Consider the following 222154-nt stretch of genomic DNA (forward strand, 5'->3'; position numbering starts at 1 on the left):
AGTGGACATCCGTAAACTGGAAAACCACGCGCAAAACGATCCAGACGCCTACGGTTACTCCGGCGCACTGTGCCGCGCAAACCAGGGGATCATGGAATTCGTCGAAATGTTTAAAGCACCTATCAAGGTGCTCCACCCCCTGCTGACCGCCACGCAGGAAGGCAACTACAACGGTACAGAAGGCATCTCCGCCCTGCCGTTTAACGGCATCATCCTCGCCCACTCGAACGAATCCGAATGGGTACAGTTTCGTAACAACAAAAACAATGAGGCGTTCCTTGACCGTGTTTACATCGTCAAAGTGCCTTATTGCTTGCGCATCTCGGAAGAGATGAAAATTTACGAAAAACTGCTCAACCACAGTGAGCTGTCTCATGCGCCATGCGCACCGGGAACGCTCGAAACGCTGGCCCGCTTCTCGATTCTTTCGCGTCTGAAAGAGCCGGAAAACTCCAGTGTCTACTCGAAAATGCGTGTCTACGACGGTGAAAGCCTGAAAGATACCGATCCGAAAGCGAAGTCCTACCAGGAATACCGCGATTACGCCGGTGTTGATGAAGGGATGAACGGCCTGTCGACACGTTTTGCCTTTAAGATCCTCTCGCGCGTGTTCAACTTCGACCACGTCGAAGTGGCAGCCAACCCGGTGCATCTGTTCTACGTACTGGAACAACAAATTGAACGTGAGCAGTTCCCGCAAGAGCTGGCTGAACGTTACCTGGAGTTCCTGAAAGGCTATCTGATCCCGAAATACGCCGAGTTTATCGGCAAAGAGATCCAGACCGCTTACCTCGAATCCTATTCCGAATATGGGCAGAACATCTTCGATCGTTATGTCACCTATGCGGATTTCTGGATCCAGGATCAGGAGTACCGCGACCCGGATACCGGCCAGTTGTTTGACCGTGAATCCCTGAACGCGGAACTGGAAAAAATTGAAAAACCGGCCGGCATCAGCAACCCGAAAGATTTCCGTAATGAGATCGTCAACTTCGTGCTGCGCGCCCGCGCTAACAACAACGGACGCAACCCGAACTGGACCAGCTACGAAAAACTGCGCACGGTTATCGAGAAGAAAATGTTCTCGAATACTGAAGAGCTGTTGCCGGTGATTTCGTTCAACGCCAAAACCTCTACCGACGAGCAGAAAAAGCACGACGACTTTGTCGACCGTATGATGGAGAAAGGCTACACCCGCAAACAGGTTCGCCTGTTGTGCGAATGGTATCTGCGTGTACGTAAATCATCATAACAACGCACAGGCCGCGCTCTGTGCGCGGCCTGTTGCAACGTTGGCATACGCAGCGGGAGGGAACTATGACCTGGTTCATTGACCGGCGTTTGAACGGTAAAAATAAAAGCACGGTTAACCGCCAGCGATTTTTACGCCGTTATAAAGCGCAAATAAAGCAGTCGATCTCCGAAGCCATCAACAAGCGCTCGGTGACCGATGTGGAGAATGGCGAATCCGTCTCCATCCCGACGGAGGATATCAGCGAACCGATGTTCCATCAGGGGCGTGGCGGCTTACGCCATCGCGTACATCCGGGAAACGATCATTTTGTACAGAATGACCGCATCGAGCGCCCGCAAGGCGGTGGCGGCGGTGGCGGCAGCGGCCAGGGCGAAGCCAGCCCTGACGGTGAAGGCCAGGATGAGTTTGTTTTCCAGATCTCCAAAGATGAGTACCTCGATTTGCTGTTCGAGGATCTGGCGCTGCCGAACCTGAAAAAGAACCAGCAACGGCAGCTTAATGAGTTTAAAACGCACCGCGCGGGTTACACCGCCAACGGCGTACCGGCGAATATCAGCGTCGTGCGTTCGTTGCAAAACTCGCTGGCACGTCGCACCGCTATGACGGCAGGAAAACGCCGTGAGCTGCGCGAACTGGAAAGTAGCCTTGAAACGGTCGCCAAAAGCGAACCTGCCCAATTACTGGAAGAGGAGCGTCTGCGTAAAGAGATTGCCGAACTGCGGGCAAAAATCGAGCGCGTGCCGTTTATCGACACCTTCGATTTACGTTACAAGAACTACGAAAAACGGCCGGAACCCTCCAGCCAGGCGGTGATGTTCTGCCTGATGGACGTTTCGGGTTCCATGGATCAAGCCACCAAAGATATGGCCAAACGTTTTTACATTCTGCTCTATCTGTTCCTGAGCCGAACCTATAAAAACGTCGAAGTGGTCTATATCCGCCATCATACGCAGGCGAAAGAGGTGGACGAGCATGAGTTCTTCTACTCGCAGGAAACGGGCGGCACCATCGTTTCCAGTGCCCTGAAACTGATGGATGAAGTGGTGAAAGATCGCTACGACCCGGCGCAGTGGAATATTTACGCCGCGCAGGCGTCGGACGGTGATAACTGGGCGGATGATTCACCGCTGTGTCACGAAATCCTGGCGAAGAAAATCCTGCCGGTGGTGCGTTACTACAGCTATATCGAGATCACCCGTCGGGCGCACCAGACGTTATGGCGCGAGTACGAACACCTGCAAACGATGTTCGATAATTTCGCCATTCAGCATATCCGCGATCAGGAGGATATCTACCCGGTATTCCGCGAACTGTTCCATAAGCAAACCGCCAATTCTGGCAGTTAATCTCTCTCAATCAGCCAGTTAAATTTATTTTCCTGGCTGATTTTTTTCATCCTGGGCGTTGACCAACAATAATCAGCTCATTGTCTGATTCTTTCGTCATTAATCTGTTCCTTCCATTTCAGGTAATTCATAAGCCGCCCCCTATAAAAGTTATTAATGGCGAGTTTTTACTGGAGAAATTACAGGCTGGTAGCGTTGTGGCAAGACCCTCACCCAATTAATTAAGCTACATGAGCATCGATATAAAGAGGGCGTTATCGGGTTGAAAATAGATTTCCTGAATGGCTCACTCTATTTACACTCTTTTTCCTGTTCCTTCTGACCGTCGACGATATTGTTTGTGATAAAGACATTACGAACATACTATTTGATATATTATATTTAACGCTAACCTTTTCACCCTCTTTTAAGGCCCTGCCGTAGCTTCTGGTCTATCCCGGCCAATTAATACTGTCCATGCTGAGTAATATCGCCTTGAGAGCACAGTAGCTATCCCTTTGAAAATTAGCCTGTAAAAAATCAAGAATGAATATATTCTCTTCGTCTCATATTTTCATCGGTTTTAGTTAAAGCCAGAAAAATCCTTGCCGATATCTTATATGTTTTACGTCTCTTCAGGCTGCTCTCTTAAATTATGTGGAACGAGGTTAAAATGTTCAGGAACTTACCTATCAAGAAAAAATTCTTTTTTGCCTTTGGGGTCGTTTTAGTATTACTACTGTCACTGTGTGCAAGCTTCTACAATAACTTTTCCAATATTGTTAACACTAACGAATGGAATATTCATAGCTGGCGTGTCATCGATAAAAGCCGAGCCCTGACCCAAAGCCTGGTGAATATGGAAACCGGCCTGCGTGGATATGCGATTAATGGTAAAGAGGAAATGCTGGCTCCGTGGAATTCAGGCAAAGAGGATTTTGTTAAATTTTGGCAGGACACTAAAGACTTAACTGCGGATAACCCTGCACAGCAGAAGCGCCTTGATAATTTGCTTAATCAGCAGAAAGAGTGGCAGGAGAAGTTTGTCGCAGAGTTACTTGATCACCGTCGCGCACTAAATGACGGGTCAATGACACAAGTGGATTTCACCAACGCCTTCGAAGCTAATACAGGCAAGCCGCAAATGGATCAGATGCGTAAAACGATTGATGAAATCGTCAATGACGAAACACATCTGCTCAGCGAACGCCAGAATTCTGTCGATTCCGTTCAAACTCAGACCAGGCTTACCTTGTTTATCGGCGCACTGTTGGGTGTTTTCATCGCTTCTGCTTTAGGTTATGTCCTTGCCCACACCATTACTCTTCCGCTCGAGGAAGCGGTAAAAGCGGCTAAAGCAATTGCCGCAGGCGATCTCTCTTCCCGTCTGGAAGCGCGTTCAAAAGATGAAACCGGCATTCTTATCACAACCCTTACCGCCATGCAGGAGCAGCTCAAAAAAGTGGTGTCTGATATTCAGACCGCTGCGTCCTCTATCGACAGCGCCTCGAAAGAAGTCGCGATGGGCAATACGGATCTCTCTGTACGGACAGAGCAGCAAGCCGCCTCGCTGGAAGAAACCTCAGCCAGCATGGAGCAACTAACGGCGACCGTAAGGCAAAACGCCTCTAACGCGCAAAACGCCAGCAGCCTGGCGTCTGACGCTTCCGAGGTTGCGCAGCAGGGCGGAAAAGTGGTGGACAAAGTCGTCTCGACCATGGCTGCCATTTATGACAGCTCACAAAGCGTGGTCGATATTATCGGCACCATAGAAAGCATCGCTTTCCAGACCAATATCCTGGCGCTCAACGCGGCAGTGGAAGCCGCTCGCGCTGGCGAGCAGGGGCGCGGTTTCGCCGTCGTGGCAAGCGAAGTACGCGCGCTGGCGCAGCGTAGCGCGACAGCGGCAAAAGATATTAAATCACTGATTGAAGCCTCGAATAATCGCATATCGGAAGGCACAGACCTGGTCGCTCAGGCGGGCAACACCATGGCTGAGATAGTCACGGCGATCAGCAACGTCTCAGCAATCATGTCAGAAATCTATACGGCCACCGGCGAGCAGGTTAACGGTATTGAGCACGTCGGCATCGCTATCACCCAGATGGATGAAGTGACCCAACAAAACGCCGCACTGGTTCAACAGGCCGCCGCCGCTGCCGCTTCTCTGGAAGATCAGGCTGCGCAGTTAAACCGCTCGGCGGCAATTTTTAAACTTGCCTGACAAAGGGATTTATTTTTAAAAAACCTCGCAACTATTTTGGCGTCTGTATTTGGTACAAATCGGATGGGCAGGAAGGTTGCAAATCGGCGATGAGCGAACAGCGGAAGTTAATAGTTACTTGCGTAAAGCATGAGTGATGCTGACCTGCTCCTCGTTGGTTAATACGTCTGATGTTAATAATGTCTTCCTAAGTCACATGAAGGCATCACCATGAAGACGCGTTTTAGCGACGCTATCTTGTACACCTGGCTGATGATGATTTCATAAAACTTAGCAGTAACTAAAGCGGGCCATCGGGGAGCGCCCGCTTTAATACAATTGCGATTGATCGACGCTACTTCAGCAGTCTGTTTGAAGCCTCAACGATTTCCTGTGACGTAACCTCTCTGTCAGAGGCGACACAAAACTCAGTATGATCGCCGGTTAGAGAATGAACTCCCGCATACATAATTTTAAGGTGAGCTTCCTCACCATTCGGGTATTCACGGAGTATGGTGGTAGTACCCTCTACAACGCTGACAGCAACCACCGGCTGTCGGTTGAAGAACACCAGAACATTTTTCATAAACACCCCTAACGTTGAGAAAAGGCCACAATAAGTGGCCTTTGATTAGTATCAGCTTGAAGTCAGAATGGTGATTCGCAGGAGCCACCCGCGCGATTCATGTTTTCTGTTCCACCAATAACCGCTGCCTTTCAGGTGTGGGCAAGACGACGGTGGATTGAGTCTACAGAGTTTTACGGTTTTCACAGCGCAAAGAGAAAGATGATGGCAGTTATGCTGTACACCTTGATTTTCATCTCCGATAAAACTGCTTGAGTAGTTTTAATCACTGCTCGCTGCGCATGTTAGCCCGCTCATAGCGGCAACTTTTCAGTGGTGGTTATCCGCCCGGTTTACTTTTCGGCATTAGCTCCCGCGGTGTTTTAACGCTGCTGCGCTCTTTTAGATACCTGCAACGTGGTTATTGCCCTGCAGGATGGTTGCACACCTCCCTCACACGGCTTAAGCCTCTATGACTGATTTGCATCAGTCCACGCCTGCTCTTCGGGCGGCAACGCGTTTGATAAACCCACCAATGAAATCTGGCCTCGGTAGCCAATAACCACGCTGGCTATATCGCGCCGCGTTCACGTTTCAAAGCTTTTTTACCTATGGAGCCTGAGCCCCGACGTAAATAGATGCTGCCAGAAGGTTTAAGGGCTCGTCAGAATGGCGTCAGAAAGCCATCGCGCCACTTTAAAGCGCACTCGACGCCTTTCCACTGATTGTCCCGGCCATGAGTCCTAACGCTGAAGTAAGGTGGAGCAGTCACCATCAGGTCAAATGAGTTATCAGGAAGGGTTGCGATGTCATGCAGGCGTTCAGCATTGATTAAATCAACCCTGTTTACATTAATGGATGAATTGCCGTACAAAATAGCGGCTATTTACCCTGTTGACCGCGCGTAAATGTGGCACATTAATCCCATCGAAGCATTTGTGGCACGGCGGGCGTGGAGAACGTTTGCGTCGGTGCTGTTGCGCTCCGTTCATCCTGACGAACATATTGAGCCTGGTAGCGTCTGGCTACCTTTTGAAAAGAAACTAACAGTACACACAAAAAAGCGTTGTTTGTAGTGCTTGTATTTCTTCGCCGCCTCTTTAAGGCGGCTTTTTTATTTTCATCTCCCTGTACGTGAATTATTCTTTCTCTTCAACGTTTTCATCGGGAGTGAACATGTCTGAAATTGCCAGCCGTAACATCCATCAGCATTTGATAACCCTGCTTGAACAGCAAGAGGCGCGTTTTCGCGTCGTTGAACACGAAGCCGTCGGCAAATGCGAGGCCGTCAGTGAAATTCGCGGTACCGCGCTGGGCCAGGGGGCGAAAGCGCTGCTGTGTAAGATCAAAGGTAACGGGGTGAAAAAGCATGTGCTGGCGATCCTGGCCGCCGACTTACAGGCCGACCTTTCCCGCCTGGCGCAGCACTTTGGTGGCAGTAAAGCCTCGCTGGCAAGCCCGGCAGAAGTGGATGCGTTAACGGCATGCGTATTTGGCGCGATCCCCCCGTTCAGCTTTCACCCGGATTTGCATCTGGTTGCCGACCCGGTACTGTTTCAGCGCTTTGATGACATCGCGTTTAACGCCGGGTTACTGGAGAAATCGGTGATCATGAATACCAGCGACTACCTGCGCATCGCCCGGCCAGAGCTGGTGGATTTTCGCCGCGAATAAGGCGCTTTTCCCGCTTACCAGCCGCTTCTTTCCAGGATCAATACGGAAATCACCAGCCCGGCGGCCAGCGTGAAGAACAGTGCGGTAATAATCAATACATCTGAAGGCATGATGGTCACTCGCAAAGGCCTGGTCTTTCACCGGGCGATGCCTCATTCATATCTCTGAATTATGAATTACCAATGACAATTTAGCTGACTTTTGATTAAAAACCGCCCTTCGCTTCTGGCAACTGCCTGAAATTATCTGCCTGCATGAAAAAAGCCTGTTTCATCACTGGTTTATGCGTAGAGTAAACAGGTTTCTTTGTTGGCAAGGAATTTCTGATGTTTGATACCACGCTGTTTATTCTGCTGGCGCTCGCGGCGCTGGGTTTTGTCAGCCATAACACCACCGTTGCTGTCTCCATTCTGGTGCTGATCATGGTACGCATCACCCCGCTCAACACCTTCTTCCCGTGGATTGAAAAACAGGGGCTGACCGTTGGCATTATTATCCTCACCATTGGCGTGATGGCGCCGATCGCCAGCGGCTCATTGCCGCCTTCCACACTGCTGCATTCGTTTATGAACTGGAAATCGCTGATTGCGATTGCGGTCGGCGTTTTTGTCTCGTGGCTGGGTGGGCGCGGCGTAACGTTGATGAGTTCGCAACCCTCGCTGGTGGCGGGATTACTGGTCGGCACCGTGTTGGGTGTGGCCCTGTTCCGGGGCGTTCCGGTCGGGCCACTGATTGCTGCCGGGTTGGTTTCGCTACTCATTGGCCGGCAGTGAGTGACGCCGCTGCCACTGTTTGACCGTCAGTTCCAGTGCGCTGCACAGCAGGTAATAGACCAGGCCGGTAAAGACAAACAGCGCGGCAGGATAGACCTGCACCCGGTTATTCACCTGGCCTGCGACTGTCGTCAGTTCCGGTACGTTGACTATAAAAGCCAGCGACGTGTCTTTCAGCAGTGCGATAAGCAAACCGATATACGACGGCAACGCGTTGCGTAACGCCTGCGGCAACAGCACCAGCCGCAAGATTTGCGCACTGCCAAAGCCGCTACTGAGCGCGGCTTCATACTGCCCGTCCGGCAGCGCCCCGAGCGCGGCAAGGGTCGAATACATCACTGCCGCCGAGGTAAACCATGCCAGCGCCAGCGTCACGGTCACCGCACCGGGAAGATCGGCACCGGTTAACCAGGGCAGTAAAAACCACAGCCAGAAGATGACGAAAATCAGTGGAATGCCGCGAATCAACTCCGCCCAGAGAAAGAGCACTTTGCGGGGCCAGCCGCGAAACCGCCATGCGCAGCACGCCAGCAGTACACCTCCGGGAAACGCCAGAATCGCCGCGCCGATGGTCATCAACAGCGATAGCAGTACCCCGCCAGGCTCGCCCTGCGCCGCTCGCCCCCACAGTAAATAGTCGAGGTTATCGGTGATCACGGTGATATTAGCGATCATGTTGCACCTCCGCAGCACGGCGCAGCGCCCGCCAGTGGCGTGGCAGGTTAAACAACACGCTCATCACCAGCCCCAGCAGCAAATAGAGCGCGCTGCCGATAGCAAACGCTTCCAGCGCGTGGGCGTTAAAACTCTCGATTTGCCGGGTCTGGTAAGTTAATTCCCCCAGCCCAATGCCGGTCGCCAGTGAAGAGAGCTTCATCAGATTCAGATACTGCCCCACTACCGGCTGCCAGGCATTCTGTAACCCCTGCGGCAGCAGCACCCAACGGAATAACGCCAGCGGACCAAAGCCCTGCGACTGCGCGGCTTCAACCTGTCCGCGCGGCACCGCATGCAGACCCGCCTGGATCTCTTCGACCAGAAAAGCAGCGGTAAACAGCCCCAGCGCCCAGGCCGATGAGAGAAACTCTGGCGTAAACCACCAAACATCGCCCGGCAGGATGCTGAACGTGTGGTCGTCGTTAACGTACTGGCGGAAACTCAGCGGCAGCACATTCCAGGCGGCGAAATACCAGAACAACAGTTGCACCAGAAGCGGCGTATTGCGAAACAGCGACACCCACACCGCCACCACGCTCCGCCCCGCCTTGCCACCAGCGAGACGCAGTGCCAGCAGCAGTACCGTCAATACCGTCGCCAGCACGGTTCCCGCCACGGTCACCCAGATGGTGGTAAGAAATCCGGAAGTGATCCATTGTGCGGGCTGCCCGGAAAGCACGCCCGCCCAGTCGAGATGCAGCGCCATCACAACTCCTTGCTATCGGCATGCAGCGGGTTGAGCACTTTCTGTAAAAAGCGCTGCGCGCGCGGGTGCTGCGGGGCAGAGAAGAATTGCGCCGGTGCCGCCTGCTCAAGGATTTCGCCCCCGTCGATAAAGATCACGCGATCGGCAATTTCCCGGGCAAACTGCATCTCATGGGTCACCACAATCAGCGTAATGCCGCTGTGCGCCAGCGATTTCATCACCTGCAACACTTCGCCGATCATCTCCGGATCAAGCGCCGAGGTAGGCTCATCAAACAGAATGATATGCGGATCGGCGGCCAGCGTGCGGGCGATTGCCACACGTTGCTGTTGCCCGCCGGAAAGCTGCGCCGGATAGTGATGCGCTTTATCCTGCAAGCCAACGCGAGCCAGCAGCGCCAGCGCGATGGCCTGCGCCTCGGCGGCGCTTTTGCCGTGAATACGACGTAAGGCCAGCGTAATGTTATCCAGCGCGTTGAGGTGGGCATAAAGATTAAACTGCTGAAAGACGAAACCGACATGGCGGCGCAACTCGCGAAGCTGGCGCCCTTTCAGCTGGCTGGTCGGCTGACCGTCAACATAGATTTCCCCGCCGCTCAGGGTTTCGAGCTGGTTAATCAAACGGATCAGGGTGGATTTACCGGAACCCGATGGCCCGCACACCGCCAGCACTTCTCCGGCGGCAACCTGTAAATCAATCGACTTTAATACCACGTTGTCGCCATAGCGTTTGCTCGCCTGGCGGAACGCTACCGTGCCTTTCGCCACGGGCAAGACCTCTGTGGCATCCGCCACAGAGGTAGAAAACAGACCTGCCAGCATAGTTACTTCGCTTCTATGGTAAAGCTGCGTGGAGCGGGTGTTTTGGTTTGCGGACCAAACCAGGTGTCGTAGATTTTTGCCGCGTCGCCGTTTTTCTCAAGATTAACCAGTTCAGTATTCACCGCGTTAAGCAGTGCGGTTTCGCCTTTGCTGACGCCGACGCCAATCTCCTCTTTGGACAGCAGATCCGGCAGGATTTTGTATTTCGCTTTATCCGGCGCTTCCGCCAGCAGCCCGGCCAGAATGGTGCTGTCCTGGGTGATCGCCTGCACGTTGCCGTTACGTAACGCGGTTAATGCCAGTGGGATATCATCATAGGCCAGCACGCGAGCTTGCGGGAAACGCTGGTGCAGCGTTTGCTCGCCGGTGGTGCCTTTTACCGCGCCAATGCGCGCTTTGCTGTAGGCATCCAGCTTGTCGGCCGCAGACGCCGGTACGAGGAATTGCTGGCCGGTCACAAAATATGGCGTGGAGAAGTCGATGACCTGCGCGCGTTCCGGGGTGATGGTGATATCCGCAACGATCAAATCCACTTTGCCCGATTGCAACAGCGGAATGCGGTTGGCCGGGTTCGTCGCCACCAGTTGCAGTTTTACGCCGAGGCTTTTTGCCAGTGCTTTGGCAAAATCGACGTCATAACCCACGATATCATGCGATTTCGCATCGATAGCGCCGAACGGCGGGTTGGCGTCAAAAGTCGCGACTTTGACGACACCAGCGGCTTTGATATCCGCCAGTTTGTCCGCGTGAGCGGTAAAAGAGAGCGCTGAAAGCAGCGCCAGTGCGCTGATTGCGCTTATTTTTTTCGTATATGATGAGGTTGCCATGCTAATCCTTGTGCCCTGTTATTGTGTTAATTGAGCGCTAAAGTCACACAACCTTATTCATCAGACAAATATCAAAAAGTGCATTGATTATCCGGAAAAGTTATAAAAAACAATCCTCCCATACTTACTGCTTATCTTTCCCGCTCTGCCAGTACAAACACGCCAAATCCACACAAAAACAACGGAATAGAAAGCAGAAAATGTCACGCTTCACCGAGCGCCGCCAGATAACGCCCCGGCGTCTGCCCAAGCCCTTTTTTAAACATGGTGATAAAGGCGGTCGTCGAGTCATATCCGAGCGCCTGCGCAATGTGCTGCACCGGATGGCCGTCAATTAATAACCGTAGCGCGAGGATCAGTTGCATCTGGTGCCGCCAGCGACGAAAGCTCAGCCCCGTCTCCCTGACGACCAGCCGCGCCAGATTGCGCTCGCTCATGGCAAATACCTGCGCCCACTGCGCCAGGGTTTGCCTGTCTGCCGGATTGCTTTCCATACTGTCGACCATCTGGCGGATTTTCGGATGCGCGGAAACCGGTAGCTGCAAGTGCATTTGCGGCTGCGCCGGCAGTTCATCAAACAGCACCGCTACCAGTCGCCGGGTGGCGGGTTGGCAGCGCTGGGCAGGCGTGCGTGTGGCTAATGCGAGGATTAACTCGCGTACCAGTGCCGACACTTTGAGCGTACAGCAGTGCTCCGGCATCACCACCGCCCAAGGTTCAATAAACAGGAAACAGAGTTGCGCATTCGCCGTCGCGCGATTGCTGTGCGGAACCTGTCCCGGAAGCCACATCGCATGGTGCGGCGGCACCATCCAGCGAGCATGTTCGACCTCGCAGGTAATCGCGCCTTTCAACGCCAGAATGAGTTGCCCTTTGCGGTGGTGATGCGCCGGGATCAATTGTTCACTCTCTTCAACGGTAATGCTGAACGCCACCGCCGCTTCCTGCTGGCTATCCGGATCGTAGCCACCGAGCCCAAGTCCGTGCATTATTTTGTCCGAATTTAGCGATAAAGTGTCATTCTAGCTTGATTCAAACAGCGGCAAAAAACGTTATCGTAGCGGCCTGTTATTTTTTCAGAGAAGACAATGACTAACCGCCTTTCTTCCCGCGGTAAGCAAAGCGTGTTGCTGATTGCCGGGATCCTGATGATTGCCACCACGCTGCGTGTCACCTTTACTGGCGCAGCGCCGTTGCTGGACGCCATTCGCGCGGAATATGGTTTAACCACGGCGCAAACCGGCATGCTCACCACCCTGCCACTGCTGGCTTTCGCATTGATATCGCCGCTGGCGGCCGGTGTGGCGCGCCGTTTCGGCATGGAACGCAGCCTGTTCGCGGCGATGGTGCTGATTTGCCTTGGCATCGCCCTTCGTTCCCTGCCCTCCGCACTGCTGCTGTTTACGGGGACAGCGATCATCGGCTGCGGGATCGCACTCGGCAACGTGCTGCTGCCGGGGATAATAAAACGCGACTTCGCCCAACATGTGGCGAAACTGACGGGCGCTTACTCACTCACCATGGGTGCTGCGGCGGCGCTCGGTTCGTCGGTCGTTGTGCCGCTGGCGCAATACGGTGCAGGCTGGCATGGCGCATTATTGATGCTGATGATCTTTCCGTTACTGGCGCTGTTGCTATGGCTACCCAGGCTGCGCCACGGCGCACCTGCGGCACTCAGTAACACCGGCGCGCTGCATAGCCGCAGGATCTGGCGCTCATGGCTTGCCTGGCAGGTCACGCTGTTTTTAGGCATCAACTCATTAATCTATTACATCGTCATTGGCTGGCTGCCGTCGATTCTGATCGCGCACGGCTTCAGTGAAGCGCAGGCGGGTTCTGTACATGGCATTCTGCAACTGGCGACGGCAGTACCGGGCCTGCTGGTGCCGCTGGTTCTGCACCGGCTGAAAGATCAGCACGGTATCGCTGTCGTGGTCGCGCTGCTGTGTGCCGTTGGTTCGCTGGGATTGTGGCTGATGCCGGAACATGCCACGCTCTGGACCCTTGTTTTTGGCTTTGGCTCCGGCGCGACCATGATCCTCGGGTTAACATTTATCGGGCTGCGGGCCAGCACCGCTCACCAGGCCGCCGCGCTTTCCGGTATGGCGCAATCGGTCGGCTACCTGCTGGCGGCTTGCGGGCCGCCGCTGATGGGGAAAATTCATGATGCCAGCGGCGACTGGCATCTTCCGCTGCTGGCATGTGCCGTATTATCGGTTGTTATGGCGGTGTGCGGGGCGTTCGCCGGGCGCGATCGCGAAATGGTGTAATGCCTGCAAACCACTCGCCACCTCTTCAGAAGGTGGTTCAGGGGTGACAACAAAAAACAGGCCCGCAGGCCTGTTTTTTTATTCACATGCCGCACGCAGCATCGCCTGAACCAGCGGTACCGGACGCCCGGCGAGCGCCGCGCGTTCATGCTGGAACAAGGTGGCGACAAAAAACGGGTGCGTCACCAGCTCGACGGCACGGATTTCGCCGTCTTCATCCCAGCCGGTAACCCGCAGATCACCGCTTTCCAGCTCGCGGGCAAACTCATCTGCTACGCCAAAGCTGCACCGGTAGGCTTCTTCAATCAGTTCACGACCGTAAGCGCGGGCAATGAGCGTGTTAGGACGCAGCTCAATAGCACAGTTTTGATCCACCAGCGCACAGGTCAGCGGCGTGATCACCATCCGCCCGATATTGTCCGTCTCGGCGTGCGCCGCATCTGCCCAGCCCAGCACATTGCGGGCATATTCAATGACCGCATGCTGGAAGCCGCCGCACGTCCCGAGAAACGGCACCGCGTTTTCACGTGCGTATTTAATGGCGATAAACGCGCCATTGGCGTTTTTGTAGGGGCTTCCCGGCACAACCCAGATGGCGTCATAGCCAACCAGATCCTCATCGCTGTTGATTTCGCTGGTCGGTAACCAGTCGTAATCGGCGGTGATTTCCAGCACGGCGGCAGCATCGTCAATCGCCAGCGGGATCGCCTGATGCGCCACGACGTCGTGGCTGTAATCGCCGACCAACGCGATGCGTAATGTTTTTTTCGGAGGAATGTGATGCATGAAAGTGTCCTTATGCCGGAGCGGATAACGAATAACATAAGGAATATCACATTAGCTGTCTTTTAATGTAATCACAACACCTTAAAATCAGCAGGCATATATCATGCAAAATTATGAAAAAATGGATTTCCGGCAAGGCATTAGGGCGAATGAGATGCACCAAACCAAAATTCTTGTCAGCGCGTGCCTGATGGGTTTCAACGTGCGTTACAACGGCAGTGCCAAAGCGGATCTGCATGAGGCGCTGCGACGCTGGCAGCAGGAAGATCGGCTGGTGATCCACTGCCCGGAACTGGCCGCCGGTTTACCCGTACCACGAAGACCGGCGGAGATTGTCGCGGGTTACGGCGCAGACGTGATGCGCGAACAGGCGCGAATTATCGAAAACGACGGGCGGGACGTTACCGCGCACTATCAATTAGCCGCCTGGCTGGCGCTGCAGGCTGCGCAAAACGCGGGATGTCGCGCCGCCCTGCTCACCGATGGCAGCCCCACCTGCGGTAGCCAGTTTATCTATAATGGAACCTTCAGCGGTACGCGGCAGCAAGGTATGGGCGTCGCGGCTGCGCTGCTTGAAGAACACGGCATTCGCGTCTTTTCCGATCGGCAATTGCCGGCGCTGGTGGCGTGGATGGAAGAAATGGAGAGGGAACAATGATCCAGTGCAAACGGGTGTATGACCCCGCCGCCGGTGACGACGGCTACCGGGTGTTAGTCGACAGGCTCTGGCCGCGCGGCATCAGGAAAACGGATTTGGCCTGTGATGAGTGGAACAAAACGCTGGCACCGTCAACGGAACTGCGCAAAGCGTTTCACGGCGAAACCATTGATTTCGCCGCGTTCAGTGAAAGCTATCGTCAGGAGCTTGCCGCGCAGCAAGAGGAAGGGAAAACGCTGGCAGCACGCGGGAAAAAAGGTACTGTCACGCTGCTATACGCGGCAAAAAACAGTGAGCAGAACCACGCGCTGGTGCTGGCGCAATGGCTGCGCTCGCTGGCTTAGCCGATGACGCGCTCGCGCACATCCTGTGGTTCGCTGTCCGGTTGCAGCGGCATCAGATGTTCGGCGCGTACAAATGCGAACCCATGCTGACCATCAAAGGCGGTCACATCGCCGGTCACCAGCCACAGCGCACGCGCGGCATTACGCGGCATTTCCGTCACTACGCCGTTCACCGGATTAAGAAAACGCTCGCCGGGCTGACACAGCCCGAAAAGCTCAACGGATTTGCCAATATTGCTGCGGCCATTGGCGGTTTGGGCGCCGATAATTAAAGCCGGGCTGCCCGGACGTAACTGGAACATACTTCTCTCATGCGCTCCCGCGCCAGCTGAAAATAGGATAATTCTGAGTGAGAAGTGTACCCTGGCAACCCGCCGATTGTCACGCGGTGCTATTACGGATGGTCGCGCCGCCACAGCGACCATTCATCAATCACTTCGCCGCCCGGCAATTTGCACTCCGTGCGTACGCCCTGCGGGCTTTGCACCGGCACGCGCTCGCCGCCCCGCTGCTGGCAATAAACCGCCGCCGGATTAGCCATACCGATTTGTGGGTGACGGGGAGATTCAGGCTGTGTGGAAGAACACGCCGCGAGAACAACAGGTAACGCCAGTAACCAATAACGCATCTTTTATTCCTTAAATCGCCTGTAAACCGTTTTCCAGCATAGCCACGCAACAGAGATATCTCCATGATTTCTCCATTCTTACTGCACTTTCAGCCGATATAGTTAGCCTCGTTCTCACCCATGACCAGAGAACATCATTCCGTAATCAATGAGTTTTTGCCCCGCTTCATCAACGGGGCTTTTTTTTCGTTCTCACCTGCTACTCTTTAATGCCATCCCGCTACGATGTGTCAATCACGCTTTTTTCATGATTTAATGACGCGCCATAAAATCTTCAGCTTGAATGTCCATATTGCCTGGGCACAGGAGTAAAAAAGTCATGTCCGATTTCATTCTCGCCCGTGTCTCTGAAACGCTGTCAAAAGAGCACTCGCTTGAAGGTTTAGTTCGCCAGTTTCTGGAAACGCTGGAAATGGTGACGGAGATGGAATCGACGTACTTAACAAAAATTAGTGACAATCCCCGTCTGCAGCATATTGTCTATTCCCGCAACAGCAGACAGCTTGCTATCCCGGAGGGTTTCTCCCTGCCGTGGGGCGATAGCCTGTGCAAGCGCGCACTGGATGATGGCTGTCTGTTCAGCAATGACGTTGCCAACCGCTGGAGTGATTGCGAAGCGGCACAGGCGCTGGGCATCACCACCTATCTAAGTACCCCGGTTCATCTGGCCGACGGCTCGCTTTATGGCACGCTGTGCGCCGCCAGCCAGGCAAAAAAATCGCTGAGCGTACGTGGCAAACAGGTCCTGCGGCTGTTTGCCGGGTTGATTGCGCAATTCATTGAAAAAGAGAGCCTCGTTGAGCAGTTACGCGAAGCTAACGCGGCGCTGATCGCCTACTCCTACACCGATGCGCTGACGGGTTTACCCAACCGACGCGCTATCTTCGAAAATCTCGCCACCCTGTTTTCCCTCGCCCGCCATCTGGAATTGCACGTGGTTATCGCTTTTATCGATCTCGATAATTTCAAAGGCATCAATGATCAACTGGGACATGAGGCTGGCGATCAGTTTCTCATTGACGTGGGTCAACGGCTGGCGGCGGATCGCGGTAAAGACGATATTGTCGGGCGCCTTGGCGGCGATGAGTTTTTACTCGCCTGCCTGGGCAGACCGCTGAAGCAGGCGGAAGGTATTCATCTGACCTCGTTGAAAACGAGTCTCGACAAACGCATTACTGGCGAATATCAGCTCGGGGAAACACGGATTTACTACCCAGGCGCCAGCGTGGGCGTCATCGAAATCAACCCGACATTGACCGATGCCGGGGGTGCGTTACAAGCGGCAGATGAAGCGATGTATCACGTGAAGAAGAATAAAGAAAAAAACCCTTTATTCGTCTCGATTAAGCGTATCTCTGTGACGTGAAGGCTTGAGAAAAATCTCATTTTCTTCTATTTCTTATACAATTGATTTCTGGCGATTATCGCCAGCAAAGGAGTTTTCGTGAGAAAGACAACCATCATTATGCTCGTCGTGGCGGTTATTGCTGTGGCCGGAACCCAGTTCGGTTGGTGGTAATTGCGCGTCAGGATTTTTATTAAGCCGTAAGCCTAAGCGCATGATGGAGTCATCTGAACAGAACACCACCGTCTCATTGATTTGGGCAGGAGCTCGCTATGTTCACTGGTCTCAAAAAAAGCGAAAGCAAACGGCTTGCCGCTCTGGAGCTGCTGAGTAAGGAAGACAAATCCCGCGATGCAGCACTGGCCGAATTTGCGCGTCTGGCATGTGAAGTGATGGGCGTCGAAGGATGTTTTATCACAACATTCGACGACGAATATCAATATATTAAATATGTTAAGAATATCCCGATTGAGCACGTCAAAATTCGTATCGAACAGACCATGTGCCAATATTCGCTACACGGTTGCCAGACCGTAATTAGTTCTGATACCCGACTCGATGAACGCTTTAATCATCAACCGTTGGTAAAAAGCGGAAATATTCTTTTTTACGCTTCAGCACCGATGATAAATAAAGAAGGCACGGTGCTGGGCACATTATGTGTCAGTCATCCTGAAATCTATACGCCGTCATCACGCCAGATAACGAATTTCCATCGCGTTGCCGCGCTCGCCACCGTTTATCTTGAATCCTGCTACACCATTGGCTTAATCGATGCCCTCACCGGTTTACCGAATCGTCAGTTTCTGATGAAAGAGATGGAGCGGCTGACGCTGGACAAAGCGAGTGGTAACTACGCGCTGATGATTTTTGACTGCATTGATATGCCGCGCGCGTATGAATTATCCCGCTATCTGGGGGTGGAGGCGCTGGAGAAGATGCTGCGCAGTTTTGGGCCACTGCTGCGCTTGCGCTTAAAGCTGAAAGAAGAGACCACGCTGTATGCGTTCACCACCGGGCGCTACGCGGTGTTGGTGGATATGGACTATGCGCTGACGCTGGCGAAACGGGCAGAAAAATTGCCCGGGATAAAGGCGAAAATCACCGGTGATATCGATATCAACCTGACGATTCACGCAGGCTATGTGAAATTTTCGCCGCAGGACGATAACGTGCAGGAGATTGTGCGTCAGGGCATCAGCGCGCTGCATGAATCGATTCGCGAAAAGATTCGGGTGTTGCAGTTCAATCCAATCCTCGATCACAAACGGAATAAAGATTTTAAACTGCTCTACGATCTCAGCGAAGCAATCAAAGCCACCGATCAGCTCTACCTTGTCTTTCAACCCAAAATTTCACTGCGTTCTGGCAAAACCGAAGGCGTGGAAGCGCTGTTACGCTGGAAGCACCCGGAACTGGGCCAGATCTCACCGGCGGTAATTGTGGCGCTGGCGGAAAAAACCACGTTGATGACAGATTTGACGCAGTGGGTGATTAAGTCCGTGATTTCCCAGCTTCAACAATGGAAACAGCAAGGGATCCTGCTGCCGGTGTCAATTAACGTTACGGTCAGTGATTTTTCGCGCCCCGGATTTGCCGATGAGCTGGAACATAACGTTCTGGCCGCCGGGCTGTTCACCTCGGATGTGCGTATTGAGTGCCTGGAGACCGAGAAAGTGCTGGAAAGCGATCCGGCACTGGAAGAACTTGACCGTTTAAAATTGCTCGGTTTTACCATTTTGCTGGATGACTTTGGCGCAGGATACAGCAATATCAGTTATTTACGCCGCATCCCCATCGATGTGATTAAGCTCGACCGTTCGCTGGTAAGCCAGGTCACCACCGACACCGGCAGCCGGATTATCGCCCGCAACGTCATTATGATGCTCAAAGAGTTGCATTATGTGGTGCTGGCGGAAGGGATAGAAGATCTGGAAACCGCGCGAATGCTTGCCGAGTATGGCTGCGATGAAGCGCAGGGCTATCTTTTCTCACGCCCGTTGTCGCCCGAGGAGATCCCGGCATGGCTCGCGGATAACAAGCCGTTCCGCTTATTATCGAAAATGGCGACTGAGCCGCAGCAGCAACATTTGTACGGTTCGTAATGCCGACCAATTAGCCTGACTGTTCTCTTTCGCAACGGTCAGGCGCTGTCACGAAAATGTCATAAAACACCGATTACATTCCGCTTCAAATAGTTAAACCAAGTTCTGCTTGTTTACTGCCCTTTCCCCCATTAAAGCTGCGCTTAAACCCGTCGATATTGCTGGTGTGCGCTCTTTTTCTTCGCGCCTCACTGACTATGGGAAGTATCGATTGATGAAGCTCAACCATCTCACTATCGGGCAACGGCTCGGTTTCCTGGCGGCCATTCTTTTGCTGGCAACGCTGTTTATGGGTATTCGCGGGTTGTCGATTAACGCCAGCGGATTAGTACAAAACCAACAGATCATGGCCACGGAGAAGGTGGTTGCGGAGAGTATCGACACGGCCCGCAACGCGCAGGTGCAGTTTAAGATTCAGGTGCAGGAGTGGAAAAATACCCTGCTGCGCGGCACGCAAGGAGAGCAAGCGTTCGATAAATATAAAAACGCCTTTGTCGAACAGAGCCAGAAAACGCAGGCACTGCTGAAAACGCTCAGTGAACTGCTGCCGCAAATTGGCCTCGCCAATACCGAAGCGATCAAAACCATCAAGTTGCACGCTGAACTGGAAAGCCAGTATCTGGCCGCGTTGCAACAATACAATGTGCAGGACATTACCAGCGCCCGGCGCGTCGATCATCTGGTGACAGGAATTGATCGTGAACCGACACGAATGATTGACGAGATGGTCGCCAGCACGCTGAAACAAGCGGAGCTTATCCGCTTACAAACTGACGCGAGTAATCACGAGCATTACCAACAGACACGCCTGATGCTGATGCTGGTGATGGCATTCACGTTGATGGTCGGCATGCTGATCACCTGGTGGCTGATCCGCAGTATCACTCACCCGCTGGCGCAGGCGGTATCGGTTGCCCGCAATGTCGCCGCCGGTGATTTACAGTCGGCTATCGTGGTGTCCGGGCGCGATGAAACTGCCGAGCTGATGCACGCCCTGCAGGAGATGAACAGCAATTTAACGCGCATCGTTACCGGCGTGCGTTCCGGCACCGAAACGATTGCCGGTGCGTCGCAGCAAATCGCCAGCGGCAGCCGTGAACTTTCCTCGCGTAATGAAGCGCAGGCCAGCGCGCTGGAACAAACGGCGGCGTCAATGGAAGAGCTCACCTCGGTGGTAAAAAATAATGCCGAGAATTCACGTGTTGCCAGCGATATCACCCGGGAAGCGACCCGAGTGGCAAACCAGGGAGGCGAAGTGGTGGAACACGTTGTCACCACGATGAGTGAAATTAATCAGCTCTCCGGCGAAATCAGCAACATTATTGGTGTTATCGACAGTATCGCCTTCCAGACCAATATCCTGGCGCTGAACGCCGCGGTTGAAGCGGCGCGTGCCGGAACCGAAGGCCGCGGCTTTGCGGTTGTCGCCGCTGAAGTCCGGGCGCTGGCGCAACGCTCCGCGACAGCGGCGAAAGAGATCAGTGAGTTGATCCAACGCTCAGTCAGCCGTATTGATGAAGGTAATAAGCTGGTGAAAAACGCCGGTAACGCCATGGAAGAGATCATGCAAAGCGTGGGACGCGTCAGCCAGTTAGTGGAGACGATTTCGCTGGCCAGTAATGAGCAAAGTACGGGCATCGATCAGGTACATATCGCCATTACCCAGATGGATGCCGCCACGCAGCAGAACGCTACGCTGTCGCAGGAATCGTCAGCCGCAGCGCACGCGATGCAGCAGCAGGCAGAGAATCTGTTGGAGATGGTGCAAATTTTCAAACTGCATGAGCAACGCAACCCGGCATAGCGACTGGTGACCGGCTCCAGGGGTGATCAATCAGCAACCGTGATGAATTAATACGCTGATCATAAATTTTATCAATCCAACCGCAGAAAAATTTGCGTTTGCGCACTTTATGCCCACAGGTTATAAAGTGCGCAAGTGACGGATATACGCTTTAACAATCTCAAAAAATCTTCGCTGGCAGTTTTGGTGTCGAAACTGCCATCTTTCTTTTACTTTTCCCTTCAGATACATCGCGACTTCAGCTTGCTCAGCACCTTCCTGCTCTCATTAATTGTATTTTTCTTCAAACGCCAGAACGGAAAAACAAAAGTGCGCCAGAGCAAATAATAGAAATGATCGATCCCGGTCAGCGTAACAACAGGCGATCGTAACTTGCTGTAGTGGCTGGCATTGAATTGCCTGATGACTTTTTTGCTGACATTGCGATAGACCAGTCCTACATTGCGGTGGTTTTCCTGCTGGCGAAAACGCTCGCACTTACGGACTTTTTCAATACCCAGCGTAAACGGGATCGGCCCGGTGGTATTTAATACCCCTCGCATACCGACACCATAGCGCCACGGCTTATAGCGTTTTAGTCGATCAACGACCTCATCAATAACGGCTTTAATATAAGGTGAAGACGGCGCGACAATAATATTCCATTGCTGATACTCTCCGTTTTTGAGAAAAGCGAGTTCTTCATGTTTACCCATATTATTATCGCAACCCTGGGGTTTGTTATCCCAGTTACATAATAATATTTCGCAATCTGGCGGAATAACCTCGCTAAACGGAACAGTACAGGAGCTTTTGATATCTAAATAAACGCCGCCTTCACGATACATCAATAAATAGCGGAAAAAATCCGCGCGCGCTGCACCATATTGCGGGTTTATTTTTTCATATAACGCCAGCATCTCCTGACCATAGTGGTCATGCAGATAAGCCAGCATTTTTTTCTCGTCGTAAAAATAATATTCCCAGCCGGGATTTAATTGCCTGAGTCTGTCGATAGAGGCATGCACCTCTGCCGGTAGTGCTGCCATCCCCCTGGTGTAGACCTGGTGGATTTTATGCGGGATCGTATTCATCATCTATCCTGCGCTCATTAACTTTAAATACCTGAAAGGTAAAAACATAAAAACGTCTAAAGTATGAGAAAAAAGATAATGCGTTAATCTGACATTAGCATTACGCACAGTCGGATAATTGTCTTGCAGAATCGTCTGTAACTGCCCTTGCGTATTCCTCAGTAAATGGACAGAAATTTAACTTAAAGTTCTGCATGGCCACAGAAAAACGCCTTTACTGGTAGGAAAATGTCCGGCCTGGATAACAAAGTGAAGGTTAGCGTCGGCTCGCCCACCAGTGGCGAGCTGACGCACGCTGGCGCTGTTTAATGTGTTCGCAGGATATAACTAATCGCATCCTGTTCCGATAGCCCGTAACCCTTCATAAAAACATCCATCGACTCGTCCTGCGTCTCATTGAATAACGTTCCACCGCCGCTGGTCTGCAGCTCGCCGGACACGACATCGCCCCTTTCGACATCGTAGCTCCCCAGTAGCTCCGCGACAGCGAACTCTCCATTCTCATCGCGGATAACAATAAACCCAATTCGGTGTTCGTGATGAACGACATTACCTTTCATATGAACAATCCTTTCGTTGTTGTTCATTTCAGATTAGCCGAATCCGTACGCAGCGGAAATGCTCATTGCTGTTTTTAGTGAGCCAGAGAACGATTCAGCTATTTATTTACGTACCTTATCTTAAATATTAGTCAGCACACTAACTATCTTAGATGTTCACCCACGCGCTTTCTGACCAGTCGATGACAATTCCAGATATATAATGTTTTCTCCACCTAATCATAATTAAAGCACTTTTATTTTGTATGGCTATGTTTATGGCGCAAAACCTCTTTTTGTTTTACGGTTATCAGAAATGCGTCAAAAAATATAAAGCTCTGAGTGAACCATGCCGTAAATAGATATAAGAATTTAGAAATATCCAATGCCCTTTCTTTTTCCCGAGAATACTTACTATGCGCAACAATGAGCCCGTTACACAGCAAGAGTACGTTTTCGATAATGATGCAACGTTAATGTCCACCACCGATCCCGACAGTTACATCAATTATGCCAATGATGCCTTTATTGATGTCAGCGGCTTCTCGCTGGAGGAGATAAAAGGCCAGCCGCACAATCTGGTGCGCCACCCGGATATGCCAAAGCAGGCATTTGCCGATATGTGGTCGACATTGAAACAGGGGGAGCCCTGGACAGCACTGGTAAAAAACCGTCGCAATAATGGCGATCATTACTGGGTGCGCGCGAACGCGATTCCGGTGATTCGCGAGGGCAAAGTAAAGGGCTATATGTCGGTGCGTACCCGACCAGCAGCAGAAGAAGTCACTACCGCCGAAGAGGTTTATCGCCAGTTTCGTGAAGGCCAGGCGAACGGCAGACGTTTTCATAAAGGGTTGATTATACGCACGGGCCTGATGCGCTGGCGCTCTCTGTTTGTCACTATGCCTCTGCGCTGGCGGCTACGTTCGGCGTTAATCACCGCGTTGCTCTTCAGCCTTGCCGCTGCCTGGGGGCATGATCTCACGCCAGGTCAACTGGGTAGTTTCGCCAGTTTTATGACGCTATTGCTGTTGTCTATCAATATCTGGCTGGAGCTGCAAATTGTCCGCCCGATCGAGCGCTTGTGCCGTCAGGCTTTACAGGTAGCGAGTGGCGAAGCGCATCAAGTGGATCAGCTCAATCGGGTAGACGAAGTCGGGATGACATTGCGCGCGATAAGCCAGCTCGGACTCATGTTCCGCTGGCTGGTTAACGATGTCAGCGGCCAGGCGATGACCGTCCTGAAAGCCTCGGAGTCGCTGCGACGAGGCAATGATGACCTGAGCCGTCAGACAGAACAGGCGGCAGCAAACGTTGAACAAACGGCCGCGACGATGAACGAATTAACCGCCACGGTAAAAAGTAACCGGGAAACCGCCGCTGAAGTTACCGCCTTGTCGCAAGGTACGCGCGATGCCGCGCGTCAGGGTGGCCAGGTGATGCACCAGATGATAGAAATGATGTCGGCGATTGCAGAAAGCTCACGGCAAATCGCCAGTATCACCAGTATTATCGACAGCATCGCCTTTCAGACCAACATTCTGGCGCTGAACGCGGCAGTTGAGGCGGCGCGAGCGGGTGAACAAGGTAAAGGGTTTGCCGTCGTCGCAGGAGAGGTACGCAGTCTGGCGCAGCGTAGTGCGCGTGCCGCCAGCGAAATCAAAGAGCTGATTGAAAACAGTGTTACGCATGTGAATTCAGGCAGCCAACTGGCGGACGACGCGGGAAAAACCATGAAGGAGATCGTCGAGCAAGTGCAAAATGTGACCTCGCTGATAGCCCAGATCAGCGCGGCGACTGCCGAGCAGGCAACGGCCTTGGGTGAAGCCAGCCTGGCGGTGGAAGATCTGGATAAGATCACCCACCAGAATGCACAACGAGTACAAGAAGGGGCGGAAGCGACTGGTCGCATGAACCAGCAGGCTATTCGGCTGGCGGAAGCGATATCGGTGTTTCGCTAACCCGCTGCGAAGCGCGCTCCGGGCAACAACGCCCGGAGAACAGATTGAGGTCGAAAATGATTCGGTTACGTCCCATGTCAGCGGCTGAATTCGCTGATTTTGTTGCTTATTTTATCCCTGATTATGCTCAGGAAATTGCAGCAAATTACCGTTTATCCCTCGCGGAGGCGACAGAACAAGCCAGGCGAGAAATCGAAACAAGCTTGCCTGCGGCGCAGAAAACGCCAGGCCATTCATTGACGAGTATTACGCTTGCCGACAACGGCATAACACAGATTGTGGGATCGCTGTGGTACAGAGCTGACTTTATCGATAAAACCGCTTTTATTTATGATTTTTACCTGCGACCTGCCTTTCGCGGCAAAGGCCTGGGAAGCCAGGCAATGCAATCATTAGAATCGAAGCTTAGCGCGGCGGGCATTCGACAAATTAAACTTCGCGTGGCCGCGGAAAACGAACATGCCAGGAAAGTTTATGAAGCGAATGGTTACCAGATTACTGGCTATAACATGAATAAACTGCTTTGAATCAGGCCCGCATAAACTTTCGTATTACATGGTGTAAACCTGGATATTGCGCTCATTTTTCCGCCAACGGCGGGCATAGTGTGGTCGCAACTACCACAGGAGGCATCTATGAAAAAACTATTAATATGTTGTCTTTTTGGCAATACCGCCACATCACTGGCCAAAAAGATGCAAAAAGCGGCTAATGAGCATGGTTATCCAATGCTCGTCAGTGCTGTCGGCGTGGATAACTTCGCCAGCGTCGCCCCTGCTTTTAACTGTTTTCTGGTTGCGCCACACATTCAGTACAAACTTGATGAACTCAAAAGCCATATTGCTGCAGACGCGCCCATTGCCATTATTGAAAGCTACCCTTTCGCGTCAATGGATGGGGAGAAAGTATTGAAGTTTGTGATGGCTCATATGCCTGAATTAACGCAGTGAGCGTGTTAAAACCACGTCTGCGGACGTGGTTTTTCAACAATCAGGTCATTGCTTTGGAATAATTATTTGCGACAAATATAAGCAGCCATCATTTTCAACAGGTGGATAGCCACGGGCAGCAAGACCATTACCTGGAAAAAATGGACGGCATAGAGTGAAAATTGCCTCGCGCCCGGCGCGGTTAAATAATCTACCACCGGTGTATAAATCACCACTTGCCACGCCAACAGATACAGCCCCATCAACAGCGCGAAAACCACCACACTATAAAGCAGAAATTTGGCCAGTTGTTTCCCGCTCAATGTATGTCCAGGGCGGAAAGCATTTCGGTAAGTCGTGATGTAGCAACGCATTTCTATTACCCCAGGACTCAGGATTGCAGCGTCGCAAGGCGTGCGGCGAAACCGACAAAAACCAGCCCCAGCAGGGAGTTCCCCAACCGGGTGAGTTTCTTCCTGGTTTTTACCCACTGTGTGAGATACGAACCGGAAACGATCAGGAAACTGAAATAGCAAATACTGATCAACTCCAGCGTACTGGCGAGAATAAAGAATGACATTCCAGGCCTTGCATAGGTAATGTCGATAAATTGCACAAAGAAGGAGACATAAAATAAAATCGCTTTCGGATTCGTCAGGCTTAATATCAGCGCACGCTTGAAGATATCGCCTTTATGCACGTCATGATCGCCCTCTCCTTTCATGCTGCGTTTAAGCGTGGCGTACAACATTTTAACGCCGAGGTAGAGCAGATAAAACGCCCCCAGATAGCGAACGATATTGAACAATAGCGGCGTGGTTTTAATCAGCGTGGCAACGCCTGCGTAGGCCAGAAACATCAAGACCGCATCACCAATAAACACGGCGCTCGCTGCAACGTAGCCATTTCGTAGTCCATGGGCAACACTGGTTTTCAATACAAAAAAGGTGTTCGGCCCCGGCAGTAAAATGATGAAAATGGCACCGATAAAATAGGACCAGTAACTGAGCACTCCATATTCGGCAAACACAACAACTCCTGTAAAACAATACATACCACTTATAGGTACAACGGTATCACACTGCGGCAGCGGCGCACAGAAGTACGAACAAAATGCGGCTGAAGACTGGATTAGCGCTGCCGATAATGTCTCAATGTGACTACCGTAAGCAGGTTTTAAGTGAAATTAATTAAGCTAACGCTCATCTTCATTATTAAGCTGATATATGTCTTTATCACACTCTTTATCACCGGTCTGGTGATGAGAATGACGTCAGGGGTTATCAATGATAATGTCGCCATGCTCGACATGAACCAGATCGCGAAAAATAGCGCGCTTCATGGCCTGTTTGCGGTTGCCGCTATTGGCGTAGGTTTACCCGCTTTTTATGCAATCGAGTACTGGATTTGGCCCGCGCTAAAATATATCGGTCTGAAGATAAGATATTTCTTTCACGGGTATTGAATTGGCATTCAAATTTGTTAACTCGCAAACAATATTGCGACAGAAATAAAAATCCACGTTACCTCATCTGCCAATGATGATCTGGATCATGGAGTATCCAGACGCCTGGTGAGATTACTTATTTTCGTCGCGATAACTTCCTGAGGAGTGAATTATTTCCAGCATCGGTTAACGCTGATGAAGAGTGAAAGATAAGTGAGTTATAACCATTTACGTATTGAGTTAATTCATTCCAGACTGAAATAGAAGTGACGTGCAGACAGGTATTCTTAACCTGAAATAGTTGGTTCTGTTTGAGTGACTACACACTCTAAGGTTATGGGAAAGAAATGGAAAACTTTAAATTAAGACTTAAAAATCATATCGAACATGTCAAAAACGTTGGCATCCACTGCACAACGGAAGAAACCACCAAACAAGCGTTGATCCTCCCTTTTTTAGATATTCTCGGCTTCAATGCTTACGACCCGCAAAAAGTGAGAGCGGAATATGGTGCCGACTTTCCGGGGGTTAAAGCAGGTGAACGCGTTGATTACGCGTTGTTTTGCCAGGGCGTTCCTGTCATGTTCATCGAAGCAAAACCGTATAAAGAGAAAATCGATAACCACTGCCCACAGCTTTCCCGATACTTTAACTGCACGCCGGAAGTGACGATTTCAGCGATCACGAATGGCCAGGAGTGGCGTTTTTTTACCGATCTCCAGGAAAAAAATATTATGGATCCCACGCCATTTTTGCGTATTCGCATGGACGACATTACCGACGCAGATGCCGAACAACTCTTCCGCTTTCGCCACGACAAATTCAAACCAGAGGCATTACGAACGCTTGCAGAAGAGAGCGTCTATATCTCCTCATTCTCTAAAGTTATTACCTCCAGCCTGAAAGAGGTAGATTCAGAATTTGTAAGGTACGTCGCCTCACGCGCTAATATTGGTCGACAACTCAATCAGCGATTTATTGATGCGATCACTCCGCTGGTCAGAGAGGCAGTGCAGCGTTCTGTCAGCGCCATGGTGGTTTCCGGACTTACCGCCCATCAGCCTATCCGGGAAGAGCTGACAAACCACGGCATCGACGAAGCAGTAACGATTGATGAAAAAGCGGATCATATCGATCCCGACAATCCCAACATTATCACAACGCATAATGAACGCGCGTTATATGAAAAAATTGTCTCGATTATCGGACCAGAAAAAGATCTGCAGCCAAAAGATACCGAATCGTATTACAGCGTACTTTATCAGGGAAAAACTAACCGTTGGATTGTTCGTTATTATGATAAGAAGAATCGCTCATCTATTCAGCTGCCTATTGAATTGACGCCTATTGCTTTAAATGAAGTGGCGCGAGCGGGCCTGGAGCACGATGGCACACGAATCTATCTCGACCATCCCGAAGATGTCTTGCGGATCTCAGGCTTGATACTGGATTCGTTCCAGCATGTGATAAATGATGAGAACTTTAAAAAGAAAAAAAGCGTCAATTAACCTCGCCTGACCATCCCGCCTCGTGCGGGATTTTTTGTGCAATGCCTTCCACTGCGCCCCAGAGATTACACTTTCGTTGAACGTAAAAGGATTCTTCACTTGAATACTGGCTTTTCATCCAGTATAAGTACTGTACGAAAAAACAGTAAAAAGGGCTGCTTTGTGTTTGTTGAACTGGTTTATGACAAGCGTAATGTTGCGGGTTTACCCGGCGCTAAAGAGATTATCCTTGAAGAATTAACTAAGCGTGTGCATCGCATCTTTCCTGATGCTGATGTCCGCGTTAAACCGATGCAGGCCAATGGACTGAACAGCGACGCCAGTAAAAGCGATCGTGAAAAGCTCAACCGTATGCTTGAGGAGATGTTTGAAGAGTCGGACATGTGGCTGGTGCAGGAGTAATTTCCTCCTCCTTGCACCGGCAGGCAATAGTGAAAAGCGTGTCGCTTATCAATGCGCTCCTGTATTACCCTTTACAGTTTGAATTCCAGCGTCGCGTTTTTGAAGGCCGCATAAGCAGCTGGCGAAGGTGGTTTCGGGAGCCTCGCTTGCGTGATAGCGATAATAGCCGCGCGGCAAAGTGCAGGATCGCCGCTGGTCGGCCGCGCATCTTCTAATGCGCCACTCTCAGCAAGCCTGATTTGCAGCGTACATGATTTTCCGGCATAACGACCCGCGTCAAAAAGGTGACTTTCAGTCGCTGATTTGATCTGCCCTGCATAGCGGTTGATATCACTCTCCGCCGCGGTTGCCTGTGCCCCTTTGTATCCGGCAAACATGTTATCCACTTTAGCGTTCCCCTCTGCGCGCTGCGTTGCAGAACCGGTCTTTGCACAACCCGAGAGTAATAATGACGTCACCAATAGCAACGCATGTCCTGCGTTAATCTTCATCATCTTCCTTTTGTAAGGCTTGCTTTATAAACGGGAACAATTTAACAAATAGCAACTGGCAATAATATTACAGCGACCTGGATTTATCTTAAGTCAAGAAAATATTTTACTCGTCAGTTATCTCACAAGCGTAACGCTCACAGAGCAGCAGAAGAGAGTTTCAATCGTTGCTTTTCCGTTTGGTAAATTCCAGCATCAAAACGATCTTATTAAATATTCACAGTGTCACGAGGTTCTTTTTTGGCGCATAAAAAAGCCCCGCATGTTGCGAGGCTTTGAGGATAAAACGCGCGTCGTGTTAATCAAAAACACCATTGATGATCGCGGTGACAATAGCGGTGCTCAGCGCGACCAGAACCAGATCACTTCCGACAATGCGCCACTCATAACCGGGATAATAAGGCAGTTGACCAAGCATCGATGCCGGTACTGCTTTTTTCGCAATTCCCGGAGGCAAAGGCTTGCCACGGGCAAGATTTTTCGCTATCCCCGGCGGGAGAGACTGATAGCCGGTCAGACCATAATTGACGGCCAGAGATCGGGCACGCGAGACACTGATATCTGATTCAACATGATCCGGCTTTCCATAGTTTTTGCGGTTAACCCGGTCATCGGAGGAAAAGCTATTGCCTTTATTCGCATGGTTACCGCTATTGCCATGATTGCCGTTACTATTGCCATGACCGCCGCCGTTTCCATTACCATTACCATTACCATTTCCCGGATTTGCCAACACAGGCGCGGAAAATACGACCAGGGAAATCACCGCCACAAGTGCAGTATTAAGAGTGCGACGTTTAAACATGATTTTTATACCTCTACGGTGAGCACACATTATTAGAATAAATAATATTTATTGCCTCAACCATATCGCGAATTCTTATTTTTAATTAGGCTGGTATATAACCATAAAAAACGGGAACCAACCGGTTCCCGTTTTTGTTTAACCCGCGAGGCGGATTACATGTTCGCGATAATCGCGTCGCCAAACTCTGAGCATTTCAGCAGCTTAGCGCCTTCCATCAGACGTTCGAAATCGTAGGTCACGGTTTTGGCGTTGATCGCGCCGCTCATGCCTTTGACGATCAGGTCAGCCGCTTCGACCCAGCCCATGTGGCGCAGCAGTACATAGCTAATTTAAAGTTAAAAAGCTGTTTTTATTAAATAAACACATCATTTCCACCTATTGAATCGTCAGTGAAGCACAACAACTAACCTATTGATTATCAAAACGGTGCGGATCATTTTGGGGAATACGTTTCCGAGTTAAATAAGATATTTTAAATCAGCTGCGTTATCTAACATGAGCAATAAGTTAGGTACATCTTCTTTATTTGGCTTGAAAAGTGGATTTCTGAGCAATAAAAATACTGTGTGGGTAGTATCTTTTCAGCATGTATTCAGTGACGATTCAGTCAGGAATAAACCCATTTGTCTACCTTGGGCAAATGGGTTTATTTGCACTGTTAGTCTTTTCTCATAGACATAAATAGGGTCGCCATTGCTCTAGCATCAAGACCATTGGAATATTCATTATTTTTATTGCTAAACATCAGGTCGAATACATCTTTTTTCTGACCTTGAATCACCCTGATGAACCCTTCAGGGCGGTGTATGTCAACACCAGATTTACCGTCCTTCCATTTGTATCTATATGCGTAAAGATATGGTCGCGGTTTTGACCCATTAGGAGGGAGAAAATATAGATTTAGTTGAATTGAATCAAGATTGGTTATGAGGCTTGCGGTTGCTTTATCTTTTTCTGCTGTAGATTTGTCTGGATTCTTTGCAATAATGTCAAGCATAAGGCTTTTGAGTTTTTCCGCATAATCATCAACATTATCTACATTACAAGTTACCCTGACTACGTCTCTCCCCTCATACATTCTTGTGACGTCTTCCTTCATTTTCTCCCATTTCACTGAGCCGCAAACACTCCACTTGTCAAAACCCTCCTTATAAGAGTCACCCATAAAAAATACAGGCTTTGTATCTTGTATCGCCTTTACGTCAGGATCGCTTTCGCCACAAGCGGTCAAAGAAAAAACACTTGAAATTAATAGCAGTGCAGTACGAAGTTTAGCCATGGGTTCCCTTTGATTATATTGATTTAACTGTTAATAATCGGCAACAGCGTCGAAAAGTTTAGGCCTGATTGAAAAGAACTAAAGCGACTCGAGGATGCGTTTTAACCAATGTGTTGCATCCCTCGGTTGAACTCACAGCATAAAACGGCTTTAAAGTAACGAGCACCGTCATGGGGTGTCAGGGGGTGGAGGTTCAAATCCTCTCGTGCCGACCAAAAAATCCCAAGAAAACCAACCCATTGCGGTTGGTTTTTTTATGCCTGAGATTCAGCCAAGGTAAAATGAAGGTCAAACCTCTGTCCGTTCGGTACATTATTGCAGGAAGAAAAAGTCCACTATGAGCTAGGAGTAGACATTCGGAATGCATACTTACATCGTGTTATCTTAAGCAACGGGGATCTGCCCCCCCATTAATAATGTATTGTATTCAATGCTACATTCCTTTATTTTACATCTATAAAATAGTCTTATAAAAATCTAGGTGTGTCATGGCAAAACCTGATGAACTATCTTTTTTTGAGTTTACAAGTATTTACAGCAAGCTAATACAGTTAAGCGAAACATGGTCCGATTTATGGGCAATGCTTTATTATCAACAAACAAGTGTTGGAAAAGTTATAAACCTAATGTATTCCGACGTATGTTCATATAAGGGGGTAATCACTGGAAATTTTCACAAAGCAAACCCTCCCCTATATTTGAATGCAGGTGCCCTTAAGATAGTTAAAAAACGCAGAATTTTATATCCGAACGATATATATATTTTTCAAAGCCATTCGAATAGAGTTAAAGCAATTGTCAAACCCGTTACAGTCATTGCCTTCAACCAGGCATTGCGTAAAGCTGCAGAGCACTTACCCTATAAAAATGTAAGTAGCAATAGTGCGAGACGAGTGAAACTATATGACATCGAAGTGGGATAATACAAATTATATCACTTCATTCATTAATGAATGATAGCAAGAATCATTATAAATTGTGATTGTTCCACATGAATATTTCGGTTAAATTTATAATTGCTTTGAATATATTGTGCGTGCTAATTATCTCATATCTTATCTATTGGATATTCAACTTGTTACCAGTATGACAGGCGCTATGATTTTGACATAATGTGAGGTTAAGGCGTTCTGGTACTCAATAAAAATACCAAAAGTCCTATCTATTGCTGTTGTTTTTATGCTTGAAATTTTGCAAAGGTAAAATGAAAGTCAAACCCCTGACATCTAAACCGCGAAATTATCTTCTTTAACGCGGATAACTGAATAGGTCAGCACACCGTGCACCGTTACTCCATCCAGTGCCTCACCTTCAACGGCTTCTCCGTCTTCCGTTATCAACGCCCCCCCCATCCATTTAGCGAATTGCGCGCGACCATCGAACGTTGCCAGTACCGTTTCGCCCTCTCCTGGACGTGCTGACAGATCTATCACCGCATACCCTGAGTCTGTTTCGATGATCCGGCAATTGGCATCCATCTGACACAGGTAGTCAACGGTAAGTGCTCGCTGAGCATAATCAGCGGCTGGTGACGGAAAGCCCATTATTGAATACTCCCCATATTGCGAAGCATCCAGAGGCGGTTATCGCTTACATCAGGCGTCTTGTCCACGAAGTAAGGCTGATAGCGCTCTATCCAGTCATTTGCATCTCGCTCACTGAAATGCCAGTTGCGTGCGTTAAGCTCCCGTATGAAGTCTGCGGTGCGAAGATACTGATACCCTTTTGGATTTCTCTGAATCGCTGCTACGAAAGCGGTTTTGATTTCGTAATTGCGCGGCATGATCTGAACCTCTCAAACTAAACTGTATATATATACAGTAGTGATTTTTGACGCGCAGATCAATACCGCTTCGTTTGACGGGAACCAGTAAAAGACCGGTTTTCTTTTCGTGAGAAAAGGTTATGAAGGAAAAAATTATACTGGCAGTTGTGGCCAGTCGATATCCGGTGCGGTTGCAGTATCAATTGCAGTAATTTCGTCGATATAATCAAGCACCTTATTAAGCCTTGATTTTTCCGCATCTGTCAGCGTTCTCGCGGCCTGTAATTTCAACTGGATAACGCTGATTGACTGCATCGCATTATCGATAAGTTGTTGCTGATAGCCCATGGCAACAGCCACCGCAGCAGCGTGCTGCGCTGCAATATCTGTTACCCATTCATCACCGCTCCAGTTGTCATATTGCGTGGATGGCGCAGCGGTAGTGAATCCCTCCTTAATTGCGCCGATGTAATGAACTCTGGACACGCTACGATCTGCCGTCGAATACACCGTTTCACCGCGATGGTCCTCTTTTTGTTCCCACACCACCCCGTTAAATACCGATACATACCCTTCATATGCCACGTCAGGTTCTGTATCTGTTGAATAAGCTGGTAAACCGATGCCTATTGGCAAATATTCGACATTTGAACCGGTATACTCCCCCGTTTGTGAAGAGAAGTTGTAAACCACAATGTTTCCCGCCACAGTGGCTATTTTGTTTTTATCCAGTACTGCTGAAGTCATTACGCAGCCCTCACAATGTAGTTAAATGCGATGTTAACGGGACGGGTTTCTGTTGCTGTTCGGGCAACATTTGCAGCAGAAAAGTTAAGAGTGTTAGATCGTGTGTTGGTATTCACGTTTGAAGCGCTGAAGGTGCTCTCGGTCAACGCTCCCGTTGTAAATGCCCCGGATGCACTAAATGCAATACCCTGCGTAAGGGAGGTTCCGGCAAGGTTCACTGTCCCTGTTATCGCCTGCAAGGCGTCAGTTTGAGTGCTGAGCAATGTACGTCCTGTATCAATGTTTTTCCCGTCATCCCAGCCACGAATAAACTGTCCACGCAAATCAGGTAAAACCAGACCTGGATATGCCAGGGCCAGTTTTGGATATTGCGCTGCTGTAAATGTCGATCCATTGCATTTAATCCAGCCTGCTGGCGCTGTAGATGTAGGCCACGGAATTGGCGTACCAACCGGCAGAGTTGAACCGTCTCCCAATCCAAGGTATGAGAGAAGGTTTGCAATAGAGGTCTGCGCGACTACGTTACGCCCGATATCTGTAAAATCGGACAGAGCTGCTGTATCAGCTCCGTTAAAATAGGCCAGCTTATTAGCGGAACCGGTTAGTGCTGCGATGGCTGTCAGAGTCGCGTCGCGCGACTGAAATACAGTCTGTAATGCCGTCAACAGCTGATTGTGTTTCGTCTTATCAAGAACAATACCGGCATTTTCAACGATTCCGGCCAGTTCCTCCTGCAACATATCAAAGTAATCGTCATCCAGTTCTGTAGCAGGCGTACCGGTTTGCGGGTTCCCGCGGGTAAAGCCATTTTTGCCCAGGCCAAATTTGTCCACCTGTGCGGTGGGTGTATCAATACGATGCATGATTACTCCGGATATTTAAAAACTACATAGGTATGAGAGGGGCACAGCTTTGTCAGTACGCACTCAACAACCGTGTCCCCCCACCAGCGCAATGGCGAGGCGCAGTTATCGGTACAGGTCATGGCATTAACATCGACTGACGCTGGCATATTGACCTGCCAGTAGTAGCGCCACTCCGGCGAATCAACCACTTCCGTACAGGGCGAGATGCATTTGAACGGGCTTTTGATGTACCGGGTAATTGTTGCGCCCTTCTTCCCCAGCGCCTCAAGCTGCGCCAGATAGAATGCTTCGTTAATCCCGCCGGCCAGATTGAGCTTTGCATCAAGCCGCCGCTGGCGCTGCCTGATTGTCTGGGTTCCTTCCGGGATGCACTCATCCGGTAAGCCTGCAATGCGCTCCCAGCGGTTGATAAGTTCGGTTGTGGTGCGCGGATCAATCTCATGCATCAGTGCATCTGCGCGCTGATGCACCCGAAGCAATGAGGGTGCCGCTCCTTTTACCGCCGGATCATCCGGTGACCATGCCGGACCAGGCGGCAGAAGTGCCGACAGCAGGCTGATGTAATCGTCACGGGTTACAGCCATGTAATAGCCCCCAGCACCGCCAGCTCGTTTTTCGCAATCGCAATATCCGCCGCAGGTGAAACCAGCGTGTGGCTGTGCTCACCGGTGGCGACAGATATCGCTTCGTTGATGCGGGAGAGTTCAAGCAGCCCATCCGGGTAGCCATCACGCTGCAGGAACGCCCGGAGCTCCGCTTCAACCGCGGCGCGTACTGCCCCGGTATCAGGATTAAGGTCGATAGTGAAACTGATAACCTTCGGCGCGGCAGTAAACACATACAGTGCCGAACCTGCCACCGGAGCCAGCGGCGCGATATGCTCCTGTACCGCAGCAACCGTGGTTTCATCAAGGATCGGATTGACTAAATCACTACTGGCCACCAGCACGCCTACGGTGCCAGTGCCCATCCAGTGACGATACGTCCAGGCGCGGGAGACGCCGGAAACCTCTTTCGCCCAGACAATGTAATCCCCGTCGGCACCACCGAGCGGCGTCCAGTAATAACGCTCGAGCACGCGGGCACGCCAGGTCTCAAGGTCTTCCGTATCAAATCCGCCGGTGATCGTGTCCGCGACGCCGCCGGAAGGCAGGCCGGAGACAGGCGTCACCAGTACCAGAGCTGTGCCGTCGTCTGCGTTGCCTGTGGCACCTGGTGTATTGCAGACAACAGGAAGCCGCAGCACGCCGCCCGCGCTGGTCGCATCAGCGACAGCCGTATACTGTACGAGGTCATCACGCTGAATAACGGCCCCGGCATTGACCGTGATGTTGCTGACCACACCCTCCCACCGCATATAGCCGGTGGCGGCTGTGGCGTTTTTTCGCGGACAGCGCTTCATCGCAGCATGCCGCGCAAGCCAGGCTTCATCGCAGAGATCCGGCAGCATGTTCATCGCCAGATAATCAATGTAACCATAGACCGTGTGCAGTGCCGCGGCGTAAACCTTCGCCCTAACATCCTCATCCATTCGGCGCAGCGTGTCGCTCACATCCAGCATCGAAAAAAGGTCGGTGCGGATCATGCTGATATTTTCGGCCAGCGTCGGCCGCTGAAATTCACTGTCCGGCATCTGTGATCGCGCTCCATAAATCGTTAAATGAAATTGTCACCGGCCCGTCACGGCGCCACAGCGTGATGCTGTTTGCCAGTTCACTGATACCGGTGCGCTGAATATCCAGGTCAATGCGTGACACCACCCCGTCGTCGATAAGCCACTGGAGGCTTTCACGGATATAGACCCGCACAGTCTGAACGAGCTGGTTGGTCAGTTTGCTGCGCTGCAGCAGCCAGAGGCGGGAGCCGTAGCGATCGTTCTGTACGGCGGGGAATGAGTCACCCCACCACCCCATCGGCACGTCAGCGTTATCGTCGGGTTCGGCGCGGCGCCACGTAAAAAGAGAAATCACCACGGCGCGGGTCAGCATATCCGGTTGCGCACTGGCGCTTACCCGCTGCCCGTTTACTGTCAGCCAGAGCTCCATTACGCCTCCATCGGTGTGGTCGGGGTATCTGTGTTATTGCCCTGCCCGTTTTCTTTGTGCCGGTGTCCGTTATAGGCGATGCGCATGCCGGCCATTGTCTGTCCGTTGCTGTCGCACAGATCCTTAATCTGGCCGGTGGCTTCAATATCCATTTCAAAACGTGCCTTCGGGGCGTTTTTGAAAATAATCGGGTGACCGCCGCCATCAACAACGATCCCGGCGCGGGTAAGCATCACGGACTGACCCTGGTCGTCGTAAAACGCCACTTCACCGGCGGCAAGGCCCTTAATCCGGTACCGGCGATCTGAAACCACCACTGCCACGGCATGTGAGCGGTCAGCATCGGGAAAAAGAAGTACCGCTTCCGCGCCGGATGTGGCGCGGGATGTAAAGCCGTATGGCTCTATATGCTCAATCCCGGATTTCTCTTCGCCTGCAATCATGGAAACATCGACGGTCTGACACTTCGTGGCGGCGTTCACGCTGCCAATAACCGCCCGCGCAATAAGACTCTGTACCTGCCGTTGCAGGCTCTGCAGTGCACGCATCAGAAAGGGTCCTTGTCAGAGGATTTTTTACGTTTCTTCGGATCTTTTGGTTCCGGCAGATACGCATCCGGCGGGCCAATACGCAGTTCAGCGAGTGTGCCGCCGCGGTCTTTGATGAAGGACACTTCCGAGATAAGCATTTCGCGGTTATCGAAACCGCAAACGGGATCAAACACAATGACGCGCTGGTTAGGCTGCCACAGTGTGCCGTCACCCTGCCGCCAGCCCCATACTGTGTAGGTTGTCTCATCCGTGCGCGCTGCCCGCTGACGGGCTTCAAACTCAGCGCGGGCAATGCAGCTTGCCCCCGTTGCCTGCCCGGTCTGCTGGACTGCCATCGGACGATAACGGGAGATACCCGCATCCGTCGTTTTCGCGCGCAGTGCCGACGTGGTGGCTGCGCCAAAGTCGTCATCATTACCTGACCGCTGGCCGCTGACCTGATAGGTGGAAAACCGCTCCCGGATGCTTTTCTCGGTGTCGCAACTGATGATGTTCTGCCCGAGCACCAGCGCCGTGGTGGCACGGGTGGAGCCGACGCCGCCGATAACCAGCCTGCCGCGCGGGTCGTCATACGCCAGCGCCTGCTGCTTACCCAGCATTTTGTTCAGCACTTCGATAACCGTTTCACCGTGATCAGGCTGCACGCCGGGTATCACACCGGCGGGCGCACCGGAATTCACCACCTCGATACCGAAGGGTTTCGCCAGCGCGGCAGCAACCTGAACCAGCGACTGGCCATTGAACTGCGTCGGCTCTGCGGCACAGTCGATGAGGTCCGCCGTGAGGCTGCGACCACTGATACCGGTGCTGACTGACTGGGCGTCGTAGCGCACAGGGGTTGCTTCAACCCAGCCGGTCATCACCAGATCATCACCAATCAGCACCTCAACTTTTGCACCGTTCCTGATGCGCGGCTGTAACGATTTTGAATCATCACCGCCGGGCCATTCGCGGGTGATTTCCACGCTGAAATCGCGCGCCAGACGTTCAATCCCGGCGCCGATACGCACCGACGTCCAGCCGCCCCACTCCCGCCCGTCGACACGCAGCGTTACGTTATCGTTCATTGCAAAGGCACCCTCAGTTCTTCGGCAGGGACAAAGCCGGGATGGGCAATCGCGTTTCTGCGGATAATGTCGCTGTCCCGCGTGGCGTTGTCATACCAGGCTGCAGCCAGCACCAGTGCGGGCGTCACCTCGTCTGGCGTGCGGATAACCGTTCTCTGTGTCTGCTGTAGACGGTCTTTGATATCCGCATTCAGATCGGCTTTAACCCGGCGCAGCGCAAGAAAAAGCTGATCGTCGTCAGTGCGGGCCATCTCTTTATCAATCGTCTGGTTCAGCGTGTCGCGGATATCAACCAGATCTTCCCAGGCCGGCAAGGCTTCCGGGCTGGTTGCCGGCGGGGCATTATTCAAAGCGGGATGAGACACCGCTGGCCAGCCGGCAGGCTGGCTGCTGTCAGTCACACTGGATGCTTTTGGCGCCGGGAGATTTGTCACGGCGTAAGCGGCTTCACTGATCGCCGTGGTACGGATAGCGCTGGCGACATAATTGCGCTGCCGGATCCGGTTTCGGGTTGTCGTACTGTCTGTCTTCCAGATGCCGCGTGGCGCAAGGTCACTCCCCAGCGTAATGCCGGAAAAGTTTTTAATCATCGTGTAGAGATCGCCGGCGTTTCCTGACAGGCGTTTCCCGGCGCGCCACATGGTCTGCAGCGCTTCAACGAAACCTTTACCGGAGAACGGAGGCGGCAACAGGACGGAGATATCCCCCTGCATTGCTCTGGCGGCGGCTGAAATCGCGACGTCGACCATTTTCATTTTGTCGGACACAAAACCGACCATGCTGGTCGCATCGTCAATAACACCGGCCTGAACAAAGTCAGGCATACCGTCCATGCCGAACTGCTCAAACCCCGTACTGATGCAGTCATCGAGTGCGGAACAGGATGTGGTCAGATTTTGGGCTGTCGCCGCGCCGGAGGTCGGGTAAGAGAGTTCCCCGGCCTCAACGAAACGCAGGTCGAAGCGCACCATGCGCCCTTCACTGGTGGTGGTGGCGACGCGTATTTCGCCATCAACGCAGACTTTCAGCTCACCATAAGACGGATGCACCAGTGTGCCGGGGCCGGGTTTGTTCAGCGCCTCGATAAGCCGATCGCGCTGCTCATAGCAGTCATCACCGATCACATACGCCGAAATCGACGGCCGCATGGTCACTTTACCAAGGTCTTCGGTGTACGGCTTGTCGCGGTTCGGGTATTCGTGTGTCTCAACACGGCGCCCCACACCCGCGCTTTCTTCTTCAACTTTAAATTTCACGCCGCGAAACGACGCATCAACAAGCCTGTCTTTCCACGCCATAATTTCTCCGGGTATAAAAAAACCCGCCTGAGCGGGTTTTTTGTAGGTATTCTTAACTAGGGATGACGACTTTACATTTAATCCATTTTATATCGGACTCACCATTTTTGATTACTCCTGCCTTAACATTATTCCCTTTCGTTAGATCTATAAAAAATTGACCATTAGGCATCGGCATTGTAAATGAAAAACCTATAACGGCGCCTGATGCAAAATCTCCATTTTCAAATATGGTTTCAATTAAAGAAATTTTTACAGGGTTAATTTCCTGATCTTTAAAAACAAAAACACCGTTTGTTTTCCCAGAGTCATAGGATGCTTGCTTTATTAAAAGCCGTCCACTGCCAGACTCTGCTGGGCATGAAATGCCAATAGAAGTAGATATATCTTTCTCGCTGTCTGCTGACATTTTCACTTCCTTTATGAAATTACCAGTCAGATCGTTTTTTGCAAAAACAGAGAATGGAATAAAAAAAACAATAAATGCCATACAATAACGATTCATTACGAACCTCGCGGGTAATAGACGACATTGGATAACCGCCTACAATATTTACATTTAGCGTGCGAAATTCCAACCAGACATGCTGGTATATCCTACATCTGTATTTACGTTCATCCCTGTACCTTGTACCTCAGTCACTTTAATACCGGGAGGGGCGTCTTTGAACTGAACGGTGACAGTCCCATTAGACTTCTGAGAAACGGGCTTTATGCCGTAAGGATTATATCCCTGACTGGCAACGCCAGTGCCATACGCGCCATAACCACCAGCCCCCCATTGCGCTGAATTCATTGCCTTGACCGTATCTGTAGCCTCATCGGTAAACCATGAGATAATCGGTTGCAGCTTGTCCCACATATCCTGGAACCATTTAACTATCGGCCCCCAGTTTTTTACAACAATGCCAAGCGGCGTCCATCCAAACACTTTTTTAATAATTTCCCAGCCGGTTTCGAAATAAGGACTCACGGTATCCCACAGTTTTTTGAAGTAGGGGCCGATAACATCCCAGTTCGAAATGATGAGTCCCGCCGCTACCGCTATGGCCCGTACAATTAATCCAATGGGTGACATCGTTGTAACGGCTGAGAAAATTTTCATAGCCATACTCGCCCCGGTGATCGCCAGGCGTAAAGTAACCAGACCTGCCGCCGCACCGAGTAACGAAGTAACAACCCTTGGATTCTGAGCAATAAAATCAGTTGTTTTCTGGATGAACGGCATGAAGGCTTTCACACCATCATTTATAGAGGGTAGCAATGCATTACCTAACGCTACTCCGGCATGGGTCGCCTGATTCTGTAAAAGCTGTAACTGGTTAGCCGTAGTAGCCGCCCTGGCTGTATATTCCTTCTGCATTGATCCGGAGTACTGTGTTGCATCTCCAACCATTCCGAAGTTCTTTTTAAGAAGATCCAGATTGGTGAGTAACGGGGCAATAGCGCCAATGGACTCTTTCCCGAACAGGGTGTTAAGTGCTGCTGACTGCCTTGATTTATCAAGCTTGCCGATGCTTTGCAGTACTTTGATGATCGTTCCCTGGGCATCCTTCTGCATGGATACGGCCAGTTCCTTCGAAGACAGACCTAACGCTTTAAATCCGTCCTGCTGCTGTTTAGTCGCGCTCTTGCCGGCAGTCAGGCTTAGCATAAAGTTTTTGATACCTGTTGCGGCGATTTCCTGCTCAACCCCGACGCCCGCCATCGTCGCGCCCAGCGCGGCTATCTGTCCTGATGCAACCCCGGCCACAGAACCCAGCGGACCAATACGCGTTACGATATCGGAAATCTGTTGCGCGTTTGCGGCACCATTGTTCGACAGATAGTTAATCTTGTCGGCCAGCGCCACTACTTCGCCCTGCGTCATTTTGAAAGATGTACGCCACTTCGCCATCATATCGCCGGATTGCTCAGCGCTCTGATCAAACGCTATCCCCATTTTGAGAGCATCTTCAGCAAAAGCCTGAAGCTCATTTCTGGCGATCCCTGCCTGCCCACCTGCGGCAACAAGTTTAGCGATATCGCCAGCAGCCATTGGCAGACGATCGGACATTTTCAGTATGTCCTCACCCATCTGTTTGAACTGCCCTGGAGTGTCAAAATCTACAACCTTACGAACATCGGCCATCTGCGATTCGAAATCAATGGCCGCTTTTGCACCAGCGATAAGAGGGGCGGCAAACGCGCCGCCCCCAATCAGATCCCCCAGAGAAAAACCATCCATTCCACTGGCTTTAATCCGTTTCTGGAATCCACTGATCTTTTTTTGCATAGACGATAAGGCAGGAGAAAGCTTATCGACGCCAGTGATTAGCGCTTTCAGTTCAAATTCAGCCATCAGCGTTTTCCGTGTTAATCCGGTTTGCGTGGAATGCGAGAAGTTTCAGTACACTTAACGGCTCACACAGCAAATCAAGGGGGTTTATTCGCCAGTATCTGGCGCAATTGAAGTAATCGTTCAGGATTTGTCCGGCGTCGACGTCCCGAGGAAAAAACCAGCCACCTCCCAGCTAATCGTATTCAGATCCGCAGGAGACATGGTATCGACGGAGCTTGGCGGAATATTGCCAAGGCGCGCAATATATTTCGCCACCACACCTGCATCGAGCCTGACGCCAGCATCCCCCGTGGTGACGTACGGGAAGCCAAGCTCGCGGACATCCTTGCCGGTTGGCTCGCGAAGCTCAAGAACGCTGATCGTTTCACCATGTGCCTGAATCGGCTTTGTCAGTACAAGTTCGCTCACTGGTAATCTCCTTCTTCTCCGTGGAATTCAAGATCTGCCGTACCTTCTTCGGCGTTGTGGTTTGCTTCGCCATGAAGCCAGGCGGACGACAACACGTAGACCTGCCCGTTCGCCAGTTCGGCGGTAATGGTCATCTGATCCGACGTGGTAATTTTATTGACAGGAAAATCCTTTGGGACTTTGAAGGTCCCTTTGACGTAGGGCGCGCGGTGTGTCTCCTTACGATCCACAGAGCCATCCAGGCCAATCACATCGTCATTGACCGTCCTGTTCATCGGCACTTCAATGCCGCCGGTCAGGGACAACTGAAGCCCGTCAATTTTGAAATAACAGGTGCCACCAATACGGGACATCAGGCTGTCTCCTCTGGATATTGCAGGCGGAACTGATTAACGACAGCAAAGACACGCAGCTGGTTAATGTAATCCGGCGGGAAAAGAGTATTGAGGCGATTCGGGTTGTTCGCGTCGCGCTCAACAATGAGGTACTTCTTGAATAAATCGTAATTCTCGACGATGCCCGCGCGCTCCAGACGGCGATACACCGCCAGAAGCTCACCCTTGATCACCGCCGGGGTCACAATCGCCTGGCCGGATCCGAAGCGGGTTCCGTCGTTGGCGAGTTTATGGCGACCGTACTTGCTGGTAAGGACTGACTTCAGCGCACGCAGCACATAGGCGCTGGTATGGAGCGTCTCGCTGTCGAGATAGCTGTTATCCGCCGATCCCCAGGCATTGGTTTTGTAAGTGGTCACATCGCGCTGGATGCGCAGCACGCCGCCTTCGACATATGCCGTCGCCACACCGTGCGCCAGCAGGGATTGCTGCTCGGTCATCGTGAAGCGTTTCCCTTTCGGGGCAGGCAGCATATTCACCAGCTCACCGGTCTGCGTCGGGCGCGCCGGGTCGTTGCGGATAAAGACGGCGGCGCGGGCTGTACGACTGGCGGCCAGTTCGTCTGCCGGGGTCTGCGTCTCTTTTTCGTAACCCGCCAGGGTGATATGTGGCAGGTTGAACAGGTCACCGGCCGCCACCAGTTCAGACAGGGTGCCGAGCTTCGCGGTGTACACATGCCCGTAAAGCTGGCGAACATAGCTCCAGCGACCGCTGGTATCATTCATTTCACTGGCGAGGGCGTTAATTGACGCCGTGTCGTTAAACGGATGACCGATATAGTCAAACGGTTCATCCGCCATCGCCGCGATAGCCCCGGACAGATTCGGCGCGCCTGTACCGGCAGTGCCGGAGGCGACCGCCACCGAGACACCGGCAGGCAACACTTCATTGCCGCCAAAGCCGTAATAGTTCAGCGCAACAGGAATTTCATTGCCACACAGCCCCTTATGGCGGGCGGTGAGTGTCACCACACCCAGTGCTGCCGATGCGGTGAAAGGCAGTGTGGCGTCCGCGTTGATGGCGGCGCTGATGCTGGCCGCCACTGCGGCAACATCGTCGCCATTCACCACGGCGGCCTGGATGCGGGTACGACCGATATACACATTAACGATCCCGCTTTCCGTCGCCGCGCCGGTTACGGTCAGGGTGATTTTTGCCGCTGTGCCGGCTGCCGGTTCAGGCACGGCGATCACGTAGAGCTCACCAAACGGATCTGTTGCGCGGTACGCCTCAACCATGCGCGCAAGCTGGCTGCCTGCCCCGCAAATCTGTTTCGCGTAATCCGCTGACGGCATCAGCACAAGTGCACTGGTGGCGATGGCGGCACCGCTGTTAGCGTACCCGAGCAGTAACGCCGGGGCTGACGCCTGCGTGGTGTTCGCCGCCGAATTGTCCATCTCGGCATAGAACAACGGCACCAGCGTGTTAGCCGGTACGGTATTGAAACTAATTGTCATCGGATTTCACCTTTTTCGGTTTAACGTTGTCCGCGCGCTCAATGTCGCCGGCGGCTTCCCGGCGCAGCCAGTAGCTGTTTTCTTCGACATTCCGCCCGGCCTCGGGCAAAAGATCACCGCGGGCAGGGTCAGGAACTGACCGCCCGGCTACGGGTTTTACAAGCATGAAGCCTCTCAGTTTTCGGGAAAGTGGATTTCCGTGTGGTGCTCGATAACACCATCCGGGCCATTGCCGGGGTTGATAAAGTCGACGTCAATTGTAAGCGTCCGCAGGTCATCAAGGTGGTTCAGTTCATCCTGCTGGCGCGTGTCATCGCTGGATAATTCGTTTTCAACGACAAAATCAAACTGATACGTCAGCTCGTAGCGGTTCACATCCAGCAGCGTGCCGCCGTCGTAAGTGATGGGTTCGCCGTCCGGCTCGGGGTTCCAGCCCAGCAGGGCTTTGAAAAGCATGTTGCGGATATCGTGAACCACATCATAAGAGGCCCACTGCCCGCGCTCATCGCGCCCGTTGCTGACGAAAACGATGACGGAAAAGCCCTCCCGGAGATCCTGCCAGTAGTCGGTCTGGCTTTTCTGATCGCCCGGCGAATCATCCCCCGGAACAACATAAGCCGCCGGTAGCGCAAGTTTCCCGGCCTCCGGCAGGTTCTTGAACTGCGCGGCACCCGCCACGCGGTTTTGAAACACCGGGCAGCGGGCGCGCAGCGCGGCAATAATCGGTGCCAGTTTCATTTGCGTCGTTTCTCCGGCTTCAGTGAGAGGCGCAGCTCGCGCGCGAGAAAATAACGCGTCCAGGGGGCGTTGTGATTCAGCGTTTCAACCATGAAATTGTTACGCGGCGCCAGTCGCCAGCCACTTCCGCCTGAGGCACCCCGATGATGACTGCGCCGACGACGCGCACCGCCGCGAACACCATAGAAAAGGAATGCCGGATAGAAGTCGCCGGTGATGAGCCTGTTACCCTGCCCGTTGCGCTGGTTCGGCGCGATACGCGTCATAAAGCCAGGGCGCCGTTTACTTGCCTTTGGCACCATAAAGCCGATGGACTTCGCCAGTCTGCCGGTCTGAAAGCCGGGGTTTGCACCGGGTTCCGAGCGGCCTCGTCGCATCACCAGGCGGCGGGCATCGCGCATGTGCTTCTGGCCAATGCGAATAAAGGCCCTGCGCACCCGCGCGCGGTTGAAGCGCATCTCGCTGGGCTGCTGAAAATCAACGTGAAAAAAGGGTGTCGCCATTGCTGCTCCCTCCGCTGTTCGACGGTACGCCGAGATCGGTACACTCCAGCAGCAAAAAACGCCGCCTGCTGTTGAGGTCGCGGGCGCGCTGCACACGAAACACCTCATCGCCGAGAACGACTTCAAAATCTTTCGTGATGCCGGAACGCCAGCGGATCGTGATGTAATGGGTGATGGTATTCTCCGTCTGTGCCGTTTCCTGATAGGTGGTGGCGCTGGTCTGTGTCACCTTTGCCCAGGCATTAAACTGAACCGGATAGGTCGGTTCAGTGCCCATATCGTCCGACGGCGTGTCGACACGCTGGCGGATCTGGACCCGCTTATCGAGTTCACCCGGATCAGGCAGAATATAGGTTGCGCTGGTCTGCGCATGGCGTAGCTTCATAGCGGGATAAACCTGTACGGGCCGACCAGCCAGTTATAAGCCAGCGGCATCTCGGACTTCTCTATTTCACTGACCGACGAACGGTTTTCGTAGTAATGCGTCAGCAGAAGGAGCATCCCCAGCTTCACGTCATCAGGCATCATCAGCCCTTGCGGATCGGTATCAGGAACGGTCGCGTCTTTCGCATACAACGTACGGTTCAGGAATGACTCTGTCCGTGCCTGCACCGCCCTGCCAAGCAGCCCGAGAAGGGTGTCCTCATCAGTGAAATCCTCATCAAGCCGGAGTTGCGCCTTGATCTCTGTGAGTGTCAGCAGCATGAAAATCTCCATGCCCGCCGGATGACGGGCATAAAAAAACCGCTTTCGCGGCGGTGACTGTGCTTTTTTCGCCAGTTATGCGGCTGGTTTACCCACCAGCGCCTTGATAGCGGCCACGTCTTCCAGCACGCAATCGAAACGATGGAACGCCAGGAAGGCGGTCTGATCATACTCAGCATAACGTTCAACAAGGCGTTTCAGCGTCATATAGGTAATACGGCGCACGATGAAGCGGTCAAAGTCACCGAGGAAGGCGAATTTTTTACCCGCCGCGATACTGTCAATCGCCTGGTCAATCACGTATGGGATATTCAGAATGGTGGCCGGGGTACCGCCTGCCACATCCGGCAGCCACAGCGGGCGGTTCTGCCCGTCCACCATCTCTTCAATCACCTGGAGCGTGGAATCGTTGAACGCCCAGCGGAATTTAGGACCGCCGCGGTAAGCCGGGTCGATCGCGTGTTTCAGCTTGTTCATTTCCTGCCAGGTGAACGTAGCGGCAGCGGCCGTGTTTACCGTCCCGGTCACGGAGGCCACCAGGCCTTTCGGCTGCACCGGCGTGCCTGCACCGGTCCCCTGCACCAGATATTTTGCTTCACCGCGCCCGATACGCTGACCGATGCGTGATGCCAGATAAGCTTCAATATCCACACCACTGTCCTGCAGCAGTTCATTGGATACGCGGATAATTTTCGAAGACAGTTTTTTGGCACCCAGCGTTGCCGTGCCAAACGTCGCATCTTCTTCGGAAGCTTCCGTGTTTTCACCCAGCAGTTCCCCCTCTTCTGCCGTGCCGTCAGATGTTGACCAGGTAATATCCTGCCCATTCGACGTGTTGAGGATTTGAGCCACGCTGGCGATACCGCCGTAGGCTTTCATCGCGTCGACAATTTTATTCAGCATCTGCGTCGGCACGGTGTAACCGCCTTTGGCATCCGGCGTCGTACCCTGTGCACGCAGCTCTTTCACGGCCTGGCGCTCTTCGGCGGACAGTTCACTGAACCCGTGGCGCAGGAACTTATCGAACGCAGCGGCGCGGCGTTCGGCATTCTGCTCTTCCGGCGTGTTGTTACGCTGCTCCCGGCGTTGCTCGTCCTCCTGATCTTCAACGTGGATCTGATCGAGGCGGCGCAGTTCTTCCTGACGCCCAATCTGCTCATCGAGCGCATCCAGTTCAGATTTAGCAGTGTTCCACTGAGTGCGCTGCTCATCCGTCCAGGTGGCGTCACCAATTTTTTCGTGCAGGGCACGCATGTCGGTGGCGATAGTGTTACGTTTTTGCTTCAGTTCGTGCAGTTTCATGTTTTTTCCTTACGCGTTAAGAAGGTTCAGCAGGCGCTCGCGCGCCATTCGTTGATTAATGGCTTGCGCCAGCGCGCCGCTGTCGCGCGCCTCCTGCCAGGCTTTCATGGATCGGACACCGGAATCGGCTTCCTGATAGGCCGGGTAAGTGACCGGGCTCACGTCAAACAGCCGGGAAAAACGATTAATTTCGCGGATAACGATACCTTCGTCGTCCTCGTACCAGTGCTCGCCGTCGCGCGCCACGCGGAACGCGAAAGACGACTGGCTGATATCGCCCCGGAACATCGGGGCAAGGACCAGATCGCGGATGGTCTGGGTTTCGGGAGCGGTGATGTCATAGCGCAACCCCTTTTCATCGACGGACAGTGAAAGCGTACCGGCGGCACTGCGCCCCAGAATAAAGTTCGGATCATGGTTAAACAGCCCGCGCACATCATCATTCAGCACGTCGTCAAACGCGCCGGGCTTGATGATTTCACGGAATCCCCATAACGGCTCGGAACGGCTGTTGAACACCGAGCCATAGCCGATAATGTGCGTCGGCTGCTCACTGTGTTGCTCCGCCCGAACCTCGCCGCTGTAACAGCGGACTTCGCGATCATCCATTAGGTTGCTCCTCGCTTTTTGGGTCGGTGGTAAAGTCTTTTAGAGGGTTGGCGGCATTAACGCTGACCAGCATTTCATCCAGCCCTTCAACCGGGTTCATATCTTCAAACACGCGCGCCTCGTTGCGGCTCATCCAGCCATCCGTGATGGCGAAGTGATAGAACTGTGCGCGCTCCTGAGGTGTACCGCGCAGAAGCCCGGTGAGGTTAAACCGGGTATAGAAACCTGCAGCCAGTTCGGCGCGGGTGAAAAGGCGCCGGTTAAGCTCCTGCTCCCAGTTGGTAACCCAGGGCATCATGGTATAGCGGACAAACTGAATGGCCTGCTGGGTGATATTGGAGAACGTCGCTTTTTCCAGATCGTTAATCATGTGTGCCGGCACATTGAAAATACCGGCGATCATGGAGCGGTTCAGTTTGGTCATGTCGATTATCTGGGCATCCACGGGTGAAACCGTCAGCGCTTTGTAATCGAGATCCGCGGGCAGCAGCATTGTCTTGTTTTCCTGGCTGCGCAGTGCCAGTGCGGCTTTCTGCCAGGCTTCCTTCAGCCAGCTCCAGCTCTCTTTCTGAAGCGGTGTTTTCACCGAGACAATGCCTGCCGGGCGCGCGTTTCCGCTGAAAAAGGTTTCGGTGTACTTCTGCCCGCTCATGCCCAGGCCAATGGTTTCGGCGTGCTGCATAATCGGGCTGAGCCCCATTTTCTGGTTATTGCCCAGCGCCCGGATATGGATCATGTCATCCGGACTGATGGCAAAGGTGCCCTCTTCGTTATAAAGGCCGTAGGTATAGCGCCCACCGGTTTTCAGCAGGGTTGTTTCCCAGGGCATACAACTTTCAAGGCCGACAACTTCGCCGCGCCGGTTACGCTTTACCCACGAATAACCGTTCCCCCAGCCGAGGATGTGGCGCTGTTTCAGCTCGCGCCATTTGTAGCTGGTCTGCCAGATATTGGGCTCATCGTGAATGAGATAAAACGCCGGGTGATCGCGCGCGGGCTCAACCTTGCCGTTGTTCTTGCGCATAACATGCAGCGGCATCTGCGCCAGATTTGACGACAGAACGTAAATACAGGCGTAAACCGCTGCCAGTTTCATGGCCGTCTCGGGGCTGACGTAGACATCAGATTTAAAAATCCCGTCCGTATCGACCATGTCGCCACTTATCGGCGTGGCCGGATTCTCCAGTGATTCACTTCTGAATAAGGCGTCAAGCAACACGTTTCCCCCTTCTGGCCATTGCCAGTGCAGCCACCAGCAACAGACCGCCGGAGAACATCAGGGCGGGTGCCAGCCCGAACTGCAGATAAAACCCCGCCGTGAGCAGTCCGTAACCGGTCAGCCCGATAACATCGCTAATTATTGATTTCACAGGAATAGCAGGTCCTCATCAGGATCGAGGTTAGAAAGGAAATCTTTCGGATCATTCAGCATTGCGCGGCCAACTCCCATCATCAGGCCAACTGCCCCATCAATTTTGTTGCCTGCGCCTTCTTTCACCGGACGTACAACATCGTCGCTACCCGGTAAATTCTTGCCGACCACGTTTGATATGCACCAAGTCATCAGCGGATTGCCGTCGTGATGGAATCGTTCAGCAGCAATCGCGGCCTCAATCTCACGCATGGGATCGCTCATGTTGGTGTAATTCTGGGTAATGGTGACTGGCTCCAGCCCTTCATCATGCAACATATGAGAAAGGCCGGTTGCTCCATAGGGGTCAATCGGGCTCGCCGCTATTTTTACGGTTTCACGTAATTTCAGGATCGCTTCGAATATAAGGCGGTAATCCACTTCGGCACCGTCAGAAGGAACCAGCACACCCTGATTAACAAAGGACTGGTAACGATCGGCGATCGTTTTCAACTTCTGGTCAGTCGCATAGACAGTGTCCTCCGGGACCCAGAAAAGAGGCGAAACGCAGTAATAATGGCTTACCCCGTCGATTTCGCGGCGGAAAACCGGAACGACAGCGTTCAGGTCGAGTTTTGACGCCAGGTCTATACCGAGATAACACTCCTCCCCCGCAAAATCTGACAGTTTGAGCGTCTTGTCTGCAGCGGCCATCCATTTCTGCAGGTTGTAATAAGCCGCTTTTGAACTCACCCATTTGTTGAAATGCTTGGTGAGTATTTTGTTGGTCTGGCTTGGCGTGGATATCGCCAGCTGCTGCTTGGCCCTGAGGAAATCCCCTTTAACAGAAATGTTGTAATTAGGGTTGGCTTTTTTCAGCGATTCCGGCTGCGTCCAGTCGTCCTCTTCATCCAGTGTGTAGATAATCCCGAAAATCGCTTCGTTTTCTCCCCCTTCTCTGATGCGCTCAAGTATCTCCACCACCTGGGTACGCTTCTCATAGCATGGCGAGGCAATATCGAAACCGGCCGTGGTGATGATAAGCGTGATGGGCTGTTCCCTTGCCCCCATCCCGGTTGTCATCGTCGTATAGAGTGCGTCAGTATCGTGCTCGTGATACTCGTCGATGATGGCGCAGGATGGTGAATCGCCGTCACCGGGGTCGCCGATAATAGGCGCGAACAGGGAGCCATCCGGGCGCGTCATCTTCTTCGCCCAAGGTTTGATGTTGAACTTCTGGCGCAGTGCCGGAAGCTTTTTCACCATCGCCAGCGCAGGGGCAAACACTTTCCAGGCCTGTTTTTCCGTCGTGGCGCCACAGTAGACTTCCGCTGCGTATTCACCATCGGCACAGAACATATAGTTCCCGACAGCCGCCGCGATCGCCGATTTGCCATTTTTACGGGGCACCTCGATGTAAATCTCAGTGAAGCGGCGATAGCCGGTATCCTTGCGAATCCAGCCAAACGGCACGCCCAGCGCAAATTTCTGCCAAGGTTCAAACTCTATGCGCAGCTTCCGGCGAGCCCACTCACCTGAGGTATGCGGCATTTTCTGGGAAAAGCGAAGGAACCGTTCTGCTTTATTTTTATCGAAGCGGTAAGGCCAGCGTGGATCTTTGGCGCGCTCCAAGTCGTCCAGATGTCGCTGACAGGCAAGAATAGTTAACCGGCAGGCCAGAATCTTCCCGTTCACGACGTCCCGCGCATACTGGTTCGCCGCATTGACGTGCGGATATGTAGCCATCAGTCAAACTCATCAAATTCATTCCCTTCATCGTCCGGATCATTTTTACCGCTGGTCATTCTTATACGGCTGAGCGGGTCTAACCCGAGCAGTGAACCCAGACGGGCGAGCTGCGAAACGGAGTCATTACGGACATTGACTGCAGGGTGTTTTTTCTCCCCCCCAATTTCACTTGATACTGTCAGACCGTCTTTCGCGATGACTTTTTCGGCCTCAACCATCAGGTGAAACGCATTGCAGTACGCCAGGAGTAACGGCGCGTCCTCCAGATCAAAGACGCCACGTTCGATTAAAATTTTGCTCTGCGTTTTCCAGATGCGGATCGCTATATCGCTCATTAACTCATCCGGCGGCGCGATCCTGGTCAGTTTGCTCTTCTGGTTCTGAGGCAAATTGCGCTTGCGGCCACCACCGGAAGATCGCACAGCAGTACCCATCAAAACCTCCAATTCAATAAGCAGAAGCTTCCGGAAAAAAGTTTCTTATTTTGGGCGCGTAAAAATTTGACGAGGCGGGCAGTCCTGAAGGCAGGGGGTTGCAGAGATTTACCCTCCCCCTCCCTGTGGTGCTCACTTGATGATACAGGTTCTCATTTGAGACGTTCACGCCCGGTCTTCGTGGCATGGCATGACCAGCACAATGCCTCAAGGTTGCTGTCCTCATCCGTGCCGCCGTTGGCCTTCGCGATGATGTGGTCGACGCACGCCGCAGAAACAGCCTGGCCTTTGCGCAGATGTGCCTGGCACAAATGCTTATCACGCTTCAGGATCCGCGCGCGTATCACGTCCCACTTGCTGCCATAGCCACGCTGGTGGCGTGACTGTCCCGGCTTGTACTGTCGCCAGCCTTCGCCTTTGTGTTCTTCGCAGTAACCAGATGGATCGGTTGTTGTGCAGCGGCAGCCACGCACACGGCAGGCTTTGGGTGTACGTGGAGGCATGGAAAATTTCTCGATTGTTTAGCGCATGCGAGGCGCAATAAAAAAGCCACCGGCGGATGCCAGTGGCTTGTTACACGCAATAAAAAAGCCGCCAATAGGCAGCTTTAAAATTATTAATTACCCAGCTTTATCAAGATATTGAGGTCTCGGTAAGTAGAATCTACCATCCTGTGTGTAGTGATAACACATATCAACAATATGGATATGCTTTTCACCCTGCACCCACTGAAAATGTAAGACCCAGTCTGAAGTACAATACTTGGGATGTCGTTGAATGTACTCAGGCAGACCGATATGGTAATGCCAAAGTGAATGAGACATCGCATAAGTGAAATTTTCATCCCCCTCATCAACATTAGACCATGAAGGAGAAATTTTTCCTTTAAACTGAGAGAAATCACTTAGCCCACACCGCTCAAATTGCTCAGTAAAATCAAGGACCGCGTCCTGATCTTTTTCACTGAAATTTGCAAATTCCTTGGCAAAAAGCTTACCGAATGAAACGGTGTATTGTTGAGTCATCCAACAGCGGCCTTAAGATTAAGATGCGTGGGAAAGAATGAACCGACGTTTTTCTTCGCGGGACATTCCAGGAGTCATCTCAATCTTATCAGATGCCAGCGCCAGAGACATACGATTCTTATCAAAAGCAATGACTGCTTTCTCTCTTTCTGCTGTCTGCTTAGCAAGTTCTGGTATCTTTTTCATGGTTTCTATTGTAGCGAATAAACCAGTTAAGGTTTCAGCTTTAAGTGCTTCAAGGGCAGTCCTGCAAGCAACCCTGTCAGCTGACAGGATTCTTGAAAAGGAATCTTCGGTGATTTCAACTGCAGCCTCTCCAGTGGAGATCCCTGCGATTGCTGCACTAACTAATGCTTGCGTCAAATGCACAGGTTCACCGTTGTCGAATGCAATCTGAAGTTTGGCAATCCCTTTTTCAAGCTTGTCTCTGATGACAAAAAGCTGTTTAAGATGTCCAGAAACATCACCTTTTAAACGAAGCACTGCATCAGGGGTCATCCCCCGACTACGGAACGAGGGATTATAGGTGATGTTTTGTACGCTCGTTATAGAAACGGCAACATTTGTCGCCTGCGCCTGTGTAGTAAGCAGCAAGGGCGCAAGGCTCATTCCTAATGTGGCGAAAATGTTCATACGTGTCTCCGCGATATACGCAAAGCAACTCTAATCGGTGTTACGGCGTCCCTTTCAACAATAGTTATAACCGTATTTCAATTTTTTGTGCAACAGAGTTGTATCAAATTCAGAAATGGGAGGTTACCAGAGCACATTATGCCCATGCCTCTCCAAGAGGGCGCGGCATTATAAACACGTTTTAACGGTTCGTCAAAACTGTTTAAACCTATCATGCTTCGAAGAACAACAGCAATAGGGATGAGCTCATAGATATCATCGGCAGCAAACAATCAGAACTTTAATAATCTTGCACCTTGATGTTCATGATAGCGAGCTAGGTGTATCGTTCTATCCTAATGTGTTGTGCCACCTTGCTTTAAGCGGGAAACTTCGATACTTCTAATAGCTGAAAGCTGGTTATTTATTGTCTCGATAGTTGCCAGTAACGGACGAATCCACAACACCGCCTGACAATATGTCAGCCCGCTGGTGGCAGCGGCACTACCATTGGTTGTGTCAGGCTGGCCGGAATCGGCGTGCATTGCGCTGGCACGTAAACGGTACGTGTATTCGAGCAACCCGCGAGCAATGTCAGCAGGAACAGGCAGATCACAGGTTTTCTCACGGCGAAGAATCTCCCGGTATTCAATAACGGTTTTTTCGGCATCACCGGCTACCACGGCGTTTGCACTGGCAGCAAGTTGCGCCACCTGGTTAAACCGGTTCACGTTGAATGCCTGCGTGGCAATCACCTGCCCCTGCAGCGCGTTGTCACTCTTCAGGACGCGGTTATCGCTTTCGGCTGTAGAAAGGTCAGCTTTTGCAAACGCCAGCAGCGCAGCCAAAACGGCAATAACAACCACTGCCGCAATTGATGCAATAGCAGTTATGCGGTTCATCACGCACCATCCAGGAATAACGCACGCTCTGCCTCACGGCGACGGGTTAGACCAGTCAGCACCTGCCCGCCAGCTTTGTTCCAGCGCAGGAACTCATCGGCAGCGCCACGGTAATCGCCTGCATTTAGCTTTTTCAGAAGCGTAGAGGTTGATAGAGGAAGCGGGCCGAGATTGTAGGCAAAAGACACCAGCGCATCGAACTGGCCCTGCGTCAGTTTAACTTTTACCAGTTTCGACACGTCGCTTTCATAGCCAACAAGACCGGTTCGCAACAGGCGCTCTGCCGTGTCCTCTTTAATTGTCATCCCTGCGCGGATCGGCTTTCCATCGACAGGCCGTGTCCAGCCATAGCCGATCGTCCATTTTCCGATACTGTCCTGATACGCCGTCAGCCGCAGACCTTCAAACTGTTTGATGAGCGCAATGCCCTTATCGCTGATCTGCATTATTCTGGCCTCAGTACGTGAAAAATCCGGGCTACGTTACCGCGCGCAGCGAATACAGCAGCGCAGATGATGAGATTCATCAGCACGGTCGCCCAGTGGGCATGGAAATAGAAGTTGAACATGAAACGGAATGGCACCGTGGCATAAGCCAGGATGATCAGATAAGCCAGCCATGACGCCCACCAGCTGTGTCGCCCGCCAGGCTTACGAAACATCATCAGCCGCAGAACGATAGCGGTACTGGTCACCACGTTGGTCAGTACCAGCGGATCACTTGTTACCATTTGTCCCTCCCCGCCACCTTTGCAGCAGCGACAGGGGATCCTGCTCGCTGAAGAAGGTGAGCGTCTTAATCGCCACCGCGGAAAGCAAAACCGCGCCGAGCGCATCAAGCGGTTTGTCACTGTAATGGGTGATGCTCGCCAGCATTGAACCCACCAGCCCGGAGCCGTACACGCCAGCGAAGTAAGAAACGATGAAGTAGGCAGAACGGCGGAGAATCGTCAGATCGGCAGCCGTGGCGACATAGAACACGGCACCAGCGAACGCACCGAACACGACGCCGTAATCGGTGCCGGTTAACAAGCCATACAAACTGGCACCGGTTAAAGCGCTTGCCGCCGCGGCGGAACCGGAAACAGGTTCGGACATTTAGCCCCCTCGTATTTGCTGTGAGTCCTCTCAGATTTGAGGGGAAATGAAAAGGCCGCCAGATGGCAGCCTCAAAAGATTCTTGGAATGAAGGTTTGATAGTTGAGATCGGCGATATGACAGGGGTACTGGTGCAAAGCACCCCGCGAATACCCCTGTCGTATCGCCGGAAAGAAAAAGCCCCGAATGACGGGGCTTAAATCTTGTTCAAATTGTTGCTTCTCATCGCTGCCATCGTGGCGCAGCTCTGCCAAGCATGAACGGATTATCTGATTTTTTGGCTAATTTTCAACTTAAAAACAATAATGCAGCACTAAAAGCTAAAAAATGATTCAAGAGGACAGCAGTTTTCTAGAAGACAGAAAGACCTTTGCTCTGAAAATTTCCAGGCACCAGCGCACACGCTTTCTGGCCTCACAGTCAGTTAACCATGGTGCCAGCGCCTGCAGATCTCTTGTGATATCCGAAATCTTTTTGCGTGTGGTGTAGTACTGAAGCCCGACGATATAAACCGGATCATTCAAATCAAGCGCCTGCAGTACTGATTGCTCGACAAAATCAACATCGTCATTGTGTAGAGCGTTATCGATGACGCTGCTTGTCTGCTGAGGCCATAGTATTGCCTGAGCGCGATTCATCGCCTGCTGCCCTTTAAATCCTTCTTTTCTGGCCTGTTCAAGTGCGCAGGTAAAACGCTCAAGCGCCTTATCAGACCAGTTACCGCCCTTAATTGCATTCCAGCATCCGTGACCTCTTGGCATACGAGGACCAATGTTCCCTCTTACTCCTTCCCCCCATGTGCTAAGCAATGACTTAATCCACGCCGACTGAACGCCTGTAAGGAGAATACTTTTCCCAAGCCAACTTTTTCGTGGTGCCGCGGCTGCCTTTTCCAGAGCTGAACGATGTGCACGCTTTTGACGAGGTGTCATTATTTTTATCTCCACAATTACGCCAGCACGCCGATAGACAGCGCGCGATCTAAAAAACGAAACAGCAGCACAAGCTGGCTGCCATATTTTTCTTCAAATGCCACGGTGTCAGCGTGCAACGCGTCGTGATGCGCTCTGCAAAGCGGGATCACAAACAGGTCGTGCGCCTTGGTACCCATTCCACCGTTACCGTGGCCGATCAAGTGGTGGGGATCGTCTGCGGGGTTGTTACAGCACATGCATTGCTGCGCTTTAACCCAGCGGGTGTACTTCTCGTTTTCCCAGCGACGGCGCTTAGGGCGCAGCATGAAGGATTCCGGCGTCTCCGTATCGATGCGCAGCGCCAGCACCTGCTTTGCCACTTCCTCAACAATTTCCCGTGCCTGCGGCATGCCGGGTATCAGGTCAAGTTCACGCGTTACCGACTTAATGACCGGCTTAGGCATAAGAAGAACCTGCCTGGCGGCTTCCTCCGGCAGCACGTCGGCAAGCCCGTTACGCGCCAGCCACCAGCAGAACTCCGGCAGCGTCAGCGAATGGGAGTCGTCGAAGCCAAGCTCGCGGCGTGCGGTAGTGAGGATGTATGCAGCGCAATTTGCGCGGGCAATACCCGCCAGTTGCTCGGTGCTGTGCTCGCGAAGGATGTTGTCGCAATGCCAGCACAGCCGGATCGCGCCCGGCGCGTGACGCATGGTTGTCATGTTCTCATCGTGCCAGCTTTCGTGTGGCCACTGGCAACCGGTACCGGATTCAAGCCAGCTTTCCAGACCGTTAATGCCGCCAGCGCGGCGCAACACTGCTTCATTTTCGAAGACACCCACCAGAGCCGGATCTTCCGCCAGCGGCTGCTCTGCTGGTGGCAGTTCACCGTTCGGCATGCCCGCCAGGCGCTCGGGTTCGTTCTCAAGCAGCATGCGCCCGCGGCGAAAGTGCGGCAGCAGGGAAGCACCTGGACGGAACATGACTAGGCCAAGCTCGGTAACAACCACGGGATTTAACAGTACCCTCACTGCGCATCCCCCTGCGCTTTATACGCTGTCCACAGACCGCCAATCCATTGCACGCCCTTAGCGGTAAAGCGAGCCTGGCTGAAAGCGTAATTTGAGGTATTTGTGGTCCCGGTTTTCACTTCAAAGCGTTTTGCTTCGATGTGCTGGTGATGCGGTGTCAGCACGCCGCCAAGGCGATACATGATCCCCTTTTCAATGAGGAACAGGCGAAAATCCGGCTCTTTGGCGTTTAGCAGCTTTGCCACCTGCCTGAATGACATTGAGCCATTCGCGGTGCAGTAACGGTCGACAAATTCCACTTTCGGCGCGGCGGCGGCCAGTTCCTGTTTTAGGTGTTGCTGCTGTTCAGCAAGATCAGCGGCGAGGCGCAGCGCTTCAGGCAGTGACTTCGGCACCTGCATTGCCTGCTGGCTTTCCAGTTCCTGCCAGCGATCCACCAGGCGGGCGGTAAACTCTGGCGACAACTGAGCCACCACCACATAGCTATCGCGCTTACCTACCAGATAAACCGATGCTGATTGCCCGAGGTGATTTTTAACTTCCTCCATTGGAGGAAGTTGAATAACGCCGCGCTCTGCCAGTCGCTCAATGGTGCGCTTAACATTGTCGTGGCGAGACTCAACCAGTTCAGAAATGTCATAGCTGCTCATAGTCAGTTCCTGCCCCTGCATAAATGGCGCAGGGGTAAAAGCTGGTGTTGCGTTCATCTGTTGCATGCGTATCTCCGTTAAGCGGCTGCAACCGCTGTTGGTACATATTTAGTTATCGAAATTTCAACCTTACCGCCCTTCACTACTGGCCCCCATTCCACCAGCATGCGCTTAACCTGCCTGTCGTCCTCCCACACTCCGGCATGCGTCAGCGAGTCCAGCAGCGCTTTGTTGTAGTTGTCGATGTCCCGGCGGCGGTTGTCCGGCGGGTAAAGGGTGATTTCCACTGCTGCCAGTTCAGTTGACGGTTTTGGCAGACGGCGTAACTGCTCGATGATTGCCGCGCAGGCGTCGCTTTGGTACTTGCGCCCGGCGGCGCTGATGAGGTGGCGGCCTTTCAGCGGCCCCTTATTCGGGGCGCGCCAGTAGGTGTTCACGCTGGGCGGGAAAGGTAAAATTAGCTTCATGCCGCGGACCCTCTGCGTTTCAGCCATTCATGAGCCAGATCAGCAGAGCTTTCCTCACCCGCCAGCAGCGCCCGGATCACTTGTTCAGCTTCATCGAGCGCCAGCGTGTCATTTACGCCGATTACTTTGATACCGCGCGCGGTGCCGCTGGCGATTGTGATATAGCCTTTTTTCACCAGGGCGCGCAGGTGTTCAAAAGCAGCATTACCCGACACGACGCCAATCAGCGCCGCAAGCTCGGTATAGGTCGGCGGGTAGCCGTGCATGTTGTGAAAATCCACCAGCGCATTTAGCACCTGCTGCTGTCGGTCAGTCAGCGGTTTACGTTTATCCACGGTTCCCCCTCAGAGAATGGCCACGATGTCGGTGGCGGTTTCGCGCGTGCTGCCTTTGCTCGATATGGCGCGGCGGGCGCTAACGTGGTGCAGGTCGAAGCCATGCCCCTTGTAAAGCTCGATGATGCGAGGCGCGGTGGAATTGCTGATCACCACTCTGGCGCCACGCTGATGCGCAGCAACACAGCAGCGCGCTAACTCCTGCTGGTCGTCCCACGTAAAACCCCCTGCGGCATAGTTGGTAAAACCGGCGGTACCGGGCATCGGTTCATATGGCGGATCGCAGTAAACGACATCGCCCTCACCTGCCAGCGCCAGCGTGCGGATGTAACCGGCATTCATGAACACGCAGCGGCGCGACATTGAGACGAAGGCGTTTATCTCGGCTGCGGGAAAATACGGAGCACGGTATTTGCCATAGCCGACATTGAAATCGCCGTTGCGGTTGTAGCGGATCAGGCCATTGAAGCAGTGGCGGTTGATGTACAGGAAGGCGGCGGCGCGCTCAGGGCCGGACATTTTCTGATTGTTGAACTCTTCGCGACAGGCGATATAGCTATCTTCATCGTTCAGTTTTTCAAATAATCCCTTTGCCCACTCGGTTACCAGCTCGGGAACCACTGTCAGCATCTGGTACAGGTTGATCAGGTCAGCATTAACATCCGCCAGCAGAAAGCTTTCATGCTTATCAGAATTGATAAACACCGAACCGCCGCCCACAAATGGCTCAATGAGGCGTTTACCTGCCGGGATGAGGCGATCAAGTTCTGGCAACAGTGAATACTTGCCACCAGCCCATTTGAGGAACGGGCGCTGGTAAATGCGCGGGGCTGGTTCAGCAACCGGCAAAGCTGCAGCAATGCGTTCGCCAATCCAGCGCATGACTGGTACCGCCATGCTGTTCCCTATTGCTTTATAACGTGGACCATCCGGGCAATCGGCAGCATTTTTTCCATTCCAAGGGATTTGCGTATGATTGTCCGGAAGCCCCATCTGCCTTTCATTCTCTACCGGCATCAGGTGCCTGATTCGGCGTTCTGGAGTAGCAACGTAAGTTTCTCTGTCATCGAGAGAGCCAGCCCCTCTTGCTGTGAGACAAACAGGCACGGGCGTCTGTTTTGTCGGGGGATTAACCCGGCGCAGGCTCTCGGGCTCAAATAGTATTTGTCCGGGATCGATGTCTGTTCGAGCAGTTGCGACAAGCAAAATTCGCGGGCGTCGTTGGGCCACTCCGAAGTATTGTGCATCAAAGGTTCGCCAGGCCACTCGGCGCTGTCGTCCAATAACAGCACCACGCTTTGACCAGACAGGAATGTGCTTACAGGTCTTTTTATCCCAGCGCCAGAATTTGCTGTTGGAGCCTGATGCAGGTCGTGGACCAGGTTCGAACTCCTCATTTTCTCCAGCCATTCCAGCAAGAAAGCATCCGAAGGCATTATCTTTTGAAGAGAAGGCGCCCGGGACATTTTCCCAGACGAAAATTGTTTCTGGTTTGCCATTTGCCCGGCGCTGGATGTCGATTGCATCAGCAGTTTCCACATAAGAAAGAGTTAATTGGCCACGCGGGTCACTTAAACCTTTGCGAAGGCCACCGATAGAAAAGGCCTGACACGGCGTACCGCCGACCATAATGTCGGGTGCTTCAACTGTTCCGGCGCGAACCGCAGCAGCGATTTTGGTCATATCGCCCAAGTTGGCTACTTCAGGCCACCGCGTCGCCAGCACGGCAGCCGGGAATTTTTCTATCTCAGCGAACCATGCCGCTTTCCAGCCCAATGTTTCCCACGCCACGGTGGCGGCTTCAATGCCACTGCAAACTGATCCGTATCTCACAGCGAACCTCCATTACACGTTTCGTTCCAGCGGTTCCCGGCGCCGTCAGCGACACCGCGTGTCATCCCGGAAAGGCATTTTGCCCGGCGCAGCGCGAAGCAAGCTCTGGCCTGCGGCGTTTTGGCGCAGTCAAATGCTTCCAGCCATACAGTGGCAGCGCGACGACGTAAGCCCCTTTCCTCCAGATCAAGTGCCTTGTTCGCCAGTTCAACCGGACGGCCCGTTTCGCTGGGGGCAATCGGTGCGTCTGTGTAATACAGGAAAAAGCGGCCAAGTGGCTTGCGCTTCAACTGGCCGATGCTCGCCAGTCGCTCAAGCGTGCGCTGTACGACTCTGAGATCCAGATGTTCAAGGCCACAACACACCTCGTTAGTGGTGCATTCGCCGTTTTGCTGGATGTATTCGAGGACTTCGGAAAACATGCTCATGACCTGAACCCCGCGTTCTCCGGCAGCGAATAATCAACATTCTGGAAACTGGCGCGCGCTGCTGTGCTGCTTACCCATTCGCCGTTACGGCGTTCCGGGCGCCCTGCCTCAACCCACCTGTTCGCGGCCTGAAGGTAACCAGGGAATTTTGATGGAAGGAAAAGCGTTGTCGGGCGCAGGTATTCAGCCATGCGCAGATCCTGCCCCCATTTTGCGGTTGTGTAGTCCACAACGAGATCCAGCTCAGCAACGGTGAAACCATCACCAAGGCGGGCACGGATGTTATCCAGCGAGGATTTACTGACCTGATACCGTGATCCGGTCTTCTGGTTCAGGTAGGTCAAAACCTGTTTAGCCTGATCGGTGATCACCACCGCAACGTCGGGTTGCGCAGCAACCGGACAAGAAGGTTTTTTATCTGATGGATCTGTAGTTGAATTTACTGACGGATCCCCCCCAGATTCTGACGGGTGAAAACTGCCTGTTTTGCTGGATTTCGACGCGTCAGATTTTGAGGCATCAGAATTCGACCCATCAGATTTTGATACGTCAGATTTTGACGCGTCAGAATCTGACAGGTGAGAAAAAGCAGCGGCCTGAAGTTTTGCCACATTGAGCTGGTAAACGTTCGACGCGTTACGATTACCCTTGCGGCGCTGCTGACGTGTCAGCCAGCCGTCCTGCTCCAGCTTGCCAATCGCGGTTCGTACAGTGCTTTCACCCGCACCAAGCTGGCGGGCAATCGTCTCGATGGACGGCCAGCACACGCCCTCGTCGTTGCTGAAGTCAGCCAGGCGCGCCATGATCGCCACGCTGGACAGCTTCATGCCAGAAGCGGCACAGGCGTCCCAGACGTAACCGGTTAATTTAGTGCTCATGGTCGTCCTTTATTTCTCTGAATTTACGCTGGAACTGCTCAAACGGGCTGAAGCATTCATGCTCGTAGCCTTGCGCTTCACGAAGATAGATAACGCGCTGCTTTTCTGGCTCCCAGCGGATGACCCGTACCGGGATTCCGTAGTGGTCTCTGAATTGCCGGTTAACTTCAGCCATGCTTCGCGCCCCTGCTCATTCATAGTGGCAAACGCCTCTACCATTCCGGCGGCTCGCTGGTAGTTGTGGGCGTCAGCGGTACCGCGTACTCTTTCCACATAGCCGAACGGTGCATTACGCCCCACCAGCGGTGGGCAGCGGAATTGCTTAGCTGGCCGATATCGGTTTAAACTGTTCATGCGTAGGTATCTCCACAATGATCGACACGCCACGACGCCAGAGGCTGCAACCTGCTGGCGTCACTTCTTTTTGCGGCTGAATAATTCGATGATGGCCGCGACTTCTTCTTCACGCGCAGCCATATGACGGCGGTGATATTCGTGGATAAGTTCTGCTTCATGCTGTTCAATCACCCCGTCTTCCAGTGCCTGTTGGATAATCTGATCAACCTGCCCGCGTGCTGCGGCGGTGCGCATTGCCCTGCTAAAAAGGTCGACGCGATCGAGATCTTCAAAGGTTGGGACTTCCACCAGCAGACAACCGCGGCGCTTCGCAAAGTAATCAGCCAGGAATGAGGTATTCGATAAGTCCTCCATCGCTTCCAGCTCTGTCACTTCGAAAAACCGGCAACCGTTTTTCTCGTAGAGGTTGTTGGTAAAGGTCGTTGGCGTCATGCCCAATGCACCGGCCATCGCTTCACGTCCACCTGGATAGGCTTTACACATCGCCTTAACCACTTCTTTTAAACTGTGCTCTACCATCTTGATTTTCCTTTGGTAGTTATGTTTACGCCGCAGTTTCACTAGACTGCGGAGGTGGAAAAACATCATCGATACTGACTTCTGCGCCGAAATCATTGAGGGCAGAAACGATTGCACGGCACTGATCGATGTTCATTTTCCTTTTGCTGTTTTCGTAGTGACAAACGGCCCCTTTTGTTACACCAAGTGCACTTGCTAAGTGGCCTTGTGTAATGCCCAGTTTTGTTCTTATTGCTCGAAGATTATTCATTTCACTCTCCCGTTAACAAGATAAATATACATTTTGTATTTTTAATTCACAAGTGAGATATACGTTTTGTGACTCGATTAAAAGTATACGAGTTGTATTATTTTGGTATGACTATGAAATGGTACGACTTAGCTAAATCCCTGATGAAATCACAGGGAATTACTCAAGAGCAGATGGCAGAACATCTTGGTATAACCAAAGGTGCCGTTAGCCATTGGTTAAATGCACGGCGTGAACCTAGCTTGGAGGAGATCGCACGAATACTAGAGTTTTTAGGGAAAAAAAATTTTTCCGTTGGTGCGGGCGGTTTAATAGTTGATGAGACCCTCAAAGGGGATGTTGAGTACGTTGGTCCATATAAACCAGGTAAAAAGTATCCAGTATTAAGTAGCGTCAAAGCTGGGGCCTGGGGTGAAGCTGTAGAAGCTTATACCTTGAAAGATATCGACCTATGGCTTGAGTCTGATGCACATATCCAGGGAGAGGCATTCTGGCTGGAAGTTGAAGGTGATTCTATGACAGCACCAGTTGGACTGAGTATTCCTGAGGGTACCTTTGTCTTGTTCGATACAGGAAGAGATCCAATAAACGGCAGCTTGGTGATTGCAAAACTGTCAGATACAAATGAAGCCACTTTCAAAAAATTGATCATTGATGGTGGTCAAAAATATTTGAAAGGGCTAAATCCGCAATGGCCACTTGTTCCAATCAATGGAAACTGTCGAATCATTGGCGTTGCCGTTGAAACCAAGCTACGACTTCTCTAAAAATCACTTGACGCCCAGCTTCCCGGCTGGGTTCGAAGAATCATACTGCGCTACACGTCTAAATAGCCTTATTCGCAACTATCTTAATCAATTCTTTCTTTAATAAACAAATACATAATGTTAACTTTTATTTTTTGTATACAAATCGTATTGACCCAAATGAATACGTTTTGTATATTCAATTCATCAACAGCGAACAGGCAGGACGCCCACGAAGTAGCCGCCCGGGGCGTATGAAGACCGGGATGATTCGCGGGAAATAAAAAGCGCCCCGCAGGACGCTTTGCTCTTTAACAATCTGGATATCCCAATCGCATAGCGGTGACATTTACCAGGCACCTCGATTAGTAAAGCTATTCGCGTAAGTACGTTTGTGTGAATTCTTCGCTGCCGGGGTTTTATCCATTTTAAATTCAGCATGACAGGATGGACAAAAATGTACCCAAAAAGAGGTCTTTACCGCTTTATCAATTCCCGGTTGAAGCATCGATATTCTCTTCTGCTGATAACAGTGTGGACACGCATTCACGGTTATTTGCAAATCACCCACAGCAAGCTGTTTCGAATACACCAGAGAACCAGCTTCCGTTTGATGAAGACAATAACCTTCAGACTCGGACTTAAAATCTTCGAACTCAGCAATTTTTGCTTTGAGCAGTATTACATCTTCGTCACGAGAGCGGATCGCATCGCCAAGAGCGAAACATTCGGACTGAAGCGTTAGTAGCTTGCTCTGAAGTTCAATTGTTGCGGCTTTCACCTCAGCGTCAGTTTTAGCGTCACTTATTAATTTGGCGAGACTCGCGGTCTCTTTAATAGCGGTCATTGCCGCCGAAAGTTCAGCAATCACTTGAAATACTCTTTTGTTGTTGGGGATATCCAGATTAACCGAATCCTCGTTGTTGGGGAATGACCAGGATCCACCGAGCCTGATGTGGTGAAAAGACAGGCAAAAAAAGCAGTACGGCGTATGGCACATGCGTCGTTAGCGGTCCGGGGATTCCTTTGACAGTATCCCGATCCAGCGGGTAGCCGGAATGTGCAAGCCAGCCCCGTACTTCGGCCTGAGCGATTCACCATCGTGGCGATTCGGTGTGACCACCGGGAAGAGTCCGGTAAAACGCGGCGGCTAAAAGTGCGATCTCGGATAGCTAAGGATTTCGATAACGGTGTGGCGGGCCTGCTCGACGCTCTCAGTGTAACCGGGAATTTCGACGGGAGCCTCCATGATGAAATCCACAGCATCATCGGTGCTGATGGTACCGTCAGTGATAAGAGCCGAGAGAAGCGCAATGGTGAATTCAGAACGTGCGACGAGGTTTACAACGTTTTTCTCGGCTACTGCCTGAGCCTCTTTCAGGCGGGCAATTTCGAGAGTCAGTTGGTTGATTTGTTGCTGCAGCACCGTGTCCATATTCGAACCCTTCTGGTTGGGTGAGAACACCAGGACACCACCGAACCTGATGTGGTTAAAAGCCAGGCACACAACATGAAAGCGCACTCCTTCTCTCATCAGTTATGGGTGGCAGGTGTGATTAAGCGGGAGTGCGCTTCCAGTTGTGGTGAATTGCAGCCGCTTCGACGGTAACCAGAAGATAAGCGTCTGGCACCACACAACAGTATAAATGCCAACTGGAAGTTTTTGGCGGCGTCGGATCTTTCCCGTGAGGGCGCCGCAATTTTTTACGCAACACACAAGAGCATCACCGGGCGACGGGCTCATAACCCAATCCACCCGGGCGATTGCAGTCGCAGATGCTCTTGTGTGTTGTGTGGAGATACTAACCGGCGGTGTCTGCCGCCATTCTGAGGGTAAAACCGATGGACAAAGAACGTTTGACCAATATCCCCGACTTCTTCGGGGAACTCGACGGCGGCGTGTTCGAAACCAAAGTGGCAGCAGCACTGAATGAAGTTGCCCTTGGCGTGCTGAACAACGGCAACAAAGGCAAGGTGACACTCACTTTCGACATTTCCCGCCTCAGCAATTCGATGGAAGAAAAGCGCGTGGGCATCGTCCATAAGCTGGCATACGTTAAGCCAACGCCGCGCGGTAAAACGTCCGAAGAGGACACCACCGAAACCCCAATGTACGTCAACCGCGGCGGGAAGCTCACCGTGTTGCAGGAAGACCAGGGGCAACTGTTCACCCTTCAGGGCCAGCCGAACCAGGCACAGCGCTAACCGGCCCGGTTTCATAACCATTCACGTAAGGAAAAAACATGTCTCAACAAGTCGACTCAACCGCCATTAGTCAGATCCGCGATCTGGTTTTCAGTCAGTTGGTTGAAGAAAAGCTCGCTGGCGCTGACTGCCCGGCTGTCGCGCTGCCGAAAGACGTAAGCGTGGAAAGTCTGGAAAAGCTTTATACCACCCGTTTTCGGTTTCGCGGAAAGATGGAAACCCAGAGTATCGAAGATTTCGTCCGCTACTCCAGCGACTATGCTGCTGACGGCACCCGCTGTTTTATCAATGCGGACAGCATGGCTGCAGTATCCGTATTCAATCTGGGCACGCTGGAAAATCCCGGTCATGCAGATAACAAAGCTGTTCTGTCGCTGAAATGCACCTCACCTTATACCGCGCTGCTGAAAATTAACGGCGATCGCAACAACCAGAAGCAACTGGCTGAGTGGCTGGAAGACTGGTCTGATTATGTCACCGGGTTCGATGCCGACGGACAGGTTATTGAAGCCAAGCGCGCGGCGGCGGCTGTTCGCAAAATCACAATCGATGCGATCCGCAGCGCGGAGTATGAAGATCAGGACTTCAGCGGCAAACGTTCTGTGATGGAAAGTGTTGAAGCCAAGAGCAAAGACATTATGCCGGTTGCGTTTGAATTTAAATGCATCCCTTATGAAGGGCTCAGCGAATACCGCATCAAGTTGCGCATGAGCATTCTTGCCAGCGACAGTCCGGTGCTTGTTCTGCGTATCACGCAACTGGAAAGTTACGAAGAAGAAATGGCCGCAGAATTCCGCGATCTGCTCGTAGAAAAATTCAAAAACAGTAGCGTGGAAACATTTATCGGTACCTTCAGCGCTTAATTTCTCTGCTGCAAATGCCCCCCCTCGGGGGCATTTATGGAAGCGAAATCAATTTAATTATCGCCACCCGGCGAGGGATTCGTGCATCCAAAAATCGCGCGTTGCAGCGCGCAAAGGAGATACAACGCAATGAGACAAGAACTCGCATCAATGACCATTATCGAGCTGGTGAGGGCCGCCAACAATTACGCCACCAGCATCAAGCAGACCGGAGTTTATTCGGACCTGATTAAAGAGCTGTCTTCTCGCCTTGAGGCGTTGAACCTCGCATACATCGCCCAGGTTCGTACTCAGTCAGCAACATCATCTGAATCTGAGCAGACACCAGCATCACCAGCAATCGCAGCGCTTCCAGTAGAACGCGATCAGTATGGTTACTGGACACACCCGGTATACGAGGAATTTTGCGATGGTCGCGAACATATTCCGACCACTGAATTTAACGCATAGATGAAAGCTAACGGGCTGGAATGGACAGTCGTTTATCGCGACGAGGAAGAGATGGATCCGACTGTCGATGGTTACGACATTTCGAAGTGGCAACCAGAAGCACCTGCCGGCGATGGATGGTTTGTTGGTTCCATTCACGACACGGAAGATGGTGCAGTTTGCATCTGGCTTCGCAATAAATCGGCACCATCGCCTGAAGCTGCTGCTATCGCCCGTCAGTTTGAGCAGATGAAGGAGATACATAATGGCGGCTGAAATCATCGATCAGGCCAACGAACTGGTAGAGCAGAACATCAGCCAGGCCATTCAGCGCATGCGTATCGACCGCAACGGTATATCAGCGGAGCAATGTAGTGAGTGCGGGGAGGATATCCCTGCACAACGCCGTGCTGCTGTTCCCGGCTGCCAGACGTGCGCAGAGTGTCAGGGAATTATCGAATTAAAACGCAGGCGAAGGGGGATGTGATGCCCAGCAAACTAAAACTGCGGCGACAACGTAGGCTGCGTGAAGATATCGCATGGTGGCGCGCTGAGGCAATGGACTGCAAAGCGCGGCTGCTGGAACTGGCAAAATTACTGGAGGAAGCCAGGCGCCAGCGAGTTCCAATGCCGGTGCTGGTCCCTGCCCCGATCATGAAACTGGTGGCTCCGGCCACCAGCGAACCTGAAATTTGTTTGAAATGTAACGACGGAGCCAGGCTTGGCTGCTCGTCATGTGCGTACAGACTGAAATAGCCGGTTGCAGCCGGTAGTGGAGAAACTAATGTCACGAATGATCCCCCTACTCGACTGGGCGAAGGAAGAATTTGGAGATCTGGCTCCAAGCGAGCGCGTGTTGAAAAAATATGCCAAAGGTAAAATGATGGTTCCACCAGCAATAAAGGTAGGCCGGTGCTGGATGGTAGACCGCAGCGCGCGCTTTGTGGGTGTTCTTGCTGAACCAAAACTTCCTGTTACCGCTAGTCCAAAACTAAAACGGATTATTGCAGATGGCTGCTAGACCGCGTTCTCATAAAATCTCTATTCCAAACCTGTATTGCAAACTGGATAAGCGTACCGGGAAGGTTTACTGGCAATATAAGCACCCCATATCTGGCCGGTTCCACAGCCTCGGAACTGATGAAGCAGAAGCGAAACAAGTCGCTACCGAGGCCAACACGATCATTGCCGAGCAGCGCACCAGACAGATACTCAGCGTTAACGATCGTCTGGCACGGATGAAGGGTAAGAGAACTGACATTACTGTAACTGAATGGCTCGATAAATATATCGCCGTCCAGGAGGAACGGTTCCAGCATAAAGAGTTAAGGCTGAATTCGTTAAAACAAAAAAATAAACCTGTTCGTTTATTTCGCGAGCATTGCGGGATGCAGCATTTAAAAGATATCTCAGCACTGGATATTGCAGAGATTATCGATGCCGTAAAAGCTGAAGGCCATAACCGCATGGCTCAAGTGGTTCGCATGGTACTTATCGACGTGTTCAAGGAAGCACAGCACAGCGGCCATGTGCCACCCGGATTTAACCCGGCACTTGCCACTAAACAGCCGAGAAACAGAATTCAGCGACAACGCTTATCCCTTGAAGAATGGAACACCATATTTCTGGCAGCGGAAAGGCAGGAGCCATATCTCCAGTGCGGGATGTTACTTGCTATTGTCACTGGACAACGACTTGGTGATATCAGCAATATGAAATTCACCGATATTTGGGACGATATGTTACATGTGGAGCAGGAAAAAACAGGTTCACGGCTGGCTATCCCACTGGATTTAAAATGTGAAGCTATTGGGCTTTCTCTTCGGGAAGTAATATCTAAATGCCGCGATGCCGTTGTCAGTAAATATCTGGTGCATTTCAGACATACCACCTCCCAGGCAAAAAGAGGGGATCGGGTTTCAGGTAATGCATTAACAACCACGTTTAAAAAAGCGCGAGATAAGTGCGGGCTGGAATGGAATAAAGGAGAAGCACCAACATTTCATGAACAGCGTTCTCTTTCAGAAAGACTATATAGAGAACAAGGTCTCGATACACAGAAATTATTGGGGCATAAATCAAGAAAAATGACCGATAAATATAATGACGATCGCGGTAAAGACTGGACAATTGTTGGTACGAAAACGGGTTAATTTTCGTTCAGTTTTGGGGAGGGGTTTTGGGGAAAGTTTTGGGGAAGAATTTCTCAGAGCCTAAAAAAACGGGAACCAACCGGCTCCCGTTTTTGTTTAACCCGCGTGGCGGATTACATGTTCGCGATAATCGCGTCGCCAAACTCTGAGCATTTCAGCAGCTTAGCGCCTTCCATCAGACGTTCGAAATCGTAGGTCACGGTTTTGGCGTTGATCGCGCCGCTCATGCCTTTAACGATCAGGTCAGCCGCTTCAACCCAGCCCATGTGACGCAGCATCATCTCCGCAGAGAGGATCACCGAACCCGGGTTCACTTTGTCCTGGCCTGCGTACTTCGGCGCGGTGCCGTGAGTCGCTTCGAACAGCGCGCACTCGTCACCGATGTTCGCGCCAGGGGCGATACCGATACCGCCAACCTGTGCCGCCAGGGCGTCGGAGATGTAGTCCCCGTTCAGGTTCATACAAGCGATAACGTCGTATTCTGCCGGGCGCAGCAGGATCTGTTGCAGGAACGCATCGGCAATCACATCTTTAATGATGATCTCTTTGCCGGTTTTCGGGTTCTTGATTTTCTGCCACGGGCCGCCATCGATCAGCTCGCCACCGAACTCTTCGCGTGCCAACTGGTAGCCCCAGTCTTTAAACGCGCCTTCGGTGAACTTCATGATGTTGCCTTTGTGCACCAGCGTTACAGAATCACGGTCATTAGTGATTGCGTATTCAATCGCAGCGCGCACCAGGCGCTTGGTGCCTTCTTCGGAGCACGGCTTGATACCAATCCCGCAATGTTCCGGGAAGCGAATTTTCTTCACGCCCATCTCTTCGCGCAGGAATTTGATCACTTTCTCTGCTTCCGCAGAGTCGGCTTTCCACTCAATACCCGCGTAAATATCTTCTGAGTTTTCACGGAAGATGACCATGTCGGTCAGTTCCGGGTGTTTTACCGGGCTCGGCGTACCTTCGTAGTAACGTACCGGGCGCAGACAGATGTACAGATCCAGCTCCTGGCGCAGCGCAACGTTCAGGGAACGAATGCCACCGCCGACTGGCGTGGTCAGCGGGCCTTTAATGGCAACGCGATAATCACGAATCAGATCAAGTGTTTCAGGCGGCAGCCAGACGTCCTGGCCGTAAACATGGGTAGATTTCTCACCGGTATAAATTTCCATCCAGGAAATTTTACGCTCGCCCTTATAGGCTTTCTCCACAGCGGCATCCACCACTTTCAGCATCGCCGGGGTCACGTCCACGCCGATACCGTCACCTTCAATGAACGGGATAATCGGGTTATTCGGAACGTTGAGCTTGCCATTTTGCAGGGTGATCTTTTTACCTTCCGCCGGAACAACTACTTTGCTTTCCATTCACCTCTCCTTCGAGCGCTTCTGGTTGTTTGCTCGCTGACTTCATGCCGGGGCGCTCAGACTGCGTCCGCTCACCTGTTACGTGATTCACACAGAGCAAACCGTTTTTGTTAATGAATTGTAATGAGCCCGAACATACTAACCGATAGTCAGGCTCCATGAAAGGCAATCGTGATTCAGCTATAATGCGGCAATTGATAACTACTGAAAATACCATGAACAAAACTTCTTTTAGAAATCACCGCCTTAAGCGATTCAGCTCACGACAAGCCACCAGGCCTGAACCACAAAACCAACCAAAACGCGTGATTCTGTTCAATAAACCCTACGATGTTTTGCCGCAATTCACCGACGAAGCCGGGCGCAGTACGCTAAAAGATTTTATTCCGGTGCAGGGTGTGTACGCCGCGGGTCGCCTGGATCGCGACAGCGAAGGGCTGCTGGTGCTGACAAATGACGGCGCGTTACAGGCAAGCCTGACACAACCAGGCAAACGTACCGGGAAAATCTATTACGTGCAGGTGGAAGGCGAACCAACGCTGGACGCCATTGAAGCGCTGCGCACCGGGGTGACGCTGAACGACGGCCCGACATTGCCAGCAGGCGTTGAACGCGTCGAGGAGCCGGGCTGGTTGTGGCCACGTAATCCGCCGATTCGCGAGCGCAAATCGATTCCGACAGCCTGGCTGAAAATCACCCTGTATGAGGGTCGTAACCGCCAGGTGCGGCGCATGACTGCGCATGTTGGCTTCCCTACCCTGCGTCTCATCCGCTACGCTATGGGAAACTACACGCTGGATAATCTCGCCACAGGCGAATGGCGTGACGCTTAATCAGGGAGGCAATGATGTTTAAACCCCATGTGACTGTCGCTTGCGTGGTACATGCGCAGGGTAAATTTCTGGTCGTTGAAGAAACCATTCGCGGCAAGGCGCTGTGGAATCAGCCCGCCGGCCATCTCGAAGCCGACGAAACCCTGCTGCAGGCAGCAAAGCGCGAGCTGTGGGAAGAGACCGGCATTCACGCCGAGCCGCAGCATTTTATCCGGATGCACCAGTGGCTGGCACCCGATCATACGCCGTTCCTGCGTTTTTTGTTTGCCGTAGAGCTTAACGAAATGTGCGCCACTGCGCCGCATGACAGCGACATCGATTGCTGCCACTGGGTCACCGCGGACGAGATCCTCAACGCGCCAAACCTGCGTTCGCCGCTGGTTGCGGAGAGCATTCGCTGCTACCAGACCGGTAAGCGCCTGCCGCTGGAAACCATCGCCGAATTTAACTGGCCGTTTACAGGGGATGCCTGAGCCGCCAGCCCGTGCTAGAATACGCCGCCCTGAAGTTCTTAGTCGCGAGTATTCTTATGTCTGATAGCCCAAAAAAAGTGATCGTCGGCATGTCCGGCGGTGTCGACTCTTCCGTTTCCGCTTACCTGTTGCAACAACAAGGTTACAAGGTGGAAGGCCTGTTCATGAAGAACTGGGAAGAGGATGACGGCGAGGAATACTGCACTGCGGCGGCGGATCTTGCCGACGCGCAGGCCGTTTGCGACAAGCTCGGCATTGAGCTTCACACCGTCAATTTCGCTGCAGAATACTGGGACAATGTGTTCGAGCATTTTCTGGCTGAATATAAAGCCGGACGCACGCCGAACCCGGATATTCTGTGCAACAAAGAGATCAAATTTAAAGCCTTCCTTGAGTTCGCTGCCGAAGATCTGGGCGCCGACTATATTGCCACCGGCCACTATGTGCGCCGCGCCGATGTTGACGGCAAAAGCCGCCTGTTGCGCGGTCTTGATGGCAATAAAGACCAAAGCTACTTCCTTTATACGCTCGGTCATGAGCAAATCGCCCAGAGCCTGTTCCCGGTCGGCGAACTTGAAAAGCCGCAGGTGCGTAAAATCGCCGAAGAACTGGGGTTGATTACAGCGAAGAAAAAAGACTCGACCGGGATCTGCTTTATTGGCGAGCGTAAGTTCCGCGAATTCCTTGGCCGCTATCTGCCCGCTCAGCCGGGTAAAATCCTCACCGTTGACGGCGAAGAGATCGGCGAGCATCAGGGGCTGATGTATCACACGCTCGGCCAGCGTAAAGGGCTGGGCATCGGCGGGACCAAAGATGGCAGCGAAGAGCCGTGGTACGTGGTCGATAAAGATGTTGAAAACAATATCCTGATTGTCGCCCAGGGACACGATCACCCGCGCCTGATGTCTGTCGGGCTGATCGCGCAACAGTTGCACTGGGTCGATCGCGAGCCGCTGCAAGGTACGCTGCGCTGCACGGTAAAAACGCGTTATCGCCAGGAAGATATTCCCTGCACGGTTACCGCGCTGGATGATGATCGCATTGATGTGCGCTTCGATGAACCGGTTGCCGCCGTTACACCGGGGCAATCAGCGGTGTTCTACCTGGGCGAAGTATGCCTCGGTGGCGGCATTATTGAGCAGCGCCTGCCGCTGCCCCTTTAAAAGACCTTTTGCACAACCGGACTGGCCAACGCTCGCAGCAACGATGTGGGCAGATAAAGGAGTGAGTGTGGCGAAGAACTATTACGATATAACCCTGGCGCTGGCGGGAATTTGCCAGTCGGCTCGTCTGGTGCAGCAACTGGCGCACCAGGGGCATTGTGACGCGGATGCGCTGCATGTCTCGTTAAATAGCGTAATCGACCTGAACCCGGACTCCACCTTAGGCGTCTTTGGCGGCAGCGAAACCAACTTGCGTACCGGGCTGGAAACGCTGCTCGGCGTGCTGAACGCCAGCAACCGCCAGGGCCTGAACGGTGAACTGACCCGCTACACGCTCAGTATGATGGTGCTGGAGCGTAAGCTCGCCGCCAGCAAAGGCGCAATGGAGACGCTCGGTAACCGCATTGCTGGCTTACAACGCCAGCTTGAGCATTTTGACCTGCAGTCAGAAACGCTGCTCAGCGCGATGGCCGCCATCTATGTAGACGTTATCAGCCCGCTGGGACCGCGAATTCAGGTCACCGGCTCGCCTGCCGTGCTGCAAAGCCCGCAGGTGCAGGCGAAAGTCCGCGCCACCTTGCTGGCCGGTATTCGCGCTGCGGTGCTGTGGCACCAGGTTGGCGGCGGTCGTCTACAGTTAATGTTTTCCCGAAATCGCCTGTCGACGCAGGCCAAACAAATTCTCGCTCATTGTTAACCTCCCGGAGTTGTGACTTATGGAATTATCCTCCCTGACCGCCGTTTCCCCTGTCGATGGACGCTACGGCGATAAAGTCAGCGCACTGCGCGGGATCTTCAGCGAATTCGGTTTGCTGAAATTTCGCGTTCAGGTTGAAGTACGCTGGCTGCAAAAACTGGCGACCCACGCGGCGATCAAGGAAGTTCCTGCTTTTGCTGCCGACGCAAACGGTTACCTCGATAAAATCGTTGAGGACTTCAACGAAGAAGACGCCGCACGCATCAAAACCATCGAACGCACCACTAATCACGATGTGAAAGCGGTGGAGTATTTCCTGAAAGAGAAAGTGGCGGGGATCCCGGCGCTGCACGCTGTTTCTGAATTTATCCACTTCGCTTGTACCTCAGAAGACATCAACAACCTGTCTCACGCGCTGATGCTGAAAACCGCGCGCGACGAGGTGATCCTGCCGTACTGGCGCAAGATCATTGAGGCGGTAAAAGATCTGGCCGTTCAGTATCGTGATATCCCCCTGCTCTCCCGTACTCACGGCCAGCCGGCAACGCCGTCGACGCTGGGTAAAGAGATGGCGAACGTGGCTTATCGTATGGAGCGCCAGTTCCGCCAGCTTAACCAGGTAGAAATTCTGGGCAAAATCAACGGTGCAGTCGGCAACTATAACGCCCATATCGCCGCTTACCCGGAAGTGGACTGGCATCAGTTCAGCGAAGAGTTTGTCACTTCGCTGGGTATTCAGTGGAACCCGTACACCACGCAGATTGAGCCGCATGACTATATTGCCGAGCTGTTTGACTGCATGGCGCGTTTCAATACGATCCTCATCGATTTCGACCGTGATATCTGGGGTTACATTGCGCTGAACCACTTCAAGCAGAAAACCATCGCCGGCGAAATTGGTTCTTCAACCATGCCGCACAAAGTTAACCCGATCGACTTTGAAAACTCAGAAGGCAACCTTGGGCTGTCCAACGCCGTGTTGCAGCACCTGGCCAGCAAACTGCCGGTTTCCCGCTGGCAGCGCGATCTGACCGACTCCACCGTGCTGCGTAATCTTGGCGTAGGCGTGGGTTATGCGCTGATCGCTTACCAGTCGACGCTGAAAGGCGTGAGCAAACTGGAAGTAAACCGCGACCGCCTGCTGGACGAGCTGGACCATAACTGGGAAGTGCTGGCTGAGCCGATCCAGACCGTAATGCGCCGCTACGGCATCGAAAAACCGTACGAAAAACTGAAAGAGCTGACGCGCGGTAAACGCGTTGATGCCGAAGGTATGAAGCAGTTTATCGACAGCCTGGCGCTGCCGGAAAACGAAAAAGAGCGCCTGAAGGCGATGACCCCGGCCAACTATATTGGTCGAGCCATCACTATGGTTGATGAGTTGAAATAATCCCCCGCCGTTGCTGTTAACCCTCTTTCCGCCGCGAAAGAGGGTTTCTTTCTCCCCCGGTTTAAGAAATGTTTATCCCCTGCGCACCACAATCAGCGTTAAACTATTTATATCAAAAATATATGGAGAGTTCTGACGATGCGCGTACTCGTTGTGGAAGATAATGCTCTGTTGCGTCACCATTTAAAGGTTCAGTTGCAGGAGCTAGGACATCAGGTCGACGCCGCAGAAGATGCAAAGGAAGCGGATTACTTTCTTAACGAACATCTGCCGGACATCGCCATTGTCGATCTCGGCTTGCCGGATGAAGATGGTCTGTCGCTGATCCGCCGCTGGCGCAGCCATGACGTCACGCTGCCGGTGCTGGTGCTTACCGCGCGTGAAGGCTGGCAGGATAAAGTGGAAGTGCTGAGCGCAGGTGCTGATGACTATGTCACCAAACCGTTCCACATCGAAGAAGTGGTCGCGCGTATTCAGGCGCTGATGCGCCGCAACAGCGGTCTCGCGTCTCAGTTGATCTCAATGCCGCCGTTCCAGGTCGATCTCTCCCGCCGCGAACTCTCCATTAATGACGATGTGGTAAAACTCACCGCTTTCGAATACACCATTATGGAAACGCTTATCCGCAACAGTGGCAAAGTGGTCAGCAAAGATTCGCTGATGCTGCAGCTTTACCCTGACGCGGAGTTGCGCGAAAGCCACACCATTGACGTATTAATGGGGCGGCTACGTAAGAAAATCCAGACGCTCTATCCGGACGACGTTATCACTACCGTGCGCGGCCAGGGCTACCTGTTCGAACTGCCGAAATGAGACGCCTGCTGCGGCATTTTCTGCCGCTTTCTTTGCGGGTGCGCTTTTTACTCGCCACGGCCGCCGTCGTGATGGTGCTTTCTCTGGCCTACGGTATGGTGGCGCTGGTGGGTTACAGCGTCAGCTTTGACAAAACGACCTTCCGCCTGCTGCGTGGCGAGAGCAACCTGTTTTATACCCTGGCGCACTGGGATAACAACAAACTCAGTGTGGATCTGCCTGACACCCTCAATTTGCAAAGCCCGACAGTGGCGCTGATTTACGATCAGCAGGGTAATCTTATCTGGTCGCAGAAAGACGTACCGTGGCTGCAAAATCTCATTGAGCCGGGCTGGCTTACCGCTAACGGCTTTCATGAGATAGAAGCCGATGTCGATAACAGTAGTACGCTGATTGATGACGACCACTCGGTTGCCCAGAAGCTGAAAGAGATCCGCGAAGATGACAGCAGCTCCGAAATGACGCACTCGGTCGCGGTGAATATCTACCCGGCAACGGCGCACATGCCGCAGTTAACCATTGTGGTGGTCGATACCATCCCAATTGAGCTTAAACGCTCTTATATGGTGTGGAGCTGGTTCGTTTACGTGCTCGCCGCCAACCTGCTGTTAGTCGTGCCGCTGTTGTGGCTGGCGGCGTGGTGGAGCTTGCGGCCCATTGAAGATCTGGCGCGCGAAGTGCGCGAGCTGGAAGAGCACCATCGTGAGCAGCTCAATCCGGAAACCACCCGCGAACTCACCAGCCTGGTGAGCAACCTCAACCGGTTGTTAAAAAGCGAACGCGAACGGTACGACAAATACCGCACCACCCTCACCGATTTGACGCACAGCCTGAAAACCCCGTTAGCGGTGCTGCAAAGTACCTTGCGATCGCTGCGCGGCGAGAAAATGACCGTCAGCGACGCTGAACCGGTGATGCTGGAGCAAATCAGCCGGATATCCCAGCAAATTGGTTACTACCTGCACCGGGCAACCATGCGCGGTTCCAGTGGTTTGCTCAGCCGGGAACTGCACCCGGTCGCTCCCCTGCTCGACAGCCTGACCTCAGCGCTGAATAAAGTTTATCAGCGCAAAGGCGTCAATATTACGCTCGATATTTCACCGGAAATCAGTTTCGTCGGTGAGAAAAACGACTTTATGGAAGTGATGGGCAACGTGCTGGATAACGCCTGCAAATACTGCCTGGAGTTTGTCGAAGTCTCTGCCCGGCAAAACGATGATACGCTGCATATTCTGGTGGAAGACGATGGCCCTGGCATTCCGGCGGCGAAACGCGAGATGGTGTTTGATCGCGGGCAGCGCGCCGATACGTTACGCCCCGGCCAGGGCGTTGGGCTTGCTGTGGCGCGAGAAATTGTGGATCAGTACGAAGGGCAAATCCTGACCGATGAAAGCCTGCTCGGTGGTGCAAAAATGGAGGTAATTTTTGGCCGTCAGCAGACGATAGTCGGCAACGATTAATCTTTCACCGTCACAACGCGGGCAAAAAGAACAAAAAGGAGCCATATGGCTCCTTTTTACTTTTATGTCACATCGTTACGCAGACAAAATGACATATCAGCATTACTATGATCCTTTATTCAGCCACTGATTATTTGCCGGAAACGCATATGGAATATCACGTAGAGATAAACTGGCCAGACTTTATTCAACGCTACTGGCAAAAACGCCCGGTGGTGCTGAAGCGTGGCATTAAAAATTTCGTCGACCCGATAAGCCCCGATGAGCTGGCAGGGCTGGCAATGGAAAATGAAGTAGACAGTCGGCTGGTCAGCCATCTTGATGGTAAATGGCAGGTCGGGCACGGCCCTTTTGAAAGTTACGATCACCTGGGCGAGAATAACTGGTCGCTGCTGGTGCAGGCGGTGAACCACTGGCATCAGCCGGCCGCAGCGCTGATGCGCCCGTTCCGCGTGCTGCCCGACTGGCGCACAGACGATCTAATGATCTCATTCTCAGTGCCCGGCGGCGGCGTTGGCCCGCATCTCGATCAGTATGATGTGTTTATCATTCAGGGAACCGGCCGTCGCCGCTGGCGCGTCGGCGATAAAACGCCGCTCAAGCAACACTGTCCGCACCCGGATCTGCTTCAGGTCGATCCGTTCGAAGCCATTATTGATGAAGAGATGGAGCCGGGCGATATCCTCTATATTCCGCCTGGATTCCCGCACGAAGGCTATTCGCTGGAAAATTCATTGAACTACTCGGTGGGCTTCCGTGCGCCAAGCGGTCGCGAGCTAATCAGCGGCTTCGCCGATTATGTCCTGCAACGCGAACTGGGCAGCCAGCGTTACAGCGATCCGGACGTGCTGTTGCGCGATCATCCGGCAGATATTTTGCCGCACGAACTGGATAGACTGCGCGCAATGATGCTGGAGCTGATTAATCAACCGGAGCAGTTCAGGGAGTGGATGGGGGAATTTATCTCCCAGTCACGTCACGAGCTGGATGTCGCGCCGCCAGAGCCGCCTTACCAACCGGATGAGATTTACGATGCGCTGCAACAAGGCGACAAACTGGTGCGCCTTGGCGGCTTGCGCGTATTGCGCATCGGTGAAGATGTGTTCGCCAACGGCGAGCGGATCAACTCGCCGCACCGCCCGGCGCTGGAGGCACTCGCCAGCCATATCGTGCTGACGGGAGAGCTGCTCGGCGATGCGCTGGAAGATCCCTCGTTCCTCGCCATGCTGGCGGCGCTGGTTAACAGCGGTTACTGGTTCTTTGAAGATTAATGCCTGAGGTTGCCCGGAGGCGCTTGCCACCGGGCAATATGAGAAGATTTATTCAGCTTTGGCGGTCAGTTCGGCGATACGTACAATCACCTGCACCGCTTTTTCCATGCCTTCCAGCGTCACAAACTCATGTTTGCCGTGGTAGTTATAGCCGCCGGTAAACAGGTTGGGACACGGTAACCCCATAAACGAAAGCTGCGCCCCGTCGGTACCGCCGCGAATCGGTTTCAGATCAGGCTCAATGTCGCAGTCGCGCATGGCCTGTTGCGCCACTTCCAGAATGTGCGGAAACTCGACCACTTTCTCGTGCATATTGTAGTAGCTGTCTTCAATCACCAGTTCGATATAGCAGTCCGGGTGCAGACCCTTGCCGACTTTTTTGGCGATCTCCATCATTTTACGTTTACGCGCTTCGAAGTTTTTGCGGTCAAAATCGCGAATGATGTAGTGCATGTCGGCGCGATCAACCGTGCCTTTTATGCTGGTGAGATGGTAAAACCCTTCGTAGCCCTCGGTCTGTTCCGGACTCTCCTCTTCCGGCACCAGCGCGTGAATTTTGCTGGCGAGCGTCAAGGCGTTAACCATTACCCCTTTCGCCGTACCGGGATGCACGTTATTGCCAACAATCTTTATATTCACCGAGGCAGCGTTGAAGTTCTCAAACTCCAGCTCACCTACGCCGCCGCCATCAACGGTATACGCCCATTTCGCGCCAAATTTCTCCACGTCGAAATATTTTGCCCCTTTGCCCACTTCTTCATCCGGCGTAAAAGCGACGCAAATATCACCGTGCGGAATATTTTTCTTTTTCAGCACCGCCAGCGCGGTCATGATTTCAGCGACGCCGGCTTTATCGTCCGCGCCAAGCAGCGTTTTGCCGTCGGTGGTGATCAGCGTCTGGCCCAGCATCTGGTGCAGCACCGGGAACATCACCGGCGAGAGGATCTCATCGCCAACCCCCAGCGCAATATCGCCGCCGCGATAGTTTTCAACGATTTGCGGGTTAACATTCTTGCCGCTGTAATCCGGCGAGGTGTCGACATGAGAAATAAAACCGATGGCCGGAACTGGCGTTTGCACATTCGACGGCAGTTTCGCCATCACCGTGCCTTTATCGCTTAATGTCACATTTTCCAGCCCCATCTCTTCCAGCTGGTTCTGAAGTAAACGCAGGAGCTTCCATTGGCCGTCTGTGCTCGGCACCTGGCGGACGCCGGGCTTTGATTGAGTATCCAGAGAAACGTACTGCAAAAAACGCTCTAATAATTTGTCCATGAAGCCCCCCTACAAAATGTCACAACATTATCAGTAAGCGCGAAAAGACAAATATTGCGTCAGGTCACTTTTACCCCGTAAACGGCAATATTTTCAAAATCGCGCGCAACGTAGTCAGTATTGTTGAGAACATGCGGTGCTGCGCGGCGAAAAGCGAACAACAATTGGCGATTTCATGGGTTTGCCGTAGAATGCCAGCCCTTAAATCGTGCACAACCCTGAAGGTGGCTCATCACAAACCCCGCATCGGATATCACTTTTGATGCGCAAACACGGGACAGAGTAAATAATTGAACACACAATCGCGTTCGCGTTCACCGCTGGTGCAACTGGCCGGTATTCGCAAAAGCTTTGATGGCAAAAATGTCATTTCTGATTTCAATCTCACCATCAATAACGGCGAATTTCTGACGCTGCTTGGCCCTTCGGGCTGCGGTAAGACCACGGTTCTGCGGCTGATCGCCGGGCTGGAAAGCGTTGATGCCGGCCATATCCATCTTGATGCCCAGGATATTACCCACGTTCCGGCAGAGCACCGCCATGTGAATACCGTTTTTCAAAGTTACGCCCTCTTCCCGCATATGACCGTGTTCGAAAACGTGGCATTTGGCCTGCGGATGCAAAAAACCCCGGCGCAAGAAATTACGCCGCGCGTCACCGAAGCACTGCGTATGGTGCAGCTTGATGAGTTCGCCCAGCGTAAACCGCACCAGCTTTCCGGTGGTCAGCAACAGCGTGTCGCCATTGCCCGCGCGGTAGTGAATAAACCGCGTTTACTGCTGCTGGATGAGTCCCTCTCCGCGCTCGATTATAAGCTGCGCAAGCAGATGCAGAACGAACTGAAAGCGTTGCAGCGTAAGCTCGGTATCACTTTTGTCTTTGTGACCCACGATCAGGAAGAAGCGCTGACCATGTCAGACCGCATCGTGGTAATGCGCGACGGGCGCATCGAGCAGGATGGCACGCCGCGCGAAATTTATGAAGAGCCGAAAAACCTGTTTGTCGCCAGCTTTATTGGCGAAATCAATATCTTCAGCGCCACGGTGATTGAGCGTCTGGACGACAGCCGTGTGCGGGCAAATGTCGAAGGCCGCGAGTGTAATATCTATGTCAACTTCGCGGTGGAAAAAGGTCAGCGGTTAAACGTGCTGCTGCGCCCGGAAGATCTGCGCGTCGAAGAGATCCATGATATTGCCGAAGCCGAAGGGCTGATTGGCTATGTGCGCGAGCGTAACTACAAAGGGATGACGCTGGAATCCATGGTCGAACTGGAAAACGGCAAAATGGTAATGGTCAGCGAGTTCTTTAATGAAGACGATCCGGATTTTGACCATTCGCTGGACCAGAAAATGGCCATCAACTGGGTAGAGAGCTGGGAGGTCGTACTGGCTGATGAAGAGTACAAGTAAATTCCAGAAGGGCGTGATCGCGACCATCGTCGGTTGGCTTGTACTGTTTGTTTTTCTGCCCAACCTGATGATCATCGCCACCAGCTTTTTGACTCGCGACGACGCTAACTTCGTCAAACTGCTCTTTACGCTGGATAACTACGCCAGGCTACTCGATCCGCTCTATTTCGACGTGCTGTTGCACTCGCTCAACATGGCATTTATCGCCACGCTGGCGTGTCTGGCGCTGGGCTATCCGTTTGCCTGGTTTCTGGCGAAACTGCCGGCCAGGGTGCGTCCGTTACTGCTGTTTTTGCTGATTGTCCCCTTCTGGACGAACTCGCTGATCCGCATCTATGGGCTGAAAATTTTCCTCAGCACCAAAGGGTATCTTAACGAGTTCCTGCTATGGCTGGGCATTATCGATACGCCGCTGCGCATTATGTTTACCCCCGGCGCGGTGATTATCGGGCTGGTTTACATTCTGCTGCCGTTTATGGTGATGCCGCTCTACTCCAGCATCGAAAAGCTTGATAAACCGCTGCTGGAAGCGGCAAAAGATCTCGGTGCCAGCAAGTTGCAAACCTTTATCCGCATCATTATTCCGCTGACGATGCCCGGGATCGTCGCCGGTTGTTTGCTGGTGATGCTGCCTGCGATGGGGCTGTTTTACGTCTCGGATTTGATGGGCGGCGCAAAAAACCTGCTGGTCGGTAACGTGATTAAGAGCCAGTTCCTGAACATTCGCGACTGGCCGTTTGGGTCGGCAACCAGCATCACGCTGACCATCGTGATGGGGCTGATGCTGCTGGTTTACTGGCGCGCCGCGCGATTGCTGAATAAAAAGGTGGAGCTCGAATGATGGGTCGACTGCTGCGCGGCGGTTTTATGACCGCCATTTACGCTTACCTTTATATCCCGATCATTATTTTGATCGTCAACTCCTTTAACAGCTCGCGTTTTGGCATCAACTGGCAGGGCTTTTCCACCCAGTGGTACAGCCTGTTGATAAATAACGACAGTCTGCTGCAGGCAGCGCAGCACTCCCTGACGATGGCAGTGCTGTCGGCAACGTTCGCGACGTTAATTGGCTCGCTGACCGCCGTGGCGCTTTACCGCTACCGTTTTCGCGGCAAACCCTTTGTCAGCGGCATGCTGTTTGTGGTGATGATGTCGCCGGATATCGTGATGGCAATTTCGCTGCTGGTGCTGTTTATGCTGCTCGGCGTGCAGTTGGGTTTCTGGTCGCTGCTGTTTTCGCATATCACCTTCTGCCTGCCGTTTGTGGTGGTCACGGTGTTTTCACGGCTGAAAGGGTTTGATGTACGGATGCTGGAAGCGGCCAAAGATCTGGGTGCCAGCGAGATGACTATTTTGCGCAAAATCATCCTGCCGCTGGCGATGCCCGCTGTCGCCGCTGGCTGGCTGCTGAGCTTTACTCTGTCGATGGATGACGTCGTGGTTTCCTCTTTCGTCACCGGGCCAGGGTATGAAATTCTGCCATTAAAGATTTACTCGATGGTCAAAGTCGGCGTCTCACCGGAAGTGAACGCGCTGGCGACGATCCTGCTCGTGCTATCGCTGGTGCTGGTGATTGCCAGCCAGTTGATTGCGCGTGATACGACGAAAACAAAAAGCCTGCCTCGCCAGGCGTAATGGATGCAGCCAGTTCGGGCGGACAGCGCACAGACGCCGCAGAACGTTAGGCGTTCGGGCACTGTCCAGACCCGGAATGGCAAATAAAATAGCCTGCAAGACAGGCGCAAACTCAGGGGACGTTTGAATGAAAAAATGGTCACGCCACCTGCTCGCGGCGGGCGCACTTGCCCTCGGCATGAGCGCCGCACACGCCGACGACAACAAAACACTCTACTTCTATAACTGGACCGAGTATGTGCCGCCCGGCCTGCTGGAACAGTTCGCCAAAGAGACCGGCATCAAGGTTATCTATTCAACCTATGAGTCGAATGAAACCATGTACGCCAAGCTCAAAACGTACAAAGAAGGTGCGTACGATCTGGTCGTTCCGTCGACCTACTTTGTCGACAAAATGCGCAAAGAGGGCATGATTCAGAAGATCGATAAAACGAAGCTGACTAACTTCCATAATCTCGATCCGCAAATGCTGAACAAGCCATTTGACCCCAACAATGATTACTCCATTCCGTACATTTGGGGCGCGACGGCGATTGGCGTCAACAGCGACGCCATCGATGCGAAAACCATCACCAGCTGGGCGGATCTGTGGAAACCGGAATACAAAAGCAGCCTGCTGTTAACCGACGATGCGCGCGAAGTGTTCCAGATGGCGCTGCGCAAACTCGGTTATTCCGGCAACACTACCGATGTGAAAGAGATTGAAGCAGCTTATAAAGAGCTACAAAAACTGATGCCGAACGTGGCGGCGTTTAACTCCGATAATCCGGCGAACCCGTATATGGAAGGCGAAGTGAACCTTGGTATGGTGTGGAACGGTTCCGCCTGGGTTGCGCGCCAGGCGGGAACGCCGCTGGAGGTGGTGTGGCCAAAAGAAGGCGGTATTTTCTGGATGGACAGCTTAGCGATCCCCACTAATGCGAAAAACGTCGACGGTGCGCTGAAGCTGATTAACTTCCTGTTGCGCCCGGAAATCGCGAAACAGGTCGCGGAAACCATCGGCTACCCGACGCCAAATCTGGCGGCGCGTAAGCTGCTCAAACCTGAAGTGGCAAACGATAAATCCCTCTATCCGGATGCCGTGACCATCGAGAAAGGTGAATGGCAAAACGATGTTGGCAGCGCCAGCGCCATTTATGAAGAGTATTACCAGAAGTTAAAAGCGGGTCGTTAACGCTATCGTCGACCGGGTGGCTCACCCGGTCGACACTGTCAGAAGCAACCCCGGGCAGGCATTTACCGCCTGCAACGTCCAGCCGTGTGCCAGCGCAATTTCATGGCAAATCGCCAGCCCCAGTCCCGCCCCGCTATCGCGTCGATGCGCGCCGCGCCAGAAGCGCGAAAACAGCAATGGCAAGTCGTCTTCCGCCACGCCCGGCCCCACATCGCGTACCGTAAACCCCTTTTCGCTGACGGCGATATGCACTGCCGTACCGGGCGGCGCATGCTGGATAGCGTTCTCGATCAGGTTTTTAAGCAGGGTAAATAACGCCCCACGATCGCCGCGCCAGCGCAGCGCATCGTCAGCCGTTGATAAGGTCAACGAAACCTGCGCATCTGAAGCGATACGCTGAAGAAACTGCACGCTATCGCGGACGATCGCATGGACATCAACCTGAGCAAACTGGTAGCTAAGCGGTTCGCTGGCCTCTGCCAGCAGTAATAATTGCTGAACCTGACGCGCCAGATGTTCAACCTGCAACAACAGCGGCTCGCGTGCGTCACGCTGTTGATCCATCAGTTCAACTTCCGCGCGTATCAGCGTCAGCGGCGTTTTTAACTCATGCGCCGCTTTCGCCAGAAAATCCTGCTGATTGCGATACCCCTTCTCCAGTCGCGCCAGCACCTGGTTGAAGCTGTCAATCAGCGGCAAAATCTCTGTCGGCACACCGCGCGTTTGCAGACGCGCATCCAGCGAACGCGGCGAGATAAGCGCCGCCTCCGTCGACACATTGCGCAGCGGCTTCAGGGAATATTTCAGCGTCACCCACGCACAAAGCCCGAACACCACCAGCAGCACCAGGCTGAACAACTCAATACCGAAGCGGATAAACGGTAAGGCAAAACCGCGATGCAGAAAGTCGATAATGCGCGAGCTGGCGGCCATCTGGATCCACCAGGTTTTGCCTGCAAGAACATACGGTTCGCTCGCGCCATCGTAAATCATGCCGTTAAGCGTAAATTTAAAATCTCGCGCTATTTGCGGTGTCAGCGTCGGCCAGTGCTGCGCGCCGGGCGACATCAATACGACTCGTCCTTCAGCATCCAGCACGCGATAAGCCACATCATCGGTAATGCTCTGGTAAATCCACAGTGGATACTGATCGCCATTGTTGAACCCGGTCGGCAGGCCGCGTGAGTCAAACTGCAACTCCTTCGCCAGCCTGTGGGTGTAATCAGAAAGATCCATCCCCGGCAAGCGCTCTTTCACCACCCGACCCGACAGCACCAGTAATGCAATACTCAGCAGCGCCCCGGCGATAAACGCCAGCAGTATCTTCAGCGCAAGGCTATTCAACCAACGTTTTTTCCCGGATGGCATAGCCCAGTCCCCTGAGGTTAACAATCTGCAGGCGCGAACCAATCGCCGCTAACTTGCGCCTTAACCGGTGCAGCGCGACGTCGAGCGCGTTTGGCGTCACCGCATCGCTTAAGCCCCATCCGGCGGCTTCCATCCGGCTGCGGCGCACTACACCGCCCTGCTTGCCCACCAGCGCTAACATGATTTGCAGCTCCGCAGGCGCCAGCGCAATGTGCTGTTCGCCACACTGCATAATGCTGGCTTCCGGCGAGAGAGTGACATCTCCCCACGCCGGTTGCAGGGGCTGGCTTTGCGCCGGACGGCGCAATAAAGCGCGTACGCGCGCCACCAGTTCCTCCATGGCAAACGGCTTGGCGAGATAGTCATCCGCGCCCGCCTCCAGCCCTTCGACGCGATCGTGCAGCGCATCGCGGGCAGTGAGGATCAAACAGGGGATCGCGACCTGCGCCTGACGCAAACGATGCAACAGCTGGAGACCATCGCCATCGGGCAGGCCGCGATCGAGCACCAGCGCCTGGTAGGAGACCTGTGCTATCGCCGTCCACGCTGCATCGCCGCGCCCGACGATATCTGCCGCAATCCCCGCCGCCGCCAGCCCTTTGGCAATCAGGCGCGCCAGATGGTCGTGATCTTCAATCAGTAATATTCGGCTCATCAGAAATAGTACATATAACTCATAAAGATGCGGTTCTCGTTAGTCCTGTCCACCAGCGGGCTGTCCTTAATTTCTGACGCCAGCAGCGTCATTTCCACATCAACCATCAACGCGTGATGCGAATTGAACGCGTACAGGCTGCGTACGCCCATTTCGGTGCTAAGAGAGGCATCCGCGCGGTATGCTGGCCGCCACGGACGTGCTTCGCTGCGGCGCACGCCGTAGTAGTAATCGACATAGTTGCTGTTATAACGGCTGGCGACCAGGCGCGGTGTCAATGTCAATTGCTCACTCAGATGCCAGCTTTTTTCTGCGCCCAGACGTAAACGTTGCCCGCTGCTGTTGCCGGAAAGATCGTGCGTCCAGTCGGCAAACAGATCCACCACCGGGTTTTGCCACTCAATGCCCGCTCCGCCCCAGAATCCGCCTTTGCGTTTCGCCATCCCTTTCAGGATATCGGCATCATCGGACGAATAGCCTGCGCCGTCGTAACGGGCTATTAGACCGAAATTGAGCTGTTGGGTTTCACTCAGATGCAGCGCGGGCAATTTAACTTCAGCCGTCGTGCCTGAGAAGTGGAAATAACGGTTTTCATAATGCAGAACCGGGATTGGGGTGTACTGCCGGTTACTATCCTGGTAAGGCTTTTGCGTGCTAATGACGCCGACGCCAACTCCCCAAACCGGCTGTTCTTCGGCCTGAGCGACAAAGACAACAGAGAAGAGACTTGCTGCGACAATACAACGAGGCACAACACCCATAATGATACTCCTGTTAGCGGTGGAAACGCTATCATCAGGGGGGTTGTCTTACGGGGAACTTACCGGAGATGTTCACGGGAGCCACAAGCTGGCGTGTAACGACCGGGTCAATAAGCGGTCAGCAAAAAGCGCGGTAAACCGCCATCCTCGTAGCTAAAAGGATGGCGGTGACGGTTAAAGCCCTTTTAGCAGCTTTTCGACATATTCCGGCACGACCTGGCTTGCCAGCCCGTAATGTTTCTCTTCAAACTCGCTGCCGACCTGGCTCGGTTCGAGGTTCAGCTCTACGGTATGCGCGCCCTGCAGTTTCGCTTCATGCACAAACCCGGCGGCCGGATAGACATGCCCGGAGGTGCCAATGGCGATAAACACATCCGCCATTGCCAGCGCGCTGTAAATCTCGTCCATCCCCAGCGGCATTTCGCCAAACCATACTACATGCGGGCGCAGCGGCGCCGGAAACTGGCAGCAGTGGCATTTGTCGTCATGCGTCACATCGCCCGTCCACGCCAGCACCTGCCCACTTTGCGAACAGCGCACTTTTAACAGCTCGCCATGCATATGGATAATGTTTTTATTGCCCGCGCGTTCGTGCAGGTTGTCGATGTTTTGCGTGATCAGTAAAAAGCGATCGCCCAGCGCCTGCTCCAGCTTCGCCAGCGCCAGATGCGCGGCATTCGGCACAATCTCCGGCAGTTGCAGTTGCCTGCGCCGATCGTTATAGAAGGTTTGCACCAGTTGCGGATTGCGGGCGAAACCTTCCGGCGTCGCCACGTCTTCAACATGATGCTCTTCCCACAGCCCGTCTGCCGCGCGGAAGGTTCGAATACCGGATTCAGCGGAAATACCCGCTCCCGTCAGAACGACGACTCTTGGTTTTTCCATTACGCCTGTCACCATTGTGTCTCTGAAAAAAATCCGCTGACGTAAGCGCTCGCGCAAACGGCGCTTGTTACGGCGAAAACGGCTGAGACGATGTGAACGTCGCGATTGCATAGCATCCTCTCAGATTAGTCAGTGAGGTGAAGAAAGGCCGCGCCGCGCATCCCGCCCGCATCGCCGTGGCGCGCGCGTTCGATACGCGGTACATCGCCTGCCGGTAACAGATGCGGCGCAATACGCGCCGGCAGCAGCCGGGTCAGCGCGCTGAAATTCGATAAACCACCGCCAATCACCAGCAGATCCGGGTCAACGATGGTCAGGATATTGCCCAGACACACCGCCAGCAAATCCACGTAGCGTTCCACATGCGCCAGTGCCTTCGCCTCTCCCTGTTCCCAGCGCGTAATGATTTCCGGCGCTGACAAGGATTGATGATAGAAGTGTCGGTACAGCCACGCAAAACCGCGACCTGAGAGATAATTTTCAATACAGCCGATTTTTCCGCAGCCGCAGCGGGTCAGCGGAAAATCAAAACCCATCAGTCCCAGCGCATCCACCGGCAAGCGGATATGCCCAAATTCGCCAGTGATAAAGCGACGACCGGTAACAGATTTCCCGTTCACCACCAGCCCACCACCAACGCCGGTGCCGAGGATTAACCCCATCACCAGCGGATACTGACGGAATTCGTCATCCCAGGCTTCTGAAAGCGTAAAGCAGTTGGCGTCGTTGTCGATACGCACATTGCGCTCAAGCAACGCAGTGAGGTCAGCGCGCAGCGGTTGACCGCTGGCGGCGGGAAGATTAGCGGCATAGAGCGTGCCGTCGGCGGTTTCCGGCATGCCGGGAATACCGACGCCGACGCTGCCTTTGACACCGAAGTGCGCATCCGCTTCGGCAACCAGATCGGCAATGGCGCGCAGAAACGCCTCATAACTGTCATGCGGGGTGGCGACGCGCTTTTCCCACTGTAAACGTCGGTTGGCGTCAAAGACGCCCAACGCGATTTTACTGCCGCCGATATCAAATCCGTAATTCATTGCCACTCCTTCGTTGTGGTCCGTTCCACGCGGAATTACTGCCCGCTCAGCACTCTGGCGGGATCAATATTGCTCGCTCTGCGCGCCGGATACCAGCTTGCCAGCAGGCTTAGCGCCAGCGCCGTCACCAGCACATAGACGACATCCAGCGGGTGCAGCTCCGATGGCAGGAAATCGATAAAGTAGATATCTCCCGACAGGAACTGATGGCCGAGAAGCGTCTCAATCACGTTAATAATTGGCGTTAATTGCAGCGACACGACCACGCCGATCACCACACCGCTGATGCTACCAAGCAGGCCCGCCAGCAGGCCGTACCAGACGAAAATGGCGCGGATAAGCCCATCTTTCGCCCCGAGCGTACGCAGCACGGCAATATCGCCGCTCTTGTCTTTTACCGCCATGACCAGCGTCGAGACAATGTTAAAACAAGCCACGCCAATCACTAACACCATCGCCAGATACATTATGGCGCGGATCATCTGAATGTCGCGATACATGTAGCCGTACTTGCCAATCCAGCTTTTGATATAGACGTAGCTGTTGGTCACTTCACCCGCGTCGCGCACCAGTTTGTTGGCGTTAAACACATCATTCACTTTGATGTCGATGCCGGTAACACTGCCGCCCATATCCAGATACTGCTGCGCGTCCTGCATGGGGATCATCGCATAGCTGTGATCAAGCTGTCCGCTCAGTTGCAGAATGCCCGTTACGTGCAGGCGCACGCGTTTGGGTTGCAGCAGTTTATGCGCGTCGTCAGAGTTAGGGATCATGATGGAAACCCAGTCGCCCTGCTTCACTTTCAGCGCATCGGCCACGCCTTTACCCAGAATGATCTGCTGCTCACCGGCACGGAAATTTTGCCAGGCATCGCCCTGTACAAATTTCGGCAAGGCACTGAGCTGCATTTCCTGCGCCGGGTCAACGCCTTTCACCTGAATCGCGCGCAGGTTCGCACCGCTTTCCACCAGCCCGGTAAAATTAATATAGGGCGCAGCGGCGGCAATGCCCGGCACTTTTTTCACTTTTTCCAGCGCCGTGTCCCAGTTAGTCCACGGCTGATTCACCGGCTCAATTTCACCGTGCGGCACCACCGCCAGAATGCGGTTGTTCAGCTCACGTTCGAAACCGTTCATCGCGCTTAAACCGACAATCAGCACCGCCACGCCCAGCGCGATACCAACGGTGGAGATCACCGAAATCAGTGACACCATCCCGCCACGACGGCGACCACGGCTAAAACGCAGCGCAATCAGTAAAGAGAGAGGGGAAGCCATTACTCGGCCCCCATCAGGGTGACTTCAGTATTCAGGCGGCCATCGCGCATTTCCAGTTGGCGATTCATCCTTTTCGCCAGTTGTAAATCATGCGTCACCACGAGGAAAGCCGTACCTTGCATTTTGTTCAACTCGCCCAGCAGTTCGAAAATGCTGTCGGCGTTACGCGCATCGAGGTTCCCGGTCGGTTCATCTGCCAGCACCAGGCGCGGATTGTTGACCAGCGCGCGGGCAATCGCCACACGCTGGCGTTCACCGCCGGAAAGCTCGGAGGGACGATGGCTGGCACGATGTTCAAGCCCAACCGCGCGCAGCATTTCCCGGGCACGTTCATTAATTTCCGCCGGTTTCTTTTTGCCAATCAACAGCGGCATTGCCACGTTTTCCAGCGCGGTGAAGTCCGGCAACAAATGGTGGAACTGGTAGATAAAACCTAACTCCCGGTTACGCAACTCCGCTTTGGCGGTCGAGGAGAGTTTGCTCATCGGCTGGTCACGGAAAATCACATCGCCTGAAGTGGGCGTATCCAGCCCGCCCAACAGGTGTAACAGCGTACTTTTACCGGAGCCGGAGCTGCCGACAATCGCCATTAACTCCCCTTCCGCCATGCTAAAGCTGACATCGTGCAGAACGTCGGTTTGCACACTGCCTTCCTGATAGCGTTTGCACAGGTTGTCGCATTGCAACAGGATCTTATTCATAACGTAAAGCCTCGGCGGGTTGAGTGGCGGCAGCGCGCCAGGAAGGATAAAGCGTAGAGAGCAGCGCGATGGCCATTGCCACCAGCGCAATACCAATCACCTGTAGCGGCTCAATCGCCACCGGCAGGGCTGCGCCATCAAGAAACGCGCCGATAATCGGCATTAAATTATTCAACTGGCTGGCAAGCAGCGCCCCCAGCCCGGCACCCAGCAGCGCGCCAATAATCCCGGCGCTCGCCCCTTGCACCATAAACACCAGCATGATTTGCCGTGGTGTTAAGCCCTGGGTTTGTAAAATCGCAACCTCGCCCTGCTTTTCCATCACCATCAAACCCAGCGAGGTAATAATATTGAAGGCCGCCACGGCGATGATCAGGCTCAGCAGCAGCCCCATCATATTTTTTTCCATCCGCACCGCCTGGAACAGCTCGCCTTTACGATCGCGCCAGTCCTGCCATTTGGTGCCTTCCGGCAATTTCTGCTGGCTGAGCACATCGACTTTCAGCGGCTCGTTCAACCATAAACGCCAGCCGGTGATATTCCCCGCCGGGTAGCGCATCAGGCGTGAAGCGTCATCAATATTGACCAGCATCTGGTATTCGTCGACTTCGCTGTTCGCCGCAAATGTACCAATCACGGTGAACAGACGCTGGCTCGGCAAACGGCCCATCGGCGTAAACTGGCTGGCGGACGGCACCATCACGCGAATTTGATCGCCACGGTTTACGCCCAACTGACCGGCCAGTTGCTCACCGAGGATAATATTGTATTTGCCCGCTTGCAGGTCGCTTTGTTTGACATTCACCAGATATGGCGTCAGCGGATCGTTTTGTGCCGGATCGATGCCCATCATGACACCCACCGCAACGCTGCGCGCGCTCTGCAGCACCACATCACCGGTGGTGAGCGGCGCGATACGCGTCACTCCCTGCAATTTGACCTCGCTTGCCGGGAGCTGCGCGGGATTCAGTGAGCCGTTTTGCGTGGTGAGAGTGGCCTGCGGCATCAGCCCCAGGATGTTGTTTTGCAGCTCGCGCTCAAAGCCATTCATCACCGATAACACCGTTACCAGCGCCATAACACCGAGGGTGATGCCAATGGTTGACAGCCAGGAGACAAAGCGGCCGAAGCGGTCCGCTGCGCGCCCGCGCATATAGCGCAGGCCTATGAAAAGAGTGACAGGCTGGTACATGAAATCCGTCTGGTTGCTGATAGCAGAGAGAGGAGTATATAAGCGAAAGCACAGAGCGTAAATGAGTGAAACGGTAAGTATTCGTCAGACAGATAAGGAAAAATTCCGTGAAATCAAACCAATAAATAACCGTCAGCCCGTTTGCATTACCGTTTGTTTGTACGGCTGTTAACCGCGCAGTTCCTCTCGCCTTAATCCGAAAATGAACAAATACAGACACTTCCCCAATACATCCCTCTCCTGCCTGACCAGGATCAACGGCCAGAATTATGGCAAAACAGGCAACAACGTTAATGAAACAGAAAGCATTATGGATTAATCAAATCAAAGGGTTATGTATTTGTCTGGTCGTGGTTTATCACTCAGTCATCACGTTTTACCCGCACCTTTCGACTTTCCAGCATCCGTGGTCGCAAACGCTCTCTAAGTGCTGGATTTATTTCAACCTCTATCTCGCGCCGTTTCGTATGCCGGTGTTCTTTTTCATCTCCGGTTATCTCATTCGCCGTTATATAGACGATGTGCCGTGGAAAGAAACGCTCGATAAGCGTATCTGGAGCATTGTCTATGTGCTGGCTCTGTGGGGCCTACTGCAATGGGCAGGCTTAAGCCAGATTAATGACTGGCTCGCGCCGCAGCGCGATCTGAGTAATGCCGCTAATGCGGCTTATGCGGAGAACTGGCGCGAATTCGCGCAGGGTATGCTCACCGCCAGCACCAGCTTGTGGTATCTCTATGCGCTGGTGGTCTATTTCACGCTTTGTAAGCTGTTCAGTCGCTGGAAAGTGCCACTATTAGCGCTGATGATTGTGGCAAGCCTGGCGATTAATTACCTGCCACTGCCGTGGTGGGGGATGAACAGCGTGGTGCGCAATATGATTTTTTATTCGCTCGGCGCCTGGTATGGGGCAAGCGTGATGGAGTGGGTCAAAACCGTGTCGCTCCGCCGTTACGGGTTACTGTTTGCGCTGGCGGCGGTAGTGGCTTTCGGGCTGTGGATGTTCAATATGCCCCTGCCGCTGTGCCTGCTTTCTATCGTGGGCATTATGCGTTTGTTCCAGGCGCTGGAGCAGCGTTTTCCACCCAACGAAAAGAGCCTGCTGAACGTGGTCGGCTCTAATACGCTGGCGATTTATACTACCCACCGCATTCTGATTGAAGCCATCAGCCTGGCGCTGCTCAAGCCGATGAACGCGGGCGCGTGGCCGCAAACGGTCGAGCTGGCGCTACTGTTGGTCTATCCGTTTGCCACGTTACTGATTTGTACGCTGGTTGGGCTGATGGTGCGAAAATTGTCGTCGGCGCTGTTCGCCGATCTCTTTTTCACGCCGCCAACGAAACATCTCACGGCGGTGCAAGCGCGTTAATCCTGCGCGTCGTATTGGCTAACGCCGCCTAATCACAGATAATAATGGTATTGCGTATCAGGGATATGCCCCCATAACGGGGGGTATATCCATAATGAGATCTTGATATCCCCATGCCTGAACAATACCGTTATTCCCTGCCTGTCAAAGCAGGCGACCAGCGCCAGTTTGGCGAACTCACAGGTGCCGCCTGCGCCACCGAAGTTGCGGAAATCATTGAACGCCATCCGGGTCCCGTCGTGCTGATTGCGCCGGATATGCAAAACGCGCTGCGCTTGCAGGATGAGATTGGGCAATTTACCGATAACCTGGTGATGAACCTCGCCGACTGGGAAACGCTGCCGTATGACAGCTTCTCGCCGCACCAGGAAATTATCTCTTCCCGCCTGTCGACGTTATATCAACTCCCCTCCATGCAGCGCGGTGTGTTGATTGTTCCGGTAAATACGCTGATGCAGCGCGTTTGCCCGCATAGCTACCTGCATGGCCATGCGCTGGTGATGAAAAAAGGCCAACGCTTGTCGCGCGACGAGCTGCGCAGCCAACTGGACAACGCGGGTTATCGCCATGTTGATCAAGTTATGGAGCATGGGGAATACGCCACACGCGGCGCGCTGCTCGATCTTTTCCCGATGGGCAGTGAGCAGCCTTTCCGCCTCGACTTTTTCGACGACGAAATTGACAGTTTGCGTCTGTTTGACGCCGATACCCAGCGTACGCTGGAAGAAGTCGAGGCAATTAACTTACTGCCCGCGCACGAATTTCCGACCGATAAAAACGCCATTGAGCTGTTCCGCAGCCAGTGGCGCGATAAATTTGAGGTCAAACGCGACGCAGAGCATATCTACCAGCAAGTCAGCAAGGGTACGCTGCCTACCGGGATTGAGTACTGGCAGCCGCTGTTTTTCAGCGAACCGCTACCGCCGCTGTTCAGCTATTTCCCGGCAAATACGTTGCTGGTCAACACCGGTAATCTGGAAAACAGCGCCGAGCGCTTCCAGCAGGAGACGCTGGCGCGTTTTGAGAACCGCGGTGTTGATCCCATGCGCCCTTTGCTGCCGCCGGAGACGCTGTGGCTTCGCGTTGATGAGCTTTACAGCGAGCTGAAGAAATGGCCGCGCATCCAGTTAAAAACCGAACAGCTGGCCGACAAAGCCGCGCATGTTAACCTGGGTTACCGGTCATTGCCGGATCTGGCGGTACAGGCGCAGCAGAAATCGCCGCTTGATAATCTGCGCAAGTTCCTCGAATCCTTCGCCGGGCCGGTGGTGTTCTCGGTTGAGAGTGAAGGTCGTCGCGAGGCGTTAATCGAGCTACTGGCGCGCATCAAAGTTGCGCCTAAGCGCATTATGCGTCTCGACGAAGCCGAAACGCCTGGCGCATACCTGATGATTGGCGCCGCCGAACACGGCTTTATCGATACGTTACGCAGCCGGGCGTTGATTTGTGAAAGCGATCTGCTCGGTGAGCGCGTCGCGCGTCGCCGCCAGGATACACGACGCACTATCAACCCGGATACCTTGATCCGCAACCTCGCCGAACTGCATGACGGTCAGCCAGTGGTGCACCTGGAGCACGGCGTGGGCCGGTATGCCGGCATGACCACGCTGGAAGCGGGCGGCATCAAAGGCGAATACCTGGTGCTGACCTACGCGGGTGATGCCAAATTGTACGTGCCCGTCTCGTCGCTGCATTTAATCAGCCGCTACGCAGGTGGTGCTGAAGAGAACGCGCCGCTGCATAAACTGGGGAGCGATGCCTGGTCACGCGCGCGGCAAAAAGCGGCGGAAAAAGTGCGCGATGTCGCCGCAGAGCTGCTGGATATTTACGCGCAGCGCGCCGCCAAAGCGGGCTTCGCCTTTAAACATGACAAAGAGCAGTATCAACTTTTCTGCGACAGTTTCCCGTTTGAAACCACGCCGGATCAGGCGCAAGCCATTAACGCGGTACTCAGCGATATGTGCCAGCCGCTGGCAATGGACCGGCTGGTGTGCGGCGATGTCGGCTTCGGTAAAACCGAAGTGGCGATGCGCGCCGCGTTTCTTGCGGTTGAGAACAATAAGCAGGTGGCGGTGCTGGTGCCAACCACCCTTCTCGCCCAGCAGCACTTCGATAACTTCCGCGATCGTTTCGCCAACTGGCCGGTGCGCATTGAAATGCTTTCACGTTTTCGCAGCGCCAAAGAGCAGGCGCAGATCCTGGAGCAGGCCGCCGAAGGGAAAATCGATATTCTGATTGGCACGCACAAGCTGCTGCAAAGCGATGTCAAAATGAAGGATCTCGGCCTGTTAATTGTCGATGAAGAGCACCGTTTCGGTGTGCGCCACAAAGAGCGTATTAAAGCGATGCGCGCCGATGTGGATATCCTGACGCTGACCGCGACGCCGATCCCCCGTACGCTGAATATGGCGATGAGCGGGATGCGCGATCTGTCGATTATCGCCACCCCACCCGCGCGCCGCCTGGCAGTGAAAACCTTTGTGCGCGAGTACGACAATCTGGTGGTGCGCGAGGCGATGCTGCGTGAGATCCTGCGCGGTGGGCAGGTCTATTATCTCTACAATGATGTGGAAAATATCCAGAAAGCCGCCGACCGCCTGGCGGAACTGGTGCCGGAAGCGCGCATCGCCATCGGTCACGGTCAGATGCGTGAACGCGAGCTGGAGCGGGTGATGAATGATTTCCACCATCAACGTTTCAACGTGCTGGTATGCACCACCATTATTGAAACCGGGATCGATATTCCGACCGCCAACACCATCATTATTGAACGCGCCGATCACTTCGGTCTTGCCCAGCTACACCAGCTGCGCGGGCGTGTCGGGCGTTCGCACCACCAGGCCTACGCCTGGCTGCTGACGCCACATCCTAAAGCCATGACCACCGATGCGCAAAAACGTCTGGAGGCCATCGCTTCGCTGGAAGATTTAGGCGCGGGCTTTGCGCTGGCAACGCATGACCTGGAGATTCGCGGTGCGGGAGAACTGCTGGGCGAAGACCAGAGTGGGCAGATGGAAACCATCGGCTTCTCGCTCTATATGGAGCTGCTGGAAAACGCGGTCGATGCGCTGAAAGCGGGCCGCGAGCCGTCGCTGGAAGATCTCACCAGCCAGCAAACTGAAGTTGAATTACGTATGCCTTCGCTGTTGCCGGATGACTTTATTCCTGACGTCAACACGCGCTTGTCATTCTATAAACGCATCGCCAGCGCCAAAGATGAGAACGCGCTGGAGGAGATTAAAGTCGAGCTGATTGACCGTTTCGGCCTGTTACCGGATCCGGCGCGTAACCTGCTGGATATTGCCCGCTTGCGCCAGCAGGCGCAAAAACTGGGGATCCGCAAGCTGGAAGGTAACGAGAAAGGCGGCATGATTGAGTTCAACGCGAAAAATCATGTTAACCCGGCGTGGCTGATTGGCTTACTGCAGAAACAACCGCAGCATTTCCGCCTCGATGGCCCAACGCGGCTGAAGTTTATACAGGATCTCAGCGAGCGCAAAGTACGTATGGATTGGGTACGTAACTTTATGCAGCAGCTCGCCGAAAACGCGGTAGCCTGACAAAAACGTTCCAGGCCGGGTCATACGACCCGGTTTCCTTACTTTCCTCAATATTTACAAATATTTTGCAATACTCCAGGATTTCCCTACACGCTGACCTACCATAATTCCATCACACAGATTTATAGCAATAACCTTATGATTTACATGGATTATGGTAATGATAAAAATGTCGCGTTTCGTTCACTGGCTCGCGCTGCTGGCCGCGGCTGCCACTGTCGCAGTCGCCCTACCCGCACGAGCTAACACCTGGCCTTTACCCCCTCCCGGCAGTCACCTCGTTGGCGAAAACCGTTTTCATGTCGTGCAGAACGACGGCGGTTCACTGGAGGCGATTGCCAAAAAATACAATGTGGGCTTTCTTGCGCTTTTACAGGCCAATCCCGGTGTTGACCCGTATGTCCCGCGGGCGGGCAGCGTCCTGACCATTCCACTGCAAACGCTGCTCCCCGATGTGCCGCGCAAAGGCATTGTGATAAACCTCGCCGAACTGCGCCTCTATTACTATCCGCCGGGTAAAAATGAAGTCACGGTTTATCCGATTGGCATTGGTCAACTGGGTGGCGACACTCTGACGCCAACCATGGTCACCACAGTTTCTGATAAACGCGCGAACCCGACCTGGACACCGACCGCGAATATTCGCGCGCGCTATAAAGCACAGGGCATCGATCTGCCGGCGGTAATGCCTGCCGGGCCGGATAACCCGATGGGACACCATGCCATTCGCCTTGCCGCGTTTGGTGGCGTCTATTTGCTGCACGGTACTAACGCAGATTTCGGTATCGGCATGCGCGTTAGCTCCGGCTGCATTCGCCTGCGGGACAAGGATATCTCTAATCTCTTTGCTCAGGTTTCTCCGGGTACACCAGTGAATATCATCAATACGCCTATTAAAGCGTCAGTTGAGCCTGATGGCAGACGACTGGTTGAAGTGCATCAGCCGTTATCGAAATCAATTAACGATGATCCCAAAACCTTACCCATCGTGCTGAACGCTGCTATGCAAGCTTTCAAAGACGATGCGCGCAGCGATGCAACAGTGATGAGCCATGTGATGGAGGTGCGTTCCGGGATGCCGGTTGATGTCACCCGCCACATTGAAAACGCACCGCAGGTGATGTAACTCCCCTGGCGGCATAAAAAAAGGCCCTGCGATAATACGCGGGGCCTTTTTTATAACTGAAGCGTTATGTGTTGCACTTATTTGTAGAGAACAGCCGTGCCGTGCAGATTGTCGGAACCGGTCACAGAGGTGATGCGAAATGATTTTGCCCCCATCTGATCGGCTTTCTGTGCCAGTTGATCTTCAACCGATGCGAGGTTGGAGTTCGCACGCACACCAACGGTCGCCACCTCCTGCTGGCCTGCCGGAGCAGATTGCACTTCAACAGCAGCGAAGCTGGCGAAAGAGAAAGAACTCAGTACAGCAGCAGTAAACAGCGCGGTGATATTTTTCATGATGTCTTTCCTGGATGCAGATGAAGAATGTCGTTAAACATTAAGTTAACGATCGATACACAAATCGTAGATGCGATCTCAATCACGCGTCAACATGTTTTTATAACGATCATTAAATAAAATTAAATTTATTGATAATTCATAAGGATATGATTTATCAATATGTGCTGATTTGCTGCTGGTTATCTGGCGGGATTATTTTTATAATGGTCATTCAACAAACTAACAAAGGTTAGGCGGCGATATGACCAGTGAAGTCAGCAGTTGCATCAAAAAAAGCCGTGGCCGACCGAAAGTGTTCGACAGGGAAGCGGCGCTCGACAAAGCCATGACGCTATTTTGGCAACATGGTTACGAAGCCACATCATTATCCGATCTCGTCGAAGCGACCGGGGCGAAAGCGCCGACGCTGTATGCCGAGTTCACCAACAAAGAGGGGCTGTTTCGCGCTGTCCTCGATCGTTACATCACCCGTTTCGCGCGTCAGCATGAAGCGCAGTTGTTGTGCGAAGAAAAATCAGTGGAAAGTGCGCTGCGCGATTACTTCACCGCCGTGGCGAAGTGTTTCACTAGCACGGATACGCCCGCCGGGTGCTTTATGATCAACACCTCGGCGACACTGGCGGCATCGTCACAGGCAATTGCGAACACCATAAAATCGCGACATGCACAGCAGGAAGAGACGCTGCGTCAGTTCCTCACCGCTCGCCAGCTACGCGGTGAAATTCCGCAAGCGGTTGACACACTCGCACTAGCGCAGTTTTTAGGATGTATCCTGCAGGGCATGTCCATCAGCGCGCGTGAAGGCGCGAGTTGCGAAAAACTTTTGCAAATCATTCACACCACTCTGCGGCTGTGGCCGGATTTGATCAAAGCCTGAAAAAAAATGAGACGGGAAACTGTCTCATTTTGTCTCTGTGATACAGATATCACATTTCAATAATAGGTAAAATCTATCAGCGTTTTCCCCCGCTTTGCTATTCTTAATTGTGATTATTGCGCGGCTAATGATTAGTCCGGATGATACAAAATAATGTGCATCATGATGATGCAGCTATGTACATACTTTCCTTTGCTCTCACCCTAAATGCTGTATTGAACGACTTCCGAGGATAAAGGGTATTTACCTGTACTTAACACATGCAGAAGGAAAATGGAGATGATTTTGCTATTACCATTCATTAAAGTGTTAATAGTAATAACATTATTATTTGGTCTGTGGGTTTTGTTAGGTGGTTCAGTACTGTTTGCATTTATCTCAATTGTGATAACAGGCCTGCTGCTGGTTCGCCAACACGACTTTATTTAACTGATTAAAAGCCTTGCAGAAATGTGAGGCTTTTTTAATGAAAAAAGGCTCCTCAGCCTGAGCGATGAGGAGCCAACATGCAGAGTACTTCTGTTTTACGCTTTGTTATTCAAAACAAGTTGACCGTTGCCATCCAGCGGAATTTGCGTACCGGGATCTTTATCCATGCGGATTTTTCCCTGCTGGTCACCAATTTTATACGTTACGTCATAGCCGAGCATTTTTTCTGACTTGTCATACACGGTGCTACAACGTTGCTGGGTCGTGGTGTAGGTATCCCTTTCTTGCATCCCGCCCTGAATCTGATTACCGGCGTAACCGCCGCCTAGCGCACCAACGACTGTGGCAACATCTTTACCGCGACCACCACCAAACTGATGCCCCAGCACGCCCCCCGCTACCGCGCCAAGAACAGAACCGGTAATACGGTTTTCATCTTGCACGGGACGACGATGCGTTACTGTTACATTTCGGCACTCCTGACGTGGCGTTTTCACCGTTTCCTTGATTGGCGTCGCAGAAACCACTTGCGCGTACTGAGGACCGCGCTCAAACACGTTCAGGCTGGCAACTGCGGCAACGCCCAGTGCAGCGGCCACGCCAATACCGATACCCGCTAACATTGATTTGTTCATCAGGATTCTCTCCCTGTTTGCTATTGGTAACAATTTTGCAACTTCGCAAGCAAGGAAGCCAATCAGAAAGAACGTAAAAAGAGGGATAGTGGGCAGGAAAATGACGATATTCAGAGTTATCCGAGCGGTTTAACGCCACCTGCAGAGCGATATGCTGCTCCCTGGGCAGGTAAAGCCGCAGGGAGCAGAGCAGTGTTAGTGCAATTTGAGACGCGGACGGATCACCCGGTTAATACTACCAACCAGCATCATCAGGCCAGTTTTGAAATAACCATGCAGCGCGACCTGGTGCATACGGTACAGAGAGATATATACAAAGCGTGCAATACGCCCTTCAACCATCATTGAACCGCGCATCAGGTTACCCATCAGGCTACCAACAGTCGAGAAATTGGACAGGGAAACGAGCGAGCCATGATCTTTATAGATATACGATTTCAGCGGCTTACCTTTGATCTGCGCCAGAATATTATGCAACGCAAGGCTTGCCATCTGGTGAGCGGCCTGGGCACGCGGCGGTACAAAACCACCTTCCGGTCGCGCACACGACGCGCAATCGCCAATCGCGTAAATATCCGCATCGCGGGTGGTTTGCAATGTGGGTTCGACCACCAGTTGGTTAATACGGTTGGTTTCCAGGCCGCCAATCTCTTTCATAAAGTCCGGCGCTTTGATACCCGCCGCCCACACCATCAGATCGGCGTTGATATATTCGCCCTCTTTCGTATGCAGACCGCCTTCATCGGCACTGGTCACCATCGTTTGGGTCAACACGCGGACCCCCATTTTGGTCAACTCGTTATGCGCAGCACCGGAAATCCGTGGCGGCAGCGCAGGCAGAATACGATCGCCTGCTTCCACCAGCGTCACGTTCAGCGCTTCGTTTGTCAGGCCTTTATAACCATAACTGTGCAGCTGTTTCACCGCGTTGTGCAGCTCCGCCGAGAGTTCAACACCGGTTGCCCCACCGCCAACAATCGCAATATTCACTTTGCCATTAGCGCCAAGGTTCGCCGAATATTTCAGGAACAGATTGAGCATCTCCTGGTGGAAACGGCGCGCCTGGTGTGGGTTGTCGAGGAAGATACAGTGCTCTTTCACGCCAGGTGTGTTGAAGTCGTTCGAGGTACTGCCGAGCGCCATTACCAGCGTGTCATAGGCCAGTTTACGCTCCGGTACCAGCAAATCGCCCTTCTCATCACGCAGTTCAGCGAGCGTGATGGTTTTGCCTTCGCGATTAATATCGACGACAGAACCGAGCTGGAACTGGAAATGGTGATTACGCGCGTGCGCCAGGTAGCTCAGCGCATCGACACCCTCATCCAGAGACCCTGTCGCCACTTCGTGCAGCAACGGCTTCCACAAATGGCTGTGATTACGATCGACAAGCGTGATTTTCGCTTTTTTTCCGCGGCCAAGCTTTTTACCTAACTGCGTCGCCAGTTCCAGACCACCAGCACCACCGCCTACAATCACAATTTTCTTCAATGGTGTAGTCAACGTGACCCCCTAAAATATTAACCAATTGTTAATTAAAAGTTATGAAAATAGCCTTTAATTAACAACAGGTTACGCACTTACAACCAGATATTGACGTCAAGAATAACACGAACGGTTCAATGGTCATACCAAAATTGATATGCATCAAGTTTTAATGCGTAAAAGATGAGCAAGTGTAGTCGACAGACAAAATAGTGCCCGGCGAAACGCAGAGATAAAAATAACGCCGGCAGGTGAGATGACCTGCCGGAAGGGGGATTAACCGAGGGTTTTAAAGGCTTTAATACGCTGGAGATGCGGTGAGATGTTCTTGAATTTATGCGACTGTGCTTCGTCCCAGACAATTTCGTAGTAGGGGTGCAACTCCTCAGCTGAGCGCTGGCTGTCCAGTGCCTCATCCTGGCGCGAGAGGATCACCAGGCAGCGATCGCGATTTTTCTCACGAAAGTTGGCCACGCATTTGGTGGCAATGTCCTGATACTCTTCCGGGCGGTCAATTTTCCCTTCCATATTCTCGTAAGGAAACAGGTTAGGGTTGAGGATCACCTGACGGATATCGCACAAGAAACCGATGCGTTCAGCCCAGTACCCGCCAAGGCCAACACCGCAAATCAGCGGACGCTCGTCGATATTGAGCTGCAACATTTTATCCACTTCTTTCAGCAGGTGCTGCATATCATGCTTCGGGTGGCGCGTACTGTAGCTAATCAGGCGCACATCCGGATCAATAAATTGCAGCTGCAACACTTTTTCATGGTTGCCGGGGCTGTTTGAGTCAAAACCGTGTAAATAGATAATCATGGTATCCTCACCACTTCGACATCGCGTCCGCAGGAATTAACGGGCCTCTTTGTGCTCCTGCCAGCGCGCATGCAGCTGCTCCAGTTCGTTATGAGCAGCCTTCCAGCGCGCTGAGCTCATCAACTCCTGACGAGAATATGAACCTTTATGATACAAATGCGTAACACGTTGTGCATTGATCGGCGACAGGTTATCCAACACGCTCACCGCGCCTTTACGATTATTACAGACCAGGATCATATCGCAACCGGCATCCAGCGACGCTTGCCCACGCTCAGCGTAACTTCCCATGATCGCCGCACCTTCCATTGACAAATCATCCGAAAAAATCACGCCGTCAAAACCCAGCTCGCCGCGTAATACGGTTTTCAGCCAGTATGGCGAGCCGCTGGCCGGACGCGGATCTGCATCGGCATAGATGACGTGCGCGGGCATAATCGCATCGAGTTTGTTTTGCTCAATGAGGCTGCGGAATATCGTCATGTCATGCGCGCGGATCTCGCCTTGTGGTCGCGGGTCGCGTGGCGTTTCTTTATGGGAATCGGCCGTAACCGCTCCGTGACCGGGGAAGTGTTTGCCGGTGGTTTTCATCCCTGCGCTGTGCATCCCGTCGATAAATCGCGTCGCCACAGCCAGCGCTTTCACCGGATCTTCGTGATAGGAACGCTCGCCAATCGCCGCGCTGATATGCCCGACATCCAGCACCGGGGCAAAACTAATGTCGATATCCATGGCGATCATTTCACTGGCCATTAGCCAACCCGCCTCCTGCGCCAGTCGCCCGCCCTCTTCCAGCCCATGCAAAGCCGCAAAAGATTGTGCGGCAGGTAAGCGAGTAAAACCGTCGCGAAAGCGCTGTACGCGCCCGCCTTCCTGATCGACCGCCACCACCAGACGATGATGCGAAGCGCTGCGGATCTGGCGCACCAGCTCCCGTAATTGCTCGGGATCGTGATAATTACGGGTAAAGAGGATCAGGCCGCCAACCAGCGGGTGCGCCAGAATCTCGCGCTCTTCCGCATCCAGTTCATACCCTTCCACATCCAACATCACTGGGCCCACATTTACCTCTCTTATCCTTTTGTTGCCAGCTGACGCCATGTTTCATTCGCCAGCGTAATAAATTGTTGATCGCCCGTCTGCTGCCAGCGGCACTCATACCAGCCAGCCATTAGCATCAAAACCCACGGTCTCCAGCGCCGGACCTGGCGCCACAGCAGAGCGGGATTAATCGCAGACTGTTGCGCATAGTGATTCACCAGTTCCTGCCGCTCTGCTTCGTTTTTCGTCCATACGGCAGACAACTCCAGCGCGATATCGCCATCGCCCGCATATTCCCAGTCGATCAACCGCAAACCCGCAGCGCTCTGTACCAGGTTTCCGGCATGGACATCCATATGTAACGGTGCCAGCCGTAGCGGCACAGGCTCTTTTCGCTGGCGCAACTGCTTTAACTGCCGCAGCCAGAATGGCGTCCGCCGCGAGCGCGCACTCTGCTGCCAGTAACCTTCAAGCAGCGGCAATAATGTTATCCGCCAGCCAAACAGCGGTTGTCGGTGTAAATCATACAGTAACGGCACCAGCACACCGGCCTGCGGCAGCCCGGTGCAGACCTCGCCGGGCAGGTAATCGACCGCCATCCACTCGCCGGTGAATAAGCGCGGACGTGGTGTAATAGAAGCAGGCAAACGGCGAAGTAAGCGATACTGGCGCAGAAAAGGCGATGAGGTCGCATGGTGCCTTTTTCGCAGCACCAGCGTATGTCGCCCATCGCTGATAAGACAACTCCCGCCGCTGAGCCCGGTATGCTGGCCAGCGACGGGAGTATAGGTCGGAAAGTAGCGTGACAACACCTCGTCACGCGTCTGTTTATTGTTGCTGAACCGCACCTTTACCCGACCAGATAATTTCGCCGGTCTGTACCAGCATCAATTGCATTTGCAGCGCCGGTGCGTTGACGTTCCCGGTCGCACTGGAGTAAAGCACATACTGGGCCCCGACGTTACGGGCGATACCGATGGCTTTACTGCGCGTACCGAGGCTGTCTTGTGGCGAAAGCCCCAGTTGCTGCTTCGCGACCGCCAGTTGCTGTTCGGTAACAAGCGTAAATTTGCCGTTATTCGCTAACGCGTTGCGCACCACACCCGTGGCTTCACCCGTGTTGATAGAACCGTTGGTTCGGTTATTGACGCTATCCACTAACAGCACGCTACCGGCGTTCGCACCGCTTGCCTGTAACATTTTGCCGACCATCGGCTGAACCGCGCTGTTCCAGTCAAAATGACGCTCGCGCGGCGCGGGTTGCCCCGTCTGGTCCTGGTGCTCAATCGGCCCGGGTTGCTGCTGCGGCAGCGTCGGGACTGAAGGCACCTCCGGCACCGGTTGTTGCGGCTGTACCGGCGTGGGTTGTTGCGGCGTTCCTGCACCACCCGCCTGATCAACCGGTGCGGGTTGCTGATCGCTAATACAGCCCGCAAGCAGCACGGCCAGGGTTGTCAATAGCGCGTAGCGTCCAATAGTTTTAATCAAGAGTCACCCCTTACAGGTAAAGATAAAGTCTGACGCTGTGCGCACCCAAATAGTTGGCGCTGCCATACAGCGTCACGCCCGAATTACCCGGGATCGTGACGGTTCGCGGCGCTTCCAGCGGGTGCATTTCCAGACCTCTGGCGTCATACCAGAAAAAACGATAATGCACGGTAACGGGCTGCTGTCTTTCATTAAACAACCGTGAAGACGCGGAAGGCTGGAGTTCCTGCGTACTTAACGTCGGCGGCTGCGCGATAATCCCTGAGGCCAGAATGCTCGATTCCATCACTAACGTCTGGTCGTCGGCGACCGGGATCGTTGGACGTGAACTGCACCCCACCAGCACCAGCGCTGCCAGCCATAATCCGACACGCCCGTTCGTCATATCAAAGACCTTTATGAGCCAGCATCGGCCCCAGTGCGCGCCCGCCGAGCAGGTGCATATGGATATGATAAACCTCCTGCCCGCCATGACGATTACAGTTCATGATCAAACGGTAACCGTCTTCAGCAATCCCCTCATCGCGGGCGATTTTCGCCGCAACGGTCAACATGCGCCCCAGCGCCTGCTCATGCGCTTCGGTCACGTCGTTCACGGTTGGAATCAGGATGTTTGGCACAATCAGGACATGAGTTGGAGCCTGCGGAGAGATATCGCGAAAAGCGGTGACCAGTTCGTCCTGATAAACAATATCCGAGGGAATTTCGCGGCGAATAATTTTACTGAAAATGGTTTCTTCGGCCATGACGTTTTCCTTTTATGTACGCGGAGCCAGCCCGCAGCCGTCGTCAATTACGTGCCCTAGAGTATGATCGAGATTCTCTTGTTGTTTCAACCAAAACGCTGTTTTTCTTTCACCTTTCCCGTGCTTTTAGGGTGCAAATCTCCCGCGTTTAAGCCGCGCTGCGGTGAAACGGTATTTCAGTAGTGAATATTACATCTGTTTACATTCATGTGGTGAATGCGTATATTTCGCATTTGCATTTTCATGCGCAATTATTATCAGACGAATTACAAAACCCGCCTGACGCGACACCGTATCGCTGCAAGGCTCTCCCTCTAACGCACCATTAAGGGTTTATTCATGTCTTTCACTCATCACGCCAGGGGCGAAGCGCGTCCGTTAGCTGCCACACCGTCTCTGCTTGCCGCCTGCGTTTCAATAGCTTTAGTCCCCTCTGCTGCGTTTGCGGCAGATACCGCTGCAGGTTCTGAAGATACCGTTGTGGTTGATGGCGCGGCATTAAGCACCTCTGACAGCCAGGCACAAGACTACAGCGTGAAAACCACCACCACTGGCACCAAGCTGTTACTGGTTCCGCGTGACATCCCGCAATCAGTGAGTGTGGTCAGCCAGCAACGTATGCAGGATCAGCAGCTAAATACGATCGAACAAGTGCTGGACAATACAATTGGCGTCAGCGCATCGCGCATTGACAGTCATCGCACCAACTTCTTCGCCCGCGGCTTTTTTGTCAGTAACTTTGCTTATGAAGATATGCCGACATTCCTTGATAACCGCTGGAATTTTGGTGATACCGCTGGCGACACGGCAATTTATGACAAGATTGAAGTGGTGCGCGGCGCGGCCGGTCTGATGAGCGGAACAGGTAATCCCTCTGCTTATGTCAACATGGTGCGTAAACATGCCGACAGCAAAGAGTTTAAAGGAACTGCCACCGCAACATACGGTAGCTGGGACAATCAACGCTATGTGCTGGATCTGCAAGCACCGCTGACCGAATCCGGCAACGTGCGCGGCCGGGTTATCACCGGTTATCAGGATAAAGACTCCTGGGTTGAACGTAACCACTACCGTAAAAAATTCATCACCGGCGTGGTGGATGCGGATATCACAGATTCCACCACCCTTTCTCTCGGCTATGACTATCAGGAAAGCGAAGAGGACAGCCCGACCTGGGGCGGTTTCCCCTCGCTATACAGCGACGGCAGCCGTACGCATTTCCGTCGCGGTTTCAACACGGCTGCTGACTGGGCTTACTCAAATGTCGATTCTTCAAAAATTTTCGCCAATCTGACCCAGCGTTATGATAACGGCTGGGAAGCGAAAGTTAACGCCATGCATGCGGAAACCAACTTCGACAGCAAGTTGATGTATATCGACGGTTACCCGGACAAAACCACCGGTCTGTATGATGCCTCACAGTGGCAAGGCGCATGGGGCGGCTGGAACCGTGGCGAGCGCAAACAAGACGCCATCGATGCCTTTGTTCGCGGTGGTTACGATTTGCTTGGTCGCCAGCACGAAGTGATGTTCGGTGGTAGCTACAGCCGCCAGCGCAACAATTATGACAACGCCTATCCGGTTAATGATAATTCCGGCCTGATGGATGTCGGCAACATTCATAACTATAACGGTAACACGCTGGCCGACCCGAGCTGGTCTGAGTGGGCGCTCTACCAGCGCGATGTGATCCGCCAGAAATCATTGTATGCGGCAACCCGAATCTCTTTGGCCGATCCGCTGCACTTGATCCTCGGCGCGCGTTATACCGAATGGAGCGCAAAATATAATCTGGAACGTAAGCCGGATGAGATCCGTACCAGCAAGTCCGATGACGTCACGCCATACGCTGGCCTGATTTATGACATTGATGACACCTGGTCTGTTTACGGTAGCTACACCTCTATTTTCCAGCCTTCAAACCAGCGTGATATCAACAGTGAATTCCTTGACCCCACAACGGGAAAAAGTTACGAAGCCGGGATCAAGGGCGACTGGTACAACACACGTCTGACAGCAACCCTGGCGGTGTTCCGTACCGAGCAGGATCATGTTGCCGTATCGACCGGCGAGTACATTCCGAATTCCGGCGGCCAGACAGCGTATAAATCAGTCAATGGCACCGTAAGCAAAGGTGTCGAATTTGAACTCAATGGTGCCCTCACCGACAACTTACAGCTCACCTTTGGTGCCAGCCGGTTTATGGCTGAAGATGGTGACGGTGTAGCCGTTAACCCGGAACAGGCGCGCACGACGATGAAATTGTTCACGCGTTACCAGTTGCCAATGCTGCCGGAACTTTCCGTTGGCGGCGGCGCGCGCTGGCAGAATAAAACCTGGCAGGATATCAAAGGCCCGAGCGGCGATATGCGTATCACCCAGAGCGGTTATACGGTGGTGGATCTCTTCACCCGCTACCAGGCAACCAAAAACTTTGCGGTTCAAGCCAATCTGAACAATGTGTTCGATAAAGAGTATTACGATTATCTGGGCACTTATGGTGTATACGGCGCACCACGCAACTTCTCCGTAAGCGCCAGTTACAGCTTCTGATAACCAACGAGCCAGACTCACCAGGCCCGCCGTTCTCCAGGCGGGCTTTTTTACGCTTTGCAGATTATGTTTTCCACTATCTGCGTGGCGCCTCCGAAAACCGCCATTACCGATAACTGCCCTGCTTCCGTCCTCCCCAGCGAGCCCCCTTAGGCAGACGTTGCCGCTGCACTGATCCTTGTACGTTTCTCGCTGTACCTGGCGTGCGTTTATGCAGCGCGGCTGTGAGTCCTGTTCGGTGGCAAGACAGCGAGTTTACCGGAGCGGAGGCCGTTAATGGCGCACAGTCTGTTGGCGGCGACTGACGTTGTTCCTCTGCTTTATTCAGACGCCGTTATAAAGGGCAACATTGATTGCGCCCTGGATGGGTATACCGCCATTCTGCAACAGAAGCCTCTGCCTGCTTTATGAAATTGAATCCGGAGCCAAAACCTGTAGCTGGCCACGCTTATGGGCAGTATTTTGAGCAATAAAAAAGGGAGCCATCAGGCTCCCTCAGTCTCCCCAGACTATGGCTTAGTTGTTACGGATGTACTCATCCATTTCGGTTTTCAGGTTATCGGATTTAGTACCGAAAATTGCCTGCACACCGGAACCAGCAACAACCACACCCGCAGCGCCCAGTTTCTTCAGGCCAGCCTGATCCACTTTCGCTACGTCAGCCACGCTGACACGCAGACGCGTGATGCACGCATCCAGGTTGGTGATGTTCTCTTTACCGCCGAACGCCGTAACCAGAGCCGGAGCCATTTCGCTGGTAGCACCCGCTTTGCTCTCTTCAGTGGTGTCTTCACGACCCGGAGTTTTCAGATCCAGCGCTTTGATCAGCACGCGGAAGATGGTGTAGTAAACCACCGCATAGCCCGCACCGACAATCGGGAACAGCCACAGTTTGCTGCTGTTACCGCTCAGCACGATGAAGTCAATCAGACCGTGAGAGAACGACGTACCGTCACGCATACCCAGCAGGATACAGATCGGGAATGCCAGACCAGCCAGAATCGCGTGGATTACGTACAGGATCGGCGCAACGAACATGAAGGAGAACTCGATCGGCTCGGTGATACCGGTCAGGAACGAGGTCAACGCTGCGGAGATCATGATACCGCCCACTTTCGCGCGGTTTTCCGGTTTTGCAGAGTGCCAGATAGCGATAGCAGCAGCCGGCAGACCGTACATTTTGAACAGGAAGCCGCCAGACAGTTTGCCCGCAGTCGGGTCGCCCGCCATATAACGCGGGATATCGCCGTGGAACACCTGACCTGCCGCGTTGGTGAACTCACCAATCTGCATCTGGAAAGGTACGTTCCAGATGTGGTGCAGACCAAACGGCACCAGGCAACGTTCAATGAAGCCGTAGATACCGAACGCCACAACCGGGTTCTGGTAAGCGGCCCACTGGGAGAAAGTCTGAATCGCAGTACCGATCGGCGGCCAAATGAAGGAGAGGATCACGCCGGTGAAAATCGCAGCCAGACCGGAGATGATCGGCACGAAACGTTTACCAGCGAAGAAGCCCAGATACTCAGGCAGCTTGATGCGATAGAAGCGGTTAAACATATACGCCGCAATCGCGCCGGAGATGATACCGCCGAGCACACCGGTATCAGCCAGGTGTTTTGCGGCAATTTCTTCAGCAGGTAAATGCAGAACCAGAGGCGCAACCACTGCCATGGTTTTCACCATGATGCCGTAGGCAACTACAGAGGCCAGAGCCGAAACGCCGTCGTTATTGGTAAAGCCAAGCGCAACACCGATAGCGAAGATCAACGGCATGTTAGCAAAAACGGAACCGCCCGCTTCGGCCATAACGTGGGAAACCACTTCTGGCAGCCAGCTGAAGTTTGCAGAACCGACGCCCAGCAGGATACCTGCGATAGGCAGTACGGATACTGGCAGCATCAGCGATTTACCGACCTTCTGCAGGTTAGCAAATGCATTCTTAAACATAATTGAGAGTGCTCCTGAGTATTAGTGCTTTTTTCTACGCTTTCACGCATTGGCGAGGGGGGAGATCCGCGCCGTGGGAAGGGCATCTAAGCGCCCTTTATTTATTACACAGAGTAAAATAAATCAGTAAAAGTTTGTTTGACGGCTATCACGTTTCAGCTAGCGCCGGTCACGAAACTCACACTGATTTACAAAAGGTGTCGGCTTCCGTATGAAAAACGACCGCCACCGCCTTTTTTATGGCGGTGAACTTTACTCCGATCGTTTATTAATTACGAGTACTAAAATAAGCTGACAGATCAGGCAGATTGCAGGCGGGATGGATCAACATGGAACAAACGGGAAAAGTTCTGTGTCGTCTGTTGCGCAAGCTCTTCGACAGAAACGCCTTTCAGCACCGCCATATATTCCGCCACATCGCGCGTCATCGCTGGCTGGTTCTCTTTGCCGCGATGCGGCACCGGGGCGAGATAAGGCGAATCGGTTTCGACCAGTAATCGATCGAGCGGAATGTAACGAGCGGCATCACGCAACTGCTCAGCGTTGCGGAAAGTGACGATACCAGAGAACGAGATGTAAAACCCCATATCCAGCAGCTTACCCGCCGTTTCGCGATCTTCAGTAAAGCAGTGCAACACACCGCCGCAATCCGTCACGCGCTCTTCCTGCAAAATCGCAAGCGTGTCTTCTCGCGCATCGCGCGTATGGACTATCACTGGCTTATTCAGTTCGCGGCCAATACGGATATGGTTACGGAAGGATTCCTGCTGGCGTGGCTTCGTTTCCGGCGTATAAAAATAGTCCAGTCCGGTTTCGCCCATTGCCACAACGCCCTCTTCCGCCGCCAGCTGGCGCAGCATTTCGACGTCGTACTCTTCATCCTGGTTCAAGGGATGCACACCGCAGGAAAAGACCACATTCGGGCGCTCCCCCACCAGCTCACGCATTGCGCGATAACCCGGTAATGTCGTGGCAACCGCCAGACAAAACTTCACATCGCGCGCGGCAGCTTTCGCCAGCACGTCATCAACGTCTTTGTGCAAAGAGTGGTAATCCAGGCCATCAAGGTGGCAGTGCGAATCGACTAAAAACATAATGTTCTCTTACAGATGGGAGACAGGAAGCGTTACGCCTGTTTGCTGGTAACGTTCCAGCGTTAACAATAAATCAGTCAGCAGCAACTCGCGGTTAACCCCGACCACACTAAGCAACTGTTCACGACAGGTAAAAATAGCATGCAGCAACGCATGCAGCGTTGGCGCTTGCACCTGGCGCGCCAGCTTTTCTACCAGCGCTAAGGCATCAACATTGCTGAGCAATGTCGCGCCTTGCTGCATTTTTAATGCATCAAGAAGCAACGCAGAGAACCACTGCAGACGTTCAGCCACTTTGTCGTGGTTGAGCGTCGCAAGCATCGCCAGCCAGTCACCGCTATTCAGCGCCGCGTCTGTTGCCTGGCAAAGCGTCTGCCGTTGCGCCCAGGCATCGTCCTGAAGCAGCGCTTCTGCCGCACCAGGCGAACCGGCGCACAAACGTAGTGCGGTCAGAATCGACTCATGCGAGGCGGTAACTTCCCGTGCAAGCCAGCTGCAGGCGTAGTTTTCAGCGGGAGGCGCAAGGTGGTGCAAGCGGCAGCGACTGCGCAAGGTCGCTAATAATCGCGCCGGCTCCCGGCAGCCGAGGAAGAACCAGGTATGCGCGGGCGGTTCTTCCAGCGTCTTCAGCAACGCGTTGGCGGCAGCGTCGGTCAGCAACGCGGCATCCTGGATCCACACCACTTTCGCGCCACCCAGCCGCGCATGTTCGTAAAGCTTTTCACTCACTTCACGCACCGCGTCAATGCCAAGCGCCGATTTTCCTTTTTCCGGTGCCAGTGCATAGTAATCGGGGTGCGTTCCAGCCTGCATAAGCTGACAACCGCGGCAGTGACCGCAGCTTTTATGGCCTTCAGGTGTCTGGCATAGCAAGAAACGGCTGATGGCATAAATCAGGGCATCTTCGCCCATCCCCGGCAGGGCGTGGATCAGCAACGCGTGGTGTCCACGACCGCTCTGATAACTGGCAATCAGTTGCTCAAAATCGGGACGCAGCCACGGATACCATTTCATGCGCCCTGCTCCTGCACCCAGGCTGTCACTGTCTGGCGGATGTCGGCAATCACGTTGTCCAGCGGTTGTGTCGCATCAATAGTGCGAATACGCTCATCCTGCGCCGCCAGTTCGAGATAGCGTGCGCGGGTACGATTGAAGAAATCCAGCGACTCTTGTTCGATACGATCCAATTCACCACGCGCACGCGCACGTTTCAGACCGACTTCCGGCGTGACATCCAGATAGAGCGTCAAATCCGGGCGAAAATCTCCCAGTACGGCATCACGCAGTGTAGCCAGCATGGTTTGATCAATACCGCGTCCGCCGCCCTGGTATGCCTGCGTTGAGAGATCATGACGATCGCCGATCACCCAGCAACCACGCGCCAGTGCAGGTTTAATGACGGTTTCTACCAGTTGCACACGGGCTGCGTAAAACATCAGAACTTCGGCCTTATCGGTAATGACTTCATCACCAACAGAACGGATATCCAGCACCAGGCTGCGCAATTTTTCCGCCAGCAGCGTACCGCCCGGTTCCCGCGTAAACACCATTTCACCGACGCCAAGCTCTTTCAGCGTCTCAACGATGACATCGCGCGCCGTGGTTTTCCCTGCGCCTTCAAGCCCTTCGATAACGATGTATTTACTGCCCATTTTTTTCCTTAAGTACTTTCAGGTAGTCCTGCACTGCCCGGTTATGGCTGGCGAGATTGGTATTAAATGTATGTCCGCCTTTTCCATCCGCGACAAAATAGAGATACGGCGTTTTCGCCGGATGCGCCGCCGCTTTCAGCGAGGCCTCACCGGGTGTAGCAATAGGGCCCGGCGGCAAGCCGCTAATCACATAGGTGTTATAGTCGCTCGGCGTTTCCAGATCGGCGCGCGACAGCTTACCATTATAACGCGCGCCCATCCCGTAGATAACCGTCGGATCGGTCTGCAGCCGCATCCCGACGCGCAAGCGGTTAATAAAGACGGAGGCCACCTGATCGCGTTCGCTGGCGACAGCCGTCTCTTTTTCGATAATCGACGCCATGGTGACCAGTTGGTTCTGATCTTTATACGGTAGCCCCTCCATGCGCCCTTCCCAGGCTTGCTCCACCGCACGCGACATTTTCTGATGCGCACGCTTGAGCAGCGCAATGTCCGTCGTATTGGCGGTGTACATCCAGGTATCGGGCCAGAACCAACCTTCTACCCATTGCGGGTGTTCCAGCTTCAGCGCCTCGGCCACCGTAGCGTAATCATCATCTTTCAGTGTGTGCTTAATATATGGCGCGTCGCGCAGTTGCTTGAGGTAATCACTCAGGCGCATACCTTCAACCAGACGCAGCGGAAACTGTGCTTCTTTCCCGCTCTCCAGTAACTGCAGCATCTCGCGCACGGTCATCTTCGGTGTAAAACGATAGGTGCCGGCTTTGAAATGTGATAGATCAGGCTCCAGTCGCAGCAGCCACTGGAACACGCGCGGGCGATTAATTACCTTTTCGCGATACAACAATTCACCCAACGCCACCCGACCAGTTCCGGCGGGCAGCGTGAAAATGGTTTCATTTTTAATCAGGATCTGGCTGTCCGCTAACTGGCGAACCTTCCAGACACCGGCTCCCGCCGCAATAACCAGCAAAGCCAACAGGAGGAGAACTACACGTAACATTTTCTTCATGACGGATTTATGCGCTCACACAAGGGGGCTAAAAAATGGTACAAATCGCGCGCTGACCAGCGCTGTTCCGCCCACTGGCGGACGGGAACAACTGGCATCAACGCGTTACAAATAATGACTTCGTCAGCCAGCATCAGCACATCGTGCCGCGCATTGACTTCGACAACCTCAAAAGCGGAAGTTTTCAGCTGGCGCAAACAATATTGACGCATAATGCCATTAACACCGGCCTGATCAACACGCGGCGTGAAGACCTTCGCACCCTGCCGCCAGAAGATATTGGCGGCACAACATTCAATCAGCCAGCCTTCGCTATCCAGCACCAGCGCTTCATCGGCTGAGGTCCGCTCAAGCCCGGCACGAATCAATACCTGCTCCAGGCGGTTAAGGTGTTTGATCCCGGCGAGCATCGGGTTGCGTCCGAGGCAAATATCACTCAATGCCAGTGTTACCCCTTCCTGCCGCCAACGCGCGTAATGCGCAGGGCTTGCTGATACCGACACTATCCGCGTCGGCGCTTCACAACCCGCAGCGCTATAGCCGCGCCCGCCAGTACCGCGGCTGAGAATAACTTTCACCACACCCTCTTCTTTTTCTCTCGCGAGGTGGGTCATTTCCCGCGCCAGTACGTCCCAGTCGAGATAAGGGATCTGGAGCCGTTTACAGGCCAGACGCAGGCGCTGGAGATGCGCGTCGAGAAACTGAATTTGCCCTTCAAGGACGCGCGCGGTGGTAAAACAGCCATCGCCAAATTGCGTCGCCCGATCATTGGCGGCAAGCCATTGCTGCTCTTTACCATTAATCAAGAACATAGGTGGCTCCTTATGCGTCTGGCCGGACAGTTTGGCAGGATGAAAAGCGCAGGACAAGGGGATAAACCCGAATAGAAAAGGCCCGACAAGCGGGCCTTTAGTACACAGCTAAATGATCAGACTTTCTTGAAGATCAACGAGCCGTTGGTGCCACCAAAACCGAAGGAGTTACACAGCGTGTACTCCATACCGCTCACCTGGCGTGCAACATGTGGCACAAAATCCAGATCGCAACCTTCATCCGGGTTATCCAGGTTGATGGTCGGCGGAACAGCCTGATCGCGCAGGGCGAGGATCGAGTAGATAGATTCTACTGCGCCTGCCGCCCCCAACAGATGGCCGGTCATCGATTTGGTCGAACTGACCATTACTGTGCGAGCCGCGTCGCCAAATACCGATTTCACAGCCTGCGCTTCAGCCATATCGCCCGCTGGCGTCGATGTACCGTGCGCATTAACATAGCCAATCTGGACTGGGGTGATGCCGGCATCTCGCAGGGCATTAACCATCGCCTTCGCGGCACCCGCACCGTTTTCCGGCGGAGACGTCATATGGTAAGCATCGCTGCTCATACCAAAGCCGACGATTTCAGCATAAATTTTCGCGCCGCGCTTTTTCGCATGCTCATACTCTTCCAGCATGATGATGCCCGCGCCATCGCCGAGAACAAAGCCGTCACGCTCTTTGTCCCACGGACGGCTTGCCGCCTGCGGATTGTCGTTGCGGGTAGACAACGCGCGCGCTGCGCCAAAACCACCCACGCCTAACGGCGTACTGGCTTTTTCCGCGCCGCCTGCCAGCATTGCGTCGGCGTCGCCGTAAGCGATGATACGCGCCGCATGGCCGATGTTATGCACACCAGAGGTACACGCTGTCGCGATGGAAATACTCGGGCCTTGCAGACCGAACATGATAGTCAGATGACCTGCCACCATGTTGACGATCGTTGAAGGTACGAAGAACGGGCTGATTTTACGCGGCCCCCCCTTGACGAGGGAGCTGTGGTTTTCTTCGATCAGGCCGAGGCCGCCGATACCAGAACCAATCGCTGCGCCAATACGGGATGCGTTCTCTTCTGTGACTTCAAGGCCGGAATCCTGCATGGCCTGAACGCCAGCCACAATTCCATATTGAATGAAGTCGTCCATCTTGCGCTGTTCTTTGCGCGAGATGATGTCTTCACAGTTAAAATCCTTTACTAAGCCAGCAAATTTGGTTGCATAGGCGCTAGTATCGAAATGGTCGATCAGGCTGATGCCACTCTGACCGGCAAGGAGAGCTTTCCAGGTAGACTCTACGGTATTGCCGACAGGAGACAACATGCCAAGTCCGGTCACAACTACACGACGCTTAGACACGTTTGTCCTCCAGGGAGGGATAAAAAAGAGATTCGTGGGATAACTTCAGATAAAACTCAGGCGGTCGAGTGACCGCCTGGAGATGTTCACTTACGCCTGGTGACCGTTGATGTAATCAATGGCAGCCTGAACGGTGGTGATCTTCTCAGCTTCTTCGTCCGGAATCTCAGTATCAAACTCTTCTTCCAGAGCCATTACCAGCTCAACGGTGTCAAGAGAATCAGCGCCCAGGTCTTCAACGAAGGAAGCATTGTTGGTAACTTCTTCCTGCTTAACGCCCAGCTGCTCGCCGATAATTTTCTTAACGCGTTCTTCGATAGTGCTCATACTCTTAAATTTCCTATCAAAACTCGCTTTCGCGATGGTTTTCGTAGTGTATAAAATGTTGAAAAATTTGCAACTAAATCCCGGCAGTTCTTACCACGATTTTACGCTATTTTGAGGCTTTTCGCCCTAATAACGCAAATAATTTTCATCGTGGTTAAACCATATACATTCCGCCATTGACGTGCAGGGTTTCACCAGTGATGTAACCTGCCTCGTCAGAGGCTAAAAATGCAACCGCACTGGCGATTTCCTGAGCACCGCCAAGGCGGCCCGCAGGAACCTGCGCCAGAATACCCGCACGCTGATCATCAGACAGCGCACGCGTCATGTCCGTTTCAATAAAACCCGGAGCAACAACGTTTACAGTAATACCGCGGGACGCAACTTCACGCGCCAACGATTTACTGAAACCGATAAGACCCGCTTTCGCCGCAGCGTAGTTGGCCTGACCAGCATTTCCCATGGTACCAACCACAGAACCGATAGTGATAATACGCCCATGACGCTTTTTCATCATAGCGCGCATTACCGCTTTTGACAGACGGAAAACGGATGAAAGATTGGTGTCGAGAATATCGTTCCATTCATCCTCTTTCATGCGCATCAGCAGGTTATCACGGGTGATCCCGGCATTATTTACCAGAATATCAACCTCGCCAAATTCTGCGCGAATGTTTTCCAGAACAGATTCGATGGATGCCGCATCAGTCACATTCAGCAGCAGACCTTTGCCATTCGCACCTAAATAGTCGCTGATCGCCTGCGCGCCGCTCTCGCTGGTCGCCGTACCGATAACCTTCGCGCCACGGGCAACGAGGGTTTCAGCGATAGCGCGACCAATACCGCGGCTTGCACCGGTAACCAGTGCGATTTTTCCTTCAAAACTCATGGTTTTCCTCTTTTATTGCGCAAGTGCCTCTGACACGGCAGCCGGCTCATTGAGCGCAGATGCGGTCAGGGTGTCAACAATACGTTTAGTCAGGCCGGTGAGGACTTTACCCGGACCAACTTCATACAGATGTTCAATGCCCTGCGACGCCATAAACTCTACGCTCTTCGTCCATTGCACGGGGCTGTACAGCTGGCGAACCAGCGCATCGCGAATCGCTTCTGGCGTCGTTTCGCAGTTCACATCCACGTTATTTACAACCGGGATCTGCGGCGCGTTAAAAGTAATGTTATTTAATTCAGCGGCCAGTTTTTCTGCGGCAGGCTTCATCAGCGCACAGTGCGACGGCACGCTCACCGGCAACGGCAACGCACGTTTGGCACCTGCAGCTTTACAAGCAGCACCGGCGCGCTCAACGGCTTCTTTATGACCAGCAATAACCACCTGGCCTGGCGAATTATAGTTCACTGGAGAGACAACTTGCCCTTGTGCAGATTCTTCACATGCTTTGGCAATAGATGCATCATCCAGACCAATAATGGCGGACATCGCGCCAGTACCCGCCGGCACGGCTTCCTGCATGAATTTTCCACGCAGTTCAACCAAACGAACCGCATCAGCAAACGCGATAACACCCGCACATACTAATGCGGAGTATTCACCCAGGCTATGCCCCGCCATCAGCGCAGGCGTTTTACCCCCCTGCTGCTGCCATACGCGCCACAACGCGACAGAAGCGGCCAGCAGCGCCGGTTGTGTCTGCCAGGTTTTGTTCAGTTCTTCCGCCGGGCCTTGTTGCACCAGAGACCAGAGATCGTAACCCAGAACAGCTGATGCCTCTGCGAATGTCTCTTCAATCACCGGATAAGCCGCAGCCATATCAGCTAACATACCGACGGTTTGGGAGCCTTGTCCCGGGAACACAAAAGCAAATTGCGTCATTTTTTTATCCTTATACTCAGAAACGAACCAGCGCCGAGCCCCAGGTGAATCCGCCACCAAACGCTTCCAGCAGGACAAGTTGCCCCGGTTTAATGCGTCCGTCGCGTACCGCTTCATCAAGCGCGCTGGGAACGGAAGCTGCGGAGGTGTTGCCATGGCGATCGAGCGTAACGACGACGCTATCCATCGACATGCCGAGCTTCTTCGCTGTCGCGCTGATAATGCGCAAGTTAGCCTGATGTGGCACCAGCCAGTCCAGCTCGCTGCGCTCAAGATTATTGGCCGTCAATGTTTCATCAACAATACGCGCCAGTTCTGTCACCGCAACTTTGAATACTTCGTTACCCGCCATCGTCAGATAAGTCGGGTTTTCCGGATGCACACGATCAAGATTAGGCAGCGTCAGCAGCTCACCGTAACTCCCGTCTGCGTGCATATGTGTGGAGATGATGCCTGGCTCTTCGGAAGCACCCAGAACAACAGCGCCGGCGCCATCGCCAAACAGAATAATCGTACCGCGGTCGTCCGGATCTAATGTACGCGCGAGCGCATCAGAACCAATGACCAACGCATGTTTCACCGCACCGGATTTAACATACTGATCGGCGATGCTCAGCGCATAAGTGAAGCCCGCACAGGCGGCAGCAACGTCAAACGCCGGGCAGCCTTTGATTTCCAGCATATTCTGGATTTGGCAAGCCGCGCTCGGAAAGGCATGCGTTGCAGAGGTGGTAGCAACAATAATCAGGCCAATCTGATCGTTATCGATGCCTGCCATCTCAAGCGCACGCTTAGCGGCTTCATAGCCCATGGTCGAAACCGTTTCGTTTGCAGCGGCGATGCGGCGCTCACGGATCCCTGTACGGCTAACAATCCATTCGTCAGAGGTTTCCACCATTTTTTCTAAATCGGCGTTTGTCCGAACCTGCTCAGGCAGATAACTGCCGGTACCAATAATCTTCGTATACATGTACGCTCAGTCACTCTTGGGTAATATACACACGCTCTGGTTTTCGCCATGCGTTGCAGACGAAGACGAGTGTGCATACACAGATTCCAGGCGAGCGGCGATCCGTTGTGGAACCTGCCGCTGCACCGCCTGCACTGCCTGCTCAATTGCCACGCAAAATGCGCGCTGATTCGCCGCACCATGACTCTTAATCACAGTGCCGCGCAATCCTAACAGACAGGCGCCATTATACTGGTCGGGGTTGAGGTGACTGAATCGCCTTGTCAGGCTTTTTTGTAACCAACGCTTTAATAAAATCAGCCACCACGACCTTTTTTTCCCTTCACCCTGCGATTTCAGCAGCGAAAGAAACATTCTGACAACACCTTCCATTGTTTTTAATGTGACATTGCCGGTAAAACCGTCACACACCAGCACATCCGTTTTGCCGGTCAATAATTCGTTCGCTTCAAGATAACCAATGTAGTTCATTGAGGACATGGAGCGTAATAATGCCGCAGCATCACGGATACTCTCGTGGCCTTTGGTCTCTTCTTCACCAATATTCAGTAGCGCCACACGTGGGTTGGCAATGCCGAGGATCTCTTCGGCCATCACCGCGCCCATCACGGCAAATTGCGCCAGCATCGTGCTGTCACAATCGACGTTCGCCCCAAGATCCAGCACAACGGTCTTGCCTTTCTGTTGATGAGGCAACACGGTCACCAGCGCCGGACGCTCAATTCCCTCAAGCGGTTTGAGCAGCATTTTCGCCAGCCCCATCAGCGCGCCGGTATTTCCCGCGCTCACACAGGCCTGTGCACGCCCTTCTTTAACCAACTCCAGCGCCATGCGCATAGAGGTACCACGACTACTACGAATCGCCTGCGCGGCGCGCGCATCACTGGCAATAACTGACTGGGCAGGAACAATAAGCAAGCGCGAGCGTTGCTCGAAATCAGCTTTGGCAAGTAATGGCGTGATAGCGTCGGGATCGCCGACTAAAAGAAGGTTGAGTTGAGAATTAGAGTTCAGTGCCTGCAAAGCTGCAGGCACTGTCACGGATGGGCCAAAATCTCCCCCCATGACATCTAACGCCAGGGTTAGACGTGTCAAGGTATCGTCGCAGCCTGGTTCGGTTTATCCCCGCTTATGCGGGGAAATCCTCACTAAGCTTCATCACGCTTGCGCGTGATTACTTAGTGATAACCTTGCGACCACGGTAGAAACCGTCGGCGGTAACGTGGTGACGCAGGTGGGTTTCACCAGAAGTTTTGTCTACAGACAGGCTGGTGACTGCGGTCAGCGCGTCATGGGAACGACGCATGCCACGTTTGGAACGGGTTGGTTTATTCTGTTGTACGGCCATGGACCTTACTCCTTAATTACTTACGCTTTAAGCTGGCTAATACGGCAAATGGGTTTGGTTTCTGCGCTTCATCAGGCAGTTCCCCAAAGACCATGTCCGCCTCGGACACTTCACAGTGTTCAGAATCATGCACCGGAACTACCGGCAGGGAGAGAATGATTTCATCCTCGACCAGCGCCAGCAGATCGATTTCACCGAATTCGTTAACCTCAATCGGCTCATACGCTTCCGGCAGTGCTTCAGCCTGTTCGTCTGAACGCACAGGACTAAAACAATACGTGGTGTAGACCTGATGGGTGAACGGTTTCCCGCAACGCTGGCACTCGAGCGATACCGTGACTTTCGCATCACCGGTTAAAACGGCGAGACGTTGGTTATCGATAGCGAACGACATGGAGCATTCCACATCACTGTCTACGCTGACTACAGATTCAGCGACACGCTCCGCCTGTTCGGGAGTATAGATACCCTCGTAATCAAGGCGTTTTTGAGCCGTGCGAACCGGATCAAGAGTCAGGGGTAATTTTACCTTTTGCATAGGGCGCGCATATTAACTTTGTAACGTCATATAGTCAAAGAAAAAGGCAGCCTGCGGTTGCCTTTTGCCAATAATTCGCACACATTGCGGCCTACAGTTTAAAATGCCTGTCATTGTTAAGCCATATTTGGTGAAAAAAATATGTCGCAAATTATCCTCGCTTCCACTTCGCCCTACCGCCGCGCCCTGCTCGACAAGCTCGGCTTACCCTTCGAATGCGCCGCGCCGCAGACAGACGAAACCCCGCACGCAGGCGAAGCGCCTCGCCATTTGGTGCTAAGACTGGCGCAGGAAAAGGCGCAATCACTGGCGCAAAAATACCCTCAACATTTGATTATTGGCTCCGATCAAGTGTGCGTGCTTGATGGCGAAATTACCGGGAAACCGCACACAGAAGAGAATGCCCGCCAGCAATTACTGAAAGCCAGCGGCAATATTGTGACTTTTTATACGGGTCTGGCGCTGTTTAATTCCGCAACCGGTCATTTACAAACGGAATGTGAGCCTTTCGACGTCCATTTTCGCCGTTTAAGTGAACAGGAAATCGACGACTATGTCCGCAAAGAGCGCCCATTGAACTGTGCCGGTAGCTTCAAAAGCGAAGGACTGGGTATTGCGCTGTTTGAACGTCTTGAAGGACGCGACCCCAATACATTAATAGGGTTGCCGCTGATAGCATTGTGTCAGATGCTGCGGCGTGAACATTGTAACCCATTGTTAAGCTAATGCTTTCGCGATCACAGTTTCTTTTTTAGGCAAACGCTACATTCATCACCATTATTAAAACATCGTTTTAATTTAAGGAGAGGTGATGAAGATTTTACGTACGTTGCCGCTGATGTTTGCCCTGTTGGCGTCTGGCAATGTGTATGCCCAAGATGAGTGGCAAACAGAGGGGATTGTTGAAGGTAATCTTCCGGCAAGCTGGCAAACGCTAAAAGCGCAGATGCACTATCCCGATTCGTGGTTATCGGGCAACTACAACGATTTTCGCCAGTGGCAATCCCATAGCCGCCAGCTGTTTCGCCGCGCCCTGCTCACCCCGGATGCCACTAAGCCCTTTTCCCCTCACTCGATAGCCAAAGAAGATCGTGGCAGTTATACCGCTGAAAAGTTATCGCTGAATATTACAGACGATAATCGCATTTCCGCGCTGTTACTGATGCCGAAAACACCTGGGCCGCACCCTGCTATCGTTCTGTTGCACGATCATGGCTCGAAGTTTGATATCGGCAAAGAGAAGCTGATCCGCCCGTGGGGCAACGCAGAGCAACTCGCCAGTGCGCAAGCGTGGGCTGACAAATTCTTCAGCGGAAAATTTATTGGTGATGAACTGGCAAGCCGGAGTTACGCCGTTATCGCTATCGACAGTCCCGGATGGGGCGATCGCGGCCCGATGATTTATGAACAGCAACAAGCGCTGGCCAGCAACTACTTCAATCTGGGACGCTCGCTGGCAGGCGAAGTGGCCTATGAAGATATGCGCACGGTCGATTTTATCGCCGCGCATCCCGGAGTGGACAGTAAACGCGTTGGCGTGTTGGGTTTCTCAATGGGTGGTTTTCGCGCCTGGCAACTGGCGGCGCTAAGCGAAAAAGTCGCTGCTACCGCGGTTATTTCGTGGTTTGGAACTTATAACGGTCTGATGCAACCCGGTAATAACGTGCTACGCGGTCAATCCGCTTTCTACATGCTGCATCCAGGGATGCCCGCCCATATGGATATTCCGGATATCGCCAGCATCGCCGCGCCGAAGCCAATGCTGATTTTCAGCGGTGGCAAAGACAAGCTTTTCCCGGCAGAGGCGGTAAAAGACGCTTTCAACAAAGTGCATCGGGTGTGGTCTTCGCAGCAGGCGGACGACAAACTGGTGACGAAAAGCTGGCCTGAGCTGGGACACGTCTTTTATCAGGAACAGCAAAATGAAGTGCTTCCGTGGCTGGACAAATGGCTGAAGCCGTAAGCAAACCATGTTTTCCCCTCGCAGACGCGAGGGGAAAACAATTACTTAGCGTTGCGTAACACCTGCAGACAATGTTTGAGTGCCTCATCAAGCGGCGCCTCTATACGCAAGGTTTCGCCCGTATGGGGATGCGTAAACTTGAGTGCCGCAGCGTGCAGAAACAGTCGTGACAGCCCTGTCTGCGCCAGTTGCTTATCAAATTCGCGGTCGCCATAGCGATCGTCAAAAGCAATCGGGTGGCCGGCATGCTGAGTATGTACACGAATCTGATGCGTACGTCCGGTCACCGGGCTACAACGCACCAGCGTCGCAAATTCGTAGCGTTCTTCAACTTTAAAGCGCGTTTCTGAAGGCTTGCCTTCGCTGTTTACCCGCACTATCCGCTCGCCGCTTTGCAGAATATTTTTCAGCAAGGGTGCCTGCACCACTTTGACATGCGACTGCCACTGGCCGCGGACCAGCGCCAGATAATCCTTCTGCATATCTTTACCGCGCAACTGCTCATGCAGGGAACGCAGTGCGGAACGTTTTTTTGCCACCAGCAAAACACCGGAGGTGTCACGATCTAAACGGTGAACCAGTTCAAGAAAACGGGCTTCCGGGCGCAACGCGCGCAAACCTTCAATCACGCCAAAGCTCAACCCGCTACCGCCGTGTACTGCAGTCCCCGAGGGTTTATTCAGCACCAGAATATGATCGTCTTCATAGAGGATGACGTCGGTTAGCTGGGCAACTTTTTGCAAATGCGGAGAAACTGCCTCTTCTTCTTTTTCTGCCACGCGTACCGGCGGAATGCGGATTTCATCCCCCGCTTCCAGCTTATATTCCGGTTTTACACGTTTTTTATTCACCCGCACTTCACCCTTACGCAGGATGCGGTAAATCATGCTTTTAGGTACCCCTTTGAGCTGGGTACGTAAAAAATTATCGATACGTTGCCCCGCTTCATCAGCAGTAATAGCAACAAATTTTACGGATGGTGTCTCAATTTTCATGGGAGGCGATTCTAAATAGCCACGCTGAATAGCGCCACTCATTTTTCTATGCTTATATTTACAATTGACCCGGCAACTTCGTTTTACACAGTTGATTCGGCGGTTATTAAACCAATCTCCGGGCAAAGGTGAAAAAACTGTGAGTAACCGGGTGATAAATGGTAAAAGTCAGCTTGCTATAACAGGGTTCGCAAGGAATAATGTTGCGGTTTTCCGTGTTGAATCTTGTTAAAACAAGTAAATGAGCGGAATGACCAGTTTTGCCTGTCCGATCATACACGCAGCAATGGCGTAAGACGTATTGAGCTTTCAGGCAGTTAGCGGGCTGCGGGTTGCAGTCCTTACCGGTAGATGGAATCTTCTCTGGAGAGTTTTTCCCAGGCTGTTCCCCTGATAATTGCGCTGTGTTTTCCACAGGAAACACAGGCAACCGACACACTGCGCCTCTTTAGCGAGCGACAACCGTGAGGTTGGCGACGCGAATAGTCTCGAGGCCATCGGTTCTCCCCCGGAAAGGCGTTATCTTGCCCGCAGCTTAGTCGTCAATGTAAGAATAATGAGTAAGTTACGATGAAAAGAATGTTAATCAACGCAACTCAGCAAGAAGAGTTGCGTGTCGCACTTGTTGATGGTCAACGCCTGTACGACCTGGATATCGAAAGCCCGGGACACGAGCAGAAAAAAGCGAACATCTACAAAGGTAAAATCACCCGCATTGAACCCAGCCTTGAAGCCGCATTCGTTGATTACGGTGCCGAGCGTCACGGTTTCCTCCCCCTCAAAGAGATCGCCCGCGAATACTTCCCCGCTAATTACAACGCGCATGGACGTCCGAACATCAAAGACGTACTGCGTGAAGGTCAGGAAGTCATCGTTCAGATTGATAAAGAAGAGCGCGGCAACAAAGGCGCGGCACTGACCACCTTTATCAGCCTTGCGGGCAGCTACCTGGTGCTGATGCCGAACAACCCGCGTGCGGGCGGCATTTCTCGTCGTATTGAAGGCGACGATCGCACCGAACTGAAAGAAGCGCTCTCCAGCCTGGAATTACCGGATGGTATGGGGCTTATCGTACGCACCGCAGGCGTGGGCAAATCCGCCGAAGCGCTGCAGTGGGATTTGAGCTTCCGTCTGAAACACTGGGAAGCTATCCAGAAAGCCGCCGAAAGCCGCCCGGCGCCGTTCCTGATCCATCAGGAAAGCAACGTGATTGTGCGCGCCTTCCGTGACTATCTGCGTCAGGATATCGGCGAAATCCTTATCGATAACCCGAAAGTGCTTGAGCTGGCGCGCCAGCACATCGCTGCGCTGGGTCGTCCGGATTTCAGCAGCAAAATTAAACTTTACACCGGGGAAATCCCGCTGTTCAGCCATTACCAGATTGAGTCGCAGATTGAATCCGCTTTCCAGCGTGAAGTTCGTCTGCCATCCGGTGGCTCTATCGTTATTGACTCCACCGAAGCGCTGACTGCCATCGATATCAACTCCGCACGCGCAACGCGCGGTGGCGATATTGAAGAGACCGCCTTCAACACCAACCTGGAAGCGGCAGATGAGATCGCTCGCCAGCTGCGTCTGCGTGACCTGGGCGGCCTGATCGTTATCGACTTTATTGATATGACCCCGGTGCGCCATCAGCGCGCGGTGGAAAACCGTCTGCGAGAAGCGGTACGTCAGGATCGTGCGCGTATTCAGATCAGCCATATTTCCCGCTTCGGCCTGCTGGAGATGTCCCGCCAGCGCCTGAGCCCATCGTTGGGCGAGTCCAGCCATCATGTCTGCCCGCGTTGTAGCGGTACGGGCACCATTCGTGATAACGAATCCCTGTCGCTGTCGATTCTGCGTCTGATTGAAGAAGAAGCGCTGAAAGAAAACACCCAGGAAGTGCATGCGATTGTGCCGGTTCCGGTCGCGTCATATCTGTTGAACGAAAAACGCGCCGCGGTAAGCGCTATCGAAGCCCGTCAGGGTGGCGTCCGCTGCGTGATCGTGCCAAACGACCAGATGGAAACCCCGCACTACTCCGTACTGCGCGTGCGTAAAGGCGAAGAGACGCCAACGCTGAGCTATCTGCTGCCGAAACTGCACGAAGAAGAGATGGCGCTGCCGTCTGAAGAAGAGTACGCCGAGCGTAAGTTACCTGAACAACCAGCACTGGCTACTTTCGTTATGCCGGACGTTCCGCCAGCACCACAAGCACCGGCCGCAAGCGCGAGTCAGGCGCAACCTACCGCAACACCGGCAGCAGCGCCAGGCCTGCTTGGTCGTTTCTTCTCTGCACTGAAAGGCTTGTTCGCGGGTGAACCTGCTCCGGCGCCGGTTGAAGTGAAAGAAGAGAAAAAAGGCGAGAAGCAAGAGCGTCAGCAGGATCGCCGTAAATCACGCCAGGGCAACCGTCGCGATCGTAATGACCGCCGTGACAACCGCAGCGAAGGCAATGAAGCGCGCGAAAGCCGTGATAACCGCGAAGGCCGCGAAGAGAATCGTCGTAACCGTCGTGAGAAATCACAGCAAAACGCCGAAGCCCGTGAATCTCGCCAGCCGGCCGCTGTTGATGAAACAGAAAAAGCGAAATCGCGTGACGAGCAGCAGCAACCTCGCCGCGAGCGCAACCGTCGTCGTAACGATGATAAACGCCAGGCGCAGCAGGATGTCAAAGAGCTGAACCGCGATGAACAACCTGCTCAGGAAACTGAACAGGAAGAGCGCGTGCAGGTCATGCCGCGTCGTAAACAGCGTCAACTCAGCCAGAAAGTACGAATTGGCGGTGACAACAACACAGAAAACCGCGTTGAAGAAGCCCCCGTACAGAACGCCGTAGCGCAAAACACGCAGCTGGCGAAAGTCGACCTGCCAGCAGTGGTTGAAACCGCACCGGTACAGGAACAGGATGAAAATGCTGAAGCACGCGAAAACGCGATGCCGCGCCGTTCGCGCCGTTCTCCGCGCCACCTGCGTGTGAGTGGTCAGCGTCGCCGTCGCTACCGTGATGAGCGTTATCCGCTGCAATCTGCCATGCCGTTGACCGTCGCCTGTGCGTCACCGGAAATGGCGTCCGGTAAAGTGTGGATCCGCTATCCGGTTCCACGCCAGCAGGAAGAGCAGCAGACTCAGGAACTGGCCGTTGAAAACAACGCCGCCCCTGAGCAGGATATCGCTCCGGCTATAGCTGAAGCACAACTGGTTGCACATCCGCAAGCGGACGTTGTTGAGCCGCAGGCGACGGTTGAAAATGCCGAGCCGGTCGTGGTTGAACCGCAAGCCGCGATTGAAGCACCGCAGCCGGTTGCAGTTGAAACCGCTCACCCGGAAGTCATTGACACGCCGGTAGATGAACAACCGCAGCTGATTGCTGAAGAAGATCGAACTGTTGCGCAGGAAGTAGCTGAAGAAGCCGAACCAGCACAGCAGGAAGTCGCGTCAGCAGCAGAAACGCCAGCCACTGATGCGGTAGAGGAAACAGCCGAAGAAACGGCTGCGCCAGTTGTTGCCGAGCCGGTGAAAGCGCCGGTAGTAGCGCACGTTGCTCCGGTAGCACGCAAAGTGGCTACCGCGCCAATGACCAAAGCGCCAGCGCCTGCCTATGTGCCGGACGCGCCGCGTCACAGTGACTGGGTACGCCCGCACTTCGTCTTCGAAGGTAAAGGTTCTGCGGGTGGCCACAGCGCCACGCACGCGGCGACCGCCCCCGCGACGAAACCGCCAGCGGCTGAGTAATTCACTGGCAGTAAAAAGCCGACCCTCGGGTCGGCTTTTTTATGCCTGTCGCACCGGATGGCGCATACCGCCAAGCCCCGGCATCACTTCACGCATCAGTTGTAAAAATTTCCGTAATCGCGCGGGATAATAGCGCGCCCACGGATAAACCAGGTGAACCGGCAGCGGCGCTGCCTGCCACTGCGGCAACAGCGCTATCAGTTTGCCACTGCGCAGCTCCTCTTCCACCGCCCAACTGGAAATCAACGTCACGCCAAGCCCGCCGATAGCGGTATTACGGGCGGCATACAGGCTATCGGTATAAAGCCGTGGCGCAATCGCCACCTGCTCCGTATCGTCGCTTTGCAGATGGCTAAGATGAATTTCATGCTGGTAGAACGTACTGAGCGCAATCCACGGCAATGCTGATAGCTGCTGCGGTGTGTCGACAGCGGGAAAACGCGCCAGTAACGCGGGTGACGCCACGATACTGCGGGGAACTTCCGCCAGCAGTACCGACACGGTTGCCGGATCCACTTCTGCCCCAACGCGAATGGCGCAATCAATATTGGCACTGAGAAAATCGACATTTTTGTCATTGAGCATCCATTCAACGGAGAGTTGCGGATGGCGTTCAAGAAACTGGGTCAACGGACCGAGCAGTTGTTCCTGACCAAAAGCATGCGGCGCGCGCACGCGCAAAATCCCCACCGGCTCGTCGTCGGACTGGCTCAGTTCATCTTCCAGCGCCACCCAGGCATCCGCAACGCGCTTTGCATGCTGGTAGCAGCGTTCGCCATCATCCGTCAGCTTCATCGCATGGGTGGTGCGCAAGAGCAACTTAACGCCGAGCAGCGACTCCAGCGACTGCAGACGGCGGCTGACCGTCGCCTGAGTCGTATCGAGCTGGCGTGCCGCCGCCGACAGCGACCCGGCTTCCACGATACGGATGTAGGTCCGCATCAAATCCACCCTATCTATACGCTCTTGCCGTTTCATTATTATCTTACCTATACGTTTCACGTATAACCGTTTTACCACTCCGCTGGCTACCGCGCCATGCCCGGCTGCGTAAAAATGGCCTCACTTCGTTATTCACACCTAACGTTCCTGGGGAACCTGTTATGAACCGTCATTCTCTTTCGTCAGATGTTGTTGGCTGGGTCATTTTTGCCCTCGCGCTCGGCGCCGGATTCAGCGTCGCGGCTATCTACTATTCGCAACCGCTGTTGCCATTAATGGGCAGCGACCTGCACTTAACCGTCAACGGTATGGGCCTGGTTCCGACGCTCACCCAGGCCGGTTATGCGCTGGGCATTTTGTTCCTGCTGCCGTTGGGCGACCGCCACGACCGCCGCCGTCTGATCCTGTTTAAAAGCGCGGCACTGGCGCTACTGTTACTGGCCTGTAGCCTGACCAGCCATCTGCCTTCATTGCTGATCGTTAGCCTGTTACTGGGCATGGCCGCAACGATGGCGCAGGATATTGTCCCGGCGGCGGCTATTCTCGCACCGGCGGGCAAACAGGGGAAAATGGTCGGCACGGTGATGACCGGTTTACTGCTCGGCATCCTGCTTTCCCGTACCGTCAGCGGCTTTGTCGGCGCGGCATTCGGCTGGCGTATCATGTACCAGCTTGCCGCAGTCAGCATTGCGCTGATTGGTGTGCTGATGTGGTCGGTGCTGCCGCGCTTTGCGACGCACTCCACGCTGAGCTACCCGGCACTGATGAAATCAATGGCGCACCTGTGGCAACGCTATCCGGCACTGCGCCGCGCCGCTTTCGCCCAGGGCTTTTTATCCATTGGGTTTAGCGCGTTCTGGTCAACCCTTGCGTTGATGCTGCTGGAAAAATATCAGTTAGGCAGCGCAGTAGCGGGGACTTTCGGCATCGCCGGTGCGGCAGGTGCGTTAGCGGCACCGCTGGCAGGTGGCCTGGCAGATAAAGTGGGCGCCGAAAAAGTCACACAGTTAGGCGCGGGTCTGGTGACGATTTCTTTCGCCCTGATGTTCCTGCTGCCGGTACTGCCGCCGCATGGTCAACTGGCACTGATTGCCCTCTCGGCGGTAGGCTTCGACCTGGGTCTGCAATCCAGTCTGGTTGCTCACCAGAACCTGGTGTACGGTCTTGAACCGCAAGCGCGCGGTCGTCTGAATGCGCTGTTGTTTACCGGTGTGTTCATTGGCATGGCGCTGGGATCTGTGCTGGGCAGCAAACTTTACTCCGTCGCGTCATGGCAGGGTGTGGTGATGCTGGCAACGGTGTCGGGTTTGGTTGCTCTGCTGATTCGCCTGTTCGACGCCCGCCAACTCCAGCAAGCTGCGCAGAAAGCGTAGGATAAAAAAAAGCCCGCTCCGGGGTGATGGAGCGGGCATACCGAACATGCCCAGTTTCAAGACATGCTCAAAATGAAAACATTACTTATTCATCTGGAACAGCGACAGACCCTGCATATCGGTGAACGCTTTATAGGATGCTTGCAGCGCGGCTTGTTGCATGGTGTAAGACGAAATCACCGAGTTCCAGTCCACGTCAATCAAATCACTCTTCTGCTGTTTCAGCGCAACCGTACGGTCATCGCCCAACGCATCGAGGGTGTCCAGTTCGTTCAACTGCGTACCCAGTTCAGCACGAACAGTCGACACGTTGTTCAGGGAGTTACCCAGACCACGGCTGGTTTTATCCACTACGGCCTGCGCTGCTGCCTTGGCGGTTTCATCGCCTGCGACCGGGGTTTTCAGGGCGGTAATCGCCGTATCGAGCATTTTGAACAGATCGGTTTCCGAGGTGCCCGGCAGGCCGGTACCCGGATCAATCGGTTCTGGCGTGGCGTTGCTGCTGATATGGTTGAACACCTCGGTGCCCGTATGCGCAATCACCATGGTACGCGAGGCGTCAACCTGCTGGGAGATCGCCTGGTTACCACCGCTATATGTGCCAGTGGCATCATACGGCGCGCTTTCCGTTTTATAACCGCCAAAAATATAGCGGCCGTTACCGTCGGTGCTGTTCGCCAGGTTCAGCAACTGATCGCGATAGCCCTGCAACTCGGTTGCCAGCGAAGCACGGTCATCATCACTCAGCGAACCGTTGCCCGCTTTAACAATGGTGCCCTGCGCGCCAGTGATCGCGGTCGTCACCTGCTGCAATACGCTCTCTTCCAGGGACACTTTCTGCCTGGCGAAAGTACGCGCCGTCTCATACTGGCTGTTTTGCGCCTGCGCCTGCGAAATCACCACGGCCTGCGAAGCGGCAATCGGATCGTCCGACGGGCGGTTAACCTTCTGCCCGGTCGCCATTTGCTCGCCGTAACCCAACCACAAGCTTTGCGAGTTGGTCACGCCGCGCATGCTTTGTTCGTACATCATTTGAGTACTGATACGCATTTTTCACCCCTTACTTAGCGAATGCCGAGCAGCGCATCAAACAGCGTGCTTGCAGTTTGTAAAACCTGAGCGTTCGCCAGGTAATATTGTTGATAACGCTGCAGGTTACCGTACTCTTCATCGAGGTTAACCCCGGAGATCGACTGCTGCTGCTTGGTCAACTGCGTCACAACGTTCGTCTGCGTGGTGGAACTGGTTTTCAGCGTCGAGGTTTTGTTACCCACATCGCTGACCAGCGTGGCATACGCATCGTTAAACGTTTTATTCCCGCCGACGACTTTCGCGCTTTGCAGATTCAGCATCGCCTGACCGTTGCGGTTATCGCTCGCACCTGAACCGGCGACAGAAGCCATGGCGATTTTCGACTCATCGGTAACCGCAACGCTCATATTGACAATCGCATTGCTCACCGGACGAACGGTAAAGCTGTCGTTGGCTTTAGGACCAGTGGTGCTGGTGATGTTGACCTTCAGACCATCGAAATTCAGCGTGCCATCGGAAGGATCCGGCGTCACCGCAAAAGAGGTGTTGTTGGACAGACGGGTAACTTTCCAGTTGGTGCCATCGAACGCCACTTTGTAATCCGTCGCCTGCACCGCCGTGCTGTCGCTCACGGATGCGGTCAATACCGCATCACCCGTGTTTTTTGAGTTGCTGGTGGTTGATGGCGCGCCAATGGTAAAGAACTGACCACCTTGAGTACCATCCGCATCGAAACCCTGTTCATGTTGTTTGTTAAACGCATCAGCAAACGACAGCGCCAGTTGTCCGAGCGTATTACGCGCCTGGTCAAGATCCTGCGAACGGAACGCCAGCAAACCACCCAGTGAACCGGTGGTGATCAGTTTTTCGGGGATCTCAATATTGCCTGCGGTTTTGTCAACATACGCCACGGCAGTACGTGATGGATCGGCGCTGGACTGAACAGCCGCCAGCTGGCGCGCATCGCTGCCCTGCACCAGAGAGTAGCCATCACCCATGCTGATGTTGTAGGTGTTGCCATCCTGCACGCTGACTTCAACACCGACAATTTTGTTCAGTTCGCTGACCAACTGGTCGCGCTGATCGAGCAGGTCGTTCGGCGACGCACCGCCGCCAACCGCGGTCAGACGGGAAATCTGATCGTTAAGTTTGGCAATCTGCGTGGAGTAGTTGTTGATCTGATCAACGCTTGAAGAGATAGACAGGTTTACCTGTTTATCCTGGTCACGCAGGTACTGGTCGGCCACTTTGAACTGGTTAACCAGACCGTTCGCTTTACCCAGCATCGCCTGACGGGATGACGGGTCAGAGGCGTTACTGACCAGCGTTTGCAGGCTGGAAAAGAAGCTCTGCAGGCTGGTTGACAGTGAGTTAGTGGTATCCGACAGCACATCGTCAATTTTTGACATCTGCTGGTAACGCGTGGTCAAACCGCTGTTCTGGTTTTCCGCTGCACGCAGCTGATTAGTAATAAAGGCGTCATACTCACGCTGAACACCGGTAACGAGTACACCGTTACCCACCCAGCCGCCACCGGTCAGGGTACTGTTGCCTGAGGTGAGCACCGTCGTCTGACGGGTATAACCCGCTACGTTATAACTGGCAATGTTATTACTGGCGGTATTAAGCGCGGCCTGGGCTGCGTTGAGCCCACTCATGGCGCTGTTAATCAAACTGGACATGGAGGTTCCTTATACACTTTCAGACATGAGTCCTGTTGACGATTATCGGCAACCCAGGGCAAAACTTGAGATATTTCAGAACAGATTTTGGATATCCGTGCTGTAGGCTTTACTGACCTTTTCACCCATCGATTTAAGCTGTTGGATCATGCTGGTCAGCTTACGGGCGTAGTTTGGATCGGTCGCATAACCGGCGTTCTGCAACGCCTGCGCGCCCTGCTCCGCCGTCGCGGCAGTGGTCACCGCCGAGTAACGTTTATTACGCGTCAGCATGCCCACATAATCGGAGAGCGCTTCAAGATACGAGCTGTAAACACGGAATTTGGCTTTCACTTTCACCGCTTCGCCATTTTCATATTCCGTGGTGGTGATTTCCGTGGTCGGCCCTTTCCAGCCAGGCGTGGCTTTAACACCAAAAATGTTAAAGCTCGGCTCGCCGTTTTCACGCGGGATCTGGCGCTGGCCCCAGCCGGATTCCAGCGCGGCCTGCGCGAGGATTAAGTGATGCGGAACACCGCTCTGCTCGCTGGCAAGTCGCGCCGGCAGTGAAAGCTGGGCAAGGAAGTCTTTGCTGTCGCCGGTTAACGGTTCGTCGCCATCTTCCGGCACTTTTGGCATCGCTTTGCGCACCAGCTGTGTCAGCGCCTGGTTTTGATAGGAGGTCACGGTTTCCAGCGGGAACTTCATCGGCACCTGCTGCATCTGATCGGCAGGCTCAACAGGCGCCTGATCGCCAGCCATCTGCTTAACCATCATATCGGCCAGGCCAAGACCTTTGCCTGCGGTCATCTGTTGGGCAATTTGCTGGTCATACATGCTGGTGTACAGCCGCGTTGAATCACTGCTGAAAAGACCGTCTTTCGGTAACGCTTCGCGCATGCTTTTCAGCATCATCTGCACAAACATCCCTTCCATCTGGCGGGCAACCGGGCGCAGGTTCGCGCCAGGATCCTGCCGGGTTTGCGCCTTCAGTTCATTCAGTGATTGCGCGTCCCATGCCGCGCTCGTCAACAGTCGGCTGTCAGTCAACATTAGATGATCTCCAGTTTCGCACGCAGGCAGCCTGCGCTTTGCATCGCCTGCAGGATGGACATCAGTTCCATCGGGGACGCGCCGAGTGCGTTAAGCGCGCGGACTACGCTGTTCAGGTTGGCGCTGGAACGGACGCTTTGCAGCGAGCCGCCACTCTGGCGCAAATCAATCTGCGTTTGCGGTGTCACCACCGTCTGACCGCCGCCGAATGGCGTATTTGGCTGGCTCACGTTGGCCTGCTGATTCACCGTCACCGAAAGGTTACCCTGCGCGACTGCACAGTTATCCAGCGCCACTTCGCGGTTCATCACCACTGAGCCAGTACGCGAGTTAATAATGACTTTCGCGTCCTGTTGCGTAACGCCGACTTCCATATTCTGGATGTCTGCCAGCAAACGGACTTGCGAGCTGCCGCCGGTTGAGACGCGAACCTGCACGGTACGCGCATCCAGCGCGGTGGCGCTGCCGTAACCACGGTTACGGTTGATGGTGTCGGCAATCTGCTGCGCCATGCTGAAATCTTCCTGGTTCAGCTGCAGGTTAATGGTGTTGCCTGCGCCAAACTGGGTCGGCAGTTCACGCTCGATGACCGCACCGTTAGTGATACGCCCGCCGTTAAGCTGGTTGACCTGCACACTGCTGCCGCCCGCGGAAGCACCTGCGCCACCGACCAGAATGTTGCCCTGTGCCAGTGCGTAAACCTGGCTGTCAACGCCCTTCAGCGGCGTCATCAGCAACGTACCGCCGCGCAGGCTTTTTGCGTTACCCATTGAGGAGACCACGACATCGATAGTCTGCCCCTGGCGTGCAAACGCCGGGAACTGCGCGGTGACCATTACCGCCGCCACGTTTTTCAGCTGCATGTTGGTGCCGGTAGGAACCGTAATCCCCATCTGCGACAACATGTTATTTAAGGTTTGGGTGGTAAATGGCGTCTGGGTCGTCTGGTCACCTGTACCATCGAGCCCCACGACCAGGCCATAACCAATTAAGGAGTTTTCACGTACGCCCTGTACACTGGTGAGATCCCGGATACGGTCAGCCTGGGCGAAAGTCGCCACCAGCGCTAACACGATGCCAGTCAAATACTTAAACATAATTCACCCCGGTTACATCGGCGATAAGTTGAGGAAGAAACGTTGCAGCCAGCCCATGTTCTGCGCTTCGTTGATGTAGCCGTTGCCGACATACTCGATGCGCGCGTCTGCCACCTGTGTGGACGGAACCGTGTTGCTACCGCTGATGGTGCGCGGGTTCACGACACCCGAAAAGCGGATGAATTCAGTGCCCTGGTTGATGGCTATCTGTTTTTCACCCACCACATGTAAATTGCCATTGATCAGCACCTGATCGACCGTGACGGTCAACGTGCCGCTAAAGGTATTGCTGGCATTGGCGCCACCTTTGCCGTTAAAGGTATTACCACCGGAAGCAGAGAGATCGGCACGGGCATTACCAAACAGACCTTCCAGGTAACGCGGCGTGGTATCCATGCCGAAACTGGCCTTGCTATCACGGCTGGCATTTGCCGACGAGCTCTTACTGGCACTGACGTTCTCTTGCAGTACGATCGTCAGCGTATCGCCCACGTTACGCGGACGGCGGTCTTCAAACAGTGGCTGATAGCCGTAGTTTATCGGCTGCGCAGTTTGATAAATCGATCCATTTACCATCGGCACCGGTCCCGGAATCGGCTGAGCGGTGGTCGCCCCCTGAACCAACGGCGTTGATGGAACCCAGGCACATCCCGTCAGGGTTAATGCCACTAAAGCCATAATCGGATAGCTGCGCACGGCGTATTTTTGCATTGCATTCATCTTCGAAATCAGGGTTCCGGTGCGGCATTTACCGCACCGGATAACGCCTTAGAGTTGCGTCAGTTTTTGCAGCATCTGATCGGTGGTCGATACTGCCTTACTGTTTATTTCGTAAGCGCGCTGAACCTGGATCATATTCACCAGCTCTTCCGCCACGTTTACGTTTGAGGTTTCCACAAACCCCTGATACAGCATCCCCGCACCGTTCAACCCAGGCGTGGTGGCGTTTGGCGCGCCAGACGACTGCGTTTCCGCGTACAGGTTTTCACCGAGACTTTCCAGACCGGTGTCATTCATAAAGGTGGTCAGGTTTAACTGGCCTACCTGAACCGGCGCGGCGTTACCTTGCTGCGTCACACTGACCACGCCGTCGCGGCCAATGGTGATGCTCAGGGTGTTCGCCGGAATGGTGATCGCAGGCTGCACCTGGAAACCACCTGCCGTGACCAGCTGGCCATTCTGGTCAACCTGGAAGGAGCCATCGCGGGTATACGCCGAGGTACCGTCCGGCAGCAGCACTTCAAAGAAGCCCTGCCCTTTGATCGCCACATCTTTACTGTTGTTGGTCTGAGACAGGTTGCCCTGGCTGTGCAGACGCTCGGTTGCCACCGGACGAACACCGGTACCGATCTGCAAACCCGAAGGCAGCGTTGTCTGTGCGGAAGACTGCGCGCCAGGCTGACGAATTGTCTGGTACAGCAGATCTTCAAATACCGCGCGCTGGCGCTTAAAACCATTGGTGCTGACGTTCGCCAGGTTGTTGGCGATGACATCCATATTGGTTTGTTGGGCGTCGAGGCCGGTTTTTGCGATCCATAATGAACTGATCATAAGTAGTCCTGTTTAATTAGCCCATTGACAGCAATTGGTTGGCGCGCTGGGCGTTATCGTCGACGCTGCTGATGATTTTCATCTGCATTTCGAAACGACGGGCGCTGGCGATCATGTCGGTCATAGCGGCAACCGGCTTGACGTTACTGCCCTCCAGCACACCTGACATCACGCGAATAGACGGGTCGTCCTGCAATGTCGTACCACGGGTCGCTTGTGCGGTCTGGCTCAGACGGAACAGCCCGTCATCACCGCGCACCACTTCCTGCGCGTCCGCTTTCACCAGCTTCAGCTTGCCGACCGGCGCGATAGTATTCGCCGGATCGCCAGGGTTCAGCGATGAAATCGTACCGTCAGCCGCGATACTAATTTGCGAACCTTCCGGTACCGCAATCGGGCCGCCGTCGCCAATCACCGGATGCCCCTGAATGGTCAACTGGCCGGTTGCGCTCACCTGGATATTCCCGTTACGGGTATACCCTTCAGTGCCGTCCGCCGTCTGTACTGCCAGCCAACCGTCCTGCTGCAACGCCACGTCCAGCGGACGTGAGGTGTAGTCAAGTTGACCTGGCGTCATATCGGCGCCAGGCGTAGAAGCCACTACCAGCGTACGGGTAGGCAGTGAAAGCCCTTCTACCGGTACCGCGCGCAGCGCATTGAGCTGCGCGCGAAAGCCTGGCGTGGACGCATTCGCGAGGTTGCTGGCGGTGACAGCCTGCTGATTCAGCGTCTGGCTGGCGGCGCCCATCGCGGTGTATATTGCGTGATCCATTAAGCCATCCCGTCAGACGATTAACGCAGGTTAACCAGCGTGTTAAGGATCTGATCCTGGGTTTTGATGGTCTGCGCGTTCGACTGATAGTTACGCTGCGCGACGATCATGTTCACCAGTTCTTTACTCAGATTCACGTTTGATGCTTCCAGTGCGCCGTTGGTCAGCTTACCGAAGTTGCCGGAACCCGCTGTACCCACGATAGCAACGCCAGAAGCGGTGGTCGCAGACCAGACGTTATCCCCTTCGGATTTCAGGCCTTCGTTGTTAGCAAAGTTCGCCAGCACGATCTGACCCAGTACCTGGGTTTTCTCGTTGGAGTAGCTGCCCACCACGGTGCCGTCATCGTTGATGGCGTAGCTCACCAGCGATCCTGGCGGGTAACCATCCTGATCAACAGAGGCTGCGCCGCTGCTGCCGGTGTTTTGCTGCATGGAGTTCAGGAAGCTCAGTGAGTAAGTGCTGGCAGCAGAACCATTCAGGCTGGCCAGTGCGATGTTGATCTGCGGCTGCGCGTTCGGCGCGGCGTTCAGGTTCCAGGTACGCGGCGTAGTGGCCGGCAGCACTTCGGTGTAGTTAGTCACGGAAGTGAGCGTACCGTTGGAGCTGAACGACATCTGCGCAGCTTTTTCATAAGAAGAGCCGGAAATGCTGGAGTCTTTGGTGTAGACATCCCAGGTGTTATCCGCAGTTTTAACGAAGTAGCAGTCAACCGCATGTTCGTTACCCAGGCTGTCGTAAGACGTTACCGTGGTTTTTTTGTTGTAGGTATCCGAGTTCGTCGGATCGAACGGGGTCGTCGTCGGAATGGTCGCCGTCGAGTTCAGGTTCATCGGCATCGTCGCCGTCTTGGTGGCACGCGCCGACATCACGGTCGTTGGGATGTTAATGGTCGTCGGGTTAGCACCGGTCTGTACTACCGGCGGTGTACCCGCAACCGGGTAACCGGTCAGCTGCATACCCTGCATGTTGACCAGGTTGCGGTTCTCGTCCAGCTTGAACTGGCCGTTACGGCTGTAATAAACAGAACCGTTGGTATCCACCATGCGGAAGAAACCGTTCTGGCTAATCGCCACGTCCAGACCACGACCGGTGTTGGTCGTTGTACCGTCGGTAAAGTCCTGAGTGATACCAGCAACTTTTACGCCCAGACCCACTTTAGAACCGGCAAACATATCGGCGAAGGACGCAGAGCCGGATTTAAAGCCATAGGTGGCGGAGTTGGCAATGTTGTTACCAATGACATCGAGGTTGGTGGCCGCAGCATCTAGGCCGCTGACCGCTTGTGAAAAGGCCATGACTTACTCCTGATAAGTGTTTTGGCTTAGATAATCTGCCGTACTTCGTCGAGTGTGGTGGTACCGTAAGTACCCAAATCCAGTGTGCTACCGTTGCTGCCGCGGGTAACACCTTGCACCAGTGCAAACTGCAACGGCTGGGCAACCAGCTGTGTTGCGCCAGAGCTTGCGGCAATAGAGACTTTATAAGAGCCATCTGGTGCCGCGGTTCCATCTGCCATCTTGCCGTCCCAACTGAAGGTGTGGACACCGGCAGTCAGCGAGCCAATATCGATAGTGCGCACCACGGTACCGTCTTTGCTGGTCACGGTAGCGGTCACTTTATCGGCGGCTTGCGTCAGTTCCACGCCAAACGGCGTTGAAGTTTCTTTACCCACCAGAATGGTCTGTCCCGGGATCATCACGCCATGCCCAATCAGGCTTGCTGCCTGCAATGACTGGCTGTTGTCGATCTGTCCGGAAATCGAACCGAGGGTGGTGTTCAGTTTTTCAATCCCGCTCACGGTGCTGATTTGCGCCAGTTGAGTGGTCAGTTCGTTGTTCTGCAGCGGGTTAGTCGGGTCCTGGTTTTTCAGTTGCGCGACCAGCAGCGTCAAAAAGCTGCCTTGCAGGTCGGATGCACTGTTTGTCCCGGTTGTGCTGGTGTTGTTACTGGTCGAGGAGACACCATTATTTGTCGGGTCATCCACTCTTACGGCGATAGACATGCGCGTCTCCTTTACTGTCCGAGCGTGAGGGTTTTGAGCATCATGCCCTTAACGGTATTAAGCACTTCAACGTTCGCCTGGTAGCTGCGGGACGCAGACATGGTGTTCACCATTTCGCCGACCACATCAACATTGGGCATTTTGACGTAGCCATTCGCATCAGCCAGCGGGTTACCTGGTTCGTAAACCAGTTTGTCCGGTGCCTGGCTTTCAATCACATCAGCAACTTTTACACCGCCGGTCGCTTGCCCGGGCGCAGCATCCACCTGGAACACAACCTGCTTAGCGCGATACGGCTGGCCATCTGGTCCGGTCACGCTGTCGGCGTTCGCCATGTTACTGGCGGCCACGTTCAAACGTTTGGACTGCGCGGTCAGCGCGGAGCCTGCGACATCAAAGATATTCAGTAATGCCATTTAATTAGTTCCCCTGTTGCAGAACACTCATCATGCTTTTGATCTGCCCACCCAGCACGGTCAACCCGGTCTGGTATTTAACGCTGTTGTCAGCGAACTGCGTACGTTCCCGATCCATATCCACGGTGTTGCCATCCAGCGAGGGCTGATCCGGAATGCGGTACAACAAATCGGTAGACGGTCCGCTCATCGCCTGCGCCGGAATATGGCGCGAAGAGGTCATGGTCAACGCAACGCCACTGCCTTCAGCACGTCCACGCTCCATGACTTTTTTCAATTCGCTGGCGAAATCAATATCGCGCGCCTGAAACCCCGGGGTATCGGCGTTGGCGATGTTTGCCGCCAGAATTTCCTGACGCTGGGCGCTCAGGTTCAGCGCTTCTTGCTGGAAACGAAGTGCGGCATCAAGTTTATCGAGCATGGCTCCCCCACTGATGACAATTATTTAGCCAACAGCTTAAATCTCCGCTGACAAACTTATCGCTGGAATAAGGGCAAAATGCGTCGCTATTTATTGCGTTGATAGGTTGACCATGCGGTTAAAATCCCCTCAACCACTCAACAGGCAGGAGTCTGCGATGAACACGTTGAAAGGCGGTTTAGCCGCGACCTTACTGTTTTTAAGCGCCTTTGCTCAGGCCGCTGACTTGCAAGCACAGCTGACGTCATTTTTTGCTCAACGTCTTGCTGGCTTTAGCGACGAGGTAGTGGTAAATATACGCACCCCGCAAAATCTGTTGCCCGCTTGCGAGCAGCCCGCGCTGAGCGTGCTCGGGAACGCGAAACTGTGGGGGAACCTGAACGTGCTGGCGAATTGCGCAGGAGTGAAGCGCTATTTGCAGGTGGAGGTTCAGGCGACCGGTAACTATGTGGTGGCAGCGCAGTCCGTTGCCCGAGGCAGCATGTTGCAGCCCGGCAGCGTGACGCTAAAACGCGGCCGCCTTGATCAGTTGCCGCCGAGAACGATGCTGGATATTACCCAGGCGCAGGATGCGGTCAGTTTGCGCGATCTTACCCCAGGCCAGGCGATTCAACTGTCAATGTTGCGCCAGGCGTGGCGGGTTAAAGCGGGTCAGCGTGTACAGGTCGTGGCGTCGGGCGATGGCTTTAGTGTGAACGGCGAAGGTCAGGCACTGAACAATGCGGCGGTGGCGCAAAACGCCCGTGTGCGCATGGCTTCAGGGCAGATTGTCAGCGGTGTAGTGAACGCTGATGGGAATATTCTGATTAACCTATAATCTTTTTAAAGAATTCATGTCGCCTGCCGATAATTAAGCAACGACTAAAGATATCAGGCCCGAAACGCCGGGATACCTCGATGAGGACAACACTATGAGCATTGATCGCACATCGTCTTTAAAACCGGTTAGTTCCGTTCAACAGCGCGAAACTAACGAGACCCAAACGCAAAAAACGCGTCTGGAAAAAGCGGCTACGGCAAACAGCACCAGCGTGACCCTCAGCGGCGCGCAAACCAAGCTGATGCAGGCTGGCGCTAATGACATCAATATGGAACGCGTGGAACAGCTGAAAACCGCGATTCGTAATGGTGAACTGAAGATGGACACCGGCAAAATCGCCGATGCCCTGATTGATGAAGCGAAGAGTTACTTGCAGAGTAAATAACAGTATGAATCGACTGTCAGACATTCTTGATCAAATGACAGTTATCCTGAGCGCTCTTAAAGACGTGATGGATGCTGAGCAAAAACAGCTTTCCGTAGGTAACATTCAAAGCAGCGCATTGCAGCGTATCACGGAAGAAAAAAGCTCATTGCTCGCCACACTGGATTACCTGGAGCAACAGCGTCGTTCGGCACAAAAAGCGCAACATAGCGCTAACGACGACATCGCCGATCGCTGGCAAACCATTACGCAGAAAACGCAGCATTTGCGCGACCTTAACCAGCACAATGGATGGCTGCTGGAAGGACAAATTGCGCGTAACCAGCAAGCGCTGGAACTGCTGAAGCCGCATCAGGAACCGAGCCTGTATGGCGCGAATGGCTATACCGCTTCCGCCAGCCGTGGCGGAAAGAAAATCTCGATTTAAGCACACCTCTTTTGTTTGCCAGGGATAATTCCCTGGCAATTTGCTTTTCTCTTTTCCCGCTTCAACTTCTCTGCACCGACTTACGCCGTGGTACGACGCGCGAACTCTTTCACTTTAAAGCCCAGCAGCGCCAGCGTGGCGAAATAGGCCATTACGCCGACCAGCACGACGGCCATCAACCGCAGCAGACGATAAGGCATGGTGCCGGTTGACCATTCCGGCATGACATACAGCATGCCCACTAATGCCGCAGCCATCACCAGCACTGCAACCACCAGGCGCAGCAGGAAACTTGCCCAGCCCGGCTGCGGCGTAAAGATCTGCTGCTTACGCAGCTGCCAGTAGAGCAGCCCGGCGTTCAGACAGGCCGCCAGACCAATCGACAGCGACAACCCGGCGTGTTTCAGCGGCCCGATAAACGCAAGGTTCATTAATTGCGTCATCACCAGCGTGACAATGGCAATTTTCACTGGCGTTTTAATGTCCTGCCGCGAATAAAAACCGGGCGCCAGCACTTTGACCACAATCAGCCCCATCAACCCCACCGAGTAGGCGATTAACGCGCGCTGCGTCATTAACGCATCAAACGCGGTGAATTTTCCGTACTGGAACAGCGAAACGGTCAACGGTTTCGCCAGGATGCCAAGCGCCACGGCGCTCGGCAACGCCAGCAGAAAACAGAGTCGCAGCCCCCAATCCATCAGACGGCAATATTCGTCGTGGTTGCCGCTGGCGAAACTTTTCGACAACGACGGCAACAGGATGGTGCCAAGCGCCACGCCAAGCACGCCGGAGGGAAACTCCATCAGGCGGTCAGCGTAATACATCCACGATACGGAACCGGAAACCAGAAACGACGCGAAAATGGTGTTGATAATAAGGGAGATCTGGCTGACCGAAACCCCAAGGATCGCCGGCCCCATCTGTTTGATAACCCGCATCGCTCCGGCATCGTGGAAGCTGATGCGCGGCAGCACCAGCATGCCAATTTTCTTCAGGTGCGGCAGCTGATACACCAGCTGCAGTATTCCCCCGACCGTAACGGCCCAGGCCAGCGCCAGCACCGGCGGATGGAAATAGGGAGCCGCGAACAGCGCAAAGCCAATCATGCTGATGTTTAAAAACGTCGGCGCGAACGCTGGCACCGAAAAGCGATTCCAGGTATTGAGAATCGCCCCGGCCAGCGATGCCAGCGAGATCAGCAGAATATAAGGAAAGGTAATGCGCAGCAGTTGCGAGGTTAAATTGAATTTATCCGCCGTATCGGCAAAGCCCGGTGCGGTGACCAAGATCACCCACGGTGCCGCCAGCATCCCGGCCACGGTGACAATCGCCAGCGCCAGCGTCAGCAACCCGCAGACATAGGAGACAAAAACCCGCGTCGCATCTTCACCCTGTTTGCTTTTGTACTCGGCGAGGATCGGCACGAAGGCCTGAGAAAACGCCCCTTCTGCAAAAATGCGGCGCAATAAATTCGGCAGTTTGAACGCCACGAAAAAGGCGTCGGTCGCCATTCCCGCACCAAACACCCTTGCCACAATGGCGTCGCGCGCAAAACCCAGCACGCGGGAAAACATCGTCATGGAGCTGACAGCCGCCAGCGATTTTAATAGGTTCATTCTGGTTTCCATAAGACACAACGCCTGCAATGCAGGCGTTGATGTACAGCGAAGCGCTTAGTCTACAGGGAAAAAGGCGAATTACTATCGCCAGATGTTACCGGGCATTATTCACTCATCGCTTCGCGCCAGAGCTTGTCGACCACGCGCTGGGCGAGGATCGCTTGCTCGCCTGCGGTTTCCGGAACTGTCTGATTTTGCACACATTCAATGAAATGGCGGGCGCATCCGGCGAAACCGCGCTGCTCCAGTACGCTCTGCCAGCCCGCCACCGGACGGGCGACAACGCCCTGCCCGCGCTCTTCGCGCCACTCGCGCATGTCGGTAATGTCGAACAATCCGCCGTCAGTCACTGCCTGAATCCATTCCCGCTGACTACCCGCCCGGCGATGCATGCTGGTGGTAATTTGCAGATGTTCAACACTGAAATGGTGCTCGGCGTAAATCATCGCGCCGTCGTCATTGGTCAGCAGCGTACCGCTTTTTAATTGCGCGGCACCGCCCGCCAGCCATAACGCGGTATCCACAACATGGAGGTAGTCATCCAGCAGGGTGAAGCGTAAATCATGCGGCCCGACGCTGTCGGTACGGTGTTTATCCATACGCAGCGAGGCAGCCTGCGGCACCTGCTGTTTCAGTTCACGATAAAGCGGCGAGAAACGACGGTTAAACCCGACCATCAGCGTCAGTTTTTTACGTGCGGCCAGCTCGATAAGCCGCTCCGCATCCTGTAAGTTTTCCGCCAGCGGCTTATCCACACAGACATGTACACCGAGATTAAGCAACTCACTGACGACCGCATAGTGTGAAGCCGTCGAGGTGTGGACAAACACCGCGTCGCATTGTGCCGCCAGGGAAGCCAGCGAGTCGGCATACGGAATGCGCCAGGTTTCGCACACGCGCAGCGCCTTTTCGCGCGTTGGCGACCAGGCCGCCGCCAGCGTCCAGTCCGTTGCTGCGCCTAACACTGGCAACCAGGCCTTTTGCGCAATGCCGCCAAGCCCTACCACACCGATACGTAAAGTTGTCACCGTTAATCCCCCAGATGTGCGAGTAGCGAATCCAGACGCTGCTTCAGTTCGGCCACTTCCTCTTCCAGCGCGTCGACGCGCGCGGCAAGTGACGCTTCCGCCGGGCTGACGGCTTCAACAACATTCACCAGAGTCTGCACATCGCCGCTAAACAGATGCATAAAACGGCTTTCGCGTTTACCTGGCTCTCTTGGCAGGCGCACCACATACGGCCCGTCTTCACGCGTCGCCAGATGTTCTAACGCATTTTCCACTTCCGCCATATCGCTGAACTGATGCAAGCGTTCGCCGCGGGTGCGCAACTCGCCCGGCGTTTGCGGCCCGCGCAGTAGCAGCGTGGTGATCAGCGCCACCTCGGCAGAACTGAGTTTGAGATCGCCAAATTCAGAATTACAAAAACGCTGCTCATATTTTGTCACCCGGTTACCAAAACCGCTTACCGTGCGCAGATAATGGCGCTTGACCAGCTCATCCAGCACCGCCTGAACCTCGTGTTCGGCAAGGTTCATCACCGGTTCACGGTTGGTTTTTTGATTACAGGCGGTGACAACACCATTGATGGAGAGCGGGTACTGTTCCGGCGTCGTCACCTGTTTTTCCAGTAAACAGCCAATCACCCTCGCCTCTACGGCGGTTAATTGATACTTCATCACAACTCCTTAGCGACCGGGGGTCCATTCCTGCGTGGTTAATGCGGTAAGCACGTGATCGCGCCATTGCCCGTCAATTAACAGATATGATTTGGCATAGCCCTCTTTTTCAAAGCCAAGCCTCGCCAACAGATCACCGCTGCGTTTATTGTGCGGCATATAGTTCGCCATAATGCGGTGCATATGTTGCGTGCGTTGCATATAGCGGATGGCGGTGGTGAGCGCTTCGAACATCAGCCCTTGTCCCTGCCATTTCTGACCGACGGAATACCCCAGATAACAGGCATGAAAAGAGCCGCGCACCACGTTTGAGAAATTGGCCACGCCGACTATCTCTTTCTCTTCCGGATCGAGCAGCGCGAAATAGAACGCGGAACCCTGTTTATGAAATTCATTGATCATGCCAAGGCGCGCCTGCCAGCCGGAAGGATAACAATGGCTTTCGTCGCGCACGGGTTCCCAGGGTTTTAAAAACTGGCGGTTTTCGGCGTAATAATCCGCCAGCCGCCAGGCGTCGCGCTCATGCACCAGGCGAACCACCAAGCGATCTGTTACTAAGCGTACTTTCGGCACGTTACTGCGATAGCCAAACATGCATTACCACTCCTTCCGTTTTACGACTCTTTTAACCCCTTCCCTTTACTATACAGTTGCTCTGGCGCTGTGGGAAAACAGCAACATGGCATTTTCTGCGTCAAACACCATTTTCGATGAAAAGTCTCAATCAAAGGCTGAGGTTGATAAAAAAATATTGTCACCGCGCCCATGGGAAAAGGCCCGACGAAACCGCAGAATAAGAAGGTCTTATCTTTCTTATTTCCCGGAGGGGAAATGGCGCGCATATCGCAGGCAAGGAGCCTGGGTAAATATTTCCTGCTTGTCGATAATATGCTGGTTGTTCTCGGCTTTTTCGTTGTCTTTCCACTGATTTCTATCCGCTTTGTTGACCAGCTTGGCTGGGCGGCATTAATGGTCGGCATTGCGCTCGGTTTGCGTCAGTTTATTCAACAAGGTTTGGGGATTTTCGGCGGTGCGATTGCCGACCGGTTCGGCGCCAAGCCGCTGATTGTCACCGGCATGCTGATGCGCGCGGGCGGCTTTGCCGCGATGGCGGTGGCGCATGAACCCTGGCTGCTGTGGCTTTCCTGTATTCTTTCCGGGCTGGGCGGCACGCTGTTTGATCCGCCGCGCTCCGCACTGGTGGTGAAACTGGTGCGCCCCCATCAACGCAGCCGTTTTTTCTCGCTGTTAATGATGCAGGACAGCGCGGGCGCCGTTATTGGCGCGCTGCTCGGCAGCTGGCTGCTGCAATATGACTTTCGTCTGGTGTGCGCGGCTGGTGCGCTGATGTTTATTTTGTGTGCCGCGTTTAACGCCTGGCTGCTGCCAGCCTGGAAACTGTCGACGGTGAAAGCGCCGGTGCGCGACGGTCTGACGCGCGTGTTGCGTGACAAACGCTTTGTGACTTACGTGCTGACCCTTACCGGTTATTACATGCTGGCGGTGCAGGTAATGCTAATGCTGCCGATTATGGTTAACGACATTGCCGGTTCACCGGCGGCCGTAAAGTGGATGTACGCCATTGAAGCCTGCCTGTCGCTGACGCTGCTCTACCCCATTGCGCGCTGGAGTGAAAAACGTTTTCGCCTTGAGCATCGCCTGATGGCGGGTCTGCTGGTGATGTCATTCAGCCTGTTGCCGGTGGGGATGGTCGGCACGCTGCAGCAACTCTTGACGCTGATTTGCACCTTCTACATCGGCTCCATTATTGCCGAGCCTGCCAGGGAAACGTTAAGCGCACAGTTGGCCGATGCCCGTGCGCGCGGCAGTTACATGGGTTTTAGCCGTCTTGGACTGGCCTTCGGTGGCGCGCTTGGTTATGCAGGCGGCGGCTGGCTGTTTGACGCCGGGAAAGCATTTAATCAGCCGGAACTGCCGTGGATGATGCTTGGCGTTATTGGGTTCATGACCTCCATGGCGCTGCTGTGGCAATTCAGTCACAAACGTATTCGTCCGACCATGCTTGAACCCGGCGCCTGATTTGCGCCTGTGTATCCCCTCTTCCATACTGGTAATTGATGGATAAGCCAGTATGGAGGAGAAACGTGAAACTCTACATTTACGATCACTGCCCGTTCTGCGTTAAAGCCCGCATGATTTTCGGCCTTAAGAACATCCCCGTCGAACTCAAGATCCTGCTCAATGATGACGAAGCCACACCCACAAAAATGATTGGCCAGAAAATGGCGCCGATCCTGCAAAAAGACGATAGCCGTTATCTGCCGGAGAGCATGGACATTGTGCATTATGTCGATAAGCTCGACGGCAAACCGCTACTAACCGGGAAACAAAACCCGAAAGTGGAAGAGTGGCTGCGTAAGGTGAATGGCTACGTTAATAAGCTGTTGATCCCGCGCTTCGCGAAATCGGCGTTTGATGAATTTTCCACGCCGCAGGCGCGGGCCTATTTTGTTGCCAAAAAGGAGGCGGCGATGGGTAGTTTTGCCGAGCACCTCGCCCACTCTGCGGGGCTGGCGAAAAATATCAGCGACGATTTACGCACACTGGATAAATTAATCGTGCAGCCCAACGCGGTGAACGGAGAACTCTCCGATGATGATATTCATCTCTTCCCGTTGCTGCGTAACCTGACAATCGTGAGCGGTATCAACTGGCCCAGCCGGGTTGCAGCATACCGTGACAACATGGCGAAACAGACACAAATTAACGTGCTGTCATCGATGGCTATTTAACCGCCTGTGACGGAAGCGTGCCCGCTTCCGTCACGCCTTTCAGCTTTTTCCGCTGGCCTTTATTGAACGTGTGTCGCATGCTACGCCCCTGCGTCGTAGCATGGCGATCACGTTGAGGAATTCATGAAGAGAATCATTTTTGCCGCAGCACTACTGTTGAGCGGCGTGCTGGTGGGGTGCAATCAACTGACCCAATATTCGATCAGCGAACAGGAGATTAACCAGGCGCTACAAAAGCGTAATGACTTCGCCAAAGACATCGGCGTGCCTGGCGTTGCCGACGCCCATATTGTGCTGAATAATCTGGCCAGTGAAATCGGTCGTGAAGAACCCAATAAAATCACGCTGACCGGCGATGCGAATCTGGATATGACCTCGCTATTTGGCAACCAGAAAGCCATCATCAAATTGAAACTCAAAGCGTTGCCGGTGTTTGATAAAGAAAAAGGCGCGATTTACCTGCAAGAGATGGAAGTGGTTAACGCCACCGTGACGCCGGAAAAAATGCAGACTGTGTTACAAACACTGATGCCCTATCTAAATCAATCGCTACGCAACTACTTTAACCAACGCCCTGCTTATGTGCTGAAAGAAGACAGCAGCAAAGGCGAGGCGCTGGCGAAAAAATATGCCAAAGGGATTGAGGTGAAACCGGGTGAAATTATCATCCCCCTCACTGACTAAATAACAGGGCGCCGTGAGCGCCTTTTTTTCAGGAAAAGGATGCAAACGAAAACGTTTCCGCTTATTCTTAGTGCCCGGCAAAAAACACCTGTTTCTCACCAGCCGGAGCACTCCAATGACCCAACCCCAGGTTTTGAAAATCCGCCGTCCTGACGACTGGCATGTCCATTTACGTGATGGCGAAATGCTAAAAACCGTGGTGCCGTGGACCAGCGAAACTTACGCCCGCGCCATTGTCATGCCGAACCTTGCTCCCCCTGTCACCACCGTGGATGCGGCTATCGCCTACCGCCAGCGTATTCTTGACGCCGTGCCCGCCGGGCATGATTTTACGCCATTAATGACCTGCTACCTGACCGACAGCCTGAACGCCGATGAAGTCGAACGCGGTTTTAACGAGCGGGTATTTACGGCAGCGAAACTCTACCCGGCGAATGCCACGACCAACTCCAGCCATGGTGTTACCAGCATTGATGCGATTATGCCGGTACTGGAACGAATGGAAAAACTGGGCATGCCGCTGCTGGTGCATGGTGAAGTGACGCACGCAGATATCGATATTTTCGATCGAGAAGCGCGATTTATCGAAACGGTCATGGAACCGCTGCGCCAGCGTCTGCCGGGGCTGAAAGTGGTGTTTGAGCATATTACGACCAAAGATGCCGCAGACTATGTGCGCGAAGGCAACGAGCTGCTGGCCGCGACTATCACGCCCCAGCACTTGATGTTTAACCGTAATCATATGCTGGTCGGTGGTGTACGCCCTCACTTGTACTGCCTGCCGATCCTGAAGCGCAATGTTCACCAGCAGGCGCTGCGCGAGCTGGTTGCCAGCGGTTTTAGTCGCGCGTTTCTCGGTACGGACTCCGCGCCGCATGCGCGTCATCGTAAAGAGGCCAGTTGCGGCTGCGCCGGTTGTTTCAATGCCCCCACCGCACTTGGCAGTTATGCAACCGTATTTGAAGAGATGAATGCTCTCCAGCATTTTGAAGCGTTCAGTTCGGTCAACGGACCGCGATTCTATGGCTTACCGGTGAACGAAACGTTTGTTGAGCTGGTGCGTGAAGAGAGCCTGGTGCCAGAGGCGATTGCGCTGCCGGAAGATTCGCTGGTGCCGTTCCTCGCAGGTGAAACCGTGCGCTGGCGCATTAAGCAATAAATAAAAAAATTACCGCTCCCTGTTGTAATAGTTTTCGCTTAACTGTATAAACATACAGTAAATTACACAGGGGGCTATTATGCGCATTGAAGTGACTATCGCCAAAACCACACCCTTACCGCCTGGCGCTGTTGATGCGCTGGCGGGCGAGTTATCTCGTCGTCTGAACAATTGTTACCCCGATCGCGAAAACAAAATTACGGTTCGCTACGCCGCAGCAAATAATCTTTCGGTTTTGGGCGGCGCAAAAGAAGATAAAGATCGCATAACTGAAATTTTGCAGGAAACCTGGGAAAGCGCCGACGACTGGTTTATCACCGACTAATTTTTCTTTAAGTTTGTGCTTATTGCCGGGTCGCCCCGGCTTTTTTTGTTGTTTTTTTAAGCGCAATCCTGGTGCAGCGCTTTTTTAATAAAAATATATGGTTAAGAGCCCGTTTTCTTATTCAAAAAAATCTAACGGTCGAAAAAACATGTTGCAGAGTGTTTAATTATTCGATCTACTCCCCCACTTGTTGGTATACTGAAAAAGCTTCAAAAAAAACACGCATTGAACCTCAAGAGTCGTTGTCTAATTAAACACGCCAATAAAGGGGGTTATGATGGTAAAGAATAATGAAGTCATCCAGACCCATCCACTGGTCGGATGGGACATCAGCACCGTGGATAGCTACGACGCACTGATGCTCCGGTTGCACTACCAGACCCCAAACAGAGCCGCTCAGGAAGAGACCGAAGTCGGCCAGACGTTGTGGTTAACGACCGATGTTGCCCGCCAGTTTATTTCGATACTCGAAGCGGGCATTGCCAAGATTGAATCGGGCGACTACCAGGAAGATGAGTATCGCAGGCATTAGTGATAATGCGCTATATAGACTCAACAGGCACCCTTGTGGTGCCTTTCTTATTTCTGTCCTTGTATAACGTTCCCAGGTTAATTACCCTCCTGAACACGCATTTGCCTGGAGAACACCACCATGAAATACGATCTCATTATTATTGGCAGCGGCTCTGTCGGCGCAGCGGCAGGCTATTACGCCACGCTAAGCGGGCTGAATGTGCTGATGACCGATGCTCACCTGCCGCCCCATCAGGAAGGCAGCCACCACGGTGATACGCGTTTAATGCGCCACGCTTACGGCGAAGGCGAAAAATATGTTCCGCTGGTGCTGCGTGCGCAACAGTTGTGGGAGCAACTGGCGGCTGAAAGTGGCGAAGCGGTGTTTGACCGCACAGGCGTTGTCAATATCGGCCCGGCGGATTCCGCTTTTTTGGTTAACGTCGCGCAAAGCGCAGCGCAGTGGCAGCTGGCCGTCGAAAAACTCGATGCCCCGTCACTGATGGCGCGCTGGCCAGAAATCCGCGTACCCGACAATTACATCGGCCTGTTTGAAACCGACTCCGGTGTACTGCGTAGCGAACAGGCGGTAAAAACCTGGATCCGTCTTGCCAAAGAGGCGGGCTGCGCTCAGCTGTTCAATTGCCCGGTCACCGCGCTGCATCATCATGATGACGGCATCAGCATCGATACCCAGGAAGGGATATTCCACGGTAAAAAAGTGCTTGTCAGCGCGGGAACATGGGTGCAAAAACTGCTGCCTGAGCTCCCGATACAACCGGTGCGCAAAGTTTTTGCATGGTTCCAGGCCGATGGTCGCTACAGCACCAAGAACAAATTTCCGGCGTTTACTGGCGAAATGCCCAATGGCGACCAGTATTACGGCTTTCCGGCGGAAGATAATGAATTAAAAATCGGCCGTCACAACGGCGGGCAGCTTATCAGCGAAGCGCAGCAGCGTAAGCCGTTTGGTGAAGAACCGGGAGATGGTTCCGAATGTTTCGCTTTTCTGCGCCAGTTTCTGCCAGGCATCGGTGGATGTTTGTACGGTGCATCCTGCACCTACGATAACTCTCCTGATGAAGACTTTATTATTGATACGCTGCCGGGCTTCCCGGACACACTGATTGTCACAGGCCTGAGCGGACACGGTTTTAAATTTGCGCCAGTGCTGGGTGAAATTGCCTGTGAATTTGCCCACGGCAAAAGCTCGAAGTTTGATTTACAACCTTTCTCACTTTCCCGCTTTGCCGGGTAAACCTTCCACGGCCTCATTCGGGGCCGCTTAATGCAGCTTTGCGGAGAGAATATGCGCCGTCTGTTTCATTTCTTAATAAATAACGTACGTGAACATTTGATGCTTTATATTGCGCTGTGGCTACTTATCGCACTGATCGATATTATCTATATCGTATGGGCGCCCTGAAAAACACTGACAAAAACTGACATAGCTTTATAAAAATATATTTTCAGGACAGAATATTTAAACATCGCTATCGCAACAAAAGCTTAATAAATTCATGACTTACCCCTACAATCAACCTAATGTTCTGAATATTATTTAGCAAAGTCATTCAAAAAAGATGATATAGAAAAAATAACAATTCAAAATCGTAATTTTGAGTTGCAATATTGTTTCTCTCCCGCCATTTTAATTTAACCAGTTATTAACCACGATTAACAATTATGCCATTTCGCAATTCACCTGAGCGCTACGGCGCCGTTTCCATTGTTCTGCACTGGCTGGTGGCCATTGTGGTTTATGGTATGTTCGCGTTGGGTCTGTGGATGGTGACGCTGAGCTATTACGACGGTTGGTATCATAAAGCGCCTGAGCTACATAAGAGCATCGGCATTTTGCTCATGCTTGGCCTCGTGTTCCGGGTAGTCTGGCGTTTTCTTTCCCCTCCGCCGAAGCCGCTTGCCAGTTATTCACGGCTGACGCATATCAGCGCTGTCTTCGTCCATATCGCGCTCTATTTGCTGTTGTTCGGCATTCTTTTCAGCGGCTATTTGATCTCCACAGCCGACGGTAAACCCATCAGCGTTTTCGGGCTGTTCGAGATACCCGCAACGCTTGCCGATGCCGGTTCGCAAGCCGACCTGGCAGGAAGTATTCACCTCTGGCTGGCATGGAGTGTAGTCGTGCTGTCCGTTTTACATGGCCTTGCCGCCGTTAAACACCATTTCATCGATAAAGACGTCACTCTCAAGCGCATGCTGGGAAAATCGTCGCCTGACTCTGGAGCATAATATGAAGAAAATCCTGCCGGGACTCGCTCTCGCTTCGCTGCTGTTTACTACGGGTTCTGCTATCGCTGCAGACTACAAAATTGATAAAGAGGGTCAACACGCCTTCGTTAATTTCCGTATCCAGCACCTCGGTTATAGCTGGCTCTATGGCACGTTTAAAGATTTCGGCGGGACGTTTAGCTTCGACGAAGCCAACCCGGCCTCTGACAAAGTCAACGTAACCATTAACACTAACAGTGTCGATACCAACCATGCAGAGCGTGATAAACACTTGCGCAGTGCTGAGTTCCTGAATGTGGCGAAATTCCCGCAGGCAACCTTTACCTCAACAGAGGTGAAAAAAGCGGGTGACGGGCTGGATATCACCGGCAACCTGACGCTGAATGGCGTAACCAAACCGGTGGTGCTGGCGGCGAAACTGATGGGTCAGGGCAACGATCCGTGGGGCGGCGTGCGCGCAGGCTTTGAAGCTTCCGGCAAAATTAAGCTGAAAGATTTTAATATCACCACCGATCTGGGCCCGGCGTCGCAGGACGTTGAACTGATTATTTCCGTGGAAGGCGTGCGTCAGAAGTAAGATTACGGGAGAGGGGCAGCCCTCTCCTCAGCTTTTATTCCGGATCCGGAATGCCCAGTTTGGTATTCAGGCGACCACGGGATTTGTTAAAGATTTTGTTGCCATTCTCCCGACCGGCGCGACGTTTACGCTGCTCTTCTTCCGGTAGTGCGCTCTCTTCTTTACACAGCTCACTGCAGCAACCGTTAAATTTCTCAGCACAGGCCGGACACTGAATAAACAGCAAATGGCAGCCGTCATTACGACAGTTGGTATGGGAATCGCAGGGCGTGCCGCACTGGTGGCAGTGGGCAATAACGTCATCAGAAATGCGCTCGCCCATACGCTCGTCAAACACAAAGTTTTTGCCGATAAAACGTACCGGTAAGCCCTGTTCGCGTGCGCGGCGCGCATATTCGATAATGCCGCCTTCGATATGCCACACTTTATTGAAGCCGTTATGCTTCATCCAGGCGCTCGCTTTCTCGCAGCGGATACCGCCGGTGCAGTACATAACGATTTTCTTATCTTTATGTTCCTGCATCATTTCGACCGCTTTCGGTAACTGCTCGCGGAACGTATCCGCCGGGATCTCCAGCGCACCGGCGAAATGCCCGACTTCATATTCGTAGTGATTACGCATATCAATGAAAACCGCATCAGGATCGTCGAGCATGGCGTTCACTTCCGCCGCTTTCAGATAATCCCCCACATCGCTGGCGTCAAAACTCTCATCTTCAATACCGTCGGCAACAATCCTGTCGCGAACTTTCATGCGCAGCACCCAGAAGGATTTACCGTCATCATCAATCGCGATATTTAAACGCAGGCCGTCAAGCGCCGGATCGAATGCATAAAGCGCCTGGCGAAAGGCGTCGAATTTGCTCTGTGGCACGCTGATTTGCGCATTGATACCTTCATGAGCAAGGTAAATGCGGCCAAATACATTCAGTTGGCTAAGCGTCTGATAAAGCGCGTCGCGCGTGGCTTGCGGGTTAATAATCGAGAAATATTTATAGAACGAGACGGTCACGCGCGGTTCCGTTTCCGCGAGCATTCGCGCCTTCAGCTCATCATTAGAGATGCGGTTGTGTAACACTGGCATGGTGTACGTGTCCTGCAAAGTTAGGGGTGAAAAAACGGCGGCATCATAAAGCAAATACTGATAATTTACATCCACACATTTTGCGCTACATTTTTTCTCATTCTAATGATTACGACGCAACAATTCCTGACAAAACAGGCATTCTGTGCGCCATGGTTTTGGTTAATTCCGAAAAAATGCGAGAATACAGGGAATTGTTGCTTCAAACAGGACAGTCATGACGCATTTACCCAAATTTTCGGCATCGCTGCTGCACCCGCGCTACTGGGCTCTCTGGTTCGGGGTCGGCATGTTGTGGTTAGTTGTTCAACTCCCCTACCCCGTGATTTACCGCCTCGGCTGTGGCATTGGCCACCTGGCACAGTGCTTGATGAAACGTCGTGTGCGTATTGCGCAGCGCAACCTTGAACTCTGCTTTCCGCACATGAGCGAAACAGAGCGCCAGAAAATGGTCGCGAAAAATTTTGAATCGGTCGGAATGGGTTTGATGGAAACCGGCATGGCCTGGTTCTGGTCCGATCGCCGGATGTCACGCTGGATGGAGGTTATCGATTTTGAACATGTCAGGAATGTACAGGCGCAAGGGCGAGGAATTTTGCTGATCGGCGTACATTTTTTGACGCTGGAAATTGGTGCCCGCATGTTTGGTCTGAACGAGCCTGGTATTGGTGTTTATCGCCCGAATGACAATCCGGTTATTGACCTGCTGCAAACCTGGGGTCGCATGCGTTCCAATAAAAGCATGATCGACCGTAAAGATCTCAAAGGTATGATCCGCGCCCTGAAAGCGGGTGATGTCGTCTGGTACGCGCCCGATCATGACTACGGCCCGCGCGCCAGCGTTTTCGTCCCTTTCTTTGCCGTTAAAGATGCGGCATCCACGTCCGGAACCTGGATGCTGGCCCGCATGTCCCAGGCCTGTATCGTACCTTTTGTTCCACGCCGTAAACCGGGCGGCAAAGGATACGAACTGATTATTCTCGAGCCGGAATGTTCCCCTCCACTCGATGACGCAGAAACCACCGCAGCATGGATGAATAAAGTGGTTGAACGCTGCATTATGATGGCACCAGAGCAATATATGTGGCTGCATCGCCGTTTCAAAACGCGCCCGGAAGGCGTCCCCTCTCGCTACTGAATCGATAAAGAGTCCGCAAATGCGGGCTCTTTTTTTGTCATACAAACCTGCGCCAGCGCATTGCGGCAATCATAACCTGAGCGCATAATTAGCATGCTTACTATCGAGTATAATTAATGTGTGCTGTTATGGACGGTTATGTCTCTCTCTGATGCCCCAATAAACTGGAAGCGTAATCTCACCGTTGCCTGGTTTGGCTGTTTTCTCACCGGCGCGGCGTTTAGCCTGGTGATGCCGTTTATCCCCCTCTATGTCGAACAGCTTGGCATCACCGATCCCGGCGCGCTCAATATGTGGTCCGGTTTAGTCTTTAGTATCACCTTCCTCTTCTCTGCCATCGCTTCTCCCTTCTGGGGCGGTCTTGCCGACCGAAAAGGGCGGAAAATCATGCTACTGCGTTCCGCTCTCGGCATGGCGATTGTGATGGCGTTAATGGGGATCGCACAGCATGTCTGGCAGCTCCTTGTTCTGCGAGCGCTGCTCGGTTTGCTGGGCGGTTTTATCCCCAACGCGAATGCCTTGATCGCCACGCAAATGCCGCGCAACAAAAGCGGCTGGGCGCTGGGTACGCTCTCGACGGGAGGTGTTAGCGGCGCGCTGCTTGGCCCGCTGGCCGGTGGTTTGCTGGCCGATACCTGGGGCTTGCGGATGGTCTTTTTTATTACCGCCTCTGTGCTTTTTATCTGTTTTCTGCTCACCCTACTTTGCATCCGCGAAAATTTCACCCCGGTGGCAAAACGCGAGATGTTGCACTTCAAAGAGGTTTTCGCCTCGCTAAAAAGCCCCAAACTGGTGTTGAGCCTGTTCATAACGACCATGATTATCCAGGTAGCGACGGGCTCTATTGCGCCGATTCTGACACTCTATGTGCGCGATCTTGCCGGAAACGTCAGCAATATTGCCTTTATCAGCGGCATGATTGCCTCCGTGCCTGGCGTCGCGGCACTGCTTAGCGCACCTCGGCTGGGCAAATTGGGCGATAAAATCGGCCCGGAGAAAATCCTCGTCGCGGCATTGATAATCTCCGTCTTGCTCCTGCTGCCAATGTCACTGGTGCACACTCCCTGGCAACTGGCCATTTTGCGCTTCCTGCTTGGTGCTGCAGACGGTGCGTTGCTTCCTGCGGTGCAAACCTTGCTGGTCTATAACTCCACCACGCAAATTGCCGGACGGATATTCAGTTACAACCAGTCATTTCGCGATATCGGTAATGTTACCGGTCCGCTGATGGGCGCGGCGGTCTCGGCAAGCTACGGTTTTCGCGCGGTGTTTTGCGTGACGGCGGGTGTCGTTCTGTTTAATGCCATTTATTCATGGTACAGTTTACAGCGTCCTGCCCGCCGGGCGAGAACTGAGGAGACCCGCAGCGTTCAACGCCAGGAGTAACCCACAAAGCGCGATCGCGCGGCCGATACAACAGATATCTGCGTTAAATTCACGCTACCCGCGTGCAAAAATGCGATGCTGTTTCGCGCATATTCCCGGATTACTCAAAGCCGACAAGCGGGCTAACTGGCGTGGCTGATGATATTTATCTTGCACCACGTTAAACATAAGACGTTCGGCCACCGCTCCCGCAGGCGTAGCGTTATTAAGCACTACGCCTTTCTCGTTATGTCATGAAATCGCTGATTCATTTCTTACAAATTTGACGCTCGCAAAGCCAGCGTCTATAGGTTTGTGCATACCTTTTTTACTGTTATCTCAGGAGCGATGATATGGCCGAAACTGAACTGGAGTATTACTCAACACTGTCGGAAGCAATTGATGCCGCGCGGGAATTATTTATTGCCGACAACCCGGATCTTGATGAAGAAGAAATCAGCGTGCAGCAATTCAATGTGCAAAAGTATGTTCTTCAGGATGGCGATATCGCGTGGCGCGCTGAGTTTTTTGCGGATGAAGAAGAGCCAGGCGAATGTCTGCCTCTTTTAAGCGGTGAAGCCGCACAAAGTGTCTTTGACGGCGATTTCGATGAAATTGAGATAAGCCAGGAGTGGCAGGAAGAGAATACGCTGCACGAATGGGACGAAGGCGAATTCCAGCTGGAGCCGCCTCTTGATACCGAAGAGGGACAGACAGCCGCTGATGAGTGGGATGAGCGCTGATTACTCGTAAGGGCCGTGATTGGCATCCAGCGGTAATAAAAGGGTGTCAAACACCAGTGAAAAGGGGAGATCAAGCACGGTAATGTAGCGCCACGCGGAGTCGCGGACATCCCATTTAACGCCGGGATAATACTGATTACCGTGTCCCTGACCGGGAATTGTCCGGCTGACGATGCTACCGCAACCACTTAGCAGGCACGCCATGACGACTACCAGAATCACTCTCACAGGCAACCTCTTCTTATTTATATCAGACAAAAAAATACCGGCTCCTGGGCCGGTATTTTCCTTAATGTCGGCTTACTTTGCCTTTAACGCCAGTGGGTTAAGCTTCAGCGTTTCATAGTAGCTCGCCCATGAGAGATATTTCTCAGGGGCCGCCCACAAGCGATAATGCATCCGCGCCAGCGTGACCGGGTCGCTCAGCAACACCAGGCGGCGATCGCGATTCAGCTTCTCTGGTGTTTCGTTTAACGCCTGCTCTACATGACGATCGCGGGCAATTTCCAGCACGTGGCTTGCACGGTGGCGAGCCGTTGCCATCGCCGTTGCCAGCGCGTTGAATGACGGGTTAAACACCGCATGCATAAAGCCATCATCCAGGCTGCGCGAGCGGTTCAGCTCCAGGTATTTATCCGTATTCACCAGTACCTGCGGCGGAGAATACTCTTCCGGGATCAGGAACAGTTTCCAGCGTTTGGTGCGCAGACCGACAGTAGACCGGCTGGAGATAACCGACACAAACGGTGACAGGATCAGCGAGAAGACAATCGGTGCCAGCCAGAACAGGAAGCGGAGATCAAGCCACGCCATCCCGACTGCCCACACCAGCCCCAGCAGCAGCTGAGAACCGTGACGCATAAAGGCTTCACCCCACGGCGTTGAGTCATCGTCACGCTGCGGCGAATTCCATACCACTTCCCAGCCAAGGAACGCGCTGACCACAAACACGGTGTGGAATAGCATACGCACCGGCGCAAGCAGCACTGAGAACAGCACTTCCAGCAGCAGGGAAATCGTTACGCGAATGAACCCGCCATACTCTTTCGGCCCTTTGCACCACACCAGGATGATACTCAGCAGCTTCGGCAGGAACAGCAGTACCATTGTCGAAGCGAAAAGCGCGATTGCCAGCTCCGGACGCCACTGCGGCCACACCGGGAACAGCTGGCGCGGCTGCAGGAAGTATTGCGGCTCCGTCAGCGCATGCACGACCTGCAAGGCCGTGGAAAGCGCAAGGAACATAAACCACAGCGGTGCAGAAAGGTAGGACATTACGCCAGTGAGGAACACGGCGCGGTGAACCGGGTGCATACCTTTAACCAGGAACAAGCGGAAGTTCATCAGGTTGCCATGGCACCAGCGGCGGTCGCGTTTCAGCTCGTCGAGCAGGTTCGGCGGCAGCTCTTCATATGAGCCCGGCAGATCGTAAGCGATCCACACCCCCCAACCGGCACGGCGCATCAGCGCGGCTTCGACAAAGTCGTGGGACAGAATCGAACCGGCAAACGAGCCTTCACCCGGCAGCGGCGCCAGCGCACAGTGCTCAATAAACGGTTTCACGCGAATAATCGCGTTATGGCCCCAGTAGTGGGATTCACCCAACTGCCAGAAGTGCAAGCCCGCAGTGAACAACGGCCCGTAAACGCGGGTTGCAAACTGCTGACAGCGCGCATAGAGCGTATCCATCCCGGATGCTTTTGGTGACGACTGGATGATCCCGGCATTCGGGTTCGCTTCCATCAGACGTACCAGCCCGGTCAGACACTCACCGCTCATCACGGAGTCCGCATCCAGCACTACCATGTAGCTGTACTGGCTGCCCCAGCGACGGCAGAAGTCATCGATATTACCGCTTTTGCGTTTTACACGGCGGCGGCGGCGGCGGTAGAAAATCTGCCCTTCGCCCTGCACTTCCGCAATCAGCTCCATCCACGCTTTCTGCTCGGCTACGCAGATATCGGGGTTGTAGCTGTCGCTCAGAATATAGACATCGAAATGCGCTGCGTTGCCGGTGGCTTTCACGGATTCCCAGGTTGCACGCAAGCCTGCGAACACGCGATCCACGTCTTCATTGCAGATAGGCATAATCAGCGCCGTGCGATGCTCCGGGTTTAGCGGTTCATCGCCCACCGTCGAGGCCGAAATGCTGTATTTATCGCGGCCAATCAATAGTTGCAGAAAGCCCATCAACGCCGTCCAGAACCCGGCAGAAACCCAGCAGAACAGCACCGCGAAGAGGATCAAGATACCGGTTTGCAGCACATATGGCAGAAGCTGCATAACGGAAACCCACAGATCCTGGCCCGCCATATCCGTTGGGTTGATCAGCGCCCAGCCCTGATATGGCAGAATAGTTTTCATATACCATGTGGCGACGACGGTTTGCGCCAGCGTCAGCACCAGCAAGATATAGCGGCGGATAGAACCAACGGTACGCCATTTCTGCTCGTGCGCCTGCTCCTCTTTGGTCAAACGCGCAAGGTAACGCGGCGCAACTTCGCGCCCGCGCAGACGATCCCAAAAACGACCAATCGGGTTGGTGCGCCACGGGTCGGGGAACATCGAAGAGCGTTTGGCTTTCGGCATGGCCTGAAGCTGCGCGCGCCCTTCATCGTCTTTGATTAATTGCCCTTCGGCGAGCGAATCCGGCCAGCTATGTTCCAGACGTGCGGTAACAGAACCCAGCGGCGTATCATCTTCACGCGTCCAGCTCGTATGCTCTTTATCCAGCGCTTCATGCACGCTGCGAATGCTCTCTGTCGGCAGCGCCGCTTTTTCCGAGGCGGAAAGCGGCAGCATGTCGATATACTCAGTTGTCTTATTCATTGGCAGGTAGCTGATAGCTCCAGGTTTCACTCAGGTTCTGGTCGGCGTTGACCAGCGCCGCGCGCATATCCGTAGTTTTCTTCGGATCTTTTACTTTCACGCGCAACATCAAACGCCAACCTTGCGTAACCGGATTATAGCGAACGGTGTTTTCCACAATCTCACCGTTATCGCCAATGCTGGCTTGCGCGGTTACAGGGGTATCCTTCGGCAGCTTTTTCATATCCTGGCCGGTGAAATCCACCACAAACGCGATAGTTCCGTCAGGTTGACGGATAAGGTTTGACTGTTTCACATCCCCTGTGGAGCGACGCGTCTGCAGTACCCACGCATTGTCTGGCGCATGCAGCTTGTCTTCGTCACGGCTAAAGGTGATGGTGTATTTGAAGTTCATCTCTTTACCTGGATCCGGCAGTTGATCCGGGGTCCAGTAAGCGACAATGTTATCGTTAGTTTCGTCATTGGTCGGAATTTCGACCAGTTCAACTTTGCCTTTGCCCCACTCGCCTTTCGGCGTTACCCACGCGCTCGGACGCAGATCATAGCGGTCATCGATATCTTCAAAACGGGAGAACTGACGACCACGCTGCAGCAGACCAAAGCCCTGCGGGTTTTCCATCGCATAGCTGCTCACAGCAAGATGTTTCGGGTTATTCAGCGGACGCCAAATCCACTCGCCGTTGCCTGCAAGCATCGATAACCCGTTAGAATCATGCAATTCCGGGCGATAGTTGGTTGCTGGAGAGGGTTGCGTCGGCCCAAACAGGAACATACTGGTCAGCGGCGCAACACCGAGTTTGCCCACTTTATCGCGCAGGTAAACTTTGGACTGCACATCTACCACGGTGTCGCGGCCTGGAATGATCACAAAACGGTATGCGCCTGTTGCACGCGGTGAATCCAGCAGCGCGTAAATGGTCAGGCGTTTGTCAGTCGGTTTTGGACGCTCAATCCAGAACTCACGAAAACGCGGAAACTCTTCGCCAGAGGGCAGCGCAGTGTCAATGGCAAGACCGCGGGCGGAAAGACCGTATACCTGCCCTGCACCAATCACACGGAAGTAGCTTGCGCCCAGCATGCTGACGATTTCATCGTTTTTATCTTTATTATTGATGGGGTACAGAACTTTGAAACCGGCGAAACCGAGGTCTTTGACCGTGTCTTTATCGTGCTGGACGTTGCCGAAATTGAAGTAATCCGGGCTATATTTGATCTTACGTACGGCAGTGGTCGTCACTTCGTTGATGGTCACTGGCGTGTCGAAGTACATACCCTGGTGATAAAACTCAAGCTTAAATGGGGTGTTGATCGCGTTCCAGTAGGCTTTGTCGTGGTTAAACTGGATCTGCTGATAGTCCGCGTATTTCATCTCACGGAACACAGAGGGCAAATTGGTCTTGGGTGCTTCGTAGCCTTTACCGGCCAGTGATTGTGCCTGTTTTGCGACATCATCAATAGAAAAGGCCCAGCCTGATGACGTATAAAGTGACAACAGAACAGCAGCACCTACCCAACGCATTTTCATCATTCGTAATTTAGGTTTCATAATAACTAAGCACTTCCCCCTTTGTGTGCTTAAATCGATCCGATCCATTTTAATGGAAACTCAGGCAATCCGACAACTGAATCCCCGCATTGTTCTCCATGCAGGCTCAATGAATAAGCAAATGAAACTAACCCTTTATCGTTTTGCAGGCTTATCCTGGAGACAGGTTATCGGTCATAGTGTAGGGTTGGTTGCGAATGTAATCATTATTTGTCTTATGGATAAGACGAAAAGTCTGAGAATGTACGGAGTGATATGACTAAAACCCCCGCACAACGAGAATATTTCCTTGATTCCATACGCGCCTGGTTGATGCTGCTTGGGATCCCATTTCATATTTCGCTGATCTACTCCAGCCATATGTGGCACGTAAACAGCGCCTACCCTTCATGGTGGCTAACGCTGTTCAATGACGCCATCCATGCGTTCCGTATGCAGGTGTTTTTTGTTATTTCCGGTTACTTTTCATACATGTTGTATTTGCGCTACCCGCTTAAGCGTTGGTGGAAGCTGCGTGTTGAGCGTGTCGGCATCCCAATGCTCACCGCGATCCCACTGCTGACGCTGCCGCAATTTATTATGTTGCAATATGTGAAAGATAAAACAGCCGAATGGCACACCCTATCGACTTATGACAAATTCAACACACTGTCATGGGAACTCATCTCCCATTTATGGTTTTTATTAGTCCTTGTAGTATTAACAACCGTCAGCATGGTGCTGTTTAAAAAACTTAAAAATAGCGCTAACCGGATGGCTGGCAATATTTCGCTGGCGAAACTGTCGCTTTGGTTCCTGCTGTTAGGTATCGCCTGGGCGGCGTTCCGTCGAATGGTGTTGATGATCTATCCGGATATATTGCGTGACGCGCTGTTTAATTTTGCGGTCATGCAGACGTTGTTCTACATTCCGTTCTTCATTCTCGGCGCGCTGATATTTATTAACTCGCGCCTGAAGTCACTCTTTACCACGCCTTCGCCGTGGTGCATGCTCGGCTCGGCGCTGGCCTTTGGTGCTTATTTGCTTAACCAGCGTTATGGCAGTGGCGAGGGCTGGATGTACGAAACCGAGGCGGTTATCACCATGCTGCTGGGCCTGTGGATGGTCAATGTGGTCTTTTCATTGGGCCACAAGATGCTGAACTTCCAGTCAGCGCGCGTCAGTTATTTCGTGAACGCATCCCTGTTTATCTATCTGGTTCACCATCCACTGACATTGCTATTTGGGGCGTGGATCACACCGCATATCCAGTCCAACCTCCTCGGTTTTCTTACCGGGCTGGTCTTCGTCATTGGCATTGCGGTGCTGCTGTATGAAATCCATCTGCGCATTCCGCTGCTACGCTTTCTTTTTTCCGGCAAGCCGCAGCACAACGACGCGAAGCGTCATGCTCACGCCAGATAACGTTTCCGGCTGCCCTGCCCGCAGAGCAGCCGCGCCTTATTGAATGTGCTGAGTCAGTAAGCGCTGATAAAGCTGCGTCATTTCGTCATCGAAACAAACAAAAATCACCTGCTGGAGTTGAGGCCGACGTATGAGGTGGGTAGCGACAGTATTAACGGCGATTTCCGCCGCCGCGGCTTTTGGGTAACCATACACGCCGGTACTGATCGCGGGAAAAGCAATGCTGGTGTAACTATTGGCTTCCGCCAGTTGAAGGCTATTGCGGTATGCATCCTCCAGCAAGCGCGCTTCATTCTCTTCTCCGCCACGCCATACCGGTCCAACCGTATGGATAACCGCTTTTGCCTTTAGATTTCCCGCCGCCGTAATCACCGCATGGCCAGGCGGACACTCTCCCTGCTGCTGTCGCACCTGTCGGCACGCATCGAGCAAAGCCGGCCCGGCGGCACGATGAATCGCGCCATCCACACCGCCGCCGCCAAGCAATGATGAGTTTGCTGCATTCACAATCACATCCACTTCAAACGTAGTGATATCCCCCTGAAGCACCTGCATACGTGGTTGCATTTTTGCCCCCTATCCGGCCAGTAACCCGTTAACACCGTTAAGTGTATCCGGAAATAGCAAGGGCAACATGTTCAAAATCATCAGTTATAGATGATGGTAACCACGGCGCGGGATCGCTGCGCATCGAGATAACGCATCTGGACTTGCGCAACTTGCGAAGAGAGTGATTGTCCGGTTACATCGGAGACCTGAATTTGCCGGGTCTGCATTTTATTGTTTTGCACACAGGAGAGCAGCAGATTTTGGTTCTGCGTGTGCGTTTCGCAGCCGCCTTCAACGATGGCACCACGAAAATGGATCTTCCCTCCCGCCAGCCGGGTTTCCGCACTGGCAAATGACATCATGCAAAAGCAGGCAACAGGGAACACGAACGCTTGAAACAGACGCATAAACACCTCGTAAGTCACTCATCCCTGACGGTTGAGCTTCGGCCTCTTGATAAGCTACATATCGGCACCATTAGCGCGTTCCTTAATTAAAATTAGCATTCAGATGGGGAATGTGTTTGTCGCTGATAGGATTATTAAAATTATTATTCGGCTGGCCACTGCTGGGCTAAATGGAGAGACTGACCATCGGACACCGTGACGATAATTTTGACGTTATCGTGCGGGGAAATATTCAAGCGAATACGCGACAGCGCCGTCGTTTGATTCGCCGGGAGCGTCATTGTGTTTCGTTGCCGGCTTTGGCTCACACCCGCAGCGCCTTCACGCTCGGTAATAATCTGCACCTGGCAAACACAATCCTGTGTAACCTGCACCAGCGGGGTAATGGTGTAATTGTCGCCATCGCGGGTGGTATCGAACGTGATCTGGCTGGATAACGCCGCCAGCAATAATAAGGTGTGCATAGCGCCTCCAGAAAAAACAGGGCCGCAGCCCTGTTTTTTCCTGCCGGGGGGATCAGTACTGATTCGCGGTAGCGTGGTTACCGTAACCAGTTTGCTGGACAGTAACACTTGAACCCGATGCAGTCTGGTTAACCAGTGCACCGTTAGCGACACCGTACTGGCTCACAGAAATATCAGAGTTGCGGCTATTCCACTGATCAATAGTGGCATTGTTTTGTGCCCCGTTCTGCACCAGATCGATAGAGCTGGCATCAGAACCCTGGCCCACGTCGGCGGCGTTAGCGGAACCATACTGATGAATGGTCAGGTCAGACTCACGTGCATCGCTTTGCAGAGCAAGGGCGGCGTTGGCGCTGCCATATTGATAAATGCTCAGTTCAGAATTTGGACCATTGCTGCCACCGCCATGACCGCCGCCATTACCATACTGCGGGACACTGCCTGCAAATGCGCCTGCTGAAACAACGATCGCTGCGAATGCTGCCACTTGGAAAAGTTTCATGGTAAACCCCCGTTGGATTGAGATTAAAGCCGCAACGCTTTCAACGTTGAATAACGCGAATAGCCATTTGCGACTGTCGTTGCACCACTACTGCCGTTTTTTGCGTACCGTACTGCGTGATATTTGCCCGGTTACCCGAGCCTTTCTGAATAATAACCGCGCTATTACCATAAGCCCCCTGCGTAATACTCGCATCGTTGGCGCTACCGGCCTGATCGATATAAGCAAGGTTATAACTTCCGGACTGGTTAATTTGCGCTGAATTGTTTCCGCCATTTTGAGAAATAACACCTAATAATTTCGACCCTCGTTGATCAATATGTGCATTATTACTCGCACCATGTTGCTCAATATTGGCTGATTGATTATAAGGCGCCTGGCTCAACTCATTAACCGCCATATTATATTCCGGGTTTGCCAGGTCATATCCGGCTGCTGTTACAAGGCACGGCATTCCTAGCAGGGTTAACATCATAAAGGCTATTTTGTTCTTCATGCTGTCACCGCCAAACTTATTTGTTAATACCTGGTTGCAAAACTGAGTATGCAGTGGATAAAAAGAAAATATCTCACCAGCAAGTTGGATTTTCATTAGTCATATCATTCTTAAGCATGAAGCATAATTATCACCTGCTTGCCGCAGCTTCAGTATCAGATGATTTTTCTTAAATAATTACCCCAATACTATAAGCGTCAATGCACAGGATACGTGGCAAAAGCAATACGCAAAATAAGGAGAACCTGAAGCCAACAAATGTCAGGTCCTTGTTCTTAATATAAATTATCGCGCAACGTTCTTTTGAAACTCGCTCTGCTTCAGCATTTGTATATCAACATACCCGAACATCAAAATAACATTTCAATATTTAATTTTACATTCTGTTACATCATTCACACTTGCTTTAAGGTTGGCAAGCGTTAGATTGAATTCGCAGCACTCATTACTTTGCATTATTTCTCCCTTGCACGGGCTGATCACTTATTCCTGAACACAGCATAGCGCATCCGACAGTACATCTGGTTTCCCCGGTGAATAACCGGGGGTTGAAGTTGATGAACAAAAAACAAATACGCGGGGTTTCATCATGTTTAGTGAAGTCCATAGTTCAGCTATTTCAGTTTTATTATTAATAACCAAACCCTCATTACAGGCAACAGCGCTTCTGCAGCATTTAAAATTTGCGCTCTCATTGCCCGGAAAGCTCCATAATATTCAACGACCTCGCGATGACATTCCCGCATTGAGCATTGTCTTATTCGACATGATTGATGCGGATAAAAAACTGATTCAGCAATGGCAGAATATCCTTTCGCAAAAGAGTGGTGATATTAAACTATTGCTGATGAATACCCCTCTTGATTACCCATTCCAGGATGTAGAAAACTGGCCGAATATTACGGGTGTATTTTACATATCAGAGGACAGAAGTCAGTTGGTCGACGGATTACAAGGTGTGCAGCGTGGCGAGTGCTATTTCTCACAAAAACTGGCGAGTTATCTCATCACGCATGCGGGTAATTATCGGTTCTACAGCACTGAATCTGCCCTGCTTACCCACCGCGAAAAAGAGATCCTTAATAAACTGCGCATCGGAGCGTCAAATATTGAAATAGCCCGTTCGCTGTTCATTAGTGAAAATACGGTAAAAACGCATCTTTATAATCTTTTCAGGAAGATAGCGGTAAAAAACCGCACGCAAGCCGTCTCCTGGGCTAACGATAACCTCAGGCGTTAATGCCATGAAACGTTATGGGTATCGTCTGGCAAGCGCCGCTTTACTGTTTGCCAGCGTAAACGTATCGGCTGTTGAAGTCGAAGTTCCCGGGCTGTTAGCCGATCACACGGTATCGTCTGTCGGACACGACTTTTATCGTGCATTTAGTGACAAATGGGAAAGTAACTGGAAAGGGAATTTAACCATTAATGAACGACCTAGCGCCCGTTGGGGAAGCTGGATAACGATAATCGTCAATCAGAGTGTCGTCTACCAGACTTTTCTTTTCCCGACGCACCGCGACTTTGAGAAAAATGTTGAAATCGCGTTGGCGCAAACCCAGCAAGCGATCGATCACCTGCAAATAAACCAGACGTTGCTTAGCGCTGGCGATATGGCAAGTGATGAATTCTAAAATACGTTAAATCTCCGGAGGCTATTATGCGTAGCATATTTACCCTGCTTGCGCTGTTGCTTATCGCGCCTGCATGCTGGGCGGGAACAATGACATTCCAGTTTCGTAATCCTAATTTCGGCGGGAATCCTAATAACGGTGCATTTTTATTAAATAGCGCCCAGGCACAAAATTCTTATACCGATCCCAGCTATAAAGATTACGGCGTGGAAACCACCTCCGCGCTGGATAATTTCACCCAGGCAATACAATCACAAATATTGGGCGGGTTACTGACCAATATTAATACCGGTAAACCGGGGCGAATGGTGACCAGTGATTTTATCGTGGATATTTCCAACAAAGACGGACAATTGCAATTAAACATCACCGACAGAAAAACCGGCAAGACATCTACGATTCAGGTGTCGGGCCTGCAAAGCGGTTCAACGGATTTTTAAGCCACTGTCTAACAGGACAACAACTATGTCGCGCCTATTCATTTTATTCGCCGTGTGTTTATTAAGTGGTTGCCTGACTGCGCCGCCAAAACAAGCCGCTAAGCCGACGCTGTTACCGCGGGCGCAAAGTTATCAGGATCTGACGCATCTGCCGCTGCCAAGCGGGAAGATTTTCGTCTCGGTGTATAACATCCAGGATGAAACCGGGCAATTTAAGCCCTACCCGGCAAGTAACTTTTCTACCGCTGTCCCGCAAAGCGCCACGGCAATGCTGGTTACGGCGCTGAAAGATTCACGCTGGTTTGTCCCGCTGGAGCGCCAGGGTTTGCAGAATTTGCTAAATGAACGAAAAATCATTCGCGCCGCACAAGAAAACGGGACGGTTGCCATTAACAATCGCGTTCCGCTTCCCTCACTGACTGCCGCGAATATCATGATTGAAGGGTCAATTATTGGCTACGAGAGCAATGTAAAATCCGGCGGCATTGGCGCACGGTATTTCGGCATCGGCGGAGACACACAATATCAGCTGGATCAAATCGCGGTGAATTTACGGGTGATAAATGTCACGACCGGGGAAATTCTCTCATCGGTCAACACCAGTAAAACCATTCTCTCCTACGAAGTACAGGCTGGGGTATTTCGCTTTATTGACTACCAGCGGCTACTGGAGGGAGAAATTGGTTATACCGCCAATGAACCGGTCATGCTCTGCCTGATGTCGGCGATTGAAACAGGGGTGATTTTGCTAATCAATGACGGGATTGATCGGGGACTGTGGGATTTGCAGCAAGGCGCCGATCGTCATAACCCCGTGCTGGCAAAATACCGCGAAATGGCGGTGCCGCCGGAGTCCTGAAAAAGCAAGGCGTGACTTTTGGTCACGCTTTCTCTTGCTCTTTAAGCAGCGGCTGCGCGCGGCGAGAAGCCAGCCACAGCCCGCTGTTTTTCATGGCATAGCCAAACACTAACCCCACCGCCAGCGACGGGATGACAAGCCGCCAGTCGCCCTGCCCGGCAAATGTCGCGCAGGCGCCAATAAACGTTCCAGGTACAAATGAGAGCAACACGTTTTTGGCCTGAATACACATTAAAAACGCCACCACACCGGTCATCAGATAACCCAGAATATTCAGATGCGGAGCCAGTGCTGCGCCATGAATAATGACCTGCGCCCAGGCCACGCCGCTCATCACCGTACAGGCGGAAATAAGCAGCCCTTTTACACCGCCCTGCGGGCAGGCGAAATAGGCGGTGCAGCCGAGAAAACCGGCCCAGCTTAATAAACCAAAAGAGACAGCCACCCAACCCCAGATGCCGGAGAGAATACCTGTCGTCATTGCGATAGAAAAGAGAATGTTCATGGCGCGCATCATAGCAGATGCGCGCTCCCGAGATGCGACTATGCGCACACTATTTGAAAACCACTAATCTCAGTTACATTTTAATTGTGATTAAAATCACAATTATTCTTCTGATTCTTCCTGCAACTCATCCCACATCGCGGCGATCGCATCGCGTGTCAGCGGCGCCATGGTGCGCCAGAACGGCGTTGTCGCATGGGCTTCAACTTTGCCAAAGAAAGTGCCACACCAGGGCAGCAGATAATCGGCGAATAAGGTTTCCTGAGCTTCGCTTTCATCTTCTGCGGCCTGATCTTCCAGCCATGAGGCCGCCAGCAACAACGTCCCGATGTGATCGGCTGGCGCATCGGTCAGCGGCATGCCGCGGCTGGACAAAAATGAACGCACTTCCGCTTCCGTCGCCCCTTCCACCCAGGCACTACGATAAGGCGAGACGCGGCACTCGTCGCCGACAAACAGCGCGTTGTAATCAGCCGCCAGAGCCTGCGCATCGCAGTTTTTCTGCAACCGTTCAAGCAGCGCATCCTGCTCCAGCGGCCAGCTTTCCGCCAGTTTCCCCTCACGGATCATGGTATAGAGCGGCACCAGCAGAGGATCTTGCGGCTGGCGGTAAAACAACGAGCCCAGTACACGGCAGAGGATTGAAAATTCGTTCATTCAGTTGTTCCAGTCAGTATTAAAGTTCTGCAAATTCGGTAATTGGCGGCATGCCACGGGATTCGAGAAAATCCAGCAGACGACGCGGCGAGACATTCAGAATACGGTCTTCCGGGAAATCGACGTCATCCAGCACCTTGCGACACTCACTGAAATCGCCAAGCGTAAACGCGGTGTGGGAATCCGATCCCAGCGCCACCCAACCGCCGGCATCACGCACTGCGGCAGCCACGGCGCGGCAATTCGCCTCGCTGCCTTTGCGCGAATGGATAAACGACGAATTGTTAATTTCAAGCGCGACGCCATATTTCGCGGCGGCGGCGGCAACGGCCGGAATATCAATGTCAAATTTCGGGTTACCAGGGTGGCTAATAATATGGACGTTGCCGCTGGCGATAGTCGCCATCATCGCCTCCGTGTGGGTGGCTTTATCCTGCGGCGGAAACACCGGCTCATGGAAACCGGCGATGATCAGATCCAGCGACGTCAACATCGGTCCGGTGCAGTCGATTTCACCGTTGATGTTTTTAATATTGGCTTCAATACCGCGCAAAATGCCCACGCCATCGACCATCCGTGGCCAGATGCGCATATTCACGAAATGCCAGTAGTGCGGCGCATCCGCCATATCCGGCCCGTGGTCGGTAATGGCAAAGAGCTTGATCCCTTTGCGTTTTGCCTCGGCAATATAATCGTGAAGCGTACTGTAAGCGTGGGTGCTGGCGACGGTATGCATATGCAGGTCAACGGGATACATGACTCACTCCTGTAGTTATTTCTGCAAAGGATAGCAGTTATCGTTCGCGAGTTTAATGACAAAACCCGGCTATGCCGGGCGTCTGTCAGTAACCACGCGCTCTGTCTACCCGTCCGCTGACCGCTTCACCACGCTCAATACGTTGAATAGCCTGCGCAATAAAAGCCACGGCTTCACTGCGACGTGTCGTCGCCGCCATGTGCGGCGTCATCGCCACGCGGGGATGCGTCCACAGCGGATTATCGGACGGGAGCGGCTCCTGGCTAAAAACATCGAGCATGGCGCCTTTCAGCTTTCCGCTCTCCAGCGCAGCGAGCAAATCCCCCTCGACAACATGCACGCCGCGCGCAAGGTTTATCACATAACTGTTATCAGCGAGTTGGTTGAGCAACGCACGATTAATGATACCTGTCGTTTCCGGGGTGTTCGGCAGCAGATTGATCAGCACCCGTGTGCCATGCAGAAAGGCTGGCAACTCCTCGCCACCCGCAAAGCTGGTCACGCCGGGTATGTTTTTACGGCTGCGGCTCCAGCTACGCAGCGGGAACCCCCACTGGCGCAGACTTTCAGCCACTTTCGTACCGAGCACGCCCGCACCGAGGACGCCAATGGTGAAGTCTTCACGTTCGTATTCCTCCAGCGGTTGCCATTTCGCCTGCTGTTTCAGCGCCTGGTAATCATCAAAACGTCTGAACCAGTGCAACACCTGGCTCACGGCATACTCCTGCATTTGCAGTCCCATACCGGTGTCCTCCAGGCGAAACAGCGGAATAGACTCGGGAAGCATCTCAGGATGGGCGTGCAACTGGCTAAGAATCGAATCAACGCCTGCCCCCAATGCAAAAACGGCTTTTAACTGTCGGCCTTTGAGCATCTCAACCGGCGGATGCCAGACCAGCGCGTAATCAGCGTGGGCATTATCGCCCGGCGTCCACGCGCGGATATTTGCCTGCGGCAGCGCCTGGCGCAATGCGCGGATCCAGTCATTGTTATTGAATGAGGGGTGATAAAAGATAATGTCCATATCAACTCCAGAATCTGATGTGATGTATCCGGTTCTTTTCCGGAACAATTATGCTTTTTCGCTAAGGCCGCTCAGCATAACAAATTTCTTCCGTACCACGCGGAGAAAGTACCGTGACGAGAAAAAAAGCGATTTCAGAACGTTTAAGAAGCAGGTTGTTTGAAGTTTGTCTAAACGCGCTAATTTATTAAAAAAGAGGATTGACGACCTCCGGGGTTTTCCCTACATTAGCGCCCGTCCCGTCAATATCGGGAAGACAATGTGGTGAGGTGTCCGAGTGGCTGAAGGAGCACGCCTGGAAAGTGTGTATACGGCAACGTATCGGGGGTTCGAATCCCCCCCTCACCGCCATCATTCAAAGAAGAGCCCGCATGCAAATGCGGGCTTTTTTTTCGCATATCGCACGCCGCCGGGGGGGGTGAGAAGCCCCGACCGGGGGTCGACAACTGGCGCAGCCAGTTGGACAGATGACGAGCCCGCGAGGAATCTGCCCGTAGGGTGAGCGAAGCGAATCAATCCCCCCCTCACCGCCATCATTCAAAAAAGAGCCCGCATGCAAATGCGGGCTCTTCTTTCGCATATCGCACGCCGCCGGGGGGGGTGAGAAGCCCCGACCGGGGGTCGACAACTGGCGCAGCCAGTTGGACAGATGACGAGCCCGCGAGGAATCTGCCCGTAGGGTGAGCGAAGCGAATCAATCCCCCCTCACCGCCATCATTCAAAAAAGAGCTCGCATGTAAATGCGGGCTTTTTTTTTCGCATATCGCACTCCCGCAGGGGGGATGAGAAGCCCCGACCGGGGTTCGACAACTGGCGCAGCCAGTTGGACAGATGACGAGCCCGCGAGGAATCTGCCCGTAGGGTGAGCGAAGCGAATCAATCCCCCCTCACCGCCATCATTCAAAGAAGAGCTCGCATGCAAATGCGGGCTTTTTTTTCGCATATCGCACTCCCGCAGGGGGGATGAGAAGCCCCGACCGGGGTTCGACAACTGGCGCAGCCAGTTGGACAGATGACGAGCCAGCGAGGAATCTGCCCGTAGGGTGAGCGAAGCGAATCAATCCCCCCCTCACCGCCATCATTCAAAGAAGAGCTCGCATGTAAATGCGGGCTTTTTTTTCGCATATCGCACTCCCGCAGGGGGGGATGAGAAGCCCCGACCGGGGGTCGACAACTGGCGCAGCCAGTTGGACAGACCATGAACGCAGTGAGTGGGCTGCCCGCACAACCATGCCGGGAGCATTTGAGAACAACCGCTCGTCCATTCTCATCGCTAGCAAATGGTCATTTGCTGTCCACAAGCCCTCTTTCGTTAAAGGCATCATATTTCAGGATTTCTGCCGTCATCCGTTCCTGCCATCGAGTGATAAATGCCCGGGTGTGAGGAGCGGCAAGATGCGCGGTCAGCGCATCCTGATCTTGCCAGCGTTCCGATATGAGCACGCTTCCGGCAAGATGATCTTCTACTGCCACGTCATACGAGAGGTTTCCTGCACGTTTACGCACGGTTTGCGCGAGTACATTCATGTCGGCCATAAAGTGTGGTAAATCAGAGGGTTTAATATTCACATAACCGCAAATGATGAGCATAGCGTTGCCTTGTATCTGTCATCCCCGATCGCTCTGCCTGGCCGTCCGGGGACATGATTATCAAACGTTAGTCAGTACAATTTTGCCCTGAATATTGCCCATTGCTGCGCGCTGATGGGCCGCAGATGCCAGTGCTAACGGATAAGTGCTATCAATCACCACCCGGACAACACCCTCTTCCAGAAGACGGCCTGCTTGCGATAATTGCGCACCGCTGGAGCGCACTTGCGTCGATGACACCATCACCTCTTTTTGCGCGGCTTCAGAATGTGCGGAAAAGCCCAACGGATTAACCAGAAAGAGTGCGCCGCCAGGTCTGATACAGCGCAGAAAGCGCGCCACATTAGCGCCCCCTACCGCATCGAAAACGAGATCAACGTTTTTTACTGCGCGCTCAGCAGCGATTTTGGTGTAGTCGATAAACTCATCAGCCCCCAGTTCGCGTAACAGCGCTTCATTGCGGGAAGAAGCCACGGCAATGACCCGCGCACCTTGCCAGCGGGCAAGCTGAACGGCAAGGTGTCCCACGCCACCACCAGCACCGTTAACCAGCACCGTTCGCCCTTTTAATGGAACGGCTTTATGTGGAAAAGACTGGAAAGGATTCGGTGCGTCATGCCCTGTTTCGATAAGAAACTGCCAGGCCGTGAGCAGTGACATCGGGGCACCCGCAGCCTGAACATGCCCGATTCCGCGAGGTTTCAGCGCCAGTTGCGACGAAGGTACGCTTACATATTCTGCATAAGCCCCACTGCCCTCCATCACCTTTTCAGGAAAACGCACCATCGAATAGACCTCATCTCCGATGCTAAACCCGGTAACGTGTTTACCGACCGCTGCGACAACACCTGATATGTCAGTTCCTAAAATGAGCGGAAAAGTGGGTTCGGGCCACCATTCAGGCGGAAGTGCCCGATACCCGTCACGCAGATACCAGTCTGGCGGGTTAAGGCTGGCGGCTTGCACATGCACAAGAACCTCGTCGTTTCCCACTTTGGGCCGGGGCACTTCTTCATAAAGCAGGTTATCTGGCCCACCAAACGCATGTAGCTGTACAGCTTTCATCATCTCAGTCATCACCGTCTCACGCTAAAAAACACTCAGGTAACAGAGCATACGGCTAATATTCAGGATTGATAATGTGGCTCCATTTCGCTTTAATTGTGCCATGAAGGAACAAATAGGTTTGGAAAGACTCACGGGTCTCATCGCATTCGCTCGCGCCGGCGCTCTGGGCAGTTATAGCGCCGCTGCCCGCTCGCTCTCCGTTTCCCCTTCCGCAATCAGTAAAAGTATCCAACGGCTGGAAAAGCATCTCGGCGTCACGTTATTCACCCGAACGACACGCTCGCTCGTGCTAACGGCCGAAGGCCGCGAACTGCACGAACGCGCGTTGCGATTGCTACGGGATGCCGAAGAGATCGAGCAGGTAGCCAAACGCAGCCGCGCGGAACCAGCAGGTACGTTACGTATTGCGGCATCGTTACCGGTGGGCATTCATATGATCGCCCCTGTACTTGCGCAATTTTGCGCGCTTCACCCAAAAGTGACGATCGATTTACGGTTAAACGATCTGGTGGTAAGCATCGTTGATGAGCATATTGATATTGCCTTTCGAATTGGCGATCTTGCAGATTCAAACCTGCTGGCGCGTCGCCTCCCGCCGTATCAGATAGGGTGTTATGCCTCGCCTGAATATGTAGCCCGTTGCACGCCGCCGAAACATCCCGATGACTTAATCGGGCACCAAACGATTAATCTGCGTTACCAGAACACGGGGCAACTTTTTCGCTGGCCGTTCCGTGTCGGAGAACGGGAGATTGAAATTGTGCCTTCATCAACGGTGATTGTTGATGCCAGCGAAGCCGCGATAGCCGCAATGACCGCCGGGGCCGGAATAGGCATGGCGTCCAATTTTATGGTGGCATCCCTGGTCAGGGATAAAAAGTTGGTTCCCGTACTCGCGGATTTTACGGTGGAGCGGCGTAATATTTCGGCTGTCTGGCACGAAAGCCGCCGTTCAAATCCGGCGGTACGTGCTTTTCTGGATCATATGCTTATACATTTTTAACAGGCTCTCTGCGGCATTAAACAACGCGGCATGATCACCGGTATGCGCTTTGGCCTCAGGGTCGACATGGCTCAGGACAGAACCCATGCCAGCCTGGTTTCGCGGCTGCAGGGCGCAATAATTCGCAATGATGAAAAACGGTGCTCACGCTCAGCGACAGCGCAATTGAAAATTTACGATCCCGCTAATTGTGCAGCCCGCCATGATGATAACGCCGCGCCAGCGGCATTTTTTTCGCCCGCCCTTCACTTCCCGCACCACCATTAGTCTTTTTTAGCGCCAACTAACACTATGTTTATATGCCGTTTATGACCTCAGCTTATAGTGCGACTGCACCAGACCTGAAGGGAAGCTGCGGCTTGATAACAGCGTCAAATCTATATCCCCGGTCAGGGAGCCAAACAACGGTTTTCCCGAGCCGAGCAGAACAGGAACGGTAGTGATAACGATATCGGCGACCAGACCTTCACGCAGGAACGACTGTATTACCTGCCCGCCATCGATATAGACGCGACGCGCGTTCTGCGCCGCCAGGTCAGTAAGCACCTCCCCTGGCGTGCGACATGAGAACTGCACTTTGCCCTTCAGTTTCTCGGGCACGGGGGTATCGGTTAGCTGTCGGGAGAGCACCAGCACGGGTCGATCATAGGGCCATTCGTCAAAGGTCAGTACCTTCTCATAACTGCCTCGCCCCATAACGATCCAATCTTTGTCCACGATGAACGCCGCATAGCCATGATCTTCTGTCGGGTCATCGCGCTGCAACAGCCACTCGATATCGCCATCCTGTCGGGCGATATAACCATCAAGACTGACGGCAATAAAAACATGTGTGGTGACCATCAACTGCTCCGTATTCAGATTACCTTTCTCGTAGTTTAGAGAGGTTAGCGATAGTGACATGCTCGCTGTGGAAAAACGTAGCATGAAGGTAGCAACATTGCCTTTATGGATTAAGGCAAAAAATCGCGTGGTGTTGAATCCAGGATGGCGCGAAAATCGGTGATCTGCTCCCCATAAAGTAACCTTTCACAAAGTTATTAGCATCCATTTCTGGTACAAAGCAGCCAAGCAAGTCGCGCTGAAAATCCGCTAACGTGAAAAAAGATCCCTGTGATTAAACAAGCGGCATCTCCGATCGTTACCTCAGACACAACTTTCAGCATACCTGCCTGGGGTGATACCAAATTGAGCCTTAAAATTCCTGTTGAGGTGGCTTTGATCGAAAAAACCAACGCGATGCGCAACCATCGTGGCTTTGACGCCTTCTGAGAGCAATTTTTTAGCCCGATTAAGCCGGATCTGGTTTAAATATTTGTGCACCGACATCCCGGTACTGGCACGGAATAGGCGCATAAAATAGAACTCGCTCATCTCAGCGGCATCTGCGATATCTTTGATATTAATATTCTGGTCGTAGAGGTCATGAATATATTCCAGGGCCCGACTCACATCCGCTCGCTGATAAGCGGGAGTGGAATTTTTTGTCGTCAAAATTCCATATCGGGAAATGAACGCGCTTAAAACGCCGTATAAGGCACACTCTTTTTCCAGCGTATCGGGACAAGAACGAAGAGTCGCAGAGGCGGCGATGAGCGTATTTGCCAGGGCGATGTCCTGATGGATATTTTGGCAACCAAAATTCAGTGATTTGTTTCCAGCGTCAGGCTCATAGGCGATATCGAGAAGTAACTGTTCTGATGGATACAGGGCACAATAATCCCATCCCATTTCACGCTCCACAGCCTCCCCCGTATGGACTTCTCCCGGGTGTATTACCATTATCGACCCGGCCGTAGCTATGCCCGTTCTGCGACATACGCTATTTCGTTGAGCCCCCCGGGAAAACGCGGCGATGACAAACTCTTCATGAAAGTGTGCCGGGTAGCTGTGCTCATAACAGGATGCCAGCAGGAATTCGGTTCCATTAAACAGCCCAGAGTCTTTCCATAACACGATGTTTTCCTTGTTGTTATCCATTGGCACCCTCATTTTTCGCGCAGATAAGATGTGTGAAGTACAGAGCAGCTTTTTCCTATCGCGAAGCAGCCGTATTCCTAGAATAGAGTGCTCACCAATGATTTAGAAGCAGGTACTACAAATGTCTCAAATTCATGTTACCAACGATCCCCCTTCTGTCAGCATGTTCCGCGCTGGCGTACTGGCCTGTATGCCGACTATTCCGGGTTACTGGAGTATCGGATTTGCCGCTGGCGCAATGGGTACTTTGTCGGGGTTTAGTATTTTTCAGATAGCGCTGTTAGCCGGCGCGTTATATGCGGGTTCGGCGCAATTCCTGTTTTATTCTCTGTGGGCGGCGGGCGCAGAAATGTCTTCTGTGATGATAAGCGTTATGCTCATTAACCTGCGTTATCTCCTGATGAGTTCATCCTTAAGCCCTTATTTCCGCAAACAGAGCACCCGTAAAAAGTTGCTTAATGGTCTGCTACTGACGGATGAAACCTTTGGTGTTGCCGCTGAGTATGCCAGCCGGCATGGAACGCTCCCCTTTTCATGGATGTCTGGACTGAATATTTCCGCATGGCTGAACTGGGTAATTGCAAGTGTGGCAGGTGCCTGGCTCGCGTCTGTGGTTCCGCCTTCACTGATGGAAGGGCTCAGCTTCAGCCTGGTATCAATGTTTATTGGCCTCGTGCTGATGAGCTGGTTTGCCAGTAAAAGAAAAATGCTGGAGAGCTTTACCATTATCACCGCCGTCATCCTCACCCTGTTTTCGTCACATTATCTGGATAGCAGCGTCGTTGTTATGGTCGCAGCAATCATTTCAGCAACAAGCGCGACGATTTTTTTGAGATTTATTGAGAGGACGAGAAGCTAATATGGAACGACAAATTATTTTGGCAATTATCCTGTCGGCTATGGCGACCGCAGTGATGAGAACGCTGCCAATATTGCTACTGTCCAGATTCAATTTACCAAGCCCGGTTCAGCGGTGGCTGAGTTTTATTCCTTCCGCCATCATGGCGGCGATTATTGCCAGTGAACTGCTCAGTAAACCGTCATTAACCAGTACAGGCCTTTCGCTATCATTAATTGCGGCTTTTGCCGCTGCAGTATCCGGCATTCTCACGAGAAGTCTGTTTATTACGGTATTAACGGGAATGACTGTCTATTCAGGGCTTCGGTACTGGTACGGTATGGGCTGAATAATTAACGCGGATATTTAAGCTGACTTGCAAGATATCTGAAAGCCGACTCTGTCGAGTCGGCTATTTTGTCTGTCAGAGCTTGAAGCTGCCAACCACGTTTTCGAGTTGGACAGTTTGTTCTTCCATGGACTGCGCGGCCGCCGCCACTTCTTCCACCAGTGCCGCATTCTGCTGCGTGGCGCTGTCGAGCTGGTTGATGGCGATGTTGATCTGGGCAATCCCGCGACTTTGTTCATCGCTGGAAGAGCTGATTTCTGAGATCAGCACACCCACGCTTTCCACTTTTTCCATCAGGCCGTCCATCGTTGTACCCGCCTGGCGAACCAGTCCGCTGCCCTGCTCAATACTGCTCACCGACTCTTCAATCAGTTTTTTGATCTCCTGAGCTGAGCGCGCGCTACGCTGCGCCAGAGAACGAACCTCACCGGCCACCACTGCGAAGCCACGTCCGTGCTCGCCCGCCCTTGCCGCTTCCACAGCGGCGTTAAGCGCCAGGATGTTGGTCTGGAAGGCGATACCGTCAATCACGCTGATGATTTCCACCACTTTCGAGGAGGACTCATTGATGTTATTCATCGTGGAGACAACGTTGTTAACCACACTGGCTCCCTGTTTCGCCACCGCCGACGCCTCTGCCGCCAGCTTGTTCGCCTGCAACGCGTTCTCTGCGTTAAGACGCACGGTGCTGGTCAGTTCTTCCATGGACGCAGCCGTTTCCACGATCGAGGCCGATTGATCTTCGGTGCGCGAAGAGAGGTTCAGGTTGCCGCTGGCAATCTGGCGTGAAGCCGATGAGATCGCCATTGAGCTATTCCCTACCTGCTGCATCAGCTCATTAAGGAACGAAATAAACTTATTGAAGTTGTTGATAATGGCGTTAAATTCCGGGCTCTTACTTTGCGCAAGACGCTGCGTTAAATCCGCTCCGCCGCTGGACAGCGCTTCAATATTACGATTGAGCAACGTCACATTATGGAAAATATTGCGCACAATAATCATCATGATAACGACGATAAGTATGCCGATAATCGCCTGTACGATGGTGAGCTTGGTCATAATCGCGTCAGACATACTCACCAGGTGGCTGCTCGGAATATCAACCGCCATGAACCACGGACTGCCGCTGATGGGCAGAACGAACAGGGAATGCGCGCCGTCTTCACCCTCATAACTTCCACGCACTTCTGTTGTTTTACCCTGGCCTAACAGGCTAATTAACGGTGCCGCCGCCGGAATACCAAGATCGCGGACGTTTGAGAGTGCGGGTTTATCCTGTACGGAAGAGCCGTTACCGACGATTTTTCCGTCCGCTTCAACAATCAGTACGCTACCGTTTACCGCTTTGCCCATGTCGACAGCCAGCTGGTTAAAGAAGCCCAGCGTCACGTCGATGGTCGCCACGCCCCAGGCTTTGCCGTCTTTCCAGATCGCCATCGCACAGTTAGTTCGCGGCTGCGGGCTGGCCGCATCCTGATAGGCTTTCGCCCACGCACACTCGCCTTTCGGCGCATTCATGCCGTCTTTATACCAGGGTTGTTCCCAGTATTTTGCCGACTCCGGCTGGTTCCATACGGTGTTAACTTGCAGATTGCCGCCTCCGTCGCGGGCATAGAAAGTACTGAATTTGTCCCGAGCCGGATCACGCTGACCAGGAAGAGGCCAAATCCCACCGCCGAATACGTTCAAATCGCCATACTGGTTAACCAGGCGCGGTAATAATCCGTCGATTTGCTCACTTTGCAGATCAACAACCAGTTCCGTGATTGAGCGTTGCTGAGCCTTAACACGGTTCATCTGCTCTTTAATCGCGTTACTTTGTAATTCAACCGTCGCCTGAATATTTTTGGTCTCAGTTTCAATAATCTGCGGGGAGACGAATTGCTTGATAACAATATAGGTAACTATCAATAAGATAACGAAAAAGCTTATAAGCAGCAGGCCTATTCGGCCCTGGGTATTTTTCCATGTCATAATGGCGCACTCGTCTGGTTGAATTAGGTGTAATAACGACATTTATTTGAAATTCTTTAATTTAAATCGTGCGCCGGTTTCATATAACAGCGCATTACAGAGGGCAAAATGACGTTTTAGAAAAAGATGTTCGGTCGTTCACATTTTTTAAATGCCAGACCTTGTTTCTATAAAAGATAATATCGCCGTGATGTGTTATTTTGCGTGGATGAATTAATGTTGATGATATCAATATGATTTTCATCGATATGCGTACATTCTGATGATGATTTTCTTCTCGTTTTTAACTCAACGTTGCGTGAGTAACATCCGCCCCTGGTACAAAACAGCCGGTTTCTCCCTCCAGACTGAAGGGACAATTATTTAAGAGCTTGATCAACTTTTCAGCCTCATGCCTTACAATCGCTTTCTCATCTTTCAGCCTGGCGAGCCGAAAGATTAGCAACGCTCAGGCGTGGATAAGCGTAAAACAAGCAAGATACATTGGGCATAAAGATAAATGACCGACATGACTGCCTATTCAAACGCTGATGCGGCAAGGGACTTACGACCGGCCTTAGACAAGGCGCCCGCTGGCGCGGTGAACGGTGAATGGTTCTATATTACGGAACAGGCTGGCGTCTCTTCGCAAACCGGAGGCTACATGTCTGCCGACGGGAGTTATGTTACTGCGGGTGACCACACTTTTCAGCGGGCTCAGAAGGTTGTCGAGAAACTCGAAGCATCAGGGATACAGCCTTTTAATAAGGTTATTGTTCGCTGGACAAAGTCTAAAATACCGTTAATGCGGGGTCGCGTTACGGTTGACACAATATTCGATGAGACAATTGTGCCGCGCGGTCCTCAAAGTCCGATATATGAGGCCGCCGCTGTCGCAAGGCGGGCATTCTGGAAAAGGTATGGCGACATATCAGATGGCTTTATTGCTGAACGAAATGAGGCAAACGTACACAACCAGACGAAATGGTTCGGCCCCCATCGCCGGGTACTCAGTATTAAGAACAGAGCCAAATTAACGCTGGCCACCGATGGCCTTTCAACGCCCTGGGCGGGCGTTGCAGACCAGGAAAACGGCGTAGAATGCGAACTTTTCATGGCGCTGGATGCTTCGGATAATACCAGCCATCAGATTAATGACTGGGCTCATCTGTTAATTCGCCTGGGGGATCTTGTGGCCGACGGCTATCAGGTCGCTGCCGATGTTGAAAAATACGGCGCCATCCTGTTTTGTTCTCTGACGAACGACTATAAGCCAATGAGCCACATCATTCTCAGCCGTGATGGTCGTCAGATTGACGATTTGCCTTTCGGTTCAGTTCCGCTGATCCGTGTAACGCCGATAGCAGAGGCAGAGATTGAACATCAGGACCAGTCCGATGAGTGGGCATCAAACGCAGCAAGACGTGCTCTTGCGAGACGGGGGATAGAAACGTAGACAATTATCTCGTGATTTTTCGCGCCCCTTGTGAGGCAGAGTGAGCCAATCACCTTCCCAAAAGAAGATCGGTTAAAGCGATGACAGCGCGATCCAAATTAACGATATGTTGCAGGCTAACCGGAACGGCATCGGCTTCACTCAGCGGTGCCGATTAATGAGTATGAAAATGCCATGCTCCATCTTCATAATCGTGGGAAGTAAAAGCTATTCATTCTCCGGAATAAATGATTTTTCTATTCGCTATAACTGCCATATTCGGCTGTTCTGCACATTGCCATGCTAAATTACTCATTCCTCTTACTGTTTTATCTCTTTTTTATTTACTCCGTTCTCAGAACGTAAAGTCGCGCGTTACTGTAGCGGTTAATACCCAATCCAAAACCGGCTCAATAGTAATAAACGCAACCTTTCAGCAACGGAGTAACCGCCTGTTATTTCTGTTTTTCTTCGATGTGCTCAGCAGCATAGAGGAAATTGAAAAGCGGCGGTGAAAGACTGGCAGGCTTTTTGTCAGACTCGTGCGCTTTCAAAAAATAATCCAGTAAGGTTTTTGGCGTTTTTGCCAGGTTCTCGAACAAATTTACGGGATACTGCACCACTTTCCCCCCTTCCAGACGAAAGCCATGTTTCAGTCCGGTTGCGGTTACAAAAAATTTACCATCTATACTGCCAAAATCAGGCTCCGGCGTTTTCAACGTTACTTCACTGGCAGCCTCAACAACGAAGTTTTGATTCCCTTTTTGCTGATAGACAGAGAATTGCGCCATGCCAGGGGAATGATTACCGGGCTGATTGACGATGCTCTCAATAAATTGAAAATTCGCCAAATGCGACGGAGAGTATCCGGGATCCAGTTCATAGCGCAAAAAACCTTCATCCAGCGCGGAGCCAGATAGTTTACCCCCGCTGAGAATACGCGACGCTGTCGCCTCATCTTCCGCGGTAAATTTATAGGTCAGTACATGCCCGCTGGTGTCATACATATTCCCGTTATTCAGGTTTGCCATCACACCGCTAAACATACGGTAATCACCTAAATCGCGGGCAAGATCGTCCACATAACGCAGATCCGTTCCCTGTTGCTGTGCCCGCGCATACAGCCCGGCCAGCGTATTGCGGTCATTATTAGTCAGAAAATTAACACAAGACATGCTCATCGTATCTTTCGTCAGATGCGTTTGCACTGGCGGGGTGCTGTCCGTATCACCGAACAGACGGGACATCAGTAGCCCCATACCGCTGAGGGTCATTTGCCCGGATGCTGCTGACATCGTAGTTGACGTCTTTAAAGGCTGAGGGAGAGTGGTTTTTGAAATTTCCTCAGAGGTGCGTTGCGTCTGTGTGTATTTCGCTGTGGATGCCGTGATAATCATAAAATCCATTTTCCCCGGTTCTGAGATGTAAAGCGGGTCCCCGTTGAGTCCATACCGCTTTTTTCCGTAGCCCCACAATCCGGGACACGGCGGAAGAGATACGCTGCGCTTAGTGTTGTGAATTCGCACATCAATAACTAACGGCATAAGACCGAATAACTTGAGCGCGTTCCCGGACCAGAACGATGGCAAGTGATGCGTTTTCAGCCACGGGATTTATCGCCGGGCTATGGTAGAGTCAGGCGGCGGTTCTATAATCATGCACGGCTCTGGGTAGCGCGGGCTACACGCAGATCGGGCAGGACAAATCCTGCATCACCTGATTCTGATAATGCCGGTGGCGAAATGGCATTCTGCGCACAGTTAGATTTCGTGACGGTCAAAAAAAGAAGAACTCAATATCATGATAACAGCCGATGAGATGCACTTTGCTGAGTGGCAAATCTGGCCCCAGCTAAGGATCCTGTTGCACCGGGGTAAGCCAGTAAGAATTTCGGCCAGAGCGTTTGATGTTCTGGTTGTTCTGCTGAAAGCGGAAGGTAAAGCGGTAAGCAAAGAGGCTTTACTTACTCAAGTATGGGGAAATGAAATCGTCGAAGAAAATAATCTTCAGGCGCATATTTCCGCTATACGCCGCGTACTGGGTCATGATCGGCATCTGCTTGTGACTGAATTTGGTTGTGGTTATCGCTTTAACAGCAATAGCGTACCGTTGCCGACGCCCGCTAAACCCGCACTACCCGCCCCCGTTATTACTCCTGTTCTGGCGTCGATTTTAGGGCGTGAGAAGGCCGTGCAGGAGGTCTGCGCCCTGTTAAATCAGCACCAACTGGTGACGATTACCGGTTCCGGCGGCGTGGGGAAAACGCGTCTGGCATGGGAGGTCGTCAATCATCTGCACACACATTTTCCTGATGGAACAGGCGTGGCAGAACTGGCGCATATCACCGAAGCATCCGGCTTGCTCTCGGTTTTTTCACAAGCGTTACACCTTCCGCTGGCGACCGTTGAGCAGGATGCCGATTTACGCCAGCAGCTTGCGCGGCGTCGGTGTTTACTGCTGATCGATAACGGTGAACACGTCATTAACGCGCTGGAGCCCGTCATTACCTTACTCCTGACGCTTGCTCCCCATATCAAACTGTTGCTGACCAGCCAGGTGGCATTACAGATTGCCGGCGAGCAACAATACTTACTGCCGCCATTGCAGGTTCCGGAAAGAGACGTCACGGATAACCAGGCGTTAATGTCTTTTGCCAGCGTCCGCCTCTTTATCGAGCGCGTGCAGGCCAACCGCCATGATTTCCGTCCATCAGATAGCGAGCTGTCGATGATTGGCGAATTATGCCGCCATCTTGATGGCTTGCCGTTAGCCATTGAACTTGCGGCCTCGCGTCTGCCCGTCATGAGCGTCAGTGAGATCTATAGCCGGCTGGAGGATCGTTTCCAGCTATTAAGCAATACGCAGCGTTCACGGGTTCCCCGGCACCAGAAAATAGTGACCACGCTGGAGTGGACGTATCAGTTACTCAATGCGCGCGAACAGCAGCTATTCAGAACGCTCGGCATCTTTACCGATACGTTCAGTGTGAAATCAGTCAATGATTTTCTCGGGACGCAAGATAAGCACTGCTGGCAAGTGATTGACGATCTACAACGGTTGCTCGCCCTGTCCCTGATTCAGGCCACCAGCCAGGTGCCGGTAACCCGTTTTCGTTTGCTGGAAACCATGCGCCAGTTCGCCTGCAATAAACTCAGGCTCGCGGGGGAATATGACGGGCTTATGGCCCGTTTTACCGGTCACTATAACGTGCTGGTGGCGCAGGCCCAGAATGCGTGGCTGACGCTTCCAACACAACAGTGGCGGGAGCGTTATCGTCACATCCTTAATGATTTGCGCCGTGTTTTACAGCACACCTTAACCGAGGGGCACGATGCTTCGACAGGGCTTGAGATCTTACAGGCGATGACGCCATTCTGGATTGAATATTCACTTTATGATGAGTGTCAGCGCCATATTTATCCGCTGTTAGACGAGCGTTCGCCGATAGCCTTAACGTTACGCCAGCGAATGAACCTCTGCGCCGCAGCGGGTAAAGCATCGACCTGGGCGAAAGGCCCAACACCTGAAACCCATTCAGCCTGGCAAACCGCACTGACTCTGGCAGAAAAGCTCGACGACAAAGAGATACGTTTGCAGGCGCATTACGGCTTATGGCTCTATTACCTGCGCACGGGTGAGCTGAATAAATCACGTCAGCATGCGCAGTCGATGTGCGAACTCGCGCAGGCCATTAATGACGCGGAGGCGCAGGCTACCGGGCTGCGTATTCTCGGCGTATCGCTACATTTTGCTGGTCAGCATGTCGCCGGGCGCAATAACCTGCTGCAATCCCTGGCCTGGTACGATCGGCAGAACGTAAGCCACGCTTTCCGTTTCGGCCTCGATCAAGAGAGCGCCGGACTGGCTTTTCTGTCTCGTTTGCTGTGGGTACAGGGCGAATATCAGGCGGCAAAAGAGATGGCATGGCGCGGCGTGAAAAAAGCCGCGCGTTTACAGCATGTCTGCTCGCTTTGCTGCGCCCTGGCGGAAGGCGCCTGTATGACAGCCGCGCTGGATCGCAATCCACGCCGGGTGATCAAGGCCGCAAACTGGCTGATTCGTCTGGCAGAACAACATGATTTGTATTTCTGGAAAACCTATGGCGAGCTGTTTCTGGTCTGGGCCAGGCGGTTCAGCCATCGCGAGGTGAGTCAAACCACACTGTTTAGCTCATTACGCGCGATGGGGCTGGACTGGCAATACTCGCCTTTGCTGTCGGAAATTGATACCAGCCTGTCGCAGCAAACCGCCTGGCGGGATCATGAAAACTGGTGCGCGCCGGAGCTGATGCGCCTTTCCGCCACGCATTTACCGTCGCAGGAGCAACGCCTGCTTCTGGAACAGGCGCTGAGCAAAGCGCGTCAGCAGCAGGCGCATGGCTGGGCCCTGCGCATTGCTTATTCACTGGCGACATTACAGGCGCAAGCCGGAGAAACCTTAGCGGCTAAGCACTTAATCGAACACGTTTTACAAGATGTCGAAGGTGCAGACAGGGCAACGGATGTCAGAAACGCTATCGCGCTATGTGCCCGCCTGGGAACGTGAATATTGCCGTCTCACCGCCATTAACATCCCCATCATCGCGAGCCCGCCCCCCGCTGAAGCGATGAGCGTCCAGCTATGTGCTGCCTGCCAAAGCCAGGTAGCAGACAGTGAACCGCCTGCCCCACCCATAAACATAATGCTCATAAAGAGTGTGTTAAGACGGTTTCTGGCATCCGGGCGCAAAGAATAAATCGTATGCTGGTTCGCGATCAGAACACATTGTTCACCCGCATCCAGCAGTAAAATGCCCACCACCAACCCCGTCATGCTGTTCCAGGCCCAGAGAACTATCCAGGCTAGCAGCATGAATAACACGCCAAACATCACCATCCGCAACGGTCCCTGCCGGTCACTGAAACTTCCCGCCAGCGGCGCACAGAGAATACCAATTAACCCCAGAGCCGCCAGGGTTCCGGCTACCCCTGCCCCGTAATCGTAGCGGTGTGATAACCAGAAAGGCAGCACAGTCCACAGTATGCTGAAGGAGGCAAACAGCATGGCTTGTGTCAGCGTTGCATCGCGTAGCGGCGGCTCGCTTTTCCACAAACCACCTAATGAACGTAGCACCTTCAGGTAGTGAAACCCTGGGGTCGGCAACGACTGAGAGGGCAAAATACGCGCGATGAAAAATAGCGCCAGCAATGTCATGATCGCGCCGGACAAAAAGACGCCGCGCCAGTCGAAATAGTGACCGATAAGGCCTCCGATAGCCCGTCCGGCAAGAATACCGGCGAGGACGCCGCTCATCACAGTGCCCACCGTTTTGCCCCGCGAAGCAATTTTCGAGAGCGAGGCCGCAAGCGGCACAATTTGTTGGGCAACGGTTGCCGCCATCCCCGTCAGGAAAGAGAAGCACACCAGCACGGCCGCCGTCGGGGCTAACATCATGCCGATGAGCGCCAGGAAAAGCACCTGAGTCTGGCGCAGGATAAGCCGCTGGCGCTCAATATAATCACCTAATGGGATCAGAAAAAATAACCCCGCCGCATAGCCTAACTGAGTAGCCATGGGGATCAACGAAACAGCAGCCCATTCATGAGGAAAGGCGGCCGCGATCAGGTTCAGAACGGATTGATTAAAATAAATATTCGCCACCACAATGCAGCAAATCATCGCCAGCATCAGGATCCTGGCAGAAGAAAGCGCCTGGTTCTCCGTACGCACAGACCACACCTCGCTCTATAGTCACTCTTTTTTTGCAGCATAAGCGGCGGCGGTTCTCAACGCTTTGTGCGTTCTTTTCAGACGTCTGAATTGTGTGGCACAAGCGTCTGAAATCGGGATCGGTGCGTAATACTTCTCATGTTATTAACGGTGCTGAGTGTGAGGAGTAACACATGGATTTAAAACTGACAGGAAAAGTGGCTCTGGTAACCGGAGCGCGAACCGGGATTGGTTTCAGTATTTGCGAGGAACTGGCCGCAAATGGGGTGAACGTCGTGATGGTTGCCAGACGAGAACCGGAACTCATCCTGGCGGCGAAAATGATCGCTGATAAATATGGTGTTTCGGTACTGCCGGTCGCCGGGGATGTGACGGATCTCAGCCTGCCTTCGCGGGTGGTTGAGCAGGCGGAAACGGTTTTTGGTCACGTTGATTTGCTGGTAAATAATGCCGGAAGAGCCCATGCGGGCACGCTGTTGACCACCACCGAGGAGGACTGGCAGTTAATGACTGAGACCAAATTCTCCGCCATGCGACGCTTTTGCAAGGCTGTCATCCCCGCTATGCAACTACGAAACTGGGGGCGTATTGTCAATATTTCCTCGATTGGCGGCATCTATCCGAACCCGCAACTTACCGTCTCACATGCACTGAGCGCCGCGATCAACAACCTGACCCGCAGCCTTGCTCTGAGCGTGGCGGCGAGTGGCATTCTGGTTAATGCCATTGGCGTCGGCGCTGTCGCGACGGATAACTGGGCGCAAAATATGCTGCCAAATGTCCGCCACCGTCGTCCTGACCTGGCTGATAAAACCGATGCTGAAGTGATGGCTCTGCTGGGAAAAGAGAAAACCCCTGTAGGCCGCTTTGGGCAGCCGGAAGATATTGCGGTGATTGCGGCTTTCCTGCTCTCCGAAAGGAATCAGTTTGTTACCGGGCAGACCATTGAAGCATCCGGTGGCGCAGACAGATTTATGTAAATATTTCCCCTCAAAAAAGAGACGCTAATTCCCCCCTTTTACCCCACATCAAAAGCGGTGCACTGGTTGAATTGTTGCCCCATTTTCGTCCCGCGCCGCTCATCGTGTTTTTTGTTGTCGCGCACCGGCGCAACTTGTCGCAGCGTGTAAGGGCCTTTATGAACAGGACGGAAGATATTTTAAAACCTTACTTTGACTGAAACCGGCATGCATACCCGGTCGTTATTTCGCTTTCCCGCCGCATCCGGTTAAAACTCACCGGGCGTTGTCCCCATCACTGAACGGAATGCAGCAGAAAACGCCGCCGGGCATGAGAAACCGAGCTGGTAGGCGATCTGTTTCACGGGGATGTTATCAGCGAGGAGATCTAAGGATGCGTATATTCTGGCTCGCTGTTTCCATGTCCGGAAGCTGAAACCGGTGTCCCGTAAAAACTGGCGAGAAAAAGTCCGTTCCGACATGTTCGCAATGTCAGCCAGCTCACTCAGCGCCACGTTCCAGCGATGGTTGAATACCAGTTTACTTGCGGCACGAAATAAACGCGCATCACGCGGCATGGGAAGTTCTGCGCCGCCAGAGGGGGTTTCGCTGAGAATGTCGAGGAGCAAAAGCGCCATTTTTCGCTTTATCGGCGCGGTATATTCCCCCGTAAAAAGGCCATTTATGAGTTCTTTCATCAGTGGCGTCGCGCTAATGATATGCACCTGGCTGTTCCTGCTGAAGTTTGTACACTCCGCAATCAGGCTACTGCTGACGTACACCGCCCGTAATTGCGTATCTGACAGAACGCGGTAGGAGTGAACCATAAACGGTGGGAGCCAGAGGGCCCGCTGCGGGGGAATAACCCACTGTCTGTCGGCGGCGTCAACAAGCATTACCCCTCTGGTCGCAAATAATAGCTGCCCTTCAAGATGGTAATGAGCGGGATCCACCTCCCCACGGTGGTAAGAAATGGCCGTTCCTGACCACCCCGTCGCCTCATCGTGTCGTGGCGTTTTATCAATGCTGACTGGCATTTCAGATGAGAACCTCTTGTTTACCATGACCTGGCTGACCTTACCTGCGCGATTAGGCTGGCAGGGTAAAGCGCGCTTAATTCAGTTTGTGACCCGTTTTACAGGAGCATACGTCTATGCGAGTACATTTCATTGTTCATGAAAGTTTCGAAGCGCCTGGCGCGTACGAAACCTGGGCCATGCGTCGCGGCCATGAGATAACCTTTTCCCGCGTTTATGCAGGCGAACCACTTCCCGACGATGCACGGAACATCGATCTGCTGGTCGTCATGGGCGGCCCACAGGATCCCTCCGTCAGCGTGGAAGCGTGCGCGCATTTTGACTCTCACGCTGAGCAGGCGCTGATTGCCTCGGCGGTGAATTCAGGTAAAGCCGTCATCGGTGTCTGCCTGGGCGCTCAACTGATTGGCGAAGCATTAGGTGCTCCTTTTGCGCACAGTCCGGAAAAAGAGATTGGTATGTTTCCCATTTTTATGACCGATAAGGGCGCGAAGAACGCGTTGTTCTCTCACTTCGGCAATACCCTTGATGTAGGTCACTGGCATAACGATATGCCGGGGCTTACGCCTGAAGCGGAAATCATCGCCTGGAGCGAGGGATGTCCACGCCAGATTGTCGCTTATTCCGATCGGGTTTACGGGTTTCAGTGCCATATGGAACTTACACCGCAGGTCGTCGAATTATTGATCGCACATTCCGACAACGATTTACGCCGGGCCGCTGAATATCGTTTCGTTCAGACACCAGACGAGCTACGGGCGAATGATTACAGCAAAATGAACAGACACTTATTCACTTTTCTCGACAAACTTGCGTCAAATTACTGCCAGTCAAACGCGTAACGCCATTGACCGCAACGGAATCGACGCCTGATTTTAATGAATATATCGCGCGACTTTTGCGTGGAGAAAAAGCCCCCGGATAATACAGCCAGGGGCTTTTCGCGAGGTCACCGGCACATTTACAGGCCCAGTTCCGACAGACCCGGATGATCATCCGGACGACGACCCAGCGGCCAGTGGAACTTGCGCTCACTCTCTTTGATAGGCATGTCATTGATACAGGCGAAGCGGCGTTTCATCAGGCCATCTGCTTCAAATTCCCAGTTTTCGTTGCCGTAAGAGCGGAACCAGTTACCTGAGTCATCACGCCATTCATAAGCGTACCGGACCGCGATGCGGTTGCCGTCAAACGCCCATAACTCTTTAATAAGGCGATACTCAAGTTCCTTTTTCCATTTACGGGCAAGGAATGCTTTGGCCTCTTCACGATTATTGGCAAACTCGGCGCGGTTACGCCATTTGGTATCCAGTGAATACGCCAGTGAAACTTTTTCGGCATCGCGGCTGTTCCAGCCGTCTTCAGCGAGCCGCACTTTTTCAATCGCCGATTCGCGAGTGAAAGGAGGAAGTGGCGGGCGAGTTTGTGCTTCGGACATGGTAAAGCCTCCTGTAAGTTCGGATATAGCAGTAGGAATAATTTTTTGAGACTCAGGCGTTATGAAGAGGCCTGTTCCAGCAAGAGTTTCGCAACGTCCTTCGCGCTGTCAGCGGCGCTGGAATCCCCCATTACGTACGACATCGTGATAGCGCCTTCCATCAGGATCAGAAGCTGTCTGGCCAGCGCGGCAGGTTGCTCGATGTTTAATTGCTCCGTGAGTTCGAGCGTGTACTCCAGCAATTGTTGTTTATGCCGTTTTGCTATCTGGCGAACGGGATCGTTCGGGTCCCCCACTTCGCCGGCGGTATTGATAAACGCACAGCCACGAAAGCCGTCTGATTCAAACCAGCCTCTGAGGACCGTGAACATATTCAAAATGCGATCCGAAGGCGTCTCGCCTTTATCGGATTCTGCTCTGAACCAGTGCATCCAGCGTTCATCACGTTCATTCAACGCGGCGGCAGCCACGTCATCCTTGGTCGCGAAATAGCGATAAATACTTTTCCTTGCCACGCCTGAGGTTTTGACCAGAAGGTCCATGCCGGTGGCATGAATACCGTTTTGATAGATCAATTGCTCTGCGGTAGACAGGATTTTTTCTCGGGTATCGGTTGTTTTCTTGTTCATGTGACAAAGGTAGAACGATCGTTCTACCTCGTCAATCATTATTTCAAAAACAATTGTCGAGAAAGTAAAAAGCCGTCCGTGAATGATAACGAACAGGCTTTACCGTTTATGAAGAAAACGGAGCCGGGATGCCGGCTACAGGCACGATGTCGTCGCGCGAGTCAGATTGTTTTCTCTGTTTAACTGGGCGACATTCCCTCTCTGAATGTCCTACCTTCTTACTCCGTATTTGTCTCTTTTATTTATGCCATGAAGGGCTAATATCACCACGGCTGAACAGACGTGCTGCTGCAAATGCGACGTAGCGGTTCTTTATGCCATCCGAATAAACAGAGATTTATTCAAACATTTCAAAAAGGAGAGATAGTTATGAAGCGTCCAAATTGGTTTCAGGTTTCTGCGGAAGGTGGAAAGGCTATCGGAGCGCTTCATCATTACGCCACTACCGGGACAAATTTGCCTGCTGAGCTCATTCACTTAATTTTTTTAAGAGTTTCTCAGATTAATGGTTGTGCACACTGTATTGATATACACACACGCGATCTTATCAAGAGTGGTATGTCCGTCGAAAAGGTAGTCCTGGTGCCGGTTTGGCGAGAAGCGACCTATTTATTTTCGGATACAGAGCAAGCTGCGCTCTCATGGACAGAAGAAATTACGCGTATCAGTGAAACACACGCTGGCGATGAAGCATATTCCGCAGCGCTTTCTGTATTCGGTGAAAAAAATCTGGTTGAACTTACCATTGTTATTGCCACCATGAATGCCATCAATCGTATGGGCATCAGTTTTCGCATGAAGCCGCTCGCTAAAGCCTGAAATGCTATAATCGGACTTTATTAAGTTGATTTGCAGCACAAGCACCTGCTATTTAATATAGGTTAAGCCATTAATTTTGCTATTTTATAATGACGCCATTATCGGGGGATGCACCTCTTTAAAGATAAAACATCCCTCATACTGATTTTTTGGCGATACGGTTTCGCGTTCGAAAGCATGATGCCATGCAGTACTGTCATTCGGTATTTGTTCCGCTGTAAGCAACGTGTACACAGCCGCCCCGGATAAACGCTCCACAGAGAGAGGATCGGTAATATGGAAATTAAATAATGTTAAATCGTTATGTAAAGCACTACCGCGTTGGGCAAGCTGAGCAATAGAATGACTTTGCCAGGGAAATACATCTTCAAAATACTCTCGCACGGATTTCAACCGTAGTTCTGCCTTCTCAAAGCTACCACGCCTTTTGATATGAAGATTGTGAAGCATTATTAACATCCGGTGTTCTGGATAGGTTGAGGTTAAGTGGATCAAATTTTCAGCCATTCTGATCTCACGCCATTCAAAAAAATTTACTCCCGATCTGGCGCTGGAGTATTCATCAATTTTCCGTTGTTGAATGGGTTGCCATTCTGGGGGGAACTCAGTCACCGCTCGACGAGGAATTGAGTCAATTCCCAGGCAAGGAATTTGCCTGGATATAGCCCATGCTAATAAATTTACTGTCTCCTGAGAACGCGATATTCCGGGAAAGTTTTTAAGTCTGCAAATGGCAGATTCATTATATTGATGAGAAAATAGCATCCCATTACTATCAGCTTCAAATATCAATACCGCTGACTTGTTAAAATAGCACTCCGCGATATTTTCTCTCAATCGAGTATATTCCGCTACACCATGTATAGATTCGCCGAGAAAAATAAAACGCTTGTCGCGGAAAAGCCGTTGCTCTTTAAGAGCGAAACTCGTAGATCTACGCATCAGAATTATGGCCCGCCAGTAAGAATTACCTTCTGTTACCTTAACTTTCTATGGCGATTGCGGACAAGTGATTTGAACCTTATAAATTCATATTGCGTGGCAGAAACAGCTTCTCTCTTCGTGCATGTAGCGGGTCTGGCGTAAGCATAGTTTCAATTTACCACTCACCCTAAAAAGGCGATTTGCCGTCGCTGACGTATCCCCACGTTAAACAAACGGGCTACCGTTGACGCTGACCGTTCTGTTAAGTCAGCCCCGACCATTCAGATCTTCACGTGTTGGCCCGTGAAAGTAGATTCTACCTATATGGCAACTGCGCGGTTGAGTCAGCACAAAACGAATCGTTTCCCAGATCGATCGCCCATTGAGCAGACTTTCCCCCATTCTCGATGAACTATCAACAAAGGTATCTAACCCGGTCAGTTCGAAATCCGGCGGATACAGGCCGGTAACACGTATATTTTCTTCAGATAATTGTTGGGACAGTTTTGTGGTAAACCCGCTAAGCCCGTGTTTGCTGGCGAAAAAAGCGGGATGCGCAATTGAATCCGTAAAATTCGGGATCCCGCATGAAGATATAATAGCGACGATATCAGCACTGTCTGAACGTCTTAACCCTGGCAGCAACGCCTGAGTCAGTAGAATCGAACCCGTCAGCCCTGAACTGATGGTAGCGATAATTTCTGTATCAGGCTGATCGTCTAACGTTCCTGACAACCACTGAGCCGCATTGAGAATTAAAATATCGATGGGCTTGTCTGAAGTTAATACCTGAGCAGAAAACTGAGAAAGGGACTCAGGTCGGGTTAAATCACAGATATCCCCTTTTGCCATGCCGCCTTCAGCAGCGATGATACGGCAGGTTTTTTGAATATCATCAGCCCGCCGCGCACAAAAATGCACTTCCACACCCTCTCGCGCCAGCCACACGCACAGCGCCTGACCAAATCCGCCACCGCCACCGGTAATAACCGCTCTTTTACCTCTCAGCATCTCCATACATCCTTTTTTAATGAGTGTGGATGGAGATATACAAGATGAGGCGGAGTGACATCTTTCCGTTAGTGCCATTTTTACAGGAGGAACAGAAATAAACGGCACGACACGCTGTTGAATAGCATGCCCGGGGATTTGCTACTGGCGCAAAGCCGCCCACGAAAATATCAGCGGACGGTTATTTGCGCGACGCTGTAATTTGGATTCAGGTATTTAAATTTTGACGGTATATCGGACAAAATTATCCACAACGGCAAGTTTATCGTACAGGGCCCGCGCAGGATTGGTTTCTCTGGTAACCCAGTATACTTTCGACCATGACTTCGTCCGGGCTTCATCACATACAGCCTCAATCAGCGCTTTTCCCGCGCCAAGGCCGCGCATCGATTCATCAACAAAAAGATCTTCAAGATAACAATGAGGCTGTGTTACCCATGTTCCCTCATGCAACACGCACATAGCAAAACCCACCACTTGCTGTTCGGTTTCCGCAAGCCGGCACATTAAATCTGAGTCTGGAGACAACACCCTCCGCCAGGTCGATGAGGTAACCTCATCGCTGAGCGTACTGCCAGAAAATTGCAAATATCCGTTCCAGAGCCTTAACCATGCATCGTAATCCTCAGCTTTCGCTTCACGTACCTTGAACGACATGTCATATACCTTGATGAATAAGAGTTAATGCCATAATAACAAAGATGATTTTGGGGCTCTGGCGCGGCTTTCCGGCTTTGCAACGTGCGCGAAACTCCGGGGCAGCGCGGAGCCAGAAGAGATGATGCTCGCCCTGAGTGAGGAATGGAAGTTCGCCATTTTATCCCACCGTTGATGGCGCGTGTTAAGAGATGAGCAGCAGGCCAGGATCATCAGGAACCGTTCGCGGTGTTCCGGGCGAACTTGCCAGCCGAGAGCCATCACATTAGCGCTGGGGTAATGTTGAGGTTGCCAGGCTTTATGCAGGCGCTTTACCTGACGTATAACATCCGTAACGTATATTTTGTACGACGGGACGTTAGTGCCCGTGATGAAAAACGTTTCGGTGATTCTGGCAATCTCCCCCGGCAGGAAGTTTATGATATGCATACAGATAAAAAATTTCGGTTATATCGCCCTTTGAAAGGTATTACGCATACTTTTGGCGACGAGTGGTTTGCGTTGAAAGCAGAAGCCTTCGCACGTTTTTTTGGTACGCCGACATTTCTGATTGGGCAGACTATCGCAGTGATCGTGTGGATTGTTCTGAACGTTGCCGGGGTCGTGAAGTTTGATCCCTACCCTTTTATTCTTCTCAACCTTGCGTTCAGTATTCAGGCTGCTTATGCAGCGCCGCTGATCCTGCTGGCGCAAACCCGGCAGGCGGAGCGCGATCAGGCGCATGCGCTGGCGGATGCACAACACCGCGAAGATCTGGACGACGCAATGACGAAGCGCCAGATACTCGCCGAGGAGCAGTCGGCACAGTTGCTGGAATTACTAAAACAAAATACTCAGTTGACCGAAATGACCCGGGAAATGGCCGAGCGTATCGAAACACTCGCCTTACAACTTGCGCAGCGTGAGCTTCACAAACAGCAGCCGTAATATCTCGTGGTGGCTGGTTTCACCGTTAGATCTGCGGGTAGACATCGGGAGTTATGACAGCGATCCGGCCACGTCTTCACTATAACAAAAATGACCCGCGAAGCCTGATGCTTGAGCTGGCATGACAGATCGTATTGCGCGATAAAAGGCCGTTATTCTTGCTGCTATGCACTATGATCTACAAAAGTGAGTGGCTCATTCAGCGAGACATCAACACCAGAGAAGATTAATTAAGGGAGTCAATAACGACACCACATAAAGTAAAAAGGTAATGAAATGATATTAAAGGATTTTTATTGTGCATATATAGACTGCCTGAACCGGCGTGCGTGGGATGAGCTTGGACTGTATATTGCTGAGAACATCACTCACAATGGTCGGCAGTTTGGCTTGTCCGGTTATCGTTCAATGCTTATTCAGGATGTTGAGAATATCCCTAATCTTACGTTCGTTATCGATCGTCTGGTATGTGAACCTCCGCTTATTGCCGCCCGCCTGCTATTTAACTGTTCCCCGAAAGGCGAATTTCTCGGCTTAAAAATTAATGGCCGGCCTGTTTCATTTGCTGAAAATGTTTTCTATGAAGTGAATAACGGCAAAATTACTCATGTGCTTTCCGTCATTGATAAAGCAGCAATTGAAGCGCAGATTGCTGAGTAATTACTTATCACTTTCTGAATATTGTAAAAGTTACGTATCATTTCTTCCCACATAACGATACGCTGACGCTTAATCATTTCGTTCGCCACCGGGACAATTCGTGATCTATGCACTTGATTAGTTTATAGAAAAATCTTAGGCTACCAGCAGAACATTATTGGTGAAAAAAGGTTAAAAATGAAAAAAATAACGCCAGAATATACAACTGTCGACTTATCTCGTTGGGCAAGAAAGGAGCATTACGAGGCCTTTCAGACCTTTGCTCAGTGCACATTTAGCCAAACTGTACAATTAGATATTACCGCGCTGTTAAAACATATTAAGGCGGTTGGATGGAAATTTTACCCTACGCTAATTTTCCTCCTTGCTAAAATAGTCAACAGGCATGCGGAATTTCGTATGGCTATAAAAGATAATGAACTTGTTATATGGAATGATATTCATCCATGCTATACGATTTTTCATGATGAAACAGAGACTTTTTCGTCATTATGGAGTCACTACGATGGTGATATTCATCACTTCCTGAACATTTTTTCAGAAGACGTCGCACGCTATCGTAATAACCTCTCCTACCTGCCTAAAGAAGAGTCACTGGAAAACGTATTTTACGTATCAGCTAATCCCTGGGTAAGTTTTACTGGTTTTAATATCAACATTGCTAATATGCAGAACTTTTTCGCCCCCATGTTCACAATCGGAAAATACTACCCGCAAGGTGAAAAGGTGCTGTTACCTCTCGCCGTCCAGGTCCATCACGCCGTTTGCGATGGTTTCCATGTGGCAAGGCTGATCAACGAGTTGCAAACTTTGTGTGATGATCTGTCGCGGTATTCAGGGAAACCCGATGCGTGATATACCAGAATAGTGGGAAATATCCTTTTGCATGGGACGTATAGCATGCGCCAGGCACTAAAACTGAAACGGAGAGGGCTTTGGCATGTTTGAACTATACTTTTGACTCTTTATTATTCCTTGCAAACGCAAGTAACTTTTCGATATTCTTTTTGTCTTCCTGCTTAAAATAAACTTCAAAATCATGAGTGTTATCCTCTTTCCAGGATAAAATGGCATGGCTAAGAATATCGAGATAAATCACTTTTTCCTCATCAGGTAACTCCGGGATTCTCTCATGAATGATGGCTATTTTTTTACTATCAATCCAGCTGAAATCACATAAACAATCGTTTAACGCATCCCAGTTGAATCCGAAATATCCGGGAAACCACAGTAAATAGTAAAAGCTTTTGAGTAATTCCGAACTCAGTCGTGTTTCAGGATCTATTCGCGCGCAAAAGACCTGAGAAATATCTAAAGATGGGTATTTTTCATAGAATTTAAAAAGCATTAAATTTGATCCTTTACTTCCTGGTTGGAAGGCTTACGGTCCGCTATATCCTGGATCTCACTATTTTAACCCATAATCATTAATGTCGGTGATGGGATATGAGTATCAGTTCCAGGAACCGAGATCCTCTATTCAATAGCATGATGGTTTCCAACCTACGTTTCTGGCACAGGCAGCCGGCCATGGGCAGGCATGTCCGCTGTGAGCGAAAAGCCGAAGTTCGCAGTGGCCCTCACCTCTGATGAAGGTATTACTTAAATTACGGTGTATTAATCAACGTGACGGAAACCCTATAGCCAATGATGGCTCGCGGTAGTGCTGAGTGATACGCAAGTGTCGCGCTAGCACGTTTTATCGCCGCCAGCCCAACGCTTAATATCACTTATTTTTGGCGACCGGATGCCCGTGCTCAAAAGATCCTTGGTTGTGTACAGGCTGACCTGCGCGTTGTCGCCATCCCGGCTTTCTATCTCAATGAGCGTGTTGTTAATCAATAATCCCTGTGAAAGGAACTTTTGATTGATCTCACCTGTCTGGCGCTCAGCATCAAACTCGCTGAATACGATGACCGGATTGCCTGAATATGCCTCATATTCGAGGCACTGCCTTGCCATATGCCTTATGGTTCGATAGGTATCAGAAGACCCTGTCTTGCTCACGAAACTGCCGTCAAAAGAGGATCGGCTACTTTTTAGTTCGCCGACGGTAATCGCGCACCCGCTGAGTGAGAGCGAAAATAACAGGCTTGCCAGAGCAACGTATTTCACTTTTAACTCCATCATTCCGGTAGATGCCCTCCGCCGGGGCGGATCAACGTTGTGTGTGCTTTCAGGCGGGCTTGTGATTTGGGAAATCCACCGTAACCATCAGCCCACCTTCTGCCGACGTACTGAGGCTTACGCTGCTGTTGTGTTGCTGTGCAACCGCTTTGACGATGGCAAGCCCCAGTCCACTCCCGCTTTGCATCTGATTGGGATCGCGAAAAAACCGGTCGAACACGCGCTCCCTTAATTCAACGGGAATGCCGGGCCCTGCATCTGAAACACGTAACTGCGTGGAGTGATTTACGGATCGTAACGCCACTTCAACCCGCCCACCCTCAGGGCTGTACTTCACGGCATTTTCAATAACGTTATCGATAAGCGACATCAACCGTTCCCTGACGCCAGTCACCCAGATCTCCTCTTCGGCGTAGAATTCCAGTTCAATCCTGCGTTCCGCCGCGAGCGGTGCCAGCCCGGCCATGCGTTCTTGTATGAGCGTTGTCAGCGGCACAGGCTCCATAACCGTGTCAATGCGCGCTTCGCTGTGCATCATCAGCAGCAACTGATTGACCAGACGAGCCGCACGGCTGTTGCTGCGAATAATACCGGCAAGCAACTCTTTTTGACTGTCACTGCTGACATAGGATTGCAACGCCTCAACATTGATTCGCATCGCCGCCAGAGGGGTACGTAACTCGTGAGCGGCATCGGCAATAAAAACCCGTTCCCGTTCTGTGCTTTCCCGCACCCTGGCAAGAAATCCATTCACAGCGTCAACCATCTGGCGAAGCTCCCTGTGCTTTGGCACGGCTTTTAAGGGCGAAAGATCGTCCGGCGCGCGTAGGGAAATTTCACTGACCACACGATTCCACGGGCGCATTGCAATGCGGATTGACAGCCACGCGGGAAACAAAAGAAAAGGAATGCATACCAGCAGCGGCATCACGTAGTAGCCACGCGAGTTCAGGTAGATAAAGAAGTTCCAGCCTCCGGCAGGGGTGATAAGTGTAACCTCCGTGTCGGAGTTCGCTGACTTTAAGGTACGGCTGGTCCAGGCGCGACCATCACTCTCAACACGCTCAATTTTTCCATAACGGCTGTTTATCACCCCGGCTGGCGCGCCATCAGAGGCATAAATTATCGCTTTATTCTTGCGCACGATAAGGCTGATTGAGAGGTCGGGATCTTCACCGCCGCCATAATCTTCCCGCACCGCCTGGCTTAACGCCGCCAGCACATGCGTTCGCTCCTGCGGGCGATCGTCCATACTCTCAACCACAGTAAAAATGGTTTCGTACGTCTTGCTGCCCGTTAATATCGGTGGGCTGCGCAAGTCCTCCCATAAAACGTACGTCAGAAAAAGACACCAGAGCAGGGTGAGCAGTAGCATTTGCGCTACCATAATTCGCCGCACGAACGTTGGGGTTTTCAGGTGACGCCAGACATTTCGCATCAACCTGCCCCCTTCTCAATGGGGACAGTATCAATGACATACCCAACGCCCCTCACCGTTCGCACGTAGCCGTCGCCGATTTTGCGACGCAAATTCCCCATATGCACATCGAGCGCATTACTCATATTTTCTTTTGCGCCGAAGATCCTTTCTTCCAGAAAACTGCGGGTCAGCACGCGGTCAGTACGCAACAGCAACGTTTCAAGCAGCGCGTATTCACTTGCCGTCAACTCAATATGCCGTGCATTCACGGTCACGCGTCGGGTCGGCACATGAAGCGATAATCCGCGAAGTTCTATCGCCTCGTTCTGAAAACCATAACTGCGGCGCGCAAGCGCTCTCACCCTCGCCAACAACTCGGCGAGAACAAACGGTTTGACGAGATAGTCGTCGGCACCGGCGTCCAGCCCGGAAAGGCGATCTTGCAGTGTGCCCCGCGCCGTCAGGATGATGACGGGAATGCCTTTGAGCTGCTGACGCAGGCACGCCATCAGGCTCATACCATCGCCGTCGGGTAATCCGAGGTCGAGCAACACAAGTTCAGGCACGCAGGCATCAAGCTGATGCAGCGCATCCTCTTTGCGGCGAACCCATATAACATCAAACCCTTGATCTGCCAGGGCAATACGCACGCCGTTGCCAAGATCCAGGTCGTCTTCGATTAGGAGAATTTTCACAATGGTTACGGTATCAACAGTGAATGAAGAACGTCTGAAGAAAAAAACGGTATCAGGAAATCTATCAGCTTTGCAGCATCTGTGGTTGCTTCACCCTTTCTTCATTTTGGGCTCATGAGAACTTTAGGGGGCGCATGCAAAATGAGCGTTCTGGCGTTTACACACCGCTTGTATCGTAATCATTTGAATCCACAAGGACTTCTTTAATGAGAAACATCACACTGCGTCATAAGTTCCCCCTTCCACTTTCGGGGCGCAGCCTGAAAAAAATGTTGCCGGGCGCTGTCCTGGCGTTCCTGGCCACCCCGATACTGGCGGCAGCACAGAATCAAGGCAACGCGTTGACCGTGGGAGGCGGCGCGAATGTTGCGCCACGCTATTCTGGTGCGGATAAAAGCCGCGTCACAACGGCCCTGGTGCTTGATTACACGATGGCAAATGGTTTCTTCGTCAGCTCCACGCGGGGCATCGGTTACGGCAATAACATCGGCAAGTTCGATTACAACGCGGCGCTGAGCTATCGCGCAGGCCGCAAGGATCACGACGTGGACAGCGACTCGCTGAGCGACGGCAGCGACTATTTGCGCGGTATGGGCGACATCAAAGGCTCGGCTCTCGGTGTGCTTGGCCTGGGATACGGGGTGACCGACTGGCTTAATGTGCAATTGCAGGCTGAAGTGCCTGTTTCTGAGCGAAGCAATGGCGCGGCACTCCATTTCGGCATTACTAGCCCGCTCTACACCTCACCGAATAATACCGTGACACTGGCGCTGACCGGCAGTTGGGGAACTGAAAAATACATGCAGACTTACTACGGGGTCAGTGCATCTCAGTCGGCTGCATCGGGGTTTACCCGATATGACGTCGGATCGGGAATTTATGCCTGGTCAACGAATCTTGACTGGACACACAAGTTCAATGAGGAGTGGAGCGTGGTTGCCGCAGCAGGCGTTACACAGTTGGCGGGGGATGCGCGCAATAGCCCGATTGTGCAACGAAAAACATCGCCCACAGGAAGCCTGCTGGTGACATATCGCTTCTGATCGTTGTTCAACGAGCTTCCCGCCAGCTTGTGGCTTCGCACACATTCGATCCGCCCCGGTTCAGCTAACGGGGCAGTACGCAACACATTGCAGCGCCAAAAGCGTCAGCCCGGCCAGGTATCACATCTTTACATTTCCGCTGGCGCATCAGCAGCAGCGGACGCGCAAAAGAGCAGGCTCACGTTGCTGGCGTCGCGGGATCTGCCAGCAACGCATCGGCGATATCCAGCATGACCCGCAGGCGATCCATATGCCGGAGATCATAGTGATACCCCACCCAGATATCTTTGGACGGCGGCGGCTCCGGCATGCGAATGCGCTGCAATCCGGCGATGGCATCGCCAAGCGGCCGTGGCAGCACGGCAATCCCCATTCCCCGCTGGCACATCTGCGCCTGAACGGCCCGGCTGGTGCTGGTGAACACACGCCGAGATTGAGGAAATCTGTCGAGCAGCCAGGCGACGTCAGAAAAGTGGGATTGTGCCGTATTCATAAGAATAAGCCCCACTGCGGGCGGATCCTGCTCCGCGAGATGCGCGGTTTCCGCCGTTCCATACAGCGCATAAGGCATGCTCATCAGGCGGCGCTGGACAATATCCGGTTCGGTAAAGGGAACGATGCGAAAGGCGATGTCGGCGTCACGGCGCGACAGATTAAGTAAGCGGTAGCTTGCGATAACTTCCGGCACAATCGCCGGATGGCGGCGCGTCAGTTCGACCAGCACAGGCGCCAGAACATAATTAGCAAACCACTCTGCTGAAGAGATGCGCAATATCCCTTCAAGACGTTCATGATTACCTGCCAGGCGTCGTTCCAGCGCCAGCGCGGAGTTTTCCATCGCTTCTGCCAGCGTCATCACCCTGTCGCCAGCGTCCGTCAGCACCAGACCATCGCTTGTCCGGCGAAATAACGCCTGCTGCGCCTCATCCTCCAGCGCCTTGATTCTGCGTCCCACCGTCGGATGGCTCACACCAAGGCTGCGGGCCGCCTCACCAAAAGAGCCTTTACGAATGACTGCAAGAAATACCCGGACGTCGCCCCACTCCATACCCTGGCCTCACCGTTCAAAAATGAACATCGAATATACAAAAGTGTCAGTTCCAAAACAATTATGTAGCTATCACCATAGCCTCCTCACCCAAACCGCCCCTGGCGGTGTGATCAGGAAGCTGAAGATATGCACAAATTAAAAGACAAAGTCGCCATCGTGACCGGTGGCTCCAGCGGTATCGGCGCGGGCATTGCCCGCCAACTGGCGGCTGACGGCGCGAAAGTGATCGTCAATTACGCCTCGAACAGACGCAGTGCCGATAAGGTCGTTGCCGATATTGAAGCCGCTGGTGGGCAGGCCGTAGCGGTCGCGGCGGATGTCACCAGCCAGCCGGAGGTCGAGGCGCTGGTCAACGCGGCCATCGACACCTTCGGGCGGCTGGACATTGTGGTGAACAACGCCGGTATTTATCAGTTCGCCAGTATTGAAGAGAGCACCGAAGCCCTCTACCGCAGGCAGTTCGACATCAATGTTCTGGGCCCGCTGTTGCTGGCGGGTGCGGCCGCGCCGCATCTCAGTCAAGGCAGCAGCATCATTAACATCAGTTCATTCGTCACCCACGTCTTTATTGCCAATAGCGCTATCTACAGCGGCACCAAAGGCGCGATTGACGCCATCACCGGCGTACTCTCGCGAGAACTCGGCCCGCGGGGAATTCGCGTCAACGCCGTCAACCCTGGCCTTATCGAAACGCAAGGCAGCCATAGTGCAGGCGCGATGAACTCAGAATTCCAGACATGGAATGAGCAGCAGACGCCACTAGGGCGCATCGGTCAGGTGCAGGATGTTGCCCCGATCGTCTCATTTCTCGCCTCCGACGACGCGGGATGGATAACCGGTGAGGTGATTCTGGCCTCTGGCGGTATGCGCTGACCTCCCCCGCGCGCCAGGATGTGAAGCGCCCTGGCGCAACACGCCCAACCCGATTAACCGCACATTTTTTGATCACAAAACGTCTCCTGCCGGGGACGGCACCGTTACAGATGGAGTGTTCTATGTCGACACATAGCCTCACGCAAGCCGAGCCGCGTCGCTGGGCGATGTTTGTCATTTTACTGGTCGGCGCCTTCTTGCCGCCGCTCGATTTTTTTATCGTCAATGTTGCGCTGCCTGCTATTCAGCGCGATCTGGGCGCCTCTTTTTCCGCTGAACAGCTGGTCATTTCATCCTACGCTGGCGTGTATGCGGTCACGCTCATTACCGGCGGTCGGCTGGGCGATATTTATGGTCGCGGGAAGATGTTTTTTCTTGGGCTTCTCGGTTTTGCCGCTGCATCGTTGTTGTGCGGTGTAGCCTGGTCACCGTGGGTACTGATCACGGGTCGCATGTTACAGGGTTCCACAGCCGCCATTATGGCCCCCCAGGCGCTGGCCTCCGTACAGGCCATTTTTCCGGAAGCGGAGAAGCCGTTAGCGCTGGGCATATATGGCGCCGTGTTTGGCCTCGCCTCCGTTATCGGCCAGGTGTTGGGCGGCATCCTGATTTCAGCGGACCTGTTTGGGCTGGGATGGCGGGCTATTTTTCTCGTTAACCTGCCGGTGGCGCTACTGGTCATTCTCTTTGGACTGCCGTTGCTGAAAGAGACGCGGGCGCAATCTGCGCAGCGGCTGGATCCCATTGGCATGCTGCTGGCAACCGTCACGCTAAGTACGCTGATTGTACCGTTGATTGAAGGTCATGAGGCGGGATGGCCCTGGTGGACATGGCTGTTATTGCTGGCTTTCCCATTCTTGAGCGCGTTGTTATGGCGTTATGAACGTCACCTTAGTCAGACTGGCGGTTCGCCGTTACTTAATCCGGGCGTGTTACGCGCGCCGGGGCTGGGCCAGGGGCTGACGATCGTGTTGCTGTTTTATTCCATCGCGGCCTTCTTTCTTTTGTTTTCTGTCTATCTACAGGGCGCGTTGCGGGTGAACGCCCTGACCGCAGGCCTGCTTTTTCTGCCCTTTGGCGTTGGCTTTCTGATTGGGCCGTTACTGACGCCTTATCTGCGGCGGTTTGTCGGAAATTATCTGAGCGCCATCGGGATGGGATGCGAGACGGCGGGGTTAGCAGGTCTGGCATGGCTAGTTGCCCATACGCTGACGGGTAGCGCCCCTGCCATGCTGCCGCTCGCCGGACTGCTGTTTGTGACCGGTCTTGGGCAAGGGCTGGCGATGCCCACGCTGGTGCGGATGGTAACCGGCCGCGTTGCGCCGGAGTTTTCCGGCATGATTGCCGGCGTAACCAGCTCAGCATTACAAATCAGCACAGCACTGAGCGTCGCCGTCATTGGCGGCATTTTTTACAGCATGTTGGATAACGGTAAAAGCAGCGAAAATATCACGCATGCCTTTATCGTCGCGCTGCTCTCTATGGCGGTGTGCCTGGCCACCGGCGCCGGACTCAGTATCCGGCTTATCCGCCGCACCTGCGATCGGTCGTCAGCGCCAGCCAGCCTGTCCCTCAAATAAGGTAACCCGTGTCAATTGGCTGAGCGAATTACCAGTGGATTCGCCCAGTCAATTGAGAGTCCGTTTTTTTCACATTCACGCCTGATACGCGCCGCGCAGCCTCTTTTCCGGGGTCAAAAAGCCAATTGCCACTGCCAGACAAAACATCCTTGCCAGCCTGATACGCGGCGAAGAGATGGAAAACGGCAGCCATCGCGATTGGCTCATGCACAGAGGGGAATATCCCCTCTTTGATTTTCTTTACGTCTCCGGTTCTCGTTCGGCGTCGTTAGTAAGTGAAGGGCGAACGATGCTGTGCCTCTTTCAGCATCATTTGGGCATCTTCACCTGCGGCGGTATAGAGCGGAGCATTGGGATCCTGAGCAACCGCGAAGATGGCATTCGCGACATCATCCGCATACGTCACAGGTGAGTTGTTATCGCCCACGCTCTGAATAAACTCCGTCACCATTTGCCCGTAGGCGGGATCGTCGATGCCGGCAAAAAACGCGCGCGCATTCTCGCCGAACTTTGTTTCCGGAGAGCGCCCCGGTAACACCACATGAACACGGATCCCAAAAGGCCTGGCTTCGATGGCGAGTGACTCACTCCATGCATTCAGCGCCGCTTTACTGGCGCGATACAGGCCAATCAGCGGCATCGCCCGGGTCGTCACGGATGAAGAGACATTAATGATTACCCCTGATTTCTTCGCTCTCATCAGCGGCAGAAACGCCTGGGTTAATGACAACGTGCCCAGCACATTGGTGTTCATTAACTGCTGCGCGGTGGCAAGCGGCGTGAGTTCGACCGGTACAGGTGCGCCAAAACCCGCATTGTTCACCAGCACATCAATCGCGCCCGCCGCTTGCACCACATGGTTAATGCTCTGCGCGGAAGTAATATCGAGCGGCAGGATCGTCAGTTTGTCGCTTGCGGGCAAACAGGTCGGGTCAGGCGTTCTCATCGTGGCAATCACTTCCCAGCCCTGCTGTAAAAAAAGTTTTGCGGCGGCAAGACCAAAACCTGAAGAGCAACCGGTAATCAGTACAGTAGACATATTTTGATCCTCTTTGATGGCAAGAGCAGCGATCATAGCGGCCCCCCGCAGGACAATATATAATCAACCGTCGCGTAAACTTTAGAGAGAGTCCAATGTCAGATCCGTTGACCGATATTGTTGCCCTGCTCAACCCCAAACCATCGCATTCCAAACTCGTTGAAGGGAGCGGTCAGTGGCATATTGTTCGGGAATCTGGTGGAGAGGCCTTTTACTGCGCGGTGCTGGAAGGCGAATGCCTGATTACTGTTAACGGCAAAGGCCCAACGTTACTGGTTGCCGGTGATTTTATTCTGATACCCGCCGCTTACACTTTCGAGAACACCAACGCCGGCGGGCCCGGTGCCACTGAAATCACAACGCCAACGATTCTCAGCGAAGGGCATGTGCGGATTGGCACAACAAGCGGGCCCGCCGATCTGCTCATGTATGTCGGCCACTGTGAATTCGATACGCCGGATAAGCAACTCATCGTCTCTTTACTGCCAACAGAGATCCTGATTAAAGGGCAACGTCGTTTCGCCACATTGCTTGAACTCCTGCTGGATGAGAGCCGGGCCAGGCGACCGGGGCGTGACGGGGTATTAATGCGGCTTTTACAGTTGCTGCTGGTCGAGTCGTTACGCAGTAATCACGATCTGCCGAAAACGGCGGGCATTCTGAAGGGGTTGCAACATGAAAAGATCGCCGTCGCGTTGCATCTCATCCATGAAAAACCGGGCGTTGAGTGGCAAATCGCACAGCTTGCCCGCCACGCCGCCATGTCCCGCTCTGCTTTTTTTGCCGCTTTCAGTGAGACCGTCGGTATGCCGCCAGGGCAATATCTTCTCTTCTGGCGCATGTCGTTAGCGAAAAAAGCGCTGGTGAGCAGCAAAGAGAAAATCGAACAAATTGCCTTTCACGTCGGCTATCAGTCAGCAAGCGCCTTTAACGTGGCCTTCACGCAATATGTAGGCGTTCCACCCGGCATTTTCCGGCGCCAGAGTGGGAGCCCGCAAACGCCTTCCCTGGCCTTGAGCAAGGAGCAGGCGTTTCCCTGAGCCCGCGCCCGCATATTAAGAAGTGCATGTTATTGCGCAGCAAGCGCCGTCACGACGTCGCGGTAAGTATGCAGCGGGCGGCCAAGAAGCGTGACCAGACGCTCGCGGTCGCCATCCAGGGGGAGCATGCCATGGCTGACGTAGCGCTCAGCCATCAGACGCATTTCGTAGGCCATCCATTTCGGCATCAATTCCGCCATGCTTGCTTCAAATCCATCCGGGTTATCTCCGCCGTAGATAATCTCGCGGCCCAGCACCTCACTCCATACAGCGGCGGCGCTCTCCCCCGTTAGCGTATCGGGGCCAACGAGATTAATCGTCTCAACAGGCAGTTTGCCGCTCGCGCGATCGCGTCGGATCAGTTCCATGGCCGCCACCTCGGCAATATCGCGTGTGTCCACCATCGCCAGGCCAATCCCCCCAATCGGCATCGGATAAACACCGTGATTGATGACAACATCCTTAATCATGACCTCATTGTCGATAAAGTAGGTTGGCCGCAGAATGGTGGCGCTGAAGCCCATCGCTTTAAGCATGCGCTCGGCCCCATATTTCACGGCGAAATGCGGCACATTGACGGAAACATCCGCGCCAAAGACAGAGAGATAAACCACGCGCTCAACGCCGCACTCGCGGGCAATGTTGAGGGTAATCATCGTCTGGGTATATTCGTCACCCGCGACCGCATTCAGTAAAAACAGCGTTTTGATACCGCTGAAAGCAGCACGCAAGGCGTCGATATCCAGCATATCGCCTTTCACAACCTCCACATTTTCGGCAAAGCCTGCCTTTGCGGGGTCACGGGTCAGCACGCGGAAATCAACGCCGCGGCGAAGAAGCTGGTTAACAACATTGCGGCCGACGCGGCCGGTTGCTCCGGTGATCAGGATGGTCATGGTATTTACTCCGTGGTGTTTGGTTGGTGTGAACAAACACTATCGCGATCCATTTTCTCTTTGAAGATGCTATTTTTTAGATGGTTCGTTCCATAAATGAGACACTCCATGGATATTAATGCCCTTAAAGATTTTCATCTCATCGCGGCTTCGGGCGGGATCGGCGCAGCCAGTCGCGCCAGCGGAAAGCCGAAGGCCACCCTGTCACGCCGGCTGACTGACCTTGAAGCGTCACTCGGTGTGCGTCTTATTGAGCGTGGCGGGCAGAGGTTGCAGATCACTGAGGCGGGTGAACGGCTTTTGTCACGCACCGTTGGCGCAATACGTGATATTGATGAAGCAGTCGAATCCACGCGGGAAGCGTCGGCAAATCCCTCGGGCTGGCTGCGTATTGCGGCTCCGCTGCTCTTTTCGCAACTGGCTCTCGGGAAGCTTTTGGCCGAATTTCGCCGCCGCTATCCTCGCATTCATGTTGACGTGATTGCCGAGAACCGCATGAGCGACCTGGTGGATGAGCATTTTGATGTTGCGATCCGTATTAATCCGCACAAAAACAGTGCGCTGGTTGGCAGGCTGTTTGCCAGAGACAGACTGGTACTGGCGGCGATTCCCGCGCTTGAGATGCCGGTCGGCGATGCGCAAAACGCGCCTGAAATCCCGGCGATCGTGATGTCAACCTATTCCGACGGAGAGGTCTGGAGTGTTCAGGGCGGGCAGCGTCGCTTCGTGCCGCAACCCGTGATGCGCCTCTCTTCCCTTCTGACCGTGCGGGATGCCACCCTGGCGGGTGCCGGTGCGGCGATGCTTCCGCAATCTATTATCAGCCAGCAACTGGAAAAAGGTGAGCTGGTGTGCTGGGGAGAAGCCGATACATTGACTGAACTCTGGGTGCTGCACACATCCCGGCGGCTTCAGAGCCCCAAGGTGAAGGCTTTCGTGGAATTCATCTGCGAGCAATATCCCACCGGCTGGTTCTCGGTCTGAACCGATCGGCTCGGGTATTGGGGGTATGTGTGCGAAGTAAAAGATTTACGTCACGTTGAGCGCCGTAATGACGTTATTTTTCATCGGCTAACTAACCTGCCCCCCTCTTATTCAAGCAGTGCGGGTTGCGCAACATCCGCTGATGGCACTCAGCAACCGGTCAAGGGCGGGCATGTCCGCTAAAGACGAAAAACAGAAGTCAGCATATATCAACAATCTCCCTGACTGACGACATAAAAAAGCACTAGCCAGGGCAGTATTGACAGCCTGTATAAGCCTTAGTAGGCTCACCGGCACGTCGCGAAAAACGATCATTTCTGCTGTTGAATTGATCGCGTACACGTCCATTCTGTTTACTTACAGTTTGACCAGCGTCTTCGAAATCAACCGCGTTGCTGTCATGAAATGGCGGAAGCGCTTATCGCTATCCTGCGGTGGCGGCATGATAAACGGAGCATAATGGTGTCAAACTCACGTTCTCACTCTCATTTATTTGTCAGTTCCCTTCCTGTTTTTTCTCACCCTGTGTGCGTAGACGGTAGTAACACGATGAAGGCGATCCGTTATCACGCGTTCGGTGGACCTGATGAGTTAAGGATTGATGAAATTCCAGTTCCTCACGCCGGCGCTGGCGAGATTCGTATTGCGGTGCATTTTGCCGGGGTGACCCCCTCGGACTGGAAACGAAGAGAGGGACAGTACAAGGCGTTCGAAGATGTGGTGTTTCCACTCACGGTAGGCGTGGAGGCCAGCGGCGTTGTTGATGAGATTGGCGATGGCGTTTCCGGCATTGCTATCGGCGATGCGGTATTCGGTTTTGGCACTGGCACCGTCGCGGAGAAAGCCATTCTCACACACTGGGCGGCCAAACCTACTGCTGTATCTTTTGCAGTCGCAGCAGGCTTACCCGTTATTGCTGATACCGCCACCCGGGCTCTTGATGAAGTTAATATAGCAACGGGGCAAACGCTGCTGGTTAGCGGGGCGGCAGGTGGTGTAGGAACGGCTATCGTTCAACTCGCGAGCCTGCGCGGCATTACTGTTATTGGTTCAGCACGTTCCTCTAAACATAATTATCTCGTCTCATTAGGTGCCATTCCGACGACGTACGGTCCCGGTTTACAGGAACGAATAGCGCAGTTAGCGCCGATGGGCATTGATGCTGCCATTGATGTCGCGGGTTCAGGGATCATACCGGAGTTAATTTCAATCGTGGGAAATCCGGCTCAGGTGCTGTCCGTCGCGGATTTTTCAGCAGAGCACTATGGCGCGAAATTTTCCCATGGCCCGCCTGAACAACCGGAAATAACCCTCGCCACAATTGCTCGTCTCTGCGCCGATGGCCTTTTTAAACTTCATATTGAGGGCGTATACCCACTGCAACAGACTGCCGATGCGCATCGGGTAAGCGCAGAAGGCCACGTGACCGGCAAACTCGTCATCAACGTTTGCTGATAGTGCAGCCTGCCGGAGGCAATCGGATTACCCGACGCGTGTCGTTCTTCAATCCGGGTGCAGCCACGATGCTTTCCGCCTTGCAATATGCAGTCATCAGGTAGAGGTTGTCGGACACGGACAAACTTTTCGCCAGCCATCGATAAAGCAGAGAGCGATTTATCTTCATGCCAGCCGGATGAAAGGCAGCGTGGGCCACAATTTCCGGCCCACGAGCCTTGTCAGTTTCTTCGTCGTTAACGGTGTTCACGCAGTGCGGCGATATCCTGTGGGGTAGTCCGGCAGCATCCACCAATAATTCTCGCCCCCGCCGCTAACCACTGGGGTAAATATGCCGCTAACGATCCGCAACTCTCGCCATGTGTATGCCACGCCTTGGTGACGGCGTCATACGTTTCACCGGAGTTCGGATAGACAACCAGAGGCAGCGCGCTGAGGCTTTGCAGATGTTTGAGAGCGGCGGTGGTTTTATGCAGCGCAATACAGTTAATCCCCAGCGCAACAATTTGTGAGCAGCCAGACAGCGCGTTCACCACCTGCACCAGCGGTGTGCCATCGCTCAAGTGCTGGTCGTCACGTAAGGTGAAGGAGAACCACGCCTGCGCCTGCGGATAGTCAGATAACAGGTCTGCCAGTGCTTCGATTTCGGCGAAAGAAGGTAGTGTTTCACAGGCCAGCAGATCGACGCCGGCATTGATCAACGCGTCAATGCGCGGGCGATGAAATGCCTGAAACACTTCGCGGCTGCGCACGTAATCGCCGCGATACTCAGAGCCATCGGCCAGATAAGCGCCGTATGGCCCAACGGAGCCCGCCACCAGCAGCGGACCGGCGTTGGGGTTTTCAGCGCGATAAATGTCACTCGCCTCTTTTGCCAGTTGCACACTCTGTTCAATCAGCGCTTTCGACTGCGCCTCCGTCAGCCCGCGAGCCGCAAAACCCGCAGGCGTGGCCTGGTAACTGGCGGTAATGGCTATCTGTGCGCCCGCCCGGAAGTAATCCAGATGCACGTCCCGAATACGCTGTGGATTTTCCATTAAGACTTTAGCGGACCAGAGAGTATCAACAAGGCTGCATCCGCGCGCTTCAAGCTCGGTGGCCAGCGCGCCATCCAGTACGACAAAGGGATGATGTTCAAGCAGCGTGGTAAGGGAATTAGTCTGCGGCATAGTCAGCCTCCTTCAATGGTGTTTTCCGGGTGAGAAAATAGGCTCCGTAGCAAAAGGCGACAAACGGCAGACCACAATAGAGCGCAATACGCTGCTCCGGATCGAACGCCAGCCCGATGCAGGCCAGCAGACACAGCACGAATCCCAGCACCGGCACCAGCGGGTACCAGGGTGCCCGGTATTTCAATGTTGCAGATGGCTTACCCGACTGTAAATGGCGGCGACGAAAGACAAAGTGGGCCGCACAGATGCTAAGCCAAACGGCGACAACGGCAAAACCAGAAATGGCACTGAGCGCAACGAAGACAGTATCCGGGGCAATCACGCTGGATAACAGCGCCAGCAGACCGCCAAGCATGGAGACCGAAAGCGCTATCAGCGGCACGCCATTTTTATTGACGCGGGCAAAACAGCCCGGCAACGTTTTCTCATTTGCCAGCGACCAAAGCATACGCCCCGACGCATAGAGCCCGGAATTCGCCGCCGAAAGAATAGCGGTCAGGATGACGAAGTTAAAAATATCGGCCGCATAGGGAATGCCGATTTTTTCAAAGACCAGCACAAACGGGCTCTTCTCAACCCCTGCCACATTCGCCGGTACCAGCGCGGCAAGGACAAAAACGGTGCCGATAAAAAACAGGATCAAGCGGGCAATCGTCGCGCGGATCGCGACCGGAATAGCCTGGTGCGGATTTTCCGTTTCCCCCGCCGCGATACCGATAAGCTCAGTACCGGAAAACGCAAAATTGACCGCCACCATGGTCATCAGAATGGGCAAACCGCCATGCGGGAACCAGCCTTCGCTGGTGAGGTTAGCAAGCCCCGGCGACGGTGAACCATCTTTCATGCCGATAAAGCCGAAAATCACCCCGCAACCCAGGATGATAAAGACAAGAATGGTCGCGACTTTAACCAGCGAGAACCAGAACTCCCCTTCGGCGAAGAAGCGCGTTGAAATCGCATTAAGGCAAAAAATCAGCGCACAAAACAGGGCGCTCCATAGCCAGATCGGCACGTGCGGGAACCAGTACTGCATACAAAATCCGGCGGCGGTAAAGCTTGAGCCTAGTGCAACGGTCCAGGTAAGCCAGTAGAGCCATGCCACGGTATACCCTGTCGCCGGGCCAATGTAGCGCGCCGCGTAGACATGAAACGCCCCAGTTACTGGCATCGCGACCGAAATCTCACCCAGGCACTGCATCACCAGCCAGACGACCAGCGCCCCAATCAAATACGCCAGCAGTGTCCCGGCCGCACCGGTGGTAGAGATGATATATCCCGTATTAAAAAATAGCCCTGTACCAATGACGCCGCCTAATGAAAGCATAATCAGATGGCGGGTTTTCATGGAGCGCTTAAGCTCGCCATTTTCTTGTTGTGTCTGCATATCACCTTCTAAACGTATAGATGTCTGAATGTCCATGTTCGGCTTATTTATATCGTTATTATCATCAAAAGACCAGCATCAGGCTGGCATCCGGGCTGAGACACGAAGAAGCAAGAGGGGTGTAAAGATCGGGAAAGTGGTTTTGTTAGCGCCCGACCGGGAGGAAACACGTTAAAAATGTCGGGTGCCCGGATGCCCTGCCACTGGAGTCAAAATGTCTGTGGCTGTGGGAATGGATACGTCTGCGGGCATACACCAGCGGGCTTTGTGCCGCGCAACGACGCGAGCGATACAACCCTGCACCCTCTGGTGTAACCCGGAGAATAAAAGCAATATTTTCAGTTATATGGAATATGAACTCAGGTGAAATCCGATAATTTTTGCCCGGAAACGATCAGCTCTTTCAGCAACATCTGACGACGCTCCTCCGGCGTATCGCGACTCACCATAAAGCAGATTGCAGCGACCGCCTGCCCGCTACGAGAACGAATCGGTGCCGCCATGCAGCAGGTAAAACTCTCTGATAAACCTTCCGTCAGGCAGAATCCCTGTTGTCCGGCACGATGGATATCGTCGAGGAATGCCTGCTTGTCGAGGACCTGCCCGTTCGCCAGACGGTAATCCTCTTCGGGAATGAGATCGAGAATGGCCCTGTCCGACCAGTTACTGAGCAGCAGGCGACCGGTGGCAGTCCAGGTAATCGGTACCCGCACCCCGATATCCGACGTGATTTTGAACGGGTGGGCATTACTTTCCGACAGTACGACGGTGTACTTGTTGCCTTCCAGCATACAGAGCTGCACCGTCTCGCCATGACGGGCCACTAACTCCACCATCAACTGATGTGAGCGGCGGATAAGATCGTTATGGGCCATGTAGTCCGCACCGTAATAGTGCATTTCACGGCCGAAAAACACCGCGCCATCGGCATCAAGCTCAAGCAACCCGGCCTCACTCAGCAGGTTGACGAGCTCATATACGCTTGAGCGCGGCGCGCCGGTAGCGTCGATCAAATCGCGCATCGCCATAGGCTGACGAGCGATATGCAACTGGCGAAAAATGTCGATAACCCGGTCAACACCGCGCGCCCGCGATGGCTTCTCGTCCGGCATAAGCAAATTCTCCTGATGCAGTCGGGCGGTCGCGCCAGACAGTAAAAAAGAAAAGCATCATACACCCAGCGTCGTCGTTAACCCATCCCCGTAAATTAAAATTTCAGCGGCCGAATTTATATTTCTTTGTTCTATTTTGGGGCCTCATTTTAGCGCATAACGCGCAGGTTATTTTCTTAAACACCGACAGCGATAACATTTCCAGGCAGAAACTTCTCACATTACTTTTTTATTTTGCGATCGCAACGACATCATAAGAAATTAAAATCCTCCCGATATATTGCAAAAGCAAAAAACCTGTGCAAATCTTGCTCTATCCGATATTACAGATAGAAGTCTGATATATCAGACATCATTCAAGCGGTATCAACAGGTATTCTCAGAACCAAAAGGAGCAGCGTTGCATGACGATTAAGCGTTATGGCATTGAAGGCGGCACCGGTACGGGCGGGCAGAAACTGCCGTTCGCACGGGCCGTTGAGGCCGATGGCTGGCTATATATCTCGGGTCAGACACCGATGCGCGAGGGCGAAGTGGTGGAAGGTGGCATCATCGAACAGACGCAACTGGCGTTCGATAACTGCCTCACCATCATGCGCGAAGCAGGTTATCGTGTAGAGGATGTCGTGCACGTCACGGCGGTATTAACCGACGCGCGCTATTTCAGTTCATTTAATAAAGTATTCAGTGAGATATTTCATGATAATCCGCCAGCGCGAATTTGTAGCGTGCAGGATTTAGTGGTCGACTGCAAAGTGGAAGTAGACATGAAATGTTTTCGTGCCGACCGTAAATAATTAAAACCGTTAAAACAGGCTGCGCGTTTTTATTTTTTTCTTCGCCGACACCAGGGCCGCCTGTTATTAATTAATGCTTTTGTTTTTCACCAGAATATCCCGAAATAATCAGCGCCGCCGCTGCGCGGGCGATCGCCTGACTTATCGCGGGTGACACGGTATTACGCCGTCTCGTCAAACATTAAAAGAGAGCATAAAAAATGAATGCAACGACATCGCTGAAATTAAGTGCCACAGCACTGGCCAGCGCGCTGGTATTGCTGGCTGTCGCGGGCTGTACGCCAACCGAAGAGAAAAAAGAGGCGGGTGCGGCGCCGCAGTCTGCACTGCAAAGCGTCCTGCAGCGCGGCACCCTGCGCGTGGGTGACTGCCTGAGCTTTGCCCCGTTTGGTTTTTACGATAAAGAGGGCAATCCGGATGGGTATGACGTCGATCTGGCCAAAGCGCTGGCGAAAGAGATGGGCGTCAAACTGGAGATGGTCAACACCACCAGCGCCAACCGCATTCCTAACCTGCAAACCAATAAAGTCGACGTGGTGTTCTGTAACTTCACCCGTAATCTGGAGCGCGCCAAAGAGATCGGTTTCACCAACCCGTATGTCGTGGCGAGTGAAGCCATGCTGGTGCGCAAAAACAGCGGCATCCAGTCCGCACATGATATGGCCGGAAAAACCATCGCCACGGTGAAAGGGTCCACCAACGGCGACGAAGTGCGCAATCTCGGCATCGACGTAAAAATTCAGGAGTACGACTCATCCCAGGCGGCGATTCTGGCGGTGAAACAGGGACAAGCTGATGCGATGATCGAAGATAACAACTTCCTCGCCTATCAGGCCAAACTCGATCCGTCGCTGACCGTGACCAACGAAGCGCTGGTGCCGCTGGAGTACAACGCCTTCGGCGTGAAACAGGGCGATAAGGTGTGGACCAACTATCTGAACGAATTCCTGTTTGAAATCAACGCCTCCGGCCAGAACGCGCAGCTGTATGAGAAATGGTTCGGCAGTAAACCGCGCTACCCGCTGAATCCGCAATACTGATTGTTCGCCCGCGGTGCAGCAGCTGATGCTGCACCGCCTGAAGGAGTCACACCATGAGTTATCAATGGCTAACCCTGTGGCGCTACGCCGACACTTTTCTGGAGGCCGCCTGGCTCACGCTCCAGGTCACGCTGCTGGCGTTTGCACTGGCAGTGGCACTTGGATTACTTGCTGCGCTGGCAAAATCCTCGCCGCTGGCACCGGTACGCTGGCTCAGCCACTGCTACGTCGAGTTCATCCGCAATACCCCGGTGCTGTTGCAAATCTTCATTATCTTTTTTGGCCTGCCGTCGTTGGGTATCACTATGAGCGCCTTTAGTGCAGGCGTGCTGGCGCTGGGGATTAACGTGGGGGCTTATCTGTCGGAAACCTTCCGCGCCGGTATCCAGTCGGTCGCAAAAGGCCAGCTGGAAGCGGCGTATATCCTCGGGATCCCGCGCCGGCAAATCTTCCTGAGCGTCGTGCTGCCGCAGGCCGCACGCGCGGTGTGGCCTGCCATTATCAATAACCTGATTCAGCTACTGCTCGGCACCTCGCTGCTCTCCGCCATCGCGCTGCCGGAACTGACCGGCACTGCAACGGTGATCAACGCGCGCACCCTGCTCTACATCCAGACCTTCAGTATTGTCGCGCTGGTCTATCTGGTGCTGAGCAACCTGTTCTCCTGGCTTGGCAACCTGGCAGGACGCCGGATGTTCCATCCGCCGCTGGTGACACCGGTAAAAAAGCCCGGCTGGCGGTGGGCAAAAAAAGGGCTGATTAACCCAGTGAAACGGGAGAATGCGCTATGAGCGAACTTATCATCAACTCGCTGCCAATGCTGCTGAAAGGCCTGGTCATCACCTTACTGCTCTCCATCGCCGCTATCGTTGGCAGCACCCTGCTCGGTTTACTGGCAGCGGTGTTACGCACCAGCCGTTTGCCGGTCGCAAAACAGATCGCCGTGTTCTACACCGAACTGTTTCGCGGCACGCCGGTACTGATCACGCTGATGTTTATCTACTTCGGCGTGGCGTATTTTGGCTATGAAATCAACCTGTTTGCTGCCGGTATTCTCGGCCTGAGCATTTATCAGGGCGCTTACATTGCCGAAGTATTCCGCGCCGGGATTGAAGCGGTGCCGAAAGGCCAGTGGGAAGTGTCGTGGATCCTCGGTCTGTCAAAACGGCAGACGTTTCTTAGCGTGGTCCTGCCGCAGACGCGCGGCATCGTGCTGCCGCCGCTGGTGGGTCAGTATCTTTCGCTGATTAAAGATACCTCGATTGTCAGCATGATCGGCATGTCGGAATTGATGCACCAGGGCCAGGCTATTGTCGATCGCATCGGTCAGCCAGTGGTGATTTACGGCCTGGTCGCCCTGCTCTACTTCGTTGTCTGCTTTCCGCTTTCCCGTTGGGTTCAACATCATCAAACCAGGAGCCAGTTATCATGAGCAAATCCGCCATTACGCTAAGCCGGATCACCAAATCCTTTGGCTCAACCCAGGTACTGAAAGAGATAAGCCTTGATGTGTCGCCCGGCGAAGTGCTGGTGCTGATTGGCGCATCCGGTTCCGGCAAAAGTACCGTGTTACGCATCATGAGTGGGCTGGAAACCGCTGATGGCGGCGAAATCTGGGTGAATGAAGTACCGCTGCACGACCGCAAACGCAGCAGCGAAATCTGCGGCCACGTTGGCATGGTCTTTCAGCAGTTCAATCTGTTTCCCCATAAAACCGCGCTCGGTAACGTGACGCTGGCGTTGATTAAAGCGCAGAAACTCTCCACGGCCGAAGCCAATGAACGCGGTATGGCAGCCCTGACCCGTGTCGGGCTGGCCGAGCGCGCACATCACTATCCGGCCCAGCTTTCCGGCGGTCAGCAGCAGCGTGTGGCGATTGCCCGCGCGCTGGCAGTGGAGCCGAAAATTATGTTTTTTGATGAAGCGACTTCCGCACTCGATCCCGAACTGGTTGGTGAAGTGATGGAGGTCATGCGCAGCCTGGCGCGTGAAGGGATGACCATGGTGGTGGTCACCCACGAAATGGGGTTTGCGCGTAAAACCGCTGACCGCGTGGTGTTTATGGATCAGGGCGTGATCGCCGAGCAGGGTTCGCCGGAGCAGATTTTCGTCAACCCGCAGAATCCGCGCACCCAGCAGTTCTTATCACGCGTGCTTGAGCACTAACAGGAGGCATGATGTCGATTCACTTTCCCTTGCAGGCAAACGGCGCGCTGGATGCACTGCAACCTGTGCCGCGTTTTAAATCGGTCGCCGGGTCCGGCAATCAGCCGCTGGCTAACGGTGTCCAGGTCTTTAACAGCCCGGATGTGTTTTCCCCCCTGATGCTGATGAAGCAGTCAGCCCTGGAGAATAACCTGCGTCAACTGGCAGCGTTTTGTCGTGAGCAAGGCGTCATGCTGGCGGCACACGGCAAGACGTCCATGTCGCCGGCGATCCTGCGCCGCGCCGTCGCTGAAGGCGGTGCCTGGGGATTGAGTGCCGCCACTCCCGCGCAGGTTCGCGCCTTGCGCCAGTTCGGCATTCGTAACGTCTTTCTCGCCAATGAACTGGTCGATCCCGCTGGCATTCGCTGGATAGGCGAATGGCAAAAACAGCATCCCGAGCATAGTTTCCTGTGCTACGTCGATTCGCTGCACGGCGTTCGTCTGCTGGAGCAACATCTTGGCGACAGCCGCATTTCGGTACTGCTGGAAATGTCGGTCAGCGGTGGGCGTACTGGCTGCCGCTCATCCGCAGAAGCGCTGGAGATTGCCGCTGCGATTGCCACCAGCCCTGCCCTGCAACTGGTGGGTGTTGCGGGCTATGAAGGCGCGCTCGGTGCCGGACGTGATGCCGCAGGCGTGCAGCGCGTCAAAGATTACTGCCAGATGCTGATCGCCACGGCGGCACTGCTGGCCGAAAAACAGCTATTTGCCAGCCAGCATATTATCCTCAGCGCCGGCGGTGGCGCGTGGTTTGACGTGGTATCAGCCTGTTTCACGGCCGCGAATCTGCCCCTGCCTGTAACGCCACTGATTCGATCCGGCGCGTACATGGCGCATGACAGCGGACTTTACGCGCGCATTGCGCCTTTTGCCCAGCCTGGTGCGAGGCATCATTTCACCGCCGCGCTGGAGATCTGGGGACGGGTGTTGTCGCGCCCTGAGCCTGGCCTGGCGTTTGTTGATTTCGGACGCCGTGATGTGCCGTTCGATCAGGATTTGCCCAATCCGCTGTGGGTGCGCAACATTGATGGCAGCGCCCCGCGTGCAGCGTCGGGCATGCGCATCAGCGAGGTGAACGATCAGCACGCCTATTTGTTACTGCCGCAAGAGGATGGGTTAAAGCCCGGCGACTGGGTGGGTTGTGGCATTTCGCACCCTTGTACCGCATTCGATAAGTGGCGGTATTTGCCACTGGTAGATGATGATTACTGCGTCACAGATTCACTGGAAACTGCATTCTGAGTGAAATATCTGCTCGTAACGGCGCGATGTTTCGCGCGGTTTTACCATTCATGTTCGCGTGAACCGCGCTCATCCGTTCTTTAACTGCCATGACAATCTGGCCGGAAAGCGGTTATTCCGGCCAGTACGATTCGGCTTTCACTTTTAATAAATGGCGTAAGCGCTGCGCTTCCTTTTGCGGCGGGCAACCAAAGAACCGGCTAAATTCCCGGCTGAATTGTGTCGGACTGAGGTAACCCACCCTGAAAGCGGCTTCACTGGCCGTGACATTGCGCTTCACCATTAAAAACCGCGCCTGGTGCAGCCTGATGGAAATCAGATACTGTTTCGGTGTGGTGCCGGTGAAGGCTCTGAAATGGCGATGAAAAGAGGGGGCGCTCATTCCTGCATCTTTAGCCAGGCTCTCAACGTCAACAGGTTCCATAAACCGGGTATGCATCGTGCGGATAGCGGCAGCAATTTGCCTGAAATGCCCCTTTCCGGCGAGCGCGGCTCTGATTGCGGCACCCTGTGTATCAATCAGTACACGATAATAAAGTTCTTTCAGAATACCCGGTCCCAGAATTCTGGCTTTTTCCTCATCGGAAAGCGCCAGCAAAAGGCGGTACACCGTATCAGCCAGTTCTTCTCCCAGCGGGCTGGAAAACATCATTCCTGCCTGCGCATTTCCGCTTACCTCGCCTTCACCCATTTCAATCAGTAATTCGGCAATCGTGGCAACATCGAGCGATATCGACATCGCCAGCAGAGGCGCTTGCTGGCTGGCAGTGGTCTGGCTGGTGAAAGGAAGCGGCGCGGAGACCACCAGATAATGTCCGGGATCGTAGGTAAACGCCTGCCCGCCCAGCAACGCGGTTTTCTTTCCCTGCAGAACAATAACAATACAGGGTTCATACAGCACGGGCGTGTGGGGCATCGACTCATTGACCCGCAACAGTTTTATCGCCGTCATGCGGGTGCGCGAATAGCCCTCATCAGGCGCAAGCGCCAGCAAAGCCGGGATCATTTTTCGTGTATGGCATGAGGTAAGTTCGGTCACTGCGCCCCCCGGAAATATACAAAAGGATAAACTTTTTCGCCTTTATCAGGTTATCGAACCAAATTCTGACAGAAAAAGATAATCTTTGTACAGGAACCTTCATTGTTGCATTGCTCTGCTTCTCCTATTCTTTTCGCGGCAAAAGAAAAGAGGCGAAGTTATTAAATTTCATAGTAATCAACAACCTGGTTTATAGCCGGAACGGAAAGCGTCGCACGGAGACAGTTCGCTGCCGTCTGTCGCGCCTGGCGTATTTTGCATAGCTCCCCTCTCTTAACCCAGTCAGATTCGGCATACAAGACGCAGCCAGCCAGGTGGCACTCATTAAACAGCGTAACCAGACGAATATCGGCTACTGAAGGCGATGACGTTACAGCATTTGAGGAATCAAAATGGCAGATTTTTTCGGATTAAAAAACAAAGTGGCCATTGTCACGGGCGCCGCAGGAGATATTGGCAGGGCCACCGTACATCTTCTTGTCAGTCATGACGCGAAGGTGCTGGCTCTCGATATCAACCCGGCGGTGCATGCCCTGGCACAGCGCAATCAGGTGGCGACACAGATATGCGATGTCAGCCAGGAACAGCAGGTCATCAGCGCACTCACGCTCGCGCAGGCGGAATTTGGCGGCGTGGATATTCTCATCAACAATGCGGGCAAGACCCTGAATAAACTCGCAACCGAAACCTCCGTTGCAGAATGGGACAGCATTATGACCATTAATGCCAGAGGGTATTTTCTCCTCAGCCGGGAAAGCCTGAAAGTGATGCAGCCCCGCAGGCAGGGAGCGATTGTCAATGTGGCATCCGTGGTGAGCATGGTGGGCATCAAAGCCACGTCCGCCTACTCAGCCTCTAAAGGCGCAATAGCGCAACTGACGAAAGTGCTGGCGCTGGAAGCGGCTGAATATGACATCCGGG

Annotated in this window: 243 protein-coding genes, 1 tRNA gene, 1 other RNA gene and 3 pseudogenes (2 of these 248 only partly in view); 94 read left to right on the plus strand and 154 right to left on the minus strand. The window is 53.1% G+C overall.

Annotation, left to right across the window (positions count from 1 at the left end; genetic code table 11):
• The 3 genes from yeaG to BN2591_RS24860 all read left to right on the plus strand — a co-directional run.
• Positions 1-1252, plus strand: partial view of a protein kinase YeaG gene (gene yeaG, locus BN2591_RS04960; RefSeq protein ID WP_086869517.1) — the 3' portion only. 683 nt of this gene lie to the left of the window's left edge; only the last 1252 of its 1935 coding nucleotides appear in the window; its start codon lies beyond the left edge, outside the window; its stop codon occupies positions 1250-1252.
• A gap of 65 nt (positions 1253-1317) precedes the next feature.
• Positions 1318-2601, plus strand: coding sequence for a YeaH/YhbH family protein (locus BN2591_RS04965; RefSeq protein WP_086869519.1), 1284 nt, complete (start codon positions 1318-1320; stop codon positions 2599-2601).
• A 652-nt stretch (positions 2602-3253) separates the two neighbouring features.
• On the plus strand, positions 3254-4804 hold the full coding sequence (locus BN2591_RS24860; RefSeq protein ID WP_086869953.1) for a methyl-accepting chemotaxis protein: 1551 nt from the start codon (positions 3254-3256) through the stop codon (positions 4802-4804).
• Between the two features lie 334 nt (positions 4805-5138).
• Here the strand turns inward: BN2591_RS24860 and BN2591_RS24690 are convergent, their stop codons facing one another.
• Positions 5139-5369, minus strand: a complete 231-nt coding sequence (locus tag BN2591_RS24690; protein ID WP_086869521.1) for a hypothetical protein — start codon at positions 5367-5369, stop codon at positions 5139-5141.
• A 1155-nt stretch (positions 5370-6524) separates the two neighbouring features.
• On the opposite strand from BN2591_RS24690, the gene BN2591_RS04980 reads away from it, so the two are divergent.
• On the plus strand, positions 6525-7022 hold the full coding sequence (locus tag BN2591_RS04980; RefSeq protein ID WP_086869523.1) for a YbaK/prolyl-tRNA synthetase associated domain-containing protein: 498 nt from the start codon (positions 6525-6527) through the stop codon (positions 7020-7022).
• 14 nt (positions 7023-7036) lie between these two features.
• On the opposite strand, the gene BN2591_RS24970 is transcribed toward BN2591_RS04980, so the two are convergent.
• Complete coding sequence (locus tag BN2591_RS24970) at positions 7037-7132, minus strand: hypothetical protein (RefSeq protein WP_020454038.1); 96 nt, start codon at positions 7130-7132, stop codon at positions 7037-7039.
• Positions 7133-7348: 216 nt separating this feature from the next.
• Here BN2591_RS24970 and BN2591_RS04985 point away from each other — a divergent pair, with 216 nt between their 5' ends.
• The gene (locus BN2591_RS04985) at positions 7349-7795 is read left to right on the plus strand and encodes a DUF441 domain-containing protein (RefSeq protein WP_086869525.1); all 447 of its coding nucleotides are present in this window, start codon (positions 7349-7351) and stop codon (positions 7793-7795) included.
• On the opposite strand, the gene BN2591_RS04990 is transcribed toward BN2591_RS04985, so the two are convergent.
• From BN2591_RS04990 to BN2591_RS05010, 5 genes are all read right to left on the minus strand, one after another.
• Complete coding sequence (locus tag BN2591_RS04990; RefSeq protein WP_086869527.1) at positions 7775-8470, minus strand: amino acid ABC transporter permease; 696 nt, start codon at positions 8468-8470, stop codon at positions 7775-7777. The two genes, BN2591_RS04985 and BN2591_RS04990, sit on opposite strands and share 21 nt — an antisense overlap.
• Positions 8460-9218 (minus strand): amino acid ABC transporter permease, encoded by a 759-nt coding sequence (locus BN2591_RS04995; RefSeq protein WP_086869529.1) that lies wholly within the window; start codon positions 9216-9218, stop codon positions 8460-8462. Before BN2591_RS04995 ends, BN2591_RS04990 begins: the two co-directional genes overlap by 11 nt.
• Positions 9218-10039 (minus strand): amino acid ABC transporter ATP-binding protein, encoded by an 822-nt coding sequence (locus tag BN2591_RS05000; RefSeq protein ID WP_065368695.1) that lies wholly within the window; start codon positions 10037-10039, stop codon positions 9218-9220. Before BN2591_RS05000 ends, BN2591_RS04995 begins: the two co-directional genes overlap by 1 nt.
• A gap of 2 nt (positions 10040-10041) precedes the next feature.
• A complete protein-coding gene (locus tag BN2591_RS05005; protein WP_086869531.1) occupies positions 10042-10866 on the minus strand; it encodes an ABC transporter substrate-binding protein in 825 nt (274 codons plus the stop codon).
• 203 nt (positions 10867-11069) lie between these two features.
• Positions 11070-11855 carry an AraC family transcriptional regulator gene (locus tag BN2591_RS05010; protein ID WP_086869533.1) on the minus strand — a complete coding sequence of 262 codons (786 nt, stop codon included), beginning with the start codon at positions 11853-11855 and terminating at the stop codon, positions 11070-11072.
• A gap of 99 nt (positions 11856-11954) precedes the next feature.
• On the opposite strand from BN2591_RS05010, the gene BN2591_RS05015 reads away from it, so the two are divergent.
• Positions 11955-13136, plus strand: coding sequence for a CynX/NimT family MFS transporter (locus BN2591_RS05015; RefSeq protein WP_086869535.1), 1182 nt, complete (start codon positions 11955-11957; stop codon positions 13134-13136).
• A 78-nt stretch (positions 13137-13214) separates the two neighbouring features.
• Here BN2591_RS05015 and BN2591_RS05020 read toward each other — a convergent pair whose 3' ends face one another.
• Positions 13215-13922 carry a CTP synthase C-terminal region-related (seleno)protein gene (locus BN2591_RS05020; RefSeq protein WP_086869537.1) on the minus strand — a complete coding sequence of 236 codons (708 nt, stop codon included), beginning with the start codon at positions 13920-13922 and terminating at the stop codon, positions 13215-13217.
• A gap of 154 nt (positions 13923-14076) precedes the next feature.
• On the opposite strand from BN2591_RS05020, the gene BN2591_RS05025 reads away from it, so the two are divergent.
• Both BN2591_RS05025 and BN2591_RS05030 read left to right on the plus strand, forming a co-directional pair.
• Positions 14077-14580, plus strand: coding sequence for a 2-thiouracil desulfurase family protein (locus BN2591_RS05025; RefSeq protein ID WP_086869955.1), 504 nt, complete (start codon positions 14077-14079; stop codon positions 14578-14580).
• Positions 14577-14924 carry a DUF488 domain-containing protein gene (locus tag BN2591_RS05030; protein ID WP_086869539.1) on the plus strand — a complete coding sequence of 116 codons (348 nt, stop codon included), beginning with the start codon at positions 14577-14579 and terminating at the stop codon, positions 14922-14924. The genes BN2591_RS05025 and BN2591_RS05030 overlap by 4 nt, the downstream gene beginning before the upstream one ends.
• Here the strand turns inward: BN2591_RS05030 and BN2591_RS05035 are convergent.
• A complete protein-coding gene (locus BN2591_RS05035) occupies positions 14921-15226 on the minus strand; it encodes a hypothetical protein (RefSeq protein WP_020454049.1) in 306 nt (101 codons plus the stop codon). The genes BN2591_RS05030 and BN2591_RS05035 overlap by 4 nt on opposite strands.
• Before the next feature lie 92 nt (positions 15227-15318).
• Positions 15319-15552: a putative hemolysin gene (locus BN2591_RS05040; RefSeq protein WP_086869541.1), complete on the minus strand. Its 234-nt coding sequence runs from the start codon at positions 15550-15552 to the stop codon at positions 15319-15321.
• A gap of 319 nt (positions 15553-15871) precedes the next feature.
• On the opposite strand from BN2591_RS05040, the gene BN2591_RS05045 reads away from it, so the two are divergent.
• Positions 15872-16918 (plus strand): sensor domain-containing diguanylate cyclase, encoded by a 1047-nt coding sequence (locus tag BN2591_RS05045; RefSeq protein WP_086869543.1) that lies wholly within the window; start codon positions 15872-15874, stop codon positions 16916-16918.
• 33 nt (positions 16919-16951) lie between these two features.
• Here the strand turns inward: BN2591_RS05045 and BN2591_RS24695 are convergent, their stop codons facing one another.
• Positions 16952-17137 carry a hypothetical protein gene (locus tag BN2591_RS24695; protein WP_086869545.1) on the minus strand — a complete coding sequence of 62 codons (186 nt, stop codon included), beginning with the start codon at positions 17135-17137 and terminating at the stop codon, positions 16952-16954.
• A gap of 32 nt (positions 17138-17169) precedes the next feature.
• Between BN2591_RS24695 and BN2591_RS05055 the strand changes: the two genes are divergently transcribed.
• Positions 17170-19002, plus strand: a complete 1833-nt coding sequence (locus BN2591_RS05055) for an EAL domain-containing protein (RefSeq protein WP_086869547.1) — start codon at positions 17170-17172, stop codon at positions 19000-19002.
• 214 nt (positions 19003-19216) lie between these two features.
• Positions 19217-20806 (plus strand): methyl-accepting chemotaxis protein, encoded by a 1590-nt coding sequence (locus BN2591_RS05060; protein ID WP_086869549.1) that lies wholly within the window; start codon positions 19217-19219, stop codon positions 20804-20806.
• Between the two features lie 221 nt (positions 20807-21027).
• Here BN2591_RS05060 and BN2591_RS05065 read toward each other — a convergent pair whose 3' ends face one another.
• On the minus strand, positions 21028-21879 hold the full coding sequence (locus tag BN2591_RS05065; RefSeq protein WP_244172976.1) for a glycosyltransferase family 32 protein: 852 nt from the start codon (positions 21877-21879) through the stop codon (positions 21028-21030).
• Between the two features lie 305 nt (positions 21880-22184).
• Positions 22185-22439: a hypothetical protein gene (locus BN2591_RS05070; protein ID WP_020454056.1), complete on the minus strand. Its 255-nt coding sequence runs from the start codon at positions 22437-22439 to the stop codon at positions 22185-22187.
• Between the two features lie 395 nt (positions 22440-22834).
• Here BN2591_RS05070 and BN2591_RS05075 point away from each other — a divergent pair, with 395 nt between their 5' ends.
• From BN2591_RS05075 to BN2591_RS05085, 3 genes are all read left to right on the plus strand, one after another.
• Positions 22835-24379 (plus strand): methyl-accepting chemotaxis protein, encoded by a 1545-nt coding sequence (locus BN2591_RS05075; RefSeq protein ID WP_086869553.1) that lies wholly within the window; start codon positions 22835-22837, stop codon positions 24377-24379.
• A 56-nt stretch (positions 24380-24435) separates the two neighbouring features.
• Positions 24436-24906, plus strand: coding sequence for a GNAT family N-acetyltransferase (locus BN2591_RS05080; protein ID WP_244172977.1), 471 nt, complete (start codon positions 24436-24438; stop codon positions 24904-24906).
• Between the two features lie 108 nt (positions 24907-25014).
• Positions 25015-25329 carry a PTS sugar transporter subunit IIB gene (locus BN2591_RS05085; RefSeq protein ID WP_086869557.1) on the plus strand — a complete coding sequence of 105 codons (315 nt, stop codon included), beginning with the start codon at positions 25015-25017 and terminating at the stop codon, positions 25327-25329.
• Positions 25330-25391: 62 nt separating this feature from the next.
• Here BN2591_RS05085 and BN2591_RS05090 read toward each other — a convergent pair whose 3' ends face one another.
• Both BN2591_RS05090 and leuE read right to left on the minus strand, forming a co-directional pair.
• The gene (locus BN2591_RS05090) at positions 25392-25631 is read right to left on the minus strand and encodes a hypothetical protein (RefSeq protein WP_244172978.1); all 240 of its coding nucleotides are present in this window, start codon (positions 25629-25631) and stop codon (positions 25392-25394) included.
• A 68-nt stretch (positions 25632-25699) separates the two neighbouring features.
• Entirely contained in the window at positions 25700-26338 is a 639-nt protein-coding gene (leuE, locus tag BN2591_RS05095; protein WP_086869561.1) for a leucine efflux protein LeuE, read from the minus strand.
• A gap of 150 nt (positions 26339-26488) precedes the next feature.
• On the opposite strand from leuE, the gene BN2591_RS05100 reads away from it, so the two are divergent.
• From BN2591_RS05100 to BN2591_RS05110, 3 genes are all read left to right on the plus strand, one after another.
• A complete protein-coding gene (locus BN2591_RS05100) occupies positions 26489-26773 on the plus strand; it encodes a hypothetical protein (RefSeq protein WP_086869563.1) in 285 nt (94 codons plus the stop codon).
• Positions 26774-27102: 329 nt separating this feature from the next.
• Complete coding sequence (locus tag BN2591_RS05105) at positions 27103-28263, plus strand: type I restriction endonuclease (protein WP_086869565.1); 1161 nt, start codon at positions 27103-27105, stop codon at positions 28261-28263.
• A gap of 162 nt (positions 28264-28425) precedes the next feature.
• Positions 28426-28665: a DinI family protein gene (locus tag BN2591_RS05110; protein WP_020454063.1), complete on the plus strand. Its 240-nt coding sequence runs from the start codon at positions 28426-28428 to the stop codon at positions 28663-28665.
• A gap of 71 nt (positions 28666-28736) precedes the next feature.
• Here the strand turns inward: BN2591_RS05110 and tolA are convergent, their stop codons facing one another.
• From tolA to BN2591_RS05130, 4 genes and pseudogenes are all read right to left on the minus strand, one after another.
• Positions 28737-29156, minus strand: a complete 420-nt coding sequence (gene tolA / locus BN2591_RS05115; protein ID WP_086869566.1) for a cell envelope integrity protein TolA — start codon at positions 29154-29156, stop codon at positions 28737-28739.
• Positions 29157-29454: 298 nt separating this feature from the next.
• The gene (locus BN2591_RS05120; RefSeq protein ID WP_086869567.1) at positions 29455-29961 is read right to left on the minus strand and encodes an anti-virulence regulator CigR family protein; all 507 of its coding nucleotides are present in this window, start codon (positions 29959-29961) and stop codon (positions 29455-29457) included.
• A 155-nt stretch (positions 29962-30116) separates the two neighbouring features.
• Positions 30117-30284 (minus strand): annotated as a pseudogene (locus tag BN2591_RS05125) (NADP-dependent isocitrate dehydrogenase); the annotation flags it as partial.
• A 338-nt stretch (positions 30285-30622) separates the two neighbouring features.
• On the minus strand, positions 30623-31243 hold the full coding sequence (locus BN2591_RS05130; RefSeq protein ID WP_086869571.1) for a hypothetical protein: 621 nt from the start codon (positions 31241-31243) through the stop codon (positions 30623-30625).
• A 488-nt stretch (positions 31244-31731) separates the two neighbouring features.
• Between BN2591_RS05130 and BN2591_RS05135 the strand changes: the two genes are divergently transcribed.
• Entirely contained in the window at positions 31732-32166 is a 435-nt protein-coding gene (locus tag BN2591_RS05135; RefSeq protein ID WP_086869573.1) for a hypothetical protein, read from the plus strand.
• Between the two features lie 303 nt (positions 32167-32469).
• Here BN2591_RS05135 and BN2591_RS05140 read toward each other — a convergent pair whose 3' ends face one another.
• The 44 genes from BN2591_RS05140 to BN2591_RS05355 form a co-directional block, all read right to left on the minus strand.
• Positions 32470-32676: a hypothetical protein gene (locus tag BN2591_RS05140; RefSeq protein ID WP_341864802.1), complete on the minus strand. Its 207-nt coding sequence runs from the start codon at positions 32674-32676 to the stop codon at positions 32470-32472.
• 110 nt (positions 32677-32786) lie between these two features.
• A complete protein-coding gene (locus BN2591_RS05145) occupies positions 32787-33026 on the minus strand; it encodes a hypothetical protein (protein ID WP_086869577.1) in 240 nt (79 codons plus the stop codon).
• Positions 33027-33161: 135 nt separating this feature from the next.
• Positions 33162-33755 (minus strand): tail fiber assembly protein, encoded by a 594-nt coding sequence (locus tag BN2591_RS05150; RefSeq protein ID WP_086869578.1) that lies wholly within the window; start codon positions 33753-33755, stop codon positions 33162-33164.
• Positions 33755-34618, minus strand: coding sequence for a phage tail protein (locus tag BN2591_RS05155; RefSeq protein WP_086869580.1), 864 nt, complete (start codon positions 34616-34618; stop codon positions 33755-33757). The genes BN2591_RS05150 and BN2591_RS05155 overlap by 1 nt, the downstream gene beginning before the upstream one ends.
• 2 nt (positions 34619-34620) lie before the next feature.
• On the minus strand, positions 34621-35205 hold the full coding sequence (locus tag BN2591_RS05160) for a YmfQ family protein (protein ID WP_086869582.1): 585 nt from the start codon (positions 35203-35205) through the stop codon (positions 34621-34623).
• Positions 35196-36254, minus strand: coding sequence for a baseplate J/gp47 family protein (locus BN2591_RS05165; protein ID WP_086869584.1), 1059 nt, complete (start codon positions 36252-36254; stop codon positions 35196-35198). Before BN2591_RS05165 ends, BN2591_RS05160 begins: the two co-directional genes overlap by 10 nt.
• Positions 36241-36666: a phage GP46 family protein gene (locus BN2591_RS05170; protein ID WP_086869586.1), complete on the minus strand. Its 426-nt coding sequence runs from the start codon at positions 36664-36666 to the stop codon at positions 36241-36243. Before BN2591_RS05170 ends, BN2591_RS05165 begins: the two co-directional genes overlap by 14 nt.
• On the minus strand, positions 36666-37214 hold the full coding sequence (locus tag BN2591_RS05175) for a phage baseplate assembly protein V (protein WP_086869588.1): 549 nt from the start codon (positions 37212-37214) through the stop codon (positions 36666-36668). Before BN2591_RS05175 ends, BN2591_RS05170 begins: the two co-directional genes overlap by 1 nt.
• On the minus strand, positions 37214-38284 hold the full coding sequence (locus BN2591_RS05180; RefSeq protein WP_086869589.1) for a phage baseplate assembly protein: 1071 nt from the start codon (positions 38282-38284) through the stop codon (positions 37214-37216). Before BN2591_RS05180 ends, BN2591_RS05175 begins: the two co-directional genes overlap by 1 nt.
• Positions 38281-39582, minus strand: coding sequence for a DNA circularization protein (locus BN2591_RS05185; protein ID WP_086869591.1), 1302 nt, complete (start codon positions 39580-39582; stop codon positions 38281-38283). The genes BN2591_RS05180 and BN2591_RS05185 overlap by 4 nt, the downstream gene beginning before the upstream one ends.
• A 52-nt stretch (positions 39583-39634) precedes the next feature.
• On the minus strand, positions 39635-40072 hold the full coding sequence (locus BN2591_RS05190; RefSeq protein WP_086869592.1) for a hypothetical protein: 438 nt from the start codon (positions 40070-40072) through the stop codon (positions 39635-39637).
• Positions 40073-40141: 69 nt separating this feature from the next.
• Positions 40142-41923 carry a phage tail tape measure protein gene (locus BN2591_RS05195; protein WP_086869594.1) on the minus strand — a complete coding sequence of 594 codons (1782 nt, stop codon included), beginning with the start codon at positions 41921-41923 and terminating at the stop codon, positions 40142-40144.
• A 120-nt stretch (positions 41924-42043) separates the two neighbouring features.
• Positions 42044-42331 carry a phage tail assembly protein gene (locus BN2591_RS05205; protein ID WP_086869598.1) on the minus strand — a complete coding sequence of 96 codons (288 nt, stop codon included), beginning with the start codon at positions 42329-42331 and terminating at the stop codon, positions 42044-42046.
• Positions 42328-42684: a phage tail tube protein gene (locus BN2591_RS05210; RefSeq protein WP_086869599.1), complete on the minus strand. Its 357-nt coding sequence runs from the start codon at positions 42682-42684 to the stop codon at positions 42328-42330. The genes BN2591_RS05205 and BN2591_RS05210 overlap by 4 nt, the downstream gene beginning before the upstream one ends.
• Complete coding sequence (locus BN2591_RS05215; protein WP_086869601.1) at positions 42684-44183, minus strand: phage tail sheath subtilisin-like domain-containing protein; 1500 nt, start codon at positions 44181-44183, stop codon at positions 42684-42686. The genes BN2591_RS05210 and BN2591_RS05215 overlap by 1 nt, the downstream gene beginning before the upstream one ends.
• Positions 44173-44349, minus strand: coding sequence for a DUF2635 domain-containing protein (locus BN2591_RS05220; protein WP_086869603.1), 177 nt, complete (start codon positions 44347-44349; stop codon positions 44173-44175). Before BN2591_RS05220 ends, BN2591_RS05215 begins: the two co-directional genes overlap by 11 nt.
• A gap of 8 nt (positions 44350-44357) precedes the next feature.
• On the minus strand, positions 44358-44921 hold the full coding sequence (locus BN2591_RS05225) for a phage tail terminator protein (RefSeq protein ID WP_086869605.1): 564 nt from the start codon (positions 44919-44921) through the stop codon (positions 44358-44360).
• Positions 44918-45424: a hypothetical protein gene (locus tag BN2591_RS05230; RefSeq protein WP_086869607.1), complete on the minus strand. Its 507-nt coding sequence runs from the start codon at positions 45422-45424 to the stop codon at positions 44918-44920. The genes BN2591_RS05225 and BN2591_RS05230 overlap by 4 nt, the downstream gene beginning before the upstream one ends.
• Positions 45399-45809, minus strand: coding sequence for a phage head closure protein (locus tag BN2591_RS05235; protein ID WP_086869609.1), 411 nt, complete (start codon positions 45807-45809; stop codon positions 45399-45401). Before BN2591_RS05235 ends, BN2591_RS05230 begins: the two co-directional genes overlap by 26 nt.
• Positions 45806-46129, minus strand: coding sequence for a head-tail connector protein (locus BN2591_RS05240; protein WP_086869611.1), 324 nt, complete (start codon positions 46127-46129; stop codon positions 45806-45808). Before BN2591_RS05240 ends, BN2591_RS05235 begins: the two co-directional genes overlap by 4 nt.
• Before the next feature lie 75 nt (positions 46130-46204).
• Complete coding sequence (locus BN2591_RS05245) at positions 46205-47431, minus strand: phage major capsid protein (protein ID WP_086869612.1); 1227 nt, start codon at positions 47429-47431, stop codon at positions 46205-46207.
• Between the two features lie 9 nt (positions 47432-47440).
• Positions 47441-48040, minus strand: coding sequence for an HK97 family phage prohead protease (locus BN2591_RS05250; RefSeq protein WP_086869614.1), 600 nt, complete (start codon positions 48038-48040; stop codon positions 47441-47443).
• A complete protein-coding gene (locus BN2591_RS05255) occupies positions 48033-49259 on the minus strand; it encodes a phage portal protein (RefSeq protein WP_086869616.1) in 1227 nt (408 codons plus the stop codon). The genes BN2591_RS05250 and BN2591_RS05255 overlap by 8 nt, the downstream gene beginning before the upstream one ends.
• Positions 49249-49410: a hypothetical protein gene (locus BN2591_RS24575; protein ID WP_162842153.1), complete on the minus strand. Its 162-nt coding sequence runs from the start codon at positions 49408-49410 to the stop codon at positions 49249-49251. Before BN2591_RS24575 ends, BN2591_RS05255 begins: the two co-directional genes overlap by 11 nt.
• Positions 49407-51137, minus strand: a complete 1731-nt coding sequence (locus BN2591_RS05260) for a terminase large subunit (protein WP_086869618.1) — start codon at positions 51135-51137, stop codon at positions 49407-49409. The genes BN2591_RS24575 and BN2591_RS05260 overlap by 4 nt, the downstream gene beginning before the upstream one ends.
• Positions 51137-51574 carry a phage terminase small subunit P27 family gene (locus BN2591_RS05265; RefSeq protein ID WP_086869620.1) on the minus strand — a complete coding sequence of 146 codons (438 nt, stop codon included), beginning with the start codon at positions 51572-51574 and terminating at the stop codon, positions 51137-51139. The genes BN2591_RS05260 and BN2591_RS05265 overlap by 1 nt, the downstream gene beginning before the upstream one ends.
• A gap of 152 nt (positions 51575-51726) precedes the next feature.
• The gene (locus tag BN2591_RS05270; RefSeq protein WP_086869622.1) at positions 51727-52077 is read right to left on the minus strand and encodes an HNH endonuclease; all 351 of its coding nucleotides are present in this window, start codon (positions 52075-52077) and stop codon (positions 51727-51729) included.
• 117 nt (positions 52078-52194) lie between these two features.
• Positions 52195-52599 (minus strand): hypothetical protein, encoded by a 405-nt coding sequence (locus tag BN2591_RS05275; RefSeq protein WP_086869624.1) that lies wholly within the window; start codon positions 52597-52599, stop codon positions 52195-52197.
• Positions 52600-52617: 18 nt separating this feature from the next.
• Entirely contained in the window at positions 52618-53232 is a 615-nt protein-coding gene (locus tag BN2591_RS05280) for a hypothetical protein (RefSeq protein ID WP_086869625.1), read from the minus strand.
• A gap of 335 nt (positions 53233-53567) precedes the next feature.
• Positions 53568-54113, minus strand: a complete 546-nt coding sequence (locus BN2591_RS05285; protein ID WP_086869627.1) for a hypothetical protein — start codon at positions 54111-54113, stop codon at positions 53568-53570.
• Positions 54113-54562, minus strand: coding sequence for a lysozyme (locus tag BN2591_RS05290; protein ID WP_086869629.1), 450 nt, complete (start codon positions 54560-54562; stop codon positions 54113-54115). Before BN2591_RS05290 ends, BN2591_RS05285 begins: the two co-directional genes overlap by 1 nt.
• On the minus strand, positions 54559-54843 hold the full coding sequence (locus BN2591_RS05295) for a phage holin family protein (protein ID WP_086869631.1): 285 nt from the start codon (positions 54841-54843) through the stop codon (positions 54559-54561). The genes BN2591_RS05290 and BN2591_RS05295 overlap by 4 nt, the downstream gene beginning before the upstream one ends.
• Positions 54830-55210 (minus strand): phage holin family protein, encoded by a 381-nt coding sequence (locus tag BN2591_RS05300; protein WP_020454456.1) that lies wholly within the window; start codon positions 55208-55210, stop codon positions 54830-54832. The genes BN2591_RS05295 and BN2591_RS05300 overlap by 14 nt, the downstream gene beginning before the upstream one ends.
• A 332-nt stretch (positions 55211-55542) precedes the next feature.
• Positions 55543-56142, minus strand: a complete 600-nt coding sequence (locus tag BN2591_RS05305) for a hypothetical protein (RefSeq protein ID WP_086869957.1) — start codon at positions 56140-56142, stop codon at positions 55543-55545.
• A 17-nt stretch (positions 56143-56159) separates the two neighbouring features.
• Positions 56160-57152, minus strand: a complete 993-nt coding sequence (locus BN2591_RS05310) for a DUF968 domain-containing protein (protein ID WP_086869633.1) — start codon at positions 57150-57152, stop codon at positions 56160-56162.
• Entirely contained in the window at positions 57149-57868 is a 720-nt protein-coding gene (locus tag BN2591_RS05315) for a phage antirepressor KilAC domain-containing protein (RefSeq protein WP_244172979.1), read from the minus strand. Before BN2591_RS05315 ends, BN2591_RS05310 begins: the two co-directional genes overlap by 4 nt.
• An 11-nt stretch (positions 57869-57879) precedes the next feature.
• Entirely contained in the window at positions 57880-58269 is a 390-nt protein-coding gene (locus tag BN2591_RS05320; protein ID WP_086869635.1) for a RusA family crossover junction endodeoxyribonuclease, read from the minus strand.
• Entirely contained in the window at positions 58266-58604 is a 339-nt protein-coding gene (locus tag BN2591_RS05325) for a LexA family protein (RefSeq protein ID WP_279627202.1), read from the minus strand. The genes BN2591_RS05320 and BN2591_RS05325 overlap by 4 nt, the downstream gene beginning before the upstream one ends.
• Before the next feature lie 9 nt (positions 58605-58613).
• Positions 58614-60437: a Dam family site-specific DNA-(adenine-N6)-methyltransferase gene (locus tag BN2591_RS05330; protein ID WP_086869637.1), complete on the minus strand. Its 1824-nt coding sequence runs from the start codon at positions 60435-60437 to the stop codon at positions 58614-58616.
• The gene (locus BN2591_RS05335; RefSeq protein WP_086869638.1) at positions 60434-60865 is read right to left on the minus strand and encodes a PerC family transcriptional regulator; all 432 of its coding nucleotides are present in this window, start codon (positions 60863-60865) and stop codon (positions 60434-60436) included. Before BN2591_RS05335 ends, BN2591_RS05330 begins: the two co-directional genes overlap by 4 nt.
• Positions 60862-61743: a conserved phage C-terminal domain-containing protein gene (locus BN2591_RS05340; RefSeq protein ID WP_086869640.1), complete on the minus strand. Its 882-nt coding sequence runs from the start codon at positions 61741-61743 to the stop codon at positions 60862-60864. The genes BN2591_RS05335 and BN2591_RS05340 overlap by 4 nt, the downstream gene beginning before the upstream one ends.
• Positions 61733-61918 (minus strand): DUF4222 domain-containing protein, encoded by a 186-nt coding sequence (locus BN2591_RS05345; RefSeq protein WP_086869641.1) that lies wholly within the window; start codon positions 61916-61918, stop codon positions 61733-61735. The genes BN2591_RS05340 and BN2591_RS05345 overlap by 11 nt, the downstream gene beginning before the upstream one ends.
• A gap of 239 nt (positions 61919-62157) precedes the next feature.
• Positions 62158-62619 (minus strand): YmfL family putative regulatory protein, encoded by a 462-nt coding sequence (locus BN2591_RS05350; protein WP_086869643.1) that lies wholly within the window; start codon positions 62617-62619, stop codon positions 62158-62160.
• A 25-nt stretch (positions 62620-62644) separates the two neighbouring features.
• Positions 62645-62869 (minus strand): helix-turn-helix transcriptional regulator, encoded by a 225-nt coding sequence (locus BN2591_RS05355; RefSeq protein ID WP_086869645.1) that lies wholly within the window; start codon positions 62867-62869, stop codon positions 62645-62647.
• 107 nt (positions 62870-62976) lie between these two features.
• On the opposite strand from BN2591_RS05355, the gene BN2591_RS05360 reads away from it, so the two are divergent.
• Complete coding sequence (locus tag BN2591_RS05360) at positions 62977-63636, plus strand: LexA family protein (RefSeq protein WP_086869647.1); 660 nt, start codon at positions 62977-62979, stop codon at positions 63634-63636.
• A 328-nt stretch (positions 63637-63964) separates the two neighbouring features.
• Here the strand turns inward: BN2591_RS05360 and BN2591_RS05365 are convergent, their stop codons facing one another.
• A complete protein-coding gene (locus tag BN2591_RS05365; protein ID WP_143468236.1) occupies positions 63965-64486 on the minus strand; it encodes a hypothetical protein in 522 nt (173 codons plus the stop codon).
• 279 nt (positions 64487-64765) lie between these two features.
• On the minus strand, positions 64766-65050 hold the full coding sequence (locus tag BN2591_RS05370; RefSeq protein WP_143468237.1) for a hypothetical protein: 285 nt from the start codon (positions 65048-65050) through the stop codon (positions 64766-64768).
• Positions 65051-65457: 407 nt separating this feature from the next.
• Between BN2591_RS05370 and BN2591_RS05375 the strand changes: the two genes are divergently transcribed.
• The 6 genes and pseudogenes from BN2591_RS05375 (at position 65458) to BN2591_RS05405 (ending at position 69265) form a co-directional block, all read left to right on the plus strand.
• The gene (locus tag BN2591_RS05375; RefSeq protein ID WP_045507184.1) at positions 65458-65820 is read left to right on the plus strand and encodes a hypothetical protein; all 363 of its coding nucleotides are present in this window, start codon (positions 65458-65460) and stop codon (positions 65818-65820) included.
• A 38-nt stretch (positions 65821-65858) separates the two neighbouring features.
• Positions 65859-66683 (plus strand): YfdQ family protein, encoded by an 825-nt coding sequence (locus tag BN2591_RS05380; protein ID WP_086869653.1) that lies wholly within the window; start codon positions 65859-65861, stop codon positions 66681-66683.
• Positions 66684-67022: 339 nt separating this feature from the next.
• A pseudogene (locus tag BN2591_RS05385) lies at positions 67023-67388 on the plus strand (hypothetical protein).
• Positions 67378-67599, plus strand: coding sequence for a TraR/DksA C4-type zinc finger protein (locus BN2591_RS05390; RefSeq protein WP_086869655.1), 222 nt, complete (start codon positions 67378-67380; stop codon positions 67597-67599). The pseudogene BN2591_RS05385 and the gene BN2591_RS05390 overlap by 11 nt, the downstream one beginning before the upstream one ends.
• 297 nt (positions 67600-67896) lie before the next feature.
• Positions 67897-68133 carry an excisionase gene (locus BN2591_RS05400; protein WP_086869657.1) on the plus strand — a complete coding sequence of 79 codons (237 nt, stop codon included), beginning with the start codon at positions 67897-67899 and terminating at the stop codon, positions 68131-68133.
• The gene (locus BN2591_RS05405) at positions 68123-69265 is read left to right on the plus strand and encodes a phage integrase Arm DNA-binding domain-containing protein (protein WP_086869658.1); all 1143 of its coding nucleotides are present in this window, start codon (positions 68123-68125) and stop codon (positions 69263-69265) included. The genes BN2591_RS05400 and BN2591_RS05405 overlap by 11 nt, the downstream gene beginning before the upstream one ends.
• Before the next feature lie 113 nt (positions 69266-69378).
• Here BN2591_RS05405 and icd read toward each other — a convergent pair whose 3' ends face one another.
• Positions 69379-70629: an NADP-dependent isocitrate dehydrogenase gene (icd, locus tag BN2591_RS05410; RefSeq protein ID WP_086869660.1), complete on the minus strand. Its 1251-nt coding sequence runs from the start codon at positions 70627-70629 to the stop codon at positions 69379-69381.
• A 185-nt stretch (positions 70630-70814) separates the two neighbouring features.
• Here icd and rluE point away from each other — a divergent pair, with 185 nt between their 5' ends.
• The 8 genes from rluE to BN2591_RS05450 all read left to right on the plus strand — a co-directional run bounded on the left by rluE (position 70815) and on the right by BN2591_RS05450 (position 78729).
• On the plus strand, positions 70815-71462 hold the full coding sequence (rluE, locus tag BN2591_RS05415) for a 23S rRNA pseudouridine(2457) synthase RluE (RefSeq protein WP_086869964.1): 648 nt from the start codon (positions 70815-70817) through the stop codon (positions 71460-71462).
• A gap of 14 nt (positions 71463-71476) precedes the next feature.
• The gene (locus BN2591_RS05420) at positions 71477-71935 is read left to right on the plus strand and encodes an NUDIX hydrolase (protein WP_086869662.1); all 459 of its coding nucleotides are present in this window, start codon (positions 71477-71479) and stop codon (positions 71933-71935) included.
• Positions 71936-71985: 50 nt separating this feature from the next.
• Positions 71986-73098 carry a tRNA 2-thiouridine(34) synthase MnmA gene (mnmA, locus tag BN2591_RS05425; RefSeq protein ID WP_279627208.1) on the plus strand — a complete coding sequence of 371 codons (1113 nt, stop codon included), beginning with the start codon at positions 71986-71988 and terminating at the stop codon, positions 73096-73098.
• 67 nt (positions 73099-73165) lie between these two features.
• Entirely contained in the window at positions 73166-73795 is a 630-nt protein-coding gene (gene hflD / locus BN2591_RS05430) for a high frequency lysogenization protein HflD (protein ID WP_020457488.1), read from the plus strand.
• A gap of 19 nt (positions 73796-73814) precedes the next feature.
• A complete protein-coding gene (purB, locus tag BN2591_RS05435) occupies positions 73815-75185 on the plus strand; it encodes an adenylosuccinate lyase (RefSeq protein WP_020457487.1) in 1371 nt (456 codons plus the stop codon).
• A gap of 138 nt (positions 75186-75323) precedes the next feature.
• Positions 75324-75998 (plus strand): two-component system response regulator PhoP, encoded by a 675-nt coding sequence (gene phoP, locus BN2591_RS05440; RefSeq protein WP_017456462.1) that lies wholly within the window; start codon positions 75324-75326, stop codon positions 75996-75998.
• Positions 75995-77458, plus strand: a complete 1464-nt coding sequence (gene phoQ / locus BN2591_RS05445) for a two-component system sensor histidine kinase PhoQ (protein ID WP_086869665.1) — start codon at positions 75995-75997, stop codon at positions 77456-77458. Before phoP ends, phoQ begins: the two co-directional genes overlap by 4 nt.
• Before the next feature lie 149 nt (positions 77459-77607).
• Positions 77608-78729 (plus strand): ribosomal protein uL16 3-hydroxylase, encoded by a 1122-nt coding sequence (locus BN2591_RS05450; protein ID WP_086869667.1) that lies wholly within the window; start codon positions 77608-77610, stop codon positions 78727-78729.
• Positions 78730-78777: 48 nt separating this feature from the next.
• On the opposite strand, the gene pepT is transcribed toward BN2591_RS05450, so the two are convergent.
• Entirely contained in the window at positions 78778-80004 is a 1227-nt protein-coding gene (gene pepT, locus BN2591_RS05455) for a peptidase T (RefSeq protein ID WP_086869668.1), read from the minus strand.
• A gap of 290 nt (positions 80005-80294) precedes the next feature.
• Between pepT and potA the strand changes: the two genes are divergently transcribed.
• The 4 genes from potA (at position 80295) to potD (ending at position 84222) form a co-directional block, all read left to right on the plus strand.
• Positions 80295-81413 carry a spermidine/putrescine ABC transporter ATP-binding protein PotA gene (gene potA / locus BN2591_RS05460; protein ID WP_086869670.1) on the plus strand — a complete coding sequence of 373 codons (1119 nt, stop codon included), beginning with the start codon at positions 80295-80297 and terminating at the stop codon, positions 81411-81413.
• On the plus strand, positions 81397-82254 hold the full coding sequence (gene potB / locus BN2591_RS05465) for a spermidine/putrescine ABC transporter permease PotB (RefSeq protein WP_086869671.1): 858 nt from the start codon (positions 81397-81399) through the stop codon (positions 82252-82254). The genes potA and potB overlap by 17 nt, the downstream gene beginning before the upstream one ends.
• Positions 82251-83048 carry a spermidine/putrescine ABC transporter permease PotC gene (gene potC, locus BN2591_RS05470; RefSeq protein ID WP_086869673.1) on the plus strand — a complete coding sequence of 266 codons (798 nt, stop codon included), beginning with the start codon at positions 82251-82253 and terminating at the stop codon, positions 83046-83048. Before potB ends, potC begins: the two co-directional genes overlap by 4 nt.
• A gap of 127 nt (positions 83049-83175) precedes the next feature.
• Entirely contained in the window at positions 83176-84222 is a 1047-nt protein-coding gene (gene potD / locus BN2591_RS05475; protein WP_086869675.1) for a spermidine/putrescine ABC transporter substrate-binding protein PotD, read from the plus strand.
• Between the two features lie 21 nt (positions 84223-84243).
• Here the strand turns inward: potD and BN2591_RS05480 are convergent, their stop codons facing one another.
• From BN2591_RS05480 to lolC, 8 genes are all read right to left on the minus strand, one after another.
• Complete coding sequence (locus BN2591_RS05480; RefSeq protein ID WP_086869677.1) at positions 84244-85590, minus strand: ATP-binding protein; 1347 nt, start codon at positions 85588-85590, stop codon at positions 84244-84246.
• On the minus strand, positions 85559-86245 hold the full coding sequence (locus BN2591_RS05485; protein ID WP_086869680.1) for a response regulator transcription factor: 687 nt from the start codon (positions 86243-86245) through the stop codon (positions 85559-85561). Before BN2591_RS05485 ends, BN2591_RS05480 begins: the two co-directional genes overlap by 32 nt.
• Positions 86245-87006 carry a MipA/OmpV family protein gene (locus BN2591_RS05490; RefSeq protein WP_086869682.1) on the minus strand — a complete coding sequence of 254 codons (762 nt, stop codon included), beginning with the start codon at positions 87004-87006 and terminating at the stop codon, positions 86245-86247. Before BN2591_RS05490 ends, BN2591_RS05485 begins: the two co-directional genes overlap by 1 nt.
• 174 nt (positions 87007-87180) lie before the next feature.
• Positions 87181-88002 (minus strand): Sir2 family NAD+-dependent deacetylase, encoded by an 822-nt coding sequence (gene cobB, locus BN2591_RS05495; protein ID WP_086869684.1) that lies wholly within the window; start codon positions 88000-88002, stop codon positions 87181-87183.
• Positions 88003-88016: 14 nt separating this feature from the next.
• Positions 88017-88928 carry an N-acetylglucosamine kinase gene (nagK, locus tag BN2591_RS05500; RefSeq protein WP_086869686.1) on the minus strand — a complete coding sequence of 304 codons (912 nt, stop codon included), beginning with the start codon at positions 88926-88928 and terminating at the stop codon, positions 88017-88019.
• A gap of 35 nt (positions 88929-88963) precedes the next feature.
• Positions 88964-90208, minus strand: coding sequence for a lipoprotein-releasing ABC transporter permease subunit LolE (gene lolE, locus BN2591_RS05505; RefSeq protein ID WP_086869689.1), 1245 nt, complete (start codon positions 90206-90208; stop codon positions 88964-88966).
• Entirely contained in the window at positions 90208-90909 is a 702-nt protein-coding gene (gene lolD / locus BN2591_RS05510; protein ID WP_086869691.1) for a lipoprotein-releasing ABC transporter ATP-binding protein LolD, read from the minus strand. The genes lolE and lolD overlap by 1 nt, the downstream gene beginning before the upstream one ends.
• Positions 90902-92101 carry a lipoprotein-releasing ABC transporter permease subunit LolC gene (gene lolC, locus BN2591_RS05515; protein WP_086869692.1) on the minus strand — a complete coding sequence of 400 codons (1200 nt, stop codon included), beginning with the start codon at positions 92099-92101 and terminating at the stop codon, positions 90902-90904. The genes lolD and lolC overlap by 8 nt, the downstream gene beginning before the upstream one ends.
• A 293-nt stretch (positions 92102-92394) precedes the next feature.
• On the opposite strand from lolC, the gene BN2591_RS05520 reads away from it, so the two are divergent.
• From BN2591_RS05520 to ldtC, 3 genes are all read left to right on the plus strand, one after another.
• The gene (locus tag BN2591_RS05520; protein ID WP_086869966.1) at positions 92395-93468 is read left to right on the plus strand and encodes an acyltransferase family protein; all 1074 of its coding nucleotides are present in this window, start codon (positions 92395-92397) and stop codon (positions 93466-93468) included.
• A gap of 113 nt (positions 93469-93581) precedes the next feature.
• Positions 93582-97028, plus strand: coding sequence for a transcription-repair coupling factor (gene mfd / locus BN2591_RS05525; RefSeq protein WP_086869694.1), 3447 nt, complete (start codon positions 93582-93584; stop codon positions 97026-97028).
• A 160-nt stretch (positions 97029-97188) separates the two neighbouring features.
• The gene (gene ldtC, locus BN2591_RS05530) at positions 97189-98154 is read left to right on the plus strand and encodes a L,D-transpeptidase LdtC (protein ID WP_086869695.1); all 966 of its coding nucleotides are present in this window, start codon (positions 97189-97191) and stop codon (positions 98152-98154) included.
• 77 nt (positions 98155-98231) lie between these two features.
• On the opposite strand, the gene bhsA is transcribed toward ldtC, so the two are convergent.
• The gene (gene bhsA, locus BN2591_RS05535; RefSeq protein WP_086869697.1) at positions 98232-98489 is read right to left on the minus strand and encodes a multiple stress resistance protein BhsA; all 258 of its coding nucleotides are present in this window, start codon (positions 98487-98489) and stop codon (positions 98232-98234) included.
• Between the two features lie 244 nt (positions 98490-98733).
• On the opposite strand from bhsA, the gene BN2591_RS05540 reads away from it, so the two are divergent.
• The gene (locus tag BN2591_RS05540; RefSeq protein WP_086869699.1) at positions 98734-99369 is read left to right on the plus strand and encodes a TetR/AcrR family transcriptional regulator; all 636 of its coding nucleotides are present in this window, start codon (positions 98734-98736) and stop codon (positions 99367-99369) included.
• Positions 99370-99893: 524 nt separating this feature from the next.
• On the opposite strand, the gene BN2591_RS05545 is transcribed toward BN2591_RS05540, so the two are convergent.
• The 8 genes from BN2591_RS05545 to hinT form a co-directional block, all read right to left on the minus strand.
• Positions 99894-100433: a glycine zipper 2TM domain-containing protein gene (locus tag BN2591_RS05545; RefSeq protein ID WP_020457466.1), complete on the minus strand. Its 540-nt coding sequence runs from the start codon at positions 100431-100433 to the stop codon at positions 99894-99896.
• Between the two features lie 195 nt (positions 100434-100628).
• Positions 100629-101933, minus strand: a complete 1305-nt coding sequence (locus BN2591_RS05550) for an NAD(P)/FAD-dependent oxidoreductase (protein ID WP_086869701.1) — start codon at positions 101931-101933, stop codon at positions 100629-100631.
• 258 nt (positions 101934-102191) lie between these two features.
• The gene (gene ycfP / locus BN2591_RS05555) at positions 102192-102734 is read right to left on the minus strand and encodes an alpha/beta hydrolase YcfP (protein WP_086869703.1); all 543 of its coding nucleotides are present in this window, start codon (positions 102732-102734) and stop codon (positions 102192-102194) included.
• A gap of 36 nt (positions 102735-102770) precedes the next feature.
• Positions 102771-103796, minus strand: a complete 1026-nt coding sequence (gene nagZ / locus BN2591_RS05560; protein ID WP_086869705.1) for a beta-N-acetylhexosaminidase — start codon at positions 103794-103796, stop codon at positions 102771-102773.
• A gap of 11 nt (positions 103797-103807) precedes the next feature.
• The gene (thiK, locus tag BN2591_RS05565) at positions 103808-104623 is read right to left on the minus strand and encodes a thiamine kinase (protein WP_086869706.1); all 816 of its coding nucleotides are present in this window, start codon (positions 104621-104623) and stop codon (positions 103808-103810) included.
• Positions 104604-105263: a penicillin-binding protein activator LpoB gene (gene lpoB, locus BN2591_RS05570; protein ID WP_086869708.1), complete on the minus strand. Its 660-nt coding sequence runs from the start codon at positions 105261-105263 to the stop codon at positions 104604-104606. The genes thiK and lpoB overlap by 20 nt, the downstream gene beginning before the upstream one ends.
• Before the next feature lie 10 nt (positions 105264-105273).
• Positions 105274-105648, minus strand: a complete 375-nt coding sequence (locus tag BN2591_RS05575; protein ID WP_086869709.1) for a YcfL family putative periplasmic lipoprotein — start codon at positions 105646-105648, stop codon at positions 105274-105276.
• A 1-nt stretch (position 105649) separates the two neighbouring features.
• Positions 105650-106009, minus strand: coding sequence for a purine nucleoside phosphoramidase (gene hinT / locus BN2591_RS05580; protein WP_065368734.1), 360 nt, complete (start codon positions 106007-106009; stop codon positions 105650-105652).
• 339 nt (positions 106010-106348) lie between these two features.
• Between hinT and fhuE the strand changes: the two genes are divergently transcribed.
• Complete coding sequence (gene fhuE / locus BN2591_RS05585) at positions 106349-108562, plus strand: ferric-rhodotorulic acid/ferric-coprogen receptor FhuE (RefSeq protein WP_086869711.1); 2214 nt, start codon at positions 106349-106351, stop codon at positions 108560-108562.
• 516 nt (positions 108563-109078) lie between these two features.
• On the opposite strand, the gene ptsG is transcribed toward fhuE, so the two are convergent.
• The 14 genes from ptsG to yceD form a co-directional block, all read right to left on the minus strand.
• Positions 109079-110512 (minus strand): PTS glucose transporter subunit IIBC, encoded by a 1434-nt coding sequence (gene ptsG / locus BN2591_RS05590; RefSeq protein WP_086869712.1) that lies wholly within the window; start codon positions 110510-110512, stop codon positions 109079-109081.
• Between the two features lie 299 nt (positions 110513-110811).
• Positions 110812-111606, minus strand: coding sequence for a metal-dependent hydrolase (locus tag BN2591_RS05595; RefSeq protein ID WP_086869714.1), 795 nt, complete (start codon positions 111604-111606; stop codon positions 110812-110814).
• A 9-nt stretch (positions 111607-111615) separates the two neighbouring features.
• Positions 111616-112620, minus strand: a complete 1005-nt coding sequence (gene holB, locus BN2591_RS05600) for a DNA polymerase III subunit delta' (protein WP_086869715.1) — start codon at positions 112618-112620, stop codon at positions 111616-111618.
• Entirely contained in the window at positions 112617-113258 is a 642-nt protein-coding gene (tmk, locus tag BN2591_RS05605) for a dTMP kinase (RefSeq protein ID WP_086869717.1), read from the minus strand. The genes holB and tmk overlap by 4 nt, the downstream gene beginning before the upstream one ends.
• On the minus strand, positions 113248-114270 hold the full coding sequence (gene yceG, locus BN2591_RS05610) for a cell division protein YceG (protein WP_086869719.1): 1023 nt from the start codon (positions 114268-114270) through the stop codon (positions 113248-113250). Before yceG ends, tmk begins: the two co-directional genes overlap by 11 nt.
• Positions 114267-115082 carry an aminodeoxychorismate lyase gene (gene pabC / locus BN2591_RS05615; protein ID WP_086869721.1) on the minus strand — a complete coding sequence of 272 codons (816 nt, stop codon included), beginning with the start codon at positions 115080-115082 and terminating at the stop codon, positions 114267-114269. The genes yceG and pabC overlap by 4 nt, the downstream gene beginning before the upstream one ends.
• 116 nt (positions 115083-115198) lie before the next feature.
• Positions 115199-116440, minus strand: coding sequence for a beta-ketoacyl-ACP synthase II (gene fabF, locus BN2591_RS05620; RefSeq protein ID WP_086869723.1), 1242 nt, complete (start codon positions 116438-116440; stop codon positions 115199-115201).
• Between the two features lie 90 nt (positions 116441-116530).
• Positions 116531-116767, minus strand: a complete 237-nt coding sequence (gene acpP, locus BN2591_RS05625; protein ID WP_000103754.1) for an acyl carrier protein — start codon at positions 116765-116767, stop codon at positions 116531-116533.
• Positions 116768-116921: 154 nt separating this feature from the next.
• Positions 116922-117656, minus strand: a complete 735-nt coding sequence (fabG, locus tag BN2591_RS05630) for a 3-oxoacyl-ACP reductase FabG (protein ID WP_017456423.1) — start codon at positions 117654-117656, stop codon at positions 116922-116924.
• A 12-nt stretch (positions 117657-117668) separates the two neighbouring features.
• Positions 117669-118598 (minus strand): ACP S-malonyltransferase, encoded by a 930-nt coding sequence (gene fabD, locus BN2591_RS05635; RefSeq protein ID WP_086869725.1) that lies wholly within the window; start codon positions 118596-118598, stop codon positions 117669-117671.
• Between the two features lie 16 nt (positions 118599-118614).
• The gene (locus tag BN2591_RS05640) at positions 118615-119568 is read right to left on the minus strand and encodes a beta-ketoacyl-ACP synthase III (RefSeq protein ID WP_086869726.1); all 954 of its coding nucleotides are present in this window, start codon (positions 119566-119568) and stop codon (positions 118615-118617) included.
• Positions 119569-119574: 6 nt separating this feature from the next.
• On the minus strand, positions 119575-120663 hold the full coding sequence (plsX, locus tag BN2591_RS05645; protein WP_086869728.1) for a phosphate acyltransferase PlsX: 1089 nt from the start codon (positions 120661-120663) through the stop codon (positions 119575-119577).
• A gap of 79 nt (positions 120664-120742) precedes the next feature.
• Positions 120743-120916 carry a 50S ribosomal protein L32 gene (gene rpmF / locus BN2591_RS05650; protein ID WP_020457446.1) on the minus strand — a complete coding sequence of 58 codons (174 nt, stop codon included), beginning with the start codon at positions 120914-120916 and terminating at the stop codon, positions 120743-120745.
• A gap of 16 nt (positions 120917-120932) precedes the next feature.
• On the minus strand, positions 120933-121454 hold the full coding sequence (yceD, locus tag BN2591_RS05655) for a 23S rRNA accumulation protein YceD (RefSeq protein WP_007374493.1): 522 nt from the start codon (positions 121452-121454) through the stop codon (positions 120933-120935).
• Between the two features lie 141 nt (positions 121455-121595).
• Between yceD and BN2591_RS05660 the strand changes: the two genes are divergently transcribed.
• Together BN2591_RS05660 and BN2591_RS05665 are read left to right on the plus strand one after the other, a co-directional pair.
• Positions 121596-122180, plus strand: a complete 585-nt coding sequence (locus tag BN2591_RS05660) for a Maf family protein (protein WP_086869730.1) — start codon at positions 121596-121598, stop codon at positions 122178-122180.
• Positions 122181-122265: 85 nt separating this feature from the next.
• Entirely contained in the window at positions 122266-123417 is a 1152-nt protein-coding gene (locus tag BN2591_RS05665) for a dienelactone hydrolase family protein (RefSeq protein WP_086869732.1), read from the plus strand.
• A 41-nt stretch (positions 123418-123458) separates the two neighbouring features.
• Here the strand turns inward: BN2591_RS05665 and rluC are convergent, their stop codons facing one another.
• A complete protein-coding gene (gene rluC / locus BN2591_RS05670) occupies positions 123459-124412 on the minus strand; it encodes a 23S rRNA pseudouridine(955/2504/2580) synthase RluC (RefSeq protein WP_086869968.1) in 954 nt (317 codons plus the stop codon).
• Positions 124413-124982: 570 nt separating this feature from the next.
• Between rluC and rne the strand changes: the two genes are divergently transcribed.
• Positions 124983-128129, plus strand: a complete 3147-nt coding sequence (rne, locus tag BN2591_RS05680; RefSeq protein ID WP_086869734.1) for a ribonuclease E — start codon at positions 124983-124985, stop codon at positions 128127-128129.
• A gap of 39 nt (positions 128130-128168) precedes the next feature.
• On the opposite strand, the gene BN2591_RS05685 is transcribed toward rne, so the two are convergent.
• The gene (locus tag BN2591_RS05685) at positions 128169-129071 is read right to left on the minus strand and encodes a LysR family transcriptional regulator (protein ID WP_425268943.1); all 903 of its coding nucleotides are present in this window, start codon (positions 129069-129071) and stop codon (positions 128169-128171) included.
• A gap of 161 nt (positions 129072-129232) precedes the next feature.
• On the opposite strand from BN2591_RS05685, the gene BN2591_RS05690 reads away from it, so the two are divergent.
• Positions 129233-130444, plus strand: a complete 1212-nt coding sequence (locus BN2591_RS05690) for an MFS transporter (protein WP_086869737.1) — start codon at positions 129233-129235, stop codon at positions 130442-130444.
• 81 nt (positions 130445-130525) lie between these two features.
• Here BN2591_RS05690 and flgL read toward each other — a convergent pair whose 3' ends face one another.
• The 11 genes from flgL to flgB all read right to left on the minus strand — a co-directional run bounded on the left by flgL (position 130526) and on the right by flgB (position 140452).
• Positions 130526-131494, minus strand: a complete 969-nt coding sequence (flgL, locus tag BN2591_RS05695) for a flagellar hook-associated protein FlgL (RefSeq protein ID WP_086869739.1) — start codon at positions 131492-131494, stop codon at positions 130526-130528.
• A gap of 14 nt (positions 131495-131508) precedes the next feature.
• On the minus strand, positions 131509-133158 hold the full coding sequence (gene flgK / locus BN2591_RS05700; RefSeq protein WP_086869741.1) for a flagellar hook-associated protein FlgK: 1650 nt from the start codon (positions 133156-133158) through the stop codon (positions 131509-131511).
• A gap of 75 nt (positions 133159-133233) precedes the next feature.
• A complete protein-coding gene (flgJ, locus tag BN2591_RS05705; RefSeq protein WP_086869743.1) occupies positions 133234-134190 on the minus strand; it encodes a flagellar assembly peptidoglycan hydrolase FlgJ in 957 nt (318 codons plus the stop codon).
• Entirely contained in the window at positions 134190-135287 is a 1098-nt protein-coding gene (locus tag BN2591_RS05710; RefSeq protein ID WP_065368750.1) for a flagellar basal body P-ring protein FlgI, read from the minus strand. Before BN2591_RS05710 ends, flgJ begins: the two co-directional genes overlap by 1 nt.
• Before the next feature lie 12 nt (positions 135288-135299).
• Positions 135300-135998, minus strand: a complete 699-nt coding sequence (gene flgH, locus BN2591_RS05715; RefSeq protein WP_086869970.1) for a flagellar basal body L-ring protein FlgH — start codon at positions 135996-135998, stop codon at positions 135300-135302.
• Positions 135999-136055: 57 nt separating this feature from the next.
• Entirely contained in the window at positions 136056-136838 is a 783-nt protein-coding gene (gene flgG, locus BN2591_RS05720; protein WP_086869745.1) for a flagellar basal-body rod protein FlgG, read from the minus strand.
• A gap of 16 nt (positions 136839-136854) precedes the next feature.
• Entirely contained in the window at positions 136855-137610 is a 756-nt protein-coding gene (locus tag BN2591_RS05725) for a flagellar basal body rod protein FlgF (RefSeq protein WP_086869747.1), read from the minus strand.
• A gap of 20 nt (positions 137611-137630) precedes the next feature.
• Positions 137631-138908 carry a flagellar hook protein FlgE gene (gene flgE, locus BN2591_RS05730; protein ID WP_086869748.1) on the minus strand — a complete coding sequence of 426 codons (1278 nt, stop codon included), beginning with the start codon at positions 138906-138908 and terminating at the stop codon, positions 137631-137633.
• Between the two features lie 26 nt (positions 138909-138934).
• Positions 138935-139615, minus strand: a complete 681-nt coding sequence (flgD, locus tag BN2591_RS05735) for a flagellar hook assembly protein FlgD (protein WP_086869750.1) — start codon at positions 139613-139615, stop codon at positions 138935-138937.
• A gap of 11 nt (positions 139616-139626) precedes the next feature.
• Positions 139627-140031: a flagellar basal body rod protein FlgC gene (gene flgC, locus BN2591_RS05740; RefSeq protein WP_017456403.1), complete on the minus strand. Its 405-nt coding sequence runs from the start codon at positions 140029-140031 to the stop codon at positions 139627-139629.
• Between the two features lie 4 nt (positions 140032-140035).
• Positions 140036-140452 carry a flagellar basal body rod protein FlgB gene (gene flgB, locus BN2591_RS05745; protein WP_017456402.1) on the minus strand — a complete coding sequence of 139 codons (417 nt, stop codon included), beginning with the start codon at positions 140450-140452 and terminating at the stop codon, positions 140036-140038.
• Between the two features lie 157 nt (positions 140453-140609).
• Here flgB and flgA point away from each other — a divergent pair, with 157 nt between their 5' ends.
• The 3 genes from flgA to flgN all read left to right on the plus strand — a co-directional run bounded on the left by flgA (position 140610) and on the right by flgN (position 142084).
• Entirely contained in the window at positions 140610-141269 is a 660-nt protein-coding gene (flgA, locus tag BN2591_RS05750; RefSeq protein ID WP_086869752.1) for a flagellar basal body P-ring formation chaperone FlgA, read from the plus strand.
• Between the two features lie 94 nt (positions 141270-141363).
• The gene (gene flgM / locus BN2591_RS05755; RefSeq protein WP_017456400.1) at positions 141364-141657 is read left to right on the plus strand and encodes a flagellar biosynthesis anti-sigma factor FlgM; all 294 of its coding nucleotides are present in this window, start codon (positions 141364-141366) and stop codon (positions 141655-141657) included.
• 4 nt (positions 141658-141661) lie between these two features.
• Positions 141662-142084: a flagella biosynthesis chaperone FlgN gene (flgN, locus tag BN2591_RS05760; protein ID WP_020457429.1), complete on the plus strand. Its 423-nt coding sequence runs from the start codon at positions 141662-141664 to the stop codon at positions 142082-142084.
• A gap of 80 nt (positions 142085-142164) precedes the next feature.
• On the opposite strand, the gene murJ is transcribed toward flgN, so the two are convergent.
• The 4 genes from murJ to rimJ all read right to left on the minus strand — a co-directional run bounded on the left by murJ (position 142165) and on the right by rimJ (position 145978).
• The gene (gene murJ, locus BN2591_RS05765; RefSeq protein WP_086869754.1) at positions 142165-143703 is read right to left on the minus strand and encodes a murein biosynthesis integral membrane protein MurJ; all 1539 of its coding nucleotides are present in this window, start codon (positions 143701-143703) and stop codon (positions 142165-142167) included.
• Positions 143704-143810: 107 nt separating this feature from the next.
• Complete coding sequence (locus BN2591_RS05770) at positions 143811-144734, minus strand: Gfo/Idh/MocA family protein (RefSeq protein ID WP_086869755.1); 924 nt, start codon at positions 144732-144734, stop codon at positions 143811-143813.
• A 2-nt stretch (positions 144735-144736) separates the two neighbouring features.
• Positions 144737-145384, minus strand: a complete 648-nt coding sequence (locus BN2591_RS05775; RefSeq protein WP_086869757.1) for a YceH family protein — start codon at positions 145382-145384, stop codon at positions 144737-144739.
• A gap of 9 nt (positions 145385-145393) precedes the next feature.
• Entirely contained in the window at positions 145394-145978 is a 585-nt protein-coding gene (rimJ, locus tag BN2591_RS05780) for a ribosomal protein S5-alanine N-acetyltransferase (protein WP_086869759.1), read from the minus strand.
• A 237-nt stretch (positions 145979-146215) separates the two neighbouring features.
• On the opposite strand from rimJ, the gene mdtH reads away from it, so the two are divergent.
• From mdtH to BN2591_RS05830, 10 genes are all read left to right on the plus strand, one after another.
• Positions 146216-147424: a multidrug efflux MFS transporter MdtH gene (gene mdtH / locus BN2591_RS05785; protein ID WP_086869761.1), complete on the plus strand. Its 1209-nt coding sequence runs from the start codon at positions 146216-146218 to the stop codon at positions 147422-147424.
• Between the two features lie 65 nt (positions 147425-147489).
• Positions 147490-148137, plus strand: coding sequence for a glutaredoxin 2 (grxB, locus tag BN2591_RS05790; RefSeq protein WP_086869763.1), 648 nt, complete (start codon positions 147490-147492; stop codon positions 148135-148137).
• 123 nt (positions 148138-148260) lie between these two features.
• Entirely contained in the window at positions 148261-148821 is a 561-nt protein-coding gene (locus BN2591_RS05795; protein WP_086869764.1) for a lipoprotein, read from the plus strand.
• A gap of 115 nt (positions 148822-148936) precedes the next feature.
• A complete protein-coding gene (gene pyrC, locus BN2591_RS05800) occupies positions 148937-149980 on the plus strand; it encodes a dihydroorotase (RefSeq protein ID WP_086869766.1) in 1044 nt (347 codons plus the stop codon).
• Between the two features lie 79 nt (positions 149981-150059).
• Positions 150060-150305: a DNA damage-inducible protein I gene (dinI, locus tag BN2591_RS05805; RefSeq protein ID WP_017456390.1), complete on the plus strand. Its 246-nt coding sequence runs from the start codon at positions 150060-150062 to the stop codon at positions 150303-150305.
• A gap of 277 nt (positions 150306-150582) precedes the next feature.
• A complete protein-coding gene (gene bssS, locus BN2591_RS05810) occupies positions 150583-150837 on the plus strand; it encodes a biofilm formation regulator BssS (RefSeq protein WP_017456389.1) in 255 nt (84 codons plus the stop codon).
• A 120-nt stretch (positions 150838-150957) separates the two neighbouring features.
• Entirely contained in the window at positions 150958-152076 is a 1119-nt protein-coding gene (solA, locus tag BN2591_RS05815; protein WP_086869768.1) for an N-methyl-L-tryptophan oxidase, read from the plus strand.
• A 51-nt stretch (positions 152077-152127) separates the two neighbouring features.
• On the plus strand, positions 152128-152244 hold the full coding sequence (locus BN2591_RS05820; protein ID WP_086869769.1) for a YceO family protein: 117 nt from the start codon (positions 152128-152130) through the stop codon (positions 152242-152244).
• A gap of 260 nt (positions 152245-152504) precedes the next feature.
• On the plus strand, positions 152505-153071 hold the full coding sequence (locus BN2591_RS05825; RefSeq protein WP_086869770.1) for a cytochrome b: 567 nt from the start codon (positions 152505-152507) through the stop codon (positions 153069-153071).
• 1 nt (position 153072) lies between these two features.
• On the plus strand, positions 153073-153648 hold the full coding sequence (locus BN2591_RS05830; RefSeq protein ID WP_086869772.1) for a YceI family protein: 576 nt from the start codon (positions 153073-153075) through the stop codon (positions 153646-153648).
• A gap of 34 nt (positions 153649-153682) precedes the next feature.
• Here the strand turns inward: BN2591_RS05830 and trhO are convergent, their stop codons facing one another.
• Positions 153683-154732, minus strand: a complete 1050-nt coding sequence (gene trhO, locus BN2591_RS05835; RefSeq protein ID WP_086869774.1) for an oxygen-dependent tRNA uridine(34) hydroxylase TrhO — start codon at positions 154730-154732, stop codon at positions 153683-153685.
• A 217-nt stretch (positions 154733-154949) separates the two neighbouring features.
• Between trhO and BN2591_RS05840 the strand changes: the two genes are divergently transcribed.
• From BN2591_RS05840 to BN2591_RS05850, 3 genes are all read left to right on the plus strand, one after another.
• Positions 154950-155870 (plus strand): Kdo(2)-lipid IV(A) acyltransferase, encoded by a 921-nt coding sequence (locus BN2591_RS05840; RefSeq protein WP_086869776.1) that lies wholly within the window; start codon positions 154950-154952, stop codon positions 155868-155870.
• A 138-nt stretch (positions 155871-156008) separates the two neighbouring features.
• On the plus strand, positions 156009-157256 hold the full coding sequence (gene mdtG / locus BN2591_RS05845; protein ID WP_086869778.1) for a multidrug efflux MFS transporter MdtG: 1248 nt from the start codon (positions 156009-156011) through the stop codon (positions 157254-157256).
• A 347-nt stretch (positions 157257-157603) separates the two neighbouring features.
• Positions 157604-157978, plus strand: a complete 375-nt coding sequence (locus BN2591_RS05850; protein ID WP_086869972.1) for a MysB family protein — start codon at positions 157604-157606, stop codon at positions 157976-157978.
• Here the strand turns inward: BN2591_RS05850 and BN2591_RS05855 are convergent, their stop codons facing one another.
• The 3 genes from BN2591_RS05855 to mdoG form a co-directional block, all read right to left on the minus strand.
• The gene (locus BN2591_RS05855; RefSeq protein WP_086869974.1) at positions 157979-158206 is read right to left on the minus strand and encodes a YceK/YidQ family lipoprotein; all 228 of its coding nucleotides are present in this window, start codon (positions 158204-158206) and stop codon (positions 157979-157981) included.
• Positions 158207-158278: 72 nt separating this feature from the next.
• Positions 158279-160807, minus strand: a complete 2529-nt coding sequence (gene mdoH, locus BN2591_RS05860; RefSeq protein ID WP_086869779.1) for a glucans biosynthesis glucosyltransferase MdoH — start codon at positions 160805-160807, stop codon at positions 158279-158281.
• A complete protein-coding gene (mdoG, locus tag BN2591_RS05865) occupies positions 160800-162335 on the minus strand; it encodes a glucans biosynthesis protein MdoG (RefSeq protein ID WP_020457411.1) in 1536 nt (511 codons plus the stop codon). The genes mdoH and mdoG overlap by 8 nt, the downstream gene beginning before the upstream one ends.
• Positions 162336-162608: 273 nt before the next feature.
• On the opposite strand from mdoG, the gene mdoC reads away from it, so the two are divergent.
• Positions 162609-163757 carry a glucans biosynthesis protein MdoC gene (gene mdoC / locus BN2591_RS05875; RefSeq protein ID WP_086869783.1) on the plus strand — a complete coding sequence of 383 codons (1149 nt, stop codon included), beginning with the start codon at positions 162609-162611 and terminating at the stop codon, positions 163755-163757.
• A 36-nt stretch (positions 163758-163793) separates the two neighbouring features.
• Here mdoC and ymdB read toward each other — a convergent pair whose 3' ends face one another.
• The 5 genes from ymdB to csgB form a co-directional block, all read right to left on the minus strand.
• Positions 163794-164324, minus strand: a complete 531-nt coding sequence (ymdB, locus tag BN2591_RS05880; RefSeq protein ID WP_086869785.1) for an O-acetyl-ADP-ribose deacetylase — start codon at positions 164322-164324, stop codon at positions 163794-163796.
• 80 nt (positions 164325-164404) lie between these two features.
• Positions 164405-164713: a fimbrial protein gene (locus tag BN2591_RS05885; RefSeq protein WP_086869787.1), complete on the minus strand. Its 309-nt coding sequence runs from the start codon at positions 164711-164713 to the stop codon at positions 164405-164407.
• 143 nt (positions 164714-164856) lie between these two features.
• Positions 164857-165177, minus strand: coding sequence for a curli assembly chaperone CsgC (gene csgC, locus BN2591_RS05890; RefSeq protein ID WP_086869789.1), 321 nt, complete (start codon positions 165175-165177; stop codon positions 164857-164859).
• Between the two features lie 52 nt (positions 165178-165229).
• A complete protein-coding gene (gene csgA / locus BN2591_RS05895; RefSeq protein WP_086869791.1) occupies positions 165230-165679 on the minus strand; it encodes a curli major subunit CsgA in 450 nt (149 codons plus the stop codon).
• Positions 165680-165719: 40 nt separating this feature from the next.
• The gene (csgB, locus tag BN2591_RS05900) at positions 165720-166175 is read right to left on the minus strand and encodes a curli minor subunit CsgB (protein ID WP_167372800.1); all 456 of its coding nucleotides are present in this window, start codon (positions 166173-166175) and stop codon (positions 165720-165722) included.
• 589 nt (positions 166176-166764) lie between these two features.
• Here csgB and csgD point away from each other — a divergent pair.
• From csgD to csgG, 4 genes are read left to right on the plus strand one after another with little or no spacing between them, the layout of a single operon-like run.
• On the plus strand, positions 166765-167415 hold the full coding sequence (gene csgD, locus BN2591_RS05905) for a biofilm master transcriptional regulator CsgD (protein WP_086869794.1): 651 nt from the start codon (positions 166765-166767) through the stop codon (positions 167413-167415).
• Positions 167416-167419: 4 nt separating this feature from the next.
• A complete protein-coding gene (gene csgE, locus BN2591_RS05910) occupies positions 167420-167809 on the plus strand; it encodes a curli production assembly/transport protein CsgE (protein WP_086869796.1) in 390 nt (129 codons plus the stop codon).
• A gap of 26 nt (positions 167810-167835) precedes the next feature.
• Entirely contained in the window at positions 167836-168249 is a 414-nt protein-coding gene (csgF, locus tag BN2591_RS05915) for a curli production assembly/transport protein CsgF (protein ID WP_086869798.1), read from the plus strand.
• A 25-nt stretch (positions 168250-168274) separates the two neighbouring features.
• On the plus strand, positions 168275-169108 hold the full coding sequence (gene csgG / locus BN2591_RS05920) for a curli production assembly/transport protein CsgG (protein WP_086869801.1): 834 nt from the start codon (positions 168275-168277) through the stop codon (positions 169106-169108).
• A 22-nt stretch (positions 169109-169130) separates the two neighbouring features.
• Here csgG and BN2591_RS05925 read toward each other — a convergent pair whose 3' ends face one another.
• From BN2591_RS05925 to ghrA, 4 genes are all read right to left on the minus strand, one after another.
• Complete coding sequence (locus tag BN2591_RS05925) at positions 169131-169613, minus strand: DUF1097 domain-containing protein (RefSeq protein WP_208616135.1); 483 nt, start codon at positions 169611-169613, stop codon at positions 169131-169133.
• Positions 169614-169715: 102 nt separating this feature from the next.
• Positions 169716-170270, minus strand: a complete 555-nt coding sequence (locus tag BN2591_RS05930) for a TorD/DmsD family molecular chaperone (RefSeq protein ID WP_086869805.1) — start codon at positions 170268-170270, stop codon at positions 169716-169718.
• A 19-nt stretch (positions 170271-170289) separates the two neighbouring features.
• Complete coding sequence (locus BN2591_RS05935) at positions 170290-171027, minus strand: phosphatase (protein ID WP_086869807.1); 738 nt, start codon at positions 171025-171027, stop codon at positions 170290-170292.
• Positions 171028-171112: 85 nt separating this feature from the next.
• Entirely contained in the window at positions 171113-172051 is a 939-nt protein-coding gene (gene ghrA, locus BN2591_RS05940; RefSeq protein WP_086869808.1) for a glyoxylate/hydroxypyruvate reductase GhrA, read from the minus strand.
• 263 nt (positions 172052-172314) lie between these two features.
• Between ghrA and BN2591_RS05945 the strand changes: the two genes are divergently transcribed.
• A tRNA-Ser gene (locus tag BN2591_RS05945) sits at positions 172315-172402 on the plus strand.
• A gap of 411 nt (positions 172403-172813) precedes the next feature.
• Positions 172814-172947, plus strand: a non-coding RNA gene (locus BN2591_RS05950) — RtT sRNA.
• Between the two features lie 388 nt (positions 172948-173335).
• Here the strand turns inward: BN2591_RS05950 and BN2591_RS05960 are convergent.
• On the minus strand, positions 173336-173641 hold the full coding sequence (locus tag BN2591_RS05960; RefSeq protein ID WP_086869810.1) for a putative quinol monooxygenase: 306 nt from the start codon (positions 173639-173641) through the stop codon (positions 173336-173338).
• A gap of 60 nt (positions 173642-173701) precedes the next feature.
• Positions 173702-174718, minus strand: coding sequence for an NADP-dependent oxidoreductase (locus tag BN2591_RS05965; RefSeq protein ID WP_162842154.1), 1017 nt, complete (start codon positions 174716-174718; stop codon positions 173702-173704).
• Positions 174719-174809: 91 nt separating this feature from the next.
• Between BN2591_RS05965 and BN2591_RS05970 the strand changes: the two genes are divergently transcribed.
• Positions 174810-175712 carry a LysR family transcriptional regulator gene (locus tag BN2591_RS05970; protein WP_086869813.1) on the plus strand — a complete coding sequence of 301 codons (903 nt, stop codon included), beginning with the start codon at positions 174810-174812 and terminating at the stop codon, positions 175710-175712.
• A 306-nt stretch (positions 175713-176018) separates the two neighbouring features.
• Here BN2591_RS05970 and BN2591_RS05975 read toward each other — a convergent pair whose 3' ends face one another.
• Together BN2591_RS05975 and BN2591_RS05980 are read right to left on the minus strand one after the other, a co-directional pair.
• A complete protein-coding gene (locus BN2591_RS05975) occupies positions 176019-176555 on the minus strand; it encodes a dihydrofolate reductase family protein (RefSeq protein WP_086869815.1) in 537 nt (178 codons plus the stop codon).
• Positions 176556-176858: 303 nt separating this feature from the next.
• Positions 176859-177692: a helix-turn-helix transcriptional regulator gene (locus BN2591_RS05980; RefSeq protein WP_086869817.1), complete on the minus strand. Its 834-nt coding sequence runs from the start codon at positions 177690-177692 to the stop codon at positions 176859-176861.
• 121 nt (positions 177693-177813) lie between these two features.
• Between BN2591_RS05980 and BN2591_RS05985 the strand changes: the two genes are divergently transcribed.
• Positions 177814-178551, plus strand: coding sequence for an AzlC family ABC transporter permease (locus BN2591_RS05985; protein ID WP_086869819.1), 738 nt, complete (start codon positions 177814-177816; stop codon positions 178549-178551).
• Position 178552: 1 nt separating this feature from the next.
• A complete protein-coding gene (locus BN2591_RS05990; protein WP_086869821.1) occupies positions 178553-178879 on the plus strand; it encodes an AzlD domain-containing protein in 327 nt (108 codons plus the stop codon).
• A gap of 75 nt (positions 178880-178954) precedes the next feature.
• Here BN2591_RS05990 and BN2591_RS05995 read toward each other — a convergent pair whose 3' ends face one another.
• A complete protein-coding gene (locus BN2591_RS05995) occupies positions 178955-180853 on the minus strand; it encodes a methyl-accepting chemotaxis protein (RefSeq protein WP_086869823.1) in 1899 nt (632 codons plus the stop codon).
• 499 nt (positions 180854-181352) lie between these two features.
• On the opposite strand from BN2591_RS05995, the gene BN2591_RS06000 reads away from it, so the two are divergent.
• Positions 181353-182288, plus strand: coding sequence for a hypothetical protein (locus BN2591_RS06000; RefSeq protein WP_244172981.1), 936 nt, complete (start codon positions 181353-181355; stop codon positions 182286-182288).
• Between the two features lie 434 nt (positions 182289-182722).
• Here the strand turns inward: BN2591_RS06000 and BN2591_RS06005 are convergent, their stop codons facing one another.
• The gene (locus BN2591_RS06005) at positions 182723-183664 is read right to left on the minus strand and encodes a hypothetical protein (RefSeq protein WP_244172982.1); all 942 of its coding nucleotides are present in this window, start codon (positions 183662-183664) and stop codon (positions 182723-182725) included.
• A 403-nt stretch (positions 183665-184067) separates the two neighbouring features.
• Between BN2591_RS06005 and BN2591_RS06010 the strand changes: the two genes are divergently transcribed.
• Positions 184068-186812 carry an ATP-binding protein gene (locus BN2591_RS06010; RefSeq protein WP_086869826.1) on the plus strand — a complete coding sequence of 915 codons (2745 nt, stop codon included), beginning with the start codon at positions 184068-184070 and terminating at the stop codon, positions 186810-186812.
• Here BN2591_RS06010 and BN2591_RS06015 read toward each other — a convergent pair.
• Positions 186789-187976 carry an MFS transporter gene (locus BN2591_RS06015; protein ID WP_086869827.1) on the minus strand — a complete coding sequence of 396 codons (1188 nt, stop codon included), beginning with the start codon at positions 187974-187976 and terminating at the stop codon, positions 186789-186791. The two genes, BN2591_RS06010 and BN2591_RS06015, sit on opposite strands and share 24 nt — an antisense overlap.
• A gap of 173 nt (positions 187977-188149) precedes the next feature.
• On the opposite strand from BN2591_RS06015, the gene BN2591_RS06020 reads away from it, so the two are divergent.
• Both BN2591_RS06020 and BN2591_RS24700 read left to right on the plus strand, forming a co-directional pair.
• A complete protein-coding gene (locus BN2591_RS06020; protein ID WP_086869828.1) occupies positions 188150-188956 on the plus strand; it encodes an SDR family NAD(P)-dependent oxidoreductase in 807 nt (268 codons plus the stop codon).
• A 29-nt stretch (positions 188957-188985) separates the two neighbouring features.
• A pseudogene (locus BN2591_RS24700) lies at positions 188986-189156 on the plus strand (LysR substrate-binding domain-containing protein); the annotation flags it as partial.
• 48 nt (positions 189157-189204) lie between these two features.
• Here the strand turns inward: BN2591_RS24700 and BN2591_RS06030 are convergent.
• The gene (locus tag BN2591_RS06030) at positions 189205-189972 is read right to left on the minus strand and encodes an AraC family transcriptional regulator (protein WP_086869981.1); all 768 of its coding nucleotides are present in this window, start codon (positions 189970-189972) and stop codon (positions 189205-189207) included.
• Positions 189973-190088: 116 nt separating this feature from the next.
• Between BN2591_RS06030 and BN2591_RS06035 the strand changes: the two genes are divergently transcribed.
• Positions 190089-190814, plus strand: a complete 726-nt coding sequence (locus tag BN2591_RS06035; RefSeq protein WP_086869830.1) for a type 1 glutamine amidotransferase — start codon at positions 190089-190091, stop codon at positions 190812-190814.
• A 119-nt stretch (positions 190815-190933) separates the two neighbouring features.
• On the opposite strand, the gene BN2591_RS06040 is transcribed toward BN2591_RS06035, so the two are convergent.
• Both BN2591_RS06040 and BN2591_RS06045 read right to left on the minus strand, forming a co-directional pair.
• Complete coding sequence (locus tag BN2591_RS06040) at positions 190934-191410, minus strand: nuclear transport factor 2 family protein (RefSeq protein ID WP_086869832.1); 477 nt, start codon at positions 191408-191410, stop codon at positions 190934-190936.
• A gap of 59 nt (positions 191411-191469) precedes the next feature.
• Positions 191470-192039 carry a TetR/AcrR family transcriptional regulator gene (locus BN2591_RS06045; RefSeq protein ID WP_086869834.1) on the minus strand — a complete coding sequence of 190 codons (570 nt, stop codon included), beginning with the start codon at positions 192037-192039 and terminating at the stop codon, positions 191470-191472.
• A 369-nt stretch (positions 192040-192408) separates the two neighbouring features.
• On the opposite strand from BN2591_RS06045, the gene BN2591_RS06050 reads away from it, so the two are divergent.
• On the plus strand, positions 192409-192858 hold the full coding sequence (locus tag BN2591_RS06050; protein WP_086869836.1) for a carboxymuconolactone decarboxylase family protein: 450 nt from the start codon (positions 192409-192411) through the stop codon (positions 192856-192858).
• An 84-nt stretch (positions 192859-192942) separates the two neighbouring features.
• On the opposite strand, the gene BN2591_RS06055 is transcribed toward BN2591_RS06050, so the two are convergent.
• From BN2591_RS06055 to BN2591_RS06065, 3 genes are all read right to left on the minus strand, one after another.
• Complete coding sequence (locus BN2591_RS06055; RefSeq protein WP_086869838.1) at positions 192943-193800, minus strand: TraB/GumN family protein; 858 nt, start codon at positions 193798-193800, stop codon at positions 192943-192945.
• A gap of 249 nt (positions 193801-194049) precedes the next feature.
• The gene (locus BN2591_RS06060; protein ID WP_086869840.1) at positions 194050-194793 is read right to left on the minus strand and encodes an SDR family oxidoreductase; all 744 of its coding nucleotides are present in this window, start codon (positions 194791-194793) and stop codon (positions 194050-194052) included.
• Positions 194794-195009: 216 nt separating this feature from the next.
• The gene (locus tag BN2591_RS06065) at positions 195010-195450 is read right to left on the minus strand and encodes a GNAT family N-acetyltransferase (RefSeq protein WP_086869842.1); all 441 of its coding nucleotides are present in this window, start codon (positions 195448-195450) and stop codon (positions 195010-195012) included.
• A 423-nt stretch (positions 195451-195873) separates the two neighbouring features.
• Here BN2591_RS06065 and BN2591_RS06070 point away from each other — a divergent pair, with 423 nt between their 5' ends.
• The 3 genes from BN2591_RS06070 to catA all read left to right on the plus strand — a co-directional run bounded on the left by BN2591_RS06070 (position 195874) and on the right by catA (position 197892).
• On the plus strand, positions 195874-196377 hold the full coding sequence (locus BN2591_RS06070) for a DUF1003 domain-containing protein (RefSeq protein WP_086869983.1): 504 nt from the start codon (positions 195874-195876) through the stop codon (positions 196375-196377).
• A gap of 276 nt (positions 196378-196653) precedes the next feature.
• Entirely contained in the window at positions 196654-197037 is a 384-nt protein-coding gene (locus BN2591_RS06075; RefSeq protein WP_086869843.1) for an ester cyclase, read from the plus strand.
• 177 nt (positions 197038-197214) lie between these two features.
• Positions 197215-197892, plus strand: a complete 678-nt coding sequence (catA, locus tag BN2591_RS06080; protein WP_086869845.1) for a type A chloramphenicol O-acetyltransferase — start codon at positions 197215-197217, stop codon at positions 197890-197892.
• Positions 197893-197986: 94 nt separating this feature from the next.
• Here catA and BN2591_RS06085 read toward each other — a convergent pair whose 3' ends face one another.
• The 4 genes from BN2591_RS06085 to BN2591_RS06100 all read right to left on the minus strand — a co-directional run bounded on the left by BN2591_RS06085 (position 197987) and on the right by BN2591_RS06100 (position 201279).
• The gene (locus tag BN2591_RS06085; RefSeq protein ID WP_086869847.1) at positions 197987-198385 is read right to left on the minus strand and encodes a barstar family protein; all 399 of its coding nucleotides are present in this window, start codon (positions 198383-198385) and stop codon (positions 197987-197989) included.
• Between the two features lie 341 nt (positions 198386-198726).
• On the minus strand, positions 198727-199164 hold the full coding sequence (locus BN2591_RS06090; protein WP_425268945.1) for a hypothetical protein: 438 nt from the start codon (positions 199162-199164) through the stop codon (positions 198727-198729).
• Positions 199165-199213: 49 nt separating this feature from the next.
• A complete protein-coding gene (locus BN2591_RS06095; RefSeq protein WP_086869850.1) occupies positions 199214-200602 on the minus strand; it encodes a sensor histidine kinase in 1389 nt (462 codons plus the stop codon).
• The gene (locus tag BN2591_RS06100) at positions 200602-201279 is read right to left on the minus strand and encodes a response regulator transcription factor (RefSeq protein WP_086869852.1); all 678 of its coding nucleotides are present in this window, start codon (positions 201277-201279) and stop codon (positions 200602-200604) included. Before BN2591_RS06100 ends, BN2591_RS06095 begins: the two co-directional genes overlap by 1 nt.
• A 206-nt stretch (positions 201280-201485) precedes the next feature.
• On the opposite strand from BN2591_RS06100, the gene BN2591_RS06105 reads away from it, so the two are divergent.
• The gene (locus BN2591_RS06105; protein WP_086869854.1) at positions 201486-202322 is read left to right on the plus strand and encodes a MipA/OmpV family protein; all 837 of its coding nucleotides are present in this window, start codon (positions 201486-201488) and stop codon (positions 202320-202322) included.
• A 178-nt stretch (positions 202323-202500) separates the two neighbouring features.
• On the opposite strand, the gene BN2591_RS06110 is transcribed toward BN2591_RS06105, so the two are convergent.
• Complete coding sequence (locus tag BN2591_RS06110; protein ID WP_086869855.1) at positions 202501-203370, minus strand: LysR family transcriptional regulator; 870 nt, start codon at positions 203368-203370, stop codon at positions 202501-202503.
• A gap of 129 nt (positions 203371-203499) precedes the next feature.
• Between BN2591_RS06110 and BN2591_RS06115 the strand changes: the two genes are divergently transcribed.
• Positions 203500-204246 (plus strand): glucose 1-dehydrogenase, encoded by a 747-nt coding sequence (locus BN2591_RS06115; RefSeq protein WP_086869857.1) that lies wholly within the window; start codon positions 203500-203502, stop codon positions 204244-204246.
• A 122-nt stretch (positions 204247-204368) separates the two neighbouring features.
• A complete protein-coding gene (locus tag BN2591_RS06120) occupies positions 204369-205826 on the plus strand; it encodes an MFS transporter (protein ID WP_086869859.1) in 1458 nt (485 codons plus the stop codon).
• 75 nt (positions 205827-205901) lie between these two features.
• Here BN2591_RS06120 and BN2591_RS24865 read toward each other — a convergent pair whose 3' ends face one another.
• Together BN2591_RS24865 and BN2591_RS06125 are read right to left on the minus strand one after the other, a co-directional pair.
• Positions 205902-206033 carry a hypothetical protein gene (locus BN2591_RS24865; RefSeq protein WP_279627207.1) on the minus strand — a complete coding sequence of 44 codons (132 nt, stop codon included), beginning with the start codon at positions 206031-206033 and terminating at the stop codon, positions 205902-205904.
• Between the two features lie 61 nt (positions 206034-206094).
• Entirely contained in the window at positions 206095-206865 is a 771-nt protein-coding gene (locus tag BN2591_RS06125) for an SDR family oxidoreductase (protein WP_086869985.1), read from the minus strand.
• A gap of 95 nt (positions 206866-206960) precedes the next feature.
• Here BN2591_RS06125 and BN2591_RS06130 point away from each other — a divergent pair, with 95 nt between their 5' ends.
• Entirely contained in the window at positions 206961-207905 is a 945-nt protein-coding gene (locus tag BN2591_RS06130) for an AraC family transcriptional regulator (protein ID WP_086869861.1), read from the plus strand.
• A 29-nt stretch (positions 207906-207934) separates the two neighbouring features.
• Here the strand turns inward: BN2591_RS06130 and BN2591_RS06135 are convergent, their stop codons facing one another.
• Positions 207935-208801 (minus strand): SDR family oxidoreductase, encoded by an 867-nt coding sequence (locus BN2591_RS06135; RefSeq protein ID WP_086869863.1) that lies wholly within the window; start codon positions 208799-208801, stop codon positions 207935-207937.
• Between the two features lie 108 nt (positions 208802-208909).
• Between BN2591_RS06135 and BN2591_RS06140 the strand changes: the two genes are divergently transcribed.
• Positions 208910-209785, plus strand: coding sequence for a LysR family transcriptional regulator (locus tag BN2591_RS06140; protein WP_086869865.1), 876 nt, complete (start codon positions 208910-208912; stop codon positions 209783-209785).
• Between the two features lie 549 nt (positions 209786-210334).
• Complete coding sequence (locus BN2591_RS06145) at positions 210335-211240, plus strand: NADP-dependent oxidoreductase (protein ID WP_086869867.1); 906 nt, start codon at positions 210335-210337, stop codon at positions 211238-211240.
• On the opposite strand, the gene BN2591_RS24220 is transcribed toward BN2591_RS06145, so the two are convergent.
• The 4 genes from BN2591_RS24220 to BN2591_RS06160 all read right to left on the minus strand — a co-directional run bounded on the left by BN2591_RS24220 (position 211227) and on the right by BN2591_RS06160 (position 214908).
• Complete coding sequence (locus tag BN2591_RS24220; RefSeq protein WP_143468240.1) at positions 211227-211490, minus strand: hypothetical protein; 264 nt, start codon at positions 211488-211490, stop codon at positions 211227-211229. The genes BN2591_RS06145 and BN2591_RS24220 overlap by 14 nt on opposite strands.
• Complete coding sequence (mmuM, locus tag BN2591_RS06150) at positions 211477-212409, minus strand: homocysteine S-methyltransferase (protein ID WP_086869868.1); 933 nt, start codon at positions 212407-212409, stop codon at positions 211477-211479. The genes BN2591_RS24220 and mmuM overlap by 14 nt, the downstream gene beginning before the upstream one ends.
• Complete coding sequence (gene mmuP, locus BN2591_RS06155; protein ID WP_086869869.1) at positions 212396-213796, minus strand: S-methylmethionine permease; 1401 nt, start codon at positions 213794-213796, stop codon at positions 212396-212398. The genes mmuM and mmuP overlap by 14 nt, the downstream gene beginning before the upstream one ends.
• Positions 213797-214155: 359 nt before the next feature.
• Positions 214156-214908, minus strand: coding sequence for an IclR family transcriptional regulator (locus BN2591_RS06160; RefSeq protein WP_086869870.1), 753 nt, complete (start codon positions 214906-214908; stop codon positions 214156-214158).
• Between the two features lie 404 nt (positions 214909-215312).
• Between BN2591_RS06160 and BN2591_RS06165 the strand changes: the two genes are divergently transcribed.
• The 6 genes from BN2591_RS06165 (at position 215313) to BN2591_RS06190 (ending at position 220194) form a co-directional block, all read left to right on the plus strand.
• Complete coding sequence (locus BN2591_RS06165; protein WP_086869871.1) at positions 215313-215705, plus strand: RidA family protein; 393 nt, start codon at positions 215313-215315, stop codon at positions 215703-215705.
• Between the two features lie 200 nt (positions 215706-215905).
• The gene (locus BN2591_RS06170; protein WP_086869873.1) at positions 215906-216745 is read left to right on the plus strand and encodes an ABC transporter substrate-binding protein; all 840 of its coding nucleotides are present in this window, start codon (positions 215906-215908) and stop codon (positions 216743-216745) included.
• A 53-nt stretch (positions 216746-216798) separates the two neighbouring features.
• Positions 216799-217536 (plus strand): amino acid ABC transporter permease, encoded by a 738-nt coding sequence (locus BN2591_RS06175; protein WP_086869874.1) that lies wholly within the window; start codon positions 216799-216801, stop codon positions 217534-217536.
• Positions 217533-218177, plus strand: a complete 645-nt coding sequence (locus BN2591_RS06180) for an amino acid ABC transporter permease (protein WP_086869876.1) — start codon at positions 217533-217535, stop codon at positions 218175-218177. The genes BN2591_RS06175 and BN2591_RS06180 overlap by 4 nt, the downstream gene beginning before the upstream one ends.
• Positions 218174-218911 (plus strand): amino acid ABC transporter ATP-binding protein, encoded by a 738-nt coding sequence (locus BN2591_RS06185; RefSeq protein WP_086869878.1) that lies wholly within the window; start codon positions 218174-218176, stop codon positions 218909-218911. Before BN2591_RS06180 ends, BN2591_RS06185 begins: the two co-directional genes overlap by 4 nt.
• 11 nt (positions 218912-218922) lie before the next feature.
• Positions 218923-220194, plus strand: coding sequence for an alanine racemase (locus BN2591_RS06190; RefSeq protein ID WP_086869879.1), 1272 nt, complete (start codon positions 218923-218925; stop codon positions 220192-220194).
• A 112-nt stretch (positions 220195-220306) separates the two neighbouring features.
• Here BN2591_RS06190 and BN2591_RS06195 read toward each other — a convergent pair whose 3' ends face one another.
• Positions 220307-221233 (minus strand): AraC family transcriptional regulator, encoded by a 927-nt coding sequence (locus tag BN2591_RS06195; protein WP_244172983.1) that lies wholly within the window; start codon positions 221231-221233, stop codon positions 220307-220309.
• Positions 221234-221625: 392 nt separating this feature from the next.
• Between BN2591_RS06195 and BN2591_RS06200 the strand changes: the two genes are divergently transcribed.
• A protein-coding gene (locus BN2591_RS06200; protein WP_086869883.1) for an SDR family NAD(P)-dependent oxidoreductase crosses the window boundary here: on the plus strand, positions 221626-222154 show its 5' portion. 218 nt of this gene lie beyond the right edge of the window; 529 of the gene's 747 nt are visible here — the first part of the coding sequence; the start codon lies at positions 221626-221628; its stop codon lies beyond the right edge, outside the window.

It is taken from the genome of Kosakonia pseudosacchari (assembly GCF_900184035.1).
Taxonomy (GTDB): domain Bacteria; phylum Pseudomonadota; class Gammaproteobacteria; order Enterobacterales; family Enterobacteriaceae; genus Kosakonia; species Kosakonia pseudosacchari.

What these genes read in the sequence shown, in the direction of transcription:
- BN2591_RS05575 (WP_086869709.1), bottom strand. Translation starts at nt 105,648, where the DNA reads ATGACGAACGGGCGTGTCGGATTATGGCTGGCAGCGCTGGTGCTGGTG.
- rluC (WP_086869968.1), bottom strand. Translation starts at nt 124,412, where the DNA reads ATGAAAATTGAGACACCATCCGTAAAATTTGTTGCTATTACTGCTGAT.
- BN2591_RS05055 (WP_086869547.1), top strand. Translation starts at nt 17,170, where the DNA reads ATGTTCACTGGTCTCAAAAAAAGCGAAAGCAAACGGCTTGCCGCTCTG.
- BN2591_RS05685 (WP_425268943.1), bottom strand. Translation starts at nt 129,071, where the DNA reads ATGCGGACCTACATCCGTATCGTGGAAGCCGGGTCGCTGTCGGCGGCG.
- BN2591_RS05080 (WP_244172977.1), top strand. Translation starts at nt 24,436, where the DNA reads ATGATTCGGTTACGTCCCATGTCAGCGGCTGAATTCGCTGATTTTGTT.
- rluE (WP_086869964.1), top strand. Translation starts at nt 70,815, where the DNA reads ATGCGGCAATTGATAACTACTGAAAATACCATGAACAAAACTTCTTTT.
- BN2591_RS05285 (WP_086869627.1), bottom strand. Translation starts at nt 54,113, where the DNA reads ATGAACCGCATAACTGCTATTGCATCAATTGCGGCAGTGGTTGTTATT.
- BN2591_RS06050 (WP_086869836.1), top strand. Translation starts at nt 192,409, where the DNA reads ATGAAGCGTCCAAATTGGTTTCAGGTTTCTGCGGAAGGTGGAAAGGCT.
- BN2591_RS05085 (WP_086869557.1), top strand. Translation starts at nt 25,015, where the DNA reads ATGAAAAAACTATTAATATGTTGTCTTTTTGGCAATACCGCCACATCA.
- BN2591_RS05220 (WP_086869603.1), bottom strand. Translation starts at nt 44,349, where the DNA reads ATGCTTGTAAAACCCGTAGCCGGGCGGTCAGTTCCTGACCCTGCCCGC.
- bssS (WP_017456389.1), top strand. Translation starts at nt 150,583, where the DNA reads ATGGTAAAGAATAATGAAGTCATCCAGACCCATCCACTGGTCGGATGG.
- BN2591_RS05795 (WP_086869764.1), top strand. Translation starts at nt 148,261, where the DNA reads ATGAAGAGAATCATTTTTGCCGCAGCACTACTGTTGAGCGGCGTGCTG.
- trhO (WP_086869774.1), bottom strand. Translation starts at nt 154,732, where the DNA reads ATGCCAGTGTTACACAACCGCATCTCTAATGATGAGCTGAAGGCGCGA.
- BN2591_RS05030 (WP_086869539.1), top strand. Translation starts at nt 14,577, where the DNA reads ATGATCCAGTGCAAACGGGTGTATGACCCCGCCGCCGGTGACGACGGC.
- BN2591_RS05315 (WP_244172979.1), bottom strand. Translation starts at nt 57,868, where the DNA reads ATGCAACAGATGAACGCAACACCAGCTTTTACCCCTGCGCCATTTATG.
- BN2591_RS05150 (WP_086869578.1), bottom strand. Translation starts at nt 33,755, where the DNA reads ATGACTTCAGCAGTACTGGATAAAAACAAAATAGCCACTGTGGCGGGA.
- BN2591_RS05925 (WP_208616135.1), bottom strand. Translation starts at nt 169,613, where the DNA reads ATGAACATTCTCTTTTCTATCGCAATGACGACAGGTATTCTCTCCGGC.
- BN2591_RS05210 (WP_086869599.1), bottom strand. Translation starts at nt 42,684, where the DNA reads ATGTCCCGTATTGGTGGCACCTGTTATTTCAAAATTGACGGGCTTCAG.
- BN2591_RS05240 (WP_086869611.1), bottom strand. Translation starts at nt 46,129, where the DNA reads ATGCTGCTGACACTCACAGAGATCAAGGCGCAACTCCGGCTTGATGAG.
- BN2591_RS05970 (WP_086869813.1), top strand. Translation starts at nt 174,810, where the DNA reads ATGAAGGAACAAATAGGTTTGGAAAGACTCACGGGTCTCATCGCATTC.
- BN2591_RS05830 (WP_086869772.1), top strand. Translation starts at nt 153,073, where the DNA reads ATGAAGAAAATCCTGCCGGGACTCGCTCTCGCTTCGCTGCTGTTTACT.
- BN2591_RS05775 (WP_086869757.1), bottom strand. Translation starts at nt 145,384, where the DNA reads ATGAAGTATCAATTAACCGCCGTAGAGGCGAGGGTGATTGGCTGTTTA.
- BN2591_RS05000 (WP_065368695.1), bottom strand. Translation starts at nt 10,039, where the DNA reads ATGCTGGCAGGTCTGTTTTCTACCTCTGTGGCGGATGCCACAGAGGTC.
- BN2591_RS05840 (WP_086869776.1), top strand. Translation starts at nt 154,950, where the DNA reads ATGACGCATTTACCCAAATTTTCGGCATCGCTGCTGCACCCGCGCTAC.
- BN2591_RS05345 (WP_086869641.1), bottom strand. Translation starts at nt 61,918, where the DNA reads ATGGCTGAAGTTAACCGGCAATTCAGAGACCACTACGGAATCCCGGTA.
- tolA (WP_086869566.1), bottom strand. Translation starts at nt 29,156, where the DNA reads ATGAAGATTAACGCAGGACATGCGTTGCTATTGGTGACGTCATTATTA.
- BN2591_RS05295 (WP_086869631.1), bottom strand. Translation starts at nt 54,843, where the DNA reads ATGGTAACAAGTGATCCGCTGGTACTGACCAACGTGGTGACCAGTACC.
- BN2591_RS05260 (WP_086869618.1), bottom strand. Translation starts at nt 51,137, where the DNA reads ATGGCTACATATCCGCACGTCAATGCGGCGAACCAGTATGCGCGGGAC.
- BN2591_RS05120 (WP_086869567.1), bottom strand. Translation starts at nt 29,961, where the DNA reads ATGTTTAAACGTCGCACTCTTAATACTGCACTTGTGGCGGTGATTTCC.
- BN2591_RS06140 (WP_086869865.1), top strand. Translation starts at nt 208,910, where the DNA reads ATGGATATTAATGCCCTTAAAGATTTTCATCTCATCGCGGCTTCGGGC.
- BN2591_RS05885 (WP_086869787.1), bottom strand. Translation starts at nt 164,713, where the DNA reads ATGCGTCTGTTTCAAGCGTTCGTGTTCCCTGTTGCCTGCTTTTGCATG.
- BN2591_RS05230 (WP_086869607.1), bottom strand. Translation starts at nt 45,424, where the DNA reads ATGGCGACACCCTTTTTTCACGTTGATTTTCAGCAGCCCAGCGAGATG.
- BN2591_RS05175 (WP_086869588.1), bottom strand. Translation starts at nt 37,214, where the DNA reads ATGCGTGCACTGCAGAGCCTGCAACGGCAGGTACAGAGTCTTATTGCG.
- BN2591_RS06060 (WP_086869840.1), bottom strand. Translation starts at nt 194,793, where the DNA reads ATGCTGAGAGGTAAAAGAGCGGTTATTACCGGTGGCGGTGGCGGATTT.
- BN2591_RS05075 (WP_086869553.1), top strand. Translation starts at nt 22,835, where the DNA reads ATGCGCAACAATGAGCCCGTTACACAGCAAGAGTACGTTTTCGATAAT.
- phoQ (WP_086869665.1), top strand. Translation starts at nt 75,995, where the DNA reads ATGAGACGCCTGCTGCGGCATTTTCTGCCGCTTTCTTTGCGGGTGCGC.
- BN2591_RS05540 (WP_086869699.1), top strand. Translation starts at nt 98,734, where the DNA reads ATGACCAGTGAAGTCAGCAGTTGCATCAAAAAAAGCCGTGGCCGACCG.
- BN2591_RS05320 (WP_086869635.1), bottom strand. Translation starts at nt 58,269, where the DNA reads ATGAAGCTAATTTTACCTTTCCCGCCCAGCGTGAACACCTACTGGCGC.
- BN2591_RS05130 (WP_086869571.1), bottom strand. Translation starts at nt 31,243, where the DNA reads ATGGCTAAACTTCGTACTGCACTGCTATTAATTTCAAGTGTTTTTTCT.
- mdoC (WP_086869783.1), top strand. Translation starts at nt 162,609, where the DNA reads ATGACTAAAACCCCCGCACAACGAGAATATTTCCTTGATTCCATACGC.
- BN2591_RS05935 (WP_086869807.1), bottom strand. Translation starts at nt 171,027, where the DNA reads ATGTATCCCGTTGACCTGCATATGCATACCGTCGCCAGCACCCACGCT.
- ldtC (WP_086869695.1), top strand. Translation starts at nt 97,189, where the DNA reads ATGATAAAAATGTCGCGTTTCGTTCACTGGCTCGCGCTGCTGGCCGCG.
- yceG (WP_086869719.1), bottom strand. Translation starts at nt 114,270, where the DNA reads ATGAAGAAAATGTTACGTGTAGTTCTCCTCCTGTTGGCTTTGCTGGTT.
- BN2591_RS06000 (WP_244172981.1), top strand. Translation starts at nt 181,353, where the DNA reads ATGACCGACATGACTGCCTATTCAAACGCTGATGCGGCAAGGGACTTA.
- flgN (WP_020457429.1), top strand. Translation starts at nt 141,662, where the DNA reads ATGAATCGACTGTCAGACATTCTTGATCAAATGACAGTTATCCTGAGC.
- lolD (WP_086869691.1), bottom strand. Translation starts at nt 90,909, where the DNA reads ATGAATAAGATCCTGTTGCAATGCGACAACCTGTGCAAACGCTATCAG.
- BN2591_RS05020 (WP_086869537.1), bottom strand. Translation starts at nt 13,922, where the DNA reads ATGCATCACATTCCTCCGAAAAAAACATTACGCATCGCGTTGGTCGGC.
- BN2591_RS06065 (WP_086869842.1), bottom strand. Translation starts at nt 195,450, where the DNA reads ATGTCGTTCAAGGTACGTGAAGCGAAAGCTGAGGATTACGATGCATGG.
- BN2591_RS05195 (WP_086869594.1), bottom strand. Translation starts at nt 41,923, where the DNA reads ATGGCTGAATTTGAACTGAAAGCGCTAATCACTGGCGTCGATAAGCTT.
- BN2591_RS05270 (WP_086869622.1), bottom strand. Translation starts at nt 52,077, where the DNA reads ATGCCTCCACGTACACCCAAAGCCTGCCGTGTGCGTGGCTGCCGCTGC.
- BN2591_RS05170 (WP_086869586.1), bottom strand. Translation starts at nt 36,666, where the DNA reads ATGGAGCTCTGGCTGACAGTAAACGGGCAGCGGGTAAGCGCCAGTGCG.
- BN2591_RS05165 (WP_086869584.1), bottom strand. Translation starts at nt 36,254, where the DNA reads ATGCCGGACAGTGAATTTCAGCGGCCGACGCTGGCCGAAAATATCAGC.
- BN2591_RS06095 (WP_086869850.1), bottom strand. Translation starts at nt 200,602, where the DNA reads ATGCGAAATGTCTGGCGTCACCTGAAAACCCCAACGTTCGTGCGGCGA.
- flgJ (WP_086869743.1), bottom strand. Translation starts at nt 134,190, where the DNA reads ATGTTGACTGACAGCCGACTGTTGACGAGCGCGGCATGGGACGCGCAA.
- mdoH (WP_086869779.1), bottom strand. Translation starts at nt 160,807, where the DNA reads ATGAATAAGACAACTGAGTATATCGACATGCTGCCGCTTTCCGCCTCG.
- BN2591_RS04990 (WP_086869527.1), bottom strand. Translation starts at nt 8,470, where the DNA reads ATGATCGCTAATATCACCGTGATCACCGATAACCTCGACTATTTACTG.
- yceD (WP_007374493.1), bottom strand. Translation starts at nt 121,454, where the DNA reads ATGCAAAAGGTAAAATTACCCCTGACTCTTGATCCGGTTCGCACGGCT.
- BN2591_RS05035 (WP_020454049.1), bottom strand. Translation starts at nt 15,226, where the DNA reads ATGTTCCAGTTACGTCCGGGCAGCCCGGCTTTAATTATCGGCGCCCAA.
- BN2591_RS06075 (WP_086869843.1), top strand. Translation starts at nt 196,654, where the DNA reads ATGATATTAAAGGATTTTTATTGTGCATATATAGACTGCCTGAACCGG.
- BN2591_RS05340 (WP_086869640.1), bottom strand. Translation starts at nt 61,743, where the DNA reads ATGAGCACTAAATTAACCGGTTACGTCTGGGACGCCTGTGCCGCTTCT.
- BN2591_RS05690 (WP_086869737.1), top strand. Translation starts at nt 129,233, where the DNA reads ATGAACCGTCATTCTCTTTCGTCAGATGTTGTTGGCTGGGTCATTTTT.
- BN2591_RS06180 (WP_086869876.1), top strand. Translation starts at nt 217,533, where the DNA reads ATGAGCGAACTTATCATCAACTCGCTGCCAATGCTGCTGAAAGGCCTG.
- BN2591_RS05275 (WP_086869624.1), bottom strand. Translation starts at nt 52,599, where the DNA reads ATGACTCAACAATACACCGTTTCATTCGGTAAGCTTTTTGCCAAGGAA.
- lolE (WP_086869689.1), bottom strand. Translation starts at nt 90,208, where the DNA reads ATGGCTTCCCCTCTCTCTTTACTGATTGCGCTGCGTTTTAGCCGTGGT.
- BN2591_RS06160 (WP_086869870.1), bottom strand. Translation starts at nt 214,908, where the DNA reads ATGCCGGACGAGAAGCCATCGCGGGCGCGCGGTGTTGACCGGGTTATC.
- BN2591_RS05005 (WP_086869531.1), bottom strand. Translation starts at nt 10,866, where the DNA reads ATGGCAACCTCATCATATACGAAAAAAATAAGCGCAATCAGCGCACTG.
- BN2591_RS06125 (WP_086869985.1), bottom strand. Translation starts at nt 206,865, where the DNA reads ATGTCTACTGTACTGATTACCGGTTGCTCTTCAGGTTTTGGTCTTGCC.
- BN2591_RS05215 (WP_086869601.1), bottom strand. Translation starts at nt 44,183, where the DNA reads ATGACAATTAGTTTCAATACCGTACCGGCTAACACGCTGGTGCCGTTG.
- BN2591_RS06010 (WP_086869826.1), top strand. Translation starts at nt 184,068, where the DNA reads ATGATAACAGCCGATGAGATGCACTTTGCTGAGTGGCAAATCTGGCCC.
- BN2591_RS05360 (WP_086869647.1), top strand. Translation starts at nt 62,977, where the DNA reads ATGACTATGAAATGGTACGACTTAGCTAAATCCCTGATGAAATCACAG.
- csgA (WP_086869791.1), bottom strand. Translation starts at nt 165,679, where the DNA reads ATGAAACTTTTCCAAGTGGCAGCATTCGCAGCGATCGTTGTTTCAGCA.
- BN2591_RS04980 (WP_086869523.1), top strand. Translation starts at nt 6,525, where the DNA reads ATGTCTGAAATTGCCAGCCGTAACATCCATCAGCATTTGATAACCCTG.
- BN2591_RS06170 (WP_086869873.1), top strand. Translation starts at nt 215,906, where the DNA reads ATGAATGCAACGACATCGCTGAAATTAAGTGCCACAGCACTGGCCAGC.
- potD (WP_086869675.1), top strand. Translation starts at nt 83,176, where the DNA reads ATGAAAAAATGGTCACGCCACCTGCTCGCGGCGGGCGCACTTGCCCTC.
- BN2591_RS05545 (WP_020457466.1), bottom strand. Translation starts at nt 100,433, where the DNA reads ATGAACAAATCAATGTTAGCGGGTATCGGTATTGGCGTGGCCGCTGCA.
- BN2591_RS05930 (WP_086869805.1), bottom strand. Translation starts at nt 170,270, where the DNA reads ATGAACGAATTTTCAATCCTCTGCCGTGTACTGGGCTCGTTGTTTTAC.
- csgB (WP_167372800.1), bottom strand. Translation starts at nt 166,175, where the DNA reads ATGAAGAACAAAATAGCCTTTATGATGTTAACCCTGCTAGGAATGCCG.
- BN2591_RS05185 (WP_086869591.1), bottom strand. Translation starts at nt 39,582, where the DNA reads ATGGCGTGGAAAGACAGGCTTGTTGATGCGTCGTTTCGCGGCGTGAAA.
- flgB (WP_017456402.1), bottom strand. Translation starts at nt 140,452, where the DNA reads ATGCTCGATAAACTTGATGCCGCACTTCGTTTCCAGCAAGAAGCGCTG.
- mmuP (WP_086869869.1), bottom strand. Translation starts at nt 213,796, where the DNA reads ATGCAGACACAACAAGAAAATGGCGAGCTTAAGCGCTCCATGAAAACC.
- hinT (WP_065368734.1), bottom strand. Translation starts at nt 106,009, where the DNA reads ATGGCCGAAGAAACCATTTTCAGTAAAATTATTCGCCGCGAAATTCCC.
- BN2591_RS05710 (WP_065368750.1), bottom strand. Translation starts at nt 135,287, where the DNA reads ATGTTTAAGTATTTGACTGGCATCGTGTTAGCGCTGGTGGCGACTTTC.
- BN2591_RS24860 (WP_086869953.1), top strand. Translation starts at nt 3,254, where the DNA reads ATGTTCAGGAACTTACCTATCAAGAAAAAATTCTTTTTTGCCTTTGGG.
- BN2591_RS05335 (WP_086869638.1), bottom strand. Translation starts at nt 60,865, where the DNA reads ATGAGCATGTTTTCCGAAGTCCTCGAATACATCCAGCAAAACGGCGAA.
- BN2591_RS06005 (WP_244172982.1), bottom strand. Translation starts at nt 183,664, where the DNA reads ATGATTATCACGGCATCCACAGCGAAATACACACAGACGCAACGCACC.
- BN2591_RS05160 (WP_086869582.1), bottom strand. Translation starts at nt 35,205, where the DNA reads ATGGCTGTAACCCGTGACGATTACATCAGCCTGCTGTCGGCACTTCTG.
- BN2591_RS05355 (WP_086869645.1), bottom strand. Translation starts at nt 62,869, where the DNA reads ATGAATAATCTTCGAGCAATAAGAACAAAACTGGGCATTACACAAGGC.
- BN2591_RS05065 (WP_244172976.1), bottom strand. Translation starts at nt 21,879, where the DNA reads ATGAATACGATCCCGCATAAAATCCACCAGGTCTACACCAGGGGGATG.
- flgK (WP_086869741.1), bottom strand. Translation starts at nt 133,158, where the DNA reads ATGTCCAGTTTGATTAACAGCGCCATGAGTGGGCTCAACGCAGCCCAG.
- murJ (WP_086869754.1), bottom strand. Translation starts at nt 143,703, where the DNA reads ATGAACCTATTAAAATCGCTGGCGGCTGTCAGCTCCATGACGATGTTT.
- BN2591_RS05025 (WP_086869955.1), top strand. Translation starts at nt 14,077, where the DNA reads ATGCACCAAACCAAAATTCTTGTCAGCGCGTGCCTGATGGGTTTCAAC.
- flgE (WP_086869748.1), bottom strand. Translation starts at nt 138,908, where the DNA reads ATGGCCTTTTCACAAGCGGTCAGCGGCCTAGATGCTGCGGCCACCAAC.
- catA (WP_086869845.1), top strand. Translation starts at nt 197,215, where the DNA reads ATGAAAAAAATAACGCCAGAATATACAACTGTCGACTTATCTCGTTGG.
- BN2591_RS05980 (WP_086869817.1), bottom strand. Translation starts at nt 177,692, where the DNA reads ATGGATAACAACAAGGAAAACATCGTGTTATGGAAAGACTCTGGGCTG.
- bhsA (WP_086869697.1), bottom strand. Translation starts at nt 98,489, where the DNA reads ATGAAAAATATCACCGCGCTGTTTACTGCTGCTGTACTGAGTTCTTTC.
- BN2591_RS05060 (WP_086869549.1), top strand. Translation starts at nt 19,217, where the DNA reads ATGAAGCTCAACCATCTCACTATCGGGCAACGGCTCGGTTTCCTGGCG.
- BN2591_RS06085 (WP_086869847.1), bottom strand. Translation starts at nt 198,385, where the DNA reads ATGCTTTTTAAATTCTATGAAAAATACCCATCTTTAGATATTTCTCAG.
- ptsG (WP_086869712.1), bottom strand. Translation starts at nt 110,512, where the DNA reads ATGTTTAAGAATGCATTTGCTAACCTGCAGAAGGTCGGTAAATCGCTG.
- BN2591_RS05145 (WP_086869577.1), bottom strand. Translation starts at nt 33,026, where the DNA reads ATGCCGCGCAATTACGAAATCAAAACCGCTTTCGTAGCAGCGATTCAG.
- mfd (WP_086869694.1), top strand. Translation starts at nt 93,582, where the DNA reads ATGCCTGAACAATACCGTTATTCCCTGCCTGTCAAAGCAGGCGACCAG.
- pepT (WP_086869668.1), bottom strand. Translation starts at nt 80,004, where the DNA reads ATGGACAAATTATTAGAGCGTTTTTTGCAGTACGTTTCTCTGGATACT.
- BN2591_RS05045 (WP_086869543.1), top strand. Translation starts at nt 15,872, where the DNA reads ATGTCCGATTTCATTCTCGCCCGTGTCTCTGAAACGCTGTCAAAAGAG.
- rne (WP_086869734.1), top strand. Translation starts at nt 124,983, where the DNA reads ATGAAAAGAATGTTAATCAACGCAACTCAGCAAGAAGAGTTGCGTGTC.
- BN2591_RS05155 (WP_086869580.1), bottom strand. Translation starts at nt 34,618, where the DNA reads ATGCATCGTATTGATACACCCACCGCACAGGTGGACAAATTTGGCCTG.
- BN2591_RS05380 (WP_086869653.1), top strand. Translation starts at nt 65,859, where the DNA reads ATGTCTCAACAAGTCGACTCAACCGCCATTAGTCAGATCCGCGATCTG.
- BN2591_RS06175 (WP_086869874.1), top strand. Translation starts at nt 216,799, where the DNA reads ATGAGTTATCAATGGCTAACCCTGTGGCGCTACGCCGACACTTTTCTG.
- flgM (WP_017456400.1), top strand. Translation starts at nt 141,364, where the DNA reads ATGAGCATTGATCGCACATCGTCTTTAAAACCGGTTAGTTCCGTTCAA.
- BN2591_RS05305 (WP_086869957.1), bottom strand. Translation starts at nt 56,142, where the DNA reads ATGACACCTCGTCAAAAGCGTGCACATCGTTCAGCTCTGGAAAAGGCA.
- BN2591_RS05390 (WP_086869655.1), top strand. Translation starts at nt 67,378, where the DNA reads ATGGCGGCTGAAATCATCGATCAGGCCAACGAACTGGTAGAGCAGAAC.
- BN2591_RS05975 (WP_086869815.1), bottom strand. Translation starts at nt 176,555, where the DNA reads ATGGTCACCACACATGTTTTTATTGCCGTCAGTCTTGATGGTTATATC.
- csgE (WP_086869796.1), top strand. Translation starts at nt 167,420, where the DNA reads ATGAAACGTTATGGGTATCGTCTGGCAAGCGCCGCTTTACTGTTTGCC.
- BN2591_RS05400 (WP_086869657.1), top strand. Translation starts at nt 67,897, where the DNA reads ATGTCACGAATGATCCCCCTACTCGACTGGGCGAAGGAAGAATTTGGA.
- BN2591_RS06165 (WP_086869871.1), top strand. Translation starts at nt 215,313, where the DNA reads ATGACGATTAAGCGTTATGGCATTGAAGGCGGCACCGGTACGGGCGGG.
- BN2591_RS06120 (WP_086869859.1), top strand. Translation starts at nt 204,369, where the DNA reads ATGTCGACACATAGCCTCACGCAAGCCGAGCCGCGTCGCTGGGCGATG.
- BN2591_RS05405 (WP_086869658.1), top strand. Translation starts at nt 68,123, where the DNA reads ATGGCTGCTAGACCGCGTTCTCATAAAATCTCTATTCCAAACCTGTAT.
- BN2591_RS06185 (WP_086869878.1), top strand. Translation starts at nt 218,174, where the DNA reads ATGAGCAAATCCGCCATTACGCTAAGCCGGATCACCAAATCCTTTGGC.
- solA (WP_086869768.1), top strand. Translation starts at nt 150,958, where the DNA reads ATGAAATACGATCTCATTATTATTGGCAGCGGCTCTGTCGGCGCAGCG.
- BN2591_RS24970 (WP_020454038.1), bottom strand. Translation starts at nt 7,132, where the DNA reads ATGCCTTCAGATGTATTGATTATTACCGCACTGTTCTTCACGCTGGCC.
- holB (WP_086869715.1), bottom strand. Translation starts at nt 112,620, where the DNA reads ATGAAATGGTATCCGTGGCTGCGTCCCGATTTTGAGCAACTGATTGCC.
- BN2591_RS05490 (WP_086869682.1), bottom strand. Translation starts at nt 87,006, where the DNA reads ATGGGTGTTGTGCCTCGTTGTATTGTCGCAGCAAGTCTCTTCTCTGTT.
- BN2591_RS05665 (WP_086869732.1), top strand. Translation starts at nt 122,266, where the DNA reads ATGAAGATTTTACGTACGTTGCCGCTGATGTTTGCCCTGTTGGCGTCT.
- BN2591_RS05985 (WP_086869819.1), top strand. Translation starts at nt 177,814, where the DNA reads ATGTCTCAAATTCATGTTACCAACGATCCCCCTTCTGTCAGCATGTTC.
- BN2591_RS05485 (WP_086869680.1), bottom strand. Translation starts at nt 86,245, where the DNA reads ATGAGCCGAATATTACTGATTGAAGATCACGACCATCTGGCGCGCCTG.
- BN2591_RS06070 (WP_086869983.1), top strand. Translation starts at nt 195,874, where the DNA reads ATGCATACAGATAAAAAATTTCGGTTATATCGCCCTTTGAAAGGTATT.
- BN2591_RS05965 (WP_162842154.1), bottom strand. Translation starts at nt 174,718, where the DNA reads ATGACTGAGATGATGAAAGCTGTACAGCTACATGCGTTTGGTGGGCCA.
- csgC (WP_086869789.1), bottom strand. Translation starts at nt 165,177, where the DNA reads ATGCACACCTTATTATTGCTGGCGGCGTTATCCAGCCAGATCACGTTC.
- BN2591_RS06130 (WP_086869861.1), top strand. Translation starts at nt 206,961, where the DNA reads ATGTCAGATCCGTTGACCGATATTGTTGCCCTGCTCAACCCCAAACCA.
- BN2591_RS05245 (WP_086869612.1), bottom strand. Translation starts at nt 47,431, where the DNA reads ATGAAACTGCACGAACTGAAGCAAAAACGTAACACTATCGCCACCGAC.
- csgD (WP_086869794.1), top strand. Translation starts at nt 166,765, where the DNA reads ATGTTTAGTGAAGTCCATAGTTCAGCTATTTCAGTTTTATTATTAATA.
- flgD (WP_086869750.1), bottom strand. Translation starts at nt 139,615, where the DNA reads ATGTCTATCGCCGTAAGAGTGGATGACCCGACAAATAATGGTGTCTCC.
- flgA (WP_086869752.1), top strand. Translation starts at nt 140,610, where the DNA reads ATGAACACGTTGAAAGGCGGTTTAGCCGCGACCTTACTGTTTTTAAGC.
- BN2591_RS05640 (WP_086869726.1), bottom strand. Translation starts at nt 119,568, where the DNA reads ATGTATACGAAGATTATTGGTACCGGCAGTTATCTGCCTGAGCAGGTT.
- BN2591_RS24865 (WP_279627207.1), bottom strand. Translation starts at nt 206,033, where the DNA reads ATGAGCCAATCGCGATGGCTGCCGTTTTCCATCTCTTCGCCGCGTATC.
- rpmF (WP_020457446.1), bottom strand. Translation starts at nt 120,916, where the DNA reads ATGGCCGTACAACAGAATAAACCAACCCGTTCCAAACGTGGCATGCGT.
- BN2591_RS06110 (WP_086869855.1), bottom strand. Translation starts at nt 203,370, where the DNA reads ATGGAGTGGGGCGACGTCCGGGTATTTCTTGCAGTCATTCGTAAAGGC.
- BN2591_RS05105 (WP_086869565.1), top strand. Translation starts at nt 27,103, where the DNA reads ATGGAAAACTTTAAATTAAGACTTAAAAATCATATCGAACATGTCAAA.
- BN2591_RS04995 (WP_086869529.1), bottom strand. Translation starts at nt 9,218, where the DNA reads ATGGCGCTGCATCTCGACTGGGCGGGCGTGCTTTCCGGGCAGCCCGCA.
- BN2591_RS05350 (WP_086869643.1), bottom strand. Translation starts at nt 62,619, where the DNA reads ATGGTAGAGCACAGTTTAAAAGAAGTGGTTAAGGCGATGTGTAAAGCC.
- lolC (WP_086869692.1), bottom strand. Translation starts at nt 92,101, where the DNA reads ATGTACCAGCCTGTCACTCTTTTCATAGGCCTGCGCTATATGCGCGGG.
- acpP (WP_000103754.1), bottom strand. Translation starts at nt 116,767, where the DNA reads ATGAGCACTATCGAAGAACGCGTTAAGAAAATTATCGGCGAGCAGCTG.
- BN2591_RS06115 (WP_086869857.1), top strand. Translation starts at nt 203,500, where the DNA reads ATGCACAAATTAAAAGACAAAGTCGCCATCGTGACCGGTGGCTCCAGC.
- BN2591_RS05660 (WP_086869730.1), top strand. Translation starts at nt 121,596, where the DNA reads ATGTCGCAAATTATCCTCGCTTCCACTTCGCCCTACCGCCGCGCCCTG.
- BN2591_RS06020 (WP_086869828.1), top strand. Translation starts at nt 188,150, where the DNA reads ATGGATTTAAAACTGACAGGAAAAGTGGCTCTGGTAACCGGAGCGCGA.
- BN2591_RS05520 (WP_086869966.1), top strand. Translation starts at nt 92,395, where the DNA reads ATGAAACAGAAAGCATTATGGATTAATCAAATCAAAGGGTTATGTATT.
- BN2591_RS05010 (WP_086869533.1), bottom strand. Translation starts at nt 11,855, where the DNA reads ATGCACGGACTTGGGCTCGGTGGCTACGATCCGGATAGCCAGCAGGAA.
- csgF (WP_086869798.1), top strand. Translation starts at nt 167,836, where the DNA reads ATGCGTAGCATATTTACCCTGCTTGCGCTGTTGCTTATCGCGCCTGCA.
- BN2591_RS05235 (WP_086869609.1), bottom strand. Translation starts at nt 45,809, where the DNA reads ATGAAGCTACGCCATGCGCAGACCAGCGCAACCTATATTCTGCCTGAT.
- BN2591_RS05995 (WP_086869823.1), bottom strand. Translation starts at nt 180,853, where the DNA reads ATGACATGGAAAAATACCCAGGGCCGAATAGGCCTGCTGCTTATAAGC.
- BN2591_RS05180 (WP_086869589.1), bottom strand. Translation starts at nt 38,284, where the DNA reads ATGAACGATAACGTAACGCTGCGTGTCGACGGGCGGGAGTGGGGCGGC.
- cobB (WP_086869684.1), bottom strand. Translation starts at nt 88,002, where the DNA reads ATGCAATCGCGACGTTCACATCGTCTCAGCCGTTTTCGCCGTAACAAG.
- BN2591_RS05370 (WP_143468237.1), bottom strand. Translation starts at nt 65,050, where the DNA reads ATGGACACGGTGCTGCAGCAACAAATCAACCAACTGACTCTCGAAATT.
- phoP (WP_017456462.1), top strand. Translation starts at nt 75,324, where the DNA reads ATGCGCGTACTCGTTGTGGAAGATAATGCTCTGTTGCGTCACCATTTA.
- nagK (WP_086869686.1), bottom strand. Translation starts at nt 88,928, where the DNA reads ATGAATTACGGATTTGATATCGGCGGCAGTAAAATCGCGTTGGGCGTC.
- BN2591_RS05265 (WP_086869620.1), bottom strand. Translation starts at nt 51,574, where the DNA reads ATGGGTACTGCTGTGCGATCTTCCGGTGGTGGCCGCAAGCGCAATTTG.
- BN2591_RS06045 (WP_086869834.1), bottom strand. Translation starts at nt 192,039, where the DNA reads ATGAACAAGAAAACAACCGATACCCGAGAAAAAATCCTGTCTACCGCA.
- BN2591_RS05450 (WP_086869667.1), top strand. Translation starts at nt 77,608, where the DNA reads ATGGAATATCACGTAGAGATAAACTGGCCAGACTTTATTCAACGCTAC.
- mdtG (WP_086869778.1), top strand. Translation starts at nt 156,009, where the DNA reads ATGTCTCTCTCTGATGCCCCAATAAACTGGAAGCGTAATCTCACCGTT.
- csgG (WP_086869801.1), top strand. Translation starts at nt 168,275, where the DNA reads ATGTCGCGCCTATTCATTTTATTCGCCGTGTGTTTATTAAGTGGTTGC.
- fhuE (WP_086869711.1), top strand. Translation starts at nt 106,349, where the DNA reads ATGTCTTTCACTCATCACGCCAGGGGCGAAGCGCGTCCGTTAGCTGCC.
- BN2591_RS05280 (WP_086869625.1), bottom strand. Translation starts at nt 53,232, where the DNA reads ATGAACATTTTCGCCACATTAGGAATGAGCCTTGCGCCCTTGCTGCTT.
- mdtH (WP_086869761.1), top strand. Translation starts at nt 146,216, where the DNA reads ATGGCGCGCATATCGCAGGCAAGGAGCCTGGGTAAATATTTCCTGCTT.
- potB (WP_086869671.1), top strand. Translation starts at nt 81,397, where the DNA reads ATGAAGAGTACAAGTAAATTCCAGAAGGGCGTGATCGCGACCATCGTC.
- BN2591_RS05300 (WP_020454456.1), bottom strand. Translation starts at nt 55,210, where the DNA reads ATGTCCGAACCTGTTTCCGGTTCCGCCGCGGCGGCAAGCGCTTTAACC.
- purB (WP_020457487.1), top strand. Translation starts at nt 73,815, where the DNA reads ATGGAATTATCCTCCCTGACCGCCGTTTCCCCTGTCGATGGACGCTAC.
- BN2591_RS05250 (WP_086869614.1), bottom strand. Translation starts at nt 48,040, where the DNA reads ATGGATGATCGCGAAGTCCGCTGTTACAGCGGCGAGGTTCGGGCGGAG.
- BN2591_RS05375 (WP_045507184.1), top strand. Translation starts at nt 65,458, where the DNA reads ATGGACAAAGAACGTTTGACCAATATCCCCGACTTCTTCGGGGAACTC.
- flgL (WP_086869739.1), bottom strand. Translation starts at nt 131,494, where the DNA reads ATGCGTATCAGTACTCAAATGATGTACGAACAAAGCATGCGCGGCGTG.
- pabC (WP_086869721.1), bottom strand. Translation starts at nt 115,082, where the DNA reads ATGTTCTTGATTAATGGTAAAGAGCAGCAATGGCTTGCCGCCAATGAT.
- BN2591_RS05190 (WP_086869592.1), bottom strand. Translation starts at nt 40,072, where the DNA reads ATGGCATTTATTGTTTTTTTTATTCCATTCTCTGTTTTTGCAAAAAAC.
- tmk (WP_086869717.1), bottom strand. Translation starts at nt 113,258, where the DNA reads ATGGGCAGTAAATACATCGTTATCGAAGGGCTTGAAGGCGCAGGGAAA.
- BN2591_RS06190 (WP_086869879.1), top strand. Translation starts at nt 218,923, where the DNA reads ATGTCGATTCACTTTCCCTTGCAGGCAAACGGCGCGCTGGATGCACTG.
- BN2591_RS04965 (WP_086869519.1), top strand. Translation starts at nt 1,318, where the DNA reads ATGACCTGGTTCATTGACCGGCGTTTGAACGGTAAAAATAAAAGCACG.
- flgG (WP_086869745.1), bottom strand. Translation starts at nt 136,838, where the DNA reads ATGATCAGTTCATTATGGATCGCAAAAACCGGCCTCGACGCCCAACAA.
- dinI (WP_017456390.1), top strand. Translation starts at nt 150,060, where the DNA reads ATGCGCATTGAAGTGACTATCGCCAAAACCACACCCTTACCGCCTGGC.
- BN2591_RS06105 (WP_086869854.1), top strand. Translation starts at nt 201,486, where the DNA reads ATGAGAAACATCACACTGCGTCATAAGTTCCCCCTTCCACTTTCGGGG.
- icd (WP_086869660.1), bottom strand. Translation starts at nt 70,629, where the DNA reads ATGGAAAGCAAAGTAGTTGTTCCGGCGGAAGGTAAAAAGATCACCCTG.
- BN2591_RS06145 (WP_086869867.1), top strand. Translation starts at nt 210,335, where the DNA reads ATGAAGGCGATCCGTTATCACGCGTTCGGTGGACCTGATGAGTTAAGG.
- fabD (WP_086869725.1), bottom strand. Translation starts at nt 118,598, where the DNA reads ATGACGCAATTTGCTTTTGTGTTCCCGGGACAAGGCTCCCAAACCGTC.
- BN2591_RS05820 (WP_086869769.1), top strand. Translation starts at nt 152,128, where the DNA reads ATGCGCCGTCTGTTTCATTTCTTAATAAATAACGTACGTGAACATTTG.
- ymdB (WP_086869785.1), bottom strand. Translation starts at nt 164,324, where the DNA reads ATGCAACCACGTATGCAGGTGCTTCAGGGGGATATCACTACGTTTGAA.
- ghrA (WP_086869808.1), bottom strand. Translation starts at nt 172,051, where the DNA reads ATGGACATTATCTTTTATCACCCCTCATTCAATAACAATGACTGGATC.
- BN2591_RS05725 (WP_086869747.1), bottom strand. Translation starts at nt 137,610, where the DNA reads ATGGATCACGCAATATACACCGCGATGGGCGCCGCCAGCCAGACGCTG.
- rimJ (WP_086869759.1), bottom strand. Translation starts at nt 145,978, where the DNA reads ATGTTTGGCTATCGCAGTAACGTGCCGAAAGTACGCTTAGTAACAGAT.
- potC (WP_086869673.1), top strand. Translation starts at nt 82,251, where the DNA reads ATGATGGGTCGACTGCTGCGCGGCGGTTTTATGACCGCCATTTACGCT.
- BN2591_RS06030 (WP_086869981.1), bottom strand. Translation starts at nt 189,972, where the DNA reads ATGCCAGTCAGCATTGATAAAACGCCACGACACGATGAGGCGACGGGG.
- BN2591_RS06035 (WP_086869830.1), top strand. Translation starts at nt 190,089, where the DNA reads ATGCGAGTACATTTCATTGTTCATGAAAGTTTCGAAGCGCCTGGCGCG.
- mdoG (WP_020457411.1), bottom strand. Translation starts at nt 162,335, where the DNA reads ATGATGAAAATGCGTTGGGTAGGTGCTGCTGTTCTGTTGTCACTTTAT.
- BN2591_RS05420 (WP_086869662.1), top strand. Translation starts at nt 71,477, where the DNA reads ATGTTTAAACCCCATGTGACTGTCGCTTGCGTGGTACATGCGCAGGGT.
- BN2591_RS06040 (WP_086869832.1), bottom strand. Translation starts at nt 191,410, where the DNA reads ATGTCCGAAGCACAAACTCGCCCGCCACTTCCTCCTTTCACTCGCGAA.
- pyrC (WP_086869766.1), top strand. Translation starts at nt 148,937, where the DNA reads ATGACCCAACCCCAGGTTTTGAAAATCCGCCGTCCTGACGACTGGCAT.
- BN2591_RS05960 (WP_086869810.1), bottom strand. Translation starts at nt 173,641, where the DNA reads ATGCTCATCATTTGCGGTTATGTGAATATTAAACCCTCTGATTTACCA.
- BN2591_RS05825 (WP_086869770.1), top strand. Translation starts at nt 152,505, where the DNA reads ATGCCATTTCGCAATTCACCTGAGCGCTACGGCGCCGTTTCCATTGTT.
- BN2591_RS05225 (WP_086869605.1), bottom strand. Translation starts at nt 44,921, where the DNA reads ATGAAACTGGCACCGATTATTGCCGCGCTGCGCGCCCGCTGCCCGGTG.
- BN2591_RS05595 (WP_086869714.1), bottom strand. Translation starts at nt 111,606, where the DNA reads ATGTTTTTAGTCGATTCGCACTGCCACCTTGATGGCCTGGATTACCAC.
- BN2591_RS06090 (WP_425268945.1), bottom strand. Translation starts at nt 199,164, where the DNA reads ATGGAGTTAAAAGTGAAATACGTTGCTCTGGCAAGCCTGTTATTTTCG.
- BN2591_RS06135 (WP_086869863.1), bottom strand. Translation starts at nt 208,801, where the DNA reads ATGACCATCCTGATCACCGGAGCAACCGGCCGCGTCGGCCGCAATGTT.
- BN2591_RS05015 (WP_086869535.1), top strand. Translation starts at nt 11,955, where the DNA reads ATGACTAACCGCCTTTCTTCCCGCGGTAAGCAAAGCGTGTTGCTGATT.
- BN2591_RS05135 (WP_086869573.1), top strand. Translation starts at nt 31,732, where the DNA reads ATGGCAAAACCTGATGAACTATCTTTTTTTGAGTTTACAAGTATTTAC.
- BN2591_RS04985 (WP_086869525.1), top strand. Translation starts at nt 7,349, where the DNA reads ATGTTTGATACCACGCTGTTTATTCTGCTGGCGCTCGCGGCGCTGGGT.
- BN2591_RS05990 (WP_086869821.1), top strand. Translation starts at nt 178,553, where the DNA reads ATGGAACGACAAATTATTTTGGCAATTATCCTGTCGGCTATGGCGACC.
- BN2591_RS05480 (WP_086869677.1), bottom strand. Translation starts at nt 85,590, where the DNA reads ATGCCATCCGGGAAAAAACGTTGGTTGAATAGCCTTGCGCTGAAGATA.
- BN2591_RS06055 (WP_086869838.1), bottom strand. Translation starts at nt 193,800, where the DNA reads ATGCGTAGATCTACGAGTTTCGCTCTTAAAGAGCAACGGCTTTTCCGC.
- ycfP (WP_086869703.1), bottom strand. Translation starts at nt 102,734, where the DNA reads ATGATTATCTATTTACACGGTTTTGACTCAAACAGCCCCGGCAACCAT.
- flgC (WP_017456403.1), bottom strand. Translation starts at nt 140,031, where the DNA reads ATGGCATTACTGAATATCTTTGATGTCGCAGGCTCCGCGCTGACCGCG.
- flgH (WP_086869970.1), bottom strand. Translation starts at nt 135,998, where the DNA reads ATGCAAAAATACGCCGTGCGCAGCTATCCGATTATGGCTTTAGTGGCA.
- BN2591_RS05070 (WP_020454056.1), bottom strand. Translation starts at nt 22,439, where the DNA reads ATGAAAGGTAATGTCGTTCATCACGAACACCGAATTGGGTTTATTGTT.
- mmuM (WP_086869868.1), bottom strand. Translation starts at nt 212,409, where the DNA reads ATGCCGCAGACTAATTCCCTTACCACGCTGCTTGAACATCATCCCTTT.
- BN2591_RS05040 (WP_086869541.1), bottom strand. Translation starts at nt 15,552, where the DNA reads ATGCGTTATTGGTTACTGGCGTTACCTGTTGTTCTCGCGGCGTGTTCT.
- BN2591_RS24690 (WP_086869521.1), bottom strand. Translation starts at nt 5,369, where the DNA reads ATGAAAAATGTTCTGGTGTTCTTCAACCGACAGCCGGTGGTTGCTGTC.
- fabG (WP_017456423.1), bottom strand. Translation starts at nt 117,656, where the DNA reads ATGAGTTTTGAAGGAAAAATCGCACTGGTTACCGGTGCAAGCCGCGGT.